The 230,686-nt window shown below is 49.1% G+C and carries 171 protein-coding genes and 1 riboswitch (1 of these 172 cut by a window edge); of the genes, 125 read left to right on the top strand and 46 right to left on the bottom strand.

Going from position 1 to position 230,686, the window contains the following annotated elements:
- The 3 genes from DRJ53_RS08650 to rpsG form a co-directional block, all read left to right on the top strand.
- On the top strand, positions 1 to 181 hold the end of the coding sequence (locus DRJ53_RS08650) for a branched-chain amino acid aminotransferase (protein WP_114235207.1). It extends 884 nt beyond the left edge of the window; only the last 181 of its 1,065 coding nucleotides appear in the window; its start codon lies off the left edge, out of view; it ends in the stop codon at positions 179 to 181.
- Between the two features lie 166 nt (positions 182 to 347).
- Positions 348 to 749: a 30S ribosomal protein S12 gene (gene rpsL, locus DRJ53_RS08645; RefSeq protein WP_114235206.1), complete on the top strand. Its 402-nt coding sequence runs from the start codon at positions 348 to 350 to the stop codon at positions 747 to 749.
- Positions 750 to 862: 113 nt separating this feature from the next.
- Positions 863 to 1,330, top strand: coding sequence for a 30S ribosomal protein S7 (gene rpsG, locus DRJ53_RS08640; RefSeq protein WP_114235205.1), 468 nt, complete (start codon positions 863 to 865; stop codon positions 1,328 to 1,330).
- 231 nt (positions 1,331 to 1,561) lie between these two features.
- On the opposite strand, the gene DRJ53_RS21105 is transcribed toward rpsG, so the two are convergent.
- Positions 1,562 to 1,993, bottom strand: a complete 432-nt coding sequence (locus tag DRJ53_RS21105) for a hypothetical protein (RefSeq protein WP_123893445.1) — start codon at positions 1,991 to 1,993, stop codon at positions 1,562 to 1,564.
- Between DRJ53_RS21105 and DRJ53_RS21280 the strand changes: the two genes are divergently transcribed.
- From DRJ53_RS21280 to DRJ53_RS08620, 4 genes are all read left to right on the top strand, one after another.
- On the top strand, positions 1,992 to 2,798 hold the full coding sequence (locus DRJ53_RS21280) for a hypothetical protein (protein ID WP_155523204.1): 807 nt from the start codon (positions 1,992 to 1,994) through the stop codon (positions 2,796 to 2,798). The genes DRJ53_RS21105 and DRJ53_RS21280 overlap by 2 nt on opposite strands.
- 265 nt (positions 2,799 to 3,063) lie before the next feature.
- Entirely contained in the window at positions 3,064 to 3,387 is a 324-nt protein-coding gene (locus DRJ53_RS21100) for a hypothetical protein (RefSeq protein WP_123893443.1), read from the top strand.
- A gap of 6 nt (positions 3,388 to 3,393) precedes the next feature.
- Complete coding sequence (fusA, locus tag DRJ53_RS08625) at positions 3,394 to 5,541, top strand: elongation factor G (RefSeq protein ID WP_206609742.1); 2,148 nt, start codon at positions 3,394 to 3,396, stop codon at positions 5,539 to 5,541.
- A 103-nt stretch (positions 5,542 to 5,644) separates the two neighbouring features.
- A complete protein-coding gene (locus DRJ53_RS08620; RefSeq protein ID WP_114235202.1) occupies positions 5,645 to 8,629 on the top strand; it encodes a DUF7619 domain-containing protein in 2,985 nt (994 codons plus the stop codon).
- A 68-nt stretch (positions 8,630 to 8,697) separates the two neighbouring features.
- Here the strand turns inward: DRJ53_RS08620 and DRJ53_RS08615 are convergent, their stop codons facing one another.
- Complete coding sequence (locus tag DRJ53_RS08615) at positions 8,698 to 9,555, bottom strand: lysylphosphatidylglycerol synthase transmembrane domain-containing protein (protein WP_162303837.1); 858 nt, start codon at positions 9,553 to 9,555, stop codon at positions 8,698 to 8,700.
- A gap of 291 nt (positions 9,556 to 9,846) precedes the next feature.
- Here DRJ53_RS08615 and rpsJ point away from each other — a divergent pair, with 291 nt between their 5' ends.
- From rpsJ to DRJ53_RS08465, 30 genes are all read left to right on the top strand, one after another.
- Positions 9,847 to 10,152: a 30S ribosomal protein S10 gene (gene rpsJ, locus DRJ53_RS08610; RefSeq protein ID WP_114235200.1), complete on the top strand. Its 306-nt coding sequence runs from the start codon at positions 9,847 to 9,849 to the stop codon at positions 10,150 to 10,152.
- 321 nt (positions 10,153 to 10,473) lie between these two features.
- Positions 10,474 to 11,091 (top strand): 50S ribosomal protein L3, encoded by a 618-nt coding sequence (gene rplC, locus DRJ53_RS08605; RefSeq protein ID WP_114235199.1) that lies wholly within the window; start codon positions 10,474 to 10,476, stop codon positions 11,089 to 11,091.
- A gap of 2 nt (positions 11,092 to 11,093) precedes the next feature.
- On the top strand, positions 11,094 to 11,732 hold the full coding sequence (gene rplD, locus DRJ53_RS08600) for a 50S ribosomal protein L4 (protein WP_114235198.1): 639 nt from the start codon (positions 11,094 to 11,096) through the stop codon (positions 11,730 to 11,732).
- A gap of 38 nt (positions 11,733 to 11,770) precedes the next feature.
- Entirely contained in the window at positions 11,771 to 12,070 is a 300-nt protein-coding gene (gene rplW / locus DRJ53_RS08595; protein WP_114235197.1) for a 50S ribosomal protein L23, read from the top strand.
- Positions 12,071 to 12,160: 90 nt separating this feature from the next.
- Complete coding sequence (gene rplB / locus DRJ53_RS08590) at positions 12,161 to 13,000, top strand: 50S ribosomal protein L2 (protein ID WP_114235196.1); 840 nt, start codon at positions 12,161 to 12,163, stop codon at positions 12,998 to 13,000.
- Positions 13,001 to 13,036: 36 nt separating this feature from the next.
- Positions 13,037 to 13,306, top strand: a complete 270-nt coding sequence (rpsS, locus tag DRJ53_RS08585) for a 30S ribosomal protein S19 (protein ID WP_114235195.1) — start codon at positions 13,037 to 13,039, stop codon at positions 13,304 to 13,306.
- A gap of 60 nt (positions 13,307 to 13,366) precedes the next feature.
- Positions 13,367 to 13,705, top strand: a complete 339-nt coding sequence (gene rplV / locus DRJ53_RS08580) for a 50S ribosomal protein L22 (RefSeq protein WP_114235194.1) — start codon at positions 13,367 to 13,369, stop codon at positions 13,703 to 13,705.
- 30 nt (positions 13,706 to 13,735) lie between these two features.
- Positions 13,736 to 14,542, top strand: coding sequence for a 30S ribosomal protein S3 (gene rpsC, locus DRJ53_RS08575; protein WP_114235193.1), 807 nt, complete (start codon positions 13,736 to 13,738; stop codon positions 14,540 to 14,542).
- Positions 14,543 to 14,645: 103 nt separating this feature from the next.
- Entirely contained in the window at positions 14,646 to 15,068 is a 423-nt protein-coding gene (rplP, locus tag DRJ53_RS08570) for a 50S ribosomal protein L16 (RefSeq protein WP_114235192.1), read from the top strand.
- A gap of 45 nt (positions 15,069 to 15,113) precedes the next feature.
- Positions 15,114 to 15,311, top strand: a complete 198-nt coding sequence (locus DRJ53_RS08565; protein WP_114235191.1) for a large ribosomal subunit protein uL29 — start codon at positions 15,114 to 15,116, stop codon at positions 15,309 to 15,311.
- Positions 15,312 to 15,382: 71 nt separating this feature from the next.
- Entirely contained in the window at positions 15,383 to 15,661 is a 279-nt protein-coding gene (gene rpsQ, locus DRJ53_RS08560; protein WP_114235190.1) for a 30S ribosomal protein S17, read from the top strand.
- 111 nt (positions 15,662 to 15,772) lie between these two features.
- Entirely contained in the window at positions 15,773 to 16,141 is a 369-nt protein-coding gene (gene rplN / locus DRJ53_RS08555; protein WP_066402486.1) for a 50S ribosomal protein L14, read from the top strand.
- Between the two features lie 132 nt (positions 16,142 to 16,273).
- A complete protein-coding gene (rplX, locus tag DRJ53_RS08550; RefSeq protein WP_114235189.1) occupies positions 16,274 to 16,606 on the top strand; it encodes a 50S ribosomal protein L24 in 333 nt (110 codons plus the stop codon).
- Positions 16,606 to 17,172, top strand: coding sequence for a 50S ribosomal protein L5 (rplE, locus tag DRJ53_RS08545; RefSeq protein ID WP_114235188.1), 567 nt, complete (start codon positions 16,606 to 16,608; stop codon positions 17,170 to 17,172). Before rplX ends, rplE begins: the two co-directional genes overlap by 1 nt.
- A 92-nt stretch (positions 17,173 to 17,264) precedes the next feature.
- On the top strand, positions 17,265 to 17,534 hold the full coding sequence (gene rpsN / locus DRJ53_RS08540) for a 30S ribosomal protein S14 (RefSeq protein WP_114235187.1): 270 nt from the start codon (positions 17,265 to 17,267) through the stop codon (positions 17,532 to 17,534).
- Between the two features lie 137 nt (positions 17,535 to 17,671).
- Positions 17,672 to 18,070 carry a 30S ribosomal protein S8 gene (gene rpsH / locus DRJ53_RS08535; RefSeq protein ID WP_114235186.1) on the top strand — a complete coding sequence of 133 codons (399 nt, stop codon included), beginning with the start codon at positions 17,672 to 17,674 and terminating at the stop codon, positions 18,068 to 18,070.
- Positions 18,071 to 18,194: 124 nt separating this feature from the next.
- Complete coding sequence (gene rplF, locus DRJ53_RS08530; protein WP_114235185.1) at positions 18,195 to 18,749, top strand: 50S ribosomal protein L6; 555 nt, start codon at positions 18,195 to 18,197, stop codon at positions 18,747 to 18,749.
- Between the two features lie 126 nt (positions 18,750 to 18,875).
- Positions 18,876 to 19,235, top strand: a complete 360-nt coding sequence (gene rplR / locus DRJ53_RS08525; RefSeq protein WP_114235184.1) for a 50S ribosomal protein L18 — start codon at positions 18,876 to 18,878, stop codon at positions 19,233 to 19,235.
- Between the two features lie 103 nt (positions 19,236 to 19,338).
- On the top strand, positions 19,339 to 19,857 hold the full coding sequence (rpsE, locus tag DRJ53_RS08520) for a 30S ribosomal protein S5 (protein ID WP_114235183.1): 519 nt from the start codon (positions 19,339 to 19,341) through the stop codon (positions 19,855 to 19,857).
- Positions 19,858 to 19,946: 89 nt separating this feature from the next.
- Positions 19,947 to 20,129, top strand: coding sequence for a 50S ribosomal protein L30 (rpmD, locus tag DRJ53_RS08515; protein WP_114235182.1), 183 nt, complete (start codon positions 19,947 to 19,949; stop codon positions 20,127 to 20,129).
- Positions 20,130 to 20,263: 134 nt separating this feature from the next.
- Positions 20,264 to 20,713, top strand: coding sequence for a 50S ribosomal protein L15 (rplO, locus tag DRJ53_RS08510; RefSeq protein ID WP_114235181.1), 450 nt, complete (start codon positions 20,264 to 20,266; stop codon positions 20,711 to 20,713).
- A 161-nt stretch (positions 20,714 to 20,874) separates the two neighbouring features.
- Positions 20,875 to 22,212 carry a preprotein translocase subunit SecY gene (gene secY / locus DRJ53_RS08505; protein ID WP_114235180.1) on the top strand — a complete coding sequence of 446 codons (1,338 nt, stop codon included), beginning with the start codon at positions 20,875 to 20,877 and terminating at the stop codon, positions 22,210 to 22,212.
- 68 nt (positions 22,213 to 22,280) lie between these two features.
- On the top strand, positions 22,281 to 23,081 hold the full coding sequence (gene map, locus DRJ53_RS08500; RefSeq protein WP_114235179.1) for a type I methionyl aminopeptidase: 801 nt from the start codon (positions 22,281 to 22,283) through the stop codon (positions 23,079 to 23,081).
- Positions 23,082 to 23,273: 192 nt separating this feature from the next.
- Positions 23,274 to 24,554 carry a BaiN/RdsA family NAD(P)/FAD-dependent oxidoreductase gene (locus DRJ53_RS08495; protein ID WP_114235178.1) on the top strand — a complete coding sequence of 427 codons (1,281 nt, stop codon included), beginning with the start codon at positions 23,274 to 23,276 and terminating at the stop codon, positions 24,552 to 24,554.
- Between the two features lie 178 nt (positions 24,555 to 24,732).
- The gene (locus DRJ53_RS08490; protein ID WP_114235177.1) at positions 24,733 to 25,728 is read left to right on the top strand and encodes a polysaccharide deacetylase family protein; all 996 of its coding nucleotides are present in this window, start codon (positions 24,733 to 24,735) and stop codon (positions 25,726 to 25,728) included.
- Between the two features lie 150 nt (positions 25,729 to 25,878).
- Positions 25,879 to 26,256 (top strand): hypothetical protein, encoded by a 378-nt coding sequence (locus DRJ53_RS08485; RefSeq protein ID WP_114235176.1) that lies wholly within the window; start codon positions 25,879 to 25,881, stop codon positions 26,254 to 26,256.
- A gap of 172 nt (positions 26,257 to 26,428) precedes the next feature.
- The gene (locus tag DRJ53_RS08480; RefSeq protein ID WP_114235175.1) at positions 26,429 to 30,787 is read left to right on the top strand and encodes a CusA/CzcA family heavy metal efflux RND transporter; all 4,359 of its coding nucleotides are present in this window, start codon (positions 26,429 to 26,431) and stop codon (positions 30,785 to 30,787) included.
- 87 nt (positions 30,788 to 30,874) lie between these two features.
- Positions 30,875 to 32,008 (top strand): efflux RND transporter periplasmic adaptor subunit, encoded by a 1,134-nt coding sequence (locus DRJ53_RS08475; protein WP_114235174.1) that lies wholly within the window; start codon positions 30,875 to 30,877, stop codon positions 32,006 to 32,008.
- A 355-nt stretch (positions 32,009 to 32,363) separates the two neighbouring features.
- Positions 32,364 to 32,786: a response regulator gene (locus tag DRJ53_RS08470; protein ID WP_114235173.1), complete on the top strand. Its 423-nt coding sequence runs from the start codon at positions 32,364 to 32,366 to the stop codon at positions 32,784 to 32,786.
- Between the two features lie 276 nt (positions 32,787 to 33,062).
- Positions 33,063 to 34,433, top strand: a complete 1,371-nt coding sequence (locus DRJ53_RS08465) for a Gfo/Idh/MocA family protein (RefSeq protein WP_114235172.1) — start codon at positions 33,063 to 33,065, stop codon at positions 34,431 to 34,433.
- A 110-nt stretch (positions 34,434 to 34,543) separates the two neighbouring features.
- Here DRJ53_RS08465 and DRJ53_RS08460 read toward each other — a convergent pair whose 3' ends face one another.
- The 3 genes from DRJ53_RS08460 to DRJ53_RS08450 all read right to left on the bottom strand — a co-directional run bounded on the left by DRJ53_RS08460 (position 34,544) and on the right by DRJ53_RS08450 (position 38,484).
- Positions 34,544 to 35,578 (bottom strand): DUF6807 domain-containing protein, encoded by a 1,035-nt coding sequence (locus DRJ53_RS08460; RefSeq protein ID WP_114235171.1) that lies wholly within the window; start codon positions 35,576 to 35,578, stop codon positions 34,544 to 34,546.
- A gap of 41 nt (positions 35,579 to 35,619) precedes the next feature.
- On the bottom strand, positions 35,620 to 36,975 hold the full coding sequence (locus tag DRJ53_RS08455) for a Gfo/Idh/MocA family protein (protein WP_114235170.1): 1,356 nt from the start codon (positions 36,973 to 36,975) through the stop codon (positions 35,620 to 35,622).
- A gap of 117 nt (positions 36,976 to 37,092) precedes the next feature.
- Positions 37,093 to 38,484, bottom strand: coding sequence for a 3-keto-disaccharide hydrolase (locus DRJ53_RS08450; RefSeq protein WP_114235169.1), 1,392 nt, complete (start codon positions 38,482 to 38,484; stop codon positions 37,093 to 37,095).
- A 274-nt stretch (positions 38,485 to 38,758) separates the two neighbouring features.
- Here DRJ53_RS08450 and DRJ53_RS08445 point away from each other — a divergent pair, with 274 nt between their 5' ends.
- The 13 genes from DRJ53_RS08445 to DRJ53_RS08385 all read left to right on the top strand — a co-directional run bounded on the left by DRJ53_RS08445 (position 38,759) and on the right by DRJ53_RS08385 (position 59,767).
- Positions 38,759 to 40,318 (top strand): carboxylesterase/lipase family protein, encoded by a 1,560-nt coding sequence (locus DRJ53_RS08445; RefSeq protein ID WP_241558498.1) that lies wholly within the window; start codon positions 38,759 to 38,761, stop codon positions 40,316 to 40,318.
- A 278-nt stretch (positions 40,319 to 40,596) separates the two neighbouring features.
- Positions 40,597 to 41,490, top strand: a complete 894-nt coding sequence (locus DRJ53_RS08440; protein WP_114235168.1) for an aldo/keto reductase — start codon at positions 40,597 to 40,599, stop codon at positions 41,488 to 41,490.
- A gap of 235 nt (positions 41,491 to 41,725) precedes the next feature.
- On the top strand, positions 41,726 to 43,261 hold the full coding sequence (locus tag DRJ53_RS08435; RefSeq protein ID WP_206609741.1) for a sensor histidine kinase: 1,536 nt from the start codon (positions 41,726 to 41,728) through the stop codon (positions 43,259 to 43,261).
- A gap of 12 nt (positions 43,262 to 43,273) precedes the next feature.
- Complete coding sequence (locus tag DRJ53_RS08430; RefSeq protein ID WP_114235167.1) at positions 43,274 to 43,963, top strand: LytR/AlgR family response regulator transcription factor; 690 nt, start codon at positions 43,274 to 43,276, stop codon at positions 43,961 to 43,963.
- Between the two features lie 204 nt (positions 43,964 to 44,167).
- The gene (locus DRJ53_RS08425; RefSeq protein ID WP_114235166.1) at positions 44,168 to 44,893 is read left to right on the top strand and encodes a hypothetical protein; all 726 of its coding nucleotides are present in this window, start codon (positions 44,168 to 44,170) and stop codon (positions 44,891 to 44,893) included.
- Positions 44,894 to 45,017: 124 nt separating this feature from the next.
- Positions 45,018 to 45,758: a class I SAM-dependent methyltransferase gene (locus DRJ53_RS08420; protein ID WP_114235295.1), complete on the top strand. Its 741-nt coding sequence runs from the start codon at positions 45,018 to 45,020 to the stop codon at positions 45,756 to 45,758.
- A gap of 244 nt (positions 45,759 to 46,002) precedes the next feature.
- A complete protein-coding gene (locus tag DRJ53_RS08415; RefSeq protein WP_206609740.1) occupies positions 46,003 to 47,742 on the top strand; it encodes a tetratricopeptide repeat protein in 1,740 nt (579 codons plus the stop codon).
- Positions 47,743 to 48,062: 320 nt separating this feature from the next.
- Positions 48,063 to 50,567: a glutaminase family protein gene (locus DRJ53_RS08410; protein WP_114235165.1), complete on the top strand. Its 2,505-nt coding sequence runs from the start codon at positions 48,063 to 48,065 to the stop codon at positions 50,565 to 50,567.
- A 64-nt stretch (positions 50,568 to 50,631) separates the two neighbouring features.
- The gene (locus DRJ53_RS08405; RefSeq protein WP_241558497.1) at positions 50,632 to 52,698 is read left to right on the top strand and encodes a beta-L-arabinofuranosidase domain-containing protein; all 2,067 of its coding nucleotides are present in this window, start codon (positions 50,632 to 50,634) and stop codon (positions 52,696 to 52,698) included.
- A gap of 86 nt (positions 52,699 to 52,784) precedes the next feature.
- Entirely contained in the window at positions 52,785 to 53,807 is a 1,023-nt protein-coding gene (locus DRJ53_RS08400) for a family 43 glycosylhydrolase (RefSeq protein ID WP_241558496.1), read from the top strand.
- Between the two features lie 437 nt (positions 53,808 to 54,244).
- Entirely contained in the window at positions 54,245 to 56,314 is a 2,070-nt protein-coding gene (locus tag DRJ53_RS08395) for a PAS domain-containing sensor histidine kinase (RefSeq protein WP_114235163.1), read from the top strand.
- Positions 56,315 to 56,648: 334 nt separating this feature from the next.
- Entirely contained in the window at positions 56,649 to 59,180 is a 2,532-nt protein-coding gene (locus tag DRJ53_RS08390) for a sensor histidine kinase (protein ID WP_114235162.1), read from the top strand.
- A 161-nt stretch (positions 59,181 to 59,341) separates the two neighbouring features.
- A complete protein-coding gene (locus tag DRJ53_RS08385; protein WP_114235161.1) occupies positions 59,342 to 59,767 on the top strand; it encodes a response regulator in 426 nt (141 codons plus the stop codon).
- A 193-nt stretch (positions 59,768 to 59,960) separates the two neighbouring features.
- Here the strand turns inward: DRJ53_RS08385 and DRJ53_RS08380 are convergent, their stop codons facing one another.
- A complete protein-coding gene (locus tag DRJ53_RS08380; RefSeq protein WP_123893441.1) occupies positions 59,961 to 60,749 on the bottom strand; it encodes a hypothetical protein in 789 nt (262 codons plus the stop codon).
- A gap of 1,223 nt (positions 60,750 to 61,972) precedes the next feature.
- Between DRJ53_RS08380 and DRJ53_RS08375 the strand changes: the two genes are divergently transcribed.
- Both DRJ53_RS08375 and DRJ53_RS21275 read left to right on the top strand, forming a co-directional pair.
- Positions 61,973 to 62,383, top strand: coding sequence for a response regulator (locus tag DRJ53_RS08375; RefSeq protein ID WP_114235159.1), 411 nt, complete (start codon positions 61,973 to 61,975; stop codon positions 62,381 to 62,383).
- A 596-nt stretch (positions 62,384 to 62,979) separates the two neighbouring features.
- Positions 62,980 to 63,147 carry a hypothetical protein gene (locus tag DRJ53_RS21275; protein WP_155523203.1) on the top strand — a complete coding sequence of 56 codons (168 nt, stop codon included), beginning with the start codon at positions 62,980 to 62,982 and terminating at the stop codon, positions 63,145 to 63,147.
- A gap of 40 nt (positions 63,148 to 63,187) precedes the next feature.
- Here DRJ53_RS21275 and DRJ53_RS08365 read toward each other — a convergent pair whose 3' ends face one another.
- Positions 63,188 to 64,240, bottom strand: a complete 1,053-nt coding sequence (locus DRJ53_RS08365) for an L-dopachrome tautomerase-related protein (RefSeq protein WP_114235157.1) — start codon at positions 64,238 to 64,240, stop codon at positions 63,188 to 63,190.
- A 237-nt stretch (positions 64,241 to 64,477) separates the two neighbouring features.
- Here DRJ53_RS08365 and DRJ53_RS08360 point away from each other — a divergent pair, with 237 nt between their 5' ends.
- Positions 64,478 to 64,882: a hypothetical protein gene (locus DRJ53_RS08360; protein ID WP_114235156.1), complete on the top strand. Its 405-nt coding sequence runs from the start codon at positions 64,478 to 64,480 to the stop codon at positions 64,880 to 64,882.
- An 83-nt stretch (positions 64,883 to 64,965) separates the two neighbouring features.
- Here DRJ53_RS08360 and DRJ53_RS08355 read toward each other — a convergent pair whose 3' ends face one another.
- Positions 64,966 to 66,225 (bottom strand): outer membrane beta-barrel protein, encoded by a 1,260-nt coding sequence (locus DRJ53_RS08355; RefSeq protein WP_114235155.1) that lies wholly within the window; start codon positions 66,223 to 66,225, stop codon positions 64,966 to 64,968.
- On the bottom strand, positions 66,213 to 66,755 hold the full coding sequence (locus tag DRJ53_RS08350; RefSeq protein ID WP_240040778.1) for an RNA polymerase sigma factor: 543 nt from the start codon (positions 66,753 to 66,755) through the stop codon (positions 66,213 to 66,215). Before DRJ53_RS08350 ends, DRJ53_RS08355 begins: the two co-directional genes overlap by 13 nt.
- A 208-nt stretch (positions 66,756 to 66,963) precedes the next feature.
- On the opposite strand from DRJ53_RS08350, the gene DRJ53_RS08345 reads away from it, so the two are divergent.
- The 5 genes from DRJ53_RS08345 (at position 66,964) to DRJ53_RS08325 (ending at position 69,789) form a co-directional block, all read left to right on the top strand.
- Positions 66,964 to 67,326 carry a hypothetical protein gene (locus DRJ53_RS08345; RefSeq protein WP_123893440.1) on the top strand — a complete coding sequence of 121 codons (363 nt, stop codon included), beginning with the start codon at positions 66,964 to 66,966 and terminating at the stop codon, positions 67,324 to 67,326.
- Between the two features lie 17 nt (positions 67,327 to 67,343).
- Complete coding sequence (locus DRJ53_RS08340) at positions 67,344 to 67,799, top strand: OB-fold protein (protein ID WP_162303836.1); 456 nt, start codon at positions 67,344 to 67,346, stop codon at positions 67,797 to 67,799.
- A 2-nt stretch (positions 67,800 to 67,801) separates the two neighbouring features.
- The gene (locus DRJ53_RS08335) at positions 67,802 to 68,362 is read left to right on the top strand and encodes a YceI family protein (RefSeq protein ID WP_114235152.1); all 561 of its coding nucleotides are present in this window, start codon (positions 67,802 to 67,804) and stop codon (positions 68,360 to 68,362) included.
- Between the two features lie 10 nt (positions 68,363 to 68,372).
- A complete protein-coding gene (locus DRJ53_RS08330) occupies positions 68,373 to 69,266 on the top strand; it encodes a DUF5777 family beta-barrel protein (RefSeq protein WP_114235151.1) in 894 nt (297 codons plus the stop codon).
- A 76-nt stretch (positions 69,267 to 69,342) separates the two neighbouring features.
- Positions 69,343 to 69,789 (top strand): QcrA and Rieske domain-containing protein, encoded by a 447-nt coding sequence (locus DRJ53_RS08325; RefSeq protein WP_114235150.1) that lies wholly within the window; start codon positions 69,343 to 69,345, stop codon positions 69,787 to 69,789.
- A gap of 179 nt (positions 69,790 to 69,968) precedes the next feature.
- Here the strand turns inward: DRJ53_RS08325 and DRJ53_RS08320 are convergent, their stop codons facing one another.
- The 3 genes from DRJ53_RS08320 to DRJ53_RS08315 form a co-directional block, all read right to left on the bottom strand.
- A complete protein-coding gene (locus tag DRJ53_RS08320) occupies positions 69,969 to 70,493 on the bottom strand; it encodes a hypothetical protein (protein WP_114235149.1) in 525 nt (174 codons plus the stop codon).
- Between the two features lie 419 nt (positions 70,494 to 70,912).
- On the bottom strand, positions 70,913 to 71,125 hold the full coding sequence (locus DRJ53_RS21095) for a hypothetical protein (RefSeq protein WP_123893438.1): 213 nt from the start codon (positions 71,123 to 71,125) through the stop codon (positions 70,913 to 70,915).
- Between the two features lie 181 nt (positions 71,126 to 71,306).
- Positions 71,307 to 75,275, bottom strand: a complete 3,969-nt coding sequence (locus DRJ53_RS08315; RefSeq protein WP_162303835.1) for a hybrid sensor histidine kinase/response regulator transcription factor — start codon at positions 75,273 to 75,275, stop codon at positions 71,307 to 71,309.
- A 193-nt stretch (positions 75,276 to 75,468) separates the two neighbouring features.
- Here DRJ53_RS08315 and DRJ53_RS08310 point away from each other — a divergent pair, with 193 nt between their 5' ends.
- A complete protein-coding gene (locus DRJ53_RS08310) occupies positions 75,469 to 77,205 on the top strand; it encodes a GMC family oxidoreductase (RefSeq protein WP_114235147.1) in 1,737 nt (578 codons plus the stop codon).
- A gap of 56 nt (positions 77,206 to 77,261) precedes the next feature.
- Positions 77,262 to 77,924 (top strand): gluconate 2-dehydrogenase subunit 3 family protein, encoded by a 663-nt coding sequence (locus DRJ53_RS08305; RefSeq protein ID WP_114235146.1) that lies wholly within the window; start codon positions 77,262 to 77,264, stop codon positions 77,922 to 77,924.
- Positions 77,925 to 78,302: 378 nt separating this feature from the next.
- On the opposite strand, the gene DRJ53_RS08300 is transcribed toward DRJ53_RS08305, so the two are convergent.
- Entirely contained in the window at positions 78,303 to 81,140 is a 2,838-nt protein-coding gene (locus DRJ53_RS08300) for a M16 family metallopeptidase (protein WP_114235145.1), read from the bottom strand.
- A gap of 281 nt (positions 81,141 to 81,421) precedes the next feature.
- Here DRJ53_RS08300 and DRJ53_RS08295 point away from each other — a divergent pair, with 281 nt between their 5' ends.
- Both DRJ53_RS08295 and DRJ53_RS08290 read left to right on the top strand, forming a co-directional pair.
- Positions 81,422 to 83,425, top strand: a complete 2,004-nt coding sequence (locus tag DRJ53_RS08295) for a tetratricopeptide repeat-containing sensor histidine kinase (protein WP_162303834.1) — start codon at positions 81,422 to 81,424, stop codon at positions 83,423 to 83,425.
- A 416-nt stretch (positions 83,426 to 83,841) separates the two neighbouring features.
- A complete protein-coding gene (locus tag DRJ53_RS08290) occupies positions 83,842 to 84,813 on the top strand; it encodes a glycoside hydrolase family 5 protein (protein WP_114235143.1) in 972 nt (323 codons plus the stop codon).
- A gap of 208 nt (positions 84,814 to 85,021) precedes the next feature.
- Here the strand turns inward: DRJ53_RS08290 and DRJ53_RS08285 are convergent, their stop codons facing one another.
- Both DRJ53_RS08285 and DRJ53_RS08280 read right to left on the bottom strand, forming a co-directional pair.
- Entirely contained in the window at positions 85,022 to 88,225 is a 3,204-nt protein-coding gene (locus DRJ53_RS08285) for a PAS domain-containing sensor histidine kinase (protein ID WP_162303833.1), read from the bottom strand.
- A gap of 272 nt (positions 88,226 to 88,497) precedes the next feature.
- On the bottom strand, positions 88,498 to 91,380 hold the full coding sequence (locus tag DRJ53_RS08280; RefSeq protein ID WP_114235141.1) for a DEAD/DEAH box helicase: 2,883 nt from the start codon (positions 91,378 to 91,380) through the stop codon (positions 88,498 to 88,500).
- Positions 91,381 to 91,707: 327 nt separating this feature from the next.
- On the opposite strand from DRJ53_RS08280, the gene DRJ53_RS08275 reads away from it, so the two are divergent.
- Positions 91,708 to 94,977 carry an amidohydrolase family protein gene (locus tag DRJ53_RS08275; protein WP_114235140.1) on the top strand — a complete coding sequence of 1,090 codons (3,270 nt, stop codon included), beginning with the start codon at positions 91,708 to 91,710 and terminating at the stop codon, positions 94,975 to 94,977.
- Positions 94,978 to 95,321: 344 nt separating this feature from the next.
- On the opposite strand, the gene DRJ53_RS08265 is transcribed toward DRJ53_RS08275, so the two are convergent.
- From DRJ53_RS08265 to DRJ53_RS08245, 6 genes are all read right to left on the bottom strand, one after another.
- Positions 95,322 to 96,950 (bottom strand): serine hydrolase, encoded by a 1,629-nt coding sequence (locus DRJ53_RS08265; protein WP_162303832.1) that lies wholly within the window; start codon positions 96,948 to 96,950, stop codon positions 95,322 to 95,324.
- Between the two features lie 257 nt (positions 96,951 to 97,207).
- Complete coding sequence (locus tag DRJ53_RS08260; protein WP_114235137.1) at positions 97,208 to 98,449, bottom strand: DUF4153 domain-containing protein; 1,242 nt, start codon at positions 98,447 to 98,449, stop codon at positions 97,208 to 97,210.
- Between the two features lie 59 nt (positions 98,450 to 98,508).
- Positions 98,509 to 98,847 (bottom strand): potassium transporter KefB, encoded by a 339-nt coding sequence (locus tag DRJ53_RS08255; RefSeq protein ID WP_114235136.1) that lies wholly within the window; start codon positions 98,845 to 98,847, stop codon positions 98,509 to 98,511.
- 20 nt (positions 98,848 to 98,867) lie between these two features.
- Complete coding sequence (locus DRJ53_RS21270; RefSeq protein ID WP_155523202.1) at positions 98,868 to 99,038, bottom strand: hypothetical protein; 171 nt, start codon at positions 99,036 to 99,038, stop codon at positions 98,868 to 98,870.
- A complete protein-coding gene (locus tag DRJ53_RS08250; protein WP_114235135.1) occupies positions 99,031 to 99,333 on the bottom strand; it encodes a winged helix-turn-helix domain-containing protein in 303 nt (100 codons plus the stop codon). The genes DRJ53_RS21270 and DRJ53_RS08250 overlap by 8 nt, the downstream gene beginning before the upstream one ends.
- On the bottom strand, positions 99,330 to 99,950 hold the full coding sequence (locus DRJ53_RS08245; protein WP_114235134.1) for a hypothetical protein: 621 nt from the start codon (positions 99,948 to 99,950) through the stop codon (positions 99,330 to 99,332). The genes DRJ53_RS08250 and DRJ53_RS08245 overlap by 4 nt, the downstream gene beginning before the upstream one ends.
- A gap of 597 nt (positions 99,951 to 100,547) precedes the next feature.
- On the opposite strand from DRJ53_RS08245, the gene DRJ53_RS08235 reads away from it, so the two are divergent.
- The 10 genes from DRJ53_RS08235 to DRJ53_RS08190 all read left to right on the top strand — a co-directional run bounded on the left by DRJ53_RS08235 (position 100,548) and on the right by DRJ53_RS08190 (position 112,043).
- Entirely contained in the window at positions 100,548 to 102,857 is a 2,310-nt protein-coding gene (locus DRJ53_RS08235; protein WP_114235291.1) for a putative monovalent cation/H+ antiporter subunit A, read from the top strand.
- Positions 102,854 to 103,264, top strand: coding sequence for a Na+/H+ antiporter subunit B (locus DRJ53_RS08230; protein ID WP_114235132.1), 411 nt, complete (start codon positions 102,854 to 102,856; stop codon positions 103,262 to 103,264). Before DRJ53_RS08235 ends, DRJ53_RS08230 begins: the two co-directional genes overlap by 4 nt.
- 1 nt (position 103,265) lies before the next feature.
- On the top strand, positions 103,266 to 103,625 hold the full coding sequence (locus DRJ53_RS08225; protein ID WP_114235131.1) for a Na+/H+ antiporter subunit C: 360 nt from the start codon (positions 103,266 to 103,268) through the stop codon (positions 103,623 to 103,625).
- On the top strand, positions 103,612 to 105,144 hold the full coding sequence (locus DRJ53_RS08220; protein ID WP_206609739.1) for a proton-conducting transporter transmembrane domain-containing protein: 1,533 nt from the start codon (positions 103,612 to 103,614) through the stop codon (positions 105,142 to 105,144). Before DRJ53_RS08225 ends, DRJ53_RS08220 begins: the two co-directional genes overlap by 14 nt.
- Positions 105,141 to 105,620 carry a Na+/H+ antiporter subunit E gene (locus DRJ53_RS08215; RefSeq protein ID WP_204743370.1) on the top strand — a complete coding sequence of 160 codons (480 nt, stop codon included), beginning with the start codon at positions 105,141 to 105,143 and terminating at the stop codon, positions 105,618 to 105,620. The genes DRJ53_RS08220 and DRJ53_RS08215 overlap by 4 nt, the downstream gene beginning before the upstream one ends.
- Before the next feature lie 2 nt (positions 105,621 to 105,622).
- Positions 105,623 to 105,898, top strand: a complete 276-nt coding sequence (locus tag DRJ53_RS08210; protein ID WP_114235129.1) for a cation:proton antiporter — start codon at positions 105,623 to 105,625, stop codon at positions 105,896 to 105,898.
- A complete protein-coding gene (mnhG, locus tag DRJ53_RS08205) occupies positions 105,891 to 106,283 on the top strand; it encodes a monovalent cation/H(+) antiporter subunit G (protein ID WP_114235128.1) in 393 nt (130 codons plus the stop codon). Before DRJ53_RS08210 ends, mnhG begins: the two co-directional genes overlap by 8 nt.
- A gap of 414 nt (positions 106,284 to 106,697) precedes the next feature.
- Entirely contained in the window at positions 106,698 to 109,139 is a 2,442-nt protein-coding gene (locus DRJ53_RS08200; protein ID WP_114235127.1) for an alpha-L-rhamnosidase-related protein, read from the top strand.
- A 271-nt stretch (positions 109,140 to 109,410) separates the two neighbouring features.
- Positions 109,411 to 109,869, top strand: coding sequence for a (2Fe-2S)-binding protein (locus tag DRJ53_RS08195; protein ID WP_114235126.1), 459 nt, complete (start codon positions 109,411 to 109,413; stop codon positions 109,867 to 109,869).
- 2 nt (positions 109,870 to 109,871) lie between these two features.
- Positions 109,872 to 112,043, top strand: coding sequence for a xanthine dehydrogenase family protein molybdopterin-binding subunit (locus DRJ53_RS08190; protein ID WP_114235125.1), 2,172 nt, complete (start codon positions 109,872 to 109,874; stop codon positions 112,041 to 112,043).
- 569 nt (positions 112,044 to 112,612) lie between these two features.
- On the opposite strand, the gene DRJ53_RS08185 is transcribed toward DRJ53_RS08190, so the two are convergent.
- From DRJ53_RS08185 to DRJ53_RS08175, 3 genes are all read right to left on the bottom strand, one after another.
- Positions 112,613 to 115,489, bottom strand: a complete 2,877-nt coding sequence (locus tag DRJ53_RS08185; protein ID WP_114235124.1) for a PVC-type heme-binding CxxCH protein — start codon at positions 115,487 to 115,489, stop codon at positions 112,613 to 112,615.
- 127 nt (positions 115,490 to 115,616) lie between these two features.
- Complete coding sequence (locus DRJ53_RS08180; RefSeq protein WP_206609738.1) at positions 115,617 to 116,363, bottom strand: 3-keto-disaccharide hydrolase; 747 nt, start codon at positions 116,361 to 116,363, stop codon at positions 115,617 to 115,619.
- Between the two features lie 48 nt (positions 116,364 to 116,411).
- Complete coding sequence (locus tag DRJ53_RS08175) at positions 116,412 to 117,683, bottom strand: FG-GAP repeat domain-containing protein (RefSeq protein ID WP_206609737.1); 1,272 nt, start codon at positions 117,681 to 117,683, stop codon at positions 116,412 to 116,414.
- A 450-nt stretch (positions 117,684 to 118,133) separates the two neighbouring features.
- Here DRJ53_RS08175 and DRJ53_RS08170 point away from each other — a divergent pair, with 450 nt between their 5' ends.
- From DRJ53_RS08170 to DRJ53_RS08135, 8 genes are all read left to right on the top strand, one after another.
- The gene (locus DRJ53_RS08170) at positions 118,134 to 120,161 is read left to right on the top strand and encodes a TonB-dependent receptor plug domain-containing protein (protein ID WP_114235123.1); all 2,028 of its coding nucleotides are present in this window, start codon (positions 118,134 to 118,136) and stop codon (positions 120,159 to 120,161) included.
- A 35-nt stretch (positions 120,162 to 120,196) separates the two neighbouring features.
- Positions 120,197 to 122,617, top strand: a complete 2,421-nt coding sequence (locus DRJ53_RS08165; RefSeq protein WP_114235122.1) for a bifunctional YncE family protein/alkaline phosphatase family protein — start codon at positions 120,197 to 120,199, stop codon at positions 122,615 to 122,617.
- 415 nt (positions 122,618 to 123,032) lie between these two features.
- Positions 123,033 to 126,185, top strand: a complete 3,153-nt coding sequence (locus tag DRJ53_RS08160) for a TonB-dependent receptor (RefSeq protein ID WP_114235121.1) — start codon at positions 123,033 to 123,035, stop codon at positions 126,183 to 126,185.
- A gap of 39 nt (positions 126,186 to 126,224) precedes the next feature.
- The gene (locus DRJ53_RS08155; RefSeq protein WP_206609736.1) at positions 126,225 to 127,595 is read left to right on the top strand and encodes an alkaline phosphatase family protein; all 1,371 of its coding nucleotides are present in this window, start codon (positions 126,225 to 126,227) and stop codon (positions 127,593 to 127,595) included.
- 204 nt (positions 127,596 to 127,799) lie between these two features.
- Entirely contained in the window at positions 127,800 to 128,024 is a 225-nt protein-coding gene (locus DRJ53_RS08150; protein WP_206609735.1) for a hypothetical protein, read from the top strand.
- On the top strand, positions 128,005 to 128,433 hold the full coding sequence (locus DRJ53_RS08145; RefSeq protein ID WP_114235119.1) for a putative toxin-antitoxin system toxin component, PIN family: 429 nt from the start codon (positions 128,005 to 128,007) through the stop codon (positions 128,431 to 128,433). The genes DRJ53_RS08150 and DRJ53_RS08145 overlap by 20 nt, the downstream gene beginning before the upstream one ends.
- A gap of 399 nt (positions 128,434 to 128,832) precedes the next feature.
- Positions 128,833 to 130,443, top strand: coding sequence for an aldehyde dehydrogenase (NADP(+)) (locus DRJ53_RS08140; protein ID WP_114235118.1), 1,611 nt, complete (start codon positions 128,833 to 128,835; stop codon positions 130,441 to 130,443).
- A 27-nt stretch (positions 130,444 to 130,470) separates the two neighbouring features.
- Entirely contained in the window at positions 130,471 to 131,676 is a 1,206-nt protein-coding gene (locus tag DRJ53_RS08135) for a cupin domain-containing protein (protein WP_114235117.1), read from the top strand.
- 487 nt (positions 131,677 to 132,163) lie between these two features.
- Here the strand turns inward: DRJ53_RS08135 and DRJ53_RS08130 are convergent, their stop codons facing one another.
- Positions 132,164 to 134,107, bottom strand: coding sequence for an SMP-30/gluconolactonase/LRE family protein (locus DRJ53_RS08130; RefSeq protein ID WP_114235116.1), 1,944 nt, complete (start codon positions 134,105 to 134,107; stop codon positions 132,164 to 132,166).
- A 157-nt stretch (positions 134,108 to 134,264) separates the two neighbouring features.
- Here DRJ53_RS08130 and DRJ53_RS08125 point away from each other — a divergent pair, with 157 nt between their 5' ends.
- The gene (locus DRJ53_RS08125; RefSeq protein WP_114235286.1) at positions 134,265 to 134,603 is read left to right on the top strand and encodes a hypothetical protein; all 339 of its coding nucleotides are present in this window, start codon (positions 134,265 to 134,267) and stop codon (positions 134,601 to 134,603) included.
- A gap of 236 nt (positions 134,604 to 134,839) precedes the next feature.
- Positions 134,840 to 137,101, top strand: a complete 2,262-nt coding sequence (locus DRJ53_RS08120) for an outer membrane protein assembly factor BamB family protein (protein ID WP_114235115.1) — start codon at positions 134,840 to 134,842, stop codon at positions 137,099 to 137,101.
- A gap of 57 nt (positions 137,102 to 137,158) precedes the next feature.
- Here the strand turns inward: DRJ53_RS08120 and DRJ53_RS08115 are convergent, their stop codons facing one another.
- Complete coding sequence (locus DRJ53_RS08115) at positions 137,159 to 137,386, bottom strand: hypothetical protein (RefSeq protein ID WP_114235114.1); 228 nt, start codon at positions 137,384 to 137,386, stop codon at positions 137,159 to 137,161.
- A 12-nt stretch (positions 137,387 to 137,398) separates the two neighbouring features.
- Here DRJ53_RS08115 and DRJ53_RS08110 point away from each other — a divergent pair, with 12 nt between their 5' ends.
- Together DRJ53_RS08110 and DRJ53_RS08105 are read left to right on the top strand one after the other, a co-directional pair.
- The gene (locus tag DRJ53_RS08110) at positions 137,399 to 140,590 is read left to right on the top strand and encodes a SusC/RagA family TonB-linked outer membrane protein (RefSeq protein WP_114235113.1); all 3,192 of its coding nucleotides are present in this window, start codon (positions 137,399 to 137,401) and stop codon (positions 140,588 to 140,590) included.
- An 18-nt stretch (positions 140,591 to 140,608) separates the two neighbouring features.
- The gene (locus tag DRJ53_RS08105; protein WP_114235112.1) at positions 140,609 to 142,402 is read left to right on the top strand and encodes a RagB/SusD family nutrient uptake outer membrane protein; all 1,794 of its coding nucleotides are present in this window, start codon (positions 140,609 to 140,611) and stop codon (positions 142,400 to 142,402) included.
- Between the two features lie 248 nt (positions 142,403 to 142,650).
- Here the strand turns inward: DRJ53_RS08105 and DRJ53_RS08100 are convergent, their stop codons facing one another.
- The 9 genes from DRJ53_RS08100 to DRJ53_RS08060 all read right to left on the bottom strand — a co-directional run bounded on the left by DRJ53_RS08100 (position 142,651) and on the right by DRJ53_RS08060 (position 152,269).
- On the bottom strand, positions 142,651 to 143,007 hold the full coding sequence (locus DRJ53_RS08100) for a helix-turn-helix domain-containing protein (RefSeq protein WP_114235111.1): 357 nt from the start codon (positions 143,005 to 143,007) through the stop codon (positions 142,651 to 142,653).
- Between the two features lie 12 nt (positions 143,008 to 143,019).
- Entirely contained in the window at positions 143,020 to 143,313 is a 294-nt protein-coding gene (locus tag DRJ53_RS08095; protein WP_114235110.1) for a type II toxin-antitoxin system HigB family toxin, read from the bottom strand.
- Between the two features lie 168 nt (positions 143,314 to 143,481).
- The gene (locus DRJ53_RS08090; RefSeq protein ID WP_114235109.1) at positions 143,482 to 144,411 is read right to left on the bottom strand and encodes an RraA family protein; all 930 of its coding nucleotides are present in this window, start codon (positions 144,409 to 144,411) and stop codon (positions 143,482 to 143,484) included.
- A 36-nt stretch (positions 144,412 to 144,447) separates the two neighbouring features.
- The gene (locus DRJ53_RS08085; protein ID WP_114235108.1) at positions 144,448 to 146,094 is read right to left on the bottom strand and encodes a hypothetical protein; all 1,647 of its coding nucleotides are present in this window, start codon (positions 146,092 to 146,094) and stop codon (positions 144,448 to 144,450) included.
- 203 nt (positions 146,095 to 146,297) lie between these two features.
- On the bottom strand, positions 146,298 to 147,575 hold the full coding sequence (locus tag DRJ53_RS08080; protein ID WP_114235107.1) for a mandelate racemase/muconate lactonizing enzyme family protein: 1,278 nt from the start codon (positions 147,573 to 147,575) through the stop codon (positions 146,298 to 146,300).
- 78 nt (positions 147,576 to 147,653) lie between these two features.
- The gene (locus DRJ53_RS08075) at positions 147,654 to 148,637 is read right to left on the bottom strand and encodes an RraA family protein (protein WP_114235106.1); all 984 of its coding nucleotides are present in this window, start codon (positions 148,635 to 148,637) and stop codon (positions 147,654 to 147,656) included.
- A 29-nt stretch (positions 148,638 to 148,666) separates the two neighbouring features.
- Positions 148,667 to 149,809, bottom strand: coding sequence for a bile acid:sodium symporter family protein (locus tag DRJ53_RS08070; RefSeq protein ID WP_114235105.1), 1,143 nt, complete (start codon positions 149,807 to 149,809; stop codon positions 148,667 to 148,669).
- A gap of 32 nt (positions 149,810 to 149,841) precedes the next feature.
- Positions 149,842 to 151,368, bottom strand: a complete 1,527-nt coding sequence (locus DRJ53_RS08065) for a gluconokinase (protein ID WP_114235104.1) — start codon at positions 151,366 to 151,368, stop codon at positions 149,842 to 149,844.
- A gap of 10 nt (positions 151,369 to 151,378) precedes the next feature.
- Entirely contained in the window at positions 151,379 to 152,269 is an 891-nt protein-coding gene (locus tag DRJ53_RS08060) for an AraC family transcriptional regulator (protein WP_114235103.1), read from the bottom strand.
- Positions 152,270 to 152,461: 192 nt separating this feature from the next.
- Here DRJ53_RS08060 and DRJ53_RS08055 point away from each other — a divergent pair, with 192 nt between their 5' ends.
- From DRJ53_RS08055 to DRJ53_RS08020, 8 genes are all read left to right on the top strand, one after another.
- Positions 152,462 to 155,644 (top strand): SusC/RagA family TonB-linked outer membrane protein, encoded by a 3,183-nt coding sequence (locus DRJ53_RS08055; protein ID WP_114235102.1) that lies wholly within the window; start codon positions 152,462 to 152,464, stop codon positions 155,642 to 155,644.
- Between the two features lie 4 nt (positions 155,645 to 155,648).
- Positions 155,649 to 157,208, top strand: a complete 1,560-nt coding sequence (locus DRJ53_RS08050) for a SusD/RagB family nutrient-binding outer membrane lipoprotein (protein WP_206609734.1) — start codon at positions 155,649 to 155,651, stop codon at positions 157,206 to 157,208.
- Positions 157,209 to 157,467: 259 nt separating this feature from the next.
- A complete protein-coding gene (locus tag DRJ53_RS08045; RefSeq protein ID WP_114235101.1) occupies positions 157,468 to 159,210 on the top strand; it encodes an IlvD/Edd family dehydratase in 1,743 nt (580 codons plus the stop codon).
- A 36-nt stretch (positions 159,211 to 159,246) separates the two neighbouring features.
- Entirely contained in the window at positions 159,247 to 160,242 is a 996-nt protein-coding gene (locus tag DRJ53_RS08040; protein WP_114235100.1) for an SMP-30/gluconolactonase/LRE family protein, read from the top strand.
- A gap of 16 nt (positions 160,243 to 160,258) precedes the next feature.
- Complete coding sequence (locus tag DRJ53_RS08035; protein WP_114235099.1) at positions 160,259 to 161,086, top strand: fumarylacetoacetate hydrolase family protein; 828 nt, start codon at positions 160,259 to 160,261, stop codon at positions 161,084 to 161,086.
- 207 nt (positions 161,087 to 161,293) lie between these two features.
- Complete coding sequence (locus DRJ53_RS21675; protein ID WP_114235098.1) at positions 161,294 to 162,514, top strand: alpha/beta hydrolase-fold protein; 1,221 nt, start codon at positions 161,294 to 161,296, stop codon at positions 162,512 to 162,514.
- Between the two features lie 418 nt (positions 162,515 to 162,932).
- Positions 162,933 to 163,703, top strand: a complete 771-nt coding sequence (locus tag DRJ53_RS08025) for a ThuA domain-containing protein (protein ID WP_114235097.1) — start codon at positions 162,933 to 162,935, stop codon at positions 163,701 to 163,703.
- Positions 163,704 to 163,724: 21 nt separating this feature from the next.
- Positions 163,725 to 166,415, top strand: a complete 2,691-nt coding sequence (locus DRJ53_RS08020) for a DUF7133 domain-containing protein (RefSeq protein WP_114235096.1) — start codon at positions 163,725 to 163,727, stop codon at positions 166,413 to 166,415.
- A 241-nt stretch (positions 166,416 to 166,656) separates the two neighbouring features.
- Here DRJ53_RS08020 and DRJ53_RS08015 read toward each other — a convergent pair whose 3' ends face one another.
- The 4 genes from DRJ53_RS08015 to DRJ53_RS08000 are packed head-to-tail and all read right to left on the bottom strand — an operon-like array spanning position 166,657 to position 169,343.
- Complete coding sequence (locus DRJ53_RS08015) at positions 166,657 to 166,935, bottom strand: Trm112 family protein (protein ID WP_114235095.1); 279 nt, start codon at positions 166,933 to 166,935, stop codon at positions 166,657 to 166,659.
- On the bottom strand, positions 166,916 to 167,572 hold the full coding sequence (locus DRJ53_RS08010; RefSeq protein WP_114235094.1) for a thiamine phosphate synthase: 657 nt from the start codon (positions 167,570 to 167,572) through the stop codon (positions 166,916 to 166,918). The genes DRJ53_RS08015 and DRJ53_RS08010 overlap by 20 nt, the downstream gene beginning before the upstream one ends.
- A gap of 5 nt (positions 167,573 to 167,577) precedes the next feature.
- Entirely contained in the window at positions 167,578 to 168,642 is a 1,065-nt protein-coding gene (locus tag DRJ53_RS08005) for an AIR synthase-related protein (protein WP_114235093.1), read from the bottom strand.
- Entirely contained in the window at positions 168,642 to 169,343 is a 702-nt protein-coding gene (locus tag DRJ53_RS08000) for a class I SAM-dependent methyltransferase (protein ID WP_114235284.1), read from the bottom strand. The genes DRJ53_RS08005 and DRJ53_RS08000 overlap by 1 nt, the downstream gene beginning before the upstream one ends.
- A gap of 70 nt (positions 169,344 to 169,413) precedes the next feature.
- Positions 169,414 to 169,509: riboswitch (TPP riboswitch) on the bottom strand.
- A 628-nt stretch (positions 169,510 to 170,137) separates the two neighbouring features.
- Between DRJ53_RS08000 and DRJ53_RS07995 the strand changes: the two genes are divergently transcribed.
- The 28 genes from DRJ53_RS07995 (at position 170,138) to DRJ53_RS07860 (ending at position 204,914) form a co-directional block, all read left to right on the top strand.
- The gene (locus DRJ53_RS07995; RefSeq protein WP_123893436.1) at positions 170,138 to 172,342 is read left to right on the top strand and encodes a sensor histidine kinase; all 2,205 of its coding nucleotides are present in this window, start codon (positions 170,138 to 170,140) and stop codon (positions 172,340 to 172,342) included.
- A 127-nt stretch (positions 172,343 to 172,469) separates the two neighbouring features.
- Positions 172,470 to 172,823: a hypothetical protein gene (locus tag DRJ53_RS07990; protein ID WP_114235091.1), complete on the top strand. Its 354-nt coding sequence runs from the start codon at positions 172,470 to 172,472 to the stop codon at positions 172,821 to 172,823.
- A gap of 280 nt (positions 172,824 to 173,103) precedes the next feature.
- Positions 173,104 to 173,781, top strand: a complete 678-nt coding sequence (locus DRJ53_RS07985) for a response regulator transcription factor (protein ID WP_114235283.1) — start codon at positions 173,104 to 173,106, stop codon at positions 173,779 to 173,781.
- A gap of 12 nt (positions 173,782 to 173,793) precedes the next feature.
- Positions 173,794 to 175,203, top strand: coding sequence for a sensor histidine kinase (locus DRJ53_RS07980; protein ID WP_114235090.1), 1,410 nt, complete (start codon positions 173,794 to 173,796; stop codon positions 175,201 to 175,203).
- Between the two features lie 123 nt (positions 175,204 to 175,326).
- A complete protein-coding gene (locus DRJ53_RS07975) occupies positions 175,327 to 175,812 on the top strand; it encodes a universal stress protein (RefSeq protein ID WP_114235089.1) in 486 nt (161 codons plus the stop codon).
- Between the two features lie 114 nt (positions 175,813 to 175,926).
- Positions 175,927 to 176,943, top strand: coding sequence for a bestrophin family protein (locus tag DRJ53_RS07970; protein WP_114235088.1), 1,017 nt, complete (start codon positions 175,927 to 175,929; stop codon positions 176,941 to 176,943).
- A gap of 132 nt (positions 176,944 to 177,075) precedes the next feature.
- Complete coding sequence (locus DRJ53_RS07965; protein ID WP_114235087.1) at positions 177,076 to 177,411, top strand: hypothetical protein; 336 nt, start codon at positions 177,076 to 177,078, stop codon at positions 177,409 to 177,411.
- 417 nt (positions 177,412 to 177,828) lie between these two features.
- Positions 177,829 to 178,350, top strand: a complete 522-nt coding sequence (locus tag DRJ53_RS07960; RefSeq protein WP_162303831.1) for a GNAT family N-acetyltransferase — start codon at positions 177,829 to 177,831, stop codon at positions 178,348 to 178,350.
- Between the two features lie 189 nt (positions 178,351 to 178,539).
- Positions 178,540 to 178,935, top strand: coding sequence for a secondary thiamine-phosphate synthase enzyme YjbQ (locus tag DRJ53_RS07955; RefSeq protein ID WP_241558495.1), 396 nt, complete (start codon positions 178,540 to 178,542; stop codon positions 178,933 to 178,935).
- A 46-nt stretch (positions 178,936 to 178,981) separates the two neighbouring features.
- Entirely contained in the window at positions 178,982 to 179,833 is an 852-nt protein-coding gene (locus DRJ53_RS07950) for an NAD(P)-dependent oxidoreductase (protein WP_114235084.1), read from the top strand.
- Between the two features lie 795 nt (positions 179,834 to 180,628).
- A complete protein-coding gene (locus DRJ53_RS07945; protein WP_114235083.1) occupies positions 180,629 to 181,888 on the top strand; it encodes a hypothetical protein in 1,260 nt (419 codons plus the stop codon).
- Positions 181,889 to 182,137: 249 nt separating this feature from the next.
- Positions 182,138 to 182,920: a polysaccharide biosynthesis/export family protein gene (locus tag DRJ53_RS07940; RefSeq protein ID WP_206609733.1), complete on the top strand. Its 783-nt coding sequence runs from the start codon at positions 182,138 to 182,140 to the stop codon at positions 182,918 to 182,920.
- Between the two features lie 6 nt (positions 182,921 to 182,926).
- On the top strand, positions 182,927 to 185,266 hold the full coding sequence (locus DRJ53_RS07935) for a GumC family protein (protein WP_114235082.1): 2,340 nt from the start codon (positions 182,927 to 182,929) through the stop codon (positions 185,264 to 185,266).
- A 131-nt stretch (positions 185,267 to 185,397) separates the two neighbouring features.
- Positions 185,398 to 185,907, top strand: coding sequence for a transcription termination/antitermination protein NusG (gene nusG / locus DRJ53_RS07930; protein WP_114235081.1), 510 nt, complete (start codon positions 185,398 to 185,400; stop codon positions 185,905 to 185,907).
- A gap of 66 nt (positions 185,908 to 185,973) precedes the next feature.
- Positions 185,974 to 187,068, top strand: a complete 1,095-nt coding sequence (locus DRJ53_RS07925) for an NAD-dependent epimerase (protein ID WP_114235080.1) — start codon at positions 185,974 to 185,976, stop codon at positions 187,066 to 187,068.
- A 52-nt stretch (positions 187,069 to 187,120) separates the two neighbouring features.
- Positions 187,121 to 188,722 carry a nucleoside/nucleotide kinase family protein gene (locus tag DRJ53_RS07920; protein WP_123893434.1) on the top strand — a complete coding sequence of 534 codons (1,602 nt, stop codon included), beginning with the start codon at positions 187,121 to 187,123 and terminating at the stop codon, positions 188,720 to 188,722.
- 40 nt (positions 188,723 to 188,762) lie between these two features.
- Positions 188,763 to 190,343: a lipopolysaccharide biosynthesis protein gene (locus tag DRJ53_RS07915; protein ID WP_114235078.1), complete on the top strand. Its 1,581-nt coding sequence runs from the start codon at positions 188,763 to 188,765 to the stop codon at positions 190,341 to 190,343.
- A gap of 10 nt (positions 190,344 to 190,353) precedes the next feature.
- Positions 190,354 to 191,499 (top strand): glycosyltransferase, encoded by a 1,146-nt coding sequence (locus DRJ53_RS07910; protein WP_114235077.1) that lies wholly within the window; start codon positions 190,354 to 190,356, stop codon positions 191,497 to 191,499.
- Between the two features lie 189 nt (positions 191,500 to 191,688).
- Positions 191,689 to 192,231 carry a hypothetical protein gene (locus DRJ53_RS07905; RefSeq protein WP_123893432.1) on the top strand — a complete coding sequence of 181 codons (543 nt, stop codon included), beginning with the start codon at positions 191,689 to 191,691 and terminating at the stop codon, positions 192,229 to 192,231.
- A gap of 39 nt (positions 192,232 to 192,270) precedes the next feature.
- Positions 192,271 to 193,566, top strand: coding sequence for a hypothetical protein (locus DRJ53_RS07900; RefSeq protein WP_114235075.1), 1,296 nt, complete (start codon positions 192,271 to 192,273; stop codon positions 193,564 to 193,566).
- A 16-nt stretch (positions 193,567 to 193,582) separates the two neighbouring features.
- Positions 193,583 to 194,362 (top strand): hypothetical protein, encoded by a 780-nt coding sequence (locus tag DRJ53_RS07895; protein ID WP_114235074.1) that lies wholly within the window; start codon positions 193,583 to 193,585, stop codon positions 194,360 to 194,362.
- Positions 194,363 to 194,459: 97 nt separating this feature from the next.
- Positions 194,460 to 195,572, top strand: a complete 1,113-nt coding sequence (locus tag DRJ53_RS07890) for a glycosyltransferase family 4 protein (RefSeq protein WP_114235073.1) — start codon at positions 194,460 to 194,462, stop codon at positions 195,570 to 195,572.
- 38 nt (positions 195,573 to 195,610) lie between these two features.
- Positions 195,611 to 196,774, top strand: coding sequence for a hypothetical protein (locus DRJ53_RS07885; protein WP_114235072.1), 1,164 nt, complete (start codon positions 195,611 to 195,613; stop codon positions 196,772 to 196,774).
- Positions 196,775 to 196,853: 79 nt separating this feature from the next.
- Positions 196,854 to 198,017, top strand: coding sequence for a glycosyltransferase family 4 protein (locus DRJ53_RS07880; RefSeq protein ID WP_114235281.1), 1,164 nt, complete (start codon positions 196,854 to 196,856; stop codon positions 198,015 to 198,017).
- A 5-nt stretch (positions 198,018 to 198,022) separates the two neighbouring features.
- Positions 198,023 to 199,036: a glycosyltransferase family 4 protein gene (locus DRJ53_RS07875; protein WP_114235280.1), complete on the top strand. Its 1,014-nt coding sequence runs from the start codon at positions 198,023 to 198,025 to the stop codon at positions 199,034 to 199,036.
- The gene (locus DRJ53_RS07870) at positions 199,020 to 200,075 is read left to right on the top strand and encodes a DUF354 domain-containing protein (protein ID WP_114235071.1); all 1,056 of its coding nucleotides are present in this window, start codon (positions 199,020 to 199,022) and stop codon (positions 200,073 to 200,075) included. Before DRJ53_RS07875 ends, DRJ53_RS07870 begins: the two co-directional genes overlap by 17 nt.
- A gap of 140 nt (positions 200,076 to 200,215) precedes the next feature.
- A complete protein-coding gene (locus DRJ53_RS07865) occupies positions 200,216 to 201,598 on the top strand; it encodes an undecaprenyl-phosphate glucose phosphotransferase (RefSeq protein WP_206609732.1) in 1,383 nt (460 codons plus the stop codon).
- Positions 201,599 to 201,866: 268 nt separating this feature from the next.
- Positions 201,867 to 204,914: a T9SS type A sorting domain-containing protein gene (locus tag DRJ53_RS07860; protein ID WP_114235069.1), complete on the top strand. Its 3,048-nt coding sequence runs from the start codon at positions 201,867 to 201,869 to the stop codon at positions 204,912 to 204,914.
- Positions 204,915 to 204,998: 84 nt separating this feature from the next.
- On the opposite strand, the gene DRJ53_RS07855 is transcribed toward DRJ53_RS07860, so the two are convergent.
- Positions 204,999 to 206,288, bottom strand: a complete 1,290-nt coding sequence (locus tag DRJ53_RS07855) for a polysaccharide lyase family 20 protein (protein ID WP_162303830.1) — start codon at positions 206,286 to 206,288, stop codon at positions 204,999 to 205,001.
- A 1,164-nt stretch (positions 206,289 to 207,452) separates the two neighbouring features.
- On the opposite strand from DRJ53_RS07855, the gene DRJ53_RS07845 reads away from it, so the two are divergent.
- On the top strand, positions 207,453 to 210,188 hold the full coding sequence (locus DRJ53_RS07845; RefSeq protein WP_241558494.1) for an alpha-L-rhamnosidase: 2,736 nt from the start codon (positions 207,453 to 207,455) through the stop codon (positions 210,186 to 210,188).
- A gap of 206 nt (positions 210,189 to 210,394) precedes the next feature.
- Here DRJ53_RS07845 and DRJ53_RS07840 read toward each other — a convergent pair whose 3' ends face one another.
- The 4 genes from DRJ53_RS07840 to DRJ53_RS07825 all read right to left on the bottom strand — a co-directional run bounded on the left by DRJ53_RS07840 (position 210,395) and on the right by DRJ53_RS07825 (position 220,038).
- The gene (locus tag DRJ53_RS07840) at positions 210,395 to 212,953 is read right to left on the bottom strand and encodes a zinc-dependent metalloprotease (RefSeq protein WP_206609731.1); all 2,559 of its coding nucleotides are present in this window, start codon (positions 212,951 to 212,953) and stop codon (positions 210,395 to 210,397) included.
- An 18-nt stretch (positions 212,954 to 212,971) separates the two neighbouring features.
- Positions 212,972 to 214,417, bottom strand: coding sequence for a RagB/SusD family nutrient uptake outer membrane protein (locus tag DRJ53_RS07835; protein ID WP_206609730.1), 1,446 nt, complete (start codon positions 214,415 to 214,417; stop codon positions 212,972 to 212,974).
- A 44-nt stretch (positions 214,418 to 214,461) separates the two neighbouring features.
- Positions 214,462 to 217,551 (bottom strand): SusC/RagA family TonB-linked outer membrane protein, encoded by a 3,090-nt coding sequence (locus DRJ53_RS07830; RefSeq protein ID WP_162303829.1) that lies wholly within the window; start codon positions 217,549 to 217,551, stop codon positions 214,462 to 214,464.
- A gap of 927 nt (positions 217,552 to 218,478) precedes the next feature.
- Positions 218,479 to 220,038: a M61 family metallopeptidase gene (locus DRJ53_RS07825; protein WP_162303828.1), complete on the bottom strand. Its 1,560-nt coding sequence runs from the start codon at positions 220,036 to 220,038 to the stop codon at positions 218,479 to 218,481.
- Between the two features lie 269 nt (positions 220,039 to 220,307).
- Here DRJ53_RS07825 and DRJ53_RS07820 point away from each other — a divergent pair, with 269 nt between their 5' ends.
- Positions 220,308 to 222,260, top strand: coding sequence for a sensor histidine kinase (locus tag DRJ53_RS07820; RefSeq protein WP_114235062.1), 1,953 nt, complete (start codon positions 220,308 to 220,310; stop codon positions 222,258 to 222,260).
- A 459-nt stretch (positions 222,261 to 222,719) separates the two neighbouring features.
- Positions 222,720 to 223,049 (top strand): hypothetical protein, encoded by a 330-nt coding sequence (locus tag DRJ53_RS07815; RefSeq protein ID WP_123893430.1) that lies wholly within the window; start codon positions 222,720 to 222,722, stop codon positions 223,047 to 223,049.
- 1,286 nt (positions 223,050 to 224,335) lie between these two features.
- Here the strand turns inward: DRJ53_RS07815 and DRJ53_RS07810 are convergent.
- Entirely contained in the window at positions 224,336 to 227,470 is a 3,135-nt protein-coding gene (locus DRJ53_RS07810) for an FG-GAP repeat domain-containing protein (protein WP_114235060.1), read from the bottom strand.
- Positions 227,471 to 227,969: 499 nt separating this feature from the next.
- Here DRJ53_RS07810 and DRJ53_RS07805 point away from each other — a divergent pair, with 499 nt between their 5' ends.
- Complete coding sequence (locus DRJ53_RS07805) at positions 227,970 to 229,133, top strand: alpha/beta hydrolase-fold protein (RefSeq protein ID WP_114235059.1); 1,164 nt, start codon at positions 227,970 to 227,972, stop codon at positions 229,131 to 229,133.
- Between the two features lie 1,270 nt (positions 229,134 to 230,403).
- Here the strand turns inward: DRJ53_RS07805 and DRJ53_RS21670 are convergent.
- Positions 230,404 to 230,686, bottom strand: a 283-nt coding sequence (locus DRJ53_RS21670) for a transposase (protein ID WP_241558493.1), incomplete at its 5' end; no start/stop codon positions are given.

Genomic DNA, 230,686 nt, shown 5'->3' with positions numbered 1-230,686 from the left:
AGAAGTGTTTGGCACTGGCACGGCGGCCACTGTTTCGCCCATTAAGGAGCTGCGCTACAAAGATTTTGTGATGACCTTCGACGTTGCCGCCTGGCAGGTAATGCCCGAGGCCAAGCGCCTGCTCGACGACATCCGTTACGGCAGGAGCGAAGACCGGTACAACTGGCTGGTAGCCGTGTAAGCCGGCCTGTTCAATTTTATTTTTTACTAAAAAACGGGACTGCAAGGTGCCAAAAACCGGCCTTAAGGGGCATAAATGTGAATAAAATAGCCAAAAGAGGATTTTGTTTTTTGGTTATTCACATTCAGGCCATTACCTTTGCCGTCCCAAAAACAAAAGGTTCGTAATGCCTACTATACAGCAATTAGTACGTAAAGGAAGAGAGATCATCCGGGCAAAAAGCAAATCCAGAGCACTGGATGCATGCCCCCAGCGCCGCGGTGTTTGTACCCGTGTGTACACTACTACCCCTAAAAAGCCTAACTCTGCCCTGCGCAAAGTGGCCAAGGTGCGTTTGACCAATAAAATTGAGGTAATTGCCTACATCCCCGGTGAAGGACACAACCTGCAGGAGCACTCCATTGTGCTGATCCGCGGTGGTCGTGTAAAAGACTTGCCAGGTGTACGTTACCACATTGTACGCGGTTCTTTGGATACTGCCGGTGTTAAAGACCGCAAACAAAGCCGCTCGAAGTACGGTACCAAAAAAGACAAAGGCGGTGCAAAAGCACCCGCTAAGAAAAAATAATAATTACGGATTGCGCGGATGATTCCGCGGATGACGGATTAGATTGAAAACATTAAACCCGGTCAAGCAGCTCAGCACAGCGCCTGAGAACCTCTGATCGAACTTTTAAAAACATGCGTAAGTCACAAGCTAAGAAACTCCCGCTGGCGCCAGACCCTCGTTATAACGACAAGCTGGTAACCCGCTTTGTAAACAACATCATGTGGGAAGGCAAGAAAAGTGTCGCTTTCGATATTTTTTACAACGCCGTTGATAAAGTAGCGAAAACAACCGGTGAAGACGGTTATGAAATTTGGAAGCGTGCATTGCAAAATGTAACGCCTGCCGTAGAAGTACGCAGCCGCCGTATTGGTGGTGCTACTTTCCAGATTCCTTCTGAAGTACGTGCCGATCGTAAGATCTCCCTCAGCATCAAATGGCTGGTGCGTTACAGCCGCGAACGCAACGGACGCAGCATGGCCGACAAACTGGCTGCCGAAATCGTAGCTGCAAGCAAAGGTGAAGGTGCTGCTTACAAAAAGAAAGAAGACACCCACCGCATGGCCGAAGCCAACAAGGCTTTTGCTCACTTCCGCGTATAACTTAATAGTTAGCATAGAACTTTTGAAACCATTGCCTGTCCAGGCAGTGGTTTTTTGTTTTGGGTAAATGCAAACATTCAAGTAATAATGCTGCAGCAACAAGCCATCGTATTTTATAAAACAAAATCAGTTACTCTCAACTCCCAACTCTAAACTCATACCTCGCTGCTCACAACTAAAAAAGCCGCTTCGAAAGAAGCGGCTTTGTCTATTCAGTTATCAGGGAAGCAATCAGGCGCTGTGATCGGTGCCTTCTGTTGCGCCACCACCAAAGTCACCATCGCTAGAAGTGCCTGTAGTAGTGTCATCAGCAGCATCTGCAGATCCCAAACCGGTATCGGTGCTGGTATCCATCATCGTGGTTTCCAGTCCGCCCGTATTTTCAGTGCGTGTTGCTTCGGCATCGTTCATTTGTCCGCCGTTTGCGCTGCCGCCGTTTGCCGAGCTGCGCTTGCTTGAAGTGCGGCTACCGTTAACGCTTTTGCCAGCGCTGGCCTGCTTGCTGCGGGCACCGCCTTTTGCGGCTGCGCTGCCACGGTTGGCACCACCACCCGAGCGGGTAGCACTGGAACCACCGCGTGTTGCACCGCCTTTACTGGCTGCTTTAGCCGCTACTTTGCTGCCGCCTTTCGATGCGGTTTTGCTGGTAGCTTTTCCAGCCATGCGTGCACCACCTTTAGCAGCGGTTTTGCCTGCGCCTTTCGATGCTGCTTTTTTTGCGGCACCTTTCGCAGCAGTTTTACCAGCTCCTTTCGATGTAGCTTTTGATGCTGTTTTTTTAGCAGCAGCTTTTCCTGCAGTTTTAGCGGCTCCTTTCGAAGCTGCTTTTCCAGCCATGCGTGCACCACCTTTAGCAGCGGTTTTACCTGCGCCTTTCGATGCTGCTTTTTTTGCGGCACCTTTCGCAGCAGTTTTACCAGCTCCTTTCGATGCGGTTTTGCCTGCACCTTTTGCAGAAGTTTTACCTGCTACTTTGCTGCCGGTTCTGCCACCTTTTGATGCGGTCTTTTTCGCGGCACCTTTTGCTGCTGTTTTACCACCAGCTTTCGATGCCGTTTTGCCTGCACCTTTCGATGCGGTTTTGCTGGTTGCTTTACCTGCAGTTCTTCCGCCCTTTGATGCTGTTTTTTTAGCAGCGCCTTTAGCGGCGGTTTTGCCACCTGCTTTAGATGCAGTGCTGCGGCCTGCTGCCTTGGAAGCTGTGCGACCACCGGCTGCGCTTTTGCTGGCGCTTCCGCTTCTGGATGTGGTTTTGCTGCTGGCTCCGCGGCCTGTTGATTTGCTGGCAGTAGCACGGCTACCTTTGGCTGCTGTTTTTTTAGCAGCACCTTTGGAAACTGCACCGCTGCGGCCTGCTGATTTACCGGCTGCACCTTTCGATGAAGCTTTGGTAGCGGCCTTGCTGCCAGTTGATTTTTTTGCGGCACTCTTAGTTGATTTCGAAGTTGCCATAATTAATGGGTTTTAAGTGTGGGTTAATAAAGAAGCAATTTGAAACCAAATTACTTATTGATAGAACGAATTGCAAAAATTGTGCGCACCAACAGCAGCAGTATGTGCGGGTTATGCACAATTGTGTATAACTGTGGGCTTGTATAACCGAAATTTGTTTATTGATGCTGTTGTTTTTGCCTCAACGATTGATAAAACATCATTAATTCAAAAAGACTAGTTGCCCATTTTTTATAGCAATGTGCTTGTGTAAAAACGAAACTTTTTCCAATATAAACGGTGTGCAGTTTTCTATAAAATATGCTGCGATTTTCACATCGGAAACCCATGTTTTTAGCACCACTGAAATCGTGGAATCAATCAGTTCTTTTTTGTCGGAAAAGGCTCGTTCAACACTACTTGCGGCGGCCTCAACGGGCAGCGGCTTCCATTTAACAAACAATGAATATTTGAAACGGCCAATTGTGGCCCTTTTCCTTACCTTTGCAGCCTCAAATTTTGCCGCCCTAAAATTAGGCTGGTCGGCAGGGTTGGGCCAAACCGCATCGGGTGGGGCCAAATGGCCGCATTGGAGTGGTGGGGAAGTACCGATTCTATTCAACTAAATCATCATGGCAGACTTAAAATTTCAAAGAAACTTTGGTATTGCGGCGCACATCGACGCTGGCAAAACCACCACAACTGAGCGCATTTTGCGCTACACCGGTATGATCCACAAGATCGGTGAAGTACACGATGGCGCTGCTACCACCGACTGGATGGAGCAGGAGAAAGAGCGGGGTATCACCATTACCTCGGCTGCTGTAAGCTGCCAGTGGAACTTCCCCACCGTAAAGGGTAAGGCCGACGCCAATACCAAAAAATATTACTTCAATATCATCGATACTCCGGGTCACGTGGACTTTACTGTAGAAGTAGAGCGCTCCATGCGGGTACTGGATGGTCTGATTGCCCTGTTTTCGGCAGTGGACGGCGTAGAGCCGCAGTCGGAAACCGTATGGCGCCAGGCCAACCGCTACCGGGTACCACGTATCGGTTTTGTAAACAAAATGGACCGCTCCGGCGCCGACTTCCTGAACGTGGTAAAACAGGTTCGCGAAATGCTGGGTGCTAAAGCCGTTCCCCTTCAGCTGCCGATTGGTGCAGAAGACAACTTCAAAGGCGTTGTGGATCTGATCACCAACAAAGGCGTTATCTGGCACATGGAAACCGAAGGCATGACTTTCGACGAAGTTCCCGTTCCGGAAGACATGAAAGAAGAAGTGGAATACTGGAGAGGCCAGCTCATTGAAGCCGTTGCTGAATACGATGATACCCTGATGGAGAAATTCTTCGACAATCCGGATACCATCTCTGAAGCCGAAATTCATGAAGCCATCCGCAAAGCTACCATCGACCTGAGCATCGTTCCGATGATGTGCGGTTCTTCGTTTAAAAACAAGGGTGTACAAACTGCACTGGATGCCGTTTGCCGCTACCTGCCTTCGCCTGTTGATATCGAAGCCATCACTGGTACCGATCCCAACACTGGTGAAGAACTGACCCGCAAGCCTGATGCAAAAGAGCCATTTGCAGCCCTGGCGTTTAAAATCATGACCGACCCGTTTGTAGGCCGTCTGGCGTTCTTCCGGGCTTACTCTGGCCACCTCGATGCAGGCAGCTATGTACTGAACGTACGCAGCGGCAAAAAAGAGCGGATCAGCCGGATCATGAAGATGTTTGCCAACAAACAAAACCCGATCGACTTCATTGAAGCCGGTGATATTGGTGCCGCGGTTGGTTTCAAGGAAATCAAAACCGGTGATACCCTTTGCCACGAAGATCATCCGATTACGCTGGAAAACATGTTTATTCCAGAGCCGGTAATCTCTGTTGCCGTAGAGCCAAAAACACAGGCCGACGTTGACAAAATGGGTTTAGCCATTTCCAAACTGGTGGAAGAAGATCCTACGCTGCGCGTAAAAACCGACGAAGATACCGGCCAGACCATCCTTTCGGGTATGGGCGAACTGCACCTGGAGATCATCGTTGACCGTATGCGTCGCGAGTTTAAAGTAGAAGTAAACCAGGGCGCTCCCCAGGTTGCTTATAAAGAAGCATTTACCAACACTGTTGAACACCGCGAAGTGCTGAAAAAGCAAACCGGTGGTCGTGGTAAATTTGCCGATATCCAGTTTGCACTTGGCCCTGTTGATGCTGATTGGAAAGAAGCAAACCCCGACAAGAATTACCAGTTTGTAAACGACCTGTTTGGTGGATCAATTCCCCGCGAATTTGTTCCGGCCATTCAGAAAGGTTTTGAGCAGGCAATGACCACAGGTGTGCTGGCTTCTTACCCTGTAGACAACCTAAAGGTTCGCGTATTTGACGGTTCGTTCCACGCAGTTGACTCCGACGCCATGTCGTTTGAATTGTGTGCAAAATCCGGCTTCCGTGAAGCTGCCCGCAAAGCCAAGCCGGTGTTGCTGGAGCCCATCATGAAAGTGGAAGTACTGACCCCAGACCAATACATGGGTGATGTAACCGGCGACTTGAACCGTCGTCGTGGTATGATGGAAGGCATGGATACCCGTGCCGGTGTGCAGGTGATCAAGGCTAAAGTGCCGCTGAGCGAAATGTTTGGTTATGTAACCCAACTGCGTTCACTGTCTTCTGGCCGTGCATCGTCTACCATGGAGTTCTCGCATTATGCGCCAGCGCCAAATGGTATTGCCGAAGAGGTAATTGCCAAGAGCAAAGGCAAAGTAAGCGCCGACTAACTGAAGCTTTAGTTTTACTAGCAATAGAAACCCCGCCAAGTGCGGGGTTTTTTATTGTTGAGCTTTTTTTATAACTTGTTGCTTCTCTTTTTCAAGCTGCTTAATGAAATCATTGCTTTTTTTACCTGTATTGTTTATCCTGTTTTTTTCTTCTAATGCACAGGTGCCCCTCGTAAAATCTCAGAGAAGTATCGCATCGGGCTATGTGTCCGATGTATTTAATGGAATGGGACCCATGAAAGTGTTGCTACAGGCGCGAAACGGTAATCTAATTGTTGGTGGCACAAAGGACAGTATTTCCTTCGATGTGTTTCTGGCCGAAATTGACGTAAATAATAATATAGTTTGGTCAAAGACCTATGGAAACAGGATGAGCAGAGAAGATATGCTATCAGTAGAGGAGGGGATTGGTGGAGGGTATGTAATCCTTGGAGTAGCCAGTGTTGAAGGCGAAGAGGTTGGAAGTTTAAAAGGAGGTGAAGATGCATGGGTAATTAGGGTAGATAATAACGGGGATGTTCTATGGAAAAAAACTTACGGTGGCTCTGCCGACGATAAAGCAAATCACATTGAAAAAGTTGGGAATAGCGGATATATAATGATTGGTGAAACAGAATCATCTGACGGCGATTTGCGTGGCGTTCGCGATCCCTTGGATGGATTAAGGCAGGGAAGAATTTGGGTTGCAAGGTTAGATGTAAACGGTAACCATCTGTGGTCCCGAGTATTTGGTGGCTCGGCAATTGAAGATGTCGGGGTAATCATTCGGCATACCTCTGACAATGGGTTTGTTTTAGGGGCCAACATGGCTTCTACTGATTTTAATGGTTCCAGTAACCACGGGGCTTGGGATATTTGGTTGGCCAAGTTAAACAGCAGCGGGTCTTTAGAATGGAACAGATGTTTTGGAGGAGCAAGTTATGAGCAATTAAGTGACATTGAAATAACCAATGATGGGTTTCTTGTGGCCGGAGGTACCATGTCTGATGATGGAGATGTTTCCGGTTTTCATGGTGATGCCGCCAATAATCCAAATTACTTAGGAGACGGCTGGGTATTCAAGGTGTCGAATGCTGGCGCAATTCAATGGCAAAAGTGCATAGGTGGTACTCTTAGCGAGTACATAACAGACATTTCATATACTCAGAACGGTGATATTATCGGGGTAGGAACAACGGCTTCCTGGGATGGAGATATACCTAAAACGAGAGGAAAGGAGGATGTAATGTTGTTCAGGCTCAGCAACGATGCGAAAATAGAATGGGTAAAAACGTTTGGTGGTACTGAGGACGATTATGGAGGGTGTATTCTTTCTCCAAAAGAAGATGAGTATGTAGTTGTAGCTAGTGTTCGCTCAACTGATGGTGATATCGAAGGAGGACCGGGCGGTGATCACATCTGGTTTGCACGACTTGGTGCAGGTAGCACCGTTAAAGGTTTTGTCTTTTACGACTACAATAGTAATGGCCTTAAAGATGCAAACGAACCGCCTGCAGATAACATCGCAATAGCTGGATTTAAGGAAGGATTTGAGCGTACAACTTTCACGAGGTCCGGACAATTCTCCCTTATTGTCGACACAGGTTCTACTTCAATCAAGATAAGTCCCGATGTTAGGTATCATACATCGGTGCCTGATAACGTCGCAGTAGAATTTGAGACTTATTTTCTTCAGGACAGTATTAGTTTTGCCCTGCAGCCTGTTGCGGATAAAAAGGACTTACGGATTTCTGCTGTGCCTATTCAACCCGCAAGGCCTGGGTTTGAAGTGCAATATTTGCTCATGTACAATAATGCGGGTACAACAGAAATTGAATCAGGAGAGGTTGTTTTTGTAAAAGATAAGAGAACAGAGTTGGTTTCTTCTGCGCCGGTACATACCAGAGAAAAAGGGGATACGTTATTTTGGGAATATAGCAACCTGAGTTTCGGCGATTCGGCTTCTATATCACTACACATGCGCATACAAGCTCCTCCAGTAGTAAATAACGGCGACACTTTATCTGCTCTTGCTTTCATCACCCCTGTTGCCGGAGATGAAACACCTGCCGACGATAGTGTTTACATCCGCCAAATTGTGACTGGCTCCTTTGACCCTAATGATAAAGCTGAAATGCATGCAGGCATGATCACCCCGTCACAGGTAAGTCAAGCCGAATACCTAAATTACACAATCCGCTTTCAGAACATGGGCACCGACACAGCGTTTAATATTGTAGTACGGGACACATTGGACGCTGGCCTCAATTGGGCTTCTTTGGAAATGGTAGGCTCAAGTCACCCTTACTATCTCGTCATAAAGGACGGAAATAGCCTGGCCTGGGAGTTTTCAAATATTTTGCTTCCGGATGATAAAACAAATGAGCCGCTAAGCCATGGTTATATTTCCTACCGCATCAGGCCTAAAAAGAATTTAGTACTTGGTGATAAAATTCATAACACTGCATCTATTTATTTTGATTATAACCTGCCCGTAATAACCAATGATGCGGTTACAGAGGTAAAAGAGCCGGCCAACCCTCTTCCGCTTTCTTTATTGCGCTTCAACGGCCGTTGTGAAGGGAACCAAAAGGTGCTCCGTTGGGAGACCGCAAACGAAACTGGCTTCAATCATTTCGTAGTAGAAGGCAGCTCCGATGGAAGATTGTTCAGCGTTGTAGGAAAGGTTGCCGCAAAAGGTTCGGGAAAATCAGTAGAGCAATATCAGTTTTATATAAATAATACTGAGTTGTTTAAGATTGGAAATTACTTCCAATTGAAAATGGTTGATCACGATGGTAAATTTGAATTTAGCCCCATCCTTTATGTCGGTTGCGCCACAGAGTTGAATGCTGGCATTCGTATGTACCCAAATCCTGCAAGGGGAGGACACACAACTTTGGAGGTCAATGCACTTACTAATGGCATTGCTCAACTAGTGATCAATGATGCAAACGGCAAGCAAATCCATTTGGAAAAAGTGAACTTGGTAAAAGGCATCAACCTCTTTTTTCTAAATCAAGTTTCCTATTTGCCAGCCGGCAATTATTGGATTGGCGTGAAGTCGAACACGCGGCAGTGGGTAAGCCAACTGTCGATTTTGCAATAAAAACTTGCTGGACCGATCGGCGTACAATCGAATGATTGGCGGGTCCGGCTCGATGAATTTGGACCCGGTCAAAAACTGCGAGATTTTATTTCCAGCGGATCTCGAAATGTATAATACACCCCCCACACCGAAGTAACCAGATTACAGAAATAAAACAGCAGGCTGATCACCACCGCAAGCGCCGGATCGAGGCCGAAATATGTAGCACCTTCGGCAAAAACCAACTCGCGGGTGCCTAAACCACCGCCTAACGACAGGGGCAGCACAGCTACGACTGTCGCCACCAGCGAAATAAAGATCCATTCCGACAGCAGTGGCTGCCCGATGGCAAAAAGTAAGGCATACAGACAAACCACCTGCACCACCTGCACCGCCAGGCCCCAAAAAAAGGTAGCCCAAAAGCCGGGCAAAAAGTCGCGGAAAAAGAATTTGATAATGAGGTACAGGCCTGCAATCCCTGCCAACGATCCACCGATGAACAACACATTCCACCATACGCCAGGTACCACCATAAGCGCATAAATGGCCAGCAGCACGCCCAAGGCTAGCAGCCCGCTAAAACGGTCCAGAAGTACGGCAGCGCTTATTTTTTTATACGGTGCGCCGTATTTCCTGTTCAACAGGATCACCTTATATGCATCACCGCTGATGGCGCCCGGTAAAAACAGGTTGTAAAACATACCCATCCAATACAACTTCCCGTTTACCAATTCAGACAATTGCAGCCCCGCATTGCGGAAGTAAATGTTGAGCCGGACGGAGGAAAGTACCTTGCTCAGGAGGTAGAATGAAACCGCCAGCAACAAGTAGCCTAAGTGGGCTTTTTGCAAAGCGGCGAGGGCCTGTTGCCAGTTTACCTTGGTGCTGATGTACCAGAAGCACACAACCGTGATGACGATCTTGAGCAAAAGCTTCAGCCCTTTCACAAGCCGGGAATCTTTCTTTTTTACTGGTAACTGTTCATCGGAAAGGGGCGGGGGAGTGGATGGATGCATACGGGCCAGCAAAGAAATAGAAAACGGCTGGCATCTGGCGAAAATCGTATTTTGTCATTTCTCCGATCATAGCAAATGGTCGTAATTACGAAAGAAAACCAAAATATTACCCAAAACGGGCTACAAATCTGCAGTGCCTTAAAAAATAATACCACAAACTTTTGCCAGTTATCTCTTTGTCCGTTACCTTTGCACTCCCATTGGAAAAAATGGGTTGGACCTATGTCACAGAGAATCCGCATTAAATTACAGTCTTACGACCACAGCCTGGTTGATAAATCAGCAGAAAAAATTGTAAAGACCGTGCGTAGCACCGGCGCCGTAGTAACAGGTCCTATTCCCCTGCCTACGCGTAAAAAGATCTTTACCGTATTGCGTTCGCCGCACGTGAACAAAAAGAGCCGCGAACAGTTTCAGTTGGCCACACACAAGCGCCTGCTGGACATTTACACTTCTTCTTCCCGCACTGTAGATGCGCTGTCCAAACTGGACCTGCCATCGGGTGTAGAAGTAGAGATCAAAGCATAACAGCAGCGATCAGCATTAAATCCGGGGTCAATCCCGGATGTGAAAGTTCTTATTCTATTTCTTTCATCTCTCAACCCTGCCCCGGCAGGAGAAAAGAGCGCTGAACAAGTAAATAACGCGGACGAGCAGCCAGAGCTTTTTCTGGAATTGTAAAACCCGCATTCACATATAAACAAGCCCTTCGAGGTTTGTTTGTCGCCGGTACTTCTGAATGCTGCAGCCGCAGCAACCAAAAGAAAAGGTCGGTGATAAACCAGGATTGAATCACGCTGCCCGGCGTGATGTCTTGTACAACCTTGCGGGGGAAAACCCAGTAAGAAAATGAAAGGTATCATTGGCAAGAAAATCGGGATGACCAGCGTTTTCGATCCCAGCGGCAAACAAACTGCCTGCACAATCATTGAAGCTGGTCCTTGCGTAGTTACTCAGGTTAAAACGCAGGAAACAGACGGCTACAGCGCACTCCAAATTGGTTTTGGCGACAAAAAACAAAGCCACACGCTGAAAGCCGAAGCTAATCACTTCGTAAAGGCCAACACTTCGGCCAAGAAATTCGTAAAAGAGTTTCGCAACTTCTATCAGGAACAAAATATTGGCGACACCATTACTGTCGACATTTTCGCCGAAGGCGAGAAAGTTGATGTTGTGGGCACTACCAAAGGCAAAGGCTTCCAGGGCGTTGTAAAGCGTCATGGATTTTCTGGCGTTGGTGAAGGTTCACATGGTCAGCACGACCGTCAGCGTGCCCCCGGTTCTATCGGCGGTTCGTCGTACCCCAGCCGTGTATTCAAAGGAATGCGCATGGCCGGCCGTATGGGCAACGATCGCGTGAAGGTGAAAGGCCTGAAGATCGTAAAAATCTTCCCTGAGAAGAACTTCATCTTGGTAAGTGGATCCGTTCCGGGCCACAATGGTTCAATCGTTTTAATCCAGAAGTAATCATGCAAGTAGCCGTATTAAACATACAAGGACAAGAAACAGGCAGAACTGTTGAACTTCCTGAAGAGATCTTCGGCATTGAGCCGAACAACCACGTGATTTACCTTGCTGTAAAGCAATACCTCGCTGCGCAGCGCCAGGGAACCCACAAAACCAAAGGCCGCTCCGAAGTACAAGGTGCCAGCCGCAAGCTGCACCGCCAAAAAGGTACCGGTGGATCGCGTAAAGGCAACATCCGCAACCCTTTGTACAAAGGTGGCGGTACCGTACATGGCCCTCAGCCCCGCAACTACAGCATTAAACTGAATCGCAAAGTAAAAGACCTGGCTAAAATGTCGGCTCTGGCACACAAGGCTAAGGAAAATGCGATCGTAGTAGTAGAAGACCTGAATTTCGAAACGCCAAAGACCAAGCAACTGGTGGGCATTTTGAACAGCATTAAAGTGGGCGATAAAAAGCTGATGCTCGTGTCGCCTGATTATAACGATAACGTATACCGCAGCCTGCGCAATGTGCCCTCGATCCTGGGTGTGCAACTGAGCGACATGAACACTTACGATATCGTAAACTCGGAAGTGCTGGTACTGACTGAAAGCGCTGCAAAGATTTTTGCAAGTGCTGAAGAAGAAACAGCCGCGTAAGGTATTTAGCTAATCATCAAAATCTCAAACTTATTCAGATGAGAACTTCTGAAGTACTGATAAAGCCCATCCTCACTGAAAAAGCAAACAAGCAGCAGGACAGCCTCCGCCGCTATGCTTTTAAAGTAGCCCGCAAGGCCAACAAGCTGGAAATTAAAACTGCAGTAGAGCAGTTTTATGGGGTAAACGTAATTGACGTGAACACTTCGGTGGTGCCTGGCAAAAACAAAACCCGCTACACCAAGAAAGGTTTTGTACAAGGCCAAAAGCCTGCTTACAAAAAAGCAATGGTTACTGTAGCCGAAGGCGAAACCATCGACCTGTACACCCAGATTTAAATAGCTGATGCTTGTTGTTTTACCAGATAAAAAAACAAGCATCAGACACAAACCCAGAATGGTCGGCAAGACCGCAAACATTGCACAACAATGGCATTAAGAAAATTTAAACCCATGACTGCCGGTACTCGTTGGAGAATCGGCAATGCGTACGCAGAAATCACTACCAACGTACCTGAGAAGTCGCTGGTGGAGTTCAACAAAGGATCCGGTGGCCGTAACTCTTCGGGCCGTCGTGCCATGCGTTACATCGGTGGCGGACACAAGAAAATGTACCGTATCGTTGATTTCAAGCGCGACAAGAAAAATATCCCGGCAACCGTAGCCACAATCGAATACGATCCAAACCGTTCGGCATTCATCGCCCTGCTGAATTATGCCGATGGTGAGAAGCGTTATATCATCGCACCACAAGGTTTGCAGGTGGGTGCCAAAGTAATCAGCGGCGACGCGGTAGCTCCAGAACTGGGCAACGCTCTGCTGCTGAAAAACATGCCCCTTGGTACTGTAGTGCACAACATCGAAATGCAGCCCGGCCAGGGTGGAAAGATTGCCCGCAGCGCCGGCGCATCTGCCCAGCTTTCGAACAAAGAAGAAAAATACGCCGTGCTGAAAATGCCTAGCGGCGAACTGCGCAAGGTGCTCATCAATTGCTTTGCCACTGTAGGTGTAGCTTCTAACAGCGACCACAGCCTGGAAAGCAAAGGTAAAGCCGGCCGCAACCGTTGGAAAGGCATCAAGCCCCGCAACCGTGGTGTAGCCATGAACCCTGTAGATCACCCAATGGGTGGTGGTGAAGGCCGCGCCTCTGGTGGTCAGCCTCGCAGCAGAACTGGTATGTACTCCCGTGGCCTGAAGACCCGCACCAAGGGCAAAGGCAGCGATAAGCTGATCATCCAGCGTAAGAACGGAAGCAAACTGGCGAAATAAAACCTTCTTCAAACAAACGTAAATCGTAAATAACTCATGGCTCGTTCGATTAAAAAAGGCCCTTACGTTGCAGCCCACCTCGAAGACAAAGTGGTGGCCATGAACGATGGCAAATCAAAGAAAGGCGTCATCAAAACCTGGAGCCGCCGTTCTACCATCACGCCTGACTTCGTAGGACACACTTTTGCGGTGCACAACGGAAACAAGTTCATCCCCGTGTACGTTACCGAATTTATGGTAGGGCACAAACTGGGCGAATTTGCACCCACCCGCAACTTCAAAGGACACGCTGCTAAAAAAGGATAAATAATAAGCTGCAAGCTGTTAGCTAATAGCTAATAGCTAACAGCTAGAAACTTAAATAAGATGGAAGCAATAGCTAAACTTAGAAACTATCCAACATCACCGCGCAAAATGCGCTTGCTTGCCGACCTCATCCGCGGTATGCAGGTAGAAAAGGCCCTGGCCGTGTTGGAGCACAACGCCAAGCACCCCGCAGTTCCCCTGCGCAAACTGGTGCTCAGCGCCATTTCCAACTGGAAGCAGAAGAACGAAGGCGGTGACGAAGGCCAGTTGGTCGTAAAAACCATTTTTGTGGACGGTGCCCGTACCCTCAAGCGTATGCGCCCTGCACCACAAGGCCGTGGCTACCGCGTTCGCAAAAGAAGCAACCACGTAACTGTGATTGTAGACGCAAAAGCTTAATCTAAACTATTCAAAGTATAACCAATAAACATGGGTCAAAAAGCAAATCCTATTGGTAACAGGTTAGGAATTATCCGCGGTTGGGAGTCTAACTGGTATGGCAATAAGAAAGACTTTTCTACCAAGCTGATCGAGGATAACAAAATCAGGACTTACCTGAATGCCCGTATCAATAAAGGCGGTATCGCTAAAATTGTTATTGAGCGCACACTGGGTAAACTGATCGTTACCATCCACACTTCAAAGCCCGGTATCATCATCGGTAAAGGTGGTGGCGAGGTAGACCGCGTAAAAGAAGAGTTGAAAAAACTCACCGGCAAAGAAGACGTTCAGATCAACATCCTGGAGATCCGTCGTCCGGAAGTAGATGCCATGATCGTAGGCGACACCATTGCCCGCCAGATCGAAAACCGCATCAACTTCAAGCGTGCCACTAAAATGGCGATTGCCTCTGCTTTGCGCATGGGTGCCGAAGGCATCAAAGTGCAGCTGAGCGGCCGTTTGGGCGGTGCTGAAATTGCCCGTAGCGAAAAATTCATGCAAGGCCGTGTGCCCCTGCACACCTTCCGTATGGACATCGATTATGCCAACGTGTTTGCACAAACCGTTTATGGTAAAATCGGTATCAAAGTATGGATCTGTAAAGGTGAAGTACTGGCTAAGCGAGACCTGAACCCCAACCTCGTTAGCGAGAAAGGTGGTGGCATCAGCGATCGCCGTGGTGACCGTCGTGACGGTGACCGTGGAGGATTTGATCGCCGCGATCGTCGCGATGGCGGCGGTGGTAACCGTGGTGGTGGCAACCGTGGTGGTGGCCGTCCCGGTGGTGGCCGCTAAATCATCGGCCGCAAGGCCCTGGTTTGATCAGTAAACAACAATGTGAAAAGCGGTTTGTGTTCCGGTAAACCCCATAGCACAAACCACAAACAATAAACCGATTATGTTACAGCCGAAAAGAACAAAGCACCGCAAAGTGCAGAAAGGCCGCATGAAAGGCGACGCCAAGCGGGGTGCTACCATTTCCTTTGGCTCTTACGCCCTGAAGGCGCTTGAAAACCATTGGATCACCGACCGCCAGATCGAGGCTGCCCGCCAGGCGCTTACCCGCCACATGAAACGTGAGGGTAACGTATGGATCCGTATTTTCCCCGACAAACCCATTACCCGCAAGCCGCTTGAAGTGCGGATGGGTAAAGGTAAAGGTAACCTGGAGTTCTGGGCTGCCGTGGTAAAACCGGGCCGCATCCTTTTTGAAATTGATGGCGTAAGCGAAGAAGTAGCACAGGGCGCCCTGAAACTGGCTGCCGGCAAGCTGCCCATCGCCTGCAAGTTTGTAAAACGCCGCGACCTGGAAACTGCATAAGCAGCCAGGCAAACGGCACCTCATCAATAGATAAAAATCAGACTCATGTCTAAGACCATAGATTTCAAAAAAAGCATCCAGTCGCTGAATGCAGACGACCTGAAGGCACGCATTGCCGAAGACGAACTGCGTTTGAAAAAGCTTGAGTTTGCACATGCCATTTCTCCGCTGGAGAACCCCATGAGCATCCGCGAGCTGGCCCGCCTGAAAACAGAATTGAAGAAGAAACAACTTAGTGCATAACACAGCTGAAAGCTGTCAGCTGCAAGCCCCTAGCTTGTAGCTTGTAGCTAAGAGCTCAAAGCTTTATAACAATGGCTGAAACAACTCAAACTCCTGAAAGCAGGAATTTAAGAAAAACCCGGATCGGCGTGGTTACCAGCAACAAGATGACCAAGTCTATCACTGTTGCGGTAGAACGTAAAGTAAAACACCCGATCTACGGAAAATTCGTAAAAAAGACCACGAAGTTCCACGCACATGACGAGAAGAACGAATGTTCAATCGGCGACATAGTGCGCATCATGGAAACCCGTCCGCTGAGCAAAACCAAGCGTTGGAGACTGGTGGAGATCGTTGAGAAGGTTAAATAACTGGTGCAGCCACAGGCACACCGCCTGGGGCCAACCGATAATTTGAATGATAAACTTCTTTTAGCTGCGCTGGCTATATGCTAAACAGCTAAAAGCTAAAAGCAATTAAAAATGATCCAGCAAGAATCCCGACTGAATGTAGCGGATAACAGCGGCGCCAAAGAAGTGCTCTGCATCCGTGTACTGGGTAACAGTGGTCAGCGCTATGCAAGAGTTGGCGACAAGATCGTTGTAACGGTTAAGGACGCTATCCCTGCAGGCGGCATTAAAAAAGGAACCGTAGCCAAAGCGGTAATTGTACGCACTACCAACAAGCTGCGTCGTAAAGACGGATCATACATCCGTTTTGATGACAACGCTGTAGTAATCCTGAACGCTGCCGACGAGCCACGCGGTACCCGTATCTTCGGGCCGGTTGCACGTGAGCTGCGCGACAAAGGCTACATGAAAATCATTTCCCTGGCGCCTGAAGTACTGTAAGGCCAGGATAAGGACCCCGGTCCCTTATTGATTCAGCACAACGAACATTAGTTCAATCAGTAAACCAGTTCCTGGCAGTATCAGGAACACAAAACATCAAACCGCAGCAATGCAGTTTGGGGGTAAACAAAAATGAAAACAAGATTCAAACCCAAGTACAACATCCGCAAGGGAGACCAGGTGGTTGTTATCACTGGCGATGACAAAGACCTGAAAAAACCACGCACTGTACTGGAAGTACTGGTAGACGAAGCCAAAGTGGTGGTTGAAGGTGCCAACATCATCACCAAGCACACCAAGCCTTCTGCACAAAACACCAAAGGTGGCATTGTGAAAAAAGAAGCGCCAATGGCAATCTCTAACGTAATGCTGTGGGATGGCAAACAAGCCACCAAAGTAAAACGTGAAGTGGTAGAAGGAAAAAAAGTTCGTGTATCTAAAAAATCCGGGGAGGCAATCAAGTAATGGCAACAGCAACATACACTCCGAGATTAAAAGACAAGTACAAAGCCGAAGTAGTGCCCGCACTGCAAAAGCGCTTTAACTATAAATCAAGCATGCAGGTTCCCCGCCTGGAGAAGATCTCCATCAACCGCGGTGTGAACGGTGCCGTAACCGACAAAAAGCTGGTAGATATCGCCATCGAAGAACTGACCACCATCAGCGGTCAGAAAGCCGTGGCTACCATGTCTAAAAAAGACATCTCCAACTTTAAGCTGCGTAAAAACATGCCCATCGGTGCACGTGTTACGCTGCGCGGTGTAAAAATGTACGAATTCCTGGATCGTCTGATCGCTGTGGCGCTGCCCCGTGTACGCGACTTTAAAGGCATCAACGAAAAATCGTTCGACGGCCGTGGCAACTACACCATGGGTGTTACCGAGCAGATCATTTTCCCGGAGATCGACATCGACAAAGTAAACAAGATCACCGGCCTGGATATTACGTTTGTAACTACTGCCCAAACCGATGAAGAAGCTTACGAGCTGCTGAAAGAGCTGGGTATGCCGTTCAAAAACGTTAAGAAATAAATTATCAATTTCTGATGTCTGATATTTGCGTGCTGAAATAACCAACATCAGACATCAGAACATCAGACATCAGTAAATAATACATCACAACTATGGCTAAAGAATCAATTAAAGCCAGGCAGCGTAAAAGAGAAAGAATGGTTGCCCAATACGCAGAAAAGCGTGAGGCACTGAAAGCTGCAGGCGATTACAAAGCGTTGGACGCTCTTCCGAAGAACTCTTCTTCGGTGCGCCTGCACAACCGTTGCCAAATGACCGGCCGTCCCCGCGGTTATGTGCGCTACTTCGGCATTTCCCGTGTAGCCTTGCGCGATATGGCTCTGAACGGCAAGATTCCCGGCGTGAAGAAAGCTAGCTGGTAATACAGCGTCAATGGGCAATGGTTAGCGGTGAATTAATTTACAATTGACCATTCACCATTTACGACAACAAACAAAACTCATTCAAAAACACTTATCCAATTATCCCGCTCCGCGCGGGATGTAGGAGGGCTCATAACATGGTAACAGATCCCATAGCAGATTTCCTGACCAGAATCCGTAATGCGCAAATGGCCGGCCACCGTATCGTGGAAATTCCAGCCTCTAACCTGAAAAAGCGTATGACCGAGATCCTGTACAACCAGGGTTATATTCTGAAATACAAGTTCGAGGACGACAACAAACAAGGCCTGATCAAGATCGCCTTGAAATACGACCCAGCTACCAAGCAACCCGCTATCCAGTCGCTGGAGCGTGTTAGCCGTCCGGGTCTGCGTCAGTACTCGAAGCCTGCCGACTTCCGTCGTGTGAAGAACGGTCTGGGCGTGGCCATCCTGTCTACTTCTAAAGGCGTGCTTACCGATAAAGAAGCAAAAGCCCAGAACGTAGGTGGCGAGGTACTGTGCTACATCTATTAAGAGAAGCTACAAGCTATTAGCCGCAAGCTTCAAGAAATTCCGATACATTAAGCCGGTCCTATACCAGGCTGACCGGTCGGAGAGATAAGAATCAACATTCGTAAATCGTAAATCGTAAATCATTATGTCTCGTATAGGTAAAGCTCCCATCACGGTTCCGGCCGGAGTTACCGTTACTGTAGGCAACGACAACGTTGTTACTGTAAAAGGTCCTAAAGGTGAGCTGAAACAAGCGATCGACCGCGATATCACTGTAAAAGTGGAGAACGGCGAACTTACAGTATCCCGTCCTACCGACCAGATCCGCCACCGCTCGCTGCACGGCCTTAGCCGCGCTTTGCTGGCCAACGTGGTAAAAGGCGTAACCGACGGTTTTGAGCGCAAGCTGGAACTGGTAGGTGTAGGTTTCAAAGCCGCTAACACCGGCAACCTGCTCGATCTTTCCCTGGGTTATTCGCACAACATCATTGTCGAAATTCCTTCGGAACTGAAAGTAGCTACCGCACAGGAAAAAGGTAAGAACCCCGAGATCACGCTGACCGGCATCGACCGCCAGCTGATTGGCCAGGTAGCTGCCAAAATCCGCAGCCTGCGTAAGCCTGAACCATACAAAGGAAAAGGTGTACGTTACCAGGGCGAAGTGGTGCGTAAGAAAGCAGGTAAGTCTGCAGGCAAATAAGGTTGACAGTTGGTGGTTGATAGTTGGTTGTTTTTTGAAACGCCTTACTATCAACTACCAACTATCTACTATCAACTATATATTCAAATCGCTTCACGGCAGCATCGTGAAGGTAAATTTTCAATAATGAGAACAAGCGCAAAAACTACCAGAAGGCAGAATATCCGCTACCGCATCCGCAAGAAAATTGCGGGTTCTGCGCAAAAGCCCCGCCTGTCTGTATTTCGCAGCAATGCCGAAATTTATGCTCAACTGATCGACGACGTGAATGGCGTAACCCTGGCGGCCGCTTCTTCGCGCAATAAAGAATTTGCTGGCCAAACCGGCACCAAAACCGAGAAGAGCAAGCTCGTAGGAGCTGCCATTGCACGTAAAGCTCAGGAACTGGGCATTACCACAGTGGTATTTGACCGGGGTGGTAACCTGTACCATGGTCGCGTGAAGGCTGTAGCCGACGGCGCCCGTGAAGGAGGACTGCAATTCTAAATTGGCTACAAGCCGTCGGCCACAAGCTGCAAGTTTTTCACTTGTTGCTTGCAGCTAAAAGCTTGCAGCTGTAAACTCAAACGTAATTACCAAGTAATACAAAATGGCAAAAGCTAATTTAAACAGGGTTAAGGCAGGCGACCTCGAATTGAAAGACAAGGTTGTTGCTATTAACCGCGTAGTGAAAACTACCAAAGGCGGCCGCGCTTTTTCTTTCTCTGCACTGGTAGTTGTTGGTAACGAAGCCGGTGTAGTAGGTCATGGCCTGGGCAAAGCCAAAGAAGTTCAGGAAGCCATCACCAAAGGCATCGAAGACGCCAAGAAAAACCTGATCAAAGTGCCCGTAATGCATGGAACCGTTCCGCACGACCAGCTGGCTAAAGTGGGCGCCGCCAAAGTGCTCATCAAACCTGCAGCTGCTGGTACCGGTGTAATTGCCGGAGGCTCTATGCGTGCCGTGCTGGAAAGCGCCGGTATCACCGACGTTCTGGCAAAATCGCTGGGCTCTGCCAACCCGCACAACGTGGTTAAAGCTACATTTGAAGCGCTGGCCCTGCTCCGCGAACCCATCAACATTGCCAAAACACGCAATGTAGGTTTGAAGAAGGTATTCAACGGATAATAATCAGTTTAAAGTTTAATGTTCAAGGTTCAAGGTTGGAAACAACCCGCGGCTTTAAACTTAGGCCTTAAACCTTAAACCTCTTTTCGATGAAAAAGATCAAGATCACTTTGGTGAAAAGCCCCATCGACCGCCCGCAGCGCCAGAAAGATACACTGGTAGCACTGGGTTTGGGAAAGATGAACTCAACAAAAGAAGTAGAAGCTACACCGCAAATCCTGGGTATGGTACGCAAGGTATCGCACTTGGTGGCTGTAGAAGAACTGGCATAATAAATAGCTAATTAGCCGAAAAGCTAATTAGCTATTCAACTTTAGGGCCTACATTTGCGCCTCATTATTTGCGGCCGAATGGCCATTTTAAAAATGCGAGGGGAGAAAGCCCCGTTAAGTAAAAATCAACAAGCATGAAACTGCACAATCTCCGTCCTGCCAAGGGCGCCGTACACAAGGAAAAACGTTTAGGCCGTGGTGAAGCTTCCGGTAAAGGTGGCACCTCTACAAAAGGTAATAAAGGCCAGCAAAGCCGCACCGGCTACCAGCGCAAAATGGCCCACGAAGGTGGCCAGATGCCCATCCAACGCCGGGTCCCCAAGCGTGGTTTTAAAAACTTCAACCGCGTAGAATACAAAGTATTCAACCTGGGCCAGATTCAGCAACTGACCGAGAAATACGGCATCACTGAATTCAGCCTCGAAAACCTGTACATGAACGGTCTGATCAATCAAACCGACCGCGTAAAGGTTTTGGGCAATGGCGAGCTTACTTCCAAAATTACTTTCCGCGTGAATGCCATGTCTGCAAAAGCCCAGTCGGCAATTGAAGGTGTTGGCGGTACCGTAGAAATCATCAAGTAAATTTCTGTAAATTTGAGGTCGGGCCAAAAGCCTCACCTCAAATTTTCTTTTTAACTTATTTGGTACTGTGGTAAAAAAGGTTTGCTATAAAGGATAATTGGTCTTATTATCGCAAACCTTTTTTTATACACTATTGAAGACCATAAACGCTACTTATTTTTGTGAAGAAACTGTTTAAGACCCTCAAGAATATCTGGAGCATCGAGGAACTGCGCAGCAAGATTCTGTTTACACTGCTTATGATATTCATTTACCGGCTGGGTACACACATTGTGCTTCCGGGTATCGATCCTACGAGGCTCAACCTCAATAATGCTCAAAATGGTATTCTTGGCCTGATCGACACTTTTGCCGGCGGCGCTTTTTCGCAGGCTTCGATCCTTGCCCTCGGTATCATGCCCTACATTTCGGCTTCCATCTTTATGCAGTTGATGACGGTACTGGTACCCCAGTTCCAAAAGCTGCAGAAAGAAGGCGAAAGCGGCCGTAAAAAAATCAACCAGTGGACGCGTTACCTCACCGTAGGTGTGGCGCTTGTTCAGGGTTCTGCTTACGTTGCTTACCTGCGCCAGATGACTGCCTCTTCGGGTGGCATCATCGAAGGCTATGTATCTTATTTCTGGATTTCCACCGTTCTGCTGCTTACTGCAGGTACCCTGTTTGTCATGTGGCTGGGCGAAAAAATCACCGATAAAGGTTTGGGTAACGGTACCTCACTCATCATCATGGTGGGTATCCTGGGCCGCCTGCCGCAAAGCTTTATGCAGGAACTGACCAACAAATCTGTTCGCACCGGTCAGATCCTCATCTTCATCATCGAGATCGCCATTCTTATTGCCATCATCATGGGCTGTATCCTGCTGGTGCAGGGTGTACGCAAGATCCCGGTAAACTATGCCAAGCAGATTGTTGGTAACCGCCAGTTTGGTGGTGCCCGCCAGTTCCTGCCCATCAAAGTAAACAGCGCCGGTGTAATGCCCATCATCTTTGCACAGGCGGTATTGTTCCTGCCTACCCTGTTCAACTTTACCGGCACCGCTACCGGTCAGGGTATCGCCGCTATGTTTACCGATCATGCCAACATTGGATACATGGTCATTTACTCGGTGGTGGTAATTGGTTTTACCTTCCTGTACACAGCCCTTATTTTCAACCCGAAGCAAATTGCCGACAACCTGAAACAAAACAACGGTTTTATTCCAGGCGTTAAACCCGGCCAGCCTACGGTTGATTACATTGGTGCGGTAATGGATAAGATCACGCTGCCTGGTGCCATCCTGCTGGCTTTAGTGGGTATCCTCCCAGGTATTGCACAACGCCTGGGTGTAACGGCCAACTTCTCTACTTTCTTCGGTGGTACTTCGCTGCTGATCATGGTAGGTGTAATTTTGGATACGCTCCAGCAAATTGAAACGCAGTTGCTGATGCGCCAATACGACGGCCTGATGAAAAGCGGACGCATTCAGGGCCGCCAGACCGTAACACAAGCTTCTTATTAAATTGATTCATCAATAGCTTTAAAAACCTGGTGAGCCTTGCTTACCGGGTTTTTTTCTTTAGCACGGATATGATACACATAAAAAGCAAAGAAGAAATTGAACTGATGCGGCACAGCGCCTTGCTGGTTAGCCAAACGCTTTCCGAAGTGGCCGCCATGCTGAAACCCGGTTTGAACACCAGTTCGATCGACAAGTTCATCGGCACCTACATTGCCGACCAGGGCGGCGTGCCTTCGTTTCTGAATTACCACGGTTACCCGTTCAACTCCTGCATTTCGGTAAACGATGTAGTGGTGCACGGCTTTCCCAATAGCCGCGAACTGCAGGAAGGCGATATTATTTCTGTGGACATCGGTATTTATAAAAATGGTTTTCACGGCGATCATGCCTATACTTTCATGATCGGCAAGCCGGCGCAGGAAACCATCGACCTGGTGCGTATTACAAAAGAGTCGTTGTACAAAGGCATTGAAAAGGCAATTTCCGGCAGCCGCATCGGCGATATTGCCTTTGCCATCCAGGACCACACCGAACGCAAACACGGCTACGGTGTGGTACGCGAACTGGTGGGCCACGGCCTGGGCCGCCAGATGCACGAGGAGCCGCAAGTGCCTAACTACGGCCGCCGCGGCACCGGCCCAAAACTTAAGGACGGCATGGTGCTGGCCATCGAACCCATGATCAACCTGGGCACCCGCGAGGTATTTACCGAAGCCGACGGTTGGACCGTTCGCACAAAAGACGGCAAGCCCTCCGTGCATTTCGAACACGATGTCTGCATCGCCAAAGGCAAGGCCGACATCCTGAGCAATTATGCGCCAATTGAAGCCGCCGAAAAAAAGAACCCGAACCTTTTTTCCGATTACTAATTTCCGACATCCCAACAACAACGGATGTTGCTCATAAAGATTCCATCTCTAGAAGAGATGGAATCTTTTTTATGTAGCCGGCTTTCGTACCTCTTTTGAACTTTACTTGCGTCGCACACTTCAACGGCTCGTTTACTATTGGGCACACTGGCGATAGTACCTTTGCATCCTAAAGCATCGATCCCCACACAAATGAATGTTGATATAAATAGCAGCAACTCCGGACGGCCCACAAGTGCAAATGAAGCAACGCTGATTGTTATTGGCGGTGGTGCTGCCGGCTTTTTTTGCGCCGTAAATGCGGCACGGCTGGCGCCCAACTTACGGGTGATCATCCTCGAAAAAACGGGCAAGCTGTTATCGAAAGTAAAAGTGTCGGGTGGCGGCCGTTGCAATGTAACCCATGCCGTTTTTGAAGTGCCGGAGTTGAGCCGGCGTTACCCACGCGGACAAAGTTTTATCAAAAAGACGGCCCATCATTTTAGCACCACCGATACCATCGAATGGTTTCGCGAAAGGGGTGTGCAGATCAAGCGGGAAGACGACGGCCGCATGTTTCCCGTCACCAACGATTCGCAAACCATCATCGATTGTTTGCTTCAGGATGGCCGCCGTTTTGGTGTTGCCATTAAAACCGGCACGGAAGTAAAAAGCATTTCCAAAGACGCCGATCGCTTTCAAATAACTACCGCCGACTCCCAGTTCCTGACTGCCGACTACATATGCATCGCCACAGGTGGCTACCCCAAAGCAGCCATGTTTCAATGGCTGCAAAGCCTGAGGCACACTATTGCAGAACCGGTGCCATCGCTATTTACGTTCAATTTACCTAAGCATCCCATTACTGCACTGATGGGAGTAGCCGCACAACCGGTGCGGGTAAAAATTGAAGGCAGTAAACTATCTGAAGAAGGCCCTGTGCTCATTACCCACTGGGGTTTGAGCGGCCCGGCAGTGCTGCGCCTTAGTGCCTGGGGAGCACGGGAGCTGGCGCAAAAAGAATATAAGTTTAAAGCACACCTCAACTGGATGCCCGGTTACAACGAACAAACACTGAAAGCCGAAATGCAGGACATGCGCCAGGCACACCCGGCAAAAAAAGTGGCCAATCATAATTTCACCAAACTTCCGGCGAGGCTGTTTCAATTCCTGCTCCAACAGTCGGGCATAGCCGAAGAACAGCGGTTTGCCGACCTGCCGGCAAAGGCCGAAAACACACTCATCCGCCACCTGGTTGATTACGTGGTGGAAGTGCAGGGCAAAACAACCTTCAAAGAAGAATTTGTAACGGCTGGCGGCATCGCCCTTTCCGAAGTGGATGCCAACACGATGGAAAGCCGCAAGCTTCCGGGGGTGTATTTTGCCGGCGAAGTGCTGGATGTGGATGGCATCACCGGCGGTTTCAATTTTCAACACGCATGGAGTTCCGGAGCCATTGCTGCGCGGGCCATTGCGGCGAAAGTTGGCGCTTAAATTTTTTGGGCCACAAAGACACAAAGGCAGGAAGTGGCACAAAGATGAAAAGCGAAGGTGTTTTGCATTTTGCAATGACTTTTTTGCGATCAGCGTTTTTAGCAACACTTCATTTCACTTCCGCTTCTCCAACTAGTATTAAGAAATAGTGTAATTTTCTAAGCTAACGATTTGCCAGATGAAGTACTCCCTCCTGATGGTCTTAGCTATTGGTGTCACTATTGTCCATGCACAAACCGACACCACTTACGCCGAACGCCTCGGTCTTCCGCGGGGCAAAAAAGTCGTGATCCTCCACATCGATGATGCGGGCATGTCGTACGACTCCAACAAGGGCGTGATGGATGCCCTCACCAAGGGAGTGGCCAATTCGGTAAGCGTGATGATGCCTTGTCCCTGGGTGCCGGGTATGGTCACATTTTTAAAAGAGCAAAAGGGCATTGATGCGGGCCTGCACCTTACCCTTACTTCTGAATGGAAAGATTACCGGTGGGTTCCGCTCAGCGGCAAACCACAGGTGCCTGGTTTGGTAGACAGTACCGGCTCCATGTGGGCCTCGGTGGAGCAGGTGGTGCAGCACGCCTCGGCCGATGAAGTGGAGCGGGAAATTACAGCGCAGGTGGAGCGTGCACTGGGCACGGGTTTCAAGCCCACCCACCTCGATTCGCATATGGGCACACTGTTCGCCACACCGGAGTTTTTACAACGCTACATTAAGGTGGGCATGCAGTACCGCATACCGGTGATGCTGCCCGGCGGCCACAATACCTTAATTGCTGCGCAAATGGGTGCCGACGATGCCCGCCTGCAGCAGGTACGCGGCGTTGGTAAAATGTTGTGGGCCGCAGGTTTCCCGGTGCTCGACGACCTGCACAACGAATCGTATGGATGGGGCCTGCCTGCCGGCAAAAGGAGCGATGCCGCTACAATTCAAAAGGAAAAAACGGCATATTACATCGCTGCATTGCAATCGGTAAAACCCGGCCTTACGATGATGATCATGCATTGCACGGCGCCAACGGAGGTGTTTCCGTTCATATCCGATTCGGGCACCACCCGCCACGGCGACCTGCTGGCGATGATGGACCCGGCACTGCGCAGCTATATTCAAAAGGAAGGCATCATCCTCACCACTTGGCGCGAACTGATGGAACGCCGGGGTAGGATCAAATGAGTTGGTTGTTTGTAGTTTTAAGTATGTAGTGTACCCAAGCAATTATTGGGGGATATAAAACAGCAGCATTCTTTCAAATACCTGTACCCAACCACAAACTCTGAACGCTAAACTGCAAACCTCTGTATCTTTGCGGCAGAAGACACCCTTTTGCGCCGCCTGTTTTCCATATTCGCCCTCCTGCTGATGCTGGCTACCAACACGGAACTATACCAGTTGGTAAAGCTGCCTGTGCTGCTGGAGCATTACCGCGAACACAGGGCCGGCGAGGGTTTGGACTTCCTCAGCTTTTTACAACGGCATTATTTTGCCGGCGAGCAGCGCCACCCCGATTACGAACGGGACATGCAGCTGCCGTTTAAAACACCACATTTCATTTCTTCAATCTCGCTATTGCTGGCTGTGCCCGAGCAGCCCAACATCGGCATTTTGCCAGCCCCGCAAAACAGTGAGCAGGGCTCGAGCCGCTACTCCGAATGGCTGCCCGCCACTTACCTGCAGGATATTTTTCAGCCGCCGCGAGCCTAATCCTTTTTCGCCTTTTTACTGGTTTTTACCGCAACATCATTTGTGCTTACAAATGCATGCGTTGTGGGCATTTGCCATTTTTTGTATGTTTTAAAAATGCATAGGACAAATGGTGGCAATAGCCATACTGCTTTGTTGCGGGCCTATTCCTATTCATTCCTCATCTTTTCTCATGCTGTATCAAATTATCCAGTTTTCCATCCGCAATAAACTGATTGTAGGATTGATGGTACTGGCAATGGTGGGCTGGGGCGTGTACAACACCACCCGCATGCCCATCGATGCTGTGCCGGATATCACCAACAACCAGGTGCTGGTCATTACCTCATCGCCTGCATTGGGTGCCGCCGATATCGAACGCCTCATTACATTTCCCATTGAGCAGGTCACCCGCAACATCCCGGGCATCATTGAACAGCGTTCTTTTTCCCGCTTCGGGCTGTCGCTTATTACCATTGTGTTCGACGATGAAACCGATGTGTACTGGGCCCGTCAGCAGGTAAGCGAACGGCTGCAGGGTGTGCAAATTCCGCCAGGACTCGGTACTCCGGAAATGGGGCCTGTAACCACCGGTCTCGGCGAAATATTTCAATACGTGGTGCGGCCCAAAAAAGGTTACGAAGGCAAGTGGACACCCATGGAGTTGCGCACCGTGCAGGACTGGATTGTACGCCGCCAGCTTTTGGGTACACCCGGCGTAGCCGATGTTAGTTCGTTTGGCGGTGAGCTGAAGCAGTACGAAGTGGCGGTAAATACGGCGCAGTTAAAATCGTACGGCATTACCATTTCAGACGTGTTCAGTGCGCTGGAGGCAAATAACAGCAACACCGGCGGTGCTTACATTGAAAAAGGGCCGGCTGTCCTCTTTATCCGCAGCGAAGGTTTGGTGACCACACAACAGGACCTCGAGAACATTGTTGTAAAAAACAACCCGGGCGGCTCGCCGTTGCTCGTCCGCCACATCGGCTCGGTGCAATTGGGTGCCGCTACCCGCTACGGCGCCATGACCTACAACGACAAAGGCGAAGTGGCTGGTGCAGTGGTGATGATGCTAAAAGGCGAGAACTCATCGGCAGTGATCAAGAACGTAAAAAGCCGAATTGAAGAAATTAAGAAAACGCTGCCGGAAGGCATTACCATCGAAGCATTTTTGGACCGCACCAAAATGGTGAACCACGCCATTTCCACGGTGGAACGCAACCTGGCCGAAGGCGCCCTGATCGTGGTGGTGGTGCTGGTGTTGTTCTTGGGCAACCTTCGGGCCGGCTTGCTGGTGGCTTCGGTCATTCCGCTGTCCATGTTGTTTGCCATTTCCCTGATGAATGTGTTTGGCGTCAGCGGCAACCTTATGAGCCTGGGGGCGCTTGATTTTGGATTGATTGTAGACGGTGCAGTGATCATTGTCGAATCGGTGATGCACCGGCTGCATACGAGCAAAGAATTTACACCCGGCCAACGGCTTACGCAAAAGCAAATGGACGATTCGGTGCAGCAGTCGGCCAGCCGCATGATGAATGCCGCGGTGTTTGGCCAGGTCATTATCCTGATTGTGTACCTGCCCATTTTGTCGCTGCAGGGTATTGAAGGCAAAATGTTCAAACCGATGGCGCAAACGGTGGCTTTTGCCATTACCGGTGCGTTTTTGTTATCGCTTACCTATGTGCCCATGATGAGCACCTTGGTATTGAGTAAAAAAATCTCGCATAAACTCACCCTGGCCGACCGCATGATGAATGTGCTGGAAAAGTGGTACCGCAAAGTATTGTTACGAGCCTTGGCTGCGCCGAAAGTGGTGATGGGTACCGCCGTTGCGTTGTTTGTAGGGGCCGTATTGATTCTGTCCACCCTTGGCGGCGAATTTATCCCCGAACTGGAAGAAGGCGATTTTGCCGTGGACACCCGGGTGCTTACCGGCTCGTCGCTCACCACAACCATCGAGGCTACGCAGCAAACCGTGGGTATTTTATTAAAAAAATTCCCCGAAATAGAAAAGGTGGTTACCAAAATTGGCAGCGGTGAAATTCCCACCGATCCCATGCCCATGGAAGCATCGGATATGATGGTGATTTTAAAAGACAAAGACGAATGGACTTCAGCCAAAAGCTTTGATGAACTGGCCGAGAAAATGAGCCACGAGCTGGCCGTGGTGCCCGGCGTAACGGTGGGTTTTCAGTTTCCGGTGCAAATGCGTTTTAATGAATTAATGACCGGCAGCCGGCAGGATGTGGTGTGCAAAATATTTGGCGAAGACCTCGATACCCTGGCACTTTATGCCGAGCGGGTGGGCCGCCTGGCCGGCACGGTTGATGGTGCCCGCGACCTGTACGTGGAAACACAAACCGGTATGCCGCAAATAGTGGTGCAATACAACCGGGCGGCGCTGGCGCAATACGGCCTGTCGGTGCAGGAAATAAACCGCGTATTGCAATCTGCGTTTGCCGGTGCAGTGAGTGGTCAGGTGTATGAAAATGAGCGCCGCTTCGACCTGGTGGTGCGCCTCGAAGGAACATCGCGGCAAGATGTGGAAGATGTGCGCAACCTGCTGGTGGCCACACCCTCCGGCGCACAGGTGCCCCTGTACCAGGTGGCCGATGTGCAGATAAAAGTGGGGCCCAACCAGATCCAACGTGAAAATGCACAACGCCGCATTACGGTGGGCTTCAATGTCCGCGGCAGAGATGTGCAAAGCGTGGTGGAGGAGTTGCAGCAAAAAATAGAACGGGGCATCAAGTTGCCGCCCGGCTATTCGGTTTCGTACGGCGGCCAGTTCGAAAACCTGGTGGCCGCGAAAAAGCGCTTAGCCATTGCCGTTCCACTTTCCCTGCTGCTTATTTTTATACTGCTCTATTTTGCTTTTGGCTCTATACCGCAAGGCCTGCTTATTTACACGGCCATTCCGCTTTCGGCTATTGGTGGCGTGCTGGCGCTTTGGCTGCGCGATATGCCGTTTTCCATTTCGGCAGGGGTTGGTTTTATTGCCTTGTTTGGCGTGGCCGTGCTCAATGGCATTGTGCTTATTTCCGAATTCAATAATCTTAAAAAAGCGGGTATGAATGATATTGATGAACGCATACTTGCGGGTACGCATACGCGGCTGCGCCCTGTGTTGATGACGGCAGCAGTGGCGTCGCTGGGATTTTTGCCCATGGCCCTCAGCAATGGCGCCGGTGCCGAAGTGCAGCGTCCGCTGGCTACCGTAGTAATCGGTGGACTGATCACCGCTACGTTGCTTACCCTGCTGGTGTTGCCGGTGCTGTACCGCAGCTTTTTCCAGATGCGGCACCGCAAAGATGGCGGCGGTAAAGGCCTGGTGATGACCATTGCATTTTGCCTGTTGGGCGCAAGCCAATTGTTTGCGCAGCAGCCTATGACGTTGAACGCTGCGATTGATACTGCAATGAAAAATAGCCTGTCGCTGCAAAGCGCTGCGCTGCAAACAAGGGCTTCTAGGCAGCTGGAAAAATCGGCAGTAGATATTGCACCAGCAAACATTTTAGCGGAGTATGGGAAAGTAAACTCGCCGATCAACGATTCGCGGTTGAACATTGCGCAGTCCATTGCATTCCCGGTGGTGTACCGCCGCAACCGCCAATTGCTGCAAGCCCAAACAGCGGCCAGTGGCGCACAACAGCAGGTAACTGCTTTGGAGATCAAAAAAAATGTAACGCAACTATACTACCAAATGCTGGTGCTGCAGGAACGCCGCAAACTACTGACCCGTTCCGATTCGCTTTTTGCCCGTTTCCTGGCCCGGCAGGAAGAGCGGTTCCGTGTGGGTGATGCGAACATTGTAGAAAAAACCGCAGCCGAATCGCAGCGGCAGCAGGTGGCCAACCAGTTGGCCCGCCTCGAAGCCGATTGGGGCGTGCTGCAAACGGCATTGAGCTTTTGGATGAATTCAGGCACCATGGTGGAACCAGCGGCCGAACCCGCTTTGCGCAACGAATTAAATATGCCGGATACTGCTTTTCTGGTGCGTTACCCTGCCGTTGAACTGCTCCGCCAACAGCAGCAAGTGCAGTTGAGCGAATGGCAGGTGGCCCGCAGTGCTCTCCTGCCGCAGATTAGTGTAGGCTATAGCAACCAGTCGTTTGCCGGTACGCAAAAACTCAATGGTACTGAGCAGTCGTTTACACAGGGCCAACGGTTTTCGGCCGTTCAGGCCGGCATTACGGTGCCGCTGTTTGCCGGTGCAGTAAAGGCCCGGATTGCGGCTGGGCAAACCCGTTTTGATGCAGCCCGTGCGGCTTATCAAAATGCGCTGTTGCAGCACCGGGTGCAGTTGCGCCAATTGTGGCAGCAGCACGAAAAAGCACGGCAAACCATCCGGTACTACCAGACGGCTGCACTAAAGCAGGCCGATGTGCTGGAGCAGCATGCCACGCTGCAATTCAACGGCGGCGATATTTCGTACCTCGAATGGATATTGCTCATCAACCAGGCCATTGGGCTGCGTGCAGGTTACCTAGATGCTGTGCAGGAATGGAACACCAACCTGATTGAATTGCAATCCTATCACCCTCAATTTTAAAAAAGCAGCTGCAGATATTTTGTGCTTACAATGCTGCCATCAATTTTCTTGTTGCACAAACCATTTGCAGCTCCATAAATACCAATCATGACCCGGAATTTGATTTATACCACCTTGTTGTTTGCTGTTGCCTGCACCGCCAAAACCGAAGCACCGCAGGAGCCCGCCGCCGAAGCAGGCGAAAACATTGTTACCCTTACACCGGCCCAGTTAACATCGGCAGGCATTGCCACCGGCAAACCAACCCGGCAAATGATGCAGGCCACCCTGCAGGTAAATGGCGTGGTGGAAGCGCCGCCGCAAAACATGGTCACTGTTTCGTTTCCGCTGGGCGGATATATTGCAGCCACCAACCTGATCCCGGGCATGCAGGTGCGTAAAGGGCAGGTGCTGGCCACACTGCAGGATCCGGCATTTGTGCAACTGCAGCAGGATTACCTTACTGCGCGGTCGCGGCTCCAGTTCTTGGAAAAAGAATACAACCGGCAACGTGCCCTCAACGAAACAAAAACAACCAGCGACAAATTGTTTGAGCAAACCGCATCGGACTACCGCACTGAGCGGATTTCTGCGCAGGCATTGAAAGAAAAACTGCTGCTCATTGGCATCAACCCGGCACGGTTGAGTGAGGGCAACATCAGCCGGTCGGTGCAATTGTATGCGCCTATAAGTGGCTATGTAACGGCTGTAAATGTAAACCGCGGCAAGTACGTGGGACCAACCGATGTGTTGTTTGAAATTGTGGACCCGGCCGATGTGCACCTAACCCTTAATATTTTTGAACGCGACCTGCCGCTGGTACAGCCCGGCCAGAATGTAACTGCGTTTCTTACGTCGGATACCGGCAAGGTGTACAGCGCCAAAGTGCATTATGTGGGCCGCACCCTCGATGCCAACCGCAGTGCCGAAGTGCATTGCGATTTTACCGGCGCTGCGGCCAAATTGGCGCCCGGAATGTTTATGAATGCAGCGGTGGACCTGAGCAACCGGATGGCTACCGTGGTGCCCGAAGAGGCCGTGGTACGCTTTGGTGCCGGGGAATTTATTTTTGTGCAACAAGGCACGGGCCGCTTTGAAATGACACCGGTGCAAACCGGGGCCAAAAAAGACGGGCTTGTAGAACTGAACACACAAAATGTTTCATTGCTGGAACAAAACATCATTGTAAAAAATGCCTACGCTGCGCTGATGAAGCTGCACAATAAGAGCGAAGACGAGTAAATAAAAATGCTTCGGCCCGGCACAAAAGCACTAAAAAAGCACAATCAAGCGCAGCAGCAGGAAAAAATTTTTCGCGCCGGTTTTAATGTTTGCTCATCAATTAATGAATGTATAAGCAATTGAACATAAATGTTGTAGCCGCTTTGTTGCAATTGTGAGATAAAGAAGCAAGCTAATGATGCGTGTAAAAAAATAACAGTTTGTATACTTTTTTGTCTGCGCAATTGAAAAATGACTATATTGCTAATGCTTATTCTCATAAGCAGTTAGTTTTGGTTGCGGCCTGGTGTTCTCACCGGGCTTTTTTTATGTGGCCTGCTTTTAGATAAATAGGAGCCAAAACCCCTTGAAGTGTATGCAGCAAGAAAACCCGGTATTGGTTTTAGACGATGACCTCGACGATCAGGAAATGATCCGCGAAGCAGCAGAAAAGCTCGATATCCGAAACGAATTCATCTTTTTTAAAACTGGCGATGAGCTCATCAACCACCTGCATGAAACCTCCGTGTCGCCGTTTTTTATTTTGTGCGATGTAAACCTGTCCGGCTCAAATGGCTTTGAGGTGCGCATCAAACTGATGGAAGATGAAACGGTGCGTTATAAAAGTGTTCCCTTTATTTTTTGGTCCAACCATGCGTCCGAAAAACAGATCCGGCATGCATACGACCTGCCGGCGCAGGGCTTCTTTTTCAAGTCGAACAAGTTTGAAGATCTGTGTGAAACACTCGCCACAATTGTTGGGTATTGGAAACATTCGCAACACCCGAAAAGGCTGTAGTTAGCATGATCGTTTTAAGTGTTGTGTTTAAGCAAAGCGTGCAAGGAAAAAATATTAATTGGGGCCACTGAACTGCGGCCAGCATATGTGCTTCGTAAAAAAATCATCAAGTCATAGTCAGCATATTCAGGCCTGTTGTACAACAGGCTTTTTTTATTGCAAAAACATTTGGTGAAAAGCACTGCTCAAAGCGAGATGTGAAGATTTAGAATGCCTACCTTATTCAAATGCCGCTGCATGTTTATTATTGTTTATTTTCCCAAATAAACGTTTGCCATGCCTGCACATTTACTACACCGGCGGCACCTGCTGAAAGGCGCAGCCGCAGCACTCACTTTGTCTGCATTGCACGCCAGCGGGCTGGGCACCGCACCGCTGCAACGCAACCACCGCGTAGGCCTGATTGGTACCGGCTGGTATGGTAAAAGCGACCTGTTCCGGCTAATCCAGGTAGCGCCGGTGGAAGTGGTGGCCTTGTGCGATGTAGACCGCAACCACCTCGAAGAAGCTGGTGCGATGGTGGCGCAGCGACAGGCATCACGCAAAACGCCGAAGCTCTATGCTGACTACCGGCAAATGCTAGCCGAAAATAAACTCGACATCGTGCTCATTGGTACCCCCGATCATTGGCATGCGTTGATGGCGATCGACGCCATTAAGAGCGGAGCACATGTGTACCTGCAAAAACCGGTATCGGTAGATGTGCTGGAAGGAGAGGCCATTCTTGCCGCTGCACGCCGGCACAACCGCGTGGTGCAAATAGGAACTCAACGCCGCAGCACGCCGCACCTGGTGGATGCAAAAAAGACCATTGTTGACGCCGGCTTGTTGGGCAAAGTACACCATGTGGAAATGTGTTGTTTTTATCCCATGCGGGCAAATGGGAATCCGCCGGTTCAGCCCGTGCCTGCACATTTCGATTATGAAATGTGGACCGGCCCTGCACCGCTCCGGCCTTTTGATAAACTGCCGCACGGCGGCTGGTGGCGCACTTTTATGGAATACTGCAACGGCATCATGGGCGATATGTGTGTGCACATGTTCGATTCGGTGCGGTGGATGCTGGGGCTGGGTTGGCCAACATCCGTCTGGTCAACCGGTGGCATTTATGTAGATAAAGCAGGCAAAAGCAACACACCCGATACACAAACCGCCGTGTTTAAATACGATGGCCTGGACTGCGTGTGGGAGCAGCGTGCTTGGGGCAATCCTTCCGATCCCGAATACCCATGGGCTTTCATGCTGCATGGCGACAAAGGAACACTAAAAGCCGATGTGCATAAATGGGAATTTATCCCGGTTGGTGCAGGTGGACAGCGCATCAAAAAAGATGTGGTGTACGAACGGGAACAATACCCCGAAGACTTGAAAGAGCCGAGGATTGAACTGCATGCGGCACCCGCCACAAGGGCCCATATGCGAGATTTTCTGGCAGCCATCCAGGCCGGTAGCCGGCCGGTTGCCGATATTGAACAGGGACATATTTCATCGGCTAGTTGCATCCTGGCCAACATGAGCATGCAACTGGGCCGCCCGCTTGCTTACGACCCGGTTAGTAAAAAAATACTGGGCGATGCGGAAGCCACCGCCTTACTGGCCCGCAGTTATCGCAAGCCATGGGTACATCCGTTTGGACAAAATAGATAAACAAGCGTTGAGAAAATGGATGATCAATCGTTGATTGAAGCGATCATCAATTAAATAAAAAAGGATGCAGTTACCTGCATCCTTTTTTATTTTACCTAAAACAATTACTTCTATTTTTCTTTTGCAAATGCATCAGCCAATTGGTTCATTTCAGCAGCCACCAACGGCTTGCCGGATGCCACCACTACGCGGTAGCGAAACGTTGTGGACTGGCCGGGTTTCAGCGACAAATTGAGTTCTTCTTTTCCATTGCTGAACACTTTTTGTCCCAATGGGTTGATGGCAAATAATCCATAACCCCGGGCATGCCGGTAAGCCGGGTAGCCCACATTGGAGGGATGGTCGAGTATGCCGATGGCCACATCTTTGCCGTCTTTTTTCCCGGTGAGTAAAGTCCAGCGGCCGCGGGTGCTCCAGGCATCATCGCCCTGTACGCCTTCGCTGGTGAGGTAGTTGCCGGTCACACCTTCATTGTTTACTTTGGGCACTTCGGTTTTATTGCCGTTGCCGTCTACAAAAATATCGGCCTGCTGCGATGGTAGCTCCAACTCGCGGGCCACGCGGATGGCGAAAAAACCATCTTTTACATCTTTAAAATCAACAGTGATGTCTTTTGCGGTAAGCGTGGTGGTACGGTCTATAAACAGTTGCCCGCCCTTTGTATGAAAACTGTGCGCTGTTTGCTCCTGCAACAGTTCCTTACCATCGGGGCGTACCCAGCGTGCCGTGGAAACAATTGAAGCCTTGTCGCGGCCGTTTTCCTTGCGTACAATCTTATCGTGGATGATGGTACCATACTTATGGCGCTGCTCGAAAGGAATGGCAGTGGAGTGGTTCCAAAAGTCCAGTCCATTCACCGATTCATAGTTCATCCATAAGCCTACGTGGTGCGGGTGGTCGGTGCGTTCGCCGGGTTTTGGATCGAGCGGAAAACCACGGGTAACCGTGATGCCATCAAGGGTTTTGATCGGCCATAAAAACGGTTTTTTCACCGAATCCTGGTAGCGGTAGGAGGTAAGCAGGTTGCCGTTGAGCAACACGTCCACCTGTTTTTCACCGGCCTTTTCCACGAGGGTAAAACCGGCTTGTGCATTGGATAACATAGCGGCTGATTGCAACGCAAATAGCAATAGATATTTTTTCATTTGGCAAAAGCAAAAGTTGGTGCAAGAAAAAGATGCATCGATTAATAGCGGAACGGCTTACCATCCACCAGCACCTGTCCGCTCTTGGCATCAAAGGTTGCTTTTTTGCCGGAGCGCACTGCTGCGTTGGTCATGATGGTGGCAACGGAATGGTTGTAGCCTGCTTCCACCGGTGCATTGGGTTGCTGCCGGCTGCGAACGCATTCCATCCAGTTGCGCATATGCGCACTGCTCAGCGAGTCGCCGCCAGTGTTGGCCGAAGCAATTACTTTGGCTTCTTCCACCGCCAGGCTCATTTCGGGCAACAGGTTGGGTTGCATGTTCATGGCCGAGGCATGGCCTTCGCGCAGCCCACCGGTGGGTGATACGCGGTTGGTGATCAGGTTCAGTTCGCCGCCATTGGAGAAATACAATTCCGCGGGTCGTTCATCACCGTTATGCATACGCGAAGCAAAGGTTACCTGGAATCCTTTGGTTGCATCATTGTCGGGGCCATAATCAAAAACAGCTGTCATCGTATCCCAGTTGCGGCGCCCGTCTTTCCACATATAAATGCCACCGTTGGCCACCACGCTGCGTGGGTGGTTCAGCCCGCTGAACCAATGTACGGTATCGATCTGGTGGCTCATCCACTGGCCGGGCAGACCCGATGAATACGGCCAGAACAGGCGAAACTCGAGGTATTTGCGTGGGTCCCATGCTTCAAATGGGCGGTTCATCAGATAGCGCTTCCAGTCGGTGTCCTGCTCTCTTATTTTATCGAGCAATCCGGGCCTGCGCCAGCGTCCGGGCTGATTCACGTTCCAGGTAAGTTCTACCATGGTAATGGGGCCAAACTTGCCGCTTTGGATGAACTCGGCCGCTTTTTTATAGTTGCCGCCGCTGCGCCGCTGCGACCCGATCTGCACAATGTGTTTCGAGGCTTTTACCGCTTTTAATGCAGCATTCGCATCGTCCATCGTTTCGGCAAAAGGCTTTTCGCAATACACGTCGCAGTTGGCCTTAATCGCCTCAACCGTGTGCAGCGCATGCTGGAAATCGGCGGTGGCAATGATCACCGCATCGAGGTCCTTGTTGCGGTACAGTTCATCATTGTTTACATAAGCCTGCACATCGTGGCCCACCTGTGTTTTTAAAAATGCACTGCCTTCCTCGCGGCGCAGCTTCCAAATGTCCGACACGCCAATGATGTCGAAATTCAGTTCTTTGTTGTGGTGCAAAAAGCAAGGCAGGAGTGTTTGCCGAAAACGGTCGGAGTAGCCAACCACGCCTACATTTACCCGGTCATTAGCGCCCAAAATGCGGGCATAGCTTTTTGCCGAAAAACCCATGGTGCCGATGTACACACCTGCGGTTGCCTTGGCGGTTTTTTTTATAAAATCTCTGCGGGAAGACATACAAAGTGTTTTTAGAATTGTAATGGAATGATAGGGCAAAAGTGAAAAGTCAAAACCCAAAAGTGATTGTAAACTAGAAGTGCTTACTTTTTGCTTTTGCCTTTTAACTTTTGACTTTTATTGGCAGTTGCATTGCGGCTCATCGCCGGGTTTGAGTTCTTTTATTTTAATACTGCGGTACGATACTTTATCACCGTGATCCTGCAACAGTATGTGTCCGCTGGGCGCCATGCCAAAGGCCTGCCACTGCGCATATTTGCTGCGGGCCACCAATGCATCGTACAGCGGTGTGCCGCGTTGGTATTCCAGCACTTTCCAGCCGTTCAGCCAGTGCTCCACACGGTTGTTGGGGTACACCACCACCATGCCGCGGTTCCATTCGCCAATCTTGCGGCGGGCACGGGGCTCACGGTTCGATGGAATCAAATCGTACAGCGAAGCAAGCGTACGGTTGTTGGCGGCGCCGAGTTTTGCATCGGGGTGTTTGGCATCATCCAGCACCTGGTACTCCAACCCAATAGCCGATGCGCCGGACTGTTCTTTTTCTGTAACAAAATATTTCACGCCGCTGTTGGCCCCTTCCGATAGTTTAAAATCAAATTGCAGCACAAAAGCGCTGTATTGTTTTTCGGTAATGATGTCGCCGCCGTTCTGGCTTTCGGCGCCGCCCGATGGCTGTACGTTCAGCTCGCCGTTCTTTATTTCCCAGCCTTTTGCCGGAAATGCAGGTTTATGCGCACCACGCCAACCGGTGGTGGTTTTGCCATCCCATAGCAGGCTCACGCCGTTCTTTTGCTCTTGCTCCGAAAGTTGGTTGGGCAGGAGGTTCACCACGAAAATATTGTCCGAAGGATGCTGCTTTAGCCCTTCCGTTTGAATGCGGATGTTGCGCCATCGGATCTGCCGGCCTTCGTCGGCTTTGTTGCCAATGGAGTGCACCTGCAGCGCAATAAAACCACTGGGCGTAACATCGTCAATGACATAGGCAGCGGGCACGCCGTTGACGAATGTGCGGATATGGTTGCCGATGCATTCCACCCGCAGTTTATTCCATTGGCCTTGTTTAAAAGCCGCTTTGGCAGCGGGGTTCAGGTCCATCGGGTACAGCCAGTCGCGGCGGGCTTCGTCATAAATGCCACCGGTCCACCTGCGCCGTGAGGGATCAATTTCAAACTGGTAACCATGCACCCGGCCGGCTTGGTAATCGGGTTTGCTGAGGCTGCGAAACTGTACGCCGGAGTTCATCGTGCTGTCCACTTTATACTCCAATTCCAGCACAAAATCGCCGTAGTCTCGTTCGGTGGCTAAAAACGAATTGGGCTCGCCAAAAACTGTGGTACCTACAATTTCGCCCCGCTCAATGGTGTACTTGGCTTTTCCATTCAGTTGTTTCCAGCCGGAGAGGTCTTTCCCGTTAAAGAGCGGCTTCCATTGGGCAAGGCCGGGTTGGTGCGCTGCGGCGCTCAATGTGCACAATACAACGGCCCACAAAAAGAATCTTTTGTTCATTATGGCAAGAGGTTTTGCAAGGGGTGTTACTTGAAGTTTTGAAAATACCGCAATCGTTTTACATAAACAGGAATGTGGCCGATGAAATTTGCACAAAGACTGCACGACATCCTGCAAAACCGGTATTTGCTCCGGTGCCCGGCAATATGAAAATCTGGAACCGGTTGCCGATTTATTTTTAGATTGTGTAAAATAAACGCATTGAACTTGCCAAATGATTGTTATGAAAAAAATCCTTGTTTCACTCCTCCTAGTCCCCTTAATTTTCCCGGCAATGGCACAAAGCAAAACGTCTGCACTACAGGTAAAAACCGCCAGCGGTGTGGTGGAAGGCACGCTGGAAAAAAGTGGCGTCCGCTCGTTTAAAGGCGTACCGTTTGCTGCGCCGCCGGTAGGCAACCTGCGCTGGCGTGAGCCGCAGCCTGTTGCGCCCTGGCAGGGCGTTCGCAAGGCAGACCAGTTTGGTCCGCGGGCCATGCAGGCACCAATTTTTGGCGATATGGGTTTTCGCTCCAATGGCATGAGCGAAGACTGCCTGTACCTGAACGTGTGGGCGCCGCAACAAAAAGGCAAGGAACTCCTGCCCGTGCTGGTTTATTTCTACGGCGGTGGCTTTGTGGCCGGCGATGGATCGGAGCCGCGCTACGATGGCGAAAGCATGGCTACTAAGGGCATGGTAGCGCTTACGGTAAACTACCGCCTGGGTGCTTTCGGTTTTATGGCCCACCCCGAGCTGAGCCAGGAAGCGGCGTATAAAGGTTCGGGAAACTATGGCCTGCTCGACCAGGCGGCCGCGCTGAAATGGGTGCAACAAAATATTGCGGCCTTTGGCGGCGATCCAAAAAAAGTGACCATCGCCGGTGAATCGGCCGGTTCTATTTCAGTAAGTGCACAAATGGTTTCGCCCTTGTCGCGCCACCTCATTGCCGGTGCCATTGGCGAAAGCGGATCTATACTGGGTGCGCTGCCGGCGGTGCCGTTGAAAGAAGGCGAGGAAACTGGCGTTGCTTTTGCGCAGGCGTTAAAAGCCAATTCGCTGGCAGCATTGCGGGCCGTACCCGCCGATGCGCTTTTGCAGGCTTCTACGCAGTTTGGTCCCTTCCGGTTCAACCGCACAATTGATGGCTATTTTTTTACAGAAAATCCAATGCGCACTTTTGAAAAAGGCGAACAGGCAAAAGTGCCGCTGCTGGTGGGCTGGAACAGTGAGGAAATGAACTACCGCATGGTGATGGGCAACGAGGCGCTGACGAAGGAAAACTTTACAAAAGCAGTGCAAAAGCTGTATGCCGATAAAGCAGCTGAAGTGTTGCAAGTGTACAACCCGGCAACCGACGCCGATGTAGAGGCGGTGGCCACCGACCTGGCAGGCGACCGCTTTATTGCATACAGCACCTGGAAGTGGGCCGACCTGCATGCGCAAACCGCGGCCAAGCCGGTGTACCGCTATCGCTACGAGCGGCCCCGCCCCGAGATGGTTCCCGAAATGGGTAATGCAGCTCCGGGCCTTGCCGGTGGCGTGCAGCGCAATGCAGCGGCTACTCCGCAGCCAGCTGCAAAAGGCGCGGTGCATTCGGCTGAAATAGAGTATGCTATGGGCAACCTCGCTACCAATAAAGTGTATGCATGGAAAGCCGAGGACTACAAGGTTTCGAAAACGATGCAGGAGTATTTTGCCAACTTTGTAAAAACCGGCAATCCGAACGGAAAGGGTTTGGCGCAATGGCCCGCTACCAGCAGTGCCACACCGGTGCCTGTGCTGCACATAGATGTAAACACAAGGGTGGAGCCCGAACAACACCGCGGCCGCTACCTGTTTATGGATAAAAATTAGGACCTGTTTTTTAAGAAATGTCGTTCATCAATTTGATAGGTTAGTAGCTCGCATAAGCATTTTAAAAAGGGGCACTGCACATTAAATGCGGTGCCTTTTTTTATAAGGCAATCAACGCTGCACAAAGCGCAGAACGATGAACGGAGCGTCGCAAGTAAAGCTGCATCGAAGTGTTGTTGCCGGTAAAAAAAATAAGTCTGCTGTTGTTGATCAGGCGTTGCGGCGCCGCCGATGAATAAACTGTGGTATATTAGAACCCTCTGAATAAACAACATTGTATGCAGCAAGTTTTTCTAAGCGACGCGGGCCCAAAGGTTTCGCAGGCCGTGTATGGATTTTACCGGTGGAATGAAGTATCGAATGCACCCGCCACGATGGAGCGGGTGGTAAACCTGTGCCTGGAGCTGGGCATCAACGGTTTTGACCACGCCGATATTTATGGCAACTATGGCTGCGAAGAAATGTTTGGCAACCTGATGGCGCAAGGCTCGTTTCGCCGCGAAGATGTGGTGCTGTTCACCAAGTGCGGGTTGCGGGTGCCGCACGCCAGCCAGCCCGATGTACGCATCAAACATTACGATACATCGCGCAAGCACATCATACAAAGCGCCGAAGCATCGCTGCGCAAGCTGCGTACCGATTACATCGATATTTTTTTACTCAACCACCTCGACCCCTTGAGCAACCTCGAAGAAACAGCACTGGCGCTGGAACAATTGCGCAATTCGGGTAAAATCAAAAATATCGGCATCGTCAACTTTTCAGTGTTTCAGCATCAGTTGCTGGCTTCTTACCTCAACATACCTATTGTTACCAACCATATTGAACTGAATCTGCTGAACACTACGGCGCTGGACAACGGCCAGCTCGATTACATCAGGCAGCGCTACATGCGGCCGCTGGCATCGGCACCGCTGGCAGGTGGCCGCATTGCCAACGGGGCCGATATACTGGCGCTGCATGTGCAGGATAAACTGCGGCAGGTAAGTGTGCGCTACAATTGCAGCATCGAATCCCTTGCAGTGGCGTGGCTGGTAAAACTGGGCGCTTTGCCCCTGATCGGAACGATTGAAGAGCAACGCATCCGCCATATTGCTGAAGCATTTGCTATTGAACTGGACCACCAGGATTGGTACGAGTTGTATGCCGCTTCGCGGGGTGTGCCCAGTTGAGTTGCGCATCGGATCGCTATTAAATAACACGGGGCGATCCGGTTGGTATCGTTTCAGGAATGCGTAAAAATGTAACCGTGATATTGGGGCGGTAAACTGTTGTAAAAAAAATTTGCTTTAGTGGTCAAAGGCCGTTGTGGTTTTTGCCGGATCCGTCACACAAAGTGGCGGTCCCGTCACATTGCACAACGCAATGGAGCGGACCCGTTAGATATTGCAGGTACATTTTTACGCTATGAAGTACAAAGACATGAAACTGGACCGTTTCTCCGCCATTGAATTGTGGGTGTTCTCCGCCATTTTTATCCTGATGGCCATCACGTTCATGGCGCCTGCATTTGATGAATTGCCACAGCATGCCTGGGCTCCCAATAGGGGCATGTTTGAGGCAGCAGGTGCGCCGTTTAATTATTACCAGCATTACCTGCTGCCGTTGCTCATACGCTACATTGTGCTGTTTGCGGCATTCATTGCCCTCAACTTTAAACTGGTGCCGGCAATCATCCGCGGCGAACGGGCTGGGGTGCATGCAGCATGGGCTGCAGTAATAGTGCTGGCCGTAGCGTTGGTGATCTTTTTTACAAATTACTACCTCAAGTTTTACATGTTTTACACCATGACCAGCGAAAAGGCGGTGCAAAACAACTTGTGGCAATTAAGCTTTTTATACACCTTCCGGCTGTTGTTGTTGTTTGTAGGGTACACCATGCTACGCTACACTGGGTTGCGGGTATTTGGCCGCCTGCGCGAAAGCAATTTTAAATCGCGGTTTGTAAACCGCGAATGGATGATTGCCGCGGCGCTCTGGATCATCATGGCCATTTTCTTGGCGGCAACAAGGGTGATGGTTTTGTTTCAATTATGGGTGATTGCCGTGCCCTGTGCCTTGCTGTTTTACTACCTCGGTTTTAATGTGATTATACCAAAAGCATTGCGCCGCAAAAAGCCCATTCGCTTTTACATCCTGTGCACTTTTGTACTTGGCTTTTTATGCTTCTTGCTACCGGGTTTGTTGCTGTCGGCGGTGAGTGATGATGCGGAAAGAGGCATGAGCATTGGCCTGTTCAATGGCTTTTTGCAATTCCTGATTGTGGGGCCCGCCGTGTGGATACTTTTTAAGCGGCAAATGAAAGGCAACGAAGAATTGTATGCACTAAAAACAGAGTTGGGGCAATCGACTGCAAGCCTCGATTTTTTGCGGTCGCAGATCAACCCGCATTTCCTCTTCAATGCGCTCAATACATTGTATGGAACCGCCATACAGGAAGGCGCTGACCGCACCGGCGAGGGGGTACAAAAACTGGGTGACATGATGCGATTTATGCTGCTCGAAAACATGCAAGAAAAAATTGCACTGACCCGTGAAATTGAATACCTCGAAAACTATGTAAGCCTGCAGCGGCTGCGCACCGATGCCAGCCCCAGCATCCGCATTCAGGTGTCGATACCGGAAGAGATCAACCCCCTGGTGCAGATTGCGCCGATGCTCCTGATTCCTTTTATCGAAAACGCGTTCAAGCACGGCATCAGCCTGCGCGAAGAATCGTACATCAAAATTTCGCTGGAGCTGAAAGGTTCGGAGCTTTATTTTGATGTGTACAACAGCAAGCACCAGCGGCCGCAACACGATCCTGAAAAAACCAACAATGGAATTGGCCTGGTAAATGTGCGGCAGCGGTTGCAACTGTTGTATCCCAACCGCCACGAACTGGTGGTGCGGGAAACACCCAATGATTTTTTTGTGCACCTCATTGTTAACTTAGGTAAATAATACAGCGGCAGTATGAAAGCAATTGTGGTAGACGATGAACCAATGGCGTTGGAAGTGGTGCGGTCGCATGCATCGAAAGTGCCTTTCCTGGAGTTGAAGGCTGCCTTTGTAGATGCGTTTCAAGCATTGGAATATTTACAAAAAGAAAACATCGATCTTATATTTCTCGATATAAAAATGCCGGATATTTCAGGCATTGATTTTTACAATAGCCTCAATAAAAAGCCGCTGCTGGTTTTTACAACTGCTTATAGCGATCATGCCGTTACTTCTTTTGAAATGGACGCTATTGATTACCTGTTGAAGCCATTTTCACTAGTCCGCTTTTTAAAGGCCTGCAACAAAGCGTTTGAGTTGTACAACTTCCGCAATGCCGGCGAGATATCGGATCACCTGTACCTGAAAACGGGACAGGAGCAGGTAAAAGTGATGTATGATGAAATAGTGTACCTGGAGGCTACGGGCAACTATGTAACCTTTGTGCTTGCCGACCGCAAAGTATTGTCGCGCAGCACCTTTGCCGAAGCCATCAACTGGCTGCCTGCACAGCGTTTTGTGCGCATCCACCGGTCGTTTTTGGTGGCCGTGCCCAAGATTGAAAAGGCAGACCGTTTTTTGGTAACAGTGGGCAATGCAAAGCTGCCGGTGAGTGTAGCGTATCACAAGAACCTGGTGCAGGCCCTGCAGCAGGCAAGGCAATAATTTGATTGTATGATAGGTAGGGCTGCAGTAGTGAGCACACTGCCGCATTTTTTTATAGCTTGTAAAGGTTGTAGATATTGGATGACGTTTACGAATGGTGACTGGTTGTATCTACGCATAGTGTAACAGTAAAACAAGCAGGTCATTCTGAATAAAAAGAAACAGGCTTATATTTAAAGGGGTGCTCCATTCAGTACCCTAACAATGATGACGGTCGTTATCAAGAAAAAGAAAAATTCCTTTTACTTACTTTTCGGCATCATAGGTCTGTTGGCGGTTGTCATCGGCTTTTTTACAACCTATATTAAGCCGTCTTTTCAAGGAAGTCTGGCCATTCCTGTCGTCGTTCATGTTCATGCGGCCTTTGCATTTGGGTGGGTTTTTCTTTTTCTCGTGCAAACCCTTACCGTTAAATTCAGAAACTTCCGGTTGCACAAAACGCTGGGATATTTGGGGTTATTTATTGCACTTGGGATTGTGGCTACAATGCTGCCCACAGGCTTATTCCAAGTTAACAGGGATTTGTCCATAGGGTTAGGTGAAACAGCAGTTTCTCAAATTGTTGGCATTGCTACAACGGCATTAATTTTTGCAATGCTTGTAGGGGCAGGATTCGCGCAACGCAAAAATCCTAAAGTCCATAAGAGGCTGCTGTTGCTGGCTACGATTGTATTGCTTTGGCCCGCATGGTTTCGGTTTCGTCATTATTTTCCCTCCGTAGCAAGGCCCGATATTTGGTTTGGCGTTGTACTTGCAGACAGCTTCATCATACTTTCCTGGGTTGTAGACAAACGCACTTATGGTAAAATTCACCCGGTGTTATTTTGGACTGGCTTGTTCATCATCGGCGAACATGCGGTGGAGGTACTTGCATTTGATGGTATTGTGTGGCGGCAAATAGGAAGGGCGATATATCAAAACCTTAGTTAGTTTTTTAATTTGCCAAACGGCCAACCTTGTTCGAGTAAACTTTTGAGGGCAGAGTAAGTAATCGATTGCGCAATTGTTTTTATTGCGATGTGCACAAATAGGCATGAGTTTAAATGAATCAATCATGAAAGACAATTTTTCCGTGCAGTCAGGCGAATATGCAAAGTACCGTCCGCTTTACCCCGAAGCGTTGTTTGCATACATTGAACAAACTGTGTCGCAAAAGCAGGCTGCATGGGATTGCGGCACCGGCAACGGGCAGGTGGCCCATGCATTGTCCCAATTTTTCCAACACATTGAAGCCACTGATATCAGCCAGGCACAGATCGACAATGCCGTGCAGGCACCCAACATTCACTACTCGTTACAGCCTGCAGAAAAAACAAATTTTCCCGATCAGTTTTTTGATGCGATTGTAGTGGCGCAAGCCATTCACTGGTTCAACTTTCAGCAGTTTTATGCCGAGGTAAAACGAGTAGCGAAAGCGGACGCCATCTTGTTTGTAGTGGGCTATGGCATGCTAACCATTTCGGAGCCCATCGACCGCGTCATTGATCATTTTTACACATCGGTCATTGGCGAATATTGGGACAAGGAACGCCGGTATGTGGATGAGCATTACCGCACCATTCCCTTTCCATTCACCGAGCTGCCCGCTCCACAGTTTGCAAACACCGTGCATTGGACGTTGAACCACCTCGTGGGCTATTTATCCACTTGGTCGGCAGTGCAACATTTTATTCGGCAAAATGGGTTCAACCCGGTAGATCAGTTACACCAAGAATTACAGCAGCACTGGCCGGAAGAAACTATTTGCGAAGTGCGCTTCCCGCTGCTGTTGCGTGTGGGTAAAATACATGGGTGAGCATTAGCGTGCATGGAAAAATTTAAACGTGAAACTGGCATGCTCTAGCGCAATTACTTTAATTTGAAAATCGGTTTTGCAGTGCGTTTCGTCAAAACAGCTTTCCTGTTTTCCATGCCTTGCATTTATCTACAATAACATTTTGAGCCGGTAATTGCGGCATTACTCATCGTTTCAAATAAGACTGCTGCGGGGTAAAAATTATAGATAAAATGTGTTGTTTAGTACAGGTAAAATGTTGCACTTGAAAAAGCAACGCCAAGCCTTGCACCTGTACAATGCCATCCACATGAAAAGAGCCATAAAGCTGCTTTTAAATGTTGCAGCATGCATATTTTTTCTTTCCTGTAAACAGCAAGCCGGCAGTCCATCAGCCGAGACCATTGATGCACTTGAACTTAAGAAGGGCAACCTTGTTGCCTGTGGCCCCGAAGAGCAACAATTAGGTTTTGTCGCTTTTCCTATCTCCGGCGATGTATCGGAAAATGAAGCATTTAATTTGGGCTTAAAACTATTGCACTCATTTGAGTACGATGCCGCAGAGCAGGTTTTTGCCCGCATCATATACCGGCAGCCGCAGTGCGCCATGGCATATTGGGGTGTGGCCATGAGCAACTTTCATCCATTATGGGCGCCACCTACCGAAGCGGAAATTACAAAGGGCGCCAAAGCGATCGCCATTGCCGCTGCGCTGCGGCCAAAGACCGCTAAAGAATCAGACTACATCAATGCCATTGCTGCATTTTACAACAATTGGGAAAACCTGGATCATAAAACCCGTTGCATCAAATTTGAAACGGCCATGCAGCAGTTGCACCAGCGCCATCCGGATGATTTGGAGGCGGCCATATTTTATGCGCTGGCCCTCAATGCTGCAGCAGATCCGGCCGACAAGTCGCTGTGGCGGCAAAAAAAGGCTGGTGCCCTTTTGCAGTCGCTGTACGCCAAAGCACCCAATCACCCTGGTGTGGTGCATTACCTCATTCATTCCTACGATTCACCGGAGCTGGCCCGTTTGGCACTACCTGCAGCAAAGCGTTATGCGGCCCTGGCACCGTCATCGGCGCATGCACTGCACATGCCTTCGCATATATTTACCCGGCTGGGTCATTGGCCGGAATCTATTGCATCCAATCTTGCTTCGGTTGACGCCGCACAGTGCTATGCAACTACCGCCGGACTGAAAGGACATTGGGATGAAGAGTTGCATGGCATGGATTACCTGGTGTATGCCCACTTGCAGCGGGGCGACAGTGCTTCGGCTCGCAAGCAAATGAATTATTTGCTGGCAATGAAAGCGGTATCGCCAGTGAACTTTAAGGTAGCGTATGCATTTGCGGCTATACCATCGCGTTATATGCTGGAAAATAAGTTGTGGGCTGAAACTGCTGCACTTGAAGTACCAACAGGAATCTTTTCCTGGAACGAATATCCCTGGCAAAATGCCATCATTCATTTTACCCGCCTGCTGGGTTTGGTGCACACCGGAAACAGGAAGGGTGCTGAAAGGGAGTTGGCTGTTCTAGACCGCTTGCGCCAAACGTTGCTGCAACAAAAAGATGCTTACAAAGCAGGCCAGGTGGCCATTCAAATCAAAACATCTGAAGCATGGTTGTATTGGCAGGGCGGGGAAATGGAAAAGGCATTGACTTCCATGCGCAATGCCGCAGAGATGGAAGAGGCAACAGAAAAGCATCCGGTTACGCCGGGTGAAGTGTCGCCGGCAAATGAACTGTTGGCCGACATGCTGATTGAATTGAAACAATGGCCGCAGGCATTGGAGGCATACGAGGCGAGTTTGGCAACACATCCCAACCGGTTCAATGCCGTGTTCGGCGCAGCAAAGGCTGCGGAACACAGTGGCGACGTGCCAAAGGCAAGGCATTACTACCAGCTATTGAGCAACCTGTGTTCGGGCATTGCAACTAACCGGGAGGAAATAGTGGTGGCTAAACGGTTTTTGCAAATGCATTCCGCATTGTAGCTCCGGCAGATGAATAAAATATACCAGTAGTTTTCAATATTCGTCGGGCTGCATGTAAAAAGATTCTTTGCCTTGTTGGTAAACAATATTGCCGTCCATATCAATATTGAATTTCGTTTTTATGCTACTTGTTTTTTCACCTTTTCTTCCATAAAAATAACCCGCGACAGGCTAAGTGCCGAAATACTTTAAATTGTGGTAACGAAGTAGTGTGGAATTTCGGTTGACTGCACCTGTTGTGATGCAAGTCAACAGGGCAAATAGTGCAGCTGCGAAATAGCATTGTCTTGATCTAACGATTGTAAACCTACGTTTTGAATATGAAACTTTATTTGCTGCTCGCCATGCTGGTGGCGCCTTGCATATGGCTGCAGGCACAGGTTACCCGGGCCCCGGCTTACCCACTCATTACCCACGATCCTTATTTCAGCATCTGGTCGAACAGCGATACGCTAACGGCAGCACCCACAAAACACTGGACCGGCACGCCGCATGCACTGATCGGGTTGGTAAAAGTGGACGGTACGGTTTATCGTTTCCTGGGAGCACTCGATCAGTCTTTTGAAACCGTGTTGCCTGCCTCCGATGAAAAGGATTACAACTTCGCATTTACGGAAACCGCCCCCGGCGCCGATTGGATGCAGCCCCGCTTTGACGATGCTTCGTGGAAACGCAGCGCAGCACCGTTTGGCGATAATGCAGCACTAGCAAAAACCCATTGGCGCAGCGAAAATCTATGGGTACGCCGTAGTTTTCAACTGGATGAGTTGCCAAATACACCGATGTACTTAAAGCTCCACCACGATGACAACGTTGAGGTGTTTTTAAATGGCGCTTCCATTTATAAAAGAACGGGCTGGAACAGCAAATTTCAAATGCTGCCCCTGAACGATTTATTGCGCCAGCATTTGTTAAAAGGCAGCAACGTGCTGGCCATTCATGTACGCAATACAGCGGGCGGCGCCTGGCTCGATGCAGGCATTGTTCGCGAACCCGATGCCGACCCAAATGCCGGTGTGCAGGTTGCGTTGCAAAAAAGCGTAACGATGAACGCCACGCAGACCATTTATAGCTTTACCTGCGGTCCGGCTAACCTTACCCTCACATTTACATCTCCGCTCCTCATCAACGATCTGCAAACCATGGCGCGGCCTGTTTCTTATATCAGTGCCGCGGTGCAATCGGCCGATGGAAAACAGCACGATATTACATTGTACCTCGGTGCTGCTACCGACATTGCTACAAACACACCGGCACAGGAAGTAACGGCTGCGCATTACTATGCAGGCGGGCTTTCTATATTAAAAGCGGGTACTGTAGCGCAGCCCATTTTGCAGAAAAAGGGTGATGATTTGCGCATTGACTGGGGCCATTTATACGTGGCTGCAAAACAAGGCGCTGGCGTAAAGCAGTCCGTTTCAAATGCTACAAATCTGGCTGAGGTGTTTAACCAGCAGGCACAAACGAAAATGACGGGTAAACGGTTAATGCTGCATACCGTGCTGCCATTGGGAAATGTGGGCAACACGGCTAAAGAAGGGCTTTTCCTTGTGGGTTACGACGATGAATATTCGGTTCAGTATTTTGGCCAAAACCTGCGGCCCTGGTGGCGGCTGAAAGGTGCCGCTACAATGGAAGGCCAACTGGCCGCGGCACTTGCCGATTACCAGGCCACGATTGTTAAATGTAAAGCATTGAACAACCGGTTGTACAATGATGCGCTAAAAGCAGGTGGTGAAGTATATGCAAAGCTTTGTGTGCTGGCATACCGGCAAAGCATTGCAGCGCATAAGCTGGTGCAAAGTCCACAGGGTGAGTTGTTGTTTATGTCAAAAGAAAATTACAGTAACGGGTCCATCAATACGGTGGACGTTACATACCCTTCGGCGCCGCTGTACCTGGCATATAATCCTGCACTGCTGAAAGGCATGCTCAATGGCATTTTTTACTACAGCGAAAGCGGCAAGTGGGCCAAGCCTTTTGCGGCCCACGACCTCGGCACTTATCCGTTGGCCAATGGTCAAACTTATGGCGAAGACATGCCGGTGGAAGAGTCGGGCAACATGATCATTTTAACGGCCGCAATAGCTAAAGCCGAAGGCAATGCAGCGTATGCGAAAAGGCACTGGACTACACTCACCACCTGGGCCGAATACTTGGCCAAAGAGGGCTTTGATCCTGCTAACCAGTTATGCACCGATGATTTTGCTGGCCACCTGGCACGCAACATCAACTTGTCGGTAAAAGCGATAGTGGGCATTGGATGCTATGCACAAATGGCCCGCCAACTGGGCTATCGGGATGTGGCAGAAAAGTATAGTGCACTGGCTGCAGATATGGTCAAACGCTGGATGCAAATGGCCGATGATGGCGACCACTATGCACTTGCTTTTGATGCACGGGGCACCTGGAGCCAGAAGTATAACCTGGTGTGGGATAAAGTGTTGGGGTTGGGTCTGTTTCCACAATCGGTGTACGACAAGGAAATTGCCTTTTACCTGACTAAACAAGAGCAGTACGGACTGCCACTCGACAGCCGTAAAACATACACCAAATCCGACTGGATCATTTGGACGGCTACATTTGCTTCCAACCCCAAAGACTTCCAGGCGCTGCTGCAGCCGTTGTATCGGTATGCTGCCGAAACTACTTCAAGGGTACCGCTCAGCGACTGGCACGAAACCACCACCGGCAAAATGGTGGGCTTCCAGGCCCGTAGTGTAGTGGGTGGCTATTTTATGAAAGTATTGGAACAGCAAATGAGGGCAAAAGTACCCGCACAACAAAAGAACCAACGTCCGGCTGTAACCAGCCCTGCACCCTGATCATAAAGGAATGCACACCCGCTTGCAGCATTTTTTAATAATTGTTCATCAAAAACATTTCGATTTGGCCAGCATTTTTTGTCCATCCGTTTGGAGTAGAAAAGTAAAGATCACGCTGTTTGCAGCAGCCGTTATTTTGTGCAATGCTACCGGTTATGCACAAACGCAGACATCCGGTGGTGGTTATGTAGCACCCAAATACACCGAGCTTCCTTTAGGTGCCATCAAACCAAAAGGCTGGTTGCTGCACCAACTGCAGATCATGCGTGATGGCACCACTGGCCATTTAGATGAAGTGCATGCAAAAATTGCCAACGACAACGGTTGGCTCGGTGGCAAAGGCGATAATTGGGAAGAAACCCCTTACTGGCTGGATGGCGCTGTGCCGCTGGCATACCTGCTTGATGATAAGGCCCTGCAGGCAAAAGTGCTGCGCTACATCAACTGGACGTTAGACAACCAGCGGCCTTCCGGTTATTTTGGCGCCCTTACAAAATGGGAGCGGGAAACCGGTGAAAAAATATCAGTGGCTACCAGCGATAAAGGCGACGACTGGTGGCCCAAAATGATCATGCTGAAAGTGCTGCAGCAATATTACACCGCTACCAACGATAAACGGGTTATTCCGTTCATGCAGCGTTATTTTAATTACCAGTTGCAAACGCTGCAGCAAACGCCCATCGGTAAATGGACCGAGTGGGCCCAATCAAGGGGAACGGAAAACATGCTGGTGGCGCAATGGCTTTATGGTATTACCAAAGACACGTCGCTGCTCCGGTTGGCTTCGGTGGTGCAGCAACAATCGTTTCCATGGAGCCAGTATTTTGCCGGCCGCGATTGGGTGATCAATGCTGCCGCGCAGCAAAACGGCGTGGCCTGGATGACGCGGCACGGCGTAAACGTGGCGATGGCCTTAAAAGATCCGCTGGTGCATTACCAGCGCACCGGCAAACCCGAATATTTAGCCACATTTAAAACCGGCTTCAATGACCTGATGACGTTGCACGGTTTGCCGTTTGGTATTTTTTCCGCCGATGAAGACCTTAATGGAAACGATCCCACGCAGGGCACAGAACTGTGCGCTATTGTAGAAGCGCAGTTTTCGCTGGAGCAGGCCGTGGGCATTACCGGCGATGTTCGGTACATGGATGCACTGGAGCGCATGACCTTTAATGCACTGCCGTCGCAAACCACCGATGATTACAACAACAAACAATATTTCCAGATTGCCAACCAGGTACACATCAAAAAAGGCGTGTTCAACTTTTCGCTGCCCTTCAGTCGTGAGATGAATAATGTGCTCGGTATGCGCAGTGGGTACAGTTGCTGCCTCGCTAACATGCACCAGGGTTGGACCAAGTTCACCACGCATCTTTGGTATGGCACGCAGGGCAATGGTTTGGCAGCACTGCATTACAGCCCCAGCACCGTGCAGGTAAAGCTTGGTACTACGCAAACCGAAGTAACCATCAAGGAAACAACCGCTTACCCTTTTGATGACGTCATTCATTTTGAAATAAACGCTAAAAGCCCGGTTGAGTTTCCGCTTGAACTTCGGGTACCGTCTTGGTGTACCGAAGCAACGGTGTTGCTCAACGGACAGGAGCTGCAGCGGGAGCAAGGCGGTAAAATGATCACCATCAACCGGCGTTGGAAAACCGGCGATAAGCTGACGCTGCAACTGCCCATGCAGGTAACCACTTCCAACTGGGGCCGCAACTCAAGGGCCGTGGAGCGTGGGCCCTTGGTTTATGCACTAAAACTGAACGAATTGTGGCAACAGCAAGCTGATGAAAAAGAAGGGCCTTATTTTACCGTGCACACAACCGATCCCTGGAACTATGGCCTGCTCGATTCATTGGTGAAAAACGCTGCAAATGCAATGCAGGTGCGCAAGGTAAAACCTGTGGATGAAAGCTTTGTTTGGAGCCTGGCACATGCACCCATCGAAATAACTGCCGCAGGCCGACGAATACCCGCCTGGCAAATAGTAAACGATGTAGCGCCACAGCCCGTTACAGCCCGTGATGGATTATTTATGGGGCCAACTGCGCCAGAGGTGGAAAAGATGACGCTGGTGCCCATTGGCTGTACCAAGGTGCGGATCGTTGCATTTCCGGTTGTGAAGTAAAATTGATTAGGAACTAACGGACACGGTAAAACGAAAAACTATTTGCGATTAAAATGGGCCTGATGTTATTTAAAAATAAGTGTATCATGTTGAAAGGTTGGATGCTGGCTGCCATAATGGTTTGTGCCTTTTGCTCGGGTTCGGTTGTAGCAGATGCGCAGCAGAGCGGCGCTACACTAACTTATCAAAATCCGGTATTCAACCACGATTTCCCTGACCCCAACCTGGTGAAGGCGAAGGATGGATATTACTATGCTTATTCAACCCAGGCCAGTTGGCAGAAGGAAGGGGTTGGCGGCCGGTATGTTACGCCCATCCTTCGATCAAAAAACCTGGTACTGTGGGAGGTTGTGGGCGATGCGCTGAAACAAAAACCATCCTGGAAAAAGGAAGGCGGCATCTGGGCACCCGATGCGGCGGTTTATAAAGGCAAATATTTCCTGTACTATTCTTTTTCCACCTGGGGCGATCCCAACCCCGGCATCGGCGTAGCCACTTCAAAAACACCACAGGGCCCGTTTACCGATCATGGCAAATTGTTCCTGAGTAAAGAAATCGGCGTGGATAATTCCATCGATGCTTTTTTGTACGTCGATGGTAAAAAGCCCTACCTCATTTGGGGCAGTTTTCATGGTATTTATGCAGTGCCCCTTTCGAAAGACGGCATGCAGGTGGCCGGTGAAAAGTTCAAGCTGGCAGGCAACTCGTATGAAGGTTCGCTGATTTACAAACGCGATGGCTATTATTATTTTTTTGGTTCGGTGGGCACTTGCTGCGCCGGCGAAAAAAGTACGTACCGCGTAAAAGTGGGCCGCGCCAAAGATTTTAAAGGCCCGTACCTAGACAAGGATGGAAAGCCATTATTGGAAGATGGCGGCACTTTGTTGTTGCAAAAAAATGAAGGAACTGAAGGCTTTATCGGGCCGGGTCATAACGGTGATATTATTACGGATAAAAGCGGTGTTACATGGATGCTCTATCACGGCTTTGATAAACGCGACCCCGTACGGCGGGTAATGTTGCTCGACCGGGTTGACTGGGTGGATGGCTGGCCGCAAATGCAAGGCGCACAACCCACCACGGGTGTGCAGGCCGGGCCCGATTTGTAATAATTACATTTGGCTCCGTTTTAAAGCAGCTATGATACTGGTTTAAAAACACATGCACTTTAAGTGTGCTGTTTTCCTGAAATATTGCGAAGAGCAGTTTTGGCTCTTCGATTGATGATTGTTTTTTTGCCCCCGCAAAATGTATCAGGTTTGTGTTTATTAGGTCGTGCATTCACTCAGGCAACGACGCGTCAACCGGTTATAAAACCGCCACTGACGGGCCATATTGCGCATTAGTCTTTTGTATTTGATTTTTCTACCATTTATTCTTCGGTTTGCATCTATTTTTCCTATTAAAAGTTTCTTTTGGCCGCACGGCACACTACACTATCTTGAATGCCCAATCCTTTGGATTTCACTGAATTTTTGACAGCGTTTTGAAATATGCATTTCTGTTTACTTTTGGCATCAACCCTTAATTAATTTTTTGTACGGAAATGATCAATGAAATGCAGCCCAATGCCTTTTTGAGTGGCGGAGGAGTGATGGGAGAATTGGTCAGGGCAAAGGACTGGACAGGCACTGTTTTGGGGCATCCCCAAACCTGGCCGCAAAGCCTGCGAACGGCCGTGAGCATTGTGCTTAATTCAAGGTTTCCCATGTTTGTATGGTGGGGCAGCGACCTGGTTACCATTTACAACGACGCTTATATTCCCATTGCCGGCGAAAAGCACCCAACCTTGCTGGGCAAACCCGGCCAGGTGGCCTGGGCCGAAATATGGAACGACCTGGCCCCACTGGTGCACAACGTTTTTAATGGTGTTTCTACCTGGTCCGAAGACCAGCCGTTGTACATCAACCGCTACGGCTACATCGAGGAAACCTATTTTACCTTTTCATACAGCCCTATTGTCAGCGACTCGGGTGCCGTGCAAGGCTTGTTTTGTGCCTGTATTGAAACCACCGACAAAGTGCTGGCAGCCCGACGCATACAGGAAAGCGAACGCAACCTGCGCAATACCATTTTGCAATCGCCGGTGGCCATGTGCATCTTTAAAGGGCCATCTTATATCGTTGAAATTGCCAACGACCGCATGTACCAGCTTTGGGGCCGCGAAGCCGCCAAAATGCGGCATCAGCCTATATTTGAAGCATTGCCCGAAGCGAAGAACCAAGGCCTTGAAGCCATGTTGCACCGGGTGTATACTTTGGGTGAAACAGTGGTGGCCAACGAGCGGCCTGTGACCCTGCCCCGCGAAAATTCGGTCGCAACTTCTTACCTCAATTTTGTATATGAGCCGTTCCGTGATGGCGAGGGCAACATCTCCGGCATTATTGGTGTGGCTACCGATGTAACCGACCAGGTAGCTGCCCGTAAAAAAATTGAAGAAAGCGAACAGGAATTGCAGCAGCGAGTGTCCGAACGAACCCGCGCACTGGAAAGCCAGCGCAACCTGCTCGATAATATTTTATCCAATTCATCCAACGGCATTTCCGTTACGGAAATGATCCGCGATGGAAGCGGTGCCGTAATTGATGCCCGCACAATTTTGGCCAACGATGCAGCGGTAAAGTTTACCGGCCTGCCGCGGGAAGTTTATCTGGTAAAAACCGCTGCGGAACTTGATCCGAATATCATTTCCTCGCCCTATGGGCAAACCTGCCTGAACACGCTGGCTACTGGCGAGCCGGCGCTGATTCAATACTTCCTGGAAGTAACCGGTAGGTGGCTGGAGCTGACCATTTCAAAAATGGACGACGACCACCTAATTCACATTTTCACCGACATCACGCCGATCAAAGAAACACAGTTGCAACTGGAGCGAACGGTGGAAGACCTGAAGCAATCGAACGCCAACCTTGAAGAGTTTGCATACGTGGCTTCACACGATATGAAGGAGCCGATTAGGAAGATCAACTTCTTTTCCGACCGGCTTAAAAATGAACTGGAAGAATTGTTGTCCGAAAACCAGGTGCGCCTTTTTGGGCGCCTCGAAAATGCGGCTCACCGCATGGGTACGTTGATCGATGACCTGCTGGCTTATTCGCAAACAACAAAAGGTGCCACTACGCTGGAAACCATCGACCTTAATAAAAAGCTGGCCAGTGTGCTGGGCGACCTGGAGTTGGAAATTGAACAGCGGCAGGCCACCATTCGCTACGACCAATTGCCCATTATTGAAGGCAACAGCCGGCAGTTGCAGCAACTGTTTCACAACCTTATTTCCAACGCCCTTAAATACAGCAAAGAAGGCCAGCCGCCGCAAATAAAAATTACCTGCCGGCAGGTAATTGGCCGCGATGTACGTCGCGAATTATCGGCGGAGGATAGCCGCCAACGTTATTATCACTTAGCGGTGCAGGACAATGGAATTGGATTTGAGCAAAAAGATGCGGAGCGCATTTTCAACATCTTTACCCGCCTGCATGGCAATGCGGAATACATGGGCACCGGCATCGGCATGGCCATTGCCCGCAAGGTGGTGCATAACCATGGCGGCCATATTTGGGCCGATAGCGAGCCGGGCACGGGCACAACTTTTCATTTGCTGCTGCCCGCAAGCTGATGCAGTAGCTTCATCAAACATGGTAGGTTCAATAGTAAGCAGCAGGCATGTTTGTTTAAGTACGGGGCATTTTAAGTATCAAAAACTTAAAATGCCCCGTTTTTTTAACGTGCAACAGATGGAACGCAGCAATTATATTTGCACAAAGCAATATGATTGGTTGGGCTGCATGATTGAAACGGTTTTGTGAAGCACACAGTTGGTAAAACTTTGAGCCTTGCAAGGAATCACATCATGAGTATTGCATCGTTCGCTGTTTTATTTAACGTCTGCAAGCATAAAAATGTACGCCACATGGCGGGCCAGCTTACTGGCCTTAATGGTGCGGTAAACCATGAAAAACCCTTTCTTCAATAACCACGAAACAACAGGAAAAGAACGCCTTTCCCCAACAACGGTTCAGCCTTTATTCGACGCCATGCCCGGCATTGTTTGCGCCATTAATCAGCACGGAATATTTGCATATGCAAATGAACATGCAGCGCAGGAGTGGGGTTATGCACCCGAACAACTCACCGGCATGCATTGGCTGGAAATAGTTACTGAAAAGGACAGGGCCCGCGCAGAAAGCCAATTTATTGCGGCCACCAACAACAGCACCGTTACCCGCATCAATATTTGGATCAATAAAGAACAAGGCGGTTTGCAGTGTACGCAATGGTCCATGCAATGGAACACAGCACAGAACTTAATGTATTGCTTTGTGCAACCGGCGTCGGGCAGAAATGAGGCGCAATCAAATGGCGGAACTTTGCCACTGGATGGACACAGCGGCGAATTGCTGGATATATTCAGTTGCATAACCGATGGTTTTTTTGCCATGGATAAAGAGTGGCGCATTGTGCACTACAATCCGCAGGCGGAGCACATCCTGAACATTTCGGCAGCGCAATTGCTCAACTGCAAATTTTTGGATTGTTTTCCTGAAATGGAGGGCACCATTTTTCACCAGCAATACGACAAGGCTTTTAGAGAACAAACTGCGGTGCAGTTTGAAGCATTCATCCCAAGGTTCAACCGCTGGTTCGTGGTGAGTGCTTATCCTTCCGACCTGGGCCTTTTCGTTTTTTTCAGGGATGCTACAGAGCAGAAGGAAGAAGTGGAACGCCACCGGAAATACGAGGAACAAATTGAGCGGCAAAACCGCCAGCTTGTTTCCATCCTGGAGCACATGAACCAGGGTTTTATTTCCCTGAACAACGAATTGGTGGTGCAGTATTTCAACCACAAGGCCGAAGAAATATTGGAAGTAAAGCGATCGGAGATCATTGGCAAAAACCTGATCGAATGGTATTGCGAGCCAGCGAGACAATTGTACCGGCCAATGTTTGAGAAAGTGATCAGGGAACACAACGCGGTTATTTCGGAACATATTTGTCCGCAAAATGGCAAGTGGGTAGAGCTAAGTGTTTACCGCACAGAAAATGGCCTCTCAGCATTTTTCCGCGATGTGGATGCACGCAAAAAAACAGAAGAAGCATTCAGGCGGCTTTCGCTGATTGCGCGGGAAACCGCCAACAGCGTGATTGTTACCACGCCCAGCATGACCATTACTTGGGTGAACGATGCATTTTTGCGCAACACCGGTTACACCATGCAGGAAGTGTTGGGCAGGGAAATGAACGAGCTCCTGAGCGGCCCTGAAACTAACCCAGCTACCATTCGGTATATACAGTCGCAACAAAAAAAGGGACGTCCTTATCAAATTGAAATGCTGCACTACCGGAAAAATGGAACGCCGTTTTGGACCGAGTCGTATGCACAACCGATTTTCGATAGTGCCGGTAACCTGGAGCAATATTTTTCCATTGAAACAGATATTACCGAACGCAAGAAAAATGAACACGAACTGCGCAAGCTGTCACTGGTGGCGCAACAAACCAACAATATTGTAGCCATCATTGGGAAGGATAAACGCGTAGAATGGGTAAACGATGCATTTACCCGCATCACCGGTTTTAGTTTTGAAGAAGCCGTGGGCCGTTACTCGCATGAGATCTTCGATGGCCCCGAAACCGATCCGGCCGTTGTGGCGCTGGTGCAGGAAAAATGGGACCGGCGCGAACCGGTGCATGTACAGGTGTTGAACTACAAAAAGAACGGCGAAACCTATTGGGCCGATGTGAACTCGCAACCGGTGTTTAATGAAAAAGGTAAGCTGCAGCATTTCTTTTCCATCGCTATCGACATTACTGAACGCAAACGGCTGGAGCAGGTGTTGGAAGAAGAAAAGCGCAAGCACCAGCAAATGGTTACGGCCGCAGTGATCAACGCACAGGAGCGGGAACGTACCCAAGTGGGCCGCGAACTGCACGATAATGTAAACCAGGTACTTACTACCGTTAAATTGTACCAGGAGCTTTGCCGCGATGGCATTGGCAGCAGCGAAGAGTTGATCAATAAATCCATTCAATTATTACAGGAATCCATCAACGAAATACGCAGTTTGTCAAAACGCCTTTCTGCACCCACACTGGGCAAAATAAGATTGAAAGATTCGCTGAATGAATTGGTGGATGTTATTGCTGCCACCAACCGAATCCGCATTGAAATGGACATTGCGGAGATTGAGCACCTCGACGTAGCGCAGGATGTGCACCTGGCCATTTACCGAATTATGCAGGAGCACCTCACCAATATTCTGAAACATGCCGATGCAACGCATGTGTGCATTAACATTCAGCACGGCGGCGATGAACTGGTGTTGCAGGTTTCCGATGATGGAAAAGGTTTCGACATTCGGCAAAAACGCGATGGCATCGGTATCAGCAATATGACCACAAGGGCCGAAAGCGTGCAGGGCCGGCTAACCGTCACCAGCACACCGGGATCGGGCTGTGTGCTGCTGGCTTATATTCCCGTTTGATTTGATATCTGCCGATGTAGTATTGCAGCAGCGCAATGGGTGCAAACCCTTAGCCGTTGACCCCGTTTCTGCTTATTCCGCTATAATTTGCACGTTTGCATGTGCCTGTAATACATAGAGTTACTGTAGTTTTTCTACATTTGATAGTAAGAACAAACGTTATGTATTCGCAACCAATCCTTATCGTAGAAGACGATGAAGATGACCAAAACTTACTTTCATCTGCTTTTGAAAAAATAGGCAAACGCGAGCTGGTTCGTTTCTTTAAAAACGGGCATGATCTGCTCCGTCACCTTGATGCAATGCCGCCGGGCCAACATCCGGCACTGGTGGTACTCGATTACAATATGCCGCTGCTCAATGGTGGCCAAACACTGCGCCGCATCAGGGCACACGCAACACAACATTCAGTACCGGCTGTTGTGTTTTCTACAGGATTTACATCGGCAATTACTAAAGAATTAAGTGAACTGCAAGTGCTTGCCTGTGTGCAAAAGGGTGCCGCATTTGACAAACTGGTACAGCAGGCCCGCTATTTTACCGAACTTATTGCCGATGAATTTGAAACCCTGATCGGGAATTATTGATTTATCCTTTTCAATTGCTGCAATTGAAACTGCACTGAACATTATTTAAATAAGGAAAGCCCTTCCAACTGGAAGGGCTTTTAAGTTTTCAAGGTATGATCAGGGATAAAAAACCGGTACGGATGGCCTTTCATATTTGCTTAAACCGAAAAGCGTTTGACCGATATTTTGAAACTACGATGTTTGTTTTGGATTAAACAGGCCGCCATTCAATCGCAGCGTTTTTTATTTTAATATAATCCAATAAGGTGTAAATAAAAAGTACGATGGCCGACATTTCAATTATTTCTTCAAATGTTTCGAGCACATAAAACGATAACGGCCGCACTTCCTCGTTTATTATGCCTGCTTCGTTGTTGCCAGCCACAATCGCCGACTCAAACATTTCGAAACCGAGTGCACCGGCCACAAACAAAACGCCGGAAAGCACCATCAGGTTCCTCGTTCGCACAGGCAGTCGCCATAGGAACGGGATAAAGAAAATGCCGGTACCCAGTGCGAAAAAGAAATACGGAATGATCCAGGAGAAATAAAGAAAGCCAGGCAAAGTTGCCGGCATCCGGCTGCGAATGGTTTCTGCCATAAAATCATGGATCATCGCTCCTTCGTCCACCGCCAGGAAAATAAAAATCCCACTAAGGATCAACCAGCGTTTTTGATCGTACCCGTTGCCCTGTGAACTGGCCAGCCGTGATAGCAGGTACAACAGTGCTGCGGCAGCAAGTAATATGCATGCAGAAAAAAGCGTGGGCACATTTCCATCTACACCCAGGTTAAACAAACGGTGTACTTGTTTGGCGGCATTGCCTTCAGGGTTGGCATAAAAAAAGAACAGGCTGATGGTGTGCACTGCTGCAAGCAGTATAACGATCATGCTTAGGCGCAAAGCAACCTTGCCGGGTTGCTGCTGCAGGTAAAGCGTTGATACAGGGGTGCCTGTTGGCCGGTTGGCCCGAATGGCCACTGTTTCACTGCTACGCATTGGCGCAGGGGGTTTGGGCTCCAAACTGTTCATTTGATGGATTAAAAAGGGTGAAAAAATGCTTGTTCGCCAAAAGGCGTTAGTGTGCTGGCTGCGGTGGCCAATAGGATATGGTGCGATAGAAGGAGGTTAAAGATAGGGGATGCAAACACAACCGTCAAATAGAGCTAACGGGCATGCATAACTGCACTAGCAGCGAGGCGCTTACAAATAGGTTTTTATTGGGATTGGTTGGTGCAAAAAGAAGGAGCCGTTCTGATGTAGCTGTTTGATGGTCCAGGTTTACCGGTTGCTGATGCAGCTCCGCCATCAATCCTGCTTCATGAACTGCAACTTTAGTTGAACCACCGTACTATTACGGAATCCGAAAAGTGGATGTACGATTTCGGTCTCAAATATTTACTTAAAAAAAAGCGCATAAATGACCAACAGTTACAAACTTCTTTGCTGTATCTTTAACCCAGTTTTCATAGGGTACGGATTAAAACGGGCCAGAGTTTCTACTCTAGGCCTTTTTTTATTATATTTTTTTACCAAATAAAACTTTTGTAGGCAAGCATCCGACCCTGTTGCCGCTACTTTTGCACCGGTTTTTTCAGCATGTGTTGATTTTTTGGGATTAGATGGATCATTACCTGTTTGTGCCGAAGACCGTGAGAAAGCAGTTTTTACCTTAACCTAAGCCAGACCAAGTTGTTGCTTTCGACAAACGTCTACTGTTTTTGATGCGTTTGTCCGGTGGTCATTATCCCAATATTTTTTCGCTTAACGGGCGACTTACGATCTTGCTTTGCTTTATGAATTTGCTTTTGTTTTAAAAGCCTGCTTTTAGTGGCAGGCTTTGTTTTTTGCAAACTGCAGTGCATTTAGTTTGTATAGCTAAATTGCATTTTTAATGGGAATTGATTATACAAAGCCGGGAATTTATCCGGCTTTTTTAATTTTTAAGAAACACTTGTTTCTATTTTACCGCAGGTTCATTATCTTGCCGATGCTTATTCTCTTAAGCAGTTAGTTTTGGTTGCGGCCTGGTGTTCTCACCGGGCCTTCTTTTTTGCCCATATAGTTACTGATATTATAAAATTTTTTTATCGGCAAATTCGCCTTTTTGAACCCGAAAGGATGGGGTTTTACCGATTCGCTCTTTTTACCGCCCATAATTTTCCCAGCTTTGCATTAAGATATTATTTGACCTGATTCATTATTATAAATGGGAGGGGCCAATGAAAAACCAAATGTTGGAGAAACACACCATTTTGTGGGCCGATGACGATATGGACGACCTGGAGATGTTCCGGGAAATAATGGAGCTGGAAGCACCCGATCATGAATTGATCGAATTTCGTGATGGCCAACAATTACTGACTTTTCTTAAAAGCATTGATCGGGAAAAATACCCCTGCCTGATTGTGCTGGACATGAATATGCCGGTGCTCAGCGGTAAGGAAACACTTACCCGCATCAAAAGCGAGCCCGACCTGAAAAATATCCCGGTTGTTATTTTTACCACTTCAATCAACCCTGCCGATAAGCGTGTTTGCGACCAGTCGGCAACCGAAATGATCATCAAGCCGCCTTCGTTCGATCAACTGCGCAATGCTGTAAAGCGATTGTTGCTGTTGTGCAGCGATTAAATTTTCTGCCCATTGCGCAGAGCGAACGCATTGCATTGTTTCTTTTTTGCGCAGTGTGGAAAAATTGCAGGATGCCGCACGAATAACGAAGCAATGCAGGTTTTACCGTTGTTAATTGGCGGAGCAAATGCACAATTCCATTTGATATGTCGGTGTAGCTTATGGATGAGCTTGATCTTATCCTTATACTTGTATCAGCAAGTGCAATGCATCATGCGGTCCAATATCTTTTGAATGGTTGTGTTGTTTTACCACGCATTACCTGTAAGCCGCCGTCCAATATCCCCAAACCAAGCCTTTTGTAAAAAACCATGTCCATGATAAGCCTAAGCCGTCCAATGCCTTTGATGACCCGGCGTTCACATGAGCAATTCATCATAGCATGATACCAGCGTCGTATAATAATCCCCTGTTTCAAGGGGATTATTATTTCAAGCAAATGCCGGCTTTGCAAATTTTTTGCAGCGTGAACTTATTTGCACGAATGTTGTTTGATGATAGGAGTTGACCAATATCATAATCGGCAGCCCATAAAAAGCAGCTGATTCAAACTGAGCCTTATATTTACTTTGCAATATCCAATCCTTAAAAAAGCTATGACCCTGCATTTTACCACACTCGAAAATTTTGGCCAGTTTATAAAAACCATCAACGGCGGTTATCACGCCAACGTGGCCAACCTCACCATTAAGGGCGATTTCCGACCCGAAGAGTTGCAGTTGGCCCAACAAATCCTAAACGCTACGCTGCAAATCAGGAACTGACGTATCTCGTAAAATTTTTTCAATCCCAGTTCTGCCTGTGCTATAGCGGCATCCGGTAAATGGTGTATGGACCGGTGCGGCGGTTTTGACCTTCGTTGTATTCGGGTTGTTTGTGTATGTGCGAACAGCTGATGTAGAGGTAGCCATCGTCGGACACTGAATAGCTGTCCGGCCAAACAAGCCTTTCATCCTGTAACACGCAAAACATTTGGTGGTCCGCATTTACCTGCATAATGGCCGACCACTGCAGGTCGCCAAGGTACAGGTTGCCTACTTTGTCAAAGATCATCCCGTCCGACGTGGTAAACCTGCCCAGGTCTTCCACCCATTCGGTCACCTCAACCGGGGCCAGCGTTTCGTCGCGCAGGATCTTTGTGCGGGTGCGGTACAGCTTGTCGTCTGTAAGGGGTTTGTAATAAAGCCATTCGCCGTCCGGCGATAGTGCAATGCCATCCGATTGCATTTTGGCTGGCTTTCCGTCTTTCATCAGTTCGCGGCCTTCAATGATGAATGTGAAATCGGGGTCGGTTTTCACCGAAGGATGATCCTGCAGCAATTGCCGGATGTTGCCGGTTTCGAGGTTTACCACCAAGATGCCGCCTTCGTTTGAATTGGTGAGGTAGGCAAATCCACGTTCGGTATCAACCCGCACATCGTTGATATAGCTTTTGTTGGATGCAACGCCCTCAAAAAAATAAGTCCGCTCAATGGTGTTTGTTTCCAAATTGATCTGCACCAGTTTGTGGCTTCCCTCATACACTTCCTTCATTTGCGGGCAGGCGGGGTCCACCACCCACATGGTGTCCTTATCGTCGATATACACTGCCTGCACACATACCCATTTGTCGCGGCCATCGTCGCCGGGCTGCCAGTTGTTCATTTGCTCGTTGGGAAAAGGAACCGTTTTATTGCCGGGCAAAACCTCCACCAATGAGTACCGGTGCGGCCCTTCCCATCGGGGATAGTTGGTAAATAAGCGGCCTTTTTTAGAAATGGCCACGCCGGTCAGCTGGTATTTGTTGTCTTCAAACACCAGTTCCAACGCCTTTTTCGGCGCCTGTTCTTTTTCCGAGATATCCTGTCCCTGTTGCATGTGTTTCTATTGAAGTAATGTGTATTGTTATGCGCCTCAATGCTGAACGGCTCAAAGCTGTGGCGCATGGGCAGGAGAGGAGTAACAATTTAAATACCATAGTCTTTATCGGCAGCAATTTGCCCATTCCAATGAGGCCGGTTGCTGTGCATTATTGGGCACCGCAGGTATTGCACTAAAAAAATTCACGCTATATTTTTATACGGAGGAGCTGGTCGTTTCAATACCAGTATTAGTATGATGGCTGCACCGCTACATGTTGGCTCAATAAAAACAACCCGCGTTATATTAGGGTCGCTGCTGTTGATCATTTCCATCAACGCACTGGGTGGCGGCTGGTATGGCATGGCTGGTGCGCCTAATGTGCCCAGGGAATGGTTGGCAGGCAGCCCGTTCTCCGATTATTTTGTTCCCGCTTTGATCCTTTTTGTATTTGTTGGCATCCATTTCTTTATTGGTGCCATGGCAGTGCTGCGCAAAAACCAGTATGCGGTGCAGTGGGCTTATAGCTGCGCAGCCGTTTTGTTTACCTGGATTGTGCTACAGGTGGCCATCATTGGTTATGTTTCCTGGCTGCAACCCGCAATGGCTATTGCTGCGATTGTCATTTTTTTGCTGGCGCACAAATTAAGCCGCGGGTAAACTGTAATGCTTTTAAAAAGGAAAGGAGTAGAATTATAAGGTCAGCATTGATGTTTGGATGTCGTCTCTATGATAATGCACTATCAAAAGCTTTTAACCACACCCATGTTCATGCCTGCGCTGGTAAAATGCATTTTGCCATAACCCAACCCGGTTATTGGTAGTTTGATGTATGGCTCCACACGCAATGCAGTGGTGCGGCCTATTTTGTGGCTGATGCCGCCGCTGAGGTGCGCTACGGAAAACAGGTTATTGCTTTCATTGCGGTACTGTTTGCTGTGTTGTGCGTAGGTGCCGGAGTTGTGGTAATAATACAGGTAATTGTAGGCCTCTTTTTTCATAAAATAAGAAGACAATCCTGCTGTTGCAAATACACCCGTGTTACGATGCGGAGTAAAGTCGTATTTCAATAAAAAAGGTACTTCCAACATCAAACATGTGCCGTCCACTTCCACAATGGATGTATTGGGTGGTACATAAGCTCTTGATGATTTGTAATAAGATCCCTCGGAGTAATAAAACTTTTTGGAAAAATACAAGCCCGTTTCCAAACTCCATTTTTTGTTGAGCCGGTAGCCAGCTACCACACCCAATTGCCGGCCAATGCGATTGGTTTTTTGAAATTCAATAGTAGTAAAATCCAAGCTGCCCAGCAAGCCGGCGTAAAGGCCGGTATTGCGAAACAAACGCTGCGGTGCAGGTTTTGGCGTTTCAATTTTTACACCTGCATGCGCCGGCTGTTTGTTTTGCAGCAAATTGGATTTCGATGGAACGGGTAATAACTCAATGTTTGCATGAGGCTTGGATTGTGCTGGTGCTGCGTCTTCGCGTTGTGCTACACCTTTATCTGATGCTTCATAAATACGCCGCACTTTTTGTTCTCGTGGATCACTAATTAATTGCTTTGGTAAATCGCTGGTATTTGCACTGTTCAGGAAATTGCCAGAACGATTCGTTACACTATTATCTTCTCTATTCTTTACACCATTGCTTTTTGCTATTACTAAGCCTTGCGCAGTCACACCATCTTGCGCCAGCTCGGTGTCATTTGCTGTATTAAAAGGCGTTGGCTTTTCATTTACAACATTTTTATTTTCTGATTTTTTTACTGCAACACTTTGTGGTTTATCCACCGGGAAGTAAGTAGTGCACAACACCAAAAACGGGATCAGCGCCAGCAGCCAAACAGGGCGCTGCTTTTGCAAACCAGTTGTGGTGCCCTGTTTGTCGGCGGCTTCCAATGCCTGCTGCATCTTGTCCCAATCAGGCGCCGTTACCTGCAGGGGGTAATGTTCGCCGGCCTTGCGGAACACATCATCCATATCGTCATTCACAAATTGCATACAATGGCCTCACGGTCGTTTTTTTTGAGTATATCCTGCAAAATGCCCCGGGCCTTCGACAGGTTGGATTTGGATGTGCCCACCGAAATGCCCAGTTGGGTGGCTATTTCCTGGTGGGTCAGTCCATCAATTACATACATGTTGAACACCACCCGGTAGCCAGGCGGCAGTTTCTTTATTTCCTGCACCAGTTCTTTATACAACAGGGCCTGGTCGGGGAGCGGGCCGCGGTCTTCGGGTTGCCACACATCTTCGGCTATTTCGCCAATCTCGGGCAGAAACTGGTTTTTGCGCAGGTAGTCCACTGCCGTATTGATCATGATGCGGCGCATCCAACCCATGAGCAGGTGTTCGGTAATGTCGGGATCGGCGCTGCGAAATTTGTGCAAGTTGCAAAACACTTTTACAAAGCCATCGTTCACCACATCAACGGCTTTGTCGTAGTGATATATATACCGGAACACCACTTTTAAGCAATAGCCATAATAATGCTCGTAGAAAAGCTTTTGTGCTTTCCGGTTTTGTTGCACACAATGGCTTATGGTTTCCGGCAGGTGTTGCAAGTAATAAATGGGGTTCTACAACAAAATACGCAGTTGCGCAAAAAGGGTTGCCTTGTATTGGTGCTAAATAGAAATATATTTTTTGGCAACGAAATATTTTTTGCGCAGGCAACCCTTGCAAAAAGGCAGCCGTATGTACAGGCAAACATCCCACACTAATCAATCCCCCAAAACCATGCGGATCATCAGCAAAATATTGTTGTTGTACATGGCCCTGTTTGTTGGCTGCTACCACGATAAAGAAGAAGAGTTGGTTCCCTGCACTGCCGATACCAGTCATGTGCACTATGCCCCTGAAGTTACCTCGGTTTTTACCTCGTATGGCTGCTATGGCTGCCATGTGGGCACGGCACCCGAAGGCGGCATCAGCCTCGAAGGATATACTGCGGTAAAAAAACTGGTGGATAATGGCCGCCTGTTGGGTGCAATAAGCCATGCGCCTGGATTTGCGCCCATGCCCCATGGCGCACCCAAAATGAGTGAATGCGATATCAACATCATTAAAGCATGGGTCAATGCCGGTGCCCCGGATCGTTAAAATGTACGTTTTTGGTTATGAAAAAATACATGGGATATGGCATTGCATTGATGTTCATTTTGGTAGTGCTTTGGGGCTATAGAATGTTTAGCCAAAAGGTGCCTGATGTGGTGCAAGCTCGTCCCGATGTTGTTATTCATGCTACCGAAATGACCAGGGATTTTAATGTAAATAGTGCCGAGGTCAATCAGAAATACGGTAATAAGATTATTCGGGTGACCGGCACCGTTACACAGGTAAATCAATCAGGTTCTGTAATACTCGGTAGCGGTTCGGACGGTTCAGAGATCGTGATCGGGCTCGACCAGCGGCACCAACAGGATGTACAAAAAGTCACCGTTGGTATGCAGGCCGTTTTCCAGGCGCTATACACCGGATACGAAGCTGGCGGGGTTGACAAAGGGGATGATTTATTGAGCAGCCTGGGTGCCACTATTCACCTGCGTTCGGGTGGACTCATCAAAGAAAATTAAACATGCGTTATTTAAAATTTTGGCTTAGCCTGTTTATACTGATAGCAGCATTAACTGCCGGTGCGCAGGAGCGTTTTTATACCAAAACCGGCGTGGTCCGTTTTTATTCCAAAGCACCCCTCGAAAACATTGAAGCGGTCAATAATACTGTGACGGCCGTGTTGGATGCTGCCAGCGGCAACATGCAGTTTGCCGTGCAAATGAAAGGCTTTGCATTTGAAAAAGCCCTGATGCAACAGCATTTCAACGAAAACTACGTGGAGAGCGATAAGTTTCCCCGCGCCGTATTCAAGGGTGCCCTCACAGATAAGGAGGCTATTGCATACAACAAGGAAGGTGTGTACCATGTAGTGGTGAAAGGTGCGTTGACACTGCATGGCGTCACAAAGCAATTGGAAGTGCCTGGTACATTACAAGTAGGCAGTGGGCGGCTGCTGGGTAAAGCAACGTTTGCGTTGCAGCTTTCCGATTATAATATTGCCATTCCCGCCCTGGTAAAAGACAAAGTTTCCAACACCGTCACCATTACTGTTCACCTGGACCTGCAACCCCTGAAAGGATAAATTTTTTGACATGAACCTGAAAGCCTTTTGCGCTACCGTTTTTTTGCTGCCTGCCCTGGCAGTAGATGCACAGGACACCACCGATTTGTTGCAACAAATTTCGCCACAGCAACCGGAGCAGGAGTTGGTGTATAATGCATATAAGTCATCAAGGGTTATCATGTCGCAAAGCCTGGAAATGCTGCGGCCCGGTGTTTTGGATTTCCGGATCCTGCATCGTTTTGGCAGGGTCAACCAGGGCATTAAGGAGTTGTTTGGGCTCGACGATGCGTCCATCCGCCTTGGTTTCGATTACGGCGTTTCCAATAACCTCACCGTAGGTATCGGCCGTGGCTCGTATAGAAAAGAGTTGGATGGTTTTGTAAAATGGCGTGCCCTGCAACAGGCTACCGGTTTGCGGCCCGTTCCCTTTTCGCTGGTGTTGGTGGGCGGCAGCACCATTGTTACGGCGCCCTGGAGTACGCCTAATCCGAAATTCAAATTCGGTCACCGCGTTGGCTATTTTGCACAGGTGCTGGCCGGCCGAAAGTTCAGCGAAGCGCTGACCATACAAGTGATGCCCACTTTTTTGCACCGCAACCTGGTGGAAACTCAGCGGGATAAAAATGGGTTGTTTGCCGCCGGCGTGGGTGGCCGGGCCAAATTGAGCAAACGCACATCTGTCAATGTCGATTACTATTATATAACCAACCGCAACAGCGGCCGCGGCCTGCACAACCCGCTATCGATTGGTATCGATGTGGAAACCGGCGGCCACGTTTTTCAAATGCATGTAACCAACGCCATCGGTATGAACGAACGGGTGTTCTTAACGGAAACCACCAACAGTTGGGGCAAGGGCGACATACAATTCGGGTTCAATATTTCGCGGGCCTTCCAGGTTAAGAAAAAGGCGTTGAAGTAAGTGATCAAGCAATAACGGCACATCAGCAGCTGCCGTACCCTTTTATATAAGTTTTTACCAACAAAAAAACCATTTTATGGAACGCAAAGAATTCTTGCTGTCCCTGGGTATGGGGGCAGGCTCCATCATTATGTCTTGTTGTTTGGGCGGATGCAGCAAATCGGGCGGCGATGATGGCCCGCAGCCCGGCCCCGGACCCGGTTCAAACCCCGGCGGTAAAGTTGATTTTACTTTCGACACTGGCGCCGATGCCGACCTGTCGGCAAAGGGCTGGACGATTCGCAACAACGTGATCATTGCCCGCTCGGGCAATGAGTACCTGGCCTTTGATAGCCGCTGCCCGCACCAGGGATCGGCGCTTACCTACAACGGCACCGCCAATACATTTCCCTGTTCCAACACCGCCGCCGATCACGGTTCGGTGTTTGATGCCACGGGCAAAAAACTTTCAGGCCCGGCAACGGCCGATCTGAAAAAATACCAGACGCAGCTCACCGGTAAAAACCTGCGGGTTTTTGAATAAAGCAATAGCGAAGCCATTTGCAAGATGCAAACCTGCCAGCCTTAAAAAGGGAAAAAGCAAAACCCCTGACCGGTTGTACCGCGGTAGAGGTTTGCTGAAGCATTAGTGTTGCGACCCAAATGAACGGGGAATATTTGTCGGACGGAAAAGCTGGCGCTTTTTGCGTAATGTTGGAGGTCTTACTTTGTTTTTTTATCCACCGCTTCAACCTGGTCGCCGGTGGCTTTTAAGGTAATGTAGCCTTGTTCGTTTTCCAGCACTGCCTGGTATGCTACCGTGCTGTGTGCATTAATGGCTATTGCATGTTTCAATGTGTACCCTTCGTATTCGTCCGCCATTGTTTTGCGGAGCAACTGGGGCAGCTGGTCTAGGCTGCAATCGGTAATGGCATATTGCAATGCCGCTTTTTTATTAAGCACGGCCCGGGCCTTCTGGCCCTTGTTTAAAAACTGCACATAAAAGCCATCGCCGTGCTGCCACCACTGCTGCTGGGTTGCTTGCGGAAAATGCCGTGCAAGGGTGCCGGTTAGCTTTGCATCGGGGTGTGCCAATGCGGTGGTAGTGGTGGTGTTTACATTAGAGGTTACACCGGCGGCCAGTGGCAGCGAAGCGTTGATGGAATGGGCTGCAATTTCCTGTGCAAAAACGGAAGGAGCCAGCAGCAGGACAATAGCGGTCAGCAAGGTTGGCGTAAAGCGTTTCATTGTGTTGGTTTTTTGTTTGGGGCAAAAACGTGTGTAAACGATGCTATAAAGCTACCAGCCAACAGCGCCGAAGGCTATAAGGAACGGTGCAAATGCTATCAATTTTGTGTCAAAACAGGTGCGCAAACACAGTACTGGCTTTGGTTTGGGTCAAGCGGTGTTGATACAGAGCGCATTTTGATAGAAAACGTAGCGCAACAGTCGTCATCATTGTACTGAGGCGCAGGATTGGGAATGCGGCAAAAGAAAGTGGGCAAGATCTGCATTGCGGCATATAAAACAACAACACCTTCAGCTGATTGCACATCTGCTGAAGGTGTTGATAAGAATTGTTACTGCTGGTCCATGACTATTGTTGCGGTCGGCTATATCAGATATAACTGACCGCTTTAATGGTGCAGGGCAAAAGGGATTACCTCTTAGAGGAGATACCTTTTACGCGGCCAGGGCCACGCTTGTGCAAGTGCATCAGTCTGTGCTGCATCAAAATAGCTCGAAGCAACAGTGCTGGCGTCTGAAGTAAGCGGTAAAGAGGCACTTACTTTTTTAACCGGTGCTTGCTGCGCCAATGATGTGTGCGCACAAAACATAAGCAATGCGGAGGTCAAAATACTGAGGGCAATTCGTTTCATTGTGTTATTTTTTAGCTTGGTTTAAAGGGGTTTGTTAGTGCATCAAAACTATCATCTACCGGAGCCGGAGGCTATAAGGATCGGTGCAGATACTATAAACTTTGCTTCAAAAATGGAGTGGGGTTTGTACGCGGGCTGCAGTTTGCCTGTAAAACGCTGTTTGGCGCATGAATTACCGGTATTATTGATGCACCAGGCGTGCCGCATACTCCGACGGCGTAACGCCAAACTGCTCTTTAAAACACTGCGAAAAATAAGAAGGGCTGCTAAAACCCACCTGGTAGGCAATGGTGGACATGTCCATGCCGGAACCCAGCAAAACGGCACTGTGCTGCAGCCGGTACTGCCGAATGAGGTCATTGGCCGAAGTATCGAGCAGGGCTTTAAGTTTTCGGTTAAGTGTGCTGCGGCTCATGGCCAGCTCGGAGCACAGGTAGGCTACGTCCAGGTCTGCATCGCCCAGTTTTGCATCCATCGCTGTGTAGACCTGTTTTAAAAAAACATCTTCGGTTGTGGGCAGCACCTGCGTGGGTTTGGATGGCAGCATTTGTGCTTTTAAATGTGCCCTTGTTTTTTGCTGTTGCTGCAGCAGGTTGGCAATGCGCCCTTCCAGTTCGGCCATTTGAAATGGCTTGGTGAGGTAATCGTTGGCGCCGGTATGAATGCCCTGCAGCTTTGCATCGTGGGCCGCTTTTGAAGTAAGCAAAATAAACAAGGTATGCGCCGTCCGCACATCTTCTTTTACACGGGCACACAGTTCAAACCCATCAATGCCCGGCATCATCACATCGCTGATCACCAGGTCGGGCAGTTCCTTCATAACTATATCCCAGGCCTGCAGTCCGTTGGATGCCTGTACCACGCGGTACTGGTGCTCTAAGGTTTCCACCAAAAAATGCCGCAGCTCGTCATTGTCCTCTGCAATCAGGATCAGGGGCAGCCCGCCATCATCGGCATGGAGTGCGGTTGCGGTGGATTTCAGCGCAGGTTTATCAGTAATATTTGCAGCTGCTTTTGCCAGCGGCATTTGCAACGTAAAAGTAGTGAGCACTCCGGGCTGCGATGCCACTTCGATGTTGCCCTCCATCAACGCCGCCAATTCTTTTACCAGTGCCAGCCCAATACCAGTGCCACCTTTATTGCCCGCAGGTGCATCATGGGCTTGGTAAAACCGGTCGAAAATATGGGGCAGGTGGTGTGCTGTAATGCCGGGCCCGGTGTTGGCAACGGCCAGTTCCACCACATCGTCCGCACCTTGCCGCAACGCCACATCAATGTTGCCGCCAGGTGGCGTAAATTTTACTGCATTACTCACCAGGTTGTACAAGATCTTTTCCCATTTCTCCGCATCAAACAGGTACAGGCCCTCCACGCCTTTGTTGGTCAATTGAAGGCTGATGCCTTTCTCTTCGGCGGTAGTGGCAAATGTGCCTGCCAGGTCGGACACAAATAGCGCCAGGTCGCCGGTAGAAGTGTGCACCGGCAGCCGCCCGTTGTTGAGTTTGGAAAAATCCAAAAACTCGTTTACCAGCCGCAGCAACTGCCGCGAACTTTTGTGTGCCGTAGCCACCAGCGGGGCCGCCGCACTACTCAATGTATGGTCGCCAGCTAATTTTTCCAGTGGGGTTAAAATCAGGGTCAGCGGTGTACGAAACTCGTGGGTAATGTTGCTGAAAAACCGGTCTTTAATTCCTTCCAGTTCACGGAGGCGCAGGGCTTCCTTTTTCTCAAAGGCCAGCTGCTGGCGGGTTTGGATGCTTTTTTCCCTGGAAAAAAGATAGGCCCGCACCAAACCTGCAAACACCAGGGCGTATAAAAGGTAAGCCCACCAGGTTGCCCACCACGGCGGCAGTATGGTGATGGCAAGCGTTTTTACCGTAGGGCTCCACATTCCGTTTGGGTCGGTAGCATTTACCTCAAAGGCGTAGTTGCCGGGTTGCAGGCCTGCATACGCCACCGAGTTGTTAGTACCGTTCACAATCCATTCTTTATTGCTGCCGGAAAGGCGGTAGCGGTATGCGGTGTTTTGGGCTTTGTTGTACACCATTGCGGCAAACTCGATGCGTAGGTAATTCTTATCGTGTGGCAGTGAAATACGCTCCAGCGTCGACACCGGGCTGGGTAGGAGCGTGCCCCGGTTTTGAATGTCGTGCAGTTGATTGTCTACTTGCAACGCAGTTATTTGAATAGGCACCGCGGCAGGCCGGGTTGTTTTTTCAAAATCATCGGGGTGAAAAATGGTGTAGCCGTCTAGTCCGCCAAATGCCATGCGGCCATCCGGAAACAAGAACTTATGTGCCCGGTTAAATTCATTTCCCGAAAGCCCGTCTTCTTTTGCAAACGAAGTGATTTTTCCCAACGTGGTTTGAAACCTGAAGATGCCCCTGTTGGTGCTGCACCAAATGTTGCCCCGCTTGTCGGGCAGCATGCAATACACGGTGTTGTTGGGCAGCCCATCATCAATAGTGTACACTTTTACCAGGCCTTTGGTCAGGTGCCATTTTATCAGGCCATTGCCCCGGGTGCCAATCCAGAAAATTTTGCCGTCGTTTGGGTCGGGGCATATTTCAGTCAGCTCTTTGGGCAATATGCCATTGGGCTGTTTGCCAGTAAAATGACCGACCACTTTTCCATCCTGCAATTGAAACAACCCATGGGCATAGCTCGACAGCCAATAATAACCGCCAATGTACCGGCCATCGGCCAGTTCCACATCTTTAAAAATATTGGCGTTGGCAGCCAGCAGGGTAGGTGCCGCATTGTTGGTAGCCCACAACGTCCAGGCATTTTGTTGTTGGTGAAATGCCCGCACACCGCCGTTTGGGCCCGCCACCAATGCCGAGTAAATTGGGGTTTGCGGTCCCTGCGGTAATGCCACCAGCCGGGTGCCCTCCAGCCGGTACACCTTTGGGTGTTGGAGGTAATTGCAGGTTAGGTACTGTGCGCCGTTACCGTCTTGTGCATTTCTAAAAAAATAAGCCGCATACGGATCATTCCATGTTTCGGGTAGGCCTGACCGTGAGATGCCTGCATGTACCAGCACATCGGTCACAAAACTTTTTTCGTAAGCAAATGATTGGAACGGCAACTTGTCTAGGTTGATCTTAAAAAGACCTTGTGCATTTACACTCACCCAAAGCACATCCGACCGGTCGATAAAAAACGCGGTAATGTTCAATTGCGGCGCCACCGTGTTTTCCCACAGTAGGTCCAGTTTGCCCTCTGCGGTCATGCGGAAAATGCGGCCGTTGTGCTTGAAATACAATCGTCCTTTGGTGTCTGTTTTTACCGCGGCTTCGGGCTCGGCAAGCTGCAACTTAGTGGCTGCCGGAATGGGGATGATCAATGCTTTCTTTTGTGCCAGGTGCAGCGTTACAATCCGGCTGCCATCCAGCACCGCTAAGGTGTTGCCCGGCAGCAGCGCCACCGACCGCGTGGTAAGCCACTGCGACTGATTGGGCGAAGCATCGAGGTTTTTAATGGTGGTTGGAAATGCGTAATAGGTAAACCTTTTTTTCTGCGGGTCGCTCACTTCAACGCCATTTTCCGAAACCAGGTACACCCGGCCTTCCGGCGTTTGTAAATAAGCGGCAACGGTATCCTGCTGCAAAAGACCATTGGCTCGGTTGGCAAACTGCACTTTTCCCGTGGCCTTGTTTACCCAACCAATACCCTTGTGTGCCGCTTGCACAAACACCCAGTCGATGCCGTTGTACAGGTTATCTAAATTGTGCACTTTCCACAGCGCCGTTGGTATTTTGCGCAGCCGGTCGAGTGTGGTGTCCCGGCGGGCTTTTGCCGTGGTAAAATCAAACGCATCCACCATCGAACCGTCGTACATCAGCGACACGGCATTGTTGGTATGCGGCAATAAATAGAAAATAGAATTGGCGCTCAGGCTGGTGGTATCGCCGTTTTTATGCCGGAAGTTTTTAAAACTGCGTCCATCATAGCGGCTCATGCCGTCCAGCGTACTGCACCAGATAAAGCCATCGCGGTCCTGCGTAATGCCGCTGACAAAACTTTGCGGCAAACCCTCGGCAACGCCAAAATGCTGCTGGTTGGTGGCCTGCGGTTGTTGCGCCTTTGCGGCAAATGCAGCAAAGGCCAGGGTCAGCAGCAGTGGTATGCAGTTGGTTCGGTAAAGCATTGCCCTTCGGCAGGTTGGTTTTTGGCCAGGTAATACCTGTATGATTGTTTGGAAACGACCGTTTAAAAATATGCAGAAAAAAATAGATATGGATGAAAACCCTGCAGGCACTCTTTGCTGGAATACCGGAATTGCGGTACATTGATGAGGCAAAACAATCATCAACAGATTTTTCCGCCACTAACGATTTGCCATGGGAGATTTTCAGATAAAAGAACAGCCCAAAGAATACGATGCCATCATTGTTGGATCCGGCGCCGGCGGCGGCATGGCTGCTTATGTGCTGGCCAATGCCGGTCTTAAAGTGGCCCTGCTGGAAGCCGGCCCCATGTACGATCCCGCTAAAAATGTAATGCAGCTAAAATGGCCGTGGGAGTCGCCGCGCAGGGGTGCCAATACCAAGTTCCGGCACTTTGGCGATTTTGATGCGGCCTATGGCGGCTGGGAACTCGACGGCGAACCCTATACCCGTGCACAGGGCACTGAGTGGGACTGGTTTCGGTCGCGGATGCTGGGCGGCCGCACCAACCACTGGGGGCGCATTTCGCTGCGCTTTGGCCCCAAAGATTTTAAACGCAAAAGCATCGACGGGCTTGGCGAGAACTGGCCCATTGGCTACGAAGATGTCAAACCTTTTTACGACCGCATCGACCAGATGCTGGGCATATTTGGCACCAACGAAGGCTTGGAAAACGATCCCGACGGCTATTTTTTACCACCACCGCGGCCACGCCTGCACGAGCTGATGATCAAGAAAGGCGCCGTTGCCGCCGGGGTACCGGTCATCCCTAACCGATTATCTATTTTAACCAAACCAATTAATAAAGAACGGGGTGCCTGTTTTTACTGCCACCAGTGCGGCCGCGGCTGCACGGCTTACGCCGATTTTTCTTCATCATCGGTGTTGGTAAACCCGGCGCTGAAAACGGGCAACGTAGACCTGTTTACCAATGCCATGGCCCGCGAGGTGCTGACGGATAAAGAGGGCAAAGCCACCGGCATTTCTTATGTATCGAAAGACGACCTGCAGGAGTACCGCGTAAAAGGCAGGACCGTGGTGTTGGCTGCAAGCACTTGCGAAACGGCACGTTTGCTGCTCAATTCAAAATCGGCAAGGCATCCCAACGGATTGGCAAACAGCAGCGGCGTTGTGGGCAAATACCTGCACGACAGCACCGGCGCCGGCATGAGTGGTGTGATCCCTGAACTGTTTGGCCGCCAGCGCTACAACGAAGACGGGGTGGGTGGTGCGCATATATATTCACCGTGGTGGCTCGACAACAAAAAGCTCGATTTTCCGCGGGGTTACCACATCGAATATTCGGGTGGGCAGGTGATGCCTTCTTATGGTTTTGGCTTTGGTATGGAAACCCGCAACGGCAAGTTCCAGGTGAATGGCAAAACAAAAGAAGCCGGTGGTTATGGTGCTTCGCTGAAAGAAGATTTTCGCTTTTTTTATGGTGCTTCCATTGGCCTTGCCGGCAGGGGAGAAGCCATTCCGCTGGAAAGCAATTATTGCGAAATAGATCCCAATGCAGTGGACAAATTTGGCATACCCGTGTTGCGTTTTAATGTAAAATGGAGTGAGCACGAAATAAAGCAGGCTAGGCACATGAAGGAAACATTCCGTGAAATTTTACACCAGATGGGAGCTGTGATCACATCGGGTGATGATGGCCCGGAAAACAATTATGGCCTGGCCGATCCCGGCCGCATCATTCACGAAGCAGGAACGGTGCGCATGGGCAACGATCCGCAGCGGTCAGCGCTCAACAAATGGAACCAGGCACACGATTGCAAGAACCTGTTTGTAATGGATGGTGCCGCATTTGTTTCGCAAGCCGATAAAAACATTACCTGGACGATTCTGGCATTGGCGCTGCGGTCGTCGGAGTACATCGTGGGGCAGATGAAACAGCGCGTTTTGTAAATGCGTTGCGCAGTAATTCAATTTCAACTACAAGTCTAGTATCAAAATAAAAGCAAATGGATCGTCGGTCATCACTCAAATACATAGCCCTTTCTGCATTCAGCGGAGTGTTGTTGGATGCCTGCAAACCTGCCGATAAAAAAGCAACGTTAGTGGCCGGTGCCAACGGCGATGGCAACCTTACCATCGACCGCACACCGGAAGAAGCTGCGCATGAAAAAAAGCTGGCGTCGGAACAATTTTTTACCGAACACGAAATGGCAACCATTGCGGTTTTAAGTGACATCATCATTCCGGCAGATGATGTATCGGGCAGCGCCACCGATGCAAAGGTGCCCGAGTTCATCGAGTTTATTGTAAAAGACATGCCCGACCACCAGGTGCCCATGCGGGGCGGCTTGCGCTGGCTGGACCTGCAAATGGCCAACCGCCATGGCAAGGCATTTAAAGACTGCACCAAAGCGGAGCAGATAGCCATGGTTGACGCCATTGCTTACCCCGGAAAAGCAGCGCCGGAGATGAAGCAGGGTGTGGCCTTTTTCAACCGCATGCGGGGCCTTACCGCCACTGGTTTTTTTACATCGGAAATGGGCATCAAAGACCTGGGTTATATGGGCAACCGACCCAACCAATGGAACGGCATTCCGGCAGATGTGTTGAAACAATACAACCTTGCTTATTCCGAAAAAGAGATCAAAGAGTGTGTGCAGTATACGTGATTGGAAGGAAGTAAATTTTTGCTGTGTTAAGTTACTTTCGTTTTGTAAATGCCTATTGCATTTCAACCTTGAAAATCAAACATCATCAAGTAAAATTTTGAATTTCGGAGTTGTCATGCCGAACCTGTTTCGGCATCTCCTACATTTCGCGGAGTTTATCACGGTATTAGGAGATGCCGAAACAAGTTCGGCATGACAAACCCGCTTAAGCAAGATGCCGTCTTACTAAAGGGTTAGTATAAAATGCTCAATTAATTTAAAAACCTTTCCAAACATTTATTCCAATAAAACGCCCGGCACAAACACCGGGCGTTTTATTGAATGCTGTATCATTGAAAAGCTACATCATCTAATTTTTAGTTTTTCACTTTTGCCTTTCTAAATCACTGGCTTCAACAACACCGGTTCGCCAAAACCCAACTCCTTCAACCGTGGCAATTGTGTTTTGGCATCGCCTACAATCAACCAGATCATTTTATTCGGATCGAGGTATTTTGCGGCCAGAGCTTTGATCTCTTCTATGGTCATCTTTTTTACAATGGCTTCCCGGTCTTTTACATAATCAGCCTTCCAGCCATACTTGCTGATGTTTTCGAGCATGCCCAGTTTGGCGCTTGCCGTTTCAAATGCACGGGCATTGCTTTTGATCAAAAAACTTTGCGTTGTTTCCAGGTCCTTTGCCGAATAGTTTTTGCCGTAGTTTTCCAAAATTTCCTTCACCAGTTGTGCCGACTCCAACGTTACATTGGTACGTACGCTGCTGGCAATGGTAAACGGCCCTGCACTGTTGGTGCCCGAAAAACCGGAGTTGATGCCGTAAGTATAGCCTTTGCCTTCGCGGAGTTGCTGCGTTAGCTGCGATGCAAAGCCACCGCCGCCCAAAATATAGTTCAACACCGTTGCGGGATAATAGTCTTTGTCTGTTGCCGCCAGTGCCGGGTAGCCAAAGCGGATCACCGACTGCTTTGCATCGGGCACATCGTAAAAGTAAACGACCGGTTGTGCCGGTGCTGCCGGCGTTTTCCAATCCGGAATGGTCACTGCGCTGCCTTTCCATGCATTGGCCAGGCGGGTTAGCGATGCGGTCAATGCCCCTTCACCCGAAGCACCCACCACATGCATGCGGGCATTGGCCGGCGACATGCTTTTGGCGTAAAATGCTTTGAGGTCGTCGAGGGTAATGGTGCCTGCCGATGCTGCAGTGCCCAGTATGTTGCGCGACCTGATATTGTCTTTGCCGTACACCAGCAAATTGTATTGGTTTTGCGCAATGGCATTGGGGTTAGCTTCCTGCTGCCTGATCTGGCTGATGGTGCTTTGTTTGATCAGGTCAAACTCGGTGGCATCCCAACGTGGCTGCAGCAAAATTTCCTCCACCAGCGCCAGCGTTGCAGGGTAGTTGCGGGCCAGCGTGTTTACACGAATGCGGATGTCTTCGGTGTTGGCAAAAACATTGATCGTTGCGCCCAGTTGCTGGATGGCTTCTTCCAGTTGCTGCGGCGTTTTGGTTTTGGTGCCCTGCGTCATCATGCGGGCCATCATATTGGCTACGCCAACTTTGTCGGGATTTTCCAGCAGCAGGCCACCGTCTATAACAAGTTCAAATTGTACCAGCGGCACTTCGTTGTTTTCAATGCCCAATACCCGCATGCCATTGGGCAACTGCGCCTGCCAGATCGCAGGAATTTTTACTTCCGGAGCCTGGCCATATGGCGGCTCTTTACTCCGGTCGAACGAAGATGGTGTTTTGGGGTAAGTAGCCACCGCATTCGGGTCCACAGTTTCTTCGGCGCCCTGCACAATTTTTTCTTCTACTACATCAGCTTTTGTGGAGCCTGCAAGTGCCAGTTCAATTTTGCCCTTGGGCACAAAAGATGTGGCTACGAAATTTTTGCCCTTGATGTATTTGTTGTACACACGGCTCACATCGGCAGCGGTTACGGCCAGCAGGTTGTTGATGTCTTTTTCAATAAACGAAGGATCGCCGGCAAAAATGTTGTACTGCGCCAGCTGGAAACCCTTGCCCTGCACGCTGAACAGCGAATTGTAAAACTGTGTTTCCAGTCCGGCTTTAATGCGGCTCAGGTCTTTTTCGGTTATGCCTTTCCGTTCAAACTGGGCAAATGCTTTATTGATGGCGGCAGCGGCACTATCCAGGTCTTTTTCGGCAAATGCCCGAACCACTACATGCATCTGGCCGGCCAACTCGCTGGTGCGGTGAAACATGGCTGCACCCGGCGCCAGCTTTTCATCCTCAACCACCACCTGGTACAGCGGCGCTTTTTTGCCTTCGGAAAGATAGGACGACAGTATTTCCAGCGCATAACTATCGGGGTGATATTCGGGCACCGTGGGCCATGCCATGGTCAGCTCGGGCAGGCGTGCAAAGTTGTCTTCGTGGTACAGCTTTTTGGTTTGTTTTACGAAGCCGGGCCGCTTTGCCAGCGGCTGCACCGCCGGGCCTTTCTTGATTTCACTAAAATATTTTTCCACCCATTTTTTGGCTTGCGCCGCATCAAAATCGCCGGCCACCACAAGGGTTACATTATTGGGCACATACCAGCGGTTGAAAAATTCTTTTACATCGGCCAGCGTCGCGTTTTGCAGATCATCCAGCGAGCCAATGACCTGCCAGTTGTACGGGTGGTCTTCGGGGTAGAGGTTTTTATCAATCACATACGAAGTGTGGCCATAAGGATTGTTGTCGTAGCTCTGGCGCTTTTCGTTTTTCACCACTTGTTTTTCCTTGGCCAGCACGGGCTCGGTTACCGTGTTGATGAACCAGCCCAGTTTATCGGCCTCGGCCCAGATCATTTTTTCAAGGGCGTCTTTGGGCACGGTTTGAAAATAATTGGTGCGGTCGCGGCTGGTGGAGCCGTTGGCACCGGAGCCGCCAATGCGGGCACTCATGGCATCGAGGCCGCCCTTGCCCAGGTTTTCAGATTCCAGGAACAGCAGGTGCTCAAACAAGTGTGCAAAGCCGGTGCGGCCCGCCTTTTCCCGCGCCGAACCCACATGCGCCGTGAGGGCCACCGCCACCACGGGATCGGACCGGTCGATGTGAAAAATCACATCGAGGCCGTTGGGTAATTTGAACTTCTGGTAATCTACTTTAAAGGTGGTTTTGGCCCCAGCCGGTTGCCGCTGTTTGGTTTGCTGTGCCCCTGCCGTTAAAGTGGCGGCCAGCAGCGAGGAAAAGAATATCGCTTTGTACATATGTTTTGATTTCGAAGGGGTAAAATTAGGTGCGCCGCAATTCAGGCGTGCAATGCGGGAAGCTTTTAACCAACTATTTTCCAATCAATTTTCCTGTTCCAGCCGATGATATGCTGTTTTCCTTTTCCCTATTGACAGGCGTAACAGCAACGTATGGCCGTTATTTTTAAACTGGTAAAATGCGGCACCCGCCTTTAATTTGGCCCGCAGACCGTATTTTTCCGCCCGGTTTTCAAATAGTAATTATTTTTGCATCTGTTCCAATCCTGAAAAAACCACCAATGCTGCGTTCCCTATATTGCCTGATCCTGCTGGCTGCTATATTTATGGCCGTTTCCTGTGGCCATAAGTGGAACTCCGAAAAAGAAGAAGTTGGCTATTGGCGGCAACAGGTTGCCGATACTGCATTCAAAACGCTTTACGCCGATCATACGCTGCCCGGCGCACTGGCGCTGTACGATTCGCTGCTGGCGCGAACCGGCAAAACTTCGGTGTACACCGATGCCGTCCGCTTCGACCTGCAAGCCAGCTATTACTATTTTTTCACACCCCGTATTGATTCCACAGCCGCACTGATCGATTCAGCTTTGTCGCAGTTCAGCACGCCGGCATTGCAGCGGCAATATTCCAGGGCCTACGTGCATTTATTGTTGTTTGGCGGCGAGCTGGCCTACAAGCTGCGGCAGTACAACAAGGCCAATAATTATTTTTTTAAGGCAAAAAAACTGGCCGACGCCCACCTCGATCCTTGTGAGCGGAAGTCGTTCAACTACAGCATCGCGATGGTGCTGTACCGCCAGCAAAACTACCAGCAGTCGCTGCAATACTTCCAGGAAGCGTATGCATTGCAAAACACTTGTGTGCCGCAAACCACGGCCATTTACCTGCAGCAACAGGAAATTCAAAGCAATATCGGCCTGTGCCTTATTCAACTGAAACAGTACGACAGCGCCCTCAAACATTTTGACCGGGCACAGCAAATTGCAGAGCAAAACAGCGATTCGCTGGAGCGCTTCATGGACGGGATCCGTGGTGTGTTGTATGGAAATAAGGCGCAGGTGTACATGGCTAAAAACGCACTGGATACTGCACGGAAACTTTCGCTGCAAAGCATTGCACTAAACGACCGGCCCGGCAAAGATGTGGGCAATGCCCAAGCGGTGAAGTTGCAATTGGCCGATGTGTACGGCCGGCAAAAAAAATACGGCCAGATGTTGGACGTGCTGCGTGGGCTGCGCCTTCAGCTCGACTCGTTGCCCAATACCCAAGTGGAACTGGGCTGGCGCCACCTGATGTCGGATTATTACGAGCAAACCGGAAAGCCGGCCTTGGGTTTTCCTTACTTCAAAAGCTATGTGCTGCTGCGCGACTCGATGGAAGAGGAGCAACATGCCCTTACAGCCGCCGATGTGAACCGCCAGTTGGATGAAAAAGAAAAGGCGCTGCAAATCGGTATTTTAAAAAAGGAGAAGCAACTGGCGCGGGTATCCCTTTGGGTAACCGTTGGTTTTGGATTCATGGGTGTTGTGATCATCCTGTTGGTGGGATTGAACTTCCGCCAAAAACGCAACAGCATGGCTAAATCGCTGGCTCTGTATGAAGAAATCGACCGCCAGAAAGCGGCCCGTGAAGCTGAGGCTGCGCAACGACACAAAGAGATTACCGAAGCCGTGATCCATGCACAGGAAAAAGAGCGGTCGCTGATTGGGCTGGAGCTGCACGACAATATTAACCAGGTGCTGACCACGGTAAAACTGCACAACGAAATGGTGCTGGAAGGTCTGGGGGAAGCCAAAGCCCTGCTGCCCCGCGCCAACAATTATTTGCAGCAATGCATCAACGAAATCAGGAGCATTTCCAAAAGGTTGTCGGCGCCAACGCTTGGTAAAATCAGCCTGGAAGAATCGGTAAAAGACCTGCTCGATTCGGTAGATGTGACGAATAAAGTAAAGATCACCCGAAATATTTCGGGGCTGGGCAGCCAGGTGCTGAAGCAGGAAGTGCACCTGGGCGTTTACCGCATTTTGCAGGAACAGATCAATAATGTGCTGAAACATGCCGATGCATCCGAACTGGTGGTGGGCCTCGAGGCCAGTGAAAATGCCATCCGGCTTTCCATTGCCGACAACGGCAAAGGCTTTGCGGCCAACAGCAAAAACGGGGGCATTGGCCTGATGAATATGCGTACCCGCGCCGAGTACATGAACGGATCGTTCAGCCTCGACAGCCAGCCAGGTGCCGGTTGCCGGGTGGAAGTGGTGGTGCCCCTGGAAGCAGTGGCTTAAACCGTTTCAGTTTATTAGCTGAACAGTATAACCACAGAAATCATTGAATGCTTGAATAAATTTTTTTTGCCCATTTTACCGGTGCAGCTTTTAAATTTGTGTAGTTGGTACACTATTTGAATAATAGGCCACATCAACCTGATATTTCGAACTCTTTATATGGCAAGCAATCGTTAGTCGCCCGCTGTTTCTACGGTGGGCTTTTTTTTGCGCCTAATTGTAGCTGACCGACTGCGCAATATCATCCTGCACGTACCTGACCGCTACGAATTGCCATCACTGCAAGTCCTATTTTTGTCGCATTGGCAAATGCGTTTTTTATAATAAATCTTTACACGATTACTTGATTGTAACCACTGTTGGCGGCACATCGCGCCATTCCTGCATTCCTTCAATCGCCATTAAATTACAGCTGTATGAAAACTGTTTATTCCTTGCTTTTAGCCTGCATGGTCATTGTGTATTTACCGGCAGGGGCACAAAATGTGGTGCGGCAGCATGGCCAGTTGCAGGTAAAGGGTGCGCAGTTGTGCAACCAAAAAGGAGAACCGGTGGTGCTGCGGGGTATGAGTTTTGGCTGGCACAACTTCTGGCCACGGTTTTACAATGGGGGGGCGGTGCAGTGGCTGCAGCAGGATTGGGGCTGTACCGTGGTGCGTGCCGCCATGGGCGTGGAGCCGCGACGCGGGTACAAACAAGATAGTGCCGGTTCGGTGCGGGCTGTGAAAGCGGTGGTGGATGCAGCCATTGCCGCAGGCATTTATGTGATCATCGATTGGCACAGCCACAACATCAACCTGGAAGAAGCCAGGACCTTTTTTGCACAAATGGCGCAGGAATACGGCCAATACCCGAACGTGATCTACGAAATTTTTAATGAGCCCGAACGCCAAAGCTGGGATGAGGTAAAAGCCTACTCGGCCGAAGTGATCGGCACCATTCGTAAGTGGGATCCGGATAATATCATATTGGTGGGCAGCCCGCATTGGGACCAGGATGTGCACCTTGCTGCCGATGCGCCGTTGCAGGGTTTTAGCAACCTGATGTACACGCTGCATTTTTATGCCGCCACCCACAAGCAGTCGCTGCGGGACCGCGGTACTTATGCACTGAAAAAAGGCCTGCCGCTTTTTATTTCCGAATCGGCCGGTATGGAAGCAACCGGCAACGGCCCATTGAATGAAAGCGAGTGGCTGCAATGGATTGAATGGGCGGAGCAAAACGGTGTGAGCTGGGTTACCTGGTCGGTGTCGGACAAGGATGAAACCTGCTCGGTGCTGCTGCCCAGTGCTGCATCTGACGGCGGCTGGAAAGAAACGGATTTAAAAGAATCGGGCAAAAAAGCAAGGGCGCTGATCCGGAAATACAACAAGGTGTATTTAAAGTAAAACGGACGCTGATCGTTTTTTAAAAAACGCCCCAGTTGTTCTTTTGCAAAATGCTCATTCACCGATTTAGAAAAGCATTAAAATGGGTTCCATCAAAAAAAGTTGGATGTCACAATAGCCTAAATTTTTCCCAAACGTTTGTTCTTTTTTTACCCACACCTTCGTTACATCCATTCAATCATTTTGTCGTTTACAAAAGCCCAAATATTTAGCTGCCAAAATTTACAGGTAGCAGCACTTTAAACACTGAACCTTCACCCGGCACACTCTCACCCCATACCATGCCGCCGTGGTTTTCGGCCACCTTTTGCACAATGGAAAGACCCACGCCGGTGCCTTTGTATTCGGCATTTCCATGCAGGCGGGTAAACACCAAAAAAATGCGCTCCGAGTCGGCTGGATCGAAGCCGATGCCTTTGTCCCGCACTTCAATTAAATGATACCATTGCGCTGCACTTGCCGCCGGCAGGCCAGGGCGAGCATCTTTGCCCTGCACTTTTTTCGCCGTGATCTCCACTTCGGGCACGGTGCCTTGCTTGTTGTATTTTAACGCATTGCTGATCAGGTTTTGAAACAATTGCTGCAACTGCCTTTTATTACCCCTGATGGTGGGCAGCGGGCCTACCGTGATCTGCGCGTTTTTTTGCTGCACTTCCAGTTCCAGGTCTTCCAGTACCAGCTGCACTTTTTTATTCAGGTTTACCTCTTCTTCGTTGGCAATTCCTTTGGTAGCCTGCGAGTAAGCCAGCAGGTCATCAATGAGCGTGGACATGCGTTTGGCCGCACCTTCTAACCTGCTGAAATGGCGGGTTTGTTTTTCATCCAGTTTGTCGTGCAGTTCTGCCTTCAGCATGTCGGCAAAAAAGTGAATCTTCCGCACCGGTTCTTTCATGTCGTGTGATGCGGCATAGGCAAATTCTTCAAGGTTTATATTCAGGCGTTTCAGGTCGGCATTTGTCTTCAGCAACGCAGCATTTGCCTGCGCCAGTTCGGTGGTTCGTTGTGCCACAAGTTCCTCAATTTTTTGGCGGGCCAAAACCTGCTGCGTCACATCAATGCTAATGACCAGTACACCCAGCACATTTCCCTCCGCATCGCGATAAGGTTCGTACACAAAATTCTGGAACACAGTTTCCATCTCGCCATTGCGCAGCAGGTCAACCGGCCGTTCGTTGGCCGTAAATGTTTGTCCCGTGTGGTACACATCGTGCAGCAGCGGTTCCAGGCCTTGTTCCCGCAAATCGGGCAGTGCATCAAACAGCGGCTTTTGCATTACCGCAGCCTTTTCCTTGCCCCACAGTTGTATCATCAATTCGTTGGCCGTGTCGATGATATGATCGGCGCCAAGCAAGATGCACATGGCCACCGGCGCCTGCAGAATCATGCTGCGGAAGTTGCGTTCGCTTTGCTCTACTTTCTGGCGGGCCAGCATCAGGTCGGTAACGTCAGCGGCCGTATTCATTACGCCATATATTTTTCCTCTTGTATCGGTAAGCGGCGTAAAGCTGTAATTAAAAAAGAAAGGTTGCAGCACGCCGTCTACCACCAGGTTTACCTGCTGGTTGCGGGCATGATAAGGCACGCCTGTATGATACACGCTGGACAACTGCTCGTAAATGCCGCTTGCACGCAACTCGGGCAACACTTCAGCGTAGGTTTTACCTACCACATCACTGCCTTTTCCCCACACATCAATAATCGATTGGTTTACCAGTTCAATGCGCATGTCGGGGCCAACATACACGCCGATAGGGAAAGGCGCGCTGTCTACAAACGACCGTACCCGCTGTTCGCTTTCCTGGATCTTTAACCGTGCTTTTACCTGGTTGGTTACGTCGGTGGCCACCACAATAATGCCTGATATACTGCCATCGCCTTCGCGGAACGGCTCATATACAAAGTTTACATACACCGACTCAATGCGGCCATCACGGGGAAGTGTAACCGAAGCTTCAGATGCAGCCACTGGTTTGCCGGTATAAAACACCTGACCCAGCATTTCTTCGAAGCCCTGGTTACCTACTTCAGGCAAGGCTTCGAACAGCGGCTTACCCAGGAGCACATCACTGCTTTTGCCCCACAGCTCAAACATCCGGTCGTTGGCTACTTCCACCATATAGTCGGGGCCACGCAAAATGCACATGGCCACGGGTGCCTGCAAAATGGTGTTGCGCAGGTTGCGTTCGCTTTCCTGCAGTTTTCTTTTGGCTTCCAGTTGGCCGGTAATATCGGTAGCCGTTACCAGCACGCCGGTAACCTTGCCGCCAGCTTCGCGAAAAGGCTGGTAAGAAAAGTTCAAGTACCGTTTTTCGACTTGGCCGTTTTTGCGTTTAAACAACGCAGGCATTTCTACGCCGGTAAAAGTTTTTTCGGTTTGTAACACCTGTTGCAACAGTTCGGGGAAAACCTGTTCTTTCATTTCGGGCAGTATCTCGAGCAGTGGCTTGTGCAGGGCTTCGGGGCCTACCTGCCACAGGTTGTACAAGGCCTGGTTGGCCACCTCCAGCACAAACTGCGGGCCCATCAGTATAAAAATGGGATCGGGGGCCTGGTCCAACACGCTGCGGAACCGGTGCTCCTGGCGGATGCGTTCGGTAACGTCGGTAAAAAATACGCCCACCCGGCAATTTTCGGCGCTGCCAAGCCGGTGCACGTAAATGTCGAACCAGCGGTCCAGGTGTTCCGACTCCTCAGTACGGTGCTCGGGGTTGCCGGTTTTTACCACCCGTTCGTACACGGCAAACCACATCGATTGAATGCCGGGGAAAATATCATCGATGGTTTTGCCCACCACATCAACCAAGCCTGATTGCCGCTCAAACGCGGGGTTGGTTTCAACGTAGCGGTAGTTCACACATTTGCCCGCTTCATCGAAAATGACTTCCAACGTGCAATAACCCTGTTCCATTGTATTGAACAGGGTGCGGTATTTTTCTTCGCTTTCTTCTACTTTTTTAAAGGCCCTTTCCAGGTCCAGCCGGGCCACTTCTGATTGCTCCGCCTTTACTGTTGCCGTTATATCTTCGGCCGTGTGCATGAGGTATTCCACTTCGCCTGCAGCCAGTATCGGCGTCACCACTACCTTCCAGTATTTTTCGGTAAAAATGCCGTCTTCAACCTGCTGGTCGTAGCGAATCAGTTGCAGGGCGTAGCGTTGTTTGTGCTGCAGCACCCAATCGTACGCACTGCGCAGCCGGTTGTCCACAACATCTTCGCGCAGTTGGGGGTTGGGCGGAAAAACATCGAACAAGCCAGTGCCCGTCACCTCTGCTCGTTCCTTACCGATCATGGCAAGGCTGTCGTTGCTGATGGCAACGATGGTATAAACGGGGGCATCGGGCAGGAGCAGCATGGCAATGCCCGGCCTGGCTTCAAAAATGGAAAAGTCCCCGGCAGGCGGGGAAACTTTCATGGAAGGGTTTGACGTCATGTTATAGGCAATAAAAATAGCCCTTAAAATCTAAACAACGTCAATCTTATGCTTTGGTAAAAGTGAGGTTTTTTAAACGGGATTGTGGTGTTGCGGGCCTTGTTGAAGTATGGGATAGAAATGATTCGTCAACTAATATTTAAGCAGGAAAAATGTGAACTGAATTTGTTCAGATGCATCTTCAAAAGTTGCGGTTTTGGTGATGTAAGCATTGAAATACAGTTAGAGAAAAGAGCAATGAAAACAATCCCACATCATCCACCCAGCACCGCTTTCCAATCGTCTTTGGTCATGGTGTTGAATAGGTCTTTGCCGCCCGGTACCAAACCTGCAAACCGTTCTTTTTTACTTTGTTGCAACAGCATCATTTTTTCCTCCACTGTGCCAGGGCAAATCAGCCGGATGGCCTGCACGTTTTTGTGCTGCCCAATGCGGTAAGCACGGTCGATGGCCTGTGCTTCCACAGCAGGGTTCCACCACGGATCAACAAGGTATACATACGATGCAGCAGTTAGGTTTAGGCCGGTGCCGCCAGCTTTAAGGCTCAGCAAAAACACCCGCACCTGCGCATCGTTTTGAAAACGATTTACCACTTCCTCCCGGTTGCGGGTGGCGCCGGTAAGGTATGCATAGCCGATGCCGCTTTTATCCAACTCTTCGCGTATAAGATCGAGCATGGAAACAAACTGCGAAAACACCAGGATCTTATGCTGTGGTGCTTTGGTTTCAATTTGCTCCATCAGCGCCGTTATTTTCGATGAGCCGCCGGGCTGTTTGTCTCCTGCATTCAACAACCTCGGGTCGTTACAAATCTGGCGCAACTGTGTAAGTCCACGCAGCACATGCATCGCATTGCGCAAAATTTCGTCTTCCATTTTGCCTTCCAGGTAATCGCGCAACTCGCCTTCATACGCATCGTACACGGCACGTTGCGCATCGCCCATAGGGCAGTACATTACCTGCTCTGTTTTGTCGGGCAGTTCCTGTGCTACTGTTTCTTTGGTGCGGCGCAATATAAAGGGTGCCACTTTTCGCTGCAGTTCGGCTGCGCGGCGGCTGTCTTCAAACTTATCAATGGGCGTTGAATACACATCGCGGAAATACTTTTGGTTGCCCAACAAACCCGGTAGTACAAAAGATATTTGCGCATACAGATCCAGCGTATTGTTTTCGATGGGCGTGCCGGTAATAGCCAGTTTGTTCCTGGATCGCAGCAGCCGCGCCGCATGGTATCGTTGCGAGCCGGTGTTTTTTATTTGCTGCGATTCATCTAAAAATACATAGCCAAACGTGTAGCGTCGCAGGTAGCCCACATCGGCCAGCAGCGTGCCATAGGAGGTAAGCACTATATCATATCGATCCCATGCGGTAACGTCTTTCTTGCGGTCGCTGCCATGTAATAAGTAAACGTTCAGCGATGGCGCAAAACGGGCTATTTCTGCTTGCCAGTTGAATAGCAGCGAAGTGGGTACTACCACCAAATGCGTTTCCGAAATGCCCCTCTCTTTCAACAGCAGCATCAACGCAATTACCTGCAGCGTTTTGCCCAAACCCATATCATCGGCCAGCACACCACCAAACCCATGTTCGTTGAGGAAAGCCAGCCAGCTAAGGCCTTGTAATTGGTAAGTGCGCAATTGTGCCTGCAACCCTTTCGGTGCTGGCACCGGTTCCATCGCTTTAAGGTCGTACAGCTTTTGCCGGTAGGTTTGAATGGAAGCTTTCACTTCATCATCAAGCTCCTCTTCTTTATACCATTGCGCCAGCGCATCAAAATGTGGCTTGGGCGTAATAAGGTCTTCGCCCATGATTTCGGCAGCAGCAAAAAATTGTTGCATCCGCTCAATCCATGCTTCGGGCAAAATGCCCAGTGTGCCATCATCCAATTGCACATAACGGCTGCCGTTTCGCACTGCTTGCTGCAGTTGTTTCAGCGATGCATTTTGCTTGCCATACTGCACTTTTAATTTTGTGTTGAACCAATTAAGCCCGCTTTGCACCTGCACCGAAATTCCGGCCCGGTGTGCATTCAGCTTGTTGCCTTTTATTTGGTTAAAACCATATATGGAAATGCCTGCTGCACGCCATTGAGCAAAGGTTTCCAGAAACCAGTCTTCGTCCAAAAAGCGGTCGCGGTGCAGGTAAAAATAGGGGAAGCTGTCTTCCAGTTGTTCGTAAAAAAGCGGGTGTTGCCGCAACATCAGGGCTATAAAATTATCTTCTTCCCGTTCGTCGCGTTCCATCGCCATCATGCGGCCGCGGGCATCGGGCAGGTACACCGCTTTTTTGCTGCGCACCGGCACTTCAATACTGCCATAGCGCATTACAGGGTTGATGATCACGTATTGGTTCAGGTCCGACAGGTAAATCATGCGTTCCCGTGCACCTTCCCAACCCGCAGCTTCAAGTTGTGCGCCAGTGGCGCGGTCGATATACGTGTGCACCACTTCCACATGATCTTCCAGTTTGACCAGCACACCTTCATTAAACGCATTGAACTGTTGCGCATGCACCTGCATGTAAGGACGTGTGGCAAAGTATTGCAGCAGTTTTACAATAGTAAGATTAGCTGCCAGGTGCATGGCACCATCGTGCAGCACAAAGTATTCGTATTTTACCTGCATCTGCTGCGGATGCAGCATCGCGTCGCCAATTTGCAGTTGCGGTACAATGTTGAAAAATGGTTCCTGTTTGTTTACCAGCAGCAGGCATTTGCTCAATACCTTGCCAACCGTTATTTCAACCAATGAGCCGGCACTAACGTTTTCCGAAAACTCAGTGTTGTGGTAAAAAAAACGCAGGCCTAGCGGGTTTTTGATGATGGTTTTGAGTGCCCTGATATCGGCGGCTGTTTTGGCAGCGGTTGGGTTAGCCTGGAACCGGCTGATGCAGGTGTAAAAAAGCAACGCATCGGGGTTGCTGCTGAACAGGGCCGCGTCGGCAGCACTGATTGGTGTAAGCGGGTTTTTGATTTTGCCTGCTTGTGTTGTGGCCGCATTAAACACCTCGATGGACAGCGATTTATGAAACCGGAATTGTTTCAGCACCACAATGCGCAAATCCTTATCGCTGGCCGCGAAAAAGGGCTGTTCTTCCTGCGGCAGCAGTAGGTGTTGTAGTTCGCTGATGGGTTCCATTTTTCTATCGGTGGCTCAAACTTAAGATTGGAATGTAAAACAACCCGATGGCTTCTTTTTTATGCAGCGCAGCGGTGCGTATTTTTTTATTGAAAAATTCGCCTTTTACTTGCAGGCACAAACTTAACTGAATCATACGGGTAAAAGCTAGTCGCTTTATTCGGTTTTGAGCGGATTGTTTTATTAGCCTGTATTGTTTAAAAATTGGAGTAAAACACCAGGCGGCTTCCTTAAATAACTCGTGTTTTTAATATAAGCAGTTTCGCCGCTGCTGCTTCATTCCAAGGCCCACTTGCCTTATCTTTCAGGCGCTTAATTTTCTAAACTATGAATGTAAAACAATGGTTGCTGGCAGCAAGTGCGGCGATGGCGTGTGCTGTGGCCGGTGCACAGGGGCAGAAAAAATGGGACGTGGCCAACCCGGAGGGTACGTACAAAAATGTATCCTTTACGGTAAACGAAGGCACCTGGATGAACCTCGATCTTGCTCCCGATGGAAAAGAGATCGTGTTCGACTTGTTGGGTGACATTTATACGATGCCTTCGACCGGCGGCACAGCCAAAGTGCTGCGCCAGGGATTACCCTTTGAAGTGCAGCCGCGCTACAGCCCCGATGGTAAGAAAATCCTGTTTACATCCGATGCCGGCGGTGGCGATAATATTTGGGTGATGGACCGCGACGGCAGCAATGCAAAGCAAATCACCAAAGAAACCTTCCGCCTGCTAAACAACGCTGCATGGTCGCCCGACGGGCAGTACATTGTGGCCCGCAAGCATTTTACATCAGGCCGCTCCCTAGGTGCCGGTGAAATATGGATGTACCACATCAGCGGGGGAGGGGGCATACAGTTGACAGCCCGCAAAAACGACCAGCAGGATGTGAACGAACCCGTGGTGTCGCCGGACGGCCGCTATGTATATTTCAGCGAAGACATGTACCCCGGCGGTGCGTTTCAATACAACAAAGACCCCAACAACCAGATTTTCGTTATCCGCCGGTTTGACCGCGAAAAAGGCACGCTGGAAAATGTAACCGGCGGACCCGGAGGCGCCGTGCGGCCGCAGCTTTCCCGCGATGGTAAAACGCTGGCTTTTGTAAAAAGAGTGCGCACCAAATCGGTGCTGTATCTGCGCCAACTGGAAACCGGCGAGGAGTGGCCTGTGTACGACCAGCTATCGAAAGACCAGCAGGAAGCATGGACCATTTTTGGTTCTTTCCCTGGCTTTGCATGGACGCCCGACGACAAGGCCATCATTTTGTGGAGTAATGGAAAAATCAACCGCATCGACATTGCAAAACCAAATACTGCTGTTGATATTCCGTTTACGGTTACCGTAAATCAGAAGATTGCAGAAGCGGTTCGGTTCAAGCAAAACATCAATGAAGATGAATTCAAAGTAAATGTTATCCGTCATGCGGTTACATCGCCCGACAGCAAGTGGCTTGTGTTTAATGCGCTTGGTTATTTGTGGAAAAAGGCCCTACCCAACGGTACACCGGAGCGAATAACCAAAGGCGCCGACTTTGAATTTGAACCACAGTTTTCCACAGATGGAAAAGCGCTGTTGTACACCACCTGGAACGATGTGGATGCAGGTGCTATTTACAGCGTTAACATGAACGGTGCGGCAAAGCCTGTGAAACTGACGAAGGAAAAAGGTATTTACCGCATGCCGCAATTTTCGCCGGATGGCAAGCTCATTGTTTTTCGCAAAGAAGGCAGCAGCGATGTGCTGGGCAATGCATTTACTGCGCAGCCGGGCATTTACACCATGCCGGCTAACGGCGGCGTACAAACGTTTATAACTGCCCGTGGAGATATGCCCCGTTTCAATAAAAGCGGCGACCGCATTTTTTACCAGGTAGGCGGCGGCACCAACCGCAATTTTGCCAGCAGCGACCTCAATGGGTTTGACGAACGGGTACACCTGAAAAGCATGTATGGCAGCCAGTTTGTTGTATCGCCCGACGAGCAATGGATTGCGTTTGTAGACCTGCACAACGTGTACATTGCTACATTTCCTGCCGTTGGTAAAACGGTAGATATTGGTAGTACTACGTCAGATTTTCCGGTCAAAAAAGTATCCCGCGATGCAGGCATCAACCTGCACTGGAACAACAACGGAAAGCAATTGCACTACACACTTGGCGACCAATATTTTACCATCAACCTCGAAGATCGATTTGAGTTTGTGGCGGGCCGTCCCGACAGTGCATTTGTGATACCGGAAAAAGGCATCGCAGTGGGCCTTACTGCAAAAACGGATAAGCCACAAGGCACCATCGCATTTACCAATGCCCGCATCATTACCATGAAGGGCGCCGAAGTAATTGAGAACGGCACCGTAGTTATTGAAGGAAATAAAATCAAAGCGGTGGGCCGTGCCAATGAAGTGGCGGTGCCTGCAGGGGCGAAGTTGATCGATGCCACCGGCAAAACCATTTTGCCCGGCTTTATTGATGCACATGCACATGGCAACCATTTTCGCACCGGCATCACGCCGCAAAAGCACTGGCCTTATTACGTAAACCTGGCTTATGGCGTAACTACGATGCATGATCCTTCGGCAAATTCTGAAATGGTGTTTGCACAAAGCGAGCTAGTGAAAACCGGCCGCATGGTGGGGCCGCGGGTGTTTTCTACCGGCACTATTTTGTATGGTGCGGAAGGCGATTTTAAGGCTGTGATCAACAGCATTGACGATGCCCGCAGCGCATTGCGTCGGACCAAAGCGTTTGGTGCTTTTTCGGTAAAAAGCTACAACCAGCCGCGCCGCGACCAGCGCCAGATGATCATACAGGCAGCCCGCGAACTGGGCATGGAAGTGGTGCCTGAAGGAGGCTCATTCTTTTTCCACAACATGAGCATGATACTGGATGGACATACCACCATTGAACACAATATTCCGATAGCCACGCTGCACAAAGATGTGATTGAGTTGTGGAAGCAATCACGCACCGCGTATACGCCAACACTCATCGTTTCGTATGGCGGTGTTAGTGGCGAATACTACTGGTACCAGCACACCAATGTTTGGGAAAAAAGCCGCCTGGCACGGTTTACGCCCCGCGGTGTAATAGATACCCGCAGCCGCCACCGCACCATGTTGCCCGAAGAAGAATATGAAAACGGGCACATTCAATTATCGAAGCAAGCCAAAAACCTGCTCGATGCCGGTGTGCCGGTGAATATGGGCGCACATGGACAGTTACAAGGATTGGGTGCGCATTGGGAAATCTGGATGATGCAGCAAGGTGGCATGAGCAATCATCAGGCACTGCAAACCGCTACTATTTTACCAGCACGTTCGTTGGGTTTTGATGATCATATTGGTTCGTTGGAAGCGGGTAAACTCGCCGACCTGCTGGTGCTGGATGCCAACCCGTTGGAAAACATCCGCAATACGGAAAGCATTAAATACACGATGGTAAATGGCAGGCTATACGATGCGGAAACCATGAACGAAGTGGGCAACGCAGAAAAGCAACGCCCTAAGTTTTATTGGGAAGTTCGGAAAAACTGGGAGGCGTTTGGCTTTCAAAGCGAAACGTTGACGCATGAGCATGCACAGCACTGCTTGTGTGGTAAACAATAAGAAAGGTTGATTTATACAAAACGCAGTACGTAGGTACTGCGTTTTTTTATGTGTATTAAGGCCCAATGATTTTGTTTTGTCCATTCGCCGCAGCGTCTTGCCTGTCATCCTGAGCGCAGCGAAGGATCTGAGCCTGAACCAGGGCAAATTTCAAAGCATTAAAGAATTTACTTTTTCTGCACCGGTGCATTCATTTATGACAATCAGATGCTTCGGTGCGCTCAGCATGACAAATGCAAGGTTTGCTCAATTCGCATGTGTATTTTATGGTGTGCGGAAACATGATTTTTCGCTTTTCATGCACAAGAAAACAGGCTTCTGTCTTTAAAAAAACAACGATGATCTTATTTACTTCTCACATCATTTGCCCGACCAAACCTGATGTTGCGCACCAGCGGGTTGCCATAATCAAAGCCTGTAACTTTCCCTGCGCTATCACGTACAAACCGCACAGTCATCATGCCGGTCATAAATGTGTTTTCGTCTGCGGGCTTTAGTAAAATCGATTTGCTGGGATTGCGGTAAAAGCGCATCTGGATGCCTTCTTTTTCTGGCACTATTTCCATGATCGTTCCCAACTCCGTGCTTTCATAACGGCCTGCCAGCGCTGACAATTCGCCGGATGCAGGCGCAAAAGCACGGGCACGGCGAAAGCGGATTTTTTCACCCTCTGTTGTATTGATCTCAAATGCATCTGCTGATGTAAAAGTGAGTTCAAACTTTGCTTCGGACAGAAAAGATGGTGAACCTTCGCGGTTATGGAAGCGGTCTGTTGCCAATGGCACAAGCGGACCGGCACCGGCAACCGTCAGCGCATTGTTTGCCATGATCAACCGCACCGGCTGGCCCGTTTGTTCGTTGAAGTATAAGCCGGCGCGGGCATTGAGTTCCGCTGGCGAGATATCAACCTTTGTGTCTGTTGCGCCAGCAACCGGAGCATCGGTTCCTGCTGGTAAAAATAGGTTGAACAGGCGTGCCGCATATGCCGAACGGGCACCGCCATCCACATTGCACATGATGGCAACGGAAAGGCCGTGTTGGGGTAACCGGCCCACGTTGGTGCTATAGCCTGCTGCACCGCCGCTATGCCATACCAGTTGGCCACCACGGCGAAACGGCTCGATGTTGAGGCCGCGGGCATAACTCAATTTTCGGCCGTTGTTCAGTGTGGCTTGCTCCTGCAGTTTCCTTGTCACAAATGCACCCAGCTTTCCACTGGTCAGGGCCTCGTTCCAAATGGCCAGGTCAGCGGGTGTGCTGAATAGCGCACCGCCGCCACCGCGGTCGTTGCCCATCAACACGTCAAGCTTCCATGCCGCGCCTTCTTTTTTATACGCCAGCACCCGGTCTTTCACCACTTCATTCATATCGAGCACATACCTGGTTGAACTCATTTGCAAGGGTGTAAATAGGCGATCCTGTGTAAAACGGGAAAACGGCATGCCGCTGACACGGGCCACAATTTCTTTCAGCAACACGTATCCGCTGTTGGAGTAAGCCCATTCATCGCCCGGTTTAAAGTTGAGGCCACGTTGCCGCAGCGTTAGGGTCAACGCATCGGGATCGCCTTCAGCTAAAGGTTTCAGTCCAGTCCAATCGCGGATGCCGCTGGTATGGGTCATCAGGTGGTCGAGGGTGATCCTGCTTCCATAATCGGGCAGTTCGGGTATGTATTTTCGAATGTCTTCGGTCAGGGAAAGCCGACCATTTTCAACCAGCAGCAATACCGATGCCGCCACAAATTGCTTGACCACCGAGCCCGCATCAAATACCGATGATGTGGTAAGTGGTGTGCCCCGCTCCAAGTCGGCCAGGCCGTAAGCCCGGTTGGCTACAATCTGCCCGTTTTGCGATACCGCGCAAACACAGCCCGGCGCATCTTTTTCTATCCAGCTAAAGATCTTGTCTATTTCCGCATTTTTGTCCTGTGCAAAAGCGGTTGTGCATACCAGTGAGCTTACGATTGCAAACAAAATGGCTGATGAATGTTTTTGAATCGCCTGGCAACTTGTGTTGGAAACTTTTCGATTTGGAAGTGGGGTATTTGTTTTCACCTCATTGGTGCTACTAGCCGCTGCCGCAGTAATCCATTTAAACATGTTGATTCGTTTCATATGTAGCGCAGTTGAATAATTTTAATAGTATTGTTTATTTGCTTTGAAATTCAAAGCACATGCGGAAAAAATGGGCGGTAAACATTGCAGCCTCGCAACATCTACCGCCCGGACTTTTATTTAAACCCAAAAAAGAACGGAAACAAAAAGGTAACGATGGCTACCCAGGCCATATACACCGGCAGGTAGGAGGCAATGGCTTTTCCCACGCCAGACAGTTCATCCTTGTTGAAGCCAGCACGAAACAGTTGCACCGTTACCAGCAACAGGTTGCCCAGGATCAAAACATTACCACCGAGTACAGCCAACCGGTTGGGTGTAATACCCCACTCGGAAATGCGGAATACGATGGCCGAAAGCGCAATGCCATTTACAATAATGGTAACGGCCGACAGCAAACGAAGCACCCAGATTTCCCAGCGGCTTTTTTCGCTTTTGGCTGTTTCGGCAACAGAAAAGAAAATGATGGCCATTACACCAACAAGCAGCGCATTAAAGATCAGGAGGAACTCGCGGTCGTTGTACGGATCTTTGCCGGAATACACCATGGCCACGAGGTAAATAACGAGCATCACCAGTACCAAGGGACTGAAAATTTTTGCAATCACCGGCGAAACTTTACCAACCAATTGCGGGTTGGTGCGGGTAAGATAAGTGCCGATGATGGGTGCTGCAGGTAATCCAAACACCACGATGTTTTTAAAATAAAACTCCTCGATGTTGAGGCCCAGTAAGGAAAACAGCCCGATTGTAATGCCGGTCATGATGCCGCCTGCAATGAGGATCAGCGTGGTCATTACTACCAGGTCGCCGTTGTATTTTAAAAAGCCCAATCGCAGATCGCTGCTGTCTTTTTTGCCCACAAAGGCAATGCCCAACAGCGTCCATAGAAACAGGAGCAGGTGAATACAGGATAATACCAATGTATCGCTGGTTTGTGATTGCGGTAAGGAATTGATGAATATCAAAGCGGCCAGCATGGCACCGGCGATGAATGCAATTTTGCCTTTGGGCAATTCATTTTTCCAGGCAAAATATGCCGACAATACCGGGAACACAATGAAGCTTATGTTGCGTGGGTAAAAGTACTCTTCGTCAATGCCAAAGACGGCGGGAATTTTGGCAATAAGTCCAGCAATCAATACACCGATCAATACCCAAAACAGTTCTTTGCCGGTGCCCCAACTGATCTCTTCGTTTTCATAATTGAGCCGCTCATTCCACCAGTCGGCAATGGGGGTGCCTTTTATTTCGGGGTACAGTGTGCCAAAACTTTGTTTGAACTGTGATTTGTTGGTGCGGTACAACTTTTCGAGCTGGTGGGCATCGGTAAGGTGTGCCTGAATTTCCTCTTTCATTTGTTGACGATTTAATAAGTTGAATGAATTGTTTTGGTGTGTTGGGTCGTGCGTTTTTGTTAGTTCCAGAGCGTTCCGTCGAGGCCCAGCACCGTGCCCAAAAACAAGGCAACGATGAACCCGGTGATAGCAACAGGCCAGGCCAATATTTTAAACGGGCCACCGCGGTAACGCAGGTGCAGCACCAGGTGGGCAAATAAGCCGCCCATACCACCTGCCAATGGCACGATGATCAGCGGCCGCAGCATCCAGAACCGTGGCCAGGCGGGGTTCTGCTGGTCTACGCTGGAAAGAAACAATGCAATGAGCAGTAGCCCGAAACCTGCGCCCAGCATGGCGCTGCTTGCTGCGGCTTTGGTGTTGATGGGGCGTGGCGTGCCGATGTTTTGCTGTGTCATGGCATGTAATATTTTAGTGTTTAAAAAGTTCTTTGAAATGCAAAGTATTGGTGCAAAAAAATAGCGGTGTTGGTTGCAACGCATTGTACAACCGCATTTGCGTCAACATCTGTACATTGTTTGTTCATCGCATTTATATGATTTGTTGCTCTTGTCATGTGTTTTAAAAATGTTGCTTGTTGCTTATTCATTTACGCCTTTGATCAATTTTTCCAACGCGGTTAAATGATCGGCAAATGCTTTTTTACCAGCCTTGGTCATGAAATATTTGGTGTTCGGTTTTTTGCCCACAAATGTTTTTTCAACGCCGATGAATTCTTCTTTTTCCAGGCCTTTCAGGTGACTGGCCAGATTACCATCCGTTACATCAAGATACTCCTTGAGTGCATTAAAATCAAGCATATCATTAACAGCCAGCACCGACATGATGCCCAGCCTGATCCTGCTTTCGAACGCCTTATGTAACCGGTTGATTGTATTGTTCATCTTTCGTACCTGTAGTGCATATAAACCCCGTAAACCAAATGGACCAAGCCAAAACCCAGCGCCCAAAACAAGAGCCCGTACCCGGTAAAGTAGGAACTCACCAGGCCCAAAACTATTTGAATAATACCCAAACTCCTTATTTCGCCGTAAGTAAACTTGCTGGCGTTGTACAGCGATAGTCCGTAGAACACCAGCGTAAGCGGTGCCACCAGCGCCACCAGCCCTTTATCCATTAAAATAAAAATGAGGATGCCGCCAGCACCCAGCGGCACGGCCATGTTTACCAGCAACCGCCGCGCAGATGCATTCCAAAAACGTTCGCCACGTTTGCCCGCTTTTTTTACCGACAAAAAAATGGCGGTGCCCACAGCCAGGATGAGGATGGCGACGGCGAGGAAAACAATTTTGGGCAGGTTGGCAAATGAGCCGTAGGTAGCACCATCGGTAAGCGCACCGGGGTTGAAGCGGAATGCCTTGTGGGCAATATAAGCCCCGATCAAAGCATAGATGCCGGCCATGATGAACGACAAACCGGACAGCGACATATACTTGGAAGAACGCTCCATCAGGGAGCGCATTTCCGCTATGTCCCGAATATACTCCTGCTGCTCTTTCATTTAAAAGTACTTTGTGCTTCAAAGTTAAAGGCTAATTTTTTGTTTCGCCAAAACTATTTTTTGCAAATGGTAGCAAAGGGTTGGAAGTAGTGAAGCATTTGAAACGGATCGCTGCGTCCCATTGCGAAGCAACTGTTTTCTTAAGGCATTTCTGCAAAACAGATTTGTTGCAGCAGCGATGTATTGTGGAAGGGGTTTGGATTGTGTCGGTGCAAATCGATCGCTACTATCTGCAAACTTGTACCGATGCAAAAGATGCGAATCTTTTTACATGAATGAATTGCACCAACCGTTGGGCTGATTTTTGTGCATGATGAAATGGTTGCGTGGTACATTTTTGTTAAAGTGCCTTTTGCATTTTTTTGTGCCCGGTATAACATTTATCATGCAACAATTGGTAGTTGTGGCCGCAACACATGTATTTGGCTGTCTATATAAGGCGTGTAACCAGTGCATTTATAATTGTTTACCTAAACGGATAAAACTAAATTGTGTAGCCACATAGCGGGGTAGGGAGTAGTGCTAATTTCTATTTGTTGTAGCCAACACAACCCGGCAGGCATACGGATGTTGCCCGCCGGATTTAAATTATCATGCATGCTATTAGCTGTACTTTCCGGATTTATAGTTGCCTCATTTGTTCCATTCCTGGGCAAGCTGTTGCGTGGTAAATGGTCTTTTCTGCTCACGGCGCTGCCCCTTTGTTTGTTCCTGTATTTTCTCAATTTTATTCCGCAGGTATCGGCAAATAAAGCCGCACTTATTTCATACGAGTGGGTGCCTTCAATGGGCATCAATTTCAACTTCCTGGTAGATGGTTTGTCGCTGCTCTTTGCCTTGATGATCACGGGCATCGGTACGCTGGTATTTTTATACACCTCGGCATACATGAAGGGCGACCGCTACCTCGACCGGTTTTACGGCTACCTCTGCATCTTTATGGGTGCCATGCTGGGCATGGTGCTTTCCGATAATATTTTCACGCTGTTTATTTTTTGGGAACTTACCAGTATCAGTTCGTTTTTCCTCATTGGTTACAATAATGAAAACAGCGACTCGCGGAAGTCGGCGTTGGTATCGCTGGCCATTACTGGCCTGGGCGGGTTCTTTTTGCTCGGCGCCTTTGCCCTCATCGGTAACATCAGCGGCACTTATTCTATTAACGAAATGATTGGTTCCGCCGATGCATTGAAAGGCAACGGGCTGTACCCGGTCATCATTGCATTCCTGTTCATTGGCGCTTTTTCAAAGTCGGCACAATACCCGCTGCATTTTTGGTTGCCCGGTGCGATGAAGGCGCCAACGCCGGTTTCTACCTACCTGCATTCGGCCACGATGGTGAAAGCAGGTATTTACCTGCTGGCACGGTTTACGCCAGTGCTGGGCAATGTGCCTGCATGGAACAATACGCTGATGATCTTCGGGGGCTTTACCATGTTTTATGCGGCGTTTCATTCCATTTTTAAAAGGGACCTCAAGGAAGTACTGGCTTATTCCACCATATCGGCGCTGGGTATGCTGGTGTTTTTAATTGGCCTGGGCACGCCGGATGCTTTGCTGGCTGCCACCGTTTTTATCATTGTGCATGCCTTGTATAAAGCCAGCCTGTTTTTGATCACCGGCATTATTGACCACGAAACCGGCACCCGGGATCTCGCCAAACTTTCTGGCCTGCGCAAAGTAATGATGCCGGTGGCCGTTGCCGGGGCGCTTGCCATGTTGTCTAATTCGGGAATTCCGCCCAGTTTTGGTTTTGTGGGCAAAGACCTGATCTATGCCTCAACGCTTGGCTCGGAGTTGGGCGCCGCACTGGTAACCGGCGTGGCGGTTATTACCAATATTTTGCTCCTGTATTCCAGTATCCTGGCAGGCATCAGGCCCTTTGCTGGCCCGCTGCCCGATGCATATAAAACCGTGCACCTACCCGATTGGCGTATGTGGGTGCCGCCCCTTCTTTTGGGCGTTGGCAGCTTGTTGCTCGGTGTGTTTCCGGGTCTTATTGAAGGCGGCATTGTTGGGCCGGCGCTGCTGTCTATCGATCCTACGGCACCGGCATTTCACCTGCAGTTGTGGCATGGATTCAATGTGGTGTTGGCTTTAAGCGCCGCTACAATTGGCGGTGGTTTGCTGCTGTATTTGCTGTTCAAGCCATCGGTGGGGCAGCCGGCATGGGTGGCAGGTTTGTCAGCATCATCGCCAAAAAACATTGCGGGTTACCTAAGCCGGAAGTTCCGCGAGTTGGCACACCTGTGGACATCGCTGTCTCAAAACGGCTATTTGCGCATATACGTGCTTGTTATTATTTCTTTTCTTACTGTTTTGCTGGCGTATAAATCTTTTACCGAGGTTAAATTTTACGTGGAACTGTCCAAAGTGTCGCCGCTGACATCGGCCGAAATGGTAGTGATGTTCATTCTGGCAGCGGCAGTGATCTATGTGGTGTACACGCCATCGCGGCTGGCAGCAGTTGCGGCCATGGGCGTGATCGGGTATTGTATCTGTCTCATTTTCGTGTTTTACAGCGCACCGGACCTGGCCATGACGCAGTTTGCCATCGACACTTTAACCGTGATCCTTTTTGTGCTGGTGCTGTACCGGTTACCCAAATACATCCATTATTCCAATTGGCTCATCCGGATTCGCGACGGGGTGATTTCTCTGTTTTTTGGAACACTCATTACCATACTGGGCCTCGAGGTATTGAACGAACCCACCAGCAAGGAAACAACCCATTTTTTTGCAGAAAACTCCTACGCACTTGCCAAAGGAAAAAACGTGGTAAACGTGATCCTTGTGGATTTCCGAGGCGTGGATACCATGATTGAAATAACAGTACTGACCATTGCAGCGATGGGCGTGTTTGCCCTATTGAAACTGCAATTAAACAAATACGACCAGGAATTATGAAACACCTGACATTTAGGACGGCAGCCAGTTTTTTGCTGCCCTTGCTGTTGCTGTTTTCCGTGTTCATCCTGCTGCGCGGCCACTACCTGCCGGGCGGCGGCTTTGTGGGCGGCATCATTGCATCCATTGCATTTGTGTTGCATGCGTTTGCATTTGGCCTGGGACAAACACGCAAGCTGCTCCGCATCCGGCCCATGGGGCTGATGCCGGTGGGGCTGGCCCTGGCCGTGTTTGCAGCGGTGTTGCCGCTGTTCCAAGGCCTGCCACTATTAACCGGGCTTTGGCTCAGCAAACCCATCCCCGTAATTGGGCTGGTGGGCAATGCATTGCTGTTCGACCTCGGCGTGTACATCGTAGTGCTGGGCGTGGCGTTAACCATTATTTTTTCGATATCAGAAGCAGTTTAATATGGAGATTATTCTGGCCGTGATTGTGGGGCTCTTGTATGCATCGGGTATTTACCTGATGCTGCGGCGCAGCCTGGTAAAACTGGTGGTGGGACTGGTGCTGTTGGGCAACGGCGTGAACCTGCTTATTTTTTTGTTGGGTGGATTGGTGCGGGGAAAGCCGCCGCTCATTCCGGATACCGCAACCTACCTGGGGCAGGTATACGCCGACCCGGTGCCGCAGGCGCTCATTCTTACCGCCATTGTGATCTCTTTCGGCCTGCAGTCTTTTGCCATCGTACTGATCAAGCGAACGTATGTGGTGGTGAACACCGACGATATGGACCAAATACATTCAACAGAAGAAGATGATGACTATTAACCTGATTATTTTACCGGTACTGCTGCAGTTTTCGCTGGCCATTCTTCTGTTGTTTTTCTGGAGAAGAATTTTCACCCAAAAAATCATCAGCATTGCCGGCAGCATTCTTTCCATCGTCGTGTCGGCATCCCTGTTCAGTGCGGTATATGATGGTGAAATATTAACCATGCAGGCCGGCAACTGGGGGCCGCCTTTTGGCATCACCTTCGTGGCCGATACGTTCAGCGCCACCATGGTGTTGCTGGCCTCTATTTCAGCTGCCGCGGTAACGGTTTTTTCATCGGTTACCATCAAGCGGGCCCGGATGAAATTCGGTTATTTTCCCAGTTTTCATTTTTTGGTGATGGGCCTCAACGGTGCTTTTTTAACCGGCGATATTTTCAATTTATACGTGTGGTTCGAGGTTATTATCATTTCCTCGTTTGTGTTCATTACGCTAGGTGGTAAAAAGGTGCAGATTGAAGGCGCAGTAAAATATTTTACGCTCAACTTCCTGGCCTCGATGATTTTTTTAACGGCCATTGCCGTGTTGTATGGCTTGGCAGGAAGCCTCAATATGGCCGATCTGGCGGGTAAAATAAAGACCATCCAGAACCAGGGCCTGGTGCAGGTTACAGCCATTCTGTTCCTGGTGGGGTTTGGCATTAAATCGGCCATGTTTCCGCTCTATTTCTGGCTGCCCGATTCGTACCACACACCACAGGCTGCGATCTCGTCCATCTTTGCGGGGCTGCTTACAAAGGTGGGCATCTATGCATTGCTGCGGGTATTCAGTTTGATCTTTATTCCCGATGCATTTATGAAATCGCTGATCGTGATACTGGCAGCAATGACGCTGATCAGCGGCGGGCTGGGTGCAGTGGTGCAAACCAATATGCGCAAGATGTTTTCTTACCTCATCGTGTGCCATATTGGCTATATGATTGGTGGCCTGGGTATGTTTACTGTTGCCGCGTTATCGGGTGCTGTTTTTTACCTCATTCACGACATCATCATCAAAACAAATTTGTTCCTCGTTGGCGGGTTGGTGTATAAAATAAGCGGTGAGCTGAATATGAAACGCATGGGTGGCATTTATGCCAACTACCCACTATTGTCGCTGCTGATTGCAGTGCCGCTGTTTTCGCTGATTGGTGTGCCGCCGCTGTCCGGTTTTTGGCCCAAAATCAACCTGTTTAGCGAAAGCTTCACTACCGCCAACTATTTCCTGCTGGGCAGCTTCATTTTTGGCAGCATCATTACTTTGTCTGTACTGGCCCGTTTTTGGTCCGAAGCGTTTTGGAAAAAATGGGAGCACCCGGTGCGCAAGCCCCACATTCGGTATTACGATCAGATGCCGCAGAGTGAAAGGGCCATGCTGATCATCCCGATCCTGTTTCTCAGTTTTATTTCGTTGTACATGGGGCTGGGTGCTGAAAATATTTTTCGCTTGTCGAACCAGATCGCATCGGAACTGATCGACACCTCTGCATATATCAATGCTGTATTGGGCAGTGTAACCACAAACGTAACGCCATGATGCAGAAAAGATTTTTACTTAATGTAATGCTTACCCTGGTTTGGATTGCCATCACGGGCACGTTTACGTACCTCAATTTCCTCCTGGGTTTTGCCATCAGTTATTTTATTCTTTGGATCATCAGCCGCAACAGCGATGACAAACGCTATTTCACGATTGCGTTCAAAGTGCTGGGTTTTTTCTTTTTCTTTTTGTACGAGATGCTGAAGGCCAACTGGCAGGTGGCTTACGAAGTAATGACCTCCAACCTGCACATGAAGCCGGGTATTGTGAAAATAGAACTGGATGCAAAAACCGACCTGGAAATAACGATGCTGTCCAACCTTATTTCGCTAACGCCGGGCACGCTGGTGGTGGATGTTTCCGACGACAGACGGGTAATGTATGTGCACGGTATGTACCTCGAAGACCGGGAGAAGTTTATTGAATCAATCAAGCTGCGACTCGAAAGGCCGTTGCTCAACATAATGCGGTGATCATGAGTTTATACAATTATCTGCTTTATTTTATTTTGCCGGTGCTGTCGCTTTCCACTGTGTTTGTGTTCATCCGGTTTTTAAAAGGCCCCAGCATTGTGGATCGCGTGGTGTCGCTTGATTTGCTCGTCAATATTGGCCTGGGTTCTATTGCCGTGTACAGCGTGCTCACGGAGCAGGGCACTTTCCTCGATATTGCCATGGTTGTAGCACTCATTGGGTTTTTGTCTACGGTGGCTTTTTCTTATTACCTGGAAAAAAGAAGAAACAATGATTGACATCCTCATCATGATATTTTCCGGTATCGGCGCCATTGCCATTTTGCTCGCATCGATCGGGATGCTGCGCATGCCGGATTTGTATTTACGCCTTTCAGTAACCACTAAAGCTGCCACGTTAGGTGTGGGTTTGATCCTGATTGGCGCGGCATTTTATTTTCAAAACGTGGGTGTTACCTCACGGGTATTGGCCATTATATTTTTCATTACGGTTACGGCGCCGGTAAGCGCCCAACTCATTGGCCGTGCCGCGTATTTGATCAAAACAAAAATGTGGGAGCACACCGTCACCGACGAATTGGAAGGCATGTACGACAGCTCAAACGGCTCACTGCATGGCATTGAAACGTCGGATGAAAAGGATGCGCAGATCATACAAGATTAGCTTATTTGAACTATCGATTTTTAAAGCTTAAGATATCGAAGGGTGAACTACTTGTGGGCAAACGAAAATTATAGATGCGCTATCAATAAAAAATTAAAATCTTAGTGTACTGGCATCAATGCTGAATAGAGTCATACTGTCGTTCATCACAATAGCACCACAGCTTAATCAGGGAACCGACTCGAATTCAGGCTGCCATTTGATTTCGGCCTGCTTGCTTTTACTTTTTTGCAGGAGCAATATAGTAAAAGCAACAACTAGATCTTTGTAGGACAAAGTGCCATCACACACACAAACAAACGTACTTTCTAAACATGCACCAATGCAGTTCACCTGCATACCACAAAATCTCCACTGCCTTCATTTCATGCAAATGCTTTCTTACCTTAATGCAGTCAACTAAATTGCTGCCATATGGTCTTGCGTTTGCTGCGGGTGCTCCTTTTATCCCTGTTTTCCCATATTTCGACACATGCTCAGGATGCCGCTTTGGATATTATGCAGCAACCCTGGCAGGCCCAGTGGGTCACCGGCCCCGGCACACCCATCAACCGCTGGAATGCACACATGGATGTGAGTCTGAAGGATTATGGTGTTTATAAGTTTCGAAAGACTATTGATTTGGCCGAACGGCCTGCTTCTTTTGTGGTGCATGTTTCGGCTGACAACCGGTATAAACTTTTTGTAAACGGAACGCAGGTAAGCCAGGGCCCGGCACGTGGCGATCTGTATTACTGGAACTTTGAAACCATCGACCTGGCGCCCTACCTGCACCAGGGGAAAAATACTATTGCTGCACTTGTATGGAATGAAGGCAAGCTAAAACCCGAAGCGCAAATCTCTTACCTCACGGGTTTCATCATGCAGGGTGCCACACCAGATGCAGAAATACTCAACACAAACAAAACCTGGAAAGCCATTAAGGACAGCAGCTACCAGCCGCTTGGCGTAAAAGTAATGGGCTATTACGTGGCTGGCCCCGCCGAACTGGTGCAGATGGCGCAGCATGTAAAAGGCTGGATGAATGAAACCTACAACGATGCGACGTGGGCAGCTGCCCGTGAAATAGGTCAGGGCCTTACCAAAGATGCGTCGGTGGATGCAAGGGGATGGATGCTGGTGCCTTCGCCGCTGCCGCAAATGGAAATGAAAGTGCAGCGACTGGCCGCACTTCGTCGGGCCGAAGGCGTGCAGGTGCCTAACGGTTTTCCAGCTACAAAAACGGCTGTAACTATCCCGCCCAACACCAGCGCTACGCTTTTACTCGACCAGGGTTTTTTGACCAATGCTTACCCTACATTGCAGTTTAGTGGCGGGCGGGGTGCCGGCATTTCTATGGCTTATGCCGAAGGTCTTTATGTACACAAAAACGAGAAGATTGATGGCCCTTCGTTACCAATGTTGCCGAAGGAAAACCGCAATGAAGTGGCCGGCAAAATTTTCATTGGTAAAAAGGACAGCGTCATTTCGGATGGTACTAACGGGCAGGAGTACACGCCGTTGTGGTGGCGCACATATCGCTATCTGCAAATTAAGATCACGACGCTTGCCGAGCCCTTGGTGCTGGAAGATATTTGGGGCACGGCCACCGGTTATCCGTTTCAATACAATGCAAAGCTGGAAGGGGTAGGAGCGGAGCTGCAACAAATGATGGACATTGGCTGGCGCACCGCAAGGCTTTGTGCATTTGAAACATACATGGATTGCCCTTACTACGAGCAGTTGCAATACATTGGCGATGCCCGCATCCAGGCGCTGGTTTCTTTTTACAACAGCGGCGATGATCGCCTTGGCCGTTATGCTATTAACCTCATGGACCGTTCGCGGCTGGCGGAGGGCATTACATTGAGCCGGTATCCAACGGACCTGCACCAGCAGATTCCTACTTTTTCGCTGTGGTGGATCGGCATGTTGCACGATTACTGGACGTACCGGCCCGATGCCAATTTCATCCGTGAAAAACTACCCGGTGCCCGGCAGGTGATTCATTTTTTTGAACGCTACCAGGGAGTCGATGGCTCGCTGAAAAATGTGCCGTATTGGAATTTTACCGATTGGGTGCGTGGCGAAAAAGCATGGAATTATGGCATGGCGCCGGTAGGCAAAAGGGGCGAATCGGCGGTGCTGGACCTACACCTGTTGTGGACTTATCAATTGGCCGCAGCAATGGAAGCAAAGCTGGGCCTGGCGGACCTTTCACGGTTGTATGCAGCAAAAGCAGCACAGTTGAAAAAGACCATTCAACAAAAATATTGGCACAGCGGCCGGGGGCTTTTTGCCGATACGGAAAGTAAAGACCTTTTTTCGCAACATGCCAATGCACTAGCCATTCTTTCGGGTATGGTTGCCGGGCCCGAAGCCATAGCAGTGGCCCGCAAAATGTTGGCCGATACTTCATTGGCACAGGCCTCCATTTACTTCAAATATTATGTGCACCAGGCGTCGGTAAAAGCGGGCCTCGGTGCCCGGTATCTTTCGTGGTTGGATATTTGGCGCGAAAACATGGCGCAGGGCCTCACCACCTGGGCCGAAACATCGGATGTAAGCACCACCCGCTCCGATTGTCATGCGTGGGGCTCCAGTCCGAACATCGAGTTGTTTCGCACCGTACTGGGCATCGACAGCGATGCGCCGGGTTTTGCCCGGGTAAAAATAGAGCCGTATTTAGGTGCCATCCAAAACATCAGCGGCGAAATGCCACACCCTGATGGCAGTGTTTCGGTGCAATATAAAACCATAAGTAAAACGGTGCAGGCCACCATCATGCTACCAGCGCAGGTAATGGGGAGGTTTGTATGGAAAGGAAAAAGCTATGCTTTAAAAGGTGGAAAAAATGTATTGAATGTGCCTTTGTAGTTCACTAATGCTTTTGCCGTCCCATGAGCTGGTTGTAGGATTTATATAGGTTATTTAACCCCATTTTGCGACAGGTTAATTTTAAATCATCTTAATCTTGCAGGCGCAGATTGAATAGGGCAGTGCAACCAATTGCTCAACAAATATGTTCATTGCCTAGACCGCAGCCAAGCTTTTGTCGCACACTGCTCTCATTCACTGGAAAATTTGTATTTTCTCAAGCCAAAAGTGGCCCCGATTGCCAAATCATCTTTGATTTAATATTAGCTATATGCCCTTATACAAACTTCAAATTAATGGACAAACACACGAGGTGGACGTAGATGCCGATACGCCCCTGCTGTGGGTGCTGCGCGACAACCTGAACCTGGTAGGTACCAAGTACGGATGCGGCGTAGCACAATGCGGCGCCTGCACGGTTCATTTCAATGGCTCGGCCACCCGCTCTTGCGTGTTGCCGGTAAGCGCTATTGGCAACTCCAAAATCACCACCATCGAAGGTTTGTCGGTCAATGGCGACCACCCGTTGCAACAGGCATGGGATGAAGTGGACGTGGCCCAATGCGGCTATTGCCAGGCCGGACAGATCATGTCGGCGGCAGCCCTGCTGCAGCAAAAGCCAAAGCCCACCATGGAGGAAATTGACCGCACCATGCAAGGCAATATTTGCCGCTGCGGCGCTTACCACCGCATTCGTGAAGCCATCAAATTAGCCAGCACAAAAGCATAAATATGTCAACTGTAAATAAAAGCAGGAGAGCCTTTTTAAGAACCTCCTTATTGACCACCGGCGGATTGATGTTGGGCGTCAACTGGCTCAGCGCCGAAGCGGCCCCGGCCATTATCGGCAATGCATCCGGCGCCGCATCGGGGCTAGGTTTTAATAGCTTTTTGTCCATCGCCACCGATGGTACCATCACCATTTTTTCGCCCAACCCCGAGTTGGGCCAAAACATCCTGACCTCGTTTCCTATGATCGTGGCGGAAGAACTGGATGCCGACTGGAAAAAAGTAAAAGTGGTGCAGGCTGCACTCGACACCAAAGCCTTCGACCGGCAGGTAACCGGCGGCAGCGGTGCCGTGCCGCACTCCTGGAAATTGCTGCGCAATGCAGGCGCCACTGCCCGCCACATGCTGGTGCAGGCTGCTGCGCAAAAATGGGGCGTGGCGGTTGATGAATGCACCACCGGCGAAGGGTTTGTAGTGCACAGCAAAACGGGCCGCAAACTGGGTTATGGCGAACTTGCCGAAGATGCCGCCAAACTACCCGTGCCTAAGGATGTGCCGCTGAAAGACCGCAAAGATTTTAAACTCATTGGCAAGGCTGTTAAGAACGTTGCTAACAAAGATATCACCACCGGCAAGCCCTTGTTTGGCCTCGATTTTCACCGCGATGGAATGGTGCTGGCCATGTTGCAGCGTCCGCCTGCGTTTGGCACCAAAATCAAATCGGTAGATGATGCCGCAGCCAAAGCGGTGCCCGGCATCACGCATGTGGTCAGGTTTGGCAATAATGTGGCCGTTGTAGGTAAATCTACCTGGGCCATCATCAAAGCCCGCAGGCTGCTGAACGTGGCGTATGAAAAAGATGGCGCACTGGAAAGCAGCGAAGACCACGACCGCCTGTTCAAAACCCTGTTGGATTCGGATAAGGCAACGGTGCGTCGCAAAGATGGCGATGTGGCAACTGCTTTCAGTACTGCTGCAAAGGTCGTTCGCGCCGAATACCAGTGCCCGTTCATTGCGCACAGCCCCATGGAGCCGATGAACTTTTTTGCGCATGTACGGGAAGACGGCGTTGAGCTGGTTGGCCCCACGCAAACACCCGGTGCGGCCCGTACGGCCGTTTCGAAATTGCTGAACGTCCCCGAAGAAAAAATTACCGTTGAAATGACCCGCCTGGGTGGTGGCTTTGGCCGCCGCCTCAAAACCGATTATGTAACCGAAGCCGCCGAACTATCGAGCATTATTAAAGCGCCGGTAAAATTGATCTGGTCAAGGGAAGATGATATGACCGGCGGCAGCTACCGGCCTGCGGTGCGCTACCGCTTTGAGGCAGCGCTGGACGCCAGCGGCAACATGATTGGCTATAAACTCAGGGGCGTAGGCATCAATTCGGGCAACCCTACACGGGAAGATAATTTTCCATCGGGTGCCGTGCCCCACCTGTTGATCGATTCGGTGGAACATGCATCGCCCATCACTACCGGTGCATGGCGTGCACCCATCACCAATTTCCTGGCCTTTGCGGAGCAATCCTTTTTGGATGAAGTAGCGCAGGCAGCAAAAAAAGACCCGATTGTATTCAGGTTGGAGTTATTGGAAAAAGCAAAGACCGCCCCGGTTGGTGCCATCAAATACGACATTGACCGCATGATTGGCGTTACCAAACTGGTTGCCGAAAAATCGGCTTGGGGTACCAAAAAAGGAGTAGGACAGGGCTTCAGTGTGTACTTCTCGCACCGGTCCTATGTGGCGCAGGTAGCTGATGTTGTCATGCAAAACGGCAAGCCGGTTGTCAAAAAAATCTACGCTGCATCTGATTGCGGACAGGTGGTCAACCTAAGCGGTGCCCGCCAGCAGGTGATGGGTGGCATTGTGGATGGCCTGGGCCATGCCATGTACAGCAAGCTTACGTTTAAAGACGGCGCGCCGCAGGAAAATAACTTTGGCAGCTACCGCCTCATCCGCATGACGGAGATACCCGAGATCGAAACCTATTTTGTAGACAACGGTATTGATCCAACCGGCTTGGGCGAACCGGCATTGCCACCAACCGGTGGCGCCGTGGGCAACGCTATCTTCAAAGCCTCGGGGCAGCGCCTGCGCAGCCAACCATTTGTGGATGATGCCATTTTTAATGGCAAACCGGCAGGTGTGAATAAGACTGCACGGCCGGCATAATAGTATTATTTTTAGAAAGCAACGATTTATAAACCTTAATAAAAAATCCCGCATGTCCAATGCGGGATTTTTTTATGTGCAAACAGTTGCAACCAACCGTTATCCTTTTACGAGAAACCTTTTGTTTGTCATGCTGAGCGCAGCCAAGCATCTGAGTATTGTAGTAATAAAATCTTGATTAAAAAGAGCAAGCTCATTTTTTCTTCAAAATTTCTGCAGGTGCAGGCTCAGATCCTTCGCTGCGCTCAGGATGACAGGAGCAAAAGCATACTTGACAGGCAAAGTGCATTACAAATAAAAAGTATAATTCCGAAGGTATTGTAGGACACTTTTCAAAATCAGCATCTGTCATGCCGAACTTGTTTCGGCATCCCCACATCTGGCGGAGTTAATCACAGCACAAGGAGATGCCGAAACAAGTTCGGCATGACAACCCTAAGGGGGATGATGCTTTCCCAAACACACCAGTTTTAGCCAATAAAACAAAAGACAAAATAAATGAGGCGACCATAATTTACCGGTGTATACCAACATGTAACGCCAACCCATAACCGAAAATGTGCAACCATCTAATTACTTGCCAGCGCCTTTTTAAGCAACGCCTCAATCTCGTGGTTATGATGTGTTTCGGGGTTGCTTTTTAGCCGTTGCTCCAACTCCTGCAATGCTTTGATGGATTCAGCCGATTTGATGGCGCCTAGCCGCTTAATAGTAAACGGTAAGATATGGGGCACCTTGGCTTTTGCGGCAACATCGGCAGCACGGGTTACATTGGTGGGCACAGCCGGTTCAAAAGCGTACCACAGCATCAGCGGCAGGTTATGGTCGGCTTTGTCTTCCGCTTTTTGCAACAAGGCTTCCAATACTTCCCAGCGTTGTTCCACCGCAGTGCGCTGCATGGCCGATGCCAGGTACAGGCGCACCAGCGCCGATGTATCTTCTTTGGCCATTGTTGCAAACCGCTGGAGTGCTGCTGGTGACAGTGCTTCGTTCTCTGCTAGCAGTTGAATGGCCCAACTCCGCATGTATTCATTTTCGTGATCCAGCAGTTGTAACACTTCTGCTTCCTTCAGGCCATTGGTTACATGCAGCGTCCAAAGTGCCCGCAGCTTACGGGTCACGTCCGGATTGTTGTGCAAAATTTCTTTCAATGCCTTGTGCACTTTCTTATTGCCGCCGCGTTCCTGCAATTTCAGCCGCGCATTGCGTACGTACCATTCGTTGGGATGCAGGTGATAGGCCACCAACTCTTTATCCGATGCTTTGGTCAGATCAACCTTTACCCATTTGTCGGTTTCGTGGCTGATGCGGAAAATGCGGCCCATCGTTTTCTGGTGCACATCGGGATTGGAACTGTGGCATTGGTTCTTGTCGTACCAGTCAATAGCGTACACCGAGCCGCTCGGTCCATACCTGAAGTTGAGCCACTGCGACCAGGTATCATTGGTCAGTAAAAAGTCCTCGCCATGGTGGGCCACATACCCCGAACCTTTGCGCACCGGCCGGTCCATATTTACCCGGCTGCCATGTATGTTGTTCATGAAAATATTGTTGCGGTATTCTTTGGGCCAAAGCTCGCTACCCAGGTAAATCATGGCACCCGCATGGGCATGCCCGCCACCGGCTGCATTCGATCGGAAGTTGCCTGCATGCGGCCCACGATCGCCCACCCAATGCACATGGTCGCCCACCTGCTTGATGTCGTCGTACGTGTAGGTGTTAAAATGTTCGCCCGCCTGGCGTTGGTAGCGGGCACCCTGGATGGTTTGAAACATATGCGGGATCACGCAAACAGTGATGAACGAATGGCCATAATCGTTGAAATCAATACCCCAGGGGTTGCTGGTTCCTTCAGAAAATAGTTCAAACTTTTTAGCCGTGGGATGATAGCGCCAAACACCAGCGTTTAGTTTTACCCGCTCGCCATCCGGTGCGCCGGGGCGGCCAACATTGGAGTGGGTAAACACACCATGCGTGCCATACAACCAGCCGTCGGGTCCCCAGCGAAAGTTGTTCAGGATTTCGTGGGTGTCTTCCAGCCCAAATCCATCGAGCACCACTTGCGGCGGCCCGGCAGGTTTGTCCCCTTTTTTATCAACCGGGATAAACAACAGGTGCGGCGCCGATCCCAGCCACACGCCACCCATGCCTACCTCAATGGCGCTGATCAGGTTGAGGCCTTCCATAAACACTTTCCTGTTATCCAGGGTGCCGTTGCCGTCGGTGTCTTCAAAAATCAGGATGCGGTCCTTGCCGCCGCCTTCCGGGGCCCGCACGGGGTAGGTATGGGCTTCGGCCACCCACAGCCGCCCCCTGGCATCAATGGTAAACGAAATGGGCCGTATAATATCGGGTTCGGATGCAGCCAACGTAACCGAAAATCCAGCCTTCGCCGTCATGCTTTTGGCTGCCTGCTGCGCCGATAGTCCTGCATGCACAATGGGATCAAGCGGCGGCAAAATAATGATGTCTTCTTTTTTCAATTCATTCGGAAAATCGGGGCGGGTGGCGTAAAAAAGAAAGTCGTCGAAATTAATGTGTGCCCAGGTATCATCACCGATGTATGGGATCTGCGAAATGCCGGTTTCGTTGTCAATAATGCGGATAAATATTTCCTTATTCAGGTGCGCCGAAAGGTCCACCACCACGGGTTGCAGCGTAGCCCGACCCGAGCCCGTGATCTGGAAAATCACTTCCTTGTTGTCGGCACGCACCAGTTCCACGCGGGTATCCTGCAAGGCGCCGCCCGATACTTTAAATGCAGCAAACGGATGCGTGACGGTAAAGGGCGCCGATGTGAGTGTGCCGGTTTGCTTATAGTTTTTGGTGCCGCCGCTGGTCAGAAAATAGTTGCCCGAAAAACCAATCTTCATGTCTTTTTCGTGTACCGGCGATGGCTCGGCGCTGATCAATGCATTGTTGAATGCTGAGCCGGTTGCGGTCCAGTCCTGCAGGTTGCCCGATTCAAAATTCAGGTTCAGGTCTTTGCCCTCTGCTTTGGGCCTGATACCGCTTACCGTGTTGCCATCAGTAATGGGGCCTTCCACTACTTCAAATTTGCCCACCATACCTGCCTGCCGGTGCCCCGGAATGGTGCAGAAATAAGTATCGCTTTGCAGCGCCTGGAATACAATGCTGGTAGTGCTGCCTTTTTCCACCAGCACCTTGCTTTTTACGCCCATCTTTTCCAGGGCAATATCGTGGGTCATCGTTTCGCCGTTCACAATGGTGATGCGCACCGATTCGCCGCTTTGCGCTTTCAATACCGGGTTGCGGGTGCCATCGGTGCCAAAGTAGCCCAGCATGGTGGCTTGCAGCGTATAATCGCGGTCGTATTCTTTTGCTTTGGCAGTTTTTGCGGTAGCATTTTTGGCTTGTTGGCTAAATGCTGCAGGGTGCAGCACCATGGCAAAAAACAGGCAGATTAAAAGACGATAGAAGGGCATACAATCGTGTGGTTTATTCGTGTAATGATTGGTTGGTTTCGGGTATTGAATTGGTTGCATTTCGATAGAATACAAAAGTGTTTTTGATGGATGCAAATGCATGTTTGTATCCGTCAAAACACTCGGCTCACTGCGCAGGTGCCTGCTTATTTATTTCCTGTAAAAAAATATCCTTGTAGTGCACCTGCACTTTGCCGCCGCCATGCACCTGAAATGCAAGGAGCCCCGATTGCGGAATCGCGGCATCCTCTTCGGTATAGGCGATGGTTTGTTCGCCGTTTAAAAAAATGCGGATGGTCTTTCCTTCGGTGCGGATTTCGTAATCATTCCAATCGTTGCGGCGCAGCAGGCGTTTGATCTGCGCCGTATCAGCTACCGCCAGTAGCTTGTTGCGCCTCGATTCGTCGTACAAACTGCCCCAATAGCCATCGCCAATATCGGCCTGGTAACCGGTCATTTCATGGGCAGGATCTTTGATGCGCTGGCTGTGAAACTGCACGCCGCCATTGATGAATCCTTCGTGGCCGGTGAGCTTGAATTTGAGCCGGAGCACATAGTTGGAAAAGCTTTTGGTGGTGGCAATAAACTCGTTGCGCGGTACTTCGGTTGTAAGCGAACCGCCCACCAGTGCACCGCCTTCAATGCGCCATGTATTTATTGTATCGCCTTCCCAGCCGTTGAATGTTTTGCCATCAAATAGCGCAATCGTTTGCGACTGTGCACCGGCCGCTGCCGCCTGCAGGATAAAGGCAATAAGGAGGGCTGCAATCGCTTTCATGATGATCAGGTTTTGTTGCGCCACAAAGCCACCAAGACAGAAAGTTACACAAAGATTTTGGCGCAGTATTTCAAACGTAAATAGAAATGGGTTCAAGTGTAATTAGCCGCTTCAGTCGATATCTGTTGTTGATACAAACGAATGTTATCGGTCCGCTTTGTTACTGTCGTGGCTATTTTGTTTAAAAACAAAAACGCCTTTTTTATTGGCCACGATGATGTCTTTCAATCCATCGCCTGTAATGTCTTTTACCAGCACTTCCACGCCAACACCGGATGCATCGTCAATTTGGTGCGGTATCCATTGCGGCTTGGGTCCTGCTTTTAATTCAAACCAATACAGCACTGGTGGATTCAGTTCGCCGGGATCGCGGCCCATGTGGGCAAAATAGCGCATGCCGGTTACGAGGTCCGGTGCACCATCGCCGTTCATGTCGGTAAGGGCCAGTCCGTGTGTTTGCGAAAATGCTTCCGATATTAGGTGCGTTGTCCAAGTGCTTTTGCCCTGCGATTCTTTTACCTGCTCGTGCCACCAGATGCCCAGCCCATGTGCCGAAGATGACACTACATCGGCATCGCCATCTCGGTCAAAATCGAACACATGCATTTGCGCCGCGGCCTGTCCCAGGTTGGCTTCGTGAAAAACCCATCCCGGCTGGTGCACATCGGCCGGCGCTTCCCACCAGCCCTTTGTAATGATCACATCTGGCCGTCCATCGCCATTCATATCGCCCATGCCAAGGCCATGCGAAAAAGGCTCGGCGCCCAGCACGCCTTCGTTGCTGATCACAATAGGCTCCCATTGCAGGTTGCCTGCCGTTGTAGGCGCCTTAAACCAGGTCATCTTTTTTTTATTGGCATCACCGCCCAGCAGGTCAAGCCTGCCATCGCCGTCTAAGTCGAAAAACCCCGCCGACTCGTTGCCCACTGCATCGTGGATCAGGTGCTTTTTCCAGTGCCCGCCCTGGTCTTTCGGGTTTTCAAACCAGTATGCCTCCTTGCCCGGGAAACCGATGCGCAAAAAGTCGGTCCACCCATCAAAATTTACATCCATTGTTTGGCTGATGAAGGCATCGCTGTAGCCTTTGTCGTATTCGAATTTTTCGGGCTTCATGATTTCGTGTGGCGTCCAACGCGGCGCTTCAAACCAGTAAGCACCGGCCAGCACATCCAACAGTCCATCTTTGTTTACATCGCCCACTGCCACGCCTTCGGCAATAAATTCATTGGTGAGTATTTGTTTGGTAAATGTGGGCTGGTGTGTGCTGTGTTGCGGTGGGTTGTGTTGCGCCGTAACCCCGCAGCCGCCGTTGGCACAAAGCGCCACCAGCAACAGCAGAAGTGAAGTGGTATGCCAGATGTGCCATCGCCCAGCCGGGAACATCCCGGCGGGCTGATATGGTTTGGGTTGGGTCATATGCAAGCTTTAAGCTGTTTTGCGCAGGGCAAACCGATCCACTTTTCGCTGTGGCGAACCAGGCAGTTTCTGCAACCAACAATGGCGTTGTTGCAAAATGGAATGCTGCCCCGATCCGGTTTGCCTTATGGTACTGCAGATTACCGAAAATATTGCTAGAAAGCGCAAACAGCGCTGAGAAAATTCGGGCTGTGCAGTTAGACCGGAAGAGCAATCTGCAGCTAAGAAAGTTCAACAAATAGAGACGGAATGCTCAATCCCTCACTATCTTAATAGAAGATTGTTGCAAAACAAACATTGTTTGAAGCAGGTGTTGTGCAAACGTTATTCTTTCCCGGTGATGTGTAGCCGAAAATGGGAAACCTTATTTTCTTAACACAGACTTAAACTTGCCCTGCCGCCTGCACCCGCCATCTTTGGCCCCAAATTACAACACCCACCAAACCACCAATGAGGCGTCTTCTTTTCTATATTTCCCTGAGCCTAATAGCCATTGCACCCACGCATCTATTTGCACAAAAAGATACGGCAGCCCAACAACTGCAGGAGCTGGTGGTGCATGCCCAGCGCACCAGCCAGCAAAAGCACCGCGTACCATTTAGCGTGGAGGTGCTGCAACAGCAAACAATAAAAGAACTGGGTGCCCGCACCACCCCCGAGGCACTTGCAGCCATCAATGGCGTGTTTGTGCAGAAAACAAATCTTGGCGGCGGCGCTCCTTTTTTACGCGGCCTCACCGGCAACCAAACCCTCATACTGGTGGATGGCGTACGGATGAACAATGCTATTTTTCGCTACGGTCCCAATCAATACCTCAATACCATTGACCCGTATACCGTGCAGCAAATAGAAGTGGCCAAGGGAACAGGATCGGTGCAGTATGGCTCCGATGCGATGGGTGGCGTGATACAGGTAACCACTGCTGATCCGCAATTTACCCATCAAGGCAAAAAACTGAATGCCGGCGTGTTGGGGCGCTTTGTAAGCAGGGGCATGGAACAAACCGGCCGCGGGCAAATAAACTATGCAAGCCAAAGGCTGGCGGTGCGGGGCGGTATTTCGGTGCGCCACTTTGGCGATTTGTATGGCGGTGACACTACGGGTAAACAAAGACCCTCCGGCTACGACGAGCGGGCATTTGATGTAAAGGCAAAAATGCTGCTTGGGCGCCGTGCCCAACTAACGCTTGCCCACCAATGGCTGCAGCAGCAAGATGTGCCGGTGTACCACAAAGTGCGGCTTGAAAACTTTGCCCGAAATACTACCGAACTGCAACAGCGCAGCCTGAGTTATGCACGGCTAAAGCTGCCTACAAACAGTGCCTGGGCCCATGAGGTTTCTATCACCGCGTCATTGCAGCAAGGCATTGAAGAAAGAGCCAGCCGGAAAAATAATGCAACCTCCGAACGGTGGGAACGGGACGATATCAAAACTGCTGGATTAACGATTGATTTTACTTCTGTTGTTCGGCCTTGGTGGCGCATCAATTCCGGCGTAGAGTTGTACCGCGATAAAGTAGGCAGCGGCAGCAGGGACATATTGCTTTCAAATGGAATGGCAACTGCAAAGCGGGGCTTGTACCCCGATGGTGCTACTTATGGCAATTACTCCATTTTTTCACTCCATCATTTTAACTGGAAACGTTGGAACGCAGAACTGGGCCTGCGCTATAATACATTCGATATCGGCATCACAGACACCACTTTGGGAAAGGTGGCGCTGCATCCAGCTTCGTTTGTGTACAACGCCGGCGTGCTCTATGCAATGGATACCAAACAATCGCTGTTTGCCAATTTCAGCACCGGCTACCGGGCGCCCAATGTAGATGATATGGGTACGCTGGGCATTGTTGATTTTCGCTACGAAGTGCCCGCGGCCGATTTAAAGCCGGAGCGCTCCAAACACACCGAAATTGGTTACCGGTACAACAGTGCTGCACTCTCAATAGAAGCTTCCGCTTATTACATGCAACTGCACAACCTTATTGCACGGGTGCAGGTGCCCGGCAAAGTGATCAGCGGGTATAATGTGTACCAAAAAGAAAATGTAGAATCGGCATCGGTAAAAGGAGTGGAGGCGTCGGTTAGATTAAAGCTTCTGAACCAACTTTCATTGCAGGCAGGTGCGGCTTATGCACACGGACATAATAAAACCCGCAACGAGCCCTTGCGCCGTACGCCACCGCTGAATGGCCGAATGGCATTGCAGTACAGAAAAGAGGGCTTTCATGCCGCGTTTGAAATGCTGGCTGCCGACCGGCAGGACCGGCTTGCCAAAGGCGATATTGACGACAACCGTATTCCCAAAGGTGGTACACCGGGCTGGCAGGTAATGAACTTGTATAGCGGCTATCGCTACAAATCTTTCGCTGTTAGCGCGGGGTTGTACAACCTGGCCAATGTAGACTACCGAACCCACGGTTCAGGCATCAACGGCATTGGCCGCAGCCTGTGGTGTTCTGTTTCCGTAGGAATGTAATTTTTAAAAAAAGGCATCAGTCACATTTCACCATTATGAAACATATTTTTCTTGCGTGTATCACTGCATTGTCCATCCATGCCGGTGCACAAAACCTGCCACAGCCGGTTCAATTGCCCAATGGCTGGAAGCTTTCTCCGGCCGGCGCTTCGGTGCCTTTGGGCGATTTGCCCCTGAACATGGCCGTTAGTAAATCGGGTAAATACGTGGCTGTTACCAACAACGGGCAGGGTGTGCAAAGCATCCAGTTGCTGGATGCCCGTGCCGGCAAAATGCTCGATACTATCACCATTGCAAAATCGTGGTACGGGCTGCAGTTTACCCAAAATGAACAACACTTGTATGCCTCTGGCGGCCACGATAACCGCATCCTGAAATACCGCATTCAGCAGCGAAAATTGGTACTCGCCGACAGTATTGCTTTGGGCCTGCCCTGGCCTAACAGGGTCGGGCCTGCAGGCCTGCAACTGGATGAAAGCCGCGGGCTGATGTACGTGGTGACCAAAGAAGACAATAGCCTATATGTGGTGGATATAAACACAAAAAAGGTGCTGCGCAAATTTGGCCTTGAGGCCGAAGCTTATACCTGCCTGCTGGCACCCGGCGGCAAAAAGTTGTACATCTCTTGCTGGGGCTGCGATAAAGTTCTCCTGTTCGATACGCAAAAGCAGGTGTTTGAACCAGCTATTTCGGTAGGCGATAACCCGAACGAATTGCTGCTGGCGCCCAACGGCAAGCACCTCTATGTGTGCAATGCAAATGATAATACCGTTTCGGTAATAGATGTAGGCAATGGACTGGTTGTGGAAACACTGGATGCGGCCTTGTATGCACAATCGCCCAGTGGATCAACAACGAATGGCTTGGCGCTGGATGTAACCGGAAAAACATTGTATGTGGCCAATGCCGATAACAACTGCCTCGCGGTGTTTGATGTGTCCAATCCCGGTGGCAGCCGGCCAAAAGGTTTTATTCCCACGGGCTGGTATCCCACCAATGTAAAAGTGGTCAACAACCGCATTTGGGTTACCAATGGCAAGGGCCTGCAATCGGCAGCCAACCCGTTTGGCCCCAACCCGTTGCGGCCGCGTGAAGAAGTGATCCATCATGCCGGTACCACCAGGCCGGCCAAAGACCTGCAATACATTGCGGCGCTTTTCCAGGGCACCATGAGCATCATTAAGCCGCCCACCGAAGCTGAATTGAAAGGGTACACCAAAGCGGCTTACCGCAATGCGGCCTATTCCAAAGAAAAAGAGGCGAAGGCCGAAGGCCCGGCCGGCAACAACCCGGTGCCCGTACAGCCAGGTGTTAAAAGCGCCATCAAGTACGTGTTTTATGTGATCAAAGAAAACCGTACTTACGACCAGGTGCTGGCCGATATGCCGGGAGGCAATGGCGATACGTCGCTGCTCTTATTTGGCCGGGCCATCACACCCAACCAGCACAAACTTGCTGCGGAATTTGTACTGCTCGATAATTTTTATGTGGATGCTGAAGTAAGTGCCGACGGGCACAACTGGACCGTAGGTGCATACGCAACGGATTACCTCGAAAAAACATGGCCTTCCAGCTATGGCGGCCGTGGCGGCACTTATGGCGGCGAAGGGGAGCGGACAATTGCCAATAACAAAGGCGGATTTATTTGGGACCAATGCCGCCGTTATGGCGTTAGCTTCCGCACCTACGGCGAGTTTGCTGATGGCGGCAAAGCTAATATACCGGTGCTGCAAAATAATTTCTGTCCTTACTTTCCGGGCTACAACATGAACATCAAAGACACGTTCCGCTACCGCCAGTGGGAACGTGAGTTCGAGTCGCTGCTGGCAAAAGGAAGCGTGCCGCAATTCAACACCGTTCGTTTTGGCAACGACCATACCGAAGGCCTGCGGCTGAACCGGCCTACGCCTTATGCCCATGTGGCCGATAACGACCTGGCAGTGGGTATGTTTATAGAGCATCTGGCGCAAAGCCCCATCTGGAACGAAACGGCGGTGTTTATTTTGGAAGATGATGCGCAAAACGGTGCCGACCATGTGGATGCACACCGCAGCCCGGCGTACCTGGCAGGCGGTTTTGTAAAACGCGGTTTTATTGATCATACGCCGTACACCACATCATCGGTGCTGCGCACCATGGAACTGATCCTCGGCCTGCCACCGATGACGCAATACGATGCGGCCGCAACACCCATGTGGCGTTGCTTCGATACTGTTGCCAGGGCATCCAACTTTAAGGCCATTGTGCCCGAAATAAACCTGGATGAACGCAATACGGCAATGAACGAATGGCAGCGGCGAAGCGAAGCATTTAATTTTGCAAAAGAAGACGCGAACAATGACTTGTTGTTTAATTGGGTGTTGTGGCATGGCCTGAAAGGCGATAAGCCGTTCCTCGGCCCGCGCCGATCTGCGTTTGTGCTGCCGGTGGAGAAGGATGAAGACGAGGACGACTAGAAATGTTGGCTGTTGTTGTTTGTTCTGAAAATGGGTTTGAACAAATGCATCGTTAATTGCAGTAGTTAGTAAGCAGCATCGAAATATGTAATTTAAAAACCTCTGTTAGTACAGAGGTTTTTTTATGCTAAATAATTATACGTTTAAAACGGTACAGCAATTGTTTCAACTTTTCTCGCTCCTGCAACTGCAGTTTATTGCCACCATTCGAAACTTAATATAGCGGTCATTTTGGCTTCACTTTAAGATAACATCCGTTTCTTCTTTTTACACCGCGAAACACAACAACCGCATCCATCCTTGCTGAACCAAAATCTGTACATACAAATGCAGGTGCTAACGGTTAGCCATAACCGTGTACGTAAAAAATACACGACCACTCGTCATCCGCTATACATTATAAACGATCATTACAATGAAACTAAGACTTTCAGTCGGACTGTTATTTCTATTGCTGTGTAACACCCTAATGGTTTTGGGCCAAAACGCCACCCAGGCCGTTGTATTGGGTGCTGTATCCAGCGCCGATGGCCCAGTACAGGGGGCTACCATTTATGTAAAAAACGAATCAACAGGTTTTACCACCTCCACGGTAACCAACAAAGAAGGCGGTTACATCTTCAACCAGTTGCCGCTGGGTTCGCCTTATTCGCTCACTGTTTCCTATGTTGGTTATAAGTCGGAAAAGAAAACCGGTATTGCACTGAACCAGGGCGACCGGCTGGAAATTGGTTTTAGCCTGATTAAAAACGAAGGAGCCCTCACCGAAGTTGTGGTAACCACTAACACCATTCGCCGCAATATTGCCAACGTAGGTGCGGCCACCACCATTTCGCCAAAAGACCTGAACACGCTGCCGGTAAACGGCCGCAACTTTACTACACTCATCGATCTTTCACCGCTGGCCAACGGCACCAGCATTGGCGGCCAGCTGCAATCGTCCACCAACTTTACCATCGATGGTATGTCGGCCAGGGGCACCATTGCCGGCGGCAACACTTCGGGTGCTTACTCTATTTCCATGGAAGCCATCCGCGAGTTTAAAGTGGTGAACAACGAATACGATGTAACCGAAGGCCGCGCAGGTGGCGGCACCATCAGCACGGTTACCAAATCGGGAACCAACACGTTTACCGGTAGTGCTTTTGGCTTTTTACGCCACAACAAGCTGTCGAGCCGCTATGATATCCGGGGCAACCGCCGCAACCAGCCTTTTTCTACCGCACAATACGGTGCCTCTATTGGTGGCCCAATTATAAAAGACAAAGCGCATTTCTTTTTGGTGTGGGACCACCAGCAGGATTCCCGCCCGCTCATTATTGCCGATGTGCGTTCGGCTGCCGACGAAGCTGCGTTCCGCGTAACGCAAAGCACACTGGACCGCTTTACCGCCATTGCACGGGAAAAGTATGGCGTGTCCGATAACCCACAGTTTGGATCGTTCGATAAAGGCCGTTCTACCGATGCCATCTTTGGCCGTGTAGACTGGCAGTTGAACAGTAAAAACCTGCTCACCATCCGCAACAACTATGTGTACGAGCTGGATAATCTTTCGGAAGGCGACAACTCCGGCATCAATGCACGGGAGTCGTATATCGACCGCAAGAAAATGAACAACAGCCTGATTGTATCGCTGCGTTCGGCCATCAACTCCAGGCTTACCAATGAGTTCAAGGCGCAGCAATTTTTACAACATGAATTTGTTATTCCAAGTCCCGAATTGCCGCCTGCGGGCATTCCACGTGCCATTGTAGAAAACGTGACATCGGTGGGCGAAAAAGGCACCAACTATACCAACTCCATCCAGATTGGCGGCCAGCGCTTTTCGCCGGAGTGGTTTAAAGGCACGGTGTACCAAGTGGTGAACAACCTGTACTACAATACCGAGCGGGCCAAGTTTACTTTTGGTGTGGACATGATGTACACCAAGATGCACAACGTGTATGGCAGCGAAATGAACGGCCGCTTTTTCTTTACCGGCCTGGATAATTTTGAAAAAGGCATTCCTTACCGCTATGCCCGTGAGATTGCCATTGTGGATGATCCATCAACGGTGTTGCACCAGCTGGCTTCGGGTGTATATGGCCAAATGGAAACGCGGCTGGGCCGGGGTTTCAACCTGTTGGCAGGTGTTCGTTTAGACAATACCCAATACCTGAACGGCGCCAACTACAATGCCGTTGCAGAAAAGGAACTGGGCATTGTTACCAATAATAAAATCCAGACGCTGCAGGTGCAACCACGTTTTGAATTGATGTGGGATGTAAACGAAAAGAAGCGTGATTTTATCCGCTTTGGTGCCGGCATTTTTGGTTCCAACCTGAACCCGTATTCGATGATCAACAACATCCTGTTTGATGGTACCAAAGTGGCCGCTGTGGATATGACCACCAACGTGCCCACGCCTGATTTTGAACGCTATCGCCAGGATCCTTCCACTGCACCGGGTAAAGACCTGTTCAATATTCCCGGCGTGGAAAAACTGATCACCATCAACACCAACGCCAAAGATGTAAAAGTGCCTACGGTGTATAAAGCGAGCCTTACCTACAACCACATGTTCAGCGAACGGCTACGTGTTGGCATCAGCGGTTATGCTTCATTTGCCCGCAACAACTATATGTATGTTGACCGCAACATGGTGGATCAGCCTTATTTCCGGATTGAGCAGGAAGCCAACCGCGGCGTGTACGTGCCGGCAAGTACCATCAATGCCCGCAACGGTGTGGCCAACTGGGTTGACAGCCGTAAAACAAATACGTTGGGCCGGGTGCTGGAGTTGATCAGCGATGGCAAAAAGAACCAGTTTGCCGTGGTGCTGGATGGTACATTCCGCTACTACAAAGATGGCCAGATCACTGCATCGTACACCTGGAACGATAGCCGCGACAACACATCATACAACGGTAACGTAGCCAACAGTGCCACGCTAAGCCTGATGGTAAAAGACGATCCACGCGACCTGAGCCGCATGACCTATGCCGACAACCACTTCCGCAGCAAAGTGGTGGTGTATGCCAATGCACCCAGCATCCGCGGCATCACCATTGGCCTGCGCTTTTCGGGCATCGGTGGTACCCGCTACTCGCTGGCTGTGGCCGGCAACATGAACGGTGATTTTGTAAACTCCAACGACCTTGCTTATATCTACAACCCCAATGATGCGGCTACGCCCAAATACATTGCCGACGGCATCAATGCCATACTGGCCAACCCTGATGTGCAGGGCAATTTCAAAGAATACCTGACCCGCAGCTTTGGCAAGATTGCAGAACGCAATGGTGGCGAAAACGGCTTCAATGGCGTGTTTGATTTGCGCCTTGCTAAAAAAGTAATGATCAACCGGAAGCATGGCGTGGAGTTGTCGATGGACCTGTTCAACGTGGCCAACACCTTCAATAAAAAACGTGGTGTAAACCAAAACCTGGGCAAGCAAAACATCTACAACATCACCTCGTTCAATGCCGCAACCGAAACATTTGGCTACCGCGTAAACACCACTTCCGGCGTGTCGCCACTGGGCGGTACACCGTTCCAGGCACAACTGGGCGTACGCTATAGTTTTTAACCGGTTGCATCAATTTTTAGAGCAGCAATAACTGTTACCATGATGACAAGAAATGCAATGATATTCGTGTTGATGATGCTGGCCGCTGCGGCAGGTGCACAAAACAGCCACGTGATCCTGATCAGCGTCGATGGCTTGCGGCCAGAGTTTTACAAAGACCCCAGCTGGGAAATGGTGAACCTGCGGCAGGGCCTGCAAAAAGGCGCTCATTCGGATGGAGTCAACGGCGTATTTCCGTCGGTTACCTATCCTTCGCATACCGCGATGATCACCGGGCAAAAGCCGCTCAAGCATGGCATCTATTACAACACACCTGTGGAAACCGATTCCATTACCGGTAAATGGTACTGGGATTATAAGGGCATCAAAGTGCCCACTGTATTTGACCTCGCGAAACAAAAAGGGCTCGTTACTGCATCGGTGTTCTGGCCCGTTACGCTGAACAGCGCCGCCGATTATGTGGTGCCCGAATACTGGTACCTGCCTAAGAAAAAGGGCGAGGAGCGGAACATGCTGAAAGCGCTGGAAGAAAACGCAACACCGAAAGGATTGTTTGCCGAAATACAGCAGCAAGCAACGGGTAAACTGGAGCCCATTGATTTCAATGGCGACTACTACGGCATCGACGACATCAATGCGCAAATGGCCTGTTACCTCATTCGCAAACACAAGCCGGCGCTGTTGTCGCTGCACCTGGTAACTGTGGATCATTTTGAACACGAGCAGGGCCGCGATGGCGACAAGGTCCGTACCTCGCTGACCGTGGTGGATGGTGCACTGCGCAAGATTGTAGAAGCCACCAAAAAGGCGGGCATCTATGAACAAACCACGTTCATCATCACCGGTGATCATGGGTTTGTAAACATCCACAATGCGCTGGCGCCAAATGTGCTGCTGCGCAAAGCGGGCCTGTATGCACCCAACAGCGGCGATAATTGGAAGGCTTATTTTCATGCATCGGGCGGCGCCACTTTTCTGCACCTGAAAAATCCTGCCGACAAGGCAACGCTGGAGAAAGTAAAAAGCCTGCTGGCGCAACTTCCGGCGGAGCAGCAACAATTCTTCAAGATCAAAACACGCCAGCAATTGGATGCCATTGGTGCCGATCCCAATGCTGCGTTAGCACTGGCTGCGGAAAAAGGCTACACGTTTAGTTCCGATTCGAAAGGCGAGTTTATACGCAGCGCTAAAGGCGGCACGCATGGCTACTTCCCCGATTTTAAAGAGATCCAAACCGGCTTTGTTGCCTTTGGTAAAGGCATTAGGAAAGGTGCCGTGGTACCCGAAATGAACCTCACCGACATTGCACCGCTCATTGCACACCTGCTGGGGCTGCAAATGGATGCGGGCATCGATGGTAAGTTGCACCCACAGTTATTGAACAGCGCGGTTAGCATTACTGCAAAGTAGCGTTGCTGCCTCTTAGCATTGATTTTAATAGGGCACCCACTGCTGAAAGCGGTGGGTGTTTTTTTTTCTGCCTTCCTTGTGCTGTTGTTACGCTGAAATTATGTGGGCAGTCAAATAATCATGTGTAGAATTGAGTGCCGGTTTGTGTCGCCACGGATGACTGGCGACATTCTGCTGTCGGCCAGATTTATTAACTTTGGAAGTATGCAAACGTTCCAAGTAAACATCCTTAATCCAAAAGCGGCAAAACTGTTGCAGAGTTTGGCTGATCTAAAGCTTATTTCCATTAGTGAGCAGCCGGAGAACGGTTTTCAGACCGTTGTAAACCGGCTGCGGAAAAAAGCAAGCGCTGCACCGCCATCGCTGGAAGATATCACCAAGGAAGTTGAGGGTGTAAGATCGAAACGCTATGCGCAGCGTAAAGCATAGATTAATCATAGACACCAACCTGTGGATAAGTTTGCTTCTTACAAAAAGCTCCGCCAAACTTGACAACGTTTTGTTCGGTGGCCAGGTTACACTTCTTTTTAGCCAGGAACTGCTCGACGAATTTTTGGAAGTGGCTACCAGGCCAAAATTTAAACGCTACTTTTCAGTAACGGACCTCCAGCAACTATTGGAAAGCATCATGCAAGGGGCTGAATTTATTGCCGTCACCACCATCGTTGCTGCTTGCCGTGATCCCAAAGACAACTTTCTGCTATCACTTGCCAAAGACGGCAAGGCTACCCACCTGTTGACCGGCGACAAGGATCTGTTGGATCTGAAAAAATATGGGCGAACCAAAATCCTCACTATTACACAATACCTTGAAAGTAGAGAAGCAGCAGGTACGTAACATTGCGTTACCAAATTGTGCGGTATCAATTTAACTGGCACATGCGCCGTTTGAACCTAGTTGTACACATTTTTAATAAAACATTCATCGGCCACTCTGAGATGTAACACCCGCTACAATTGCACTGGCAGCAAATACTCCGGTAAAATGTCAACCCGAGTCTTTATTCATGAAGCAGCAAGCACCACTTGTTTGCATGACCTAAGTTTTGGCGTTATGGCAAACGCAGAAGGGAACCAACATTGGCTCACTACACCACCCCAATATGTTTATAATCCTTCGGTGGCTTTATTTGGAAGTATTGTACCCGCCTATTTAAATACCTTGTCTGGCGAACGATTGTGTACATAACAAAGCCCGGGCTCAACCCGCCGGCTCAAAAACCTGAAACCTCATACCATGCTCCTCGGACATAACTTCATTGGATTTGAAACCAGATCGGCTGGCGATAAAAAGCTACAGGCATTCAGCACCGTGCAAAAAGAAAACCTGCCGGGCGACTTTGCCATAGCAACAGCCGACGAAATAAGCGCCGCCGTGCAAAAGGCAAAAGCGGCTTTTGAAACCTACAGCCAAACTTCATTTGCAGAAAGAGCTGCGTTTCTCGAAGCTATTGCCGACGAGATCATGGAGTTGGGCGATGCACTCATTCTGCGGGCACACCTCGAAACCGGCCTGCCCGAAGCCCGCATCACCGGCGAACGTGGCCGCACCGTAGGGCAGTTGCGCCTGTTTGCAACGCACCTGCAGGACGGCTCTTTTGTAGATGCCATTATTGATACGGCTATGCCCGACCGTAAGCCGCTGCCCCGCGCCGACCTCCGCCGCATGATGGTGCCCATTGGCCCGGTTGCGGTGTTTGCAGCGTCTAATTTTCCATTGGCATTTTCCACGGCCGGTGGCGATACCGCATCGGCGCTTGCAGCTGGCTGCCCGGTGGTGGTAAAAGCACACAGCGCCCATCTGGGTACCAACGAGCTGGTAGCATCGGCCATCATCAAGGCCGCCCAAAAAACCGGCATGCCCGATGGCGTGTTCTCGTCGCTGATTGGTGAAGGCTCGGTGCTGGGACAGCAGCTGGTAAAACATCCCGCCATCAAAGCGGTAGGTTTTACCGGCTCGTTTCGCGGTGGCATGGCGCTGATGAAATCGGCGGTAAACGATAGGGAAGAACCCATCCCGGTTTATGCCGAAATGAGCTCGATCAACCCTGTGCTGGTTTTGCCGGGCAAAATAGCAGCCGATGCCGATGCAGTGGCGGCGCAACTGAGTGCTTCCATCACGCTGGGCGTGGGCCAGTTTTGCACCAACCCTGGTCTCCTGTTTATCATCAACGACAGCAATACCGAAGCATTCGTGCAGAAATTGTCCAACGCACTGGCGCAGGTACCTGCTGCCACCATGCTGAACAAAACCATTTGTTCCGCTTACCAGTCGGAGCGGCAGCAACTGCTGGGGCAGCCCGGTGTGCAGGCCGTGTTCCAGGGCGAGGAAGCAGGTGCCGATTATAAAGCCACCGCTTCGCTGGCGCAAACAACCGCGGAAAATTTCAGGCAAAACAGCGCATTGCAAAACGAAGTGTTTGGCCCCACATCATTGGTAGTGCTGTGCAACGATGCTGCTGATTTAAAAGAAACCCTGGCGCATTTGCACGGGCAACTTACTGGCACGGTAATGGGCACCCCTGATGACCTGGCGCAGTTTCACAACAGCGTGGAAGTGATGACGCAAAAAGTAGGGCGCCTGATTTACAACGGCGTGCCCACCGGCGTTGAGGTGTCGCATGCCATGATGCACGGCGGGCCTTTCCCGGCCACTACGTTTGCGCATTTTACCTCTGTAGGGACGGAGGCGATCAACCGCTTTTTGCGCCCCGTGTGTTACCAGGATTGCCCGCAGGAATTTTTACCCGATGCACTGAAAGACAGCAACCCGCTGCACCTCATGCGCAAGGTGGATGGTGTGTTTACCCGTAATGCCGTGGGCCGGGTTGCCGCTGTAAGCCTGTAACCATTAACAGATAAAAACTAACGATACATGAAGCGAGCCATATTATTGCTGGCGGCCTTTGCTGCCCTGCAGTCCTTTGCACAAAACCTGAGCAAGCGGGTTGTGTTCAACGACCCATCCAAATACCGCCAGCTGTCGGCGGTGCATGCCGGCGCAGGCCAAATGAAATTTACCGGCCTCATTGGCAGCCAGACCCTGGCCACCAACCTGCTGTACCTGCATGCCGGCGAAATTCCCGACAAAGCAGGCATCGGGCAGCATTTTCACCACACCATCGAAGAAATGTACGTGATCTTCGATGGCGAAGCCGAGTTTACCGTAAATGGCCGCACTTCCAAGATCAAAGGGCCTGCCGTGGTGCCCTGCAAACTGGGCCATGCACATGGCATTTACAACAACAGCGGCAAGGCGCTGCGCTGGCTCAATTTTGCGGTAAGCACCACCAAGGGCCGTGGCGACAACTTCGACCTGGGCGACGACCGCGTAGGTGCCTCGTTGGACGCCATCCCGCAGTTTGTGTCGGGGCAGTTGAAAAAGGAAACGATGCGCACCGGCAATGCGGCTTATGCGGGCAACGGCATCCTGTACCGCCGCATCCTGGGTCCGGATATTTTTGCCACCACCTGGAACCATGTGGATCATGTGATCATCCCGGCCGGAAGCAAGGCCAGCAGGCAGCTGGCCAACATGGAGGAAGTGTATTACGTGGTAAAAGGTTCGGGCAGCATTGGCGTAAATGGCGAAACGGCACCCATCAAATTGGATCATGCATTTTATGGCGCCAACGGCGAAACGGTGGCCATCAGCAACGATGGCAAAGAAGACCTGGAACTGCTGGTGATTGGCGTAGCTACCGCACCAAAAGAAGCAGCCCGCACCACTGTACAGGCCAAGCCCAAAGCAATTGTGCTGCAAATGGATTTTGTGGTAGCCAAAGAAAACGCGGAGGCTTTTGAAAAAATGTACACCGGCGTATATGTGCCGGCCATGCTGGTGCAGCAAGGTTACCTCGAATCGAAGTTGCTGCGCATTTTTCCTGAAGCTGTTGAAAAGGAAATTCAGGGTGAGGCAACAGATTACAATTACCAGTTGCAGATCTCTTTCGACACCGAAGAAGCCCGGCGCAAATGGGTAGCCAGCAAGGAGCACCAGGCCGCATGGCCCGCTGCAGAGAAGCTGGCAAAATCATTCAAATGGCGCGGCTATGATGTGGCCGGCGACAACCGCAAATAACGGCACTGCGCCGAACGATATAAAGCGTGTAGAAAAGAAAGGTCACCAACCAAAACATCTCAATTTTTAAATGGGGTTTCTACTAAAACTTTATTGACCGACAATTTTAGGTGACGCAGTTTTTTATAAATCACTATACCGTCCGACTTAAACCTTCCCATGTATGCAAAAGCACCGGTGTTGCCGGGGCTTTTTTGTGTGTAGGTAAATGTGTTTTCGGTTTCCTTATTTGAAGTGCATGATCATCGAACTTGCGGAATTGTCATGCCGAACTTTTTTCGGCATGACATTGAGAAAAGGATTTTTACCAAGATGAGCATGCTGCAAAGCAACCACTAGAAAACAATTTTTTCAAAATAAGAAAGCCTGCACCAATTGTGCAGGCTTTCTTATTTTAATCAATTACACTTTCGGTATTTATACGACTGCTATCACGTGACAACTACCACTCTTTCATTTTTCACGTTTCACTTTTCACGAAGACCCCTTACAAGTAATTCACATACCCCTCCATATTCGTACGGATCTTATACACTTTGCTGTAGCTCACAATGTACAGCGTCTTCATGTCGTTGTCGCCAAAACAAAGGCTAACCGGAAAGGAGGGCAGGTTGATCATGCCTACAAATGCACCTTTCGCGTTGAAGATCTGTACGCCGTAATATGTGGCTACATACAAGTTGCCGGCTTTGTCAATCGCCATGCCGTCGGCGCTGGACGATTTGCCTTTGCGGTCCAGCACATTTTCGGTGAGGAACAGCTGCGCAAACTTGCGGCCGTTTTTGATTGTTCCATCGGTCTGCACATCATAAGCCCAGATGTAGTTGTCCTTTTCGCTTTTTACCGGGTACCAATCTTCATCGTCGTAGCAGTTGTTGATGAACAGCGTTTTGCCGTCAGGAGACAGCACAATACCATTGGGCATCGCAAACTCGTTGGGTTCCGTTACGCGGGTAATGGCGCCTTCGGGCGACACATAATAAACAGCGCGGCCAGGCTGGAACTTTTCGGCTTCCATCGTAAACTGCGGATCGGTAAAATAAAAGCCGCCTTTGGCATCGGTTACCACATCGTTGGGGCCGTCAATGGGCTTGCCATTGTATTTGTCGGCTACCACACGCACCACTTCGCCGTTGGTGGTCATTTCCACCACGCGGTGGCCCATCATATCACACACCAGCAGGTTGCCGTTTTTGTAAGGATACAATCCATTCGTTTGCATTTTGCCCGCCGAAATATTGCGGTAGCTACCGCTGGGATCAAGCTCCACCAGCGAGCTGCGTTTGGGGTTGGCGCCAAAGTCTTTATCAAAATACATGTTGGAGAAATACACTTTCCCATTCATCCATTTGGGGCCTTCGGTAAAGGTCAGTTCGGGTTTTGTTTTTTTACCATCCACCACCAGTTCCAGTTGTGCTTTCTCGGGTATGATGGCGCGAAATTGGGCCTGCTGTCCTTTTTCTTTTTCCAGGTAGTCGGCACGGGCGGGCCAAAACACATCCAGTGCATCGCAACCGAGTTCGCCAATTTTAGCGCCGTGCACCATGTTGGCAGGTATGCGCACCACGTCGCCTGTTTTCATGGCCTGCTCGCCATCCAATAATATTTCGTCGCAGGCACCACGCAGCACAAACATCATTTGCTCCTGCGGATGTATGTGGTGGGGAAACACCGAGTTGGGGTCCATCGATATAAAACTTAGTTGCATGTTAGTGCCCGAAACCAGCCTTGAATGTGCGCCATCGGCCAGCTTGGTGAGTTGTATGTTATAGAGGTCGTGCACTTTGTTGGGCGCCACGTTGGGCTGCATGGCTGTAGTTACATCGGCAGCGGTTGCAGGGATGTTTTGCACGCCTGCTTTTTGCAGGTAATCGAGGCGTAATGGGGTAGAAGCCTCCAGCAATTTGGCGCCGGCTGCACCAGCGGTAATGCCAGCTTTGGTTCCTTTTTGCAGGTATACAAAATCGGTGCGGGGCGTAGCGCTGTTGGCACCATCAGGCGCTACTCTTTTTTGTCCCAACATCGGCGTTGCCGTTCCGTTGATTGTTTGATCTATGCTGCCTTCCAATACAAACACAAAGCGGTCGGCGGCTACGGTTTCTTCGGGAATTTTGGCACCCGGTGCCAGTTGCAACATTGTTATCATGGTGCCGTTGCCCCAAAACATTTTGGCGCCCACGCCGGGGTACAGTTCGGCACTATCCAGCCCGTCGATGCTGGTTACTTTAGCAGCTTCCAGGTTCGACTGCACGGCGGCTGCAGGCAGCGACGGAAGTTCCTGTTTTTTTAAGTTATACTGCGCAATGAGGTCCGCGTTTTTTTGTTCCCAGCCGGCTTCGGCGCCCGACGATGAAGTACATTGGGTAATGGCAATAAGGGAAAAGCCAATGAGGCCATAGCAAACGGTTTGCTGCAATCGTGTTGCCCACATAATGGTGATCTTTTTTTATGGTACAAAGTGGGAAAATAGTTATTCCGGCACAGGGAATTGTCTAGTATTTATCGGCGGATTATAATGAACGTTTTTTGTAATGGGTAATACTATTTTTAACCGTCCTAATATTTTTTCAATCAAAATTCTGTTTGCCATGAAACTGCTATTGACGTTCTTAATGATCGTTGGAAGCCTCACCACCTTTGCACAAAACGCTATTGACGGTAACTGGAAAGGAAGCCGCGAAACACCAAACGGTACATTCGAAATCAACTACACATTTAAAGCCACAGGCAACGCATTGACAGGCGTTTGGAAAACGCAGTTTGGCGAAGCCAACCTGGAGAATGGTAAAATTGATGGCAAGAAATTTTCGTACACCGTTTCCATCAACGACATGAAGCTGGAATACACCGGCGAAGTGATCAACGAAAACGAAGTGCTGATCAAAAGCGAAAGAGGCGAGATGAAACTGGCCCGTGTAAAGCCATAATACGCAGCTTTTTTGCTTCGGCAACCCAGTAGCTTCCGGTTGTATTTATTATAGTCAACCGGCGGCTTACAACCATCAAGTTATTTTATTCTGGCCTCCGGCAAAACCAGTGCTCCATGCCGGGGGCCTTGCTTCCAATGAAACGGAAACGTTCGCCGGTGTACCACATTAGGTAAACCGGACCGAATGGGCCACCCTTGTGCCGTACTGAACCGATTTCTTCAAACGATTGCTACATGATCTTTAAAAGATTGCCTGCCAAGATTCCCCTTGTCCTGATTTCACTGGTGTGTTTTTTTGCTTTTGCAGTGGTGCACAACGATGGCACCAAAACGGCCCATGCTACCTGGAACCATTATGGCGGCGAACCCGACCAGTCTAAATATTTTGTCGGTGCACAACTAACCAAAGAAAATGTGAACCAGCTCCAGGTGGCCTGGGTATATCCCACCATGGATTCTGCCTTTAACTTCTTTAGCCCTATTGTGGTTGATACCATCATGTATGTAATGGCCAAAAACTCGTCGCTGGTGGCCATACATGCCGCTACCGGTAAGGAGCTTTGGATCCATGCCAACCTGCAGGGCATTACCCGCAGGGGCATCAATTATTGGGAAAGCAAAGACCGCAAAGACCGCCGCCTCCTGTTTACCCTCAACAACACATTGCAGGCCATTGATGCCCTTACCGGCAAATCCATCATGAGCTTTGGCGACAGCGGCTATGTGGATATGCGTAAAAACCTCGACCGCGAACATAGTTCCATCCGCCGCATGCAGGCCATGATGCCCGGCGTGGTGTTCGAAGACCTGATCATCATGGGCTCGGCACCCGGCGAAAGTTATTTTTCTGCTCCCGGCCATATCAGGGCTTATAATGTAGTAACCGGTAAACTGGTTTGGAAATTCAATACCATTCCGCACCCCGGCGAATACGGCTACGAAACATGGCCCAAAGACGCATATAAATATGTGGGCGGCGCCAACGTGTGGAGCGAAATGTCGGTGGACGAACAGCGCGGGATTGTGTACCTGCCGATAGGATCGCCCACCTTTGATTTTTATGGTGCAGACCGCCTGGGCGCCAACCTGTTTGGCAACAGCCTGGTGGCACTCAATGCCCGCACCGGTAAGCGCATCTGGCATTACCAAACCGTGCACCACGACCTGTGGGATTACGACCTGGCATCGGCACCGCAGCTACTAACGGTAACGCGCAACGGAAAAAAGATCGATGCCGTGGCAGTGGCTACCAAGCATGGGTTTATGTTTGTGTTTGATCGCGTTACGGGTAAACCGGTTTTCCCCATCGAAGAAAAGCCTTTCCCGGCCAGCGCCATGCCCGGCGAAAAAGCCTGGCCCACACAGCCCATACCTTCGCTGCCAAGCTTTACGCGTCATAAGGTAACCAAGGAAATGCTGAACCCTTACCTGCCCGAAGCGGAAAAAGAAAAATGGGCCAAACGCATTGATGCAGCCCGCTCGGGGCTGTTTGTTCCGCCTTCCGATAAATACGAAACCATCATGTTGCCCGGCGCATTGGGTGGCGTCAATTTTGGCAACACCGCATCGGCGCCCAACAAAGGCATGATGTATATTTTAACCCAGGAGTATCCTTCAGTGTACAAACTGGAGCGGGTGAAAAAGCCCACCGAACTGATGTCGAAAGACGAAGTAGAAAAAGCCAAAAACCTCATCACCACTTCCTGCGTGTCCTGCCATGGCGATAACCTGGCCGGCCGCGGCATTGCACCCAATATTGTTACATCGGGGCAGCGCATGACGCTGGATGAGTTTAAAACCCTGCTCACTGCAGGCCGCGGCCAGATGCCCGGTTTTGCACACGTAGACGATCAAAGTGCGGCTGCGGTATTCCGTTACCTCGGTGGCAACACCGCTGCTCGTATGGGCTTTGGCCCGCGCCGCGATGCGTCGGGTAAAATGCCTGATGGCCCTGTGGTAGCATCGGGTGGTGCGCCGGTAAAACCCGATGTCGCACCCAAGCCGCCCATGTCCGATTACCCACAGGGTGTGGCACACCCCGCCAACCGCTACACCACCGACTACGGCACGGCATGGCCCAACCTGCTGGGGCCGCCCTGGGCCTGGGTTATTGCGTATGATTTAAACAAAGGCACCATTAAATGGAAGCAGCCGCTGGGCGAAGATTCGATCAGTGCGGAAAAAGGCGATAAAACAGCCGGTGCCATCAATGGCTCGCAACGCAAAGGCATGATCGTTACTTCCACCGGCCTGTTGATCTGCACCGGTAAAGGCGGTAAACTATACGCTTACGATGCCGACAACGGCAAGCTGCTGTGGGAAACAACATTGAGTTACGAATCGAATGCGCAACCCATCATGTTTGCCATGAACGGCAAGCAATACATCGTGGTGAATGCATCGAACAATTTTGCAAAAGACAGTTATAACCACTCCAAAAAACCGGGCGCTTTACCAAGGGGCTATGTGGCGTATGCGCTGCCCGATACCAAATAAAAACCAACAACTAAAATGAGTTAACGATAGCAGCAAACAATTTGAAGCAACAGGTAATTAGCGGCTTTGATAGAAGAGGTGTTGGTGATTTCTCTTCGCTGCTACCTGTTGCCAATCTTCCAACAAACATTGATAAAGCATCGATAAAAAACTGACGCGAATTTCCACCTCATTGTTTAACAAAACCCCCACCAACATATGAAGTAAAGCCCCCAAATGCCAACTACCAGCATACACCATGCTGCACCAAACGATTGTTAGCGCTATTGCGTCATTAACCAACATTTATCAATTTTTATGAGAAAAACGATTGCTCAGCCATCAGGGCTCAACAAAGCGCTGTTGATCAAACCGCTATTGGTTTTGTCATTGGCCTCCAGCCCTGCAGTCTTGTTTGCCAACAACCCCATCGACAAAGATCCAACCCACAACAACTACGCATTTACGGTACGGGGCCGCGTGGTTGACGAAAGCGGCAGCCCCCTCAGCAGCGCCACCATTACCGAAAAAGGAACTACCAATACCACCAGCACCGATGCCAACGGTCTGTTTTCCCTCAACGTGCAGGGACAGGAAGCTACATTGGTGATAACATTTGTAGGATTCAGCACTAAAGAAGTAGCTGTAAAAAGCGGCACCAATGCACCCGTGATCGTGCAAATGAGCACCACCGCCAACTCAATGGAATCGGTGATTGTGGTGGGCTACGGCACCCAGCGCAAAGCCACTTCTACTGCATCTGTGTCTACCGTAAAAGGTGCACAACTGGCCACGGTTCCGGCAGCCAACATTTCCAATGGTTTGGCCGGCCGCTCCACCGGTATCATTACCCGCGCCAATGGCGGCCGTCCCGGCGCCGACAACGCCACCATCACCATCCGCGGCGCCGCCACCACCGGCAATAGCTCACCGCTGATTGTAGTGGACGGTGTGATCCGCAACAACATCAACGAAGTTGATCCCAATAACATCGAAAGTGTTTCTGTATTGAAAGATGCCGCTGCGGTGGCGCCCTTTGGTTTGGGCGGCGCCAACGGCGTAATCCTGATCACTACCAAGCGCGGAACCGTTGGTGCACCCAGCATTTCGTTTGGCGGGTACTATGGCTACCAGGAGCCTACTTATTTGCCTAAAATGCTCAGTGCACAGGATTATATGCGGTTGAAAAACGAAGCATATTATACCGAAAACCCAACGGGTACCAACCCCACTTATCCGCAAAGCTTTATCGACGAATACGCGGCTAACAACGCAAAAGATCCGGACAAGTATCCGATCTCTGATGCATTGAATGATGTGGTGAAAAAATCGTCGCCCATTTACCAGGCCAACCTGCAGGTGCGTGGCGGCAGCCAGTTCCTGAAGTATTTTGCCGGCATCAGCTATTTCAAGCAGGATGGTATGTTTGAAAAATCAACTTACGACCGGTTTAACTACAACCTGAACCTGGATGTGAACGTAACGCCTACCACCACTGCTTCGTTCTCGCTGAACGGATCGATGCAAAAAACAGCCGACGTGGACGGTGGCACCGGCCAGTTGTTTCGCGGTGTGTACAAGTTTGTTCCGGTAGCGCCACTTACATTTACCAACGGTTTGTGGGGTGAAAGCTCGGGCAACGCACCAATTGGTGTAATCAACTCAACGGGTTATTATCGCCGCAATACCACCAACCTGCTGAGCACACTTGCCATTGAGCAAAAGCTGCCATTCATCAAAGGCCTCAGCGTAAAAGGTTCGGTAAGCTACGACCCGTATAACTACCTCGATAAGCAATGGCACCGCCCGTTTGCCTATTATACGCAAAACACCAGCACTACACCATACACGTACACCCGTGCCTTTTCCACACAGGAAAACAGTGCTGCAACTTTTGCCTGGCTGAACCAGCAATACTGGCAGCAAAACAGCCTGACGCTGCAAGGTTACCTGAACTATGCCCGCTCGTTTGGCAAGCACGATTTTACCGGCCTGGTAGTGGCCGAAAAACGCAGCGCCAAGCAGCTTGATTTCAGTGCACGCCGCAACAATTTTGCGGTGGACATCGACGAACTGTCGCTGGGTTCTTCTAACAAAAACGACTTTGAAAACAGCGGTGCATCGGGCACTTCAAGCCAGGTGGGTTATGTATACCGCGCCAGCTATGCTTTTGACAAACGCTACCTGTTGGAAGCATCGGGCCGTTATGATGGGCACTACTTTTTTGCCCCCGGCAAAAGATGGACATACCTGCCCGCATTTTCTGCAGGCTGGGTTATTTCCAACGAAAAATTCTTCGAGCCGGTTCAGTTTATGGATTATTTGAAAGTACGTGGCTCCTGGGGTAAATCGGGCAACCTGGCCGGTAACCCATTCCAGTTCCTAAGTGCTTACACGCTGCGTGGCAATGCCTATGCATTTGGCGATGGCGCACTGGTTCAGGGCTCTTATGTTGACCGTGAAAACAACCCCAATATCACCTGGGAAATTGGCAAAAAAACCGACGTTGGTTTGGAAGCCCATTTCCTGCGTGGCCTGTTCCGCCTGGAAGCCGATTATTTCTTTGAAAGAAGAACTGGCATGCTGCTGGCTCCGAACATTGTAGTGCCACAGGAATATGGCCTGTCGCTGGCACAGGAAAATGCAGGCATCATGGAAAACCGCGGTGTTGAATTGTCGCTGGGAACCACCATGCGTTCCAAGAGCGGTTTCCAACTGTCGGTTGATGGCAACTTTACTTATGCCAAAAACAAACTGGTACAAACATTTGAAAACCCCGTTACCAAAAACGACCCTCGCCGCAGCCGCACCGGCCGCCGCAACGGCACCGTGTTTGGCTACAAATCAATGGGCCTGTTTACCACCGACGACGACAAGAACAAAGATGGTTTTATTACTGCAGCCGACGGCTACAACGTAGCACAGTTTGGTACGCTGCGTCCCGGCGATATTCGTTATGCCGACCTGGGTGGACCCAACGGTACACCTGATGGCAAAATCGACTCGTATGACGAAACAGAGATCGGCCACCCAACCACTCCGGCCATCATCTACGGCATCAACGTAGCCGCCAGCTGGAAAGGCTTTGACTTTTCTGCACTGTTCCAGGGTTCGGGCATGTCCAACTTCAACATCTACGGCTTTATGACCGTAGCGCACCTGAACAACAACAGTAACTCGGCTTACGAATATTATAACAACAGGTGGACTCCGGAAAACCAGAACTCGAGGTACCCAAGGGCTTACTCGGCACCATCGAACAACAACGGTCAAACCTCTGATTTCTGGCTGATGAACAGCTCGTACCTGAGGCTGAAGACCGCTTCTTTGGGTTATTCCATTCCCGGCAACCTTGCATCGAAAGTTCGGATGAAGTCGCTGCGGCTGTACGTTACCGGTCAGAACATTTTGACCTTTAGCAAACTGAAATTTACCGACCCCGAAACAACCGGCGAGCAAGGCTACCCCATCCAAAGAACCGTAACCTTTGGCTTCAACACCACCTTCTAATTTTCAAAGCATTACAAAATGAAATCAGTTAGAAAATATATTTTGTACGGATGCATCCTTACCGCATCGGTTGGGCTGGCCTCCTGCGACAAGCACCTGGATAATGAAAACAAAGCGGTGCTCACCGATGCCACGCAATGGGCATCTGAAGGCAACGCCGATATTTTCTTCAACGATGTGTACGACCAGTTGCCCCAGATGTACAACGACCCGGAGAACCTGGACAATTTCACCGATGACAATGACGCCGGTTTTTACTACAACTCCTGGAAGTATAAAGACGGCATCCTTGATGCGGCGTCGAGCAACTATGGCCTGTGGAACGGCGCTGGTGTAGGCATCGGCACCATCAACCGCCACAACTGGCCCGCGCTGTACACCGCCATCCGCAAGGTGAACACGTTTATGAAACAAATCACCACCAACAAGGCCAACTATTCAGAGGCCTGGTACAACAAGCGGATGGATGAAGCCCGCTTCCTGAGGGCGTTTCATTACAGCCTCCTGTTCCAGTACTGGGGTGGTGTGCCGCTGATTTTTGAACCACAAACACGTTCTGATTCGGCTGCGCTGTTTACCAGCAGGTCTACTTATGCCGAAACCCTGGATTTTTTAACCAAAACGCTGGATACGGTTGTTAATAACAAATACCTGGCGGTCAAATACAACAAAGGACAGGCTGATGCCGGCCGCGCCACACTGGGTGCCGCACAAATGCTGAAAGCGCATGTGCAACTGGTGGCTGCAAGTCCTTCGTTCAACGCGGCTACGCCTCCGGGTGGCCCCGATGCTGCCAAGGTTGCCGGGTTTGGCAACTTTGATAACAACCGTTGGGCAGCAGCTGCGGCTTCGTTTAAAAAGTTTATGGACGAATGGGGTGGTGCAGGCAAACAATACAACCTGTTCCCCGAAGACTCCACGCTTTGGTTTGAAGACAATGAGTACAACTCGGAAGTAATCTTCGACCGCCAGCAAGTGGCCAACATCCGCGGCTCCAATTACGAGCAGTATGGCGGGCCGGTATACATCCTGAACACCTACTACACCTGGGGCAACTACAACCCCACACAGGAATTGGTAGACCAGTTCTTTATGGCTAACGGCAAACCCATTACCGATCCTACTTCGGGCTACGATCCGCAGAAGCCTTATGTGGGCCGCGAACGCCGTTTTTACAAGTGGATTGTGTACGATGGCGCACCGTATAAAATGGACTGGATGCCAACCACCGATACCATTTACACCCGCATCGATAAAGTGCGTCCGTCGCTCAACCAGATCGACTTTGCCAGCACCGACGTGACCAACACCGGGTATTATTTCAAAAAGAAACTGAACCCAAGAAACCGACCTGCATCGGGCCTCAGCGGCGCCAACTACATCTACTTCCGCTATGTGGAAGTGCTGTTGGGATATGCCGAGGCACAGAACGAAGCGGTTGGTCCCGACCAATCGGTGTACGATGCGATGAATGCTGTAAGGGCGAGGGTGAACCTGCCCGCACTGCCAGCTGGTTTGAGCCAAACGCAAATGCGTGATGCCATCCGCCAGGAAAGAAGAGTGGAGCTGTGTTTTGAAAACAAGCGGTTCATGGACATTCTTCGCTGGCGCATTGCCCACGAGGTGCTGACTAAAGACCTCACCGGCATGAAGATCGAAAACAGCGTGCCGAGCAACAACAGCGGTGTTTGGGTTTACACACCGGTAAAGCTGAACCACCCGCACAAATTTGTCATGAAGCAGTATATGCACCCCATTCCGCAGCAAGCCATTGCGCAGAATCCAAAGCTGGTGCAGAATCCTGGCTATTAAACGTGCTATAGAGCAAGCAATCGTTCACAGCGCATAGAAGAGGCGCAAAGCAGAAAAGGGCCTGTGCTTTTGCACGGGCCCTCATTTTTTGTAGGATGAATGGGTTGTGAATTTGATAGAATAGCGTTGCTGCATTTTTACTGCATCCTAAATTGCGCATAAAAAAGCCCTGCAGCAAAGCATGCTGCAGGGCTTTTTTATTATGGATCAATGTTCGGTAATTCGATGCGGGGTTGTATGCTGTTCTTTCAATAACTCTGGATCAAAACATTGGTAGGAATGCCAAGGGTTTGGTGAATCTGGCGGATCATTTCCAAAGTCAGCTTGCGTTTTTTATTCAGGATTTCGCTTGCACGACTCTTTAAACCCACCACTTTCGCTAAGTCACTTTGATTGTATCCCAATTGCTCCATGCGAAATTTAATGGCTTCGATCGGGTCAGGGTAGGCAATTGGATAATGCTCTTGTTCATATTTATCAATCAAGATGCCCAGCACTTCCAGTTCGTCGCCCTCCGGTGTTCCCGGCTGTGCATCAAAGATCGCCTCAAGGCGGCTCATCGCTGCCTGGTAATCTTTTTTCGTTTTGATCGGTTTAACGGTCATTGCTGCTGCCTTTTAAATTGTTGTTGCATCGATTTTGTCATACTGTGCATGTGTTCCTATAAATCTGATCCACACCATGCCGTATGCATAGTTGATCTTAACAATCAGCCGGTAATGGTTGCCTTTAATGTTAAACACAACCCGGTTGTCAGTCAGGAGTGAAGCACTGGGGTAGTCCCGCTTAATATCTTGTGGGCCTTTCCACAGAGCTTCTTCGGCTTCGCCATACCAGGCTTTGAGCTGTTGCTCACAATCAGGATGTTTTAGCCAAAAATCCCGAAGTGCTTTTTTGGCAATAACTCTCAAGCGGAAAATTTATCAAATGTACAGAAAGTTCCCAAAATGGGATTTTCGAGTTAGCTTCTGCTTCTAGGCGATGGCTGCAATCTATTTTACATGACAAAGATTCTGTCGTGTGAAATAGGCGACGGTCACACCTGTCACTTTTAACCCAAACACGAACTTCCATCAATCTTACCAAGTCCGCTTACTCATCACCTTGTCCAGTTCAGCACGGGTCATTTTACCCAACTCCGGGTGCTTTTCCAGCCAACGCAAAAACTCGGTTTTAATGTCGTCCGACCACTGGCTGTCGATCTGGCCGGTGGTGTATTTGCCGGTGCGTACCATTTCAAAACCAAACTGGTCTTTGCGCACCACAAATTCGGCAGTGCTGATCACCTGCTCGGCCAGGTGTGCGGGCACAAACAACACACCTTCAATGGTGGCAATCACCAGGTCGCCGGGCAGCACTATGGCGTTGCCAATGCGGATGGGCGTGTTGAGTCCCATCAGCAACATTTCTTCAGTGAACGACGGGTGGAAATCACGAACCAGCGCATTAAATCCCTGTATTTTCCGGATCTCCTGCAGGTCACGTGCAGCACCGTCGAACACCACGCCATTGCCTGATTTGGCAAAGATGGAATTGGCCAGCGTGGAGCCCATAATGCCACCGCCGCTGATCTTTCCAAACGCATCGGCCACGTAGAGGTCGCCTTTTACCAGTACATCAATGGGCCACGAGTTGGTGTTGCCCGTGCGGCCTTGTTTGGCGCCCCGGTCTTTGATGTTTTTTTCCACATCCGGGCGGCTAGGCAGGTACATGGCCGTAACGGCCCGGCCCGTCATGGTTACATCATTTACCAGTTTCCAATTGCCTTCGTATTGGTTGAAATAACCTTCGTTCTTGAGCACGGTCCATGCATCATCGATGTAAATTTTCTTCGCCCGTTCCAAAATGTCATCGGGCAATTTTGGCCGGCCATCTGCAAAGCGTTCGCCTTTCCATGCCGATGTCAGGTACATCATTTCTTCTTTGGAAATGGTTTGCGCCGATGCGGCCTGCGCCGTTAAAAAGGATGCGGAAAGGAGCAGGAAAAAAGTCTTGAGTTTCATCATCATTCCATTCGTTTAAAATAAGTGTACGATGGCAGCGCATCAATCATCGCTGCCTTTATGCGCAATACCGGCCAGTGCCTGTACGCCCAGTCTTTCTTTCAATTGGGTTCGGTATAAACTTTTGGGGCTTACATGTGCATCCATCGACTCCACATGTCCCACGGGTTTGGTCAGGTCTTGCAGGCCTGCGTTGAACACCACTGCATTTACGCCCACATGGCCAAACGAATAGTTTTGCGCGGTGGGCGGGCTTTGCACCAAAAAATCGCCTACGCAGTTCCAGAACACAATGTTGGCGCCGGCCCATCCAATGATGTAATCCCAGTACCGTGCACTAAGCGGTGCCTGCACATTATCATACAGCACACCGTTTACCCAATGGTTGTGCGGCTCGCTGGTGGAGTAGGGGTTCACTGCTTTGCAATCCAAAAATACATTGCCGCTGGCCTCGTGGCCCTGCAGCACAAACGAGTGGCGGCCTTTTTGCGAAAAGCAGCGCTGCACCAAGCACAATTGGCCATTCATTTGGTACGTAAAACGGCGGGCGCCCATGCGCATCGAAACAGGTTCCCACGATTCGCAGTCCTGCACCGTTACCCACTTGCTGCCTGCAGCTACCTGCACCACGCTGTTGCCAAAATGCAGTGCCGTGATGTTGCGCACCCACACATTTTTAGCATTGCTGATGTTGATGAAATTGAAGTAATGCGCTTCATCGGAATAATATTCATCGCCCTGGTATTGGAATTTCGGATCGAGTTTGTCGCGGTCCATATTGCCGTAGTTGCGGGTACGCACAGATGGATCGAAATCGGAAACGCCACGCAGGTTTTCAACGGCTGTTTGTGCGATGCGGTTGTCGGAGTAGCGGATCAACTCGCCACCGCCCCAGCGTGTTTCGATGGCGCAAAAAATAGGTGCATCAATGGTAATTGTATTTCCTTTGATGGCAACAATGATCCGGTCGTAATGAATGTTGAACGGCTGCCAGCGGTTGCGGCCTACGGTAGCACTGTCTGCACCAATGGTTTTGATCCAGTCCGCATTACCCATGCGCCGAACGGTTACCGCATCGCCCACTTTAAAGCCCTTTGCATTAGCAACAGAAAAAGAGGTAGCACCAACCGGCACATAACTATCGGTAATGGTTTGTTTGCTTTCCTCCTGTAACTGTGTGCCCGCTTCGCCGGCAATGTTGATCAGTGCTGGCCGGCCGCCCCGCATCGGGCCACCGGTTGGTGCAGCCTTTGGCATTTTGCCCACCAGCACAGTGCCAATGTCGTTAGCACCTTCGCCGCGCAGCACAACGCCGGAGCCGCGGATGTACAACGGTTTTTCCAAAAGGTATTGCCCCATTTTTAGCAAAATGGCACCGCGAAATCCATGCGCATCGGGCGGCAATGCAGCAACACTATCAATGACGGCTTGCAGCCGTGCCGAGTTGTCGCCGGCAATGGGCCATACCGTAACTTTTGCCTGCACATGAGGCAGCGGCACACCGCCGCCTTTGTAGCCTGCATTGGAAAAATCGGGGATGCGGTTGCCCAAACTATCCTTAACATACACCAGTTTGCCATCGGCGCCGGGATACACCAGCGAGGTGTTGGCGGCAATGTTTTGTGCAGAGGCAGAAAATACGGGAATGCTACAGGCAATGGCAGCAATTGCAAAAAAGGAAATGCGCATAAGCCATTTGGGGTTCGTTGGTGGTGCAGCGATACCTGCGGCAAGTGCGCTGCAGTAGAGGGTTGTTGCGGGGAGAAACAACAGGCAGAAGAGCGGCTAAGTTTGATTAGTTCACGAGTTCACAGGTTGGTTTCAAAAAACTCGTGAACCCGTGAACAAGTGAACTTTTGAAATGCACTACACTTCTGCCTGTACGTTTTTATTTAAGCAAAGAATGGAACGTTGGGCGTTGCATACTTTTTCATTGCTTCCATATTCAGGTCAACGCCAATGCCGGGCTTTTCAGATACAGTAATGTAGCTGTCTTTTACCCAGTTCTTTTCGTCGAAGGTTACAATTTCGCGGAACATTGGCTCAGTATGGAAATAAGACTGCCACTCCATCAGGTGGAAGTTGGGCACTGTTACACAAACGTGTGCACAAGCCATTGCACCCAGCAGCGAGGCAACCATGTGTGGTGAGAACGGAACATAGTACATGTTGGCCAGGTTGGCAATGCGCTGTCCTTCGCCCAAACCGCCGCATTTCTGCAGATCCGGCATTACAATGTCAACGCCATTATCCAGCAGTTGCTTAAAACCATAACCGAGGTAAACGTTTTCGCCGCCAGAGATTGGTGTAGTTGTTTCTGCCGCAATTTGCTTGTATGCTGCAAAGTTTTCTGCAGGCACTGGCTCTTCCAGCCAGGTAAGGTTCAGCGGTTCTACTTTTTTGGCAATGGCCTGCGCCGTTACATAATCGTAGCGGCCGTGCATGTCCACGCACAGGTCAATTTTTGGCCCAACCGCCTGGCGTACTGCAGCCAGTTGGTCGTACATCCGTTGTAATTCACCGGGGCTGGCTGTCCAGTTGTACCGGTCTTTCTTATCGGGGTCAGATGCGTAGTCAATATCAAATTTTAGCGCATCGAAATTCCATTTTTTAATGGCCTCTGTCGCTGCATCTGCAAAGTCTTTTGGCGAAGGAAACCGGTTGCGGTAAAGTGCCGTATCGCAATATACCCTTACACGGTCGCGCAACTTGCCGCCCAGCAATTGGTACACCGGCATGTTAAACGCTTTGCCGGTCAGATCCCACATCGCTGTTTCGATAGCCGACAATACCGCTACATACATACCCGACTGGCCGCCACCAAAGTGTGCACTGCGGCGCAGGTCTTCAAAAATTTTATGTGGGTTCAATGGGCTTTGTCCCCGCAGCCTTCTGCCCAGGCTTTGCACCAGGTGATAGGTGCCGCCAATGGCATCCACACCTTCGCCCAGGCCATAAATGCCTTGGTTAGTGTTCACCTTTACAAACAGGCTGCCACGGATGTAACCGCAGGTTACATCCGTAATTTTCAAATCGGAAGGAGCGGAAAATTTTACCTGGTTGTCAACAGCCTGCTCAAGCGGCTGGCCAAACGATGCAATGGGAGCTAAGGGAGCCAAAGCCGCAGCCAGACCGGCTTTAGATAAAAATGATCTTCTGGAAGTAGACATGTATCCTTGTTTTGATGGTTTGTAAATTGATTGGTTGAAAGGGGCCGGCGGCCCAGTTTTGCCGCCAGCTTATCGGGTTTAATAACTGTTGGTTTGCTGGGTTGTGCTTTCGCGTTGTTTGATGATCTCCTGCACCTGTTCGCGGGCCACGGGCAGCTTGTTCACATTGTCTTTAAGCCATTGCGTAAAGTCTTTCTGGATGGGATCGGCCCAGCGGGTATCGATCTGCCCGGCGGTATACTTTCCTTCGCGGATGCGGAGTTGGCCAAACATATCTTCCAGCCGAACCAGCTCCGAGCTTTTTACTACTCTTTCGGCAAGGTGCGGTGGAATGAAAATCACGACGCCCATTTTACCCAACACCACATCGCCCGGCATAACGGTAACCGTGCGGATGCGGGTAGGCCGGTTAATGCCTACGATCATGGTGGTCAGATCCCTGTTGGGGCCACCTCCGGGGTTGTGAAACGAAGGATCGTAGCTGCTGAAATAAGAAGTAAAACCGCCCATTTCTTTCAGGCCTTCCACATCACGCAGGGCGCCATCGTACACAATGCCGTTGCCGGTGCGGGTATAAATGGCGGTACCTACACGATCGCCGATGGTGGGGCCGTTCTTTTTAGCGCCAAACTGGTCGGCCACATAAACGTCGCCTTTGCTTAGTTGCTCCACGGCCCACACGTTTTGCGCCAGCCGGCCTTCTTTTTTGCCCATCGAATCAATGGCTTTCCAAACATCGGGGCGGCCCGGCATAAACGTGGTGGTAAATGCGCGGCCCACCAGCACGCTGTCGGGGTTAATGATCTGGCCCCAGCCATCGGCAATCTGGTAGCGGTAACCGGCACCGCTGATGAGTGCCCAGGCTTCTTCGATGGTTACCGCCTTCATGCGGCGAAGGATATCATCCGACACTTTGGGGCGGCCGTCGGCAAAACGTTCGCCTTTCCATTCGGGTGTGAGTGCAATCAGTTCGTCTTTACTGGCCTGTACAAATTGTGCATGAAGTGGATTCAATGCAATAGTCAGTATAAGGGCGGCCAGCAATCGTTTTGTTTTGAACATATATGGTTACTTTTTTTAATGAACAGGGTTTATAGTGCGTTTGCTTCAATCACTTCTTTTTTGTCGACAGTTGTATCGGGCTCCGGCGCACTGTCTTTTGGAATGCGGTTGTGCCAGTAGCTGGAAAGGAGTGAGCCGGTAATATTCATCATCGGGCCGAAAATGGCCGGGGCCAGTGCCACTGCTGGGTTGGTACTGATTTTTGATGCCAATGCAGAGGCAAGACCGGCATTCTGCATGCCTACTTCCAACGCAATGGTGCGGCTGTCGCGTTCATCAAATTTCAGCAGCCTTGCCGACCAGTAACCCAGCAGGTAACCAAATGTGTTGTGCAGGAAAGTAGCTAGTATAATGAGGCCGCCCACTTGCAGCAGCGCATCGCGGCCCTTGGCAATGATCACTACCAGGATGAGCACAATGCCCACCATTGAAGTAATTGGCAACACTTTGTTGAGCCACTCCGAGCGGCCTTTCAGCAGGTAACGAACAAGAATACCCAAGGCAACCGGCACTACCACCATTTGCACCATTTCCCAAACCATGTCGAGGAAATGAATGGTAATGAAACTGCCGCCCAGCCACTGCATGAGCAATGGTGTGAAGATGGGCGCTACCAGTGTAGAAGCGGTGGTTACCGAAACGGAAAGTGCCAGGTTGCCCCGCGACAAATAGCACATTACGTTGGATGCAAGACCGCTGGGTGAGCAACCCACGAGGATAATGCCGGCAGCGATTTCCGGCGGAAAGTTGAACATATTGGCTACGCCAAAACCAATGAACGGCATGATGGTGTAGTGGCATACAACGCCAATGACCACACCTTTCGGCATTTTCACAATCTGCGAAAAATCTTTCAGCGTAAGCTCAGTGCCCATGCCAAACATGATCAGTTGCAACAGGGGCACGATGAGGCCGGTGAGGTTAAAATCGCCAACGGTTTTAAAATACTGCGGGTAATACATCGACAGGCTGACGGCCGCGAAAATGAGGATGGTGTATGAAAAACCTTTGAGGAACTTATGCCCGCGGAACGCAATGGACAGGGTTAAAAATGCAAGGCTGAGGAGCCAGCCGCCCCAGTTGTGCATTTGCTGAAACGTGACGATGATCCATGCAACCAGTAACACTGCGGTTGCGGCATAAAAGAACTTGTAAACAGACGTTTTATTCATGGCAAGTGGTTGGATAAAAAAGAGATTTTAGGTCAGCTATGTTGTTGCAGTTCTGCAATGGCTTCAAATTCATCAAAGAGTTTTGTGCTCAATCGTTCGAAGATGGCAAACAGCTTCATGTATGTTTCGTGGTGCTGCCCGTTGGGATGAAAATTTTCGAGCAGTTTTACTTTTTGCGCCGCCTGCTCCAGGCTATCGAAGAGGCCCATTTCGGTAGCACTTACCAGGAAGGCGCCGCAGGCAACGCTGTCGGGTCCCGAATTTAATTTTACCGAAACCGGTTTGTTGAACATGTCGGCTATCATCTGCGTCCACAGCGGGTAAGCGGCATAAGTGCCGTTGGCCGAAAGGCTTTTAAAGCTGCGGTGCCGCTCCAGTGTTTTACCAATATTGTAAAATGCAAACAAGATTCCTTCAATGGTGGCACGGATAAAATGCCGCTGTTCGTGTTTGATGTTCAAACCAAAATAAGAGCCCCTTGCATTGGCGTTCCAGATGGGTGCCCGTTCGCCCTGCAGGTACGGCAAAAAGATCAATCCTTCCGAGCCTGCGGGCACACGTGATGCTTCGCTCAACAAATCATCAATGCAGTCTTCCAGGTCGAACACTTTTTTAAAATCGCCAAACTGCGTGGCAAACCATTCAAATGCCGAACCTGCATTGTTGGTGGGTCCGCCAGATACGTAACATCCTTCAGTAAGCACATAGTTGAACAAACCCTGTTGTTCATCCTGCAATACTTTTTTGCCCACAACCCGAACGGCACCGCTTTCTTCCAGCGTTACCGTTGCTTTTTCATCGCCCCAAACACCAGCGCCCAATGTGGCCATACAGCCATCGCTGGAGCCCACCAGCAGCTTGGTGTTTTCGGGCAGGCCAAGCGATGTTTGGTACTGGCGTTTTAATTTTTTGGGCGCATAAAAAACAGGCACCGCATCGGCCAGCATCGACTTTTTTAGGCCTGCACGTTCCAACGCAAGGTCTTCCCACTGCAGTGTGTGAATGTTGAGCAGGCCGGTAGCCGATGCAACGCTGTAGTCTACCACATACTCACCGGTAAGTTGCTCAATGATGTATGTTTTAATGGATAAAAATTTATGTGCTGCTTCAAACAATTCCCGGTTGTTGTTTTTCATCCAGGTGATCTTGTTCAGCGGCGACATGGCATGAATTGGTGTGCCAGTCATTTGGTACAATTGCTTGCCAATGTCGGAGGCCCTTAGATCACCTGCTTCTTTTTTGGCGCGGTTGTCGGACCATACAATGGCATTGCCAATGGGCACACCGTTTTTGTTAATGGCCAGCACGCTGTGCATGGCCGAACTAAAGCAAATGCTGACTACTTTATGGTTTTTCGGATAGATCTTTTCGTTGAGAAAATTTTTGAGCATGTACAGCAGCGTAATAAAGATCTGTTCAGGATCCTGCTCGCTGTAATCGGGCCGTGAATGGAAAGTAGGGTAGGATCCCTTTGATGAGCCCAGCAACTCGCCGGTCAAATCAAATGCCGCAACCCTTATTGAGCCGGTGCCTATTTCTATGGTGATGATGCAATCCATTTTCAAACGTTTATTCAGTGGGGGTTGTATTCTTTTTTCTAAACTCGCTGGGTGTGTATCCGGTTAGTTTTTTAAACGTTGTGGCAAAGTGCTGCGACGAATAAAAACCTACATCCAGCGCAATATCTGTTACATGAACATCGGGCCGCTTCAGCAGTTTGATGGCTTCCGATATGCGGATGTTGATCAGGTAGTTGAGCGGCGAAAAGCCGGTATAGCTTTTTACTTTTTCCGAAAATGCAGTATTGCCCAAACCCACCAGTGCAGCCATTTCTTCCACCGTCCATTGGTGCGATAGTTTTTCGCGCAGCGTTTGTTCGAGCTTCATAAATGTTTGCGGAAAATCTCTGCGCGATGTGTTCTGCTGCGTTAGTTGCCGTGCAATAAGGATGAACAATTCTTCCACCAGTTGATTGATGCGTGATGCATACCCGATCTCTTGATTGCAAAACTCCTGTTGTATGCTTTGAAACAATGCACCTGCATCTTTCATCTTGGATAGCGCTGCGCAATTATTCATCACCAGTATTTGCCCAATGCTCCTGCATTCACTGTCGGTGAGGCGGCTCCATTTACCCAACGCCAGTTTGCCGCTGGAATCAAATTCCTGCAACCCCAGGTGCATCCACGCTACCGTACCAATGTCGAGCAGGTCTCTTTCGCCACCAAACTGCTGGCCGGGTAAAACAAAAGCAAGGTCACCGGGATAAAATATATGGTGCTGCTGATCGATCACCCAGTCGAAGCGTCCGTCAATAACATAATACACCCGAAAAAAATCCTGTGCTGTTTTTGCTAATGACCCGAATTGTATGGTGTTGTTTTTCTTGACTGCAAATTCAATGATATGCGGAAACGCATGAAGCTCTTTACAATCTTTCTTTAAAAAGTACTGGTTCATGCAATCGTTCGTTTCTGAATTGGCAAACTTCGATGCAACGATATTAGGAAGAAAAATGTTTGTGCTTGTACAATATCCTACGCTGTTCTATTTTGGAAGTTTTTCGCGCTGATGTTTGAATACTTTGTATCCATCTAACGATATCTTTTGCTCTCTTTCCCGAACATTTTTTTCTAAACAACACTTGCCATTATGAAAGAATTTCTTCGGCGGCATTCCGCTCAATTGAAGAAGCCTTCCATCTTCCTTTTCCTCCTGCTTTTTTCAGTCACTGCTTTTGCACAAAACATTACCGGAACGGTTACCGATGCAGAGAACCGCGCCATCAGCCGTGCAACAGTGGAAGTAAAAGGTACATCACGTAGAACTTTAACTGATGCTGCCGGTAAATTCAGCATCGCAGCCAGCAACTCCGATGTGCTGGTGGTTTCATTTGTAGGATTCACCACACAGGAAGTGCCTGTTTCCGGACAACAATCCATCAACGTTACACTTGCTGCCGATACCCGCAGTATGGAAACCGTGGTGGTTACCGCACTGGGTATTAAACGCGAAGCAAAAAAACTGGGTTATGCCACTACCACCGTTAAAACGGATGAAATGGTTACCAACCGAACCACCAACGCGATGGAGTCGTTGGAAGGTAAGGTTGCCGGTTTGAATATTACACCGCCCGCTGCCGGCGCAGGCGCCAGCACGCAAATACGGTTGCGCGGCCAGGTTGGTTTTGCGGGATCAAACAACGCACCGCTGATCGTGGTAAACGGTTTGCCCATTGACCAGGGCGCAAGGGCTGCCAACGGTAACGTGGACAACCGCGACCGCGGTGATAACCTGTTAAACATTAACCCCGATGATATTGAAACCATGACGGTACTGAAAGGTTCCACCGCATCGGCCCTATATGGTGTTCGTGCTGCGGCCGGTGCCATCATCATCACTACAAAATCAGGCGCTAAAAACCAAGGCGTTGGTGTTGAACTCACTTCGAGCTACACCGCTCAGGAAGCCCTGAACTTCATGGATCAATTTCAAACCATGTATGGCCTGGGCGTAGGTGGTCAAAAACCAACTTCAGCAGCCAGTGCCCGGAGCAACGGCCAGTTTGGCTGGGGTGCACGCCTCGATGGGCAGCCGACACCCATATTTGACGGTAGCTTGCAGCCTTACTCGGCTTACGAAGACCGCTTGTTCGATTACCTGCAAACCGGTTCCAATTTTACCAACACCGTTGCCTTTTCGGGTGGTGGACAAAACGGTAGCTTCCGTGCTTCATTTTCCAACACTGATGCAAAAGGCATTGAGCCAAGAGATGAGTACAAAAGAAAGATCGTTAACTTCGGTTTGAACCATGATATTACCAAGCGGCTTAAGTTTACCGTAAACATCAACTGGGCAAACGAAGAACAAAGCAATCCGCCGCAGATCGGTACGCAAGGTGCTGGTTCCGTTAACTTCTTTACCCGTTTAGCCAATTCCATTCCTACATCTGCTTTAAAGAACAGTGCAGTTGACCCGGTGACCAATACCGAAAACCAAACCTCCGGTTTCCAGGGCACCGTGCTCAACCCGTACTACGCCAACCAGGTGGGACAAAGCTGGGTAAACAAGCGTGACCGCTTACTGGGCACGGCAACTTTGCGCTATGAATTTGCCGACTGGCTGTACCTGCAAGGCCGGTACAACTACGATTATTCCATCAACTTCCTAGAGTCGAAAGTGCCTGGCGGTATTGGTACCAGTTTGATCACCAACCCTGACGGTACCTACAAAGGCACTTACAGTCTTTCCGAAGGCAAAGGCACCGATGTAAACGCCGATTTCTTGTTGGGTGGTTCCAAGGAATTTAAAAACTTTTCTATTGATGCAAGTGTTGGTGGTAACACCTGGCGTGTGGAGAACCGTACGTTCAACCAGAACGCCAACAACTTCCTCATTAAGGATATCTTTTCCATTGCCAACGGCAACGTAAGAAACCAAAGCTATAACTACAATAAGAGCCGCATCAACTCGCTGTATGGCTTGGTGGAACTGGGTTACAACAACTTGTTGTATGTGAATGTTACCGGCCGCCAGGATTGGTTCTCGGTGTACAACCCGGCGAGCAACAGCGTGTTTTATCCCTCTGTTTCCGGTAGCTTTATTTTCTCTGAACTGATTCCCAAACTCACCTGGGTTAACTACGGTAAGTTGCGGGCTTCATGGGCCCAAACCGGCAGCCAGCAAGGCGTTGGTCCTTACGAGGGTTTGCTGACTTATGCCATTGCGCAAAACAACTTCAACGGCCAGCCAACTGCTTCTATCTCTGGCGGCCTGGCGCCAAACCCTGCACTGACGCCATTTAAAGTGGAAGAAAAAGAATTGGGTTTGGAATTGCGGATGTTTAAAAACAGGTTGAACATTGATGCGACCGTTTTTGATAAAGTAACCACAAAGCAGGTACTGGATGTTACGCTGTCGAATACATCGGGCTACACCGGCACTAAAGACAACCTTGGTTCTTTGCGGAACCGCGGTTTGGAATTGTCGATTGAAGGTCGCCCTGTTCAAGGCAGAAAATTTAGCTGGTCTACCTCTTGGAACAACACTTACCTGGCAACCAAAGTGCTGGCTATTTCGCCGGGTGTGAATGATTTCCTCCTGCTCAACTTCAATGCAACCGGCAACGAGTTCCTCGGCCAGATCCGCTATACCGTGGGCCTGCCGATGAACCAACTGTACACCCGCACTTACCTGCGCAACGACAAAGGTGAAATTGTAGTGAACAACAACGGCCGTTTGCTGGCATCGCCAAACTATGTTCCTGTAGGCAGCTCTATTCCAAAATACACCGGCGGCTGGACCAACAATTTTTCTTATAAAAACCTGACGCTGGGTGTATTCATTGATTACAAATTTGGCGGCACCGTATTGTCATCTACTGCGCTGAACATGCTGCGCCAGGGGCTTTCCAAAGCTTCGCTGGTGGGCCGCAGAGAAGGCGAAGCCGGTATCAACAATTCCAATTTTCCCGCTGTTTACCAGGGCTCGGGTGCACCCAACACTACCAACGTAACCGACCTGCAAGGCTTTTATGCCGACTACCGCAACCTGCAGATCGGCGATCCGTTTATTTTTAAATCCGATTTCGTGAAGTTGAGAAATATATCGCTGGCGTATAACCTCACCAGCCTGTTGCAGCGCACTTCTTACCTCAAGTTTTTCAAGGGTATGGCAGTGTCCGGATCGATCCGCAACGTAGCCATTTTGTACAAAGACATTCCAGGCCTGGATCCAGAGGCCGTGCAGTCATCGGGTGATGTACGCAGCGGTTATGAAAACGCCGCATTGCCCACTACACGTAACTACAACCTTACCTTAAATCTCAAATTCTGACGAAATGATAACGACATTTAGAAAGCTGATTTTGATAGCGTCAGTACTGGCATTTGTTGGTTGCGATAAAGACTTCGAACAGATCAACACCAATCCTTACGGCATCAACGATATTGACCCGGCGCTGATTTTTGCCGGCGCACAACGCACCCAACTTTCGGGTTGGGAAACCGAGCACACGATTGTACAGCAATTTGTAAACCCGTTTAACTCCGGTGCAACGCTGGGGCCCAACTTCAACGAAGACATCGATAACTTCAACAACGGTAAATGGGATGCACTGTACCCTGGCTCGTTGAAAAACATGGCGCAGGCACTTGCGATGTTGGAAAATTCGAACCGCGTAAACCTGCGCAGCATGATCCGGATCTGGAGGGCACAGGCTTTTATGGGTTTGGTAGATCAGTATGGCGATGTTCCTTACTCTGAATCGGGCCAGGCATATCTGAAAACAATTTTCTATCCCAAGTATGATGATGATGCTGCCATTTACGCCGACCTCGAAAAAGAACTGAAGGAGTCGATTGCCGCTTTGAACCCTGCCGGCGATTATGTTCCGGAAGATTTGTTTTTTGGAAAAAACAGCCGCACTCCATCTGGCACTGCAACCGTGCAAACCGAGAAATGGAAAAAAGTAGGCAACTCGCTGCTGCTGCGTTTGGGCATGCGTTATTCAAAGCTTAATCCAACGAAAGCCGCTGCACTGGCAACCGAAGCGTTGAACGGTGGCGTGATGACATCTAATGCAGACAACGTGTGGGTTACCTATGACGGTACTTTGTACACCAACCCTTCGAACGGTGGACTGGTCAACAACAACCCGCGTTTTTATTATGCCGCGGAGCCATTTGTGAACCAGTTGAAATCAACCAACGATCCAAGGGGTAAATTTTTGGTGGCAACCTATCAAAACCCGAACAACCCATTGGCCGACCAGGCGCCCAACACCAATATTGCCGACCAGTTTGGTGTGCCTGTTGGCGTGATCAGCACCGCACTGGAAGCCGCACCGTACCGTGGTCAGCGCAATGGCGGTTTGAATTATTCGCAAATGAACGTACGGGTGGTAGCCTCGCAAACGGCACCCACGTTTTGGATCACCTATTCGCAAACCGCACTGTTGCTGGCCGAAGCAGCACACCGGGGCTGGATTCCGGGCGGCGATGCAGCGGCCAAGACCTACTACGACAATGCCATCAAAGCTGATATGGACCGCTATGCGTTGTATCCCGGTGGCGCTGCAGTACCGGAAGGCGATAAGCAAGCTTACCTGTCACATCCCAACGTGGAGTACCGGGCTGCCGATGCACTCCGCCTGATCAACACGCAATACTGGATCACCAGCATTACCGATGGCAACGAAGCATGGGCCAATTTCCGCAGAACCGGCTTCCCCGCACTGGAACCTAACCGCGCCAACAACAACCTCAATGGCGGATTCATCCGCCGGTTGTCATACCCAGACTATGAGTTGTCGAACAACCGCGAAAACTACCAGGCCGCAGTACAGGCCATTGGCGGAAAAGACGATCTGACCACCCGGGTATTTTGGGATACACCATAACTGAATAAAAATAAGCGGCATCTTTTTTTGCTCCGCCAGTAAAAAAAGATGTCTCTTTTTAAACATGCTGTGCAGCGATAGAGTAGATGTTGAGCATTGTTAGGAAACAGCATGGGGCAGTTCGAAACCTTTTTCAAAAAATGATTGGTACATGCAAGTGCGCTGCGTATGGACAGCGCCAAATAAGTAGCGGCCGACACCCATTGCAGTAGGCTAAGCAATTACCTTTGAAGGCAATAAAAAACGAACTGTTGCTCAAATGAAAAATACGACCGACCAGACCAGTGAGAACGAAGCATTGCGCAGTACCCAGTGGTTTGGCAAAAGCGATAAAATGGGTTTTGTGCACCGCTCCTGGCTGCGCAACCAAGGGTATCCCAGCGATTATTTTGATGGCCGCCCGGTAATTGGTATCTGCAACACCTGGAGCGACCTGACGCCATGCAACGGCCACCTGCGTGATTTTGCAGAAGTGGTAAAACGTGGCGTCATTGAAGCCGGCGGTTTCCCGCTGGAATTCCCGGTTACATCACTCGGCGAAACCATCATGCGCCCCACCACCATGTTGTTTCGCAACCTGGCTGCGATGGACACGGAAGAAACCATTCGTGCCAACCCGCTCGATGGGGTGGTGCTGCTTACCGGCTGCGATAAAACTACACCATCAACACTGATGGGTGCCTGCAGTGTAGACCTGCCCACATTGGTCATTCCCGGTGGGCCCATGCTCAACGGCCGTTTCAAAGGCGAGTGCCTTGGCAGCGGTTCGTTTAACTGGATTGTAAAAGAAAAAACACTCGTAGAAAGCTATACTGCCGAAGATATTTTGGAGGCAGAGATTGGCGTGGCCCGCAGTGCCGGCCATTGCATGACGATGGGCACCGCATCGACCATGGCCTGCATGGTAGAAGCGCTGGGTTTAACACTGCCCGGTGCAGCGGCAATACCGGCTGTTGATTCGCGCAAAAAAGTAATGGCGCAACTTTCGGGCAGGCGCATTGTGCAAATGGTAAAAGAAAACCTGAAGCTGTCGAAAGTGCTGACGCGGCAGGCTTTTGAAAACGCCATCGTGGTCAATGCGGCCATTGGCGGCTCCACCAATTTTGTCATTCACCTGCTGGCCATTGCCGGCCGCATCGGCATCGATCTCAAGCTCGAAGATTTTGATGCCATCGGCAGCAAAATTCCGCTGCTGGTAAACCTGAAGCCGTCGGGCAAATACCTGATGGAAGATTTTTATTACGCAGGTGGATTGCCGGTAGTGATCAACGAACTTAAAAAATACCTGCATACCGATGCCATCACCATCAATGGCAAAACCATTGGTGAAAACAACCACGAGCCCATCTGCTACAACCAGGATGTGATTGCCAAAATCGACAACCCGTTGCAGCAGGAGGCAGGCATCGCGGTATTGAAAGGAAACCTTTGTGCAAACGGCGCCATCATCAAGCCATCGGCAGCCGACAAAGGACTGATGCAGCACCGCGGCCGCGCCGTGGTGTTTGAAACCATTGAAGATTACCATGCCCGCATCGACGACCCGGCGCTGGACATTGATGAGACCTGCGTAATTGTTTTAAAAAACGTAGGTCCTGTTGGCTATCCCGGCATGCCCGAAGTGGGCAATGTGGACCTGCCCGAAAAACTGCTGCGCAAGGGCATCCGCGATATGATCCGCATTTCGGATGGCCGCATGAGCGGCACTGCTGCCGGCACCGTGGTGTTGCATGTATCGCCGGAATCGGCGGTGGGCGGCACCATTGCTTTTGTGCAGGATGGCGATATGATTGAACTGGATGTGGAAGGCCGCAGGCTGCACCTTGATATTACAGACGAAGAACTGGAGCGCCGCAGGGCCGCATGGCAGCCACCTGAGCCTATGGCCGTGCGGGGGTATGTAAAGCTACACATCGATCATGTGCAGCAGGCACACCTAGGCGCCGATATGGACGTACTCCGTGGCGGCTCCGGCAGCCAGGTAACACGGGATCTGCATTAAAATTTTGCCCCACCATATAAACCAAACTGTTTACTTATGAAGTCCATTTTTGCAGGATTGTTTTTTTTATCCACTGCCTGTGCGGCACAGGAAACCTACCCAACTATTGGCACCATTGAGGTTGAAAATGATGCGCTAAGCGCCATTGTTTCGAAAGACGCCAAGGCCGAAATCATTGCCACCGGTTTCAGGTGGAGCGAAGGCCCGCTTTGGGTAGAAAAGGGCGGCATGCTGCTTTTTTCGGATGTGCCTACCAACACCGTGTATAAATGGACGCCTGCAAAAGGAAAAGAAGTGTACCTCAACCCATCGGGGTACACCGGCACCACCGAGCGGGGTGGCGAAATGGGCAGCAACGGCCTGATACTGGACCGCCAGGGCCGCCTGGTGCTGTGCCAGCACGGCGACCGCCGCATGGCCCGCATGGATGCACCGCTCGACCAGCCGCAGGCAAAATTTGTAACCCTGGCCGATATGCAGGGCGGCAAGCGCATGAGCAGCCCCAACGATGCCTGCTACAGCAACAGCGGCGAGCTGTTTTTTACCGACCCGCCCTATGGTCTGCCCGGCCGCGGCGACAATGACCCCACAAAAGAAACTTCATGGAACGGTGTGTATAAAGTAAAAAAGAACGGCGACGTGGTATTGCTCATCGACAGCCTCACCAGGCCCAATGGCATTGCATTTTTCCCCGGCGAAAAAAAGCTGCTGGTTGCCAACAGCGATCCGCGCAAACCCAACTGGTATGTGTACGATGTGCAGGGCGATAAATTGGTGAACGGGAAAATATTTTACAGTGCTGCCGGCGCAGGCCGTGGCATGCCCGGCTTGCCCGATGGTTTGAAGATCGATAAAAAGGGCAACGTGTACGCAACCGGCCCGGGCGGTGTTTATTTTTTCAACAGCAATGGCAAAAAACTGGGCATGCTGAAGGTGCCCGGCGCTACATCAAACGTAGCGCTTTCGGCCGATGAAAAAACCATGTACGTGACCAACAGCAACCAGGTGCTGCGGGTGCAACTCAGAAAGTAATAACAAACCAACCGATATGAAATTGTACAGAACCAAGGCGGGTATTCTGATTGAACAGGATGACAAATCGTATTTAGTGCAGAACGAAGATTGGGACAGCTTTATCAACGACGACAACCTGTTGCAAAAGCTGCATCAAATAACCGCAACGCAATCGCCTGCGGCAGATACATCGGCCAATGGCGTGCTGGCGCCGCTGCAAAGCCAGGAGCTGTGGGCTTGCGGCGTTACCTACCTGCGCAGCAAAGTAGGCCGCCAGGAAGAAAGCAAAGACGCCGGCGGTGGCGATTTTTATGCACGGGTGTACGAGGCCGAACGCCCCGAGGTGTTTTTTAAATCAACACCGCACCGCGTGGTGGGCCCGCATGGCAAAGTACGCATCCGTAAAGACTCGACCTGGGATGTGCCCGAACCGGAACTGACCCTGGTGGTAACATCATCGGGTAAAATTGTTGGCTACACCATTGGCAACGATATGAGCAGCCGCAGCATTGAAGGCGAAAACCCGCTGTACCTGCCGCAGGCAAAAACTTACGATGCCTGTGCCGCCGTGGGCCCCTGCATTTATGTAACCGATGCGCCGCTGGAAAAAACAACGCAGATCCACCTGGAAATAAACCGCGGTGGCCAGCAGCAATTCAAAGGCTCGATCGAGATCAGCCAGATGAAGCGGACGCCGGAGGAACTGGTTTCTTTTGTGTTTCGCGAAGCAAGTTTTCCGCATGGCTGCCTCATTATGACCGGCACCGGCATTGTGCCCGAAAATGATTTTACACTTAAAAGCGGCGACGAGATTAAAATATCCATCGACGGCATTGGCACGCTGGTAAATGAAGTAATGTAGGCTTTGCGCCTGCGCTGTTGCAAACATATGAAGCATAAAAAACGCTAAATATGCCATCGGCGCAGGCCGCCTTGCCCCAACTTCATGGCAGCAACAATGGGTGGGGGAAATCCAGCATTTTAAATTAAATATTCCCTTTTTCCGTGCCCCGCTGAAGACGATTGCAATAGCATTTGTATCAAGTCACCAAACTATAATCATGGCCATATGAGTTTCAAGTATTCCACTCTTTTGCTGGCTTCTTTCCTTACGGGCAGTGCCGGCTTTGCACAAAGCGGGGCCGCTCCGCTGGAAGATTTCAAGCCTTCTTCTTTCAACCAGCCTTTCCAGGATTACCCGCAGGTAAACTCCCAGGGCTATGCCCGTTTTCGCATTGTGGCGCCACAGGCAGATAGTGTACGCGTTACGCTGGGCCTCGGCGGACAGGGCGGCACCCGGCTGACCAAAGGTCCCGATGGCGTTTTTACCGGCACCACTGCCGGCCCCATGGATGAAGGCTTTCACTACTACCACCTGATTGTGGATGGCGGCGTTTACAACGACCCAGGAACCGGCAATTTTTATGGTTCGCAGCGTTGGGAAAGCGGCATTGAAATACCGGCCAAAGACCAGGATTTTTATGCGCTGAAAGATGTGCCGCATGGCCATGTACACCAGGTTTTGTTTCCATCAAAGAGCACCAAAACCTCACGGGTGGCTTATGTGTACACCCCGCCGGGCTACGAAAAAGGCAATACCAAATACCCCGTTTTATACCTGCAGCATGGCTGGGGTGAAAACGAAACTTCATGGGGCATCCAGGGCAAAGCCAACCTGATCATGGACAATATGATTGCCGAAGGCCGGACAAAGCCATTTATTGTGGTAATGACCTATGGCATGACCAACACAGGCGGAAGGCCAGGTGCACCACCCCGTCCTGCAGCAGCCCCTGCTGGTGGCGCCGCGCCTGCCACAGGTAGCGCTCCTGCTCCTGCCCGTCCGGCTACACCGGGTGGCGGCATGGCAGCCATGATCGCCAACAATGGTTTCCAGGAGGTTCTGGTAGACGAGTTGATCCCTTATGTGGATGCACACTTCCGCACCATTGCCAACCGCAACGGCCGTGCAATGGCCGGTCTTTCGATGGGTGCAGCAGAAACCAAGTATATTACCCTCAACAAACCCGATGTATTTGGATACTGGGGCTTATTCAGTGGCGGTAACTATACACCGGAAGATCTGCAAGGCAAAACAAAGCCGAACCTTATTTATATCACCTATGGCAGCAAGGAAACCCGCGGTGCCGAAGCGCTGCCAAAAGTGGAAGCTGATTTGAAAGCGGCTGGTTATAAAGTAGGCACTTATGTTTCGCCGGGCACTGCACACGAGTTTCAAACATGGCGCCGCAGCCTGTACCAGATGGCGCCTTTGTTGTTTAAAAATTAAGCCTCGTTACAGGTGCGTCTTATTTTCCAAAAAAATGCATGCCCTGTAATTGCAGCAACATAAAAAGACAGCAGGCAAATCATCGTCAAAAATGGTTTGCCTGCTCTTTTCTGTTATAGCGATAGGTAAGAACATTGCCATTTTGAGGAGGCAATTTGAAGGAAAATGCGACGCGTCTATTTTAATGATGCTTCAATTGCGAATCAAGTTTTACGCCGGCAAATGATTAAGAAGAGATGCATTTAACTAAAAGCTTTTGTCTGCTACACAAAAAGATGCGTTGGCTGTTCTTTCATTTTTCTGCTAAAAAATGTATTCAAGTAAAATTGATTCTGCTTTGTGATAAAATGCTTGCCGCCACCAACCAAATAATTGCTGCGGCCAGTTTTTTAAATACCCAACAAAACATGCTTGTGTTATGAAAAAAAGCCAATTGTGGTGTTTGCTCTTGGTGTTGGTAGCTGCCTCGGTAACCTTGACCAGTTATGCGCCCAAACAAAAAAAGATTCTGGTGTTCAGTAAAACCGTAGGCTTCCGCCACGGGTCTTCCATCGAGTGGGGTAAAAAACAGATCCTTGCGATGGGACAAGCCAATAAGTTTGGCGTGGACACCACCGAAAGCGCCGATGTATTTACCTCCGACAACCTGAAACAATATGCCGCCGTAGTATTCCTCTGCACCACCGGCAATGTGCTCAACGAGGAGCAGCAAAAAGCATTTGAACAATACATTCAAAAAGGCGGCGGCTACCTGGGCCTGCATTCTTCGGCCGATACCGAGCACGACTGGCCTTGGTTTGGCGGCCTCAATGGCGCTTATTTTAAAAACCATCCCCGTCCGCAGGAAGCGGTGTTCAATGTGCTGGTGAACAACCACCCAGCCACGGCGCACCTGCCTAAAGTGTGGAAGCGCTGGGATGAACTGTATAATTTTAAATGGATTGGCACCGATCTGAACGTGCTCATTACCATCGACGAAAACAGCTACACCGGCGGCCAGAACGGCGAAGACCACCCCATGGCGTGGTACCATGAGTACGATGGCGGCCGCGCTTTTTATACCGCACTGGGCCACGACAACCGTTCGTGGGAGGACCCGATGTACCAGCAACATGTGTTGGGAGCCATTCAATATGTAATGGGCGCCAAGGCCGAAGTGAAAACCAAAAACGCTGCGGCCATCAAGTAACTGATCTCTTACAAATTGCTCATGAAAAAGATTTTCCCGATTGCAGGCCTGGCTCTTTTTTGCCTTACCATTTACAATTGCAACCCGCCCAAAAATTCGGTGCAGGGTAAGCTGGGCACTCCTTACCCTTCGCGTCAGTTCGACTCTATTCCAACGGCCGATTACCTGAGCCCGGAAGAAAGTTTAAAAACGTTCAACCTGCCGCCGGGTTACCGACTGGAGCTGGTGGCCAGCGAGCCGATGATTAAAGAACCCGTGGCCGTGGCCTGGGATGGCAATGCCCGCATGTACGTGGCCGAAATGCTGACCTACATGCAGGATGCCGACGCTACCGGCGAGCAAAAGCCGGTAAGCCGTGTATCGCTGCTGGAGGATACCGACAACGATGGAAAGATGGACAAAAGCACCGTGTTTATCGACAGCCTGCTGCTGCCCCGCATGATTCTTTGCGTGAACAACGAATTGCTGGTGAACGAAACCAACACCATTACCATTAAAGCCTACAAGGACACAGATGGCGATGGTAAGGCCGACCAAAAGCGGACTGTGTATGAAAATGCAGCTTACCGTTCGCTGGACGCCAACATGGAACACCAGCGCAGCGGCCTCGACTGGAACGTCGATAACTTTATCTACCTCACGTACGATCCTGTTCGGTTCAAATACAAGAACGGCATGCTGCACGCCGACTCTATTCCTTCGGGGCCCGGCGGACAGTGGGGCGTAACCCACGACAACTACGGACGCCTGTTCCTTTCCAGCGCCGGTGGTGAAAACCCATTGGTGCGGGTGCAAATGAACCCATCCTACGGCGCACTGGATTTGCCCGACCAGGTGAGTAAGGAGTTCCAGGAAGTGTACCCCATCATCGCCACGCCAGATGTGCAGGGCGGCCTAATGCGCCTGCGTGCCGACAGTACGTTGAACCATTTTACCGGCGCTTGCGGACAGTCGATTTACCGTGGCGATGCTTTGCCGCAGGATATGGCCGGCGACTATATTGTGTGTGAGCCCGTGGCCCGCATCATTCGGCGTGCAAAAGTGATCAACCTGCGGGGCAAGATCACGGTGCAAAATGCCTACTACCGCCAGGAGTTTATTGCCTCTACCGATATGAATTTCCGCCCGGTAAACTCTTATACCGGCCCCGATGGCAACCTGTACATCGTGGACATGCACCGCGGTATCATTCAGCAGGGCAACTGGACCCGTCCCGGTTCTTTTTTACGTAAAAAAATTGAAGCAAGAGGCTTGCAGAAAAACGTTGGCCACGGCCGTATTTACCGCCTGGTGTACGATGGATTTAAGCAACCTGCCAAGCCCAATATTTTGAACGAGTCGCCGGCAAAACTGGTTACTTACCTCGATCATAAAAACGGCTGGTGGCGCGATAATGCACAAAAGCAATTGATTGTTTTGGGCGATAAATCGGTGGTGCCTACGCTGAAAGCCATCATGCGTGGTGAGCAGGGTTCGCTGGCTGCCAAGTCTTCGCACCTGGCCCGCCTGCATGCGCTGTGGACGCTGGAAGGATTGGACGCCGTAGATAAAGAAATAGTGTATACTGCATTGAAAGACGAGCACCCACAACTGCGCAAAGCGGCTGTGATTATTGGTGAACGCTACCTGAAAGCGGGCGATGGTGAAATGGCAGCCAACCTGGCTGCGATGAAGAACGATCCGTCGCATGACGTGCGGCTGCAACTGTATCTTTCTTTTTACAGCACCAAGCCTGCTAATGCTGCAACCGTTGCTGACGAGTTGCTGGCTACCAACAAAAGCAACGACATTTTTGCCGCTGCGCAAAAATCAATGGACCGCAATACCGATATCAAAACATACGGTGCCCGCTTGGCCAATGTGCCTGCCGAGGAACGCAAATTGATCCTGGCCGGCTCCAGCATTTTTACCGGGTTGTGCGTAACCTGTCATGGCCCCGGTGGTAAAGGCCTGGCCGCTGCCGGTAGCAATTCGTTGGCTGCACCACCGCTGCCCGAATCGAAACGCATCAATGGCGATAAAGCCAACCTGGTGAAGATTGTATTGCATGGTTTGCAAGGCCCGATTGATGGCAAAGAATATCCTTCGGTGATGCCGCCACTGGGCGAAAATTCCGACGATTGGATAGCATCGGTAGTAAACTATGTGCGTTATGAATTTGGCAACGTAACCCGCCGTTTCCGTCGTCCCGGAGATACCACTTCGCCGTATGTTACGCCGGCCGAAGTAGCTGCCATCAGGGCGCAGTATAAATCAAGAACAGCGTTGTGGACACTTGCCGAATTGGAGACCAGTACGGCCGCTGCTACAACAACGGCAGCCACAGACAACAAGCCCACTGCTGTGCAAACAGCCAATACCAGTACAAGCAGCAAGGCATCGGTAAAACCAGCAGTTGCTGTAAGCAGTGCCAAGCCCGTAGCCAAGGCACCTGCCCAACAAAAAAAGGTAACCTATGCCGAGGTGGCGCCGCTGCTGCAAAAGAATACCTGCCTGGCATGCCACCACCCGCAAAACAAGCTGGTAGGCCCCGCTTACGCCGAGGTGGCAAAAAAGAAATACTCCGTGGCCCGCATGGTGGAGCTGATGCAAAAGCCCAACCCCAAAAACTGGCCCGACTACGCTACGCCCATGCCACCGATGGCGCATGTGCCAAAAGCGGAGTTGACCAAAATTGCGGAGTGGATCAAAACGCTGGAAGGAGCGAAGTAGGTTTTGAAAATTCGTTTTCCGCATATCATTAAAAAGGCCCCACTTGTGGGGCCTTTTTAATGTTTCATCTCTATCAACCCCGATTTCACTATCAGGTTGTCTCTTTAAACTCTAGAGTTGTCATGCCGAACTCGTTTCGGCATCTCCCTCATCAATCAGTGTTTACTAAAGTATAAGGGGATGCCGAAACGAGTTCGGCATGACACGCATTGCTCAACAAGATTCTAACTTAAAACCAGCATTATTCCTTTGCATCTTGCAACAAGCGAAATCCTTCAAAATGTTGCGCTGGTAAATGCTGGCTCCATCGTTGCAGGAGCGGTGTTTCTAACTGCGGTTCGCGGTATTCGTCGGGGCTCATAATGGGCACGCCATAGGCAATAGGGTAGTACCGTTTGCAATGCGTGCAGGTAAGCATACCTTCAATAATATGCTCTTGTTGGTCTTTTACAAAAACCTGTACTGCTAAATCATGTTTATCAAACGGGCAGCAAAGTTTGTTAATGAGTGATGCCTTCATGTGTATGTAATTCTTTTAGTTGTGTGGTAAAATATGCTGCAGCTTTTTGGGGATCATCGGCATGCAGGATGGCGGAAATAAGTGCCACGCCATTGAAGCCCGTACCGGCCAGCAGCGGCAGGTTGTGTGCTGTAATGCCGCCGGCGAGAAAAATGGGTAGGCCGGTTATGGCCCTTGCCTGCAGCACCGTTTCCCGGCACACAATTTCGCAGGCACCGGCTGATGCCGAAGGAAACATGGAACAAAACGAAACATAATCGCAACCATTGTTGTTGGCCCAATGGATGCGGGCAAGATCATTGCCGCAGGTGATGCCCATGATAAATGGTCGTTGTATTGTTTGCCTTATTGCAGTAAGGTTATCGGGCAATGCATCAAAATGAACGCCGTCCAGTGCCGTTGTGTGCAACAATCCCCACGCATCATTAATGAGCACCGGTATGTTGTGTGCATGCGCAACAGCACAAATGGCATTGACCACAAGCTGTTTATCCTGTGCTTCATTCCAATGATTCCATACCTGCACTACCGATACGCCGCCTTCAATGGCTGCGGTTATTTTAGGCAGCAAAACATCCAGTTGCAGCCCCGGATCAACCACCAGGTATAGTCCACCATCAATCGTTCGTTTGGTCATGTCGTTTATTTTAAACCCTGCGCAAAAGCTTCATAGAACGCCTTCCAATACGGATCGGTGCCCGGATGAATGAGCGGTGCTTTTATGTCATTCTTCATGGTTTGTATGCCTTCTGTCATTGGTGTGAAATGTCCGACTGCTGTGGCTTTTATGCCTTTGGCTTGCAATGCATCAATTACCGATGCTGCCGCGTCTTTTTTTGCAGCAATGATCATGGAACCAGCACCAATGCAATAATGCGGGTCAATTCCAAAAACAGCACATACCTTTTGCTGCGCATCACCAGTAGGCAAGCTTGCTTCATCAACTACAGCACCGCAATTTGCAGCCAAAGCCATTTCGTAAATAGCACAGAGTAGGCCACCTTCGGTTACATCGTGCATGGCCGTTACCGCTTTGTATTGCGCTGTATTTAATGACGCCGCTGCAATTGCTGCGGGCAATGCGCTGGTTTGCTCAAACAATTCGGCAGCCGCCTGTTGCACTTCGGTGCCGCATTTGTTGGCCACCGTTTGCGGAAAGCTGCGGGCCAATATCGATGTAGCAATCAGTGCAGCCTCTTTGGTTACAATGATCACATCGCCGGCAGCGGCGCCTTTGCTGGTCAGCATTTCGCCCTGCGGCGCCGTGGCAATCATGGTGCCGCCACCTGCAACCGTTGCATGCATGCCTTCAAAGCGGCCGGTATGGCCGCCTGTAATGGCGGTGCCCATTTTGGTGCAATACTGGTTTATGTATTTCCAATATTCGGCAAAGTCGGGGGCTGATAATGTTGGCGGCAAATTGAGCACAAACTGTGCATACATCGGCGCCTTGCCGGTGGTGGCCATATCATTTGCCATCAGGCAAACCGACAACCATGCCGACTCCCGCAAACCCAGCGTGGGTATAAGCGACAGCGGATCGCTGGTGAGTGCCATTTCATAGCCATTGGGCAGTTGAATGATGGAAACATCCACGCCAAACTGCGGCGGCGTAGTTACTTCGGGCCGCTGGCTGCCGCAAAAAGGATAGATGGTTTCTTTGAACAGCTCGTCGCCAATTTTGCCGCTTTCCGGAAACTGTTGCATCAGGGATTCAATTTTACATACATGCCAAAGAAATCGCCGTAGGGCACGCTCCATTGCTGCACCGGGAACCATTTGGGCAGGCCGGTACAGGTCCACTCAATGGAATAATTACGGCCTTTTAGGGCTTCGTCAATTTTTTGCACCAGTGTTTGCGGCGAATAAAATGTAGCCGTAACGTAAAATGGATTTTTGCCAAATACCTGCTGCACCCTGCGGCGCACCAGCTTGGGCGAGTTGCGGTTCATCATGCCAAACACAATACCATGGCGGCCTACACGGGCAGCCTCGCGGATCACCTGCACGGGATCGCGGTAATATTCGAACGTGGTGATGAATGCAACGGCGTCAAAACTGTGGTCTTTGAACGGCATGAAATGCGAATCGGCCAGCACCAGGTCGCCTTTGAATAAGTGCACGCCCTGCCCCAGCATGAACGGCGACAAGTCGCCGCCCGTAGCTTCAATGCCGATGTCTTTCCACCAACGCGTAAACCGCGTGGTGCCGCAGCCAAACTCGAGTAATTCTTGTACACGGGAGTCTTTTTTTACCAGGTCGCCGATCACTTTTTTCTGCCAGATCTCGGCCCGCTTGTAGCGGCCTTCGTACCATTGTTCGTAGGTGTCGGTGTGTTCGCGGTTGAAGAACCATTCTTTGCGGCCCTGCCAGTTGGTGAGCTCTTTTGTAACGAGTTCAAATCCCATCATCGTTGGTTTAAAAAATAAAAGCAGCATTTCCATGCGTAGAAAATGCTGCTTTCACCCGGATATAAACCAAGGATGTCATTGCATTTCCTACGCTGGTATTACCCAGATCAGGTACACGGGTACAATCTCAGTCTCCTTGCAGGAAACGCCCCGATGCAACTATTGGGACAAATGTAGGGAAGAATAAGTTTTTGGGGAGGATTCGATTTACGCTGGCTGAATATTTATGCTTTCGCCGAGATAAAGGGCAACATCGTTGTGTCAATTTGGTGAGTTATACTTTTACTTTTTTGCTCCTGCAAAAAAGTAATCCCGCAGGCCCGAAATCAAATGACGGCACCATTTCGTGGTAATGCCTTGATATGTCTTTGGCGCTACTGTGATGAAGGGCTGTGGATCATTATTCAGCATTAAAACATCAGCCTTGTTGCTTCTGTGTACATGGTTTGGTTTCATCATTCAATGTGTACCTTCTCAATACCTTTTAATGCATCGGCGTTGCTTTGGTGAAAAGTGTGCACAGCGTTCGAAGACATTTTACCTTTTTCATAAATGGCAAACTAGTTGCTTGCAACAGTGGCATGGTTCGCTTTTAAAGTAGGGCCGTTGTTATAAGTAAAATAAACAGACTTGTATCATCGGGCTGCATTGAGCGAACCTAGTATGGTGTAGCCATAGCAGTTTGCCCTATTGTTGCAAAGAAACGATCGGTGCGGGCATGCTCGGCATCAAAAGCGGTTATTTATGGCTGCGGGTATATATTTGCCACTCACATCAATTTGATAACCAAGTTGTCCGAGTTAAAACCAAAAAGCAACTTCAATCAAACCATCACCAGAACTACCTTGCTGGGCGGCTTGTTTGTGTGCTCCGTTGTCATTACGCTGGTGGCCTGGTACATCTCTTACAGCACACTTAAGGAACGCACCGCCGACCGCTTTGATTACACCATCGGCAACATTCAGTCGGCAATACAGGAACGCATGGCCGCATACAAACAAGTGTTGCGTAGTGCCGTTGGTTTTTATTATGCTGCAGATACCATCACCCGGGCCGAGTGGAGCCGCTATGTGCAAACGCTCCAGTTGGAAAAAGCTTATCCCGGCATCCAGGGAGTGGGTTTCACCATAAGATTATCGCCGGACGAAGTACCTGAGTTTACCCAAAAAGTAATGGCCGAAGGCTACCCCATGTTCCGTGTTTGGCCCGAGCATGCAAGGGAAGAATATCATTCCATCCTTTACCTGGCGCCTTTTACCGGCCGCAACCTGCGGGCATTTGGGTACGATATGTTTACCGAGCAGCATCGGCGGGCTGCCATGGAGCGGGCCCGTGATAGCGGCGACCCTGCAGCATCGCAAATGGTGACATTGGTACAGGAAATTGGCAGTGATGTACAAAAGGGCTGCCTTATTTATTTGCCCGTTTACCGGCCTAATATGAGCCTGGCTACGGTAGCCGACCGCCGTGCTGCGTTGAAAGGTTTTGTGTACAGCCCTTTTCGGATAAACGACCTGATGCGGGGTATTTTAGGTTCGGTAGATACGCCGGTTGAATTTGAAATGTATGATGGCCGCAACACCGATACTACCCATTTGTTCTATGCCAGCAATGGTTATAATGCGCAAAAAAGTAGTGCAGCATTTTCAACTCCGCGGTATGTAACAGTGGGCGGAAACCAATGGACGGTGGTTTTTACATCCAGGCCGAATTTTGTTTCCCGCTACGAGCTTCGTTTGCCCAACATCATTGCTATTGCCGGCATCATCGTCAATGTTTTGCTGCTGTTCATCCTGATGCGCCTGAGTGCACTGAGCAAAAAGAACCGCGTTTTAGCCGAACAATATAAAGCCGAAAAAGACCGCTATGAAATTGTTTCGCTGAGCACCAACGATATTATCTGGGAATGGGATATTGCGGCCAATACCGTAACCTGCAACAAAAACTTTGAAGTGGTGCTCGGTTACCCGTTGCCCGATGAGCCTTTTTCATTTGCCTCCTGGATTAGTTATGTGCACCCCGAAGACCGCGCTGGCGTTGTCACCGACATGCAGGCCTTTACAAAAGGAGATCAAAAGTTTTGGTCGGGTGAATACCGCTTGCAAAAAAAGGACGGTACTGCAATTTATATCCTTGATCGTGGCCGCCTGATTTTTGATGCTGCAGGCAAACCGGCCAGCATGGTGGGCTCTATGATCAACATCACCGAACGCAAGATGGCAGAAGATGCGCAGCGGCGTTTTAATGAAGAACTGGAACAAACGGTGCAGGCCCGAACCCTCGAATTGCAGCGATCAAACGAGGACCTGGAGCGGTTTGCGCATGTGGCCAGCCACGATCTGAAGGAACCGGTGCGCAAAATGCGTACAGGTATCGACCTGGTTAAAATAAGGTACCAAAATGTATTGGGCGATGGCGTGGCGCTGATCGACCGGTTGGCAAAATCTGCATCGCGGCTCAACCAAATGATCGAAAGCATTCTTGCTTATTCTACGGTAAAATTTGAAGCACAAAATGCCGAAGCCGTTGACCTGAACGAAGTGCTGCACCACGTAACCGACGATTTGGAACTGGTGATTTCGGAAAAAGATGCGCAGGTAAACGTGCACCCGCTGCCCATTATTGAAGGCAGCCCGGTGCTGTTGCACCAGTTGTTTTACAACCTGGTGAACAACGCTCTTAAGTTTACAAGAGCAGGCGTGAAACCGGTGGTCACCATCGAATCGAAACCGTTGCACGGCAGCGAGCAGGATTGGGTGGAAATACGCCTCTCCGACAATGGGATTGGTTTTAATGAAGAAGAAGCTACAAAAATTTTCCACAGTTTTGTGCGGCTGCACCCAAAAGACGTGTTTGAAGGCACGGGCTTAGGGCTGGCTTTGTGCAAACGCGTAGTGGAGCGCCACGGTGGCACCATTACTGCTACAGGCCAGCCCGGCCACGGCGCCACATTCATCCTTACTTTTCCCGCAAAGCAGCACCAGGGGCTTATTTGAGGCTGTTGCATTTTGGAAAAAATTTGTTAATTGCGCGGGGAAATTTCCATCGGCACAATGCAATTGCATGATTTCTGTTTAGATAAATCCGGAACATATTTTTTGACTGGATCTAAACACTATTCATATGAAAACACGAAAGCTTATAATGGCCGCCTCGTTTCTTTTAATAGGCTCTGGTTTGTACGCACAAACGGCCGCCACGCAAAATGATGCAACGCCGAATGGCGTTGGGCCAACGGTGACCAAAGGTTATTACTCCATTGGAAACAATGCAACTAAAGTGCGGGGCAAATCGGCTGTTGCAGTAAAAACAAGCGACACCTACCCAACGGTGCAAAAAGGTTATTACTCGATTGGTAACAACAACCGTAAGTTGCAAAAACAAATAGTTGTTGATGCAAATGCCACGAGTTTTGTACCGTTTGTATCAAAAGGATACTATTCTATTGGCCGCAACAACGAAAAGTTGAAGCAGTAGTAAAGATTTTTGTCGTATTATAAAAAGGCAGCAACTGTTTTCGGTTGCTGCCTTTTCTTTTTTAAGAACACATTGGGTAGCGGAGGCAAACTGAACGCACCAAATCTTGGCGCAGCCCCCTAATTTTGAACAGATGGCCTTTTGGTGCTGGCAATTGCGCTGCATTTTTTGTAGATCAATGCAGCAATCAGCACCAATGTTTGGATCGTGCAATTGGCGGCCATCAACCGGTACAGCCAACGTTTTCAAATTTGCTTTGTTGCATATGAATACTGAAACCATGAAGATTCTGCTGATAGAAGACGAGCCACAGGTAGCCAGCCTCATCAACCGGGGCCTCTCAGAAAAAGGCTACAGCGTATCTGTGGCGCCGGACGGCACTATGGGGCACAATATGGCGCTGCAATTTGATTTTGATGTGTTGATCCTCGACATTATGCTGCCCGGAACCAACGGCATGGAAGTGTGCCGGCAGTTGCGCATGGCCAAAGTAAATACGCCCATCTTATTTTTAACCGCACTGGGCACTACCGAAAATATTGTGGCCGGCCTCAATGCCGGCGGCGACGATTACCTGGTAAAACCGTTCAAGTTTGATGAACTGGAAGCAAGGCTAAAATCGCTGGTGCGGCGCAGGGCGCTTACCGTGGTGGACGATGAAGAAGAACAACAACTCGACACGCTTGTGGTGGATTTTAAAACAAAACTGGTGAGCCGCGATGGTAACCCGGTAGTGTTAACTTCAACGGAATTTCGCCTACTCGAGTTTTTTATCCGCAATAAAAACCGCGTGGTATCGCGGATGGAAATACTGGAAAAAGTTTGGGGCATTGGCTTCAACATGGGCACCAATGTGGTGGATGTGTATGTAAACTACCTGCGCAAAAAACTGGGCGACCACAACGAGAAAAGGCTGATTCAAACCATAGTAGGCATGGGTTATATGCTGAAAGCTTAATGCTGCCATTATATGAAGATCCAAACGAAGACCACCATACTGTTCACCATTCTTACCGCTACCATCTTTCTTATTTTAAGTGTAACGGTATACCTGGTGGTGGACTCATTTGCCCACCGCGATTTTGACAAAAGGGTGGAGCTCAGGGCCCGCATCTCAGCCAAGTTCCGGTTCGAGCAGGATCATCTTTCCACGCAGGCTTTCCAGGCCATTCAGCGGCAATATTTAGAGAAACTGCCCGAAGAAAAAGCAGTGATCCTAAAGCTGGATGCGAACGGCCGGCTCACACCCGCACCACCTAAAGATTTACCGCAATCGTTTTTACAACAGATCATCAATGCCGGTGGCAACACGGTGTTTTACGAAAAAGATTTCCGGCATTTTGCGGGCCTTGTGTACAACGATGAGTCGGGTCGGTACCTGGTCATTAAATCGGCCACCAACCGCTATGGCAGCCAAATGATGGCGCGGTTGCGTACCCTTAAGATCATCCAGTTTTGCATTGCAGTGCTGCTCATTTTTAGCGTGGGTCTTATTTTTTCCCGCAAAACATTTCAGCCCATCCGCGATATTATTAACCGGGTAAAACAAATCAGCCAGGGCAACCTGCACCTGCGCTTAACAGCCCGCAAAGGTGGCGATGAAATAGCCGAACTCACCAGCACATTTAACCAGATGCTGAACCGGCTGGAAACGGCATTTGAAGCACAGAATAACTTTATCAGCAACGCGTCACACGAGTTGCGTACGCCGCTTACCAACATCATTGGCGAAGCCGATTATGCGCTTTCAAAAGAGCGAACGCCTGAAGCATACCGCTACAGCCTGCAGCAAATAGTGCAACAGGCCGAAAAGCTGCAAACCATTTCGAAAGGCTTGCTGGCGCTGGCACAAACGGGTTTTGATGGGCGGGCACAATCGTGGCAAACGGTACGGGTGGACCAATTGCTGTTTGATGTAAAAGAAGATTGCAGCGCTATTTTTCCCGATGCACAAATACAGATCATGCTCGATGAATTGCCTGCCGATGAAGCGGGATTGAGCATTTCGGGCAATTACAATTTGCTGAAAACTGCGGTGAATAATATTGTGCTGAATGCTTGTAAATATTCACGCAACCAACCCGTGCACCTGCACCTGCAGGTGGCCAGCGGCATAGTGGCCATAACGGTGCAGGATAAGGGCATTGGCATTCCCAACGAGGAATTAAAATACATCTACGATCCGTTTTTCCGAGCTTCCAACACCAAGGATTTTGAAGGCTATGGCATCGGTATGCCGCTGGCCAATAATATTATTCAACTGCACAAAGGCTCCATTGAAATTCATTCTAAAGAAGGCGCAGGCACTAAGGTAATTGTCCGTTTTCCGCTGTGTGCAACAAATGCAAAACCCGAATTGGCGATGCATGAACAATCTTAAGAAAGATTAGAGGGTGCCCATTTTTTTAATCGATTTTTTAAAACATTCTAATCCTTTTCTTATCCTCCTCTTAGGTGTTACTAAGACCAGTATGCAAGTTTTGTGGTACTAAATTTTACATTTATGACCAACATTTTAGTACCAACTGATTTTACCGCATACTCATTGATGATGGCCGAGCAAGCAATGAAAAACGGCAACTATGAAAAGTGCAACATCGTGCTGTTTCATGCATTCCAGCCGCCTGTGTCGCCGCTCGATATGTTGGGTGCGGGCCACCGCGATCCCTCGTGTGAACTGATGTCGGAGCCGTTTCGCCAGGCATGCAAGCAACTGAAGGATAGCCATGGTTCGCGCATCAATAAAATCATTGTGCGCTGCATGACCGGCAGCACCCGTTCGGTGTTCCGCAACTTTGTTGAAGCCAACGATATCGACCTTATTTATTGCCCCGAAGACTACTACTTCAAACCCGTGCACGACCGCAGCGTTGACCCACAATTCCTTTTTAAAAAATGCGGTGTTCCGGTGCTCAAATCTGGTGTGCGGAAAACAGAGCCTGTTTACGAGCAGCCGTTTATGCCTTCTTTCCCGATGGCTGCGCAATAGCTGCCCGCACCAGCTGGGATGGGTCCGGTTTCCCACAAAGTTTTCAATCAGATTATCATGCCGTCCGCGTGGAGCCGGGCTTGTCTCCAGCATCACCCTTTAAATGACAAGATTATGTTGCTAAAGAAAAATATTCCCTTCAAGTATGTGTTTGGGAAAATAAAATTTGAGGTTATTGTCATTACTATTTACGCCATTCTTGTGAGTGTAATGTACCATACATTTCAGCTACACCATATTTCCATACCGGTGTCCATACCAGCTATATTAGGTACGGTCATTTCCCTGCTGCTTGGTTTCAGGAGCAACCAGGCATACGACCGCTGGTGGGAAGCCCGGCATATCTGGGGCGCCATTGTAAACGACTCCCGTACGGTGGCGCGGCAGATCACTTCATTCATGCCGGTGGAGGAAGAGTCGGGTATGGTGCAGGCGTTTACCGGCCGTTTTATCCGCAGGCAAATTGCTTGGTGTTATAGCTTGGGCCGACACTTGCGGGGACAGGATCCGTTGAAAAGGGTGGAGCATTACCTGACGCAGGATGAATACCAATTGATGAAGCAAATGGATAATGTGCCTGCGGCGTTGCTTGACCGCATGGGCAAAGATCTGCAACTGGCATTGGAAGAAGGCTGGCTCAACCGCTTTCAGCAAGTGGAGTTGGATCGTACACTTTCGAGGCTTACCGATCATATGGGTAAATGCGAACGGATCAAGAATACCGTGTTTCCAAGTACCTACAGTTTGTACATACATGTGTCGCTGATGTTGTTCATTGCACTGCTTCCTTTTGGCGTAATTGAGTACCTGGGTGTATTGGAAGTGCCGCTGGTGGTGGCGGTTTCGGCCTGCTTTTTGCTAATCGAGAAAATGGGCATCCACCTGCAGGATCCCTTCGAAAATAAACCTACGGACACGCCTATGACCACCATTGCAGCAAACATTGAAAAAAACCTGCAGCAGATCTATCACCTGAGTATACAGCCCGTTAAGCATCAGCTTTTTAGCATGCGCAATGGTCATCATGTGGGCGATAAGGTGCCATTGAAAGCGCATCCTGTGGTGCCTGAAGAAGACGAATGCGATGTTCGTTACCAACACAAAGACGGCCTGAAGTATTACCTGCTGTAAGCGCCAACAGCCATCAGCAGGATTTGTTCATGCTTTTTTCGGAATGATTTTATTGGTAAAAAAGTAGCGGCGATTAGCGCCTTTTTACTGACAATGCTTGCCAGCATTTTGTGGTGACAACAAAAGGGAAATATGCAAAAAATTATCAGCGAAGAAACATATTGGCACCGCTTTGTTTACCTCAAAGCGGACCTCACCGATGAAGTGGAGCAAGCACTATCCGGTTTTATTTCCACCCGTAATTTGGAACAGCGGGTGTTTTTAAAATCAAAAGCTGCCGCCAGCATTCACCGGTACGAAACGATTTTATTACACGGCGAAGACGATGCGCTGACGGCTGTGCTGGTTGTTGAAATCAGCGGCAATCATTGGCAAAGCTTCATGCAATTGCTGCTGCATTTCTCCGATCGTTTTCCGCCGGGCCTGTGCCGGCAGGATGCGCCTTCGAGCTTTCTTAATTTGAATTGATGGACAGAATAGCTTTTGCTTCGATGCAAAAGCTTGTGTATTGTTTGCAACTTATCGATTGAAAAAGTTGCCTTGTTTTGCGTGGTGCACTAAAGTATCCTTCCATAATTTCGTTATGTAAAAATGCATTGAAGTGCCATGTGGAGCTATCAATGCATTTTGATTTTAACGATAGGTGATGTTTAGTTTTCCATGTACATGATGTTGTCGTCTGTTCATACATCGATCATCATGTAGTTGGGATCAATACCGGCGCTGTGCGGCTTTTGCGGCACGTTTAACTATGTTACTTGCATGCCGGGGCGGGTGAAATTATTTCACTATTGTCCATTCCTCAAGTGGCCTGAATGCGCTAATTTCCACCCTATGCTCGCGCCAAATTTCAGCCCTTTTCCATTGCTCAAAACAGAAAGACTATTGCTGCGTCAATTCACGCTAGCCGATGCAGCCGGCGTGCATCAGTTGCGCTCCGACGATGCCGTAATGCAGTTTATCAACCGGCCGCTGACCCAAACGATTGAGGATGCCGAAGCATGGATTCAGCTCATTTTAGATGCTTTGCAAAAAGGCGATGGCATTACCTGGTGCATTTGTTTAAAAAATGAAACGGCAACACATGTAGGCAGTATTGGCCTGTGGCGGATTGAAAAGGAAAATTACCGTGCAGAGATCGGGTATATGATTGAGCCCCAACTGCAGGGAAAAGGTTATATGTACGAGGCGTTGCAAGCCGTGGCGCATTACGGATTTACGGACATGCGGCTGCATTCTGTTGAGGCCCGGATAGATCCGGGCAATGTTGCTTCTGCGGCGCTATTGAAGAAATCCAGTTTTGTACAAGAGGCGCTTTTTAAGGAAAATTATTTCAACAGGGGTCACTTTGCGGATACAGCGGTTTATTCAAAACTGGCGCCGAATTATGTGCAAGCAAATGAATGATGAATGTGCAACTTGATGTCGCTAAATTGAAGGTGAACAGTGACTGATTGTACTAAACGCATGCTGCGGTACCCAGGTTTAATCGGTGTATTTTTGTTTGCATCTATAAGTTTCAACAGTCTTTCATAGTGTTGGTAACTTCATCATTGATCAACTTTGCGTATGGTTTTGTTTCAGCAAACATTAAGATTGCCTGAGTATCGGAGGGGTTTTCATTTAATTACAAACGAAGTGGTTCGGGCAGTGCCGCAAATGCGGGAGATGGGCGCCGGCATGTGCCAGGTATTTATACAGCATACATCGGCATCACTCACCATCAACGAAAACGCCGACCCGACAGTGCGGCAGGATTTTGAAATGTTTTTTAATAAAACCGTTCAGGAAAACGACCCGGATTATGCACACGACTATGAGGGATCTGATGATATGCCGGCACACCTGAAGTCATCGCTGCTGGGCAGTTCGGTTTTAATCCCGGTACGCAATGGCCGACTTGCCTTGGGCACTTGGCAAGGCATTTATCTATGCGAGCACCGCAATCAGGGCGGCAGCAGGTCGCTGGTGGTTACTGTTTGGGGCGCATGAACCGGTATCTTTTAATTCATCAATTTTACAAGCAAAATATTCAGCAATGGTCAAGGCATTTTTAGGCATGGGTTTACTGGGCTCCAATTTTGTAAAAGCCATGCGCAAGAGGAACGAGGAAGTGCAGGTGTGGAACCGCACAGCATCGAAAGCGCAGGAGTTGGAAAGCGTTGGTGCAAAATCGTTTGCCGATGTACAGGACGCTGTGAAGGGTGCAGGAATCATTCATGTAACCTTGAAGGACGATGCATCGGTGGATGAAGTGCTGGAGGCAGCCAGTGCTGGCTTTGCACCAAATGCAACGATCGTGGACCACACCACTACGTCAAAGGAAGGCGCTATCCGGCGCACCGCATATTGGAAAGATCGCGGATTTATTTACCAGCATGCACCGGTTTTTATGGGGCCGGCCAATGCATTGGAAGGCACAGGGTTTATGTTGTTATCGGGAGATGAAGCAGTGTTGGCGCAACTCACGCCAATACTTGCACCCATGACCGGAAAAATAATACACTTGGGCGCTGAAGTGGGAAAGGCCGCGGCAATGAAGCTGGTGGGCAATGCATTTTTGGTTTGTTACACATTCAGCCTTCGCGAAACACTGGCCATCGGCAAGGCCTTGGGCACTTCGGCAGAAGACCTACTGGGCTTGTTAGAACAATGGAACCCCGGGACGCAGTTTGTGGCCCGCATGGGCCGGCTCACGGCTTCCGATCACACGGAGCCATCATGGGAGCTTGCTATGGCCCGAAAAGACACACAGCTGTTTCTGAATGCTGCGCAGAACCACGAAGCAAGTCTTGCTTTGCTGCCGTCCATTGCCGGAGTGATGGATCGTTGGATTGAGCAGGGTTTTGGCAGCCATGATTGGACGGTGGTGGGGAGTGATGTAGTTTGAAGACAGGTGTATTAGCTACGTATGCCTGGTAGAAAGCATAGCCCCGGCGGGTTTTTAATAATGTTCAATTGCTCATCAATAATGCACAATTTGTTTTTGCGCATTAATGATGAGCAATTGTTTTAAATGGTAAAATCGCAACCGACCTTACCCGTTACACGGCGGGTGTTCTTGTGCTAGCTCAATGTTCCCTTTGAAAAATAATAATAGAACCCGCCTGCAAATTTTTAGCAGCGGAGCGATTTTGCTGTAGGTATTCTGGTATGAGTGCCGATGGCTAGACTATGCTGCTTTTGCCGGTGACCGGTATGGTAAGCGAGTCATAACTTTAGAAATGCACATTGCTCAGAAGAGCTTGTTTGCTTATAACAAATCGAGTATGTATAAAAATTTCTAATAAATATATACTTGCTTCAATATAATAATTTATTAATATTGCTATTGTGAAAACGAATTGACGCGGTAAATAACAACCAATCCTAACCGAAACCCTCTTAAACCTCCATTCCACGAAAAGCCGCATTTATATTTTGTTCTTGCTATAAGCATTTATCTAACGATACATCTGCATACTGAAAGTAGGCCAGCATTCGATACTTGCATCTGATCAGTCTTTTGCAACACGAAGTCATATGCTCGGAACCTAAGCCAGTACGGGGATTGTCAACAAAGATTTGTAAGCCAACGCCGAAATGGTTTTGGTCTAAAATACCTATCTGCACGTTTGAAAACTATCGGTTAATCCGCACCGTTTAGACGCATTGATCACCAACAGGCTGTATAAACGACTGCAACATGACCCACCAAAACCTTAACACGCTGAAAGATGAGGTCGAAACCGTGCTTGGGCGAAAAATCCTGACGGCATCCGACTGTACCGAACTAAGCAATGACATTTTTCGTAAAACCAACAACCAACTTAGTTTAAACACATTACGCAGGTTTTTCAACCTGATGGAAAGTAAATACAGCCCATCTCTTTTTACACTTGATCTGCTTTCTAAGTATTGTGGGTTCAATACGTTTTCTGAGTTTACTGACAGGAAGCAAAGCCTTAACCATACCAGTGACCAACATGCATCGGCATTGCTCAATTTTCTAACAATGTTGTTTCGTGATGTTGATGTAAAAGGGCTGGATGATCTTACCTATTGCAACCTCATTCGGGAAGTGCTTAAAAATCTGCAACAATGGCCCCATGTGATCGATCCGTTTCAATCACAAATCGCTAAAACCCGCAATGGACAGCTCTTTTACTACGAACAATTTGTAAACATTGATAAACTGAACAGTTATTTTGGCGATGGGCTTCGATACTACCTGCTTGAAAATAAAACTGCTGATGGCCAGGTACATGGGCATGCACTGCTTTGTTTGCGAGATTGGTTGACTGGGAATGCGGCGGGTGTAGGATTTCATGCTGCAGCGGTTGCTGTTTATCATCCCCACCAGTTGAACAACATGTTCAATTACGGCCGGTACTTCGCAGCGCAGCTTTTTCAATCCGACATTTTAGGATGCGACGTTTATAGGGTAATGGAGCAAACAAGGGAGTTCTACAACGAATTCCGCCGCCGCTGTGATGTACAGCAGAGTTTTCCTTGTTTTGAATATGTGATTGCAGAAACGTTGGTACTAATCGGACAATTCGAAGAAGCAAATTTTTATATCAATGAAGCCATTAAAAAACGCAACAACCATATACCGCCTCATGTTGATCTGCGTATGTTGGAATCAATATACCTGTTCCAAGCTGTTGCTATGGCCAACCTTGGTAAAACGCAGCGTTCAAAAGATATTTTGGAAACCATCGATGTAAAGAATCTTTCTTTCATGTCGCGGCGGCTTCATTCAATTTTATACCTCATTCAAAAGCTACAGTTCCATTGTTCTGCAACGCTGGAGCGGCAGCTGGCTTATTTAGTTTCACAAACCGGATTTGTACAATTAGTAAAAGGGTTGCCCGAAGTTGCAAGGATTCAAAGTGAAATAGATGTAGCACAAGTTGTGGGCAAAAATGGGCAGGATAATATCGAGGCTGTCGGCTACTTTTAAGTAGTTAACAACCAAAGCTAACTTGTCGGGACATATGCCTTACTGATCGGCAAATTTAGGTTTAAAGCTAACTGACAAAGTAACATTGCTCGTTACCAAATTATTAAGTGTTCGCTACCCTGGGCAAGTAATCTTCAAGCCTGTTTTTGAAAACTTAAATATCCTCTAAGCCAAATTTATCGTGCTGTGTGTGCACCCTAAACGTGGTGGTGGCCGGCAGTTTATTTTCTAAAAATCGAGATGATGTATATGCGTACCGTAATGCCTCTTTGTAGTATCCTGTTGCTGCTGCTCTGTTCCTGCGTTAACACCCGTAAGTTCACCAACTTCAACAATGTTGCCGACACCACCATAGCATACCAAATCCAAAGCCTGGAGCCGGTGATTCAGAAGAACGACATTTTAAATATTTCGGTGAGTAGCATCAATGCCGACGCTACACAACCGTTCAATCTTTACACTACATCCAACAATATTGGTAATGCTATATCGGGCACCATTTCACAAACCTCAGGCTTTTTGGTGGACCAGGAAGGCAATATCGAGTTTCCTATTTTGGGCGTAGTGAAGGCAGCGGGCCTTAATAAAAAGCAATTGAAACAAAAACTAGAGCAGGGCTTACGCGAAAAAAAGTTGCTCTATGATCCGATCGTGAACATACGATACCTCAACTATAAGGTAACCGTGCTTGGCGAGGTAAATAATCCTTCGGTGATCAATGTTCCAGGCGAAAAAATATCGCTGCTCGAAGCATTTGGAATGGCCGGTGATCTCACTCCGTTTGCGCGGCGCGACAATGTATTGATCATACAGGAAAAGGAAAATGGTGAGCGGGTAGCACACCGCCTCAATCTGAACGACGACGAGTTGTTTACATCGCCGTATTATTTCCTCAAATCGAACGACGTCGTTTATGTTGCACCAAACCGTGCACGGGTAGCCAACTCCAGCTCTGGCCGGCAATGGCTGCCTGCCGTACTGAGTGCCATGTCTTTTGTTGTCATCATTGTAGACCGAATAACCAGTAACTAAATTGCGATGGAAATCAAAAAAACCGCTAAAGACCCGCGTGAACAAAACCTGGTAAGTACGATTCTCTTTCGGTACCTGCCGTACTGGCCGCTTTTTGTTGTCATGCTATTGGCCGGCCTCGGAGGCGCCTACACATTTTTGAAAATGAAGACGCCGGTGTACCTGGTGTCCGCAAATGTGCTGGTAAAAGATGAATCGAAAGGTGCCGACGATACCCGTGTGCTTGAAGCACTTCATGTGTATGGGCCCAGCAAGATTGTCGAAAACGAGATCGAGGTCATGCGTTCAAAAGACCTGCTGCACAAAGTAGTGGATAGCCTACACCTGTATGCGGAAGTGTTTGAAAAAGGCATGCTACGGTCGGCGCCGGCATATAATAGTTCGCCATTGATGGTGCAGGCAAAAGATCCTGAGCAGATTGTAGAAGAAGTGGATGAGGCGGAATTCAGCTACAACAAAAAGGATCAATCGGTGCTGTTAGCCGGCAAACGTTATCCGACCAATGAATGGGTTTCCACTCCTTTTGGCAGCCTTCGTTTTGTTCCCAACCCGAATTACGCCCAGGCCACCAGCAATGCACTGTTCTTTACACTGGAGCCTGTTCAAAAAACGGTACACCGCATTTCCGGTGAGTTGTCAATAACTGCTGCAAGCAAGCTTTCGACGGTATTGAATCTGAACCTGCGGGATGCTGTGCCTGAGCGGGGAAAAGACATCCTTAATGCACTGATCAATGAGTACCGCCAGGAAACCATTGCTGAAAAAAACAGGATGGCGACTAATACACTCGCTTTTGTAGACGAACGGGTTCGTTACGTGGTTCGTGAACTGGATTCTATAGAAGGATCATTACAAGCTTTCCGAACACAAAAAGGCGTAGTGAACATCAGTGAGCAAGGGCGGCTTTACCTGCAGTCTGTAGGCGAAAATGATAAGCGTTTAACCGAACTTGAAATGCAGATGTCGATGCTTTCTGAAATGGAGCGCTTCGTTCGGGCCAAAGACAACCAGCTCGGTGTTGTTCCTTCGCTCAACTCGGTACGTGATCCACTGTTATCGTCCTTGCTGCAAAAACTCTTTGACGCACAGATACAATATGAGCGGCTGAAAAAAACAGTTCCGGTTGGACACCCCTCCATGCTTTCTTTGGAAAATGAAATCGAGAACCTGAGGCCACGGGTGCTGGAGAATATCCAAAACACCCGCGAGTCGATGCGAGCCGGCATGTATAACTTAACCAGCCGCACCGGTATGTACAATGCCATGTTGCAGTCTATTCCAAAGAACGAACGCAACCTGCTTGATATCAGCCGGCAACAGTCGATCAAAAATGACGTGTATTCATTTCTGTTGCAACGGCGTGAAGAGATCGCACTAACCCACGCGGCTGTTGTAGCGGAAAGCCGTACGATCGAGCATGCTTATGCTTCCAATGCACCGGTAAGTCCCAACAGAACCTTTGCTTTTGGTGTGGGTGCTGCTTTAGCTTTATTGCTGACCATCGGTCTTGTTTACCTGCGTGAGGTGTTGTCAAGCAAAGTCCTGTTCCGTGCCGATATCGAACAGCGCACAGGTATTCCGGTTATTGCCGAGATCGTACGGATGAAACGAAAAGAAAGCCAGATTATAAGCACCAATAGCCCGCTTTATCTCGCGGAGCAATTCAGGCAACTAAGGGCCGCGTTAACGCTGCACAGCCGGCCGAGCCGCCGCAAACACCTGCTGATCACTTCAAGCATTTCTGGCGAAGGCAAAAGCTTTGTCAGTTCCAATCTGGCTACCAGCATTGCGTTATCTGGCCGGCGTGTGGTACTGGTAGATATGGACTTGCGCAGCCCGATGATTTCCAAGCAGTATAATTTGATGGAAAAGCCTGGTGTAGCCGATTTGCTTGAATCGGAAAAAATGTCCTTTGATGAAGCGGTCTACCCGGTGGGCAGCATTCCAAATCTTTCAATTATGCCTGCTGGCGATGGTAAAATCAATCCTACCGAGTTGTTTCTCAACGGCAGGTTGGGCCAATTGTTTGCCGAGCTAAAAGAAAAATTTGAATATGTCATTGTCGATTGTGCTCCAGTTGATCCGCTTACAGATGCATATGTACTTACCGAGCATTGCGAAACAACTTTGTTTGTAGTTCGCCACGGTTATACGCCTAAGACCATGCTCGATATGTTGGAAGAAAACAACAAGATTAATGCGTTGAAACAGCCGATGATTGTATTCAACTCGATTACGGCAAGAGGATTTCTACGCAACCGTTATGGATATGGATACGGGTATGGTACTCGCAACGTGTACGCCGATCGTACTTATATGGGAAAAGAAATGGCACGCAAAGCTTAGTGCTGGATCGGACAATTAATTAGTACGGCATTTACCAATCAGCTAATAAGGACTAAAATTTAATTCAGCCAGCAAAATGGGGCTGAGATAGGCGAAGCCTTGCGCCAAAAAAACCGAAAACCTCTGAAAGCATGAAAAAAGAAAAGCGTTGGTACGCAGTTTACACCAGGTCGAGGTGGGAAAAGAAAATAGCAGAAACACTGTTGAAAAACGGCATACATGCATACTGCCCTATAAACCGGGTGGAGCATCGGTGGAGTGATCGAGTAAAGCTGGTGGAAGAGCCCTTGTTCCGCAATTATGTCTTTGTTCGGGTTTGCGACAAAGAACTGGTTCCTGTTTTAAGCACCAGTGGCGTCATCCATTTTGTTACAAACATGGGTAAGCCAGCGTTGGTGCAGGATGCCGAAATAGAAGCCATTCGCGATATGCTGAATGAATACATCAATGTACAGGTAAAACGAGCAGAGGTACGTCGGAATGACCTGGTACATATCATTAGTGGCCCATTGCAAAGCCATGAAGGTGTAATTGTAGCAGAAAAGCGCAGCACCGTAAAAGTGATGCTGCCTACACTGGGTTACATGATGTACGTGGAGGTTGGCAAAGAAAACCTCCGGCTTGTGAAACGTGCTGTATAATCCGATAGCCACCTAGCCTTAATAAGGGCGTCCGTCCCATTTCTTTACACTGCTTAATCTTTTTGAATGACTGTACTCATTACCGGAAGCGCCGGTTTTATAGGTTTTCATTTGACAAAGGCGCTCCTCAACCAAGGCCACTGCGTTATTGGGTTAGACAATATCAACGATTACTACGATGTGCAATTAAAATATGGCAGGCTATCGGCTAGCGGTATTGATGCAAGTACATTATCATGGGGCAAGGAAGCGCAGAGTGATTCGTACAAAAATTATCTTTTTGTACGCCTAGACCTCGAAGACAAGGAAGGGCTTTTTGACCTTTTTGCCCGGCACAACATAGATGTGTGCATTAACCTTGCCGCCCAGGCCGGTGTTCGCTACTCGATCAGTCACCCCGACGCATATATCCGCTCGAACCTCACAGGGTTCTTCAATATCCTGGAAGCCTGTCGCAAGTTTAAAATAGGGCACCTGATATATGCCAGTTCTTCCAGTGTATACGGACTAAATCAGGCAGTTCCGTTTTCGGAGGCTCACGGAACCAATCATCCCGTTTCACTATATGCCGCAACCAAAAAGTCGAACGAACTGATGGCGCATGCATACAGCCAATTGTATGGCCTGCCAACTACCGGGCTGCGCTTTTTCACGGTTTATGGCCCTTGGGGCCGCCCCGACATGGCGTATTTCCTTTTCGCCGATGCCATTGCCGAAGGTCGACCCATCCAGGTATTCAACAACGGGCAAATGAAACGCGACTTTACCTATGTGGATGACGTGGTAGCAGCCATTGCGGTGCTGGTTAAACGTCCGGCAACTGCTGCCGTCAATTGGAACCCGCAAAGGCCTGATCCGTCTTCGTCTGTTGCGCCTTACCGGGTATTTAACATTGGCAACAATGAACCCGTAGAACTCTTGCAGTTTATTGCTGAATTGGAAATACAACTCGGTAAAAAAGCTGTTATGGAGTTTAAGCCCATGCAGCAAGGCGATGTGGTGGCTACCTGGGCCGATGTTGAGCGGCTAGAAACCGAATGTGGTATAGCGCCGGTAACCAGGATCGCAGAAGGCTTGGGTCAGTTTGCAGCGTGGTATAAAGAATACAGGCGCATGCAAGACCCGCTTGCTGCAGCATTACCATCGCTGGCAGCAGTATAGCAGCTTCAAAAAGGAATGGAAAGCAGCAGGCAACCTAAACGGCTTTGAGTATATGCACACAATAGAACAACCGTCAAATGAAATAGGATCGGCAGTGGAAGCAGTGGTGCCGCCTAATACGGTACGTGTTACTGCGCCGTTCCATGATAAACTAGAACTGATTGGGCACCTGCTCAACGCATTGCATGCCGCCGATATCCGGTATTGCCATTGGAAAAGCAGCGAGCATTTGGATGCATCCATGAAGGGCGAAACGGATATGGACATTCTTTTTGACCCATTACAGCAAAATGAGGTTGCCGGCTTGTTGCAGCAACTGGGTTTTAAAAAATTTGTAGCGCCAGGCTGGCGTGCCTACCCAGGCATCGCCGATTTTATTGGCCTTGACCTGCCATCTGGAAAGATCATTCACGTGCATGCACATTTTGCCCTCACTTTGGGCGAAGCGTTTTTGAAAGGGTATCAACTTCCTTTTGTTTACCAGATACTTGCTGCCAGGGTTTATGATGCAGCTTTTGATTTATACCGGATAGCCCCCGCACATGAGCTGGTACTTTTATATATCCGGCTGGCTTTGAAAACTACCCATAGGGATGTGTTGCGTTTTCGTTTGGGGAAAAAGCCTGAGTACCCTGCAAATATCTTCCGCGAGTATAAGTGGTTGAAACAACGCTGCACGCCGGGCGATGTTTCCGCCGCTATTGAGTGTTTTCAATTGCAACAGCCTTCCATTTTCCGCATTGCAGAACTGCCCCTGAGCCGGGCCAATATCATTGCTTTACGCAGCCATGTTCGAAAGGCTTTGTTGCCGCATAAATTATTTAGCCCACTTGAAGGCAACATGCTCCGATGGTATCGCGAAATGGTTGCCGTTTGGCGCCGGAAATGGATGGGGGCAATGGGCCAGCCCAAACCCGCGAAACGTACACATCCTAACGGAGGTTTGGTAATCGCGTTGATTGGTGCCGATGGCTCAGGTAAATCGACCGTAATTGCAGACCTGCAGGGAACGTTTAAGAAGAAGATAGACATCTGTACCGTTTACATGGGCAAGGGTAGAGCAGGAGGCCTTTCATTATCACGCCAACTACTGGCAGCCTCGAAAAAGAAGTATCGAACTGGCAAAGAAAAAAAGACCGTTGGTGAAAATGCACCGGTGCCCGCCGCTTCAACGGTGCAAAAACCGGTGAAGTTGTCGCAGTTAATATACCGTTGTATTGAAGCGCTTATTGTTGCAAACGAACGTAATCGTAAACTGGCGATTGTTGCAAAGGCCCGTAAGCAAGGTATGCTGGTTATTTGCGACCGGTTTCCACAAAATATACAACATGGTTATAACGACGGTCCAGCACTTCAGCATTTGCGCAGCGCTAAAAATCCAGTATTGAGGGCCATTGCATATTTAGAAAACCGTGTGCACAAAAAGGCGGTGGCTCAGCCTCCTGACCTTGTAATAAAACTGGTGGCCGACCCGGTATTGTTGCGCCAGCGTAAGCCCGGAACCGCCGCATTGCCCATTTTAACCCAAAAAGTTGACGGCATCAAAGCACTGCATTTTGCAGCACCTTCAGTGGTAGTTACAATCGACGCAGCAAAGCCGCTGCATGAGGTGCTGGCCGAAGTAAAAGGCCAGCTTTGGAACGAATGGAAATAGTGTTTGATCGAATGAGTTGTAGTTAAGAAAAAAGGATTTTATGTTAACCGGAACTGATACCACAACAACTGCTATTAAAATAAAGCCTCCGAAAAAGCCTGCTGCCGAAAACCTCAAACAACGGGCTTATCTCAACTCGGTTTCCAGCATCATTGATTTTGCGGGGGTACAGATTACAGGCCTTATTGTAAGCCCGTACATCGTAAATGGTTTGGGTGGCGCCATGTATGGTGTTTGGAAAATGTTAGGCCAAATGACTGGCTATGCCGGCCTGGCCGATACCCGTGCTACGCAGGCACTGAAATGGACGGTAGCTAAAAAGAAAGACGTGGTAGGTGAAGATGAATTGCGTACCGATCTTGCCAGTGCATTTTATGTAACCCTCCTTATTTTGCCATTGGTGTTGTTAGCCGGCTCCGTGTTGAGCTGGTATGCACCCATTATTACAAAAGCGGCCCCTGAGTATTACAGCCTGATCCGGATCACCAGTTCGCTGCTGATTTGCTCGATGGTGCTTTCAAGGATCTTCGATCTTTTTGATGCCGTACTGCGCGGAATGAACCTTGGATTCAAGCGTATGGGTTTTAAGGCTTCTATCGTGATCCTTGGTGGATCATTAAAGGTTTTAGTGCTCTCACAAGGTTATGGATTGATCGGGCTTTCTGTTGTCCAAATTTTTATCACACTGGTTACTGGCTTCGTGTTTTACAATACGGTAAAAAAACATGTGCCCTGGTTTGGTTTGGGCAAAACAAATTTCAAAAATGTAATTGCCTTTTCTCGTTTGAGTGGCTGGAATATGGCCAATTCTACCACCGATATGCTGCTATCCAATACCGATAAAGTGTTGTTGGGGTTGGTTGCAAGCCCATTGCTGGTTTCTTCTTATGCGCTTGCCTCTTTTTTGCCGCTTGCCGTGCAGGGGCTGATGCTTAAAATGGTGTTGGGCATGATGCCTGGCGTAGGAAAGTTGTTAGGGCTCGGTGAATTTGAACGCATCAACCGGGTCAGGGAAACAACCAACGATTTTATTTACGTGATGTCTGCTGCGTCAGGTGTGGTCATTCTCTTGTTCAACCAATCATTCATCAGTGCATGGGTAGGGGATGGTTTCTATCCCGGGCCGGTAGCCAATGCCCTCATTTTATTGATGGTAATCCAAGACATTTTTATCAAGCACGACGGGTTCCTCATCACAGCTTCCCTTGACCTCCGCCGCAAAGTAATGCTCACAACAGTAGCAGCGATCCTGTTCTTGGGTATTGGCTGGTTCCTAGCATCCAGGTTCGGCATCGCCGGGTTGTGCATCAGTTTGTTGGCTGGTAAATTTTTGCTCTTTGTAGGCCAGCGCCAAGTGCTCCACCAAAAGGTGAAGCAGCAAATGGTGCCTATGTCGCACCGGTTGCAACCGATGCTTGCAGCAGGCTGCATGTTGGGAGCTGCCTGTTATGCTTCGCAGTTTGTGGCACAGCAAGGTTGGCTGGGTATGGCATTATGGGTACCCATTGCATTTGTAGGTTCATTGGCGGTTTTTTTCCTGGTCGGGTTGCGGCGGCACCGGCAGGCAAATCTTGTTTCGGTAATCATGTCGGTAAAATTTCTCAAACTCAGGCACAAATAATTATACGGATATGCGGATTTTGTTTGTAGCTCCTCGTTTTCATACCAACCAGTACCAGGCGGTAAAAACCCTGATGGAGAAGGAACACCAGGTTTCTTTTCATGTGGCCAGCTTAGGATTTACCGAAGACCACAGCCTGGTGCAGCCGGTACGTTATCCGCAAGCCAAAGCTTCGCTATTGCTCGAGCGGTTAGTGGGGCAGGGCGGCGTCAACCATCCCAACTATTTCCCAAACCCGATCGGTTATTGGAAAGCCTTTCGGCAATTAAAACCCGAGATTGCCATCATCAGGGATCCGTTCAAATTATTCTCTGTGCTTGCTGCAATCTGTGCGCTATTTACCCGAACCAAGATCGTTTTTTATACACAGGAACATTTGCGGCGAAAGCTAACCGCAAAGACAAAGCTAAAAAGGAAAATGGCACTCCGCTTTTTCGGCGCTGCCTGGATGACACCAATTGTTGATGCAGCCCAATCGGCAAATGCCCGCATGCGGCATATGTACTATGTGCCGCTGCCGGTGCCTGTGCAGCCGGAAGACGGCATGCACAATGCGAACAGCGGGTTTCCAAGAATATTGATGGTGGGAAAATACCATCAGAAGCGAAAAAATCATTTGCTGCTCATACAAGCCGCCAAAATTTTAAGCCAGCAATACCAATTCCAACTCACCATTGTTGGGGAGTGTATGCGGGAAACCCAAATGAAAAAGTATGCGGAACTGGAAGATGTGGTGAGCAGGCTGGGTTTGCAGGGTATGGTAAAACTCGAACGCAATGTTCCGTATGCCCAAATGAAAGACTTGTACCTGTCGCATGACATATTTGTACTTCCCGCCCGGGATGAGCAGTATGGCGTGTCGGTAACAGAGGCGCTTGGATATGGACTGCCGGCAATATGCACGGACACTTGTGGGGCCCGTTTCAATATTCGCAACGGGGAAAACGGGTTTGTAGTTCGGTCCGATTCTGTGGCAGATTTGGTAACCGCCCTGGAGCATTTTTTAGCCAATCGCCATACGCTGGCCGAAATGCAGTTGCGTTCGATCCGGTATGTGCAACAGCACCTCTCCGGCGATGCGTTTTACCAGAAGTTCTCACAGCTTGTGCAACAGCGATTTGGACTAACCTCCATGCAATTCAAGACAGTACCCTAGGACCTTACAAACAACCTATCTCAACCTTAACCCTTAGCGATGACACCGACCATTTTTACGAAAATTGTTTTCAAAGCATGCACCATTTTAAAACGCAAAGACTGGCGTTGGAAACTCAAGCAAAAGTTTCCGGTACTATTCTTTTTGCCGCACATGCGGCGCGTTGAATTTCGATTGTTTAAAAAAACAATGGCAGCGTCTAAAACGGTGCTTGAGTATGGATCTGGCGGCTCCACCATTTACATGCTCAGTAAAGGGAAAACGGTTTTTTCGGTCGAGTCGAACGAAGCATTTTATAAATACATGAATACAATTAGCCTGGTAAAAGAGTCCCTAAACAATAAGTTCTTTTTCTTTTTTGCAAACCTTGGCAACACCAATGAATGGGGACGGCCAATGGCAAATGGTGAACAACAATCGTCAGCCAATTACTATGCTTCGGTTTGGGATCGAATTGATCCATCGCTTTGCAAGGTGGACGCTGTTTTTATTGATGGACGATACCGTGTTGCCTGTTGCCTGTACACTGTATTTAAGTTGCTGCGGTATGAGTGGACTGACACTAAAGTTGTGATTCACGATTTCTGGCGCCGGCAGCACTATCACGTAGTGCTGGAGTTTTTGGATGAGGTGGCATCTGCCAAAGACCTGGCCGTTTTTCAGATCAAACGGAATGTGAACACGGCAAAATTGCGGGCCATGATTGAACAGCATGAATTAGCGGCTGCCTGAGTTTTACAAACATTAGCGCTGACCTGAAAACAAGAGCATATGAACCTGTTTTTTGTATTGGTTGAGTTGTCGAGTTATTTGTTTGCTATTTACCTATTGGTTAATAAGGCAAAAATGGCGGTGATATACCTGCCCTTGTTGTTTTTTGCAAATAACCTGATCGAGCCAACGCTATCCGCATCGGTTTACTACAGCACCATTACCCTGCTGCTGCTGGCATCCGCTGCCCGTTCCGGAATGTTCTTCCGCAACAACCTGTTTGCTGTGCTATTGTTTTTTTATTTTTTGCTTTTGCTGCTCCGGGTTACCGATCTCGTTGCCATTCGTGCACAGGTGTTCTCGGTGCTTTGGCTGTTCTTTTCCGTGCCGCTGATCACCGAAGTGTACCAGACCGAAGAAGAAGGCGTGGTATTCCGCGAGTTGTCGCATTGCGCCACGCTTATACTTGGATTATTTATAGTAAATGTCCTGTTTTGCACTGCCTATCGCTATGCACCCAACCCCATGTATGGCATTACCAGTGGTGTGCTGTATGGAAATATGTATGGAGCGGGATTCAATGTTTTGGCATTGGCAGTGTTCGTGGTGTCGCTTCGGTTGATTGAAGGAAAGCATACCGTTTTATTATCTGGCTTGTTGATGATCAGCCTTACCCTGGTCTTGCTCAGCCTGCGGCGGTCGGTGATGTTGTTGAGCGTGTTGGGTAGTGTCGTTGCACTGATCGCATTTTTTGCACAAAAGCAGGCCAGGCAATTGGTCATTTTTGGTGGCCTGGCGCTGTTGCTGGGTTACGGCATTTATTCGGCAACCGATTTCAAAGACGAATTCCAAACCCGCTATGAAGTCCGCAACCTCGATGAACGAGCAGTGTCGGAAGAAAAGCGGCTTTTTGAATACGAACTGATTTACAAAGACCTGTTTGAATACGAAGCTTACAGTCCCTGGGTGGGCTACGAACCGCTGAACAGCGCCGGCAACTATGGCCGCGGTGTTTTTGGTGAACGTACCCTCCATGCCGACATTCCAAGCATTGTTCATTCGGCCGGTATTATTGGCCTGGCGCTATACCTGCTCATGGCTTTTGCCGCTTTTGCGCAAGCCCTTCGGGCATCAGTTACTGGACTGGATAAACTGATTGTGTTTTTCTGTTTTGTGTTGTTCGTGGTGTACACCCTTACCGGCAGGTTTACAGAAGGCGCAGCCATGACGCTATTGTACCTGGTGCTGGCTTTGCCACAGGCAGGAAGGAAATTGGCGTATGAACATGTTGTGCCAGCGACGCCGCTGCCGCGACAGAACGAAATCAACTTGACTGGAATACTCGGAAGCGAATAATTAAAACTTGTTTCATATGGTAGAAATCATCGGCCCTCCGGGGGTTGGCAAAACCTCGGTATATGAGGCGCTTTGTGCCAGGTGGCGCCCCGGAGCAAAGTGGATATATCTGGAAGCGGTGGCCTGGCAAATGCAGAGCAGTGGGGGCATAATGGATTATGTGCGGATGCAGTTGCACCGGTTTTCGGGCAAGCTTCTGAAGCGCAGTTTGCCGGTTGATTTTGGATTGCGCTTTAGTAAAAAGCACCAAGCGCTTGCCGACCATTGCTGGCAATTGATTTCGGATAATGCTACTGTGCCCGATCTGCGTTTTCGGGCTGCATATTTCCTGTTCCAGGATTTTTGCAGGTACCAGGCAATCAACGAGGAAAGCAAAGGACGCCTGTGCCTGATCCATGAGGGCTTGTTGCAAAAATCTTTTTTGTTGGGTGGCGTAGCAGATGATGCGGAAGGCGTACTGGATGCATACCTCGGGTGGGTACCCAAGCCGCAGGCAATTTTTTATTTAAATACAACCAACACCGATTTGATCCTCAAACGGCTGCGCTCCAGAAGAAAAACAATTGCACAGCACAAAGGAAAATCGGACGATGAGTTGCTGTTGGACATCAATCAATGGCAGCACCTGCTTGATCAAATTGCCACCTACATGCAGCAGCAGGGCGTGCCTGTTTACCAGCTCGATGCGACCCTCCCGGTAGTGGAAAATGTGCGAATAGCTGAACGGTTTTTACAACAATTATATAAGGAGCAGGCGGCCGTTACCACTGAAGTGGGGCAAGTAGTGGCAACTTAAAGTTTTGCCCCGCAGCCTGATGCGCAATTGACTTACAATCTTCAAAAGATATAGAAGCTACGTTTTCATTGATCACCCTTAATGAGTTTGCACTGCGATGGCTAAGTTTCTATTTTACGACGACAAGATCATCAACATCATGGTACGCAATGAGCGGCCTTCGGGTGGTGCCGCTGTGCAGGCTTTTGGCTGGATAAAGGGCCTCAGCGAACAAGGGCAGGATGTGGAAGTGCTCACCCGCCTTGATGGTAGCGAGGTGCTCAAGGATGAATGCTCCACCCTCACGCTATTGCCGTTATACGATAATAAAAAGGGAGTCCGCTGGCTGCGCTGGGTGTATTACCGTTTGCCTTTTATTTATGGTAAAATCCGTAACTCGCGGCCCGACTACCTGTACCAGGGCATTCCTTCCTGGCAGTCATTTGTAGTGGGTGCTGTTTGCCGTATGTTGGGTATCCGCTACGTGTTGCGCATCTCCAATGATTTTTTGATCGATGAACGCTTTTTTAGGGCTCATTCACGTGCCCATCGCTTTTTCCAATCGCTGGGTATGCGCATGGCTTATTGCATTCTTTGCCAGAATGCTTACCAGTACAATATCATTAAGCAGCGCTTCCCGGGCAAAAAAGTAAATAAAATATCCAATCCGTTTTTTTTACGTCAGCAGCCAACTATTCCGTCCGTTTGTGAACGCACTTACATTGCGTGGCTCGGGCTTTACCAATATCAAAAAAACCTAAAGCTGCTTTACGAAATAGCATCGTTGCTGCCCGATACACCATTCCGCGTTGCCGGGAAGGAAGAATCGAAATGCGACCAGGATACCATTGATTATTTGGAACGGTTGCGGCAATTGCCAAATGTGCAATTCGTAGGCTTTCTTTCCCGTGAAGAAGTGTTACCGTTTTTAGCACACGCAAAGTTTTTGCTCAACACATCGCATTACGAAGGGTTCAGCAATACGTTTTTAGAAGCTATGTCGGTTGGTACGCCCATACTAACTACTGATCGTGTTAATCCGGATGGCATTATAAGCGAGTTTAACCTGGGTATTATCTACAAGGATGCAGCTGATTTAATTCAGCAGTACGAGGCGTTAGCGGCGGAACAACTGTCGGAAATGTCGGTGCGGGTGCAGCACTACGTGCAAAATTTTCACGATTACAAAATTCAGGCAGAGCGGCTGCTGGCATTGCTGCAAGCCAATTGAACTTTTACCGAAACCATATTTAAGAACAAAATTTCCCGATGCATACCGAACCTATTTATATCGTCCATTCCGACTCTAAGATTGAGGCCCTGTACACACTTTTCCCGCTGATCGTTTCCAGGTATGTTAATTTGCTGCGCTTTGTGCCCATCAATTCGCGACAAGCACAAAAAATCACCGGCCACAGCGTGGTGCTGGTTCGGGCATTTAAAGGCAACGATGCCTTTGCCCAGAATGATGAGAAAAAGCGGGCTTATGTGCAGGATTTTAGGAAGCGTTTTGACCGGGTAGTGATGCTTGATGATGGCGCTGGAAGCGACAGCCTGCACTATGAATACATGGACCTGGTTGACATTTATTTCAAAGGCAAATTATTGCGCGACCAAAAAGCATACCTGGAGCCTTCCTATGGCAGGCAACCCTTCACCGATTATTACCACCGGCAATATGGCATCACAGACGAGAAAGAAAAATGGCGTACCCCCCCCACCGATCCGGCTTTGCTAAGCAAACTGCGCTTGTCGTGGAATCTAGGCTACGGCGTTTATCCAGTGCCTGCAAAAAACCTGGTTCGTATGGCAAGGCTGGCAACCCGGATGGGTTGGGTCAAAATATTAAAGCCATCCTTTGATCGTGCATATCGAAGCCTGTTGCACAGTACCGCTGCTCCTGTTGCAATTGCAAACAAGCAACGCGTGGTACAGGCACGGTTTGGATACCGGTCGTTTCCAAATACAGTGGGTTATCAGCGCCGGTTGATGCTAGAAGGAACAACGGGAAACAAGCTATTGCTGGCAGGCAAAGTTCTACCTGATGTGTACCAACAGGAAATTCAACAGGTCGGCGCGGTACTCAGTCCTTTTGGTTGGGGCGAAGTTTGCTTTCGCGATTTTGAAGCTGTTGCAGCCGGCGCACTGTTGATCAAGCCTGATATGATCCATCTTGAAACCTGGCCGGATATTTACCAATCGGGCATCACCTATCAGCCTGTAGATTGGGATGGGGAACAACTCAATGATGTAGTTGCCCATGTTACCACAAATCTTGAGGAGTACCTGCCTATGATCCAGGCAGCACGGCAAGCTTACCACCAGTCTCTTTTGCAGCTTGAAGATAGGGTTGTTCGTTTCCTTGAAATCACAACCGGGATGCCCATTGGCGGACATGTGCCTGTGCCTGCTTTTACAGCTGCAGAGGTATAAGTAAACTGATTGCTTTGCGTGTGACGGACGCCAACTGAGCTTGGGTACATCAACAGACATTACCATACTATTCACCAACATGAATACGGAACCAAAACGCTTACTGTTTTTTATTGGGTCGCTGGCAACGGGCGGAAAGGAACGCCGGTTGATTGAACTGCTTAGCTATTTGAAAGCGCACAGCCAGTTCCAGCTAACGCTTGTAATGACAAAAGACGTTATACACTACACGTACTTCAAGCAACTGAACATTCCATACGAGGTCATCGACAGAAAAAGCAGTGGCGCATTATCAATGCCGCTCCGCTTTTACCGGATCTGCCGCAAATTCAAACCACACCTGATACATACCTGGGGCCGGATGCAAACCTTGTATGCGCTGCCTGCGGTAATTGGTCAAAACATCGCGTTGATTAATGGACAAATTACAGCCGCACCTCCACGCATCAATAGGTTGTCGTTTCATTACTGGATCGACCGGCTCAATTTTATTTGTTCCCGATTGATTGTCGCAAATTCTCATGCAGGCATTCAGGCGTACAGGCCACCGGCAAATAAATGTACCGTAGTCTATAATGGTGTAAACCCCGAGCGGTTTCAACACCTGCCCGACAAAGAACAGGTGCTTGCCACGTATGGCATTGAAACACCTGTGGCAGTGGTGATGGCAGCCAGTTTTTCTGAAAATAAAGACTATGATCGCTTTTTACGTATTGCTGAAAAAGTTGTGCGTCTTCGGCCGCAAGTAACATTTATCGGCGTTGGGGCCAGTGCAACAGGTTGTGATGTGTTTGACCGTGTACGTAGTAAGAATAGCAATCCAATACAGATACTTTTTCCCGGTCGATCCAATCATGTAGAGGCACTTGTCAACGCCTGTACCATCGGGGTGTTGTTTTCGGCTGATACGCATGGCGAAGGTATTTCCAACGCGATTATTGAATACATGAGCCTTGGTAAACCTGTGGTGGCCAATGATTCGGGCGGCACGCGGGAAGTGGTGCATCATGGTAAAAACGGTTATCTCATCACCACACAAACCGACGATGAAGTAGCGGACCTGTTGCTCCAACTAATCGATGACCCGGAACTGTGCAGCCGGATGGGTGCTGAAGGTTACCGGATGATTCAGTCAACTTTCACGCTTCCCCAGATGGGGCGTGCATTCCATCGGATTTATAATAGTGTTCTGGGTACAGAAGAAGTATTGACAAAGGCACAACCTGTTTCTACGATAAGCTAATGGATATGGAAGTATTGTTTGTAAGTAGAAAAGCTGGCAGCGGCATCAATCCGTTTGTTGCCGAACAGGCATCAGCTATAACCGATCATTGCGGTATTGCCGTTCAACATTTCCTGATTTCCAAAGGTGGCGTTGCAGGATATTGGCAGGCGATTGTTGCATTACGGCAAATGCTGCGCAACCACGCCATTCAACTGGTGCATGTGCATTACGGTCTTTGGGCATTTACGGCTATTGCAGCCCGTTTTCTTGCCAGGCGGCGCATTCCTATTGTCATTACTTTTCATGGTAGTGATTTAAATAAGCCAAAAGAGCGGTCCGTATCGGTTCTTGCCAGCCGTTTTGCTGCACACAACATATTGGTGTGGCCACAAATGCGCCAGTATGTGAAGAAAAATTATTCAATCATTCCCTGCGGCGTACAAACCAATGTGCCCTTGATCTACCGAGATGAAACGCGTAACGAAATGGGATGGAGCGCTGCCACATTTGTGGTTTTGTTTGCTTCCAGTTTCGACCGGCCTGTGAAAGATCCGGCGTTTGCAAATGAAGTGGTTGCAACATTGCGACAACAGGCACGGTCACCAATAGCTTTTGTGGAAATGAAGGGTTTTAACCGCGACCAGTTAAACCGTATGATGCAGGCTGCAGATGCATTACTGATGTGCAGTCATTCTGAGGGTAGTCCGCAGGTGATAAAAGAAGCAATTGTAAACGGGCTGCCGGTTGTAGCAAACAATGTTGGGGAAGTAGGCGACATCTGCGCAGGCGTGGATCATTGCTATATTTTACCCAAAAACATATCGGCTTATGTGCAATGCCTGCGAGCACTGATGCAAAGCAAGGAGCGCATTACCTGCAGGCAGCCTGTTGTGGACCGCTACGATGCAAACATGATTGCGGAGCGCATCGCATCGATTTATAACAAGGTAGCCGCTAAAAAACCTCAATCCCAACCTACAGTGATACAACACCAAACCGAAACTAATTTAACCCATAGCCATGAACATAGTCATTGATATCAACCACCCGGCTCATGTGCATTACTTCCGCAATTTTTCGCGGATCATGACGGAAAAGGGGCACCGCATTTATTTTATAGCCCGCAACAAAGAAATGGAGCACCGCCTGTTGGATTTATACGGCTTCACTTATATCGGCAGGGGTAAAGGCAGTAACGGGAGAATCGGTAAATTTTTATACCTGCTTTATGCCGATTACAAATTGTTGCGCATTTCGCGGTCGGTAAAGGCCGACCTGTTCCTTAACTTTTTGCATCCTTACCCATCGCAGGTTGCACGGCTGCGGGGTAAAGTGTCGCTGGTGTTTAGCGATACCGAGCATGCCAGCTTGCACCACCGGTTGACGGTTCCTTTTGCATCCAAAGTTTTTACGCCGGCATGTTACCGAATGGACCTTGGCGCCAAGCAGGTGCGGTTCAATGGTTTTATGGAATTGGCTTACTTGCATCCGCGCTATTTTCAGCCCGATCCATCGGTATTCGATTTGCTCGGCATATCAGCCGGAACGCCTTACGTTATTGTACGCTTTGTATCGTGGGCTGCAGCACACGATTTTGGGCACCAGGGCATGTCGCTGGCAAACAAGCGCAAAGCAATCCGTGAAATGTCGGCCCATGCAAAGGTTTTTATCACTGCCGAAGGCCCATTGCCCGACGACCTCGAACCGTACCGGATGCAGCTTCCCGTGCACCGCATTCATGATGCCCTCTATTACGCCCAACTGCTTTTTGGTGAAAGTGCTACAATGGCTTCCGAAGCTGCGGTACTTGGGGTGCCGGCAATTTTTATTGACAACGATGGCCGTGGATATACAGATGAAGAAGAACGCCGGTATGGCATTGTGTTCAACTTCAAAGAATCCGCATCCGACCAGCAACGGGCAATTGAAAAAGCGGTAACCATATTGAGTACGCCGGGTATGCGGGAACATTACCGTGGTATTCGCGACCGCATTGTGGAAGAATGTGTTGATACTACCGAGTTCATGGTGCACGAAGTAATGAAATATGATCAAAAGGCAGCGTTGACCGCCTGACACTATTAACCAAATCATTCCTTATATGTAAAAACCACCCTTATCGTTCGCGATATAATCCGTACCAATTAATAATTCCTACCCTTAACCATTTATCACTAACAGGATTATTTATTACTGGTCAAAGAAAATTATCGCTTATGTTTAGTTTAAAACCAAAACCCACGCTTCAACCTTTTCATACAGCGATGCTAACCCAGGCGCTGGGTTTTTTAATGCTGGTATATATTTTCGGGCCCGGCAGGTTCTCGAAGCTTGAATGGCTTATTGTATTTGGCGGAATGGTTACCTGGCTTGTAATTGTTTACTGGAGCAAATTGTACCGCACCGTTACCAGTGAGGCATTCGGACAAATGGTAGCCAGGCATGTGCGGCACTACGCAGGTTATGTATTGCTGTTGCTGTTGTGTTATTTGTTTTTGCCGGAGCAGGGGCTGAGTAAAAAGCGCTTGATCCTTTTTGCGGTAGGTGTGCCGTTGGCGGGCTTTTTATTCAACCTGTTGTTGTTACAGGCCGTTTCTTGGATCAGTTATTCAAAAACGCATGTGCGCACCACCTTGGTAGCCGGAACGGGCCATATGGCCAAAAAAGTTGAGCGGCAGTTATATGGTCGTAAGGTGTCGGGGTACAGGATTCTGGGATATGTAAACTGCTTGCAAAATGAAGAATGCCTGGTGGGCCGTGAAAATGTTGTGAGCAACCTGCGCGATATCAAGCAGTACCTGGAAGAGCATCCGGTTGATGAAATCGTAATTGCGTTGCCAGGCAAGCCGCTGCGCAAAATCCGCAACATCATGGATGCGGCCGATTATTACGGCATCCGTGTAAAATACATTCCCGATTACGATGAACTGTTTGGCCGCAATTACCAGATCACCAGGTATGGCGCCATCAGTGCCGTTGATGCACGCAAATACCCGATCGATGGGTCTATTCATTCGCTTGTGAAACTCGTGTTCGATAAGGTCTTTTCTATTTTTGCACTTGTATTCTTAGCTCCAATTTTCCTTGTGCTTGGTGTACTGATAAAATTGGATTCGCCGGGCCCTATCTTTTATCGTCCCATCCGCATTGGTAAATCCGGAAAGCCAATACTGGTTTATAAGTTTCGGAGCATGCGCATCGAATCAGACGGAGCCGGGTCGCTGTCAACATCCAAAAACGATCCCCGTGTTACAAAGATTGGACGGTTCATGCGCAAATACAGCATCGACGAATTGCCGCAATTTATCAATGTGCTGTTGGGCAACATGAGCGTCGTAGGGCCGAGGCCGCATCGCCGTTTCCTTGATAAGCAATTGCAGGAGTGTGTGGGCCGCTACATGATTCGCCATTATGTAAAACCGGGCATCACCGGCTGGGCACAGGTAAATGGATGGCGCGGGCCAACTGACACCGACGAACAAAAACGCCAGCGTACACTACACGACTTATGGTATCTCGAGAATTGGTCGATTTGGCTGGATATCAAGATTGTGCTATTGACTGTGTTTAGTAAGAAAGCACATAAAAGCGCATTTTAGTTTTTGCCATTCTTCGGCCAACATCGAATTGTTTGATCGGACTTGTTTTTACAGCTTATTTCAAGACTAATTGCACCAGGTGTAGGAAGTGTAAGTATGGATCCCCGCAATATAAGCTCGCAAGACTAACACGTTTATGATCCACGCTATTTTAAAATAGCAGTTGTTAATCTCTGTTTGGAAAAGCAAAGTTTTTTCCAATTAATCACCAGGCTGGGTTGTATGAATTCTTGTTGCACAGCACCCGGCAAAAACCACCTGTTTAAATATGAAAAAAGTTGTAGCCAAATTTGTAATGCTCCTGTGTTTTTACACAGCAGCAGTGGGACAAGATGTATTGCCCAAAACGAACCTGTCAGCTAATTATCTTGATAACTATTCGTTCCTATCCCCTGCCGATGAGCATCTCGATCCAACAATGCCGCTAATCGTTGATGGGGTAGGCGTGCCGGGTGGTTTTACACCATTTATCTTTGGTGTCACAGGTACCAATGGCACCTTATTCAGTACAATTACGCCTCTTTCGCCCATACCAATTGGCAGCACTGATACCCAGCACAAGCCTCAGGCAAAAACATGGTTTCATGCGGGAAAATGGTGGGCCGCCCTGCCGCCTTCGGTGGGCGGTACCCGGCTATTTCGCCTCGATGGTACTTCGTGGACGCAAGTAATGACCATTGCCAGTTCTGGTTCCCGCACCGATTGCTGGGTGGATGGAAACCTGGTTCATATCCTCATGTTTAAGGGCTCAGGAACCAACCAGATCGCAACACTGGAATATGACGCGAACTTAGGGACATACAAAGCGTGGAACCGAAGGGCCACACCTACAAGCCTCAGCCTGCCTTCCGGCGTCGAATCAGCAACAATCACGGTCGATGGTACCGGAAGAATGTGGGTGGCAGCAGATGCGGTGAATGATATATTGGTGTATTGGAGCGATGCTCCCTACACTTCCTGGAGTTCCGGCATCAATGTAGCTTCTGGCATCAACAGCGATGACATCAGTTTGATCACTAAACTGCCCGGTAGGGTTGGTGTCTTTTGGTCTAATCAAAATACCGGGCTGTTTGGGTTTCGTACCCATGTGGATGGCACCAGTGCTTCGTCCTGGACGGCAGATGAATTACCAGCTTCGCAAAATGCCATTCCGGGTAACAAAAAAATGGCGGACGACCACATGAACGCTACAGTGGCCAGCGATGGAACATTATATGTGGCTGCTAAAACAAGCTATAACTCGGGCTCATTGCCGCAATTGATTATGCTGGTACGCAGGCCAAATGGTGTATGGGACAATCTTTACCCGATCACCATTGGCGATGGAACCCAGGCAATCGTGTTGCTGAATGAAGCATTAGGAAAATTGAAGGTTGTATACTCCAGCCAAACAAACGGTGGGGAGATTCTATACCGCGAAAGTGCAACAGCGAACATTTCGTTTAGTAACGCAGCAACGTTGATGGGTTCTGTTGCCGACGACGTAAATTTTGCATCCAGCACTCACCAAACCTACACTGATGAAGTTGTAGTGGTTGCCACTAAACAGGCTGCCCCACGACAAATCATTGGTGTGATGGCCAGCGATGGTGCGCCGACAGATGTAACTCCTCCTGTGGTGAGCGGTATTGTGCGTCAGTCGCCGCTTGAACAAAACACTTCTGCCACCACGGTAAGCTTTGGCGTGACCTTCTCCGAAGCGGTGAGTGGTGTTGATGCTACTGATTTTACCTTGAGCACCGGTGGTACGGCACAAGGCAGCATCCAATCAGTGTCGGGCAGTGGCAGCAGCTACGTGGTAACGGTGGGCAGCATATCGGGCAGCGGCAGCCTTGGCCTTAACGTGAAGTCAAGCGGCACAGGCATTACCGATGGTGCAGGCAATGGGCTTAGTGGCGGCTTCAATGGTGGGGAAACCTACAACGTGTCGCCTGCTGATGTAACGGCGCCAACAGTTATCGGCATCAACCGCCAAACACCGGCTGAAGAAACTACGAACGCCAATTCTGTAATCTTTGGTGTTACATTCTCCGAAGCGGTTACAGGCGTAGATGTTTCGGACTTCAGCCTTACTACCGGTGGCACCGTACAAGGTAGTATTGCAAACGTATCGGGCTCAGGTACTTCTTATGCTGTTACGGTAAACAACATTTCGGGCTCGGGCACACTCCGCCTTGACTTGAAAGCTTCAGGCACCGGCATTACCGACGGAGCAGGCAATGCGATTAGCGGCGGGTTCAACTCTGGTCAGAGTTATACAATTGTGGCTGCTGATGTTACACCTCCTGTGGTGAGTGGCATTGTGCGTCAGTCACCTATTGAACAAAACACTTCTGCCACAACAGTAAGCTTTGGCGTTACCTTCTCCGAAGGTGTGAGTGGCGTGGATGCAACTGATTTTACCTTAAGCACCGGTGGCACAGCACAAGGCAGCATCCAATCAGTTTCCGGTAGCGGCAGCAGCTACATAGTAACGGTGGGCAGCATATCGGGCAGCGGCAGCCTTGCACTTAACGTGAAGGCAAGCGGCACGGGCATTATCGATGGTGCAGGCAACGGGCTCAATGGCGGCTTCACTGGTGGGGAAACCTACAATGTGTCGCCTGCTGATGTAACAGCGCCTGTAGTGAGCGGCATAGTGCGTCTGTCGCCCCTTGAACAAAACACTACTGCCACAGGGGTTACCTTCGCAATCAATTTCTCAGAGCCGGTCAATGGCGTCGACATCACCGATTTTCAAATAACCAAGACCGGTGATGTTTCGGGAACAATCGGCCAATTGCGTGGTGCATGTTCAGGTTTTACAATAACGGTCATCAATATAAGCGGCACTGGCACGATCAGGCTTGACCTGAAATCAGCCGGGACCAATATTGTTGATGCCGAGGGGAATGCCATTTCCGGCGGCTATACTTCCGGGCAGATATACGAATTTGGATCACAGGGTATTTCCGGAAGCACTACTGTAAATCCGCCGAAAAGAAAGCCAAAAGGTCAAAGCTCCATCAGCGCATCGGAAAGCGTAAATTTAGAAGTGCAGGCAAAGCCAATGACTGAAGGCATTAGCGCACAGGTGTTCCCCAACCCATTCAATAATCAAACATCCTTTAGCTTTAAATTGGCCAGCAATGAGGAGTACAGTGTCTGGCTGGGCGACTCGTGGGGAAGGCAGTTGCAACATCTTGGCAACGGCAAGGCCAATGCGAATACTGAATACCGGATACGCATTGATGGTTCGCGCCTCACCCCTGGTTTTTATCTGTTAACGATCAAATATGGATCACAAATGAAGATATTGAAGCTGGTAAAAGAATAAGTGCCAGTACAGACCTGCATTTATTGTAAACAAAAAAAGGTAGCCAGATGGCTACCTTTTTTTGTTTCAGGGGTGTTGCCCTTTTTATTTTACAAAAGTAAAGCTGATGGTGTTGGCTACACCGGCAGTTCCTTTGCCGCTCGACAAAGAATACGGTGTTGCCTTCAGCGTGTAAGTTCCTATTGCAGGTGGGTTCCAGTCGCCATAGTAAAAGTTGCCGCTTCCGCTATCGCCATGCAGCGCATACGGGGCTTTGCTATCGGCAAAAGTTTTAGACTTCGCGCCACTCAACGCAAACAGTACACTGCCAATTGTTCCTGTGGTATTAACACGCAGGTTCAGTTTGGTGTTCGGGAGCTTCGACAGGCTGATTGTCTGGCCATTGGTGATGGTCATTACATCTTTTTCAGTCGATGCGTCCACAAGCACAAAGCTGGTGATGGGAGAGTTGCCAGTGCCGGGTTGCGTAACAGTTTGGTCTGTTTCGGGAGCAGGTGCTGGTGCAGGTGCTGGAGCTGGTGCGGGTTCCGGAGCAGGTGCAGGCGCAGCGCCGCCGGGCAGCATGTCAGCTAAAGTTGCCTTTTCGCTTCCGATGCGTACATCGTCGTAATACAGAATACGCTTGCTGGTTTGAGTCGTGCTCGAATTGTTCCAGGACGATTTGTACACGCCAAGCTTCCATTTTGGTGAGCTGAACTTGCCACTTGAAAGTTCGTACATGTTAATGCCGGTACGGTTCACTACTTTGTTACCATTCAGCCATACCTCGATCAGGCCATCAGTGCCTGCAGAATGTTTAATGTGAAAGACAAACGTGTTCCATTTATCCTTTGCGATGGTGCCGAGGTCAAACGTTTGTTTTGCAGTCGCATTTTCCTTAACAATGAGGCGGTAGCGGTCCAATTTGGTACCGAGTGTGATGGCTGGAGTGATACCGCCACCCTGGTGCCACTGGTTGATCAGTTCGTCTTCGGAGTCAATCTTATAGTCGGCCGCAGGGAAGTAAACTGAGAATGCATACCAGCGGTTCAAGTTAGATTGGGTAGGGAAAGAAACTTCGGCACGGGTACCGTTGTTGTTCATAGGGTCGGTGTCGCGCAGTTCAAAGCGACCGGATTTTGAGCCTTCCAACACGGGTTTTGTTGCCAGCGTTAAAGCATATGAAGTTTCCATTTGCTTATTTACATACGTGGCAAATGCAGTGCTGCCTTCGAAGTTTTCGCGGAACAGAATGTTAGGAGATACGCCGGCAATGCTGCCTGCTACTTCCGGGCCGGCATTCAGTTGGGCCGCTTCAGCATTGATGGATGTGTCCTGAAGATCATTTTTGCTGCATGAAATCAGTGCTGCGAGCAATACGGCTTGAGAAAGCATAAGTTTCCCTTTGCCAGAAAAGTTCTGAATTTTTTTCATAGAATTTTGTTTTCTTTTTTGCGACAGTTTAGGTGGCTAAGCTTGGGCTCATTTTTCATTGAAGCCGGCGGCGCCGTTTTTGAATGATTTTATGAACGGCACCTCTTGGCGAATATTATGCCAGTGTAATTCCTTATCTGGCGCGGGTTTCAGCGGATTTTCTGCCCCTTTTATAAATTGCTGGTGATTTTTAGTACTGTACAGTTGAAAAAAAAATAAATATGTTTTCAAAACTTATAAAGAAAACCTAACACAGTTATAAAAAGATAATTGCGACCTCACTAAGAAGCATAAACGCTTATTGAAAGACCATTTTTTTGGTTCTCCACCAAGGTTTTAATGAATAATACAGAAAGGGTGTTAAGTGTAATTACTTAAAATATGATCTGCTATTTTTTAATGAAGAAAGTCGCTAAGCGTTTATACCTGCATGTAAGTATGATAATTACTTATCATATAGTAAGGCGTCGACTGGAGTAACAACGCTGTGGCGAAAATGGCTTCTGTTGAAATATTGTTCTGGTGGTCTGCTTACTTATCCGACAAGGGATTGTTGTATTTAATAAAATGCACATGTAATGGGCGCTCCGTCGATGTTTGTGGCGATAAATTGTACTATTATTAAAACACGTAACAACTTATTGAAGCTATTATGATGTCAAAAAGCCGGCGCAGGTACCTTGATCGCTTTTTTAAAAATGAGTTTCGAAGTGTTAATGAAGTATTGCTCCTGGATGAAAAATGCCGTAAGTGGGATTCATGAACGAAGTACGCACCTCCAACTTGATTTAACAAGAAGCAAAAGTGTTAGCACTCACTTACACAGGCTATCAATGAAGCAGGTACACTTCTAAGAGGCTTCTTCCTAGTATGATAAAAATGAATGCGTGGGCCATCAGCTGATTTTCGATTTATACACGGATTTCAGGTACTGCTTCAGTAGCCCTTCATCTTCGTTAACGGAAACCATCTGGTTTTCACCCTGAATTATAGTAATTAAATAGATCGCAGTTTATGCAGATGTCTTAGTGCCATTCAAATAAAGGGATGGCTGATACAGTGCTATGAAGCATTTTGCCGGAGATATGTATGGACCATTTAATTTAGTAGCAAAGCATTTCTCCAATGGCCGCAGTTTTAATGGACGGATTTAAGAACAGCATCAGATCAAAAGCTACACTCTTTCTTTTCTTTTGCATCATCGCCCTCAATTCATTCGCCGCATCACCTTGCAAAGTGGTTGGACTGCGCTGCGAGTATTTGATTAATCCTTTAGGCATCGATGCAAAAACACCGCGGTTTACCTGGCGGTTGGAAGATGCACGTCGGGGCGGTAAACAAGTGGCCTTTCAGGTGCTGGTGAGTACAGGCGCTAACGATTTTTCAAATGATAAGAGCCTTCAGTGGAACTCAGGTAAAATCGATGCTGCAACGAATTTGATTCTATATAACGGCAAAGAACTGCAGCCGTTTACCACCTACTATTGGAAAGTAATTGTTTGGGATAAGGACGGCGTTGAAACCAGCGCATCGCCTGTAGCTACATTTGAAACAGGGATGATGGGTGCCCACAACTGGAAGGGAACTTGGATCTCCGATGGAACTGGCATTCATGAAAAACCGGCGCCTTATTTTCGAAAGAAGTTTAACACAACGAAAAAAGTTAAAACAGCAAGAGCTTACATTGCCGCAGGCGGATTGTTTGAACTCTACTTAAACGGCGAGAAAGTCGGCAATCACCGCCTAGACCCGGCCTACACCCGGTTCGACCGTCGCACACTGTATGTAACGCATGATGTGACCAAACAAATAACGCAGGGACAAAACGCAGTGGGTGTTTTGCTGGGTAATGGTTGGTATAATCACCAGTCAACAGCCGTGTGGGATTTTCACAAAGCACCCTGGCGGGCCCGCCCTACATTTTGCCTTGACCTGCGCATTACCTACGAAGATGGCTCTGTCGAAACCATCAGCTCGGGCAAGGATTGGAAAACAGCTTTTAGCCCAATTACGTTTAACAGCATTTACACCGCCGAACATTACAATGCAAATTTGGAGCAGCCCCTCTGGAACACCGCTGCATTTGTTGATACCGCATGGAAAGGCGTCATCATCCGTTCAGCGCCTTCGCAAAATATTGTATCGCAGGTGATGCATCCAATCCGCAACGTAACGGAAGTGCCGGCTGTTTCCGTCACCAAGTTTAATGACGCGACTTATGTGTATGATTTGAGTCGCAATATATCCGGTGTGTCAAAAATCAAGGTGCAGGGAACGAAGGGAACCGTGCTTTATTTAAAACATGGTGAGCGGCTGACGAAAGCGGGCAGGGTTGATCTTTCCAATATTGATGCGCACTACCGGCCTACCGATAACACCGATCCTTTTCAAACAGACATTGTTGTACTCAGTGGCAAAGAGGATGAATTCATGCCGCGGTTCAACTATAAGGGTTTCCAGTATGTGGAGGTAACGAGCAGCCAGCCGGTAAGCTTAAAAAAGGAGAACCTGACCGGGTATTTCATGCACAGCGATGTGCCGCCATTGGGGCAGGTGAGTTCATCCAACCCCATGATCAATAAACTGTGGCAGGCAACAAACAACTCTTACCTGTCCAATCTTTTTGGTTATCCTACAGATTGTCCGCAACGAGAAAAAAACGGGTGGACCGGCGATGCGCATATCGCGTTGGAAACGGGCCTGTATAATTTTGATGGCATCACGGTTTATGAAAAATGGCTGGCCGATCACCGCGATGAACAGCAGCCGAACGGTGTGCTGCCTTCCATCATTCCAACCGGCGGGTGGGGATATGAATGGGGCAATGGTCCGGACTGGACCAGCACCATCGCCATCATCCCTTGGAACATTTACCTGTTCTATGGCGATGCCAGTTTACTCAAAGCGAGTTATGAAAATATCAAGCGTTACGTTGACCACATCGATGCAACGTATCCAACCGGTTTAACCACTTGGGGACTGGGCGACTGGGTGCCGGTAAAAACAAAATCGCCGGTGGAATTAACCTCTTCTATCTACTACTTTACCGATACCTATATTTTAAGCCAGGCCGCACGGCTGCTTAGTAAAAAAGAAGAGGAACAACATTACAGCAAACTGGCGCAAAAGATCAAAGAGGCCATCAACGCTAAGTACCTGGATCGGGCAACAGGTTTGTATGGCAGCGGATCGCAAACGGAATTGAGTGCACCACTTTATTGGAACATTGTCCCGGAAGCGTTGAAAGCAAAGGTTGCTGCAAACCTGGCCCAGCGTGTGCAAAAAGACAACCTGCATCTTGATGTGGGCTTGCTGGGAACAAAGTCCATTTTAAATGCGCTCAGCGAAAATGGTTATGCGGACCTGGCGTACAAGATTGCTGCGCAGGAAGACTATCCATCATGGGGTTGGTGGATTAAAAATGGTGCTACCACTTTGTATGAAAACTGGAACATCGATGCTACGAGTGATATTTCACTCAACCATATCATGTTTGGCGAGATTGGTGCGTGGTTGTATAAAGCATTGGGCGGCATCAAGCCCGATAGTGCAGCGCCGGGATTTCGGCATATTGTTTTGGAGCCGCATTTCGTTGCCGGCCTGGATGCGTTTGATGCGAGTTTCAATAGCCCCAACGGGTTGGTAATTTCATCGTGGAAGAAAAAAGGTAGGAGTATTGAGTACAACGTTACCGTGCCACCTAATACAACCGCAATGCTTAAACTAACTACCGGTAAAATGAAGTTGTACGAAGGCGATAAAGCTGTAACGTCATTATCGCCTAAGGAAAGCAGTAACAATAGGCAAGGGCAATCAAGTTATTTGCTCAACGCAGGTGCGTATCGGTTCATATTAAAATAGCTTCCAGGGAAATATTTGTAGCCATTATTATAAAATATTTGTGTTCACATTGTATGCTAAAGCTATTGCATTTAAACTAACATTTAGCTAAAGATCTATCACTTGATTTGTAAGCAATGGCTCACGGCTCAATGGAAAAACCAACCGGCCGGTGTATAAGTAAAACTGCCCCTTTGCGCAAAGGGGCAGTTCTATTTTCAGGTTTATCAATACAAAATATCATCGGTTAAGAAATCCATGGCAGGCATCCCGATCGGTGCACCGGGCGGCATCGCAACAGCCGGTGCCGGTTGAAACTTATCCGGTGTCTTTCCGAACTCACCAATTTGCGCCAGCCCAAAAAGCAGGTTGGCTTTTTGCATTGGTGCCGCGGATGCCAACCCCGATTGCATCCATTCTTTTAATTCCTCCACCTTCAGCATCGCTTGTCCGCGTACACTTTCTGCTGCCTCATTATTTGCTGCAAGTGCCAAAAGGTGTTTTAGGGTAAGGTTGTTAACCACAGTTTGTAACGCCCCTGTATAACCGCTTTGCTTTGGTGCTTTCCAGGTTTGTTCCAGCAATTTATCAATCACTGGCAGCAGCCCCGGCTGGCTTGCGTCTCTTGCCGCATATTCAACCAAGCGAGCCGCACGTTGCGCATCAAGGATGGAAGCGATGGTGGTGCTTGCAGCAGATTCAGCTACGGCAAGTGGATCAAACGTAGGGCCTGTATGCGAAGTAAACACCTCAATGGAACTTGCATAGCCGGACGGGCGGGGCGGTATTTTCTGGATCAGTTGCTCCGGTAGCATTAGGGCTTCCGGTTTGATGGTTTCCAGCAATGCATCCAATGCTTTCCACTGATCGGCAGGAGGAAGCATTTTTGTAATGACCTGCCCATCATTTTTTACGGCATGGGTAAAATAAAGCCCGCCGATTGTTTTCGCTGCGGCTTCAATCTGGTAGCGGTGCAGCAGGTACATAGGCACCAGCACCTCTTCCAGCGTGGCCATGGGTGCGCCATCCGGTATTGCTTTTTCGGAAAAATTATCGAGCACATGCCGGCGCACCTGCATGATGTGATTCAATTGCTCGATTGCATTGCCGCCATCATCCCATTGGTGCGATGTAGGGTGTGTGTAGCCGCCAATATCGGGAATGAAAATATGCCCCTGCTTCAGCGTTTCTATTATGATATTATCCAGCGCAACGTCTTCATTTGTTCCATCAGGAAAAGATTGGTAACCCCAGGTAATGGCCCGCTTATCCCATGAGCCAATGCCTTTTGCATACGAATCGGAAACATCCACCGTGCCGTCTTTTTTGAGGGTAAAACGCGGAAACGGGTAATCCATTACCGAAGCGCGGTCTTTCGGGCTAGCAGCAAAATTGTGGAAGAGGCCCAGCGTATGACCAATTTCATGAGCGGACAATTGGCGGATGCGTGCCATGGCCAGTTCTTCCATTTTTTTAGCAACCGGTTTGCCGCTTTCATAAGGCTGTAAAAGCCCCTCGGCAATAAGATAATCCTGCCGGTGCCGGTCGGAGCCAAGAGTTACCACGCCTTTGATAATTTCGCCGGTCCGCGGATCGATATAGGAAGCGCCGGAAGAAAATGCACGGGGGCTGCCCGAACGATTGATCCAGTTCACTACGTTATAGCGGATATCCATAGGGTCGGCGCCTGCAGGTAATTCTTTTACAATAAATGCGTTTTTATAACCTGCAGATTCAAATGCTTCGTTCCACCAGGCACCACCTTCTATAAGTGCTTTTTTGATGGGCTCCGGTGCGCCGCGGTCCACATAATAAACAATTGGTTTTACCGGTTCACTCACGGCAGCTTTTGGGTCTTTTTTTTCAAGCCTGTGCCGCCGGGTAAAACGCTTGACGATCGGGTCGGTCATGGGCGCCGAAAAATCCATATAACTGAACATATTCAGGCCGGAACGCGGGTCAAATTTGCGCGGTTTATATCCGGGTTCAGGCAATTCGATAAACGACTGGTGCATGGTTACCGTAACCGCATTGGGGTCGGGGGCAATAGTTGGCCCGCCAAAGCCGCCCCTGCCGCCGGATGATGGCCCGCCGGTAAATGTAATCAGCGCTTCAAACTCGGTGTTTTTTGGAAAGTTCTTGGTGTTCTGTATATCAATCACCGATCTCGATTCATCGAAACGATACGTGGCCGCAGGCCCTGAAGCGGCTCCCGGCCGGCCGGTCATAGCCGCACCGGGTCCTTGGAACCCTCTTGCCCCGATGCGGTCGCCTATTTTCTGGCTATCGCGAATCAAAAATGGCGTAAGGTCTACCAGGTATTTGCCGCCTTCAAATGCCACAGGCGTAAAGCCCCAAACCACTGATTTAGCAAACGCATTTTCCACTGCTTTTTGTTCATCCGCATTATCGGTTACCGCACGGTAGCTATAGTTGGGTTGAATCAGTAAAATTTTTGGTCCCAGCTTTTTGAAAGTGGCGATGGCCGAGGAACTTTGGCCCCGCTCAATACCATTGCCAATGCCGCTGGATAGTCCACTGAAGTAAAGAAACTCTTTTTCGAGCCGGTCCTGGTCAATTTCCAAAAATATCTTCCCTGTTTTTTCGTCGTAGTAAAACGTAAAATAGCCATCATACTTTTTCATGCCTGCTACAAGATTGCCGACGGTGGCAGGCTTTGGCTCCGCCTTGGTGGTAATGGCTGCAGGCGTGATATTATTCTGCGCAACACTCCATTTTGATAACAAAAAGGTGGCGCAAAAGAGTAAGAGAAGAGATCGTACCATAAATGCGTTGTTTAAAGATTAAGGATTGGGTACCATGAGTGTATTGGTGGATAATTCGTTGGCTGGTATGGGCCATATGTACCGCGACTCGGACGGTTGCACCGCCGGCGATGTGCCTGCATTGCCGATCTTTCCGGGCAGCGGTTGCAAGGTGCGCAGCAGGTCGGGCACACGGAAGCCTTCTCCCAGGAGTTCAATTCTCCGTTCTTCGAGTATTGTGCTTACCAAGGCTTCTTTTGTTTCCAGGCCGGAATGGGCAAAAGTGTAGGAAGCATCAGCGCGGTTGCGGATGGCATAAAGTAGGGCAGTTGCTTTCGCAACATCGCCGGTTCTTGCCGCGGCTTCTGCATAATTCAAGAGCACTTCAGCATACCTGATGACGGGGATATAATCAGTATAAGGCGAAGGCATTTTGTATTTATACAGCCACAACTCACCTTGTTGGGTAACCACCAGGTTCTTACGGGCATCATTAGACGAAGGAGAGAAAGCCGGTTTTGCTACTGTACCTGCTGTGTTCAGGAAGTATTCGGCATTGCCGGGGTTGAACGTAAAATAATACGAAAGTGCATTTTGCCCGCCGGGCCCATCCTGTGCATTCATGGGTAAAAAGAAAACAGCTTCGGGGCCGGTGTAGCTGCCGCTAAAAACTGCAGTTACATTAGCTTCCAGTTTATGAGCAACGCCGGATGCAGCCGAAAATGGTGCTGCTGTCGATACGATCTTGGCTGCCTCGGTCTTTACTTGTTCATAAGCTCCCTGCGCCAGGTAAACCCGCGTTTTTAATGCAATGGCTGCATTCTTATGAGCACGGGTTGCATTTAAACTTGCAGTGGCGTATTTCAATGGAAGGCCAGCCTCCGCTGCATCCAAATCGGACAGTACCTGCGCATACACGGCAGCAACAGAGCTGCGGGCAAGATCATTGTTTTGCGACGATTTTTCTGCACCCAGGCGCAGCGGCAAACCAGGGCCGGCACCATTGTCTTCTACATACGGCCGTGCATATTGCTGCACCAGCAGGAAGTAAGCCAGCCCTCTTAGGAAAAATGCTTCTGCGCGGTAGTTTTGATACAAGGAATCACTGATCTTTTCTTTGGCCGTCTCCAGCCCTTCCAGGAAAATGTGGATCCGGTTGATGGCTGCATATCCACTGCTCCAAAGGTTTTCCACTTCGGCGGTGCTGGAGTTTACGGTATGTCCCCAGGTAAGCTGGCCGGTCTGAGCATTGGGCTTGTTCATGATAAAATCATCGGCCCTCAGTTCCTGGTAAATGGTATAGCGGCCGCCTAAAAATTGCGGGTTTTTAACCGCAGCATACAAGCCATTTACCTGCGCAAGAATCCGTTCAGGCGTTTCAAATGCATTGCCCCCGGAAATGCTGGTTTCCGGCACCGGCTCTAACAATTCTTTATCACAAGATGTAAAGACGATTATTAGAAAAAGGAAGAGGAGTTTATTCAAAAATTTATGGTTGGTTAGGTGCATTGCGTTGTGTTTTAATGTGACTAAAATCCGAGGTTCAAACCAAGGGTGAAGCTTTGGCCTGCTGGCACTGCGTTCTTATCACGGCCTGATGCAGTGTTGCTGTCGCCATTAGCCGAAATTTCCGGGTCGGAACCGGTGTATTTTGTGTACAGGATAAAATTGCTGGCCGCTGCGTACAGCCTGATGGAGCTCAGCCCAATCTTTGATACAGCGCTTGCTGAAATACGATAGCCAAGTGAAACATTGCGCAGTTTTATGAAACCACCGTCTTCAACATTTCCCGAATGCATCAAAACAGATCCCGAAGCATACTGGTCATTGTAATGCAGTTTTGGAACATCTGTTACCTGGCCCGGAGTGGTCCAACGTCTTAAGATGTCTTTCTGGTTATTGAAAAAGCGGTTATCCATCAACGTGGCTTTGGTACCGTTGTACATTTTGTTGCCACCGGAATACGTGAAGCCTAGGTAAAGATCAAGGCCCTTATAAACTAAGGTTGTGTTTAGCCCGCCAAAATAAGTTGGTATTGAACTGCCCAAAACGTAACCATCGCCATAGGCATCGAGTGCTGATGCAGCAGCACCGTGCAAGTAGGTCCATTTTGAACCTACAGGGTTGTACTGCACTTCTTCACCATTGCGGTTGAGGTAGGTGCGCAGCCCGTTGGCAGGATTAACGCCTGTTGTTTTTACAACGTAAACAGCACCTACCGGCTCGCCAACCCTTGTGATGTTGGAGGTTTCCAGTCCGCTGGACCAGATGTCGGCATTGTCGTTGGCGAGTTCTGTTACGCGGTTTTTTAGTGTGGTGATATTGAAATCTGCGTTCCAGCGAACGTCTTTTGTATTCACCAATTGCGCATTGATGGAAAACTCGAAGCCGTTGTTGTACATCGAGCCCACATTCGATGTAATGCTGTTCCCCGGGATGCCTTTTGAAGGTGCCTGCCGGGCATCGAGTATCATGCCGTCGATGTTGTTGTGGTAATAATCCGCGTCCACTGTAATGCGGCCATTCAGGAAACTCATGTTCACGCCGATGTCTGTTTTCTTGCTGGTTTCCCAGCGCAGGTCCGCATTGCCTGTTTGTGACGGCGCCAGTGTGGGTATGCCGGCGTAAATGCCGGAGGCGTACAGGGCAAGTGCGGGGAAATCGCCGATGTTTACATTGCCCACCTGCCCATAACTTCCGCGCAGTTTAAGCGACGAGATAATGCCGGAAAGAAATGAGTTTTGAAAAAAGGTTTCATCCGAAATGTTCCAGCCAACCGAACCGCCACCAAAGTTGCCAAATTTATGCCCGTTGGCCAGGCCCGAAAAACCATCGCGACGGAAGCTGGCACTCAGCAGGTACTTCTTTTTAAATGCGTAATTGGCGTTGCTGAAATAAGAACGAAAACCATTTTGCCCCCTACTGCCCGACGAGCCGGTAACCTGTGCATAGCCGCCTTCAAAGGTGTCAAAATAACGGTCGGTAAGGTTTTGACGAGTAACGCCCCAGCTATTGGTCGATGTTTTAATATCCTCATGACCCAACAATGCGCTCAGGCTATGGTCGGCCCCGAATGTTGTGGCATAGTTCAACGTATTGGTCCATCCCGTACGCCTGTTTTTGTTCATGCTGTTGGTTGCAGAACCATTGTTGGCAAAGCCTCCTGCCTGGTATGGATTGTTGAACGAACGGTTCTCCACATTCAGGTTATTGATGCTGTAAATTGTCTTTAGTTTCAGGCCTTTTATTAATTCCCATTCAAAGTATGCAGCACCCAAAAAGTTGTTTCCTTCGGATGTGAACTCGTCGTGTTCCACCATCGGCATCAGGTTGTAATATCCCGTTAATATTTTATTGGGACCATAGCCTATTGAGTTGCCAACCACATTATAGCTGCCATCTTCATTAAACGGCGAAAGGTTGGGCGGCAGCACCATTGCCATCCTTGCAAGGTTGTTGAGGGCAAACGATGAATTGATGCCACTGGTCAGATTTGAGTTAATCGAATTGCTGAAAGTAGAGTTGGTTCCAATCGTGATATTGTTGGTTAATTTATGATCCAGGTTTAGCCTTATTGACTTTCGTTCAAACGTATTTCTAACCATGAAACCTTCTTGGTCGGAATAGCCAAGCGAAACAAAATATGATGTGGCGTCATTAGCACCTGATATGCTCACATTGTGGTTGTGCGACTTGCCGGTTTGGTATACGAAATCGTACCAGTTGGTGTTTAGCGGGCTTCCATCCGGCATTTGTTGTAACCCGTAAGCAGGCGCGGAGCCTACGTTTGCCAGCGCTTCGTTCTTGATCAACACATACTCTTCGGCATTCAACACCTGTGGTAGCCTCGGCGTTTTGTTTACACCTACCCAGCCATCATAACTTACTTTTGCTTTTCCTTTTTTTCCTTTTTTGGTGGTGATGACCACAACTCCGTTAGCAGCCCGCGAACCGTAGATTGCCGTAGCAGACGCATCTTTTAAAATGTCGATGGATTCAATGTCGGCGGGGTTCAAATCGGCCAGTGGATTGTTTTGTGCGGTATTGCCCACATCGCCGGTAAAAGCGGTAATCCCGTCGATAACAACCAGTGGATAGGAGCTTAGTTGAATAGAGTTAATGCCCCTGATGCGAAATACCGGTGCGGCGTTTAATGCGCCACCGTTGGAGGTGATGCTGACGCCAGCTGCCTGTCCTGCCAATGCCTGGTCGAAACTGGGCACAGGGCGGTCGGCAATTTCCTGTCCGCTAATTCTTGCGGCGGCACCGGTATATTCCTTCTTGCGTTGTGTGCTGTAGCCGGTAACTACCACTTCATTTAATTGCCTTGTTTTAGCAGCCAGTTCCACATGCAATTCCGACTCGTTACTCACAGGCACTTCCTGCACATCGTAGCCAATGATTGTAAACACGAGCATCGTACTGCTGGCAGGCAGCTTCAATGAAAATTTTCCATCTTTATCAGTTGTGGTGCCCACCTTTAGGCCTTTTGCTACCACACTTGCACCGGGTACTGGTGTATGTTCGTCTTTACTTAATACAATGCCGCTCACAAATCTTTCCTGCGCAAATGCTGATGTGGTTATCAGGCAAACAAAGACTACGATGCACTGTTGCAAAAGGGATTTTTTAAGAAGAGGAATATTAGGCATCACGAAAATGACGGAACGCCGGAAAGCTTTTGTGATCATGTGTATGCTGTTTGGGTGAAAAATGGGTTGGTGTAGGGCAACAGGGATCCCTATGCGCTTTTTGGCATTAAAACACAGACTGCGTCAATAAGAAGATTTGAGAATGATGGCAGCTAAAAGCGCACAGCTACATTAAGAAATACAACAGAAGAAAAATGCTGCCATGCAGCAGGGACTATGGTGCATGTTGGTGCACAAGCGTGTACAATGATCCAGCTAAGAAAGCGAACGCAATACCTTTTGGTGTAATAGCATTATGCGTTGTGGTGTGCATAGAAGTTGTGATCATATTGTTCAATTTTTAGTTGAAAAAATTGATTCAATATGGAAGCAATACTAATGATGAACGTAAGAAGTAGGGCTGGAGATAGAAATTAAAAATTCAGATTTGTAGATATTCAGCAAGTTTGTCGCGCCTCATTTAATTTCTATTTTAAAAATAAGGACTTTAATAATTAGTTAACACGTAAAAGGGAAAAAATTTTTAAAAAAAATACACTTGAAATATATTTTGAATGCAGATGTTGCCGTCCTTATTTTTCCTTTTGCCACCGATCAGTAGATGAAATTGAGTGCCTCATGCCAGTTCCAGATATTGTATTCTTTAGTACTACATAGTTCGTGATGGAAACGACAGATGGGAGGAACATGAGCAGCACGATGCAATATGATGTAGCATTGACTTAATGTTGTGTCAAATATCGAAATTAATTTGTGGGTTTTCCGCTATCCAACAATCGCGTCGTGTCTTTGATATTTACTTGTTATGATAAATATCATTGAGAATGGATAGAAAAGCTTTTTCGCAAGGAAGCACTTCGAGCTGTGTAGAAATTTGTATCCGCCGAGACAGTTTTATTGACCAATCCAGTGTTTTCGCAGCGCAGTTTGCGCTTCAGACATGTTACTTATTGCCGAGATCTTTCCCGAATCAGCATTAAGATGGAGCCCGACTTTTTGCAATTGCTGTTTGATCGGCAATTCATCTGTTCCTTCAATGTATTTTTCTATAAATGATTTTATTTCGCGGTAGCCAGTGATTGTATAGATATCACCAAACAAATCATCGTCGTTGAAAGGTTTGTCTTTTCCGTATTTATTCATTAGGTCAGAAACAAGGTGCTGCACCCCATAGTTTCCGCCGCTTAAAGCCATCAGTTCAATATCAAGGCACAGGTTTATTAGCGCACCCTTAGCATATACATTCATATATTCATCAGGCATTTGCATAACATTTTTACTGAGTTCAGTAAACGAAACATTGTCCTTGAATTTTTTCATGCTGGCAATCTTCTTTTCCATTACATGAATAAACTGCTCCACCGTTTGCATTTTCTGTTTTACCGGCATGTGCATGGTGAAATACTCCGTCATGCCTTCGTATAACCACAAATGTTTAGAGAACTTAGGGTTGCTAAAATCGAAATTTGCTGTTTCGTATGAATGAAGGCCAAGTGGCATTTGCGTGTGGAAAAATTCATGGCTTGCCAGGTTATAAATATTGTCCTTCAGAATTGCTATATCCATCGGCGCATACATCAATAACAATGTTGATCGATTATGTTCCAAGCCATCAGCGAAATATTTGCTGTCCTCCAGGTTTGTATTGTGGTAAAAAATGAAACTGTATTTGTCTGTAGCCACCTTTCCGCCTAAATATTCGGCCTGGTTTTGTACAAGCGGCGCGATATGTTCTGCCAGCTTTTGGGCAATCTTTTGTTTTGAATTTGAGTAACAGGCCACAGTAATTAGAATGCCTGGCAATCGAATTGTCGCGGTGTCCGCTGGAGCATACAGGATCGGGTTGTCGGCTAAAGCGCGGTAGCTTTCTGCAAAATACTCATCCTCATTTTTTAGGGACCTATTTTTCGTCAAGCTCGTTGCGCCGTATAAATGTCCGGGCTTTTTGACGTTTATTTTGAAAGGCAGATTTTCCTGTTTTGCAAAGTATCCGAATATGCTGTTCGGGTTAATAATGACCGCCGAACTATCAAAATGGCTTTCTGATGAACGATAGGGCCGTATGCCTTTAAAATCAAAAGCGTCCCAGCCATCGTTCGTTGTGTATTGAATTGTTGCCAGGTTTTTAGTACCAATGATCTTCCAACAGTTTTTATCGATGCGAGCCACTTTGAGGTGATGTCCTTTTTTATCAATGGCTGAAAGGTTTTTGACGAATTTTCCATAGTCTAAAGCGTCGTATACACCGGGCACAATCCTCGGTAAACAGAAATAACTGGTGTCGGGTAGTTTGCCCTTGAACGTCAGTTCGACATGGAGTTCATCGTCGATAATATTTTCGATGTTGATTTTATAATGGTATCCACGAAATACCCTGGCCTGCGAACAGCTGCAGAGCCAAAATAATAGTGCGCAATAGGCTAAAGCAGCATTTAAAATCCGAGAACGATCCATGCGCATATTTAGCCGTAATAATCATGGTGTCCAATTTTTTTTAGGAAAGTCGTCATTGTTAGTGTTGTGGTCCAACACACTTCGCTTTATTCTCATAAGCAGTTAGTTTTGGTTGCGGCCTGGTTTTCTCACCGGGCTTTTTTATGCCACGAAAGAAGATCCGGCATCCCCGTACTTGGCGTTGGGGTTAATAGTGCCGGGCTATAAGATGCTGCGTGTAGTGCATGGACACTTTATATGCCGATGAATAAATTGAGAAAGCATTAGGTATGGATGACAAATCAGAATCGCTTAACTTTCCTTTTTCATTCATGAGCCCGTACGAAACTGTAGATGCATCTTTCATTGCCCCTATTCTAGACTTGTTGCCAGATGCAATCATATGGGTATACCCTGTGACCGGAAGCAGTGGAGCGGTGGAAGATTTTTATGTTGGCTATTCTAACCGTTCGGCAGATACCGGCATCAACCATCCGAAAGGTAGTTTGACCGGCCTTTTTATCTTAAAGGACGGTGTGCCGTCTATACTGGGTGCACAGGCTAACTTCAACCATTTCCTTCAGGTCTATCAAAGTGGCGAGCCCAGTGAGCACACCTTTCACGCACATCATTCCGGGCTGCAGTTTGAAACAAGAAGAGTAGTTTATAAAGGGGGCATTCTGAGTACCACCCGGGATCGCCGGGCCCAACGTGAAGCCGAGCGGAAAGAACAGGAACAATCGCTGCTTTTAAATAGTGTTTTAACGCATTCCTCCAATGGAATTTCTGTTACAGAAGCCATCCGCAACGAAGAAGGCATAGTGATAGATGCCCGGACGCTGCTTGCCAATGAGGCTGCGGTTCGCTTCATTGGATTGCCTTTAGAAATATACCTCACAAAGACAGCCGTAGAACTACAGCCCAATATCATTGGCTCTCCTTACTACCAGGCGTATGTGCAGACTTTGGAAACAGGGGAGCCCACCATCATTCAATACCAAATGGAAGGCTCGGGCACCTGGCTGGAACTATCGATCTCTAAAATGGATGATAACCGCGTCATCCACATCTTTACCGATGTTACTCCGGTAAAGGACGCCCAGATGGCGTTAGAGCATTCAGCCCGGCAGCTAACCACTATCATCAATACCACCCAGGCCGGCTTTTTCATGATCAAGCCCATCCTCGATGAATCGGGAATCATTACCGATTTCAGATTTACGATGGTGAACCACGTCATGGCAGCCTTTGTGGGCGCACAGGCTGAAGACTTGGTCGGTCAACCGGCTTCGATAAATTTTGAAACCTACAAGCAAAACGGCTTATTTGAGCGTTTGCGCGACGTGTACGAAACCGGTATACAGCAACAGTTTGACATTCATTATTCGGGTAAGATCGTAGATACCTGGGCCAACATGCGGATCACCAAGATTGGTGACCAGGTTTTGGGCACCTTTACCGACATTAACCAGCTCAAAACACTACAGCTGCAGCTGGAGCAAAACATTGTCGAGCTAAAGCACTCCAATACCTACCTGCAAGAATTTGCCCATGCAGCATCTCATGATTTAAAAGAACCGATACGGAAGATCCAAACATTTTCCGAGCGGCTTCAGAGTAGTTTAAAAGATCGTCTGACCGAGGTGGAGGCAGGTGTATTTCAACGCTTGCAGACAGCTGCCAGTCGTATGAACCAACTGGTGGAAGACCTGTTGACTTATTCTCAGGTTAGTGAAAAGCCGCTACAAAAAGAAGCGGTGGATTTAAATACAAAGCTACAAATCGTTCTTTCAGATTTAGAGGTACAGGTGGAAGGAAAAAAAGCTGTGGTTCAAGTGCATACGCTGCCGGTTGTCAGAGGCTATAGCAGGCAATTGCAGCAGTTGTTTCAGAACCTGATTAGTAATGCGCTGAAGTACAGTAAAAAAGATACACCTCCACATATCGTTATCCGTTCGCAATCTATAACCGGGGCTGATCTACCCGAATCTATTCCAGGAGCACTTGCAGAGCAGCGTTATCATCTCATAGAGGTACAGGATAACGGAATTGGTTTTGAGCAGGAGTATGCGGAACACATTTTCAAGATGTTTCAGCGCCTGCATGGCCGTAGTGAATACGAGGGTACGGGCATCGGCCTGTCAATTGCCCGAAAAGTAATAGACAACCATCAGGGTTATATCTGGGCGCAGTCAAGGGTAGGGGAAGGTGCCACATTCAGTTTCTTGCTTCCACAGGATTAGGCTATGGGTAATCATCGGTAAAAGGAAATTCATCAATAGAATGCCTTTTATTGTAGTGACAAACCACGTACCTAACCAAGGTCATTTTTGAGATAAGCACTGGTGTGAATTTCTTCGAATAACAACCTTGCCCTCTGCGCCGATTCGGGTGACTAAACAACACAATTAATCGCTTATAGCACGCCTTTATTGTTTTTTAAATTTATATGTTATAAGTTTATTAGCATTAAGATTTTGGTAGTGGCAACTATACTAAGCCGGCAAAGTGCTTTCTGAAGCAGCACTTATTTATATGAAAAGTATAAAGAGTCACTTTAGCACCATTAATGGTGTGCTGATACGCATAGGGTTTATCATTTAGGTGTAAAGTCTTTGAAGGAAAAATATGATCAGTTGGGCTGCAATAGCCTGTATACAACTTCATCGTTGGTTGACAGACAGATAACAAAGGAGGTACATATGGCACAAGTAAAACTTTCTATTACCCCAATCCAAGGGTTTCCAGGCAACTTCAGGGTAGAAATTTCGGGTTCAGGCTTTCAATTCGCTGCAAATAAGGAGGCTAGATGGAAATTAAAAGGGGATGACGCAGTAATTGACGACAGGATCATATATCCTTTCGGCGGCGGTCCCATTTCTCCAGATGGGTCCTTCTTTTTCGCTGCTAATGCTATAAGTGGCAACTTGAACGAGGACTGGGGCAAAGATGAGATTTACGCCGTTGTGAGTATTGGAGGAATAGGCACCACTACAGATTATAAATCCAACACAGTCAGTGGCTACTATTGATTAGCCGATCAGCTTAAGCTGAGTTTATAGATGGTATCGGAGGTGTGGCACAAACAAAAGTCATTTACTCCTAGTAAGAACAAAGGATACAAGTCGGCTTCTTTGAGTAAATTCTATTTGATTTGGTCAATAGTAAGATGAACTTCAATTTTTAGGCTCCACTTTGAAGATTAAATACCTTTTTCACCGGCATCTGGAGTTTGAGTTGCTGTACAAAATTGTCATTCCCGCACAGCCTTTTTACTTCAACTTCATCTGTTTCGAGATAGTCTTCGGGTAAACCATTCCCAAATTTCTGCTGTACATCATCAATTGGATGGGTAAAAAATTCTCATCGCCATCAAGCATTGTTGAGTTGTAATCGTAGCTTGCATCGCCATCATCTAGATCAGCGACCGTTTGTATAAAACCGCTCTTGCTAACTAGAAATAGTCGCGATGTATTGAAAACTGTTGACTGTTCTGTACCTATTGTAACTGGGTTTCACCATGATGTATGTCTTCAAAAGAAAGTCGACCAGTACTTATAGCGGGTTTTGCTAGGTTAAGTTTGTGGGTTTTGTTAGATTTTTTAGTGGGTAGTTGCCGGAATTGGTGCCTCCGGCGGAGTATTTAAAAGGTTCCGGATTATGTGTTTAGTTTCTCTTTGAAGTAGTGTTCCCTTCTTTTTTCCAGAGACCGCTTTTTAATATGCCCCCGTTTCTTCAGCATCGCCTCTTATATTCCCCTGTACACATCCGCCCTATGTCTTGAGGTTTGTTTGAAATTAACGTTCAGCTACTATCGAAGTTTTCCATAAACAGCTTTTCTGCTCGTTTGATATTTGTATAAATCCAGTCAGTGTCGCCATTATACAATTTTTAAATTTTCAGTTGCTTCAGGTTCAAGCATTCTTTTATAATGTAGCAGCTAGCGGTAGAGCGGTATTAGCTGTATGGCACTAGGTATTGCCGCCTCGAACTGCTGGCGGCGGCTGTAGTTGCACCCTTTAGAAGGCGCATTGTTCAGGTTCTTTACCGCCGTTTGTATCGCTTCATTCGAAGCCTTCAGAATCAAATAGGTATAGGCGTTTATCTGGACATAGGTCTTACGGTAAATGATTTTGGCTACTCCTTCAACCAGCGATTTATACTTAAGTCTTAAAGCCGGTGCAGGTTGGCGAAAGGAAGGGATGCCTAAAAGCTAAAGTGGCAGCATTCAAGCAGCAGGCAGTAAAAAAGCCGGCCCATTAGACAATAGCTATTAGCTATTGCTATCGTTAATCGAAACCAAAACCAGGTATTTATTTTACTTTACAAATTGCAAAAGGTCTATCGGCGAATACGATTTGCTTTGAAGGTCCCTGACTTTTTGTTGAAGGCTTATCTGTGCTCTTTTGTTCAGAGAGGCCGACCTTGCCCAGCCAGCGATCTGCGCCGCATCATCCGTAAAAATTATTTTTTGGTTGTAAAAATGGAATACCTGTTTTTTTGCCGAACGATTGCCCATCACATCCACCGCTTCAGCCTCTGCGGTGAGCTGATATAAATTACCATCGTTGGGAAAGTTGTATTCCAATACGTCGTTTTTCCATTTGCCATCATTCAAATTTATTTTGCTTTGCGCGACTGTTTCGGTAGCCCCGGTACCAAGATTCTTCAAAACAAGGTTCCATTCCACTGAGAATATTTTATTGCTCCCGAATAATTCTGTTTTCCTGCTTTCGTTGGTTTCGTAGGCAGCACTGTTAAGTTCCTGGGTAAGCGCACTTTGCTCTGCAAGGACTGCTTCATCTTTTTCGAGCACCGCATAAAAAGGATATGCCTGCACTTTTATAGTTTTTATTTTCTGCACATTCGCAGGTGCAGTGATAAGCAACGGCCGGTATATTTTTTTTGCCTGCGGTTGTAAAAAATCTTTCCATACGGCCCAATTGCCTTCTCCAGCATCCTGCTCACCCAGAAGCTTAGCCTGAATACCCACCGTAAGCGGCGGCTGTTCAATTGTAAATGGTTCGTCTATCTCCCTTAGTTTCACCTGTACTTTACCGCCGGTTGCGGTAAGCGGCACACTGCTCACCCTAGCGATTTTTTTACCCGGCCCATTTTCCTGCACACTGCTAATTGCCGAAAAATTAAGTGCATTACCGGTACGGGTTTCATTCACTGCACTGATATTGGGTGGATTCTGTAAGCGGTAACGCACCGGATTAATGCCGGGATAATATACCAGCTCCATATTGTACTGCCACAAACTGCTGCCATCGGCCTGCACCCGCTTGAGCGAGCCTTTTTGCCATTCGGGCAGTATATAGGGTTCCATTTTTACCTGGCTCACCATGGGAAGTGCCATATCGGACGCCCTCGGAAAGTAAGAGGCTTTTCCCAATGCCAGCGGTGTGACCAACCCGTTGGCTACGGTTTTTGCAAATACAACTTCCGCCTTGTTGTTATAAGTGATATTTCTGCCGGGTGTAATGCGCCGCCCTCCATAATAGAAATTCCACACGTTGGTGCCGGGTTGTACATATACCACATCGGTGTACCGGTTCCTCGAATGATCGTCTATAAAAATAAAATGATTCAGGTTACTGTATTGTGCCTGCAGGTTGCAAAGCACTTGGCGGTCACCGCGGCCATTCCAGTATACGTAAAAATTAGACCCGCTTAGCCGGAAAATATCGGTGATATTGTCTCCGTTGAAATTTCCAAAACGGAAATTATCATTGTATTCGGATGCCCCCGCTAATTGAAAATCATTTTCCAACAGCACCCAGTTTCCGGCAGCTGAATATTTTACATACATATTATAATGAAACACCAGTGGAAACCTGTTTTGATCGACAGACATTAATTTCATGTAAAGAATATCGGTTCGATTGTCGCCATTAAAATCGCCCACCCTGAAGTCATTGGTTTGATCGCCGGCATCGGTAATGTCCTGCCACAGGCTGGTTCCGCTATAAGAAACACGTACTTTTTTTTGCGGGCTGACGCTCATGATATCAGTGCGCTGATCGCCGTTGATATCGCCAAAACGGAGCGACTCCAGCGGAATGGAACTGCTATTAATTTCTACCCAATCGCCTTTGGCATCATACATCGCCATCCATCTCCCGTCTTTTATTACGAACAAATCGGTAATGCCATTGCCATTGAAATCAATGAACCCGTCTACATAACCTTTCCCTGTTTTGTCGGATGATACGATGTCTCCAAAAGCGACTTCGTTCCTGTATGGCTGGTTGTATACCTGCCAGCTGTTGTTTCCTTCGGTGATATTGCCCCGCAGCAATGCTGGTGTTTCGCCGGCAGCAAATTCTTTTCTATCGATCTGCATCGCCACAAATCCCTGGTTGTAGTCGCCGCCGTTGCCTATAGCGGTTTTTAATATGATAAAACCCTGCAGCAGGTTTTGGGAAGCATTAAAACAAACATCTTCAAAACCAATACCCACATACTGACCTAGTTCCGAAGATTCAAATACCGTTAACACGTCTCTTCCGCGATAACTGATAGCATGCGTGGTGCCGCTGGTAACATCGGGATAGGACGCGCTGCCGTAATAACCCTGGCGGCCCATGAGGTTGATAATGCTGTAGGCAGTGGCCTGCCGGTTTGGATTCACACTAAACGGAATTTTGATAAGCGATTCTTGTGCCTTGGATAACGACCATGGTTTGGGATTTCCAATGGAACCTTGTTCGGAGTAATCAGACATATCATCGAACCGAAACGACGCATCTGCCACCAAGAGCAATACCGTTGTGTTATCGTTTTCTTTCCACCATAATTGTTCTGATGGATGTATTTCAGGACGGTAGCCGTGAAGTCGTTCTGCCACAAACGATCCATACACGCCCACCTGCTTATTTAGGAGGTAGGTTTGTTCGTTAATGTTATTAAACCATGGGTTGTTTCGGCCGTAGGTGGGAGGCGTGATTTCCGCTTCAATGGTGTAACGGCCATCGGCAGTGCGGCTCCATTCGTCGGTATTGGCATAAATACGCTCCAGTGCCGTAGTGATGAGGCTTTCAAAATCCGGGCTTGGTGAAATGTGAATGTTCCAATCGCTTTCTGTGCCCCAATTGTGTACGCCAAATCTATTGATGGTGCCTACCATAATTTGTTTGGGAACCCGCAGCGGGTGCCAATTGTTCTCTGTGAAGGCATCTACCACGTTGCCGATATCCAAGACGCCGCCAAATTTGTTGGTGCCTTTTAACCAGTAAGTAGAAGGCACTCCCGGGTTAGTGCCCCAAATGCCCAAGTATTTTGTTCGCACATCGGTATTAAAACTAATTTGCTGCGGCGAGCAGTTGGCGCAATTCGAAAAATCAACCGACTGTGCCATAATTGAAGAGGGAAGATGGCAAAGTAGGAGCAGTAAAAACAAAAGAAAAGCTTTCACAAAAAGCGAATCGCCGATACCAAACTTTTTCATAAGCAGATGAATTGTAGTTTGAAAAAAATGTATCAGGTAGACAGGTGTTGATGCACCAGGCGATGCGGCTTAGAATCCATAGGACGTCCTACAAAAATAACCCGGCCCTAATGTGGAATAATACCTCTTTTGGGTATTTATGGGGTGACAGGGAGTGGTTGTTATTGGAACTGTTCATTCCAAAAGGCAAAGCGGAGAAAAGATGGAAAGGGCTGGCCGAGGGGTAATCTAAGGGAGGTAATGAATACCATTATCTGGATTCTTTATTTCGGTACCCTTCGTATCTGCTGCCCAAGAATTGAACAACTGTCCACTAACAAAGATGAAGAAGAATTATTCGATGACACTTCGTCTTTTAAATATTGAATTGAAAAAATATGTCGCGATTCTATTTGGGAAATCGAGTGCAGCTTTGCATTTAATGAGCTTGATTTGTACCAGCAGATGAACGCAATTGTTTTCAATTAAATATATTTGAAAAGGACCCAAGCAACATCAAATGAATCGAGTGTATAATTTTTTATTGTTGATCACACTGCCTATTATTTGTTTCGCGCAACCGGCAACAGCACAACTTCCGGAAGGAACCAAAGGTGCATCGACAAATATTAATGCCAATGATTGCCCATGCGTATTTCCAAATAGAAGCATTCTATTTAAAGTGTCTGCGCCTGATGCAGGTAAAGTTCAGATAGACTTGGGCAAGCTGTATGACATGCAAAAAAATGATAAAGGAATCTGGATGGTTACGACAGATCCACAGGACCCCGGTTTTCATTACTATTCGCTTGTGATCGATGGCGTTAAAGTAGCAGATCCTGCCAGTGAATCTTTTTTCGGTATGGGTAGAATGGCAAGTGGGATAGATATTCCGGAAGCCGGAGTCGACTTTTATGATCGTAAGAATGTTCCGCAAGGCGAGTTGCGATCACGATCGTATTTTTCGAAAACGCTTGGTGTATGGCGTAACATAAATATTTACACACCTCCAGGATATGACAAGAATACAAAGAAAAGTTACCCGGTGCTGTACATTCAACATGGGGGAGGCGAAGATGAACGCGGCTGGGCTATTCAGGGCAAAACCAATATCATCCTGGATAATCTTATAGCAGATGGAAAGGCGGTTCCGATGATTGTTGTTATTCCTGACGGCAATATACAAAAGCCGGGAATGCGTGCTGGTGGATACAACGATGAGGCGATGGACGCTTTCAAAGAAGAGTATTTTGAAAACGTGATACCATTTGTAGAAAGCAACTACAGGGTAAAAGCGGGGGCTGCTAGTAGGGCCATCGCGGGATTGTCAATGGGTGGAGGCCAGGCATTCTACACAGGTCTGCGCAACACCGATAAATTTGCTTACGTGGGTGTGTTCAGCACGGGCCTTTTCGGAGGTATTGCAAGGCCAGACGCTTCGCATTTTGATCCTGAGGCGGTGATCCCCGGAATCTTGACGAATCCTCAATCGTTCAATAAAAAACTTAACGTGTTTTTTATAACAGTGGGTGAACAAGACCCGAGAATTGAGTACACCAAGAATTTGATAGAAACGTTTAAAAGTAAGGGGTTAAGCGTAGCGTTTGCTTCCTATCCTGGTGGGCACGAATGGCAGGTGTGGCGAAAGTCTCTGCATGATTACGCTCAACGTATCTTTAAGTAGCGCTCTTCTATTTATTAGGAAATGAAGGCTGAAAGACGCCCATTGGCCACCTGCTCTTTGCGAAAGAGAACTTTCCGAGACAGTGTTACGGTATTGGTAAGGTCAAGTCCAATGAAAAATACAGGTCCAGGAGCGTCGCAAAAAGTAAATTCAAGAATTGAAATACTCTCCAGTTGTAATATTTGGTTGAGGAACGTTACATCAATCCAGATGGTTGGCTTTTTATAGCTTGACTTCCTATAAACAAGCTAAAGGTCCCACATTCTATTCTTACAAGCATATAAGTAAAGCAGAAGTAGTTTACCTGATATTTTCTGAATTCAAGAAGCGGAAAAATCAAAAAGATGCATGAGCTAATTAGATGATAAATACGTAGAGGACACAAAAAAGTCCCGCACCAATGGTGCAGGACCTGCCGTGTACCGACAAAGGGACAAGTAGCTAACTTACAGCAGGGCTTGTTGGACTTTTTGAGTAGTTAGTTTATTATATGAGAAGCGGAGTTATTTGAGCTTAATAAATGTGATTTATTATTGAGGAGGATAAGTTAAACTCTCTATTGATATACTACTTTTTAGTCCACTTTTTATTGAAGATTTACATGAGGAATAACAGGAGTGGAGGGGCAAGAAATTCTCCTGCTGGCCATGCTAGCGGTCTTGCAGAGGTTTTTTTGTATATGAAAGGTTCGCCGATTAGGAAATAAGGGTCGGTCCTTATCCCTTTGTATCCATTGAGGTTCGAATGACTGTTAAACCATTTAGCGCTCTAACCTTTTAAGAAAAAATCAGATTTGCCAACACTTGTCCTTTCACTTTTGGGAGACTTTGTCAATCCAGTCCTCAAATCAGTTTTTACACACTTCTTTGTATTAAGATTTTGATTTTGATTTCTTTTGTCCAATTTTGCCACCCAAACAACTTTGTAGGACGTTAACCTTTCGTTAAGGTAATCAACCAAATACCAACTGTACTTTATGCAAATAGCAAAACTTACCATTAAAAACTTCCGCTCTTTTGGAGAAATGTATGTCGTCAAAAGAAAGTGGACTAGTTCTTAGAGAGGGTTTTGCTGGGTTAAGTTCGTGATTTTTGTTTGATTTTTAGTATTCCGTCTGCTTAAATTTAGTACTAAAGATCAATAGAAATAATTTGTTCAGCACTTGTTCTTCAGCCGGTATATTGGCAAGCGCCTGTGGCTGTGGCACAACGTAGGTAAACGAATGAAAAACTGACCGAAGGATTGCTTTGTAAAAGCGGTCCTTTTTATTTCAGCCGCAAAGCAGGCTTTTGCTGTATGATGCCCTATACCGTATCCCAGCAGCAAAGAGCCTTAAAACAGCCTTTTTCACCCCTTCTGGTCCATTTTTCAGCCCTACTACCCCCGCCTGCACTTTTGGGGCAGTATGCTTCAGCAGTTTTTTGAGGTTGTAAGCCACTGCAGCCATGAGCATACACTTGGTTGCACCTGCAATACCACGCGTGTTCACCCTGCGCATGCCACCAAAGTTGATGAGGGTTCCCAGCACAGGTTCCACTGTGCTTTGCCTGACC

It is taken from the genome of Paracnuella aquatica, from assembly GCF_003332885.2.
Taxonomy (GTDB): domain Bacteria; phylum Bacteroidota; class Bacteroidia; order Chitinophagales; family Chitinophagaceae; genus Flavisolibacter; species Flavisolibacter aquaticus.
The sequence above is the reverse complement of the archived record's forward strand: the minus strand, read 5'-3'. Positions and strand labels throughout refer to the sequence as shown.

Coding starts and splice junctions, on each gene's coding strand:
- fusA (WP_206609742.1), top strand. CDS start 3,394: ATGGCAGACTTAAAATTTCAAAGAAACTTTGGTATTGCGGCGCACATC.
- DRJ53_RS08395 (WP_114235163.1), top strand. CDS start 54,245: ATGATCAATGAAATGCAGCCCAATGCCTTTTTGAGTGGCGGAGGAGTG.
- DRJ53_RS08445 (WP_241558498.1), top strand. CDS start 38,759: ATGGCACAAAGCAAAACGTCTGCACTACAGGTAAAAACCGCCAGCGGT.
- DRJ53_RS21095 (WP_123893438.1), bottom strand. CDS start 71,125: ATGAAACGAATTGCCCTCAGTATTTTGACCTCCGCATTGCTTATGTTT.
- DRJ53_RS08035 (WP_114235099.1), top strand. CDS start 160,259: ATGAAATTGTACAGAACCAAGGCGGGTATTCTGATTGAACAGGATGAC.
- DRJ53_RS07880 (WP_114235281.1), top strand. CDS start 196,854: ATGAATACGGAACCAAAACGCTTACTGTTTTTTATTGGGTCGCTGGCA.
- DRJ53_RS07950 (WP_114235084.1), top strand. CDS start 178,982: ATGGTCAAGGCATTTTTAGGCATGGGTTTACTGGGCTCCAATTTTGTA.
- rplW (WP_114235197.1), top strand. CDS start 11,771: ATGAGAACTTCTGAAGTACTGATAAAGCCCATCCTCACTGAAAAAGCA.
- DRJ53_RS08390 (WP_114235162.1), top strand. CDS start 56,649: ATGAAAAACCCTTTCTTCAATAACCACGAAACAACAGGAAAAGAACGC.
- DRJ53_RS08040 (WP_114235100.1), top strand. CDS start 159,247: ATGAAGTCCATTTTTGCAGGATTGTTTTTTTTATCCACTGCCTGTGCG.
- DRJ53_RS08455 (WP_114235170.1), bottom strand. CDS start 36,975: ATGTCTTCCCGCAGAGATTTTATAAAAAAAACCGCCAAGGCAACCGCA.
- DRJ53_RS07945 (WP_114235083.1), top strand. CDS start 180,629: ATGACCCACCAAAACCTTAACACGCTGAAAGATGAGGTCGAAACCGTG.
- DRJ53_RS08010 (WP_114235094.1), bottom strand. CDS start 167,572: ATGACCAAACGAACGATTGATGGTGGACTATACCTGGTGGTTGATCCG.
- DRJ53_RS08375 (WP_114235159.1), top strand. CDS start 61,973: ATGAAAAACCAAATGTTGGAGAAACACACCATTTTGTGGGCCGATGAC.
- DRJ53_RS08380 (WP_123893441.1), bottom strand. CDS start 60,749: ATGCGTAGCAGTGAAACAGTGGCCATTCGGGCCAACCGGCCAACAGGC.
- rplC (WP_114235199.1), top strand. CDS start 10,474: ATGAAAGGTATCATTGGCAAGAAAATCGGGATGACCAGCGTTTTCGAT.
- DRJ53_RS08055 (WP_114235102.1), top strand. CDS start 152,462: ATGAAAGAATTTCTTCGGCGGCATTCCGCTCAATTGAAGAAGCCTTCC.
- rpsL (WP_114235206.1), top strand. CDS start 348: ATGCCTACTATACAGCAATTAGTACGTAAAGGAAGAGAGATCATCCGG.
- rpsG (WP_114235205.1), top strand. CDS start 863: ATGCGTAAGTCACAAGCTAAGAAACTCCCGCTGGCGCCAGACCCTCGT.
- DRJ53_RS08385 (WP_114235161.1), top strand. CDS start 59,342: ATGTATTCGCAACCAATCCTTATCGTAGAAGACGATGAAGATGACCAA.
- DRJ53_RS07900 (WP_114235075.1), top strand. CDS start 192,271: ATGAACCTGTTTTTTGTATTGGTTGAGTTGTCGAGTTATTTGTTTGCT.
- DRJ53_RS07855 (WP_162303830.1), bottom strand. CDS start 206,288: ATGCTTTCTCAAGCCGTATTGCTCGCAGCACTGATTTCATGCAGCAAA.
- DRJ53_RS21270 (WP_155523202.1), bottom strand. CDS start 99,038: ATGAATAAGCAACAAGCAACATTTTTAAAACACATGACAAGAGCAACA.
- DRJ53_RS08025 (WP_114235097.1), top strand. CDS start 162,933: ATGAAAAAAAGCCAATTGTGGTGTTTGCTCTTGGTGTTGGTAGCTGCC.
- DRJ53_RS08165 (WP_114235122.1), top strand. CDS start 120,197: ATGAAACATATTTTTCTTGCGTGTATCACTGCATTGTCCATCCATGCC.
- DRJ53_RS07890 (WP_114235073.1), top strand. CDS start 194,460: ATGGCTAAGTTTCTATTTTACGACGACAAGATCATCAACATCATGGTA.
- DRJ53_RS21275 (WP_155523203.1), top strand. CDS start 62,980: ATGACCCTGCATTTTACCACACTCGAAAATTTTGGCCAGTTTATAAAA.
- DRJ53_RS08330 (WP_114235151.1), top strand. CDS start 68,373: ATGAACCTGAAAGCCTTTTGCGCTACCGTTTTTTTGCTGCCTGCCCTG.
- mnhG (WP_114235128.1), top strand. CDS start 105,891: ATGATTGACATCCTCATCATGATATTTTCCGGTATCGGCGCCATTGCC.
- DRJ53_RS07980 (WP_114235090.1), top strand. CDS start 173,794: ATGAAGATCCAAACGAAGACCACCATACTGTTCACCATTCTTACCGCT.
- DRJ53_RS08275 (WP_114235140.1), top strand. CDS start 91,708: ATGAATGTAAAACAATGGTTGCTGGCAGCAAGTGCGGCGATGGCGTGT.
- DRJ53_RS08340 (WP_162303836.1), top strand. CDS start 67,344: ATGAAAAAATACATGGGATATGGCATTGCATTGATGTTCATTTTGGTA.
- DRJ53_RS08435 (WP_206609741.1), top strand. CDS start 41,726: ATGAAGTACAAAGACATGAAACTGGACCGTTTCTCCGCCATTGAATTG.
- DRJ53_RS08225 (WP_114235131.1), top strand. CDS start 103,266: ATGGAGATTATTCTGGCCGTGATTGTGGGGCTCTTGTATGCATCGGGT.
- DRJ53_RS08345 (WP_123893440.1), top strand. CDS start 66,964: ATGCGGATCATCAGCAAAATATTGTTGTTGTACATGGCCCTGTTTGTT.
- rpmD (WP_114235182.1), top strand. CDS start 19,947: ATGAAAAAGATCAAGATCACTTTGGTGAAAAGCCCCATCGACCGCCCG.
- DRJ53_RS07990 (WP_114235091.1), top strand. CDS start 172,470: ATGAAAACACGAAAGCTTATAATGGCCGCCTCGTTTCTTTTAATAGGC.
- rplN (WP_066402486.1), top strand. CDS start 15,773: ATGATCCAGCAAGAATCCCGACTGAATGTAGCGGATAACAGCGGCGCC.
- DRJ53_RS07875 (WP_114235280.1), top strand. CDS start 198,023: ATGGAAGTATTGTTTGTAAGTAGAAAAGCTGGCAGCGGCATCAATCCG.
- DRJ53_RS08195 (WP_114235126.1), top strand. CDS start 109,411: ATGCCCTTATACAAACTTCAAATTAATGGACAAACACACGAGGTGGAC.
- DRJ53_RS08295 (WP_162303834.1), top strand. CDS start 81,422: ATGCTGCGTTCCCTATATTGCCTGATCCTGCTGGCTGCTATATTTATG.
- rplD (WP_114235198.1), top strand. CDS start 11,094: ATGCAAGTAGCCGTATTAAACATACAAGGACAAGAAACAGGCAGAACT.
- DRJ53_RS08185 (WP_114235124.1), bottom strand. CDS start 115,489: ATGCCCTTCTATCGTCTTTTAATCTGCCTGTTTTTTGCCATGGTGCTG.
- DRJ53_RS08315 (WP_162303835.1), bottom strand. CDS start 75,275: ATGCTTTACCGAACCAACTGCATACCACTGCTGCTGACCCTGGCCTTT.
- DRJ53_RS08200 (WP_114235127.1), top strand. CDS start 106,698: ATGGTCTTGCGTTTGCTGCGGGTGCTCCTTTTATCCCTGTTTTCCCAT.
- DRJ53_RS08190 (WP_114235125.1), top strand. CDS start 109,872: ATGTCAACTGTAAATAAAAGCAGGAGAGCCTTTTTAAGAACCTCCTTA.
- DRJ53_RS08495 (WP_114235178.1), top strand. CDS start 23,274: ATGAATGTTGATATAAATAGCAGCAACTCCGGACGGCCCACAAGTGCA.
- DRJ53_RS08260 (WP_114235137.1), bottom strand. CDS start 98,449: ATGAAAGAGGAAATTCAGGCACACCTTACCGATGCCCACCAGCTCGAA.
- DRJ53_RS08125 (WP_114235286.1), top strand. CDS start 134,265: ATGAAACTGCTATTGACGTTCTTAATGATCGTTGGAAGCCTCACCACC.
- DRJ53_RS08480 (WP_114235175.1), top strand. CDS start 26,429: ATGCTGTATCAAATTATCCAGTTTTCCATCCGCAATAAACTGATTGTA.
- DRJ53_RS07915 (WP_114235078.1), top strand. CDS start 188,763: ATGTTAACCGGAACTGATACCACAACAACTGCTATTAAAATAAAGCCT.
- DRJ53_RS08170 (WP_114235123.1), top strand. CDS start 118,134: ATGAGGCGTCTTCTTTTCTATATTTCCCTGAGCCTAATAGCCATTGCA.
- DRJ53_RS07965 (WP_114235087.1), top strand. CDS start 177,076: ATGCAAAAAATTATCAGCGAAGAAACATATTGGCACCGCTTTGTTTAC.
- DRJ53_RS08440 (WP_114235168.1), top strand. CDS start 40,597: ATGCAGCAAGTTTTTCTAAGCGACGCGGGCCCAAAGGTTTCGCAGGCC.
- DRJ53_RS08620 (WP_114235202.1), top strand. CDS start 5,645: ATGAAATCATTGCTTTTTTTACCTGTATTGTTTATCCTGTTTTTTTCT.
- DRJ53_RS07810 (WP_114235060.1), bottom strand. CDS start 227,470: ATGAAAAAGTTTGGTATCGGCGATTCGCTTTTTGTGAAAGCTTTTCTT.
- DRJ53_RS08215 (WP_204743370.1), top strand. CDS start 105,141: ATGATGCAGAAAAGATTTTTACTTAATGTAATGCTTACCCTGGTTTGG.
- DRJ53_RS08015 (WP_114235095.1), bottom strand. CDS start 166,935: ATGAAGGCATCACTCATTAACAAACTTTGCTGCCCGTTTGATAAACAT.
- DRJ53_RS08045 (WP_114235101.1), top strand. CDS start 157,468: ATGAAAAATACGACCGACCAGACCAGTGAGAACGAAGCATTGCGCAGT.
- DRJ53_RS08460 (WP_114235171.1), bottom strand. CDS start 35,578: ATGAAAAAATATCTATTGCTATTTGCGTTGCAATCAGCCGCTATGTTA.
- DRJ53_RS08050 (WP_206609734.1), top strand. CDS start 155,649: ATGATAACGACATTTAGAAAGCTGATTTTGATAGCGTCAGTACTGGCA.
- DRJ53_RS07935 (WP_114235082.1), top strand. CDS start 182,927: ATGGAAATCAAAAAAACCGCTAAAGACCCGCGTGAACAAAACCTGGTA.
- DRJ53_RS08255 (WP_114235136.1), bottom strand. CDS start 98,847: ATGACACAGCAAAACATCGGCACGCCACGCCCCATCAACACCAAAGCC.
- DRJ53_RS21280 (WP_155523204.1), top strand. CDS start 1,992: ATGCGTGCACCACCTTTAGCAGCGGTTTTGCCTGCGCCTTTCGATGCT.
- DRJ53_RS08325 (WP_114235150.1), top strand. CDS start 69,343: ATGGAACGCAAAGAATTCTTGCTGTCCCTGGGTATGGGGGCAGGCTCC.
- rpsE (WP_114235183.1), top strand. CDS start 19,339: ATGGCAAAAGCTAATTTAAACAGGGTTAAGGCAGGCGACCTCGAATTG.
- DRJ53_RS08250 (WP_114235135.1), bottom strand. CDS start 99,333: ATGAACAATACAATCAACCGGTTACATAAGGCGTTCGAAAGCAGGATC.
- DRJ53_RS07845 (WP_241558494.1), top strand. CDS start 207,453: ATGGCCGCAGTTTTAATGGACGGATTTAAGAACAGCATCAGATCAAAA.
- DRJ53_RS08065 (WP_114235104.1), bottom strand. CDS start 151,368: ATGGATTGCATCATCACCATAGAAATAGGCACCGGCTCAATAAGGGTT.
- DRJ53_RS08155 (WP_206609736.1), top strand. CDS start 126,225: ATGATGACAAGAAATGCAATGATATTCGTGTTGATGATGCTGGCCGCT.
- rplB (WP_114235196.1), top strand. CDS start 12,161: ATGGCATTAAGAAAATTTAAACCCATGACTGCCGGTACTCGTTGGAGA.
- rplF (WP_114235185.1), top strand. CDS start 18,195: ATGTCTCGTATAGGTAAAGCTCCCATCACGGTTCCGGCCGGAGTTACC.
- DRJ53_RS07940 (WP_206609733.1), top strand. CDS start 182,138: ATGCGTACCGTAATGCCTCTTTGTAGTATCCTGTTGCTGCTGCTCTGT.
- nusG (WP_114235081.1), top strand. CDS start 185,398: ATGAAAAAAGAAAAGCGTTGGTACGCAGTTTACACCAGGTCGAGGTGG.
- rpsH (WP_114235186.1), top strand. CDS start 17,672: ATGGTAACAGATCCCATAGCAGATTTCCTGACCAGAATCCGTAATGCG.
- DRJ53_RS08120 (WP_114235115.1), top strand. CDS start 134,840: ATGATCTTTAAAAGATTGCCTGCCAAGATTCCCCTTGTCCTGATTTCA.
- DRJ53_RS08110 (WP_114235113.1), top strand. CDS start 137,399: ATGAGAAAAACGATTGCTCAGCCATCAGGGCTCAACAAAGCGCTGTTG.
- DRJ53_RS08130 (WP_114235116.1), bottom strand. CDS start 134,107: ATGTGGGCAACACGATTGCAGCAAACCGTTTGCTATGGCCTCATTGGC.
- DRJ53_RS08360 (WP_114235156.1), top strand. CDS start 64,478: ATGATGGCTGCACCGCTACATGTTGGCTCAATAAAAACAACCCGCGTT.
- rpsN (WP_114235187.1), top strand. CDS start 17,265: ATGGCTAAAGAATCAATTAAAGCCAGGCAGCGTAAAAGAGAAAGAATG.
- DRJ53_RS08425 (WP_114235166.1), top strand. CDS start 44,168: ATGATGACGGTCGTTATCAAGAAAAAGAAAAATTCCTTTTACTTACTT.
- DRJ53_RS08020 (WP_114235096.1), top strand. CDS start 163,725: ATGAAAAAGATTTTCCCGATTGCAGGCCTGGCTCTTTTTTGCCTTACC.
- DRJ53_RS08245 (WP_114235134.1), bottom strand. CDS start 99,950: ATGAAAGAGCAGCAGGAGTATATTCGGGACATAGCGGAAATGCGCTCC.
- DRJ53_RS08175 (WP_206609737.1), bottom strand. CDS start 117,683: ATGACCCAACCCAAACCATATCAGCCCGCCGGGATGTTCCCGGCTGGG.
- DRJ53_RS08355 (WP_114235155.1), bottom strand. CDS start 66,225: ATGCAATTTGTGAATGACGATATGGATGATGTGTTCCGCAAGGCCGGC.
- rpsQ (WP_114235190.1), top strand. CDS start 15,383: ATGGCTGAAACAACTCAAACTCCTGAAAGCAGGAATTTAAGAAAAACC.
- rplX (WP_114235189.1), top strand. CDS start 16,274: ATGAAAACAAGATTCAAACCCAAGTACAACATCCGCAAGGGAGACCAG.
- DRJ53_RS08410 (WP_114235165.1), top strand. CDS start 48,063: ATGAAACTTTATTTGCTGCTCGCCATGCTGGTGGCGCCTTGCATATGG.
- DRJ53_RS21105 (WP_123893445.1), bottom strand. CDS start 1,993: ATGGCTGGAAAAGCTACCAGCAAAACCGCATCGAAAGGCGGCAGCAAA.
- DRJ53_RS08335 (WP_114235152.1), top strand. CDS start 67,802: ATGCGTTATTTAAAATTTTGGCTTAGCCTGTTTATACTGATAGCAGCA.
- DRJ53_RS08005 (WP_114235093.1), bottom strand. CDS start 168,642: ATGCAACAGTTTCCGGAAAGCGGCAAAATTGGCGACGAGCTGTTCAAA.
- DRJ53_RS08000 (WP_114235284.1), bottom strand. CDS start 169,343: ATGGGATTTGAACTCGTTACAAAAGAGCTCACCAACTGGCAGGGCCGC.
- DRJ53_RS08430 (WP_114235167.1), top strand. CDS start 43,274: ATGAAAGCAATTGTGGTAGACGATGAACCAATGGCGTTGGAAGTGGTG.
- DRJ53_RS08220 (WP_206609739.1), top strand. CDS start 103,612: ATGATGACTATTAACCTGATTATTTTACCGGTACTGCTGCAGTTTTCG.
- DRJ53_RS07870 (WP_114235071.1), top strand. CDS start 199,020: ATGAACATAGTCATTGATATCAACCACCCGGCTCATGTGCATTACTTC.
- rplE (WP_114235188.1), top strand. CDS start 16,606: ATGGCAACAGCAACATACACTCCGAGATTAAAAGACAAGTACAAAGCC.
- DRJ53_RS07865 (WP_206609732.1), top strand. CDS start 200,216: ATGTTTAGTTTAAAACCAAAACCCACGCTTCAACCTTTTCATACAGCG.
- DRJ53_RS07860 (WP_114235069.1), top strand. CDS start 201,867: ATGAAAAAAGTTGTAGCCAAATTTGTAATGCTCCTGTGTTTTTACACA.
- DRJ53_RS08115 (WP_114235114.1), bottom strand. CDS start 137,386: ATGTTGGTTAATGACGCAATAGCGCTAACAATCGTTTGGTGCAGCATG.
- DRJ53_RS08060 (WP_114235103.1), bottom strand. CDS start 152,269: ATGAACCAGTACTTTTTAAAGAAAGATTGTAAAGAGCTTCATGCGTTT.
- DRJ53_RS07920 (WP_123893434.1), top strand. CDS start 187,121: ATGCACACAATAGAACAACCGTCAAATGAAATAGGATCGGCAGTGGAA.
- DRJ53_RS08160 (WP_114235121.1), top strand. CDS start 123,033: ATGAAACTAAGACTTTCAGTCGGACTGTTATTTCTATTGCTGTGTAAC.
- rplP (WP_114235192.1), top strand. CDS start 14,646: ATGTTACAGCCGAAAAGAACAAAGCACCGCAAAGTGCAGAAAGGCCGC.
- DRJ53_RS08285 (WP_162303833.1), bottom strand. CDS start 88,225: ATGAAAGTTTCCCCGCCTGCCGGGGACTTTTCCATTTTTGAAGCCAGG.
- DRJ53_RS07970 (WP_114235088.1), top strand. CDS start 175,927: ATGTTGCTAAAGAAAAATATTCCCTTCAAGTATGTGTTTGGGAAAATA.
- DRJ53_RS08140 (WP_114235118.1), top strand. CDS start 128,833: ATGCTCCTCGGACATAACTTCATTGGATTTGAAACCAGATCGGCTGGC.
- DRJ53_RS08230 (WP_114235132.1), top strand. CDS start 102,854: ATGAAACACCTGACATTTAGGACGGCAGCCAGTTTTTTGCTGCCCTTG.
- DRJ53_RS07910 (WP_114235077.1), top strand. CDS start 190,354: ATGCGGATTTTGTTTGTAGCTCCTCGTTTTCATACCAACCAGTACCAG.
- DRJ53_RS08210 (WP_114235129.1), top strand. CDS start 105,623: ATGAGTTTATACAATTATCTGCTTTATTTTATTTTGCCGGTGCTGTCG.
- DRJ53_RS07905 (WP_123893432.1), top strand. CDS start 191,689: ATGGCAGCGTCTAAAACGGTGCTTGAGTATGGATCTGGCGGCTCCACC.
- DRJ53_RS08465 (WP_114235172.1), top strand. CDS start 33,063: ATGCCTGCACATTTACTACACCGGCGGCACCTGCTGAAAGGCGCAGCC.
- map (WP_114235179.1), top strand. CDS start 22,281: ATGATACACATAAAAAGCAAAGAAGAAATTGAACTGATGCGGCACAGC.
- DRJ53_RS08280 (WP_114235141.1), bottom strand. CDS start 91,380: ATGGAACCCATCAGCGAACTACAACACCTACTGCTGCCGCAGGAAGAA.
- rplO (WP_114235181.1), top strand. CDS start 20,264: ATGAAACTGCACAATCTCCGTCCTGCCAAGGGCGCCGTACACAAGGAA.
- DRJ53_RS07820 (WP_114235062.1), top strand. CDS start 220,308: ATGGATGACAAATCAGAATCGCTTAACTTTCCTTTTTCATTCATGAGC.
- DRJ53_RS07975 (WP_114235089.1), top strand. CDS start 175,327: ATGACCAACATTTTAGTACCAACTGATTTTACCGCATACTCATTGATG.
- DRJ53_RS08235 (WP_114235291.1), top strand. CDS start 100,548: ATGCTATTAGCTGTACTTTCCGGATTTATAGTTGCCTCATTTGTTCCA.
- DRJ53_RS08305 (WP_114235146.1), top strand. CDS start 77,262: ATGGATCGTCGGTCATCACTCAAATACATAGCCCTTTCTGCATTCAGC.
- DRJ53_RS08310 (WP_114235147.1), top strand. CDS start 75,469: ATGGGAGATTTTCAGATAAAAGAACAGCCCAAAGAATACGATGCCATC.
- DRJ53_RS08105 (WP_114235112.1), top strand. CDS start 140,609: ATGAAATCAGTTAGAAAATATATTTTGTACGGATGCATCCTTACCGCA.
- DRJ53_RS08085 (WP_114235108.1), bottom strand. CDS start 146,094: ATGCGCATTTCCTTTTTTGCAATTGCTGCCATTGCCTGTAGCATTCCC.
- DRJ53_RS08400 (WP_241558496.1), top strand. CDS start 52,785: ATGTTGAAAGGTTGGATGCTGGCTGCCATAATGGTTTGTGCCTTTTGC.
- DRJ53_RS07885 (WP_114235072.1), top strand. CDS start 195,611: ATGCATACCGAACCTATTTATATCGTCCATTCCGACTCTAAGATTGAG.
- DRJ53_RS07895 (WP_114235074.1), top strand. CDS start 193,583: ATGGTAGAAATCATCGGCCCTCCGGGGGTTGGCAAAACCTCGGTATAT.
- DRJ53_RS07985 (WP_114235283.1), top strand. CDS start 173,104: ATGAAGATTCTGCTGATAGAAGACGAGCCACAGGTAGCCAGCCTCATC.
- DRJ53_RS08090 (WP_114235109.1), bottom strand. CDS start 144,411: ATGATGATGAAACTCAAGACTTTTTTCCTGCTCCTTTCCGCATCCTTT.
- DRJ53_RS08150 (WP_206609735.1), top strand. CDS start 127,800: ATGCAAACGTTCCAAGTAAACATCCTTAATCCAAAAGCGGCAAAACTG.
- rpsC (WP_114235193.1), top strand. CDS start 13,736: ATGGGTCAAAAAGCAAATCCTATTGGTAACAGGTTAGGAATTATCCGC.
- rpsS (WP_114235195.1), top strand. CDS start 13,037: ATGGCTCGTTCGATTAAAAAAGGCCCTTACGTTGCAGCCCACCTCGAA.
- DRJ53_RS08450 (WP_114235169.1), bottom strand. CDS start 38,484: ATGAACAAAAGATTCTTTTTGTGGGCCGTTGTATTGTGCACATTGAGC.
- DRJ53_RS07840 (WP_206609731.1), bottom strand. CDS start 212,953: ATGGTACGATCTCTTCTCTTACTCTTTTGCGCCACCTTTTTGTTATCA.
- DRJ53_RS08365 (WP_114235157.1), bottom strand. CDS start 64,240: ATGCAACAGGGACAGGATATCTCGGAAAAAGAACAGGCGCCGAAAAAG.
- DRJ53_RS08565 (WP_114235191.1), top strand. CDS start 15,114: ATGTCTAAGACCATAGATTTCAAAAAAAGCATCCAGTCGCTGAATGCA.
- DRJ53_RS08290 (WP_114235143.1), top strand. CDS start 83,842: ATGAAAACTGTTTATTCCTTGCTTTTAGCCTGCATGGTCATTGTGTAT.
- DRJ53_RS08300 (WP_114235145.1), bottom strand. CDS start 81,140: ATGTACAAAGCGATATTCTTTTCCTCGCTGCTGGCCGCCACTTTAACG.
- DRJ53_RS08475 (WP_114235174.1), top strand. CDS start 30,875: ATGACCCGGAATTTGATTTATACCACCTTGTTGTTTGCTGTTGCCTGC.
- DRJ53_RS08490 (WP_114235177.1), top strand. CDS start 24,733: ATGAAGTACTCCCTCCTGATGGTCTTAGCTATTGGTGTCACTATTGTC.
- rplR (WP_114235184.1), top strand. CDS start 18,876: ATGAGAACAAGCGCAAAAACTACCAGAAGGCAGAATATCCGCTACCGC.
- DRJ53_RS07825 (WP_162303828.1), bottom strand. CDS start 220,038: ATGGATCGTTCTCGGATTTTAAATGCTGCTTTAGCCTATTGCGCACTA.
- DRJ53_RS08080 (WP_114235107.1), bottom strand. CDS start 147,575: ATGTCTACTTCCAGAAGATCATTTTTATCTAAAGCCGGTCTGGCTGCG.
- DRJ53_RS08145 (WP_114235119.1), top strand. CDS start 128,005: ATGCGCAGCGTAAAGCATAGATTAATCATAGACACCAACCTGTGGATA.
- DRJ53_RS08135 (WP_114235117.1), top strand. CDS start 130,471: ATGAAGCGAGCCATATTATTGCTGGCGGCCTTTGCTGCCCTGCAGTCC.
- DRJ53_RS07805 (WP_114235059.1), top strand. CDS start 227,970: ATGAATCGAGTGTATAATTTTTTATTGTTGATCACACTGCCTATTATT.
- DRJ53_RS08420 (WP_114235295.1), top strand. CDS start 45,018: ATGAAAGACAATTTTTCCGTGCAGTCAGGCGAATATGCAAAGTACCGT.
- DRJ53_RS08070 (WP_114235105.1), bottom strand. CDS start 149,809: ATGAATAAAACGTCTGTTTACAAGTTCTTTTATGCCGCAACCGCAGTG.
- DRJ53_RS08100 (WP_114235111.1), bottom strand. CDS start 143,007: ATGACCGTTAAACCGATCAAAACGAAAAAAGATTACCAGGCAGCGATG.
- DRJ53_RS07925 (WP_114235080.1), top strand. CDS start 185,974: ATGACTGTACTCATTACCGGAAGCGCCGGTTTTATAGGTTTTCATTTG.
- DRJ53_RS08075 (WP_114235106.1), bottom strand. CDS start 148,637: ATGTTCAAAACAAAACGATTGCTGGCCGCCCTTATACTGACTATTGCA.
- rpsJ (WP_114235200.1), top strand. CDS start 9,847: ATGTCACAGAGAATCCGCATTAAATTACAGTCTTACGACCACAGCCTG.
- DRJ53_RS08320 (WP_114235149.1), bottom strand. CDS start 70,493: ATGAAACGCTTTACGCCAACCTTGCTGACCGCTATTGTCCTGCTGCTG.
- DRJ53_RS21675 (WP_114235098.1), top strand. CDS start 161,294: ATGAGTTTCAAGTATTCCACTCTTTTGCTGGCTTCTTTCCTTACGGGC.
- DRJ53_RS08470 (WP_114235173.1), top strand. CDS start 32,364: ATGCAGCAAGAAAACCCGGTATTGGTTTTAGACGATGACCTCGACGAT.
- DRJ53_RS07815 (WP_123893430.1), top strand. CDS start 222,720: ATGGCACAAGTAAAACTTTCTATTACCCCAATCCAAGGGTTTCCAGGC.
- rplV (WP_114235194.1), top strand. CDS start 13,367: ATGGAAGCAATAGCTAAACTTAGAAACTATCCAACATCACCGCGCAAA.